The organism is Anaerocolumna sp. AGMB13020, from assembly GCF_033100115.1.
Taxonomy (GTDB): domain Bacteria; phylum Bacillota; class Clostridia; order Lachnospirales; family Lachnospiraceae; genus Anaerocolumna.
Window position 1 is genome coordinate 173,014 of sequence record NZ_CP136910.1, and the last position, 230,686, is coordinate 403,699.

181 protein-coding genes, 1 tRNA gene, 1 riboswitch and 2 other annotated features (1 of these 185 cut by a window edge) are annotated in these 230,686 nt (G+C 37.8%); of the genes, 60 read left to right on the plus strand and 122 right to left on the minus strand.

Annotated elements, in window-relative coordinates:
* The 5 genes from R2R35_RS00810 to R2R35_RS00830 form a co-directional block, all read left to right on the plus strand.
* Positions 1–1,698 carry the 3' portion of a sulfate adenylyltransferase subunit 1 gene (locus R2R35_RS00810; RefSeq protein ID WP_317732603.1) on the plus strand. 6 nt of this gene lie to the left of the window's left edge, so only the last 1,698 of its 1,704 coding nucleotides appear in the window; its start codon lies off the left edge, out of view; the stop codon is at positions 1,696–1,698.
* Positions 1,699–2,230: 532 nt separating this feature from the next.
* Positions 2,231–3,943 carry a M3 family oligoendopeptidase gene (locus tag R2R35_RS00815; RefSeq protein ID WP_317732604.1) on the plus strand — a complete coding sequence of 571 codons (1,713 nt, stop codon included), beginning with the start codon at positions 2,231–2,233 and terminating at the stop codon, positions 3,941–3,943.
* A 311-nt stretch (positions 3,944–4,254) separates the two neighbouring features.
* A complete protein-coding gene (locus R2R35_RS00820; protein ID WP_317732605.1) occupies positions 4,255–5,364 on the plus strand; it encodes a hypothetical protein in 1,110 nt (369 codons plus the stop codon).
* Between the two features lie 167 nt (positions 5,365–5,531).
* Positions 5,532–6,326: a hypothetical protein gene (locus R2R35_RS00825; protein ID WP_317732606.1), complete on the plus strand. Its 795-nt coding sequence runs from the start codon at positions 5,532–5,534 to the stop codon at positions 6,324–6,326.
* A 116-nt stretch (positions 6,327–6,442) separates the two neighbouring features.
* Positions 6,443–7,432 carry an NADH:flavin oxidoreductase gene (locus R2R35_RS00830; RefSeq protein ID WP_317732607.1) on the plus strand — a complete coding sequence of 330 codons (990 nt, stop codon included), beginning with the start codon at positions 6,443–6,445 and terminating at the stop codon, positions 7,430–7,432.
* Between the two features lie 102 nt (positions 7,433–7,534).
* Here the strand turns inward: R2R35_RS00830 and R2R35_RS00835 are convergent, their stop codons facing one another.
* A complete protein-coding gene (locus R2R35_RS00835) occupies positions 7,535–9,160 on the minus strand; it encodes a glycoside hydrolase family 43 protein (RefSeq protein ID WP_317732608.1) in 1,626 nt (541 codons plus the stop codon).
* A gap of 740 nt (positions 9,161–9,900) precedes the next feature.
* On the opposite strand from R2R35_RS00835, the gene R2R35_RS00840 reads away from it, so the two are divergent.
* The 3 genes from R2R35_RS00840 (at position 9,901) to R2R35_RS00850 (ending at position 12,581) form a co-directional block, all read left to right on the plus strand.
* Positions 9,901–10,737 carry a transglutaminase domain-containing protein gene (locus tag R2R35_RS00840; RefSeq protein ID WP_317732609.1) on the plus strand — a complete coding sequence of 279 codons (837 nt, stop codon included), beginning with the start codon at positions 9,901–9,903 and terminating at the stop codon, positions 10,735–10,737.
* Between the two features lie 247 nt (positions 10,738–10,984).
* Positions 10,985–12,253, plus strand: a complete 1,269-nt coding sequence (locus R2R35_RS00845) for a DNA polymerase Y family protein (protein ID WP_317732610.1) — start codon at positions 10,985–10,987, stop codon at positions 12,251–12,253.
* Between the two features lie 13 nt (positions 12,254–12,266).
* Positions 12,267–12,581, plus strand: a complete 315-nt coding sequence (locus tag R2R35_RS00850) for a thioredoxin family protein (RefSeq protein ID WP_317732611.1) — start codon at positions 12,267–12,269, stop codon at positions 12,579–12,581.
* A gap of 80 nt (positions 12,582–12,661) precedes the next feature.
* Here the strand turns inward: R2R35_RS00850 and R2R35_RS00855 are convergent, their stop codons facing one another.
* Complete coding sequence (locus R2R35_RS00855) at positions 12,662–13,951, minus strand: LysM peptidoglycan-binding domain-containing protein (RefSeq protein ID WP_317732612.1); 1,290 nt, start codon at positions 13,949–13,951, stop codon at positions 12,662–12,664.
* A 327-nt stretch (positions 13,952–14,278) separates the two neighbouring features.
* On the opposite strand from R2R35_RS00855, the gene R2R35_RS00860 reads away from it, so the two are divergent.
* The 9 genes from R2R35_RS00860 to R2R35_RS00900 all read left to right on the plus strand — a co-directional run bounded on the left by R2R35_RS00860 (position 14,279) and on the right by R2R35_RS00900 (position 23,631).
* A complete protein-coding gene (locus R2R35_RS00860; RefSeq protein WP_317732613.1) occupies positions 14,279–15,148 on the plus strand; it encodes a hypothetical protein in 870 nt (289 codons plus the stop codon).
* Positions 15,149–15,610: 462 nt separating this feature from the next.
* Positions 15,611–16,162 carry a hypothetical protein gene (locus R2R35_RS00865; RefSeq protein ID WP_317732614.1) on the plus strand — a complete coding sequence of 184 codons (552 nt, stop codon included), beginning with the start codon at positions 15,611–15,613 and terminating at the stop codon, positions 16,160–16,162.
* Between the two features lie 138 nt (positions 16,163–16,300).
* Positions 16,301–16,684 carry a VOC family protein gene (locus R2R35_RS00870; protein ID WP_317732615.1) on the plus strand — a complete coding sequence of 128 codons (384 nt, stop codon included), beginning with the start codon at positions 16,301–16,303 and terminating at the stop codon, positions 16,682–16,684.
* 246 nt (positions 16,685–16,930) lie between these two features.
* Positions 16,931–17,896, plus strand: coding sequence for a helix-turn-helix transcriptional regulator (locus R2R35_RS00875; protein WP_317732616.1), 966 nt, complete (start codon positions 16,931–16,933; stop codon positions 17,894–17,896).
* Positions 17,897–18,747: 851 nt separating this feature from the next.
* Positions 18,748–19,353, plus strand: a complete 606-nt coding sequence (locus R2R35_RS00880; RefSeq protein WP_317732617.1) for a lactate utilization protein — start codon at positions 18,748–18,750, stop codon at positions 19,351–19,353.
* A 588-nt stretch (positions 19,354–19,941) separates the two neighbouring features.
* Complete coding sequence (locus R2R35_RS00885; RefSeq protein WP_317732618.1) at positions 19,942–20,967, plus strand: hypothetical protein; 1,026 nt, start codon at positions 19,942–19,944, stop codon at positions 20,965–20,967.
* 332 nt (positions 20,968–21,299) lie between these two features.
* A complete protein-coding gene (locus R2R35_RS00890; RefSeq protein ID WP_317732619.1) occupies positions 21,300–22,124 on the plus strand; it encodes a helix-turn-helix transcriptional regulator in 825 nt (274 codons plus the stop codon).
* Between the two features lie 61 nt (positions 22,125–22,185).
* A complete protein-coding gene (locus tag R2R35_RS00895) occupies positions 22,186–23,127 on the plus strand; it encodes a hypothetical protein (protein WP_317732620.1) in 942 nt (313 codons plus the stop codon).
* 90 nt (positions 23,128–23,217) lie between these two features.
* Positions 23,218–23,631: a hypothetical protein gene (locus tag R2R35_RS00900; RefSeq protein ID WP_317732621.1), complete on the plus strand. Its 414-nt coding sequence runs from the start codon at positions 23,218–23,220 to the stop codon at positions 23,629–23,631.
* 251 nt (positions 23,632–23,882) lie between these two features.
* Here R2R35_RS00900 and R2R35_RS00905 read toward each other — a convergent pair whose 3' ends face one another.
* Positions 23,883–24,446 carry a TetR/AcrR family transcriptional regulator gene (locus R2R35_RS00905; protein ID WP_317732622.1) on the minus strand — a complete coding sequence of 188 codons (564 nt, stop codon included), beginning with the start codon at positions 24,444–24,446 and terminating at the stop codon, positions 23,883–23,885.
* 135 nt (positions 24,447–24,581) lie between these two features.
* Between R2R35_RS00905 and R2R35_RS00910 the strand changes: the two genes are divergently transcribed.
* The 17 genes from R2R35_RS00910 (at position 24,582) to R2R35_RS24620 (ending at position 49,077) form a co-directional block, all read left to right on the plus strand.
* Positions 24,582–25,574, plus strand: a complete 993-nt coding sequence (locus tag R2R35_RS00910; protein WP_317732623.1) for an alpha/beta fold hydrolase — start codon at positions 24,582–24,584, stop codon at positions 25,572–25,574.
* Positions 25,575–25,613: 39 nt separating this feature from the next.
* Positions 25,614–26,090, plus strand: a complete 477-nt coding sequence (locus tag R2R35_RS00915; protein ID WP_317732624.1) for a hypothetical protein — start codon at positions 25,614–25,616, stop codon at positions 26,088–26,090.
* 1,145 nt (positions 26,091–27,235) lie between these two features.
* Positions 27,236–28,315, plus strand: a complete 1,080-nt coding sequence (locus R2R35_RS00920; RefSeq protein ID WP_317732625.1) for a cohesin domain-containing protein — start codon at positions 27,236–27,238, stop codon at positions 28,313–28,315.
* Between the two features lie 582 nt (positions 28,316–28,897).
* A complete protein-coding gene (locus R2R35_RS00925; RefSeq protein WP_317732626.1) occupies positions 28,898–31,570 on the plus strand; it encodes an endo-1,4-beta-xylanase in 2,673 nt (890 codons plus the stop codon).
* A 168-nt stretch (positions 31,571–31,738) separates the two neighbouring features.
* Positions 31,739–34,099, plus strand: a complete 2,361-nt coding sequence (locus R2R35_RS00930; RefSeq protein ID WP_317732627.1) for a non-reducing end alpha-L-arabinofuranosidase family hydrolase — start codon at positions 31,739–31,741, stop codon at positions 34,097–34,099.
* Positions 34,100–34,220: 121 nt separating this feature from the next.
* On the plus strand, positions 34,221–35,714 hold the full coding sequence (locus R2R35_RS00935) for a carbohydrate-binding protein (RefSeq protein WP_331670194.1): 1,494 nt from the start codon (positions 34,221–34,223) through the stop codon (positions 35,712–35,714).
* Positions 35,711–37,699 (plus strand): carbohydrate-binding protein, encoded by a 1,989-nt coding sequence (locus R2R35_RS00940; protein WP_317732628.1) that lies wholly within the window; start codon positions 35,711–35,713, stop codon positions 37,697–37,699. Before R2R35_RS00935 ends, R2R35_RS00940 begins: the two co-directional genes overlap by 4 nt.
* A 1,563-nt stretch (positions 37,700–39,262) precedes the next feature.
* Positions 39,263–40,966, plus strand: coding sequence for a response regulator transcription factor (locus tag R2R35_RS00945; RefSeq protein ID WP_317732629.1), 1,704 nt, complete (start codon positions 39,263–39,265; stop codon positions 40,964–40,966).
* A gap of 749 nt (positions 40,967–41,715) precedes the next feature.
* Complete coding sequence (locus R2R35_RS00950; protein ID WP_317732630.1) at positions 41,716–42,156, plus strand: MarR family winged helix-turn-helix transcriptional regulator; 441 nt, start codon at positions 41,716–41,718, stop codon at positions 42,154–42,156.
* Between the two features lie 116 nt (positions 42,157–42,272).
* A complete protein-coding gene (locus tag R2R35_RS00955) occupies positions 42,273–42,770 on the plus strand; it encodes a GNAT family N-acetyltransferase (RefSeq protein ID WP_317732631.1) in 498 nt (165 codons plus the stop codon).
* A gap of 273 nt (positions 42,771–43,043) precedes the next feature.
* Positions 43,044–43,367, plus strand: coding sequence for an ArsR/SmtB family transcription factor (locus R2R35_RS00960; RefSeq protein WP_317732632.1), 324 nt, complete (start codon positions 43,044–43,046; stop codon positions 43,365–43,367).
* On the plus strand, positions 43,345–45,027 hold the full coding sequence (locus R2R35_RS00965; RefSeq protein ID WP_331670299.1) for an FAD-dependent oxidoreductase: 1,683 nt from the start codon (positions 43,345–43,347) through the stop codon (positions 45,025–45,027). The genes R2R35_RS00960 and R2R35_RS00965 overlap by 23 nt, the downstream gene beginning before the upstream one ends.
* Positions 45,028–45,116: 89 nt before the next feature.
* Positions 45,117–45,464: an ArsR/SmtB family transcription factor gene (locus R2R35_RS00970; protein WP_317732633.1), complete on the plus strand. Its 348-nt coding sequence runs from the start codon at positions 45,117–45,119 to the stop codon at positions 45,462–45,464.
* A gap of 13 nt (positions 45,465–45,477) precedes the next feature.
* Positions 45,478–46,542: an ACR3 family arsenite efflux transporter gene (gene arsB, locus R2R35_RS00975; protein WP_317732634.1), complete on the plus strand. Its 1,065-nt coding sequence runs from the start codon at positions 45,478–45,480 to the stop codon at positions 46,540–46,542.
* 18 nt (positions 46,543–46,560) lie between these two features.
* Complete coding sequence (gene arsD, locus R2R35_RS00980; protein WP_317732635.1) at positions 46,561–46,956, plus strand: arsenite efflux transporter metallochaperone ArsD; 396 nt, start codon at positions 46,561–46,563, stop codon at positions 46,954–46,956.
* A gap of 68 nt (positions 46,957–47,024) precedes the next feature.
* Entirely contained in the window at positions 47,025–48,752 is a 1,728-nt protein-coding gene (arsA, locus tag R2R35_RS00985) for an arsenical pump-driving ATPase (protein WP_317732636.1), read from the plus strand.
* A gap of 139 nt (positions 48,753–48,891) precedes the next feature.
* Positions 48,892–49,077, plus strand: coding sequence for a leucine-rich repeat protein (locus tag R2R35_RS24620; protein ID WP_442872308.1), 186 nt, complete (start codon positions 48,892–48,894; stop codon positions 49,075–49,077).
* On the opposite strand, the gene R2R35_RS00990 is transcribed toward R2R35_RS24620, so the two are convergent.
* Both R2R35_RS00990 and R2R35_RS00995 read right to left on the minus strand, forming a co-directional pair.
* Positions 49,048–50,031 carry an alpha/beta fold hydrolase gene (locus R2R35_RS00990; protein ID WP_317732637.1) on the minus strand — a complete coding sequence of 328 codons (984 nt, stop codon included), beginning with the start codon at positions 50,029–50,031 and terminating at the stop codon, positions 49,048–49,050. The two genes, R2R35_RS24620 and R2R35_RS00990, sit on opposite strands and share 30 nt — an antisense overlap.
* A 17-nt stretch (positions 50,032–50,048) precedes the next feature.
* A complete protein-coding gene (locus R2R35_RS00995; RefSeq protein WP_317732638.1) occupies positions 50,049–50,816 on the minus strand; it encodes a hypothetical protein in 768 nt (255 codons plus the stop codon).
* 203 nt (positions 50,817–51,019) lie between these two features.
* Here R2R35_RS00995 and R2R35_RS01000 point away from each other — a divergent pair, with 203 nt between their 5' ends.
* From R2R35_RS01000 to R2R35_RS01035, 8 genes are all read left to right on the plus strand, one after another.
* Complete coding sequence (locus tag R2R35_RS01000) at positions 51,020–51,541, plus strand: TetR/AcrR family transcriptional regulator (protein WP_317732639.1); 522 nt, start codon at positions 51,020–51,022, stop codon at positions 51,539–51,541.
* Between the two features lie 83 nt (positions 51,542–51,624).
* Positions 51,625–52,134 (plus strand): oxidoreductase, encoded by a 510-nt coding sequence (locus R2R35_RS01005; RefSeq protein ID WP_317734865.1) that lies wholly within the window; start codon positions 51,625–51,627, stop codon positions 52,132–52,134.
* A 215-nt stretch (positions 52,135–52,349) separates the two neighbouring features.
* Positions 52,350–52,928 (plus strand): TetR/AcrR family transcriptional regulator, encoded by a 579-nt coding sequence (locus tag R2R35_RS01010; RefSeq protein ID WP_317732640.1) that lies wholly within the window; start codon positions 52,350–52,352, stop codon positions 52,926–52,928.
* 105 nt (positions 52,929–53,033) lie between these two features.
* Positions 53,034–54,035, plus strand: coding sequence for an NADP-dependent oxidoreductase (locus tag R2R35_RS01015; RefSeq protein WP_317732641.1), 1,002 nt, complete (start codon positions 53,034–53,036; stop codon positions 54,033–54,035).
* Positions 54,036–54,650: 615 nt separating this feature from the next.
* Entirely contained in the window at positions 54,651–55,493 is an 843-nt protein-coding gene (locus R2R35_RS01020; RefSeq protein ID WP_317732642.1) for a nitroreductase family protein, read from the plus strand.
* A 414-nt stretch (positions 55,494–55,907) separates the two neighbouring features.
* Positions 55,908–56,594, plus strand: a complete 687-nt coding sequence (locus tag R2R35_RS01025; RefSeq protein ID WP_317732643.1) for an AlkZ-related protein — start codon at positions 55,908–55,910, stop codon at positions 56,592–56,594.
* A 1,314-nt stretch (positions 56,595–57,908) separates the two neighbouring features.
* Positions 57,909–58,532, plus strand: a complete 624-nt coding sequence (locus tag R2R35_RS01030) for a hypothetical protein (protein WP_317732644.1) — start codon at positions 57,909–57,911, stop codon at positions 58,530–58,532.
* A 36-nt stretch (positions 58,533–58,568) separates the two neighbouring features.
* Complete coding sequence (locus tag R2R35_RS01035; protein ID WP_317732645.1) at positions 58,569–60,860, plus strand: KAP family P-loop NTPase fold protein; 2,292 nt, start codon at positions 58,569–58,571, stop codon at positions 60,858–60,860.
* 1,311 nt (positions 60,861–62,171) lie between these two features.
* Here the strand turns inward: R2R35_RS01035 and R2R35_RS01040 are convergent.
* From R2R35_RS01040 to R2R35_RS01135, 20 genes are all read right to left on the minus strand, one after another.
* Positions 62,172–64,109: an AraC family transcriptional regulator gene (locus R2R35_RS01040; RefSeq protein ID WP_317732646.1), complete on the minus strand. Its 1,938-nt coding sequence runs from the start codon at positions 64,107–64,109 to the stop codon at positions 62,172–62,174.
* Positions 64,110–64,176: 67 nt separating this feature from the next.
* The gene (locus R2R35_RS01045; protein ID WP_317732647.1) at positions 64,177–65,070 is read right to left on the minus strand and encodes an SAM hydrolase/SAM-dependent halogenase family protein; all 894 of its coding nucleotides are present in this window, start codon (positions 65,068–65,070) and stop codon (positions 64,177–64,179) included.
* A gap of 429 nt (positions 65,071–65,499) precedes the next feature.
* The gene (locus R2R35_RS01050; protein ID WP_317732648.1) at positions 65,500–66,393 is read right to left on the minus strand and encodes a DMT family transporter; all 894 of its coding nucleotides are present in this window, start codon (positions 66,391–66,393) and stop codon (positions 65,500–65,502) included.
* Positions 66,394–66,954: 561 nt separating this feature from the next.
* On the minus strand, positions 66,955–67,245 hold the full coding sequence (locus R2R35_RS01055) for a putative quinol monooxygenase (protein WP_317732649.1): 291 nt from the start codon (positions 67,243–67,245) through the stop codon (positions 66,955–66,957).
* A 243-nt stretch (positions 67,246–67,488) separates the two neighbouring features.
* The gene (locus tag R2R35_RS01060; protein ID WP_317732650.1) at positions 67,489–69,063 is read right to left on the minus strand and encodes a glycoside hydrolase family 28 protein; all 1,575 of its coding nucleotides are present in this window, start codon (positions 69,061–69,063) and stop codon (positions 67,489–67,491) included.
* Between the two features lie 32 nt (positions 69,064–69,095).
* Positions 69,096–70,190: a glycoside hydrolase family 88/105 protein gene (locus R2R35_RS01065; RefSeq protein ID WP_317732651.1), complete on the minus strand. Its 1,095-nt coding sequence runs from the start codon at positions 70,188–70,190 to the stop codon at positions 69,096–69,098.
* Between the two features lie 14 nt (positions 70,191–70,204).
* Positions 70,205–71,080: a carbohydrate ABC transporter permease gene (locus R2R35_RS01070; RefSeq protein ID WP_317732652.1), complete on the minus strand. Its 876-nt coding sequence runs from the start codon at positions 71,078–71,080 to the stop codon at positions 70,205–70,207.
* Positions 71,081–71,164: 84 nt separating this feature from the next.
* Positions 71,165–72,097, minus strand: a complete 933-nt coding sequence (locus R2R35_RS01075) for an ABC transporter permease (RefSeq protein WP_317732653.1) — start codon at positions 72,095–72,097, stop codon at positions 71,165–71,167.
* A gap of 90 nt (positions 72,098–72,187) precedes the next feature.
* The gene (locus R2R35_RS01080) at positions 72,188–73,768 is read right to left on the minus strand and encodes an extracellular solute-binding protein (protein ID WP_317732654.1); all 1,581 of its coding nucleotides are present in this window, start codon (positions 73,766–73,768) and stop codon (positions 72,188–72,190) included.
* Between the two features lie 169 nt (positions 73,769–73,937).
* Entirely contained in the window at positions 73,938–74,933 is a 996-nt protein-coding gene (locus R2R35_RS01085; protein WP_317732655.1) for a pectinesterase family protein, read from the minus strand.
* 78 nt (positions 74,934–75,011) lie between these two features.
* Complete coding sequence (locus R2R35_RS01090) at positions 75,012–77,423, minus strand: AraC family transcriptional regulator (protein WP_317732656.1); 2,412 nt, start codon at positions 77,421–77,423, stop codon at positions 75,012–75,014.
* 510 nt (positions 77,424–77,933) lie between these two features.
* Entirely contained in the window at positions 77,934–78,650 is a 717-nt protein-coding gene (locus tag R2R35_RS01095; RefSeq protein WP_317732657.1) for an N-acetylmuramoyl-L-alanine amidase, read from the minus strand.
* A 273-nt stretch (positions 78,651–78,923) separates the two neighbouring features.
* Complete coding sequence (locus R2R35_RS01100) at positions 78,924–79,247, minus strand: hypothetical protein (protein ID WP_317732658.1); 324 nt, start codon at positions 79,245–79,247, stop codon at positions 78,924–78,926.
* A 187-nt stretch (positions 79,248–79,434) separates the two neighbouring features.
* Complete coding sequence (gene leuS, locus R2R35_RS01105; RefSeq protein ID WP_317732659.1) at positions 79,435–81,873, minus strand: leucine--tRNA ligase; 2,439 nt, start codon at positions 81,871–81,873, stop codon at positions 79,435–79,437.
* A 65-nt stretch (positions 81,874–81,938) separates the two neighbouring features.
* Positions 81,939–82,263 (minus strand) — a binding site (T-box leader).
* Between the two features lie 46 nt (positions 82,264–82,309).
* Complete coding sequence (locus R2R35_RS01110; RefSeq protein WP_317732660.1) at positions 82,310–83,662, minus strand: metallophosphoesterase; 1,353 nt, start codon at positions 83,660–83,662, stop codon at positions 82,310–82,312.
* Between the two features lie 503 nt (positions 83,663–84,165).
* Positions 84,166–84,648 carry a Cys-tRNA(Pro) deacylase gene (gene ybaK, locus R2R35_RS01115; protein WP_317732661.1) on the minus strand — a complete coding sequence of 161 codons (483 nt, stop codon included), beginning with the start codon at positions 84,646–84,648 and terminating at the stop codon, positions 84,166–84,168.
* The gene (locus R2R35_RS01120; RefSeq protein WP_317732662.1) at positions 84,626–85,816 is read right to left on the minus strand and encodes a ribonuclease E/G; all 1,191 of its coding nucleotides are present in this window, start codon (positions 85,814–85,816) and stop codon (positions 84,626–84,628) included. The genes ybaK and R2R35_RS01120 overlap by 23 nt, the downstream gene beginning before the upstream one ends.
* Position 85,817: 1 nt before the next feature.
* Positions 85,818–86,570, minus strand: a complete 753-nt coding sequence (locus R2R35_RS01125; RefSeq protein WP_317732663.1) for a TIGR03936 family radical SAM-associated protein — start codon at positions 86,568–86,570, stop codon at positions 85,818–85,820.
* Entirely contained in the window at positions 86,567–88,450 is a 1,884-nt protein-coding gene (locus R2R35_RS01130) for a TIGR03960 family B12-binding radical SAM protein (RefSeq protein ID WP_317732664.1), read from the minus strand. Before R2R35_RS01130 ends, R2R35_RS01125 begins: the two co-directional genes overlap by 4 nt.
* A gap of 377 nt (positions 88,451–88,827) precedes the next feature.
* A complete protein-coding gene (locus tag R2R35_RS01135; protein WP_317732665.1) occupies positions 88,828–89,217 on the minus strand; it encodes a hypothetical protein in 390 nt (129 codons plus the stop codon).
* A 317-nt stretch (positions 89,218–89,534) separates the two neighbouring features.
* A riboswitch (THF riboswitch) is annotated at positions 89,535–89,633 on the plus strand.
* A gap of 68 nt (positions 89,634–89,701) precedes the next feature.
* Between R2R35_RS01135 and R2R35_RS01140 the strand changes: the two genes are divergently transcribed.
* Positions 89,702–90,256, plus strand: a complete 555-nt coding sequence (locus R2R35_RS01140) for a folate family ECF transporter S component (protein WP_317732666.1) — start codon at positions 89,702–89,704, stop codon at positions 90,254–90,256.
* A 69-nt stretch (positions 90,257–90,325) separates the two neighbouring features.
* On the opposite strand, the gene R2R35_RS01145 is transcribed toward R2R35_RS01140, so the two are convergent.
* Complete coding sequence (locus R2R35_RS01145; RefSeq protein ID WP_317732667.1) at positions 90,326–92,137, minus strand: family 43 glycosylhydrolase; 1,812 nt, start codon at positions 92,135–92,137, stop codon at positions 90,326–90,328.
* A 449-nt stretch (positions 92,138–92,586) separates the two neighbouring features.
* Between R2R35_RS01145 and tyrS the strand changes: the two genes are divergently transcribed.
* Positions 92,587–93,822, plus strand: coding sequence for a tyrosine--tRNA ligase (tyrS, locus tag R2R35_RS01150; protein WP_317732668.1), 1,236 nt, complete (start codon positions 92,587–92,589; stop codon positions 93,820–93,822).
* Between the two features lie 27 nt (positions 93,823–93,849).
* On the plus strand, positions 93,850–94,839 hold the full coding sequence (locus R2R35_RS01155; RefSeq protein ID WP_317732669.1) for a hypothetical protein: 990 nt from the start codon (positions 93,850–93,852) through the stop codon (positions 94,837–94,839).
* Positions 94,840–95,046: 207 nt separating this feature from the next.
* Here the strand turns inward: R2R35_RS01155 and R2R35_RS01160 are convergent, their stop codons facing one another.
* The 5 genes from R2R35_RS01160 to R2R35_RS01180 all read right to left on the minus strand — a co-directional run bounded on the left by R2R35_RS01160 (position 95,047) and on the right by R2R35_RS01180 (position 101,812).
* Positions 95,047–98,250: a DEAD/DEAH box helicase gene (locus R2R35_RS01160; protein WP_317732670.1), complete on the minus strand. Its 3,204-nt coding sequence runs from the start codon at positions 98,248–98,250 to the stop codon at positions 95,047–95,049.
* Positions 98,251–98,370: 120 nt separating this feature from the next.
* Complete coding sequence (locus R2R35_RS01165; RefSeq protein WP_317732671.1) at positions 98,371–98,715, minus strand: hypothetical protein; 345 nt, start codon at positions 98,713–98,715, stop codon at positions 98,371–98,373.
* Between the two features lie 119 nt (positions 98,716–98,834).
* Positions 98,835–100,166: a D-alanyl-D-alanine carboxypeptidase family protein gene (locus R2R35_RS01170; protein WP_317732672.1), complete on the minus strand. Its 1,332-nt coding sequence runs from the start codon at positions 100,164–100,166 to the stop codon at positions 98,835–98,837.
* 258 nt (positions 100,167–100,424) lie between these two features.
* Positions 100,425–100,763, minus strand: a complete 339-nt coding sequence (locus R2R35_RS01175; RefSeq protein ID WP_317732673.1) for a hypothetical protein — start codon at positions 100,761–100,763, stop codon at positions 100,425–100,427.
* 11 nt (positions 100,764–100,774) lie between these two features.
* Positions 100,775–101,812 (minus strand): asparaginase, encoded by a 1,038-nt coding sequence (locus tag R2R35_RS01180; protein WP_317732674.1) that lies wholly within the window; start codon positions 101,810–101,812, stop codon positions 100,775–100,777.
* 646 nt (positions 101,813–102,458) lie between these two features.
* On the opposite strand from R2R35_RS01180, the gene R2R35_RS01185 reads away from it, so the two are divergent.
* The gene (locus tag R2R35_RS01185; RefSeq protein WP_317732675.1) at positions 102,459–103,214 is read left to right on the plus strand and encodes a D-alanyl-D-alanine carboxypeptidase family protein; all 756 of its coding nucleotides are present in this window, start codon (positions 102,459–102,461) and stop codon (positions 103,212–103,214) included.
* On the opposite strand, the gene R2R35_RS01190 is transcribed toward R2R35_RS01185, so the two are convergent.
* A complete protein-coding gene (locus tag R2R35_RS01190; RefSeq protein ID WP_317732677.1) occupies positions 103,168–107,397 on the minus strand; it encodes an acyl-CoA dehydratase activase-related protein in 4,230 nt (1,409 codons plus the stop codon). The genes R2R35_RS01185 and R2R35_RS01190 overlap by 47 nt on opposite strands.
* 173 nt (positions 107,398–107,570) lie before the next feature.
* On the minus strand, positions 107,571–108,140 hold the full coding sequence (locus tag R2R35_RS01195) for a hypothetical protein (protein ID WP_317732678.1): 570 nt from the start codon (positions 108,138–108,140) through the stop codon (positions 107,571–107,573).
* 253 nt (positions 108,141–108,393) lie between these two features.
* Here R2R35_RS01195 and R2R35_RS01200 point away from each other — a divergent pair, with 253 nt between their 5' ends.
* Together R2R35_RS01200 and R2R35_RS01205 are read left to right on the plus strand one after the other, a co-directional pair.
* Positions 108,394–108,957, plus strand: coding sequence for an acetate uptake transporter (locus tag R2R35_RS01200; RefSeq protein ID WP_317732679.1), 564 nt, complete (start codon positions 108,394–108,396; stop codon positions 108,955–108,957).
* 51 nt (positions 108,958–109,008) lie between these two features.
* Positions 109,009–110,025, plus strand: a complete 1,017-nt coding sequence (locus R2R35_RS01205; protein ID WP_317732680.1) for a phosphotransferase enzyme family protein — start codon at positions 109,009–109,011, stop codon at positions 110,023–110,025.
* Here the strand turns inward: R2R35_RS01205 and R2R35_RS01210 are convergent.
* The 3 genes from R2R35_RS01210 to R2R35_RS01220 form a co-directional block, all read right to left on the minus strand.
* Positions 110,007–110,819, minus strand: a complete 813-nt coding sequence (locus R2R35_RS01210; RefSeq protein WP_317732681.1) for a DNA-3-methyladenine glycosylase family protein — start codon at positions 110,817–110,819, stop codon at positions 110,007–110,009. The genes R2R35_RS01205 and R2R35_RS01210 overlap by 19 nt on opposite strands.
* An 81-nt stretch (positions 110,820–110,900) precedes the next feature.
* Complete coding sequence (locus tag R2R35_RS01215; protein WP_317732682.1) at positions 110,901–112,958, minus strand: methyl-accepting chemotaxis protein; 2,058 nt, start codon at positions 112,956–112,958, stop codon at positions 110,901–110,903.
* A 232-nt stretch (positions 112,959–113,190) separates the two neighbouring features.
* Positions 113,191–113,775, minus strand: coding sequence for an AAA family ATPase (locus R2R35_RS01220; RefSeq protein WP_317732683.1), 585 nt, complete (start codon positions 113,773–113,775; stop codon positions 113,191–113,193).
* Between the two features lie 326 nt (positions 113,776–114,101).
* On the opposite strand from R2R35_RS01220, the gene srtB reads away from it, so the two are divergent.
* The gene (gene srtB / locus R2R35_RS01225) at positions 114,102–115,127 is read left to right on the plus strand and encodes a class B sortase (protein ID WP_317732684.1); all 1,026 of its coding nucleotides are present in this window, start codon (positions 114,102–114,104) and stop codon (positions 115,125–115,127) included.
* A 154-nt stretch (positions 115,128–115,281) separates the two neighbouring features.
* A complete protein-coding gene (locus R2R35_RS01230) occupies positions 115,282–116,943 on the plus strand; it encodes a putative bifunctional diguanylate cyclase/phosphodiesterase (protein ID WP_317732685.1) in 1,662 nt (553 codons plus the stop codon).
* A 424-nt stretch (positions 116,944–117,367) separates the two neighbouring features.
* Here R2R35_RS01230 and R2R35_RS01235 read toward each other — a convergent pair whose 3' ends face one another.
* The 17 genes from R2R35_RS01235 to R2R35_RS01315 all read right to left on the minus strand — a co-directional run bounded on the left by R2R35_RS01235 (position 117,368) and on the right by R2R35_RS01315 (position 135,808).
* Positions 117,368–119,593: an endospore germination permease gene (locus tag R2R35_RS01235; protein WP_317732686.1), complete on the minus strand. Its 2,226-nt coding sequence runs from the start codon at positions 119,591–119,593 to the stop codon at positions 117,368–117,370.
* On the minus strand, positions 119,593–121,140 hold the full coding sequence (locus R2R35_RS01240; RefSeq protein WP_317732687.1) for a spore germination protein: 1,548 nt from the start codon (positions 121,138–121,140) through the stop codon (positions 119,593–119,595). The genes R2R35_RS01235 and R2R35_RS01240 overlap by 1 nt, the downstream gene beginning before the upstream one ends.
* A gap of 293 nt (positions 121,141–121,433) precedes the next feature.
* Entirely contained in the window at positions 121,434–122,003 is a 570-nt protein-coding gene (scpB, locus tag R2R35_RS01245; RefSeq protein ID WP_317732688.1) for an SMC-Scp complex subunit ScpB, read from the minus strand.
* Positions 122,004–122,045: 42 nt separating this feature from the next.
* A complete protein-coding gene (locus tag R2R35_RS01250) occupies positions 122,046–122,801 on the minus strand; it encodes a segregation and condensation protein A (RefSeq protein WP_317732689.1) in 756 nt (251 codons plus the stop codon).
* 45 nt (positions 122,802–122,846) lie between these two features.
* Positions 122,847–123,491: a hypothetical protein gene (locus tag R2R35_RS01255; protein WP_317732690.1), complete on the minus strand. Its 645-nt coding sequence runs from the start codon at positions 123,489–123,491 to the stop codon at positions 122,847–122,849.
* 129 nt (positions 123,492–123,620) lie between these two features.
* On the minus strand, positions 123,621–124,487 hold the full coding sequence (locus R2R35_RS01260; protein ID WP_317732691.1) for a metallophosphoesterase: 867 nt from the start codon (positions 124,485–124,487) through the stop codon (positions 123,621–123,623).
* A gap of 206 nt (positions 124,488–124,693) precedes the next feature.
* Entirely contained in the window at positions 124,694–126,031 is a 1,338-nt protein-coding gene (locus R2R35_RS01265; protein ID WP_317732692.1) for a D-alanyl-D-alanine carboxypeptidase family protein, read from the minus strand.
* A 260-nt stretch (positions 126,032–126,291) separates the two neighbouring features.
* Positions 126,292–127,461 (minus strand): ABC transporter permease, encoded by a 1,170-nt coding sequence (locus R2R35_RS01270; RefSeq protein ID WP_331670195.1) that lies wholly within the window; start codon positions 127,459–127,461, stop codon positions 126,292–126,294.
* Positions 127,458–128,168, minus strand: coding sequence for an ABC transporter ATP-binding protein (locus R2R35_RS01275; RefSeq protein ID WP_317734719.1), 711 nt, complete (start codon positions 128,166–128,168; stop codon positions 127,458–127,460). Before R2R35_RS01275 ends, R2R35_RS01270 begins: the two co-directional genes overlap by 4 nt.
* Positions 128,169–128,181: 13 nt before the next feature.
* Positions 128,182–130,113 carry an efflux RND transporter periplasmic adaptor subunit gene (locus tag R2R35_RS01280; RefSeq protein ID WP_317732693.1) on the minus strand — a complete coding sequence of 644 codons (1,932 nt, stop codon included), beginning with the start codon at positions 130,111–130,113 and terminating at the stop codon, positions 128,182–128,184.
* Between the two features lie 26 nt (positions 130,114–130,139).
* A complete protein-coding gene (locus R2R35_RS01285) occupies positions 130,140–132,005 on the minus strand; it encodes an S-layer homology domain-containing protein (protein ID WP_317732694.1) in 1,866 nt (621 codons plus the stop codon).
* Between the two features lie 300 nt (positions 132,006–132,305).
* Positions 132,306–132,875 carry an Ig-like domain-containing protein gene (locus tag R2R35_RS01290; protein ID WP_317732695.1) on the minus strand — a complete coding sequence of 190 codons (570 nt, stop codon included), beginning with the start codon at positions 132,873–132,875 and terminating at the stop codon, positions 132,306–132,308.
* A 30-nt stretch (positions 132,876–132,905) separates the two neighbouring features.
* Positions 132,906–133,532: a signal peptidase I gene (gene lepB, locus R2R35_RS01295; RefSeq protein WP_317732696.1), complete on the minus strand. Its 627-nt coding sequence runs from the start codon at positions 133,530–133,532 to the stop codon at positions 132,906–132,908.
* Between the two features lie 27 nt (positions 133,533–133,559).
* Positions 133,560–134,069, minus strand: coding sequence for a signal peptidase I (gene lepB, locus R2R35_RS01300; RefSeq protein WP_317734720.1), 510 nt, complete (start codon positions 134,067–134,069; stop codon positions 133,560–133,562).
* A gap of 288 nt (positions 134,070–134,357) precedes the next feature.
* Positions 134,358–134,615 (minus strand): DNA-directed RNA polymerase subunit omega, encoded by a 258-nt coding sequence (gene rpoZ, locus R2R35_RS01305; protein WP_317732697.1) that lies wholly within the window; start codon positions 134,613–134,615, stop codon positions 134,358–134,360.
* A gap of 39 nt (positions 134,616–134,654) precedes the next feature.
* Positions 134,655–134,909: a DUF370 domain-containing protein gene (locus R2R35_RS01310; RefSeq protein WP_317732698.1), complete on the minus strand. Its 255-nt coding sequence runs from the start codon at positions 134,907–134,909 to the stop codon at positions 134,655–134,657.
* Between the two features lie 20 nt (positions 134,910–134,929).
* Complete coding sequence (locus R2R35_RS01315) at positions 134,930–135,808, minus strand: YicC/YloC family endoribonuclease (protein WP_317734721.1); 879 nt, start codon at positions 135,806–135,808, stop codon at positions 134,930–134,932.
* Positions 135,809–136,189: 381 nt separating this feature from the next.
* On the opposite strand from R2R35_RS01315, the gene R2R35_RS01320 reads away from it, so the two are divergent.
* The gene (locus R2R35_RS01320; protein ID WP_317732699.1) at positions 136,190–137,104 is read left to right on the plus strand and encodes a helix-turn-helix domain-containing protein; all 915 of its coding nucleotides are present in this window, start codon (positions 136,190–136,192) and stop codon (positions 137,102–137,104) included.
* Positions 137,105–137,305: 201 nt separating this feature from the next.
* Here the strand turns inward: R2R35_RS01320 and R2R35_RS01325 are convergent, their stop codons facing one another.
* The 16 genes from R2R35_RS01325 to R2R35_RS01400 all read right to left on the minus strand — a co-directional run bounded on the left by R2R35_RS01325 (position 137,306) and on the right by R2R35_RS01400 (position 155,493).
* Entirely contained in the window at positions 137,306–137,560 is a 255-nt protein-coding gene (locus R2R35_RS01325; protein ID WP_317732700.1) for a TIGR04076 family protein, read from the minus strand.
* Positions 137,561–137,569: 9 nt separating this feature from the next.
* On the minus strand, positions 137,570–138,352 hold the full coding sequence (locus tag R2R35_RS01330; protein WP_317734722.1) for a DUF5301 domain-containing protein: 783 nt from the start codon (positions 138,350–138,352) through the stop codon (positions 137,570–137,572).
* 68 nt (positions 138,353–138,420) lie between these two features.
* Positions 138,421–138,888 (minus strand): cupin domain-containing protein, encoded by a 468-nt coding sequence (locus R2R35_RS01335; RefSeq protein WP_317732701.1) that lies wholly within the window; start codon positions 138,886–138,888, stop codon positions 138,421–138,423.
* Between the two features lie 93 nt (positions 138,889–138,981).
* Positions 138,982–139,500: a hypothetical protein gene (locus R2R35_RS01340; RefSeq protein ID WP_317732702.1), complete on the minus strand. Its 519-nt coding sequence runs from the start codon at positions 139,498–139,500 to the stop codon at positions 138,982–138,984.
* A 117-nt stretch (positions 139,501–139,617) separates the two neighbouring features.
* Positions 139,618–140,883, minus strand: coding sequence for a UV DNA damage repair endonuclease UvsE (gene uvsE, locus R2R35_RS01345; RefSeq protein WP_317732703.1), 1,266 nt, complete (start codon positions 140,881–140,883; stop codon positions 139,618–139,620).
* 196 nt (positions 140,884–141,079) lie between these two features.
* Entirely contained in the window at positions 141,080–142,972 is a 1,893-nt protein-coding gene (locus tag R2R35_RS01350) for a translation factor GTPase family protein (protein WP_317732704.1), read from the minus strand.
* A gap of 376 nt (positions 142,973–143,348) precedes the next feature.
* A complete protein-coding gene (locus R2R35_RS01355) occupies positions 143,349–143,666 on the minus strand; it encodes an RNHCP domain-containing protein (protein WP_317732705.1) in 318 nt (105 codons plus the stop codon).
* Between the two features lie 543 nt (positions 143,667–144,209).
* The gene (locus R2R35_RS01360) at positions 144,210–146,384 is read right to left on the minus strand and encodes a DNA topoisomerase III (RefSeq protein ID WP_317732706.1); all 2,175 of its coding nucleotides are present in this window, start codon (positions 146,382–146,384) and stop codon (positions 144,210–144,212) included.
* Between the two features lie 310 nt (positions 146,385–146,694).
* Positions 146,695–147,702 (minus strand): Gfo/Idh/MocA family protein, encoded by a 1,008-nt coding sequence (locus tag R2R35_RS01365; protein WP_317732707.1) that lies wholly within the window; start codon positions 147,700–147,702, stop codon positions 146,695–146,697.
* A gap of 97 nt (positions 147,703–147,799) precedes the next feature.
* A complete protein-coding gene (locus tag R2R35_RS01370; RefSeq protein ID WP_317732708.1) occupies positions 147,800–148,528 on the minus strand; it encodes a histidine phosphatase family protein in 729 nt (242 codons plus the stop codon).
* Between the two features lie 34 nt (positions 148,529–148,562).
* Complete coding sequence (locus R2R35_RS01375) at positions 148,563–149,576, minus strand: AEC family transporter (protein ID WP_317732709.1); 1,014 nt, start codon at positions 149,574–149,576, stop codon at positions 148,563–148,565.
* A 60-nt stretch (positions 149,577–149,636) separates the two neighbouring features.
* Complete coding sequence (locus R2R35_RS01380; protein ID WP_317732710.1) at positions 149,637–150,485, minus strand: DegV family protein; 849 nt, start codon at positions 150,483–150,485, stop codon at positions 149,637–149,639.
* Between the two features lie 276 nt (positions 150,486–150,761).
* Complete coding sequence (locus tag R2R35_RS01385) at positions 150,762–151,118, minus strand: TetR-like C-terminal domain-containing protein (RefSeq protein ID WP_317732711.1); 357 nt, start codon at positions 151,116–151,118, stop codon at positions 150,762–150,764.
* A gap of 245 nt (positions 151,119–151,363) precedes the next feature.
* Positions 151,364–151,522, minus strand: a complete 159-nt coding sequence (locus R2R35_RS01390; RefSeq protein ID WP_317732712.1) for a hypothetical protein — start codon at positions 151,520–151,522, stop codon at positions 151,364–151,366.
* Between the two features lie 261 nt (positions 151,523–151,783).
* Positions 151,784–153,598 (minus strand): RICIN domain-containing protein, encoded by a 1,815-nt coding sequence (locus tag R2R35_RS01395; RefSeq protein WP_317732713.1) that lies wholly within the window; start codon positions 153,596–153,598, stop codon positions 151,784–151,786.
* Positions 153,599–153,711: 113 nt separating this feature from the next.
* Positions 153,712–155,493: a beta-1,3-glucanase family protein gene (locus R2R35_RS01400; protein ID WP_317732714.1), complete on the minus strand. Its 1,782-nt coding sequence runs from the start codon at positions 155,491–155,493 to the stop codon at positions 153,712–153,714.
* A gap of 743 nt (positions 155,494–156,236) precedes the next feature.
* Here R2R35_RS01400 and R2R35_RS01405 point away from each other — a divergent pair.
* A complete protein-coding gene (locus R2R35_RS01405; RefSeq protein WP_317732715.1) occupies positions 156,237–157,601 on the plus strand; it encodes a right-handed parallel beta-helix repeat-containing protein in 1,365 nt (454 codons plus the stop codon).
* Positions 157,602–157,859: 258 nt separating this feature from the next.
* Here the strand turns inward: R2R35_RS01405 and R2R35_RS01410 are convergent, their stop codons facing one another.
* Positions 157,860–158,633 carry a helix-turn-helix domain-containing protein gene (locus R2R35_RS01410; RefSeq protein ID WP_317732716.1) on the minus strand — a complete coding sequence of 258 codons (774 nt, stop codon included), beginning with the start codon at positions 158,631–158,633 and terminating at the stop codon, positions 157,860–157,862.
* A 162-nt stretch (positions 158,634–158,795) separates the two neighbouring features.
* Here R2R35_RS01410 and arfA point away from each other — a divergent pair, with 162 nt between their 5' ends.
* The gene (gene arfA / locus R2R35_RS01415; protein ID WP_317732717.1) at positions 158,796–160,292 is read left to right on the plus strand and encodes an arabinosylfuranosidase ArfA; all 1,497 of its coding nucleotides are present in this window, start codon (positions 158,796–158,798) and stop codon (positions 160,290–160,292) included.
* A gap of 301 nt (positions 160,293–160,593) precedes the next feature.
* On the opposite strand, the gene R2R35_RS01420 is transcribed toward arfA, so the two are convergent.
* The 13 genes from R2R35_RS01420 to R2R35_RS01480 all read right to left on the minus strand — a co-directional run bounded on the left by R2R35_RS01420 (position 160,594) and on the right by R2R35_RS01480 (position 176,005).
* Positions 160,594–161,013: an NUDIX hydrolase gene (locus tag R2R35_RS01420; RefSeq protein WP_317732718.1), complete on the minus strand. Its 420-nt coding sequence runs from the start codon at positions 161,011–161,013 to the stop codon at positions 160,594–160,596.
* A gap of 168 nt (positions 161,014–161,181) precedes the next feature.
* Positions 161,182–161,559: a VOC family protein gene (locus R2R35_RS01425; RefSeq protein ID WP_317732719.1), complete on the minus strand. Its 378-nt coding sequence runs from the start codon at positions 161,557–161,559 to the stop codon at positions 161,182–161,184.
* 147 nt (positions 161,560–161,706) lie between these two features.
* Positions 161,707–162,390, minus strand: a complete 684-nt coding sequence (locus R2R35_RS01430) for a 4'-phosphopantetheinyl transferase family protein (protein WP_317732720.1) — start codon at positions 162,388–162,390, stop codon at positions 161,707–161,709.
* A 416-nt stretch (positions 162,391–162,806) separates the two neighbouring features.
* A complete protein-coding gene (locus R2R35_RS01435) occupies positions 162,807–164,219 on the minus strand; it encodes a four-carbon acid sugar kinase family protein (RefSeq protein ID WP_317734723.1) in 1,413 nt (470 codons plus the stop codon).
* 59 nt (positions 164,220–164,278) lie between these two features.
* Positions 164,279–166,246, minus strand: coding sequence for a glycoside hydrolase family 127 protein (locus R2R35_RS01440; protein ID WP_317732721.1), 1,968 nt, complete (start codon positions 166,244–166,246; stop codon positions 164,279–164,281).
* A 74-nt stretch (positions 166,247–166,320) separates the two neighbouring features.
* Positions 166,321–167,001, minus strand: coding sequence for an aspartate/glutamate racemase family protein (locus tag R2R35_RS01445; protein WP_317732722.1), 681 nt, complete (start codon positions 166,999–167,001; stop codon positions 166,321–166,323).
* A 134-nt stretch (positions 167,002–167,135) separates the two neighbouring features.
* Positions 167,136–169,142, minus strand: a complete 2,007-nt coding sequence (locus R2R35_RS01450) for a beta-galactosidase (RefSeq protein ID WP_317732723.1) — start codon at positions 169,140–169,142, stop codon at positions 167,136–167,138.
* Positions 169,143–169,176: 34 nt separating this feature from the next.
* Positions 169,177–170,202, minus strand: coding sequence for a LacI family DNA-binding transcriptional regulator (locus tag R2R35_RS01455; protein ID WP_317732724.1), 1,026 nt, complete (start codon positions 170,200–170,202; stop codon positions 169,177–169,179).
* A gap of 91 nt (positions 170,203–170,293) precedes the next feature.
* Positions 170,294–171,100, minus strand: a complete 807-nt coding sequence (locus R2R35_RS01460; RefSeq protein WP_317732725.1) for a carbohydrate ABC transporter permease — start codon at positions 171,098–171,100, stop codon at positions 170,294–170,296.
* Positions 171,097–171,966: a carbohydrate ABC transporter permease gene (locus tag R2R35_RS01465; RefSeq protein WP_317732726.1), complete on the minus strand. Its 870-nt coding sequence runs from the start codon at positions 171,964–171,966 to the stop codon at positions 171,097–171,099. Before R2R35_RS01465 ends, R2R35_RS01460 begins: the two co-directional genes overlap by 4 nt.
* 26 nt (positions 171,967–171,992) lie before the next feature.
* Positions 171,993–173,342, minus strand: coding sequence for a sugar ABC transporter substrate-binding protein (locus R2R35_RS01470; protein WP_317732727.1), 1,350 nt, complete (start codon positions 173,340–173,342; stop codon positions 171,993–171,995).
* 387 nt (positions 173,343–173,729) lie between these two features.
* A complete protein-coding gene (locus tag R2R35_RS01475; RefSeq protein WP_317732728.1) occupies positions 173,730–175,376 on the minus strand; it encodes an MFS transporter in 1,647 nt (548 codons plus the stop codon).
* 68 nt (positions 175,377–175,444) lie between these two features.
* Complete coding sequence (locus tag R2R35_RS01480; protein WP_317732729.1) at positions 175,445–176,005, minus strand: TetR/AcrR family transcriptional regulator; 561 nt, start codon at positions 176,003–176,005, stop codon at positions 175,445–175,447.
* 747 nt (positions 176,006–176,752) lie between these two features.
* On the opposite strand from R2R35_RS01480, the gene R2R35_RS01485 reads away from it, so the two are divergent.
* The 4 genes from R2R35_RS01485 to R2R35_RS01500 all read left to right on the plus strand — a co-directional run bounded on the left by R2R35_RS01485 (position 176,753) and on the right by R2R35_RS01500 (position 179,850).
* Positions 176,753–176,896: a hypothetical protein gene (locus tag R2R35_RS01485; RefSeq protein ID WP_317732730.1), complete on the plus strand. Its 144-nt coding sequence runs from the start codon at positions 176,753–176,755 to the stop codon at positions 176,894–176,896.
* Positions 176,897–176,982: 86 nt separating this feature from the next.
* Positions 176,983–177,921 carry an alpha/beta hydrolase gene (locus tag R2R35_RS01490; protein ID WP_317732731.1) on the plus strand — a complete coding sequence of 313 codons (939 nt, stop codon included), beginning with the start codon at positions 176,983–176,985 and terminating at the stop codon, positions 177,919–177,921.
* On the plus strand, positions 177,918–179,198 hold the full coding sequence (locus R2R35_RS01495) for a hypothetical protein (protein WP_317732732.1): 1,281 nt from the start codon (positions 177,918–177,920) through the stop codon (positions 179,196–179,198). Before R2R35_RS01490 ends, R2R35_RS01495 begins: the two co-directional genes overlap by 4 nt.
* Positions 179,185–179,850, plus strand: a complete 666-nt coding sequence (locus tag R2R35_RS01500; RefSeq protein WP_317732733.1) for a DUF6320 domain-containing protein — start codon at positions 179,185–179,187, stop codon at positions 179,848–179,850. Before R2R35_RS01495 ends, R2R35_RS01500 begins: the two co-directional genes overlap by 14 nt.
* 223 nt (positions 179,851–180,073) lie before the next feature.
* Here the strand turns inward: R2R35_RS01500 and R2R35_RS01505 are convergent.
* From R2R35_RS01505 to R2R35_RS01525, 5 genes are all read right to left on the minus strand, one after another.
* A tRNA-Ser gene (locus R2R35_RS01505) sits at positions 180,074–180,158 on the minus strand.
* A gap of 80 nt (positions 180,159–180,238) precedes the next feature.
* Positions 180,239–181,330: a DNA polymerase III subunit delta gene (gene holA, locus R2R35_RS01510; protein ID WP_317732734.1), complete on the minus strand. Its 1,092-nt coding sequence runs from the start codon at positions 181,328–181,330 to the stop codon at positions 180,239–180,241.
* 103 nt (positions 181,331–181,433) lie between these two features.
* Positions 181,434–183,557 carry an ABC transporter ATP-binding protein gene (locus R2R35_RS01515; protein ID WP_317732735.1) on the minus strand — a complete coding sequence of 708 codons (2,124 nt, stop codon included), beginning with the start codon at positions 183,555–183,557 and terminating at the stop codon, positions 181,434–181,436.
* A 93-nt stretch (positions 183,558–183,650) separates the two neighbouring features.
* Positions 183,651–185,417, minus strand: a complete 1,767-nt coding sequence (locus R2R35_RS01520; protein ID WP_317732736.1) for an ABC transporter ATP-binding protein — start codon at positions 185,415–185,417, stop codon at positions 183,651–183,653.
* Positions 185,418–185,646: 229 nt separating this feature from the next.
* Complete coding sequence (locus tag R2R35_RS01525) at positions 185,647–186,222, minus strand: xanthine phosphoribosyltransferase (RefSeq protein WP_317732737.1); 576 nt, start codon at positions 186,220–186,222, stop codon at positions 185,647–185,649.
* Between the two features lie 414 nt (positions 186,223–186,636).
* On the opposite strand from R2R35_RS01525, the gene R2R35_RS01530 reads away from it, so the two are divergent.
* A complete protein-coding gene (locus R2R35_RS01530) occupies positions 186,637–188,307 on the plus strand; it encodes a flavin monoamine oxidase family protein (protein WP_317732738.1) in 1,671 nt (556 codons plus the stop codon).
* Between the two features lie 95 nt (positions 188,308–188,402).
* Positions 188,403–188,567, plus strand: coding sequence for a hypothetical protein (locus tag R2R35_RS01535; RefSeq protein WP_317732739.1), 165 nt, complete (start codon positions 188,403–188,405; stop codon positions 188,565–188,567).
* Positions 188,568–188,573: 6 nt separating this feature from the next.
* Here the strand turns inward: R2R35_RS01535 and R2R35_RS01540 are convergent, their stop codons facing one another.
* The 15 genes from R2R35_RS01540 to R2R35_RS01610 form a co-directional block, all read right to left on the minus strand.
* Positions 188,574–189,653 (minus strand): ABC transporter substrate-binding protein, encoded by a 1,080-nt coding sequence (locus tag R2R35_RS01540; RefSeq protein ID WP_317732740.1) that lies wholly within the window; start codon positions 189,651–189,653, stop codon positions 188,574–188,576.
* 209 nt (positions 189,654–189,862) lie between these two features.
* The gene (locus R2R35_RS01545; RefSeq protein ID WP_317732741.1) at positions 189,863–190,876 is read right to left on the minus strand and encodes an ABC transporter permease; all 1,014 of its coding nucleotides are present in this window, start codon (positions 190,874–190,876) and stop codon (positions 189,863–189,865) included.
* A gap of 3 nt (positions 190,877–190,879) precedes the next feature.
* Positions 190,880–192,385, minus strand: coding sequence for a sugar ABC transporter ATP-binding protein (locus tag R2R35_RS01550; protein WP_317732742.1), 1,506 nt, complete (start codon positions 192,383–192,385; stop codon positions 190,880–190,882).
* A gap of 270 nt (positions 192,386–192,655) precedes the next feature.
* On the minus strand, positions 192,656–193,657 hold the full coding sequence (locus R2R35_RS01555; protein ID WP_317732743.1) for a substrate-binding domain-containing protein: 1,002 nt from the start codon (positions 193,655–193,657) through the stop codon (positions 192,656–192,658).
* Positions 193,632–195,470, minus strand: coding sequence for a sensor histidine kinase (locus R2R35_RS01560; protein WP_317732744.1), 1,839 nt, complete (start codon positions 195,468–195,470; stop codon positions 193,632–193,634). Before R2R35_RS01560 ends, R2R35_RS01555 begins: the two co-directional genes overlap by 26 nt.
* Positions 195,463–197,094, minus strand: coding sequence for a response regulator (locus R2R35_RS01565; protein WP_317732745.1), 1,632 nt, complete (start codon positions 197,092–197,094; stop codon positions 195,463–195,465). Before R2R35_RS01565 ends, R2R35_RS01560 begins: the two co-directional genes overlap by 8 nt.
* 457 nt (positions 197,095–197,551) lie before the next feature.
* Entirely contained in the window at positions 197,552–198,328 is a 777-nt protein-coding gene (trpA, locus tag R2R35_RS01570; protein ID WP_317732746.1) for a tryptophan synthase subunit alpha, read from the minus strand.
* The gene (gene trpB / locus R2R35_RS01575; RefSeq protein ID WP_317732747.1) at positions 198,321–199,505 is read right to left on the minus strand and encodes a tryptophan synthase subunit beta; all 1,185 of its coding nucleotides are present in this window, start codon (positions 199,503–199,505) and stop codon (positions 198,321–198,323) included. The genes trpA and trpB overlap by 8 nt, the downstream gene beginning before the upstream one ends.
* Before the next feature lie 147 nt (positions 199,506–199,652).
* A complete protein-coding gene (locus R2R35_RS01580; protein WP_317732748.1) occupies positions 199,653–200,294 on the minus strand; it encodes a phosphoribosylanthranilate isomerase in 642 nt (213 codons plus the stop codon).
* The gene (gene trpC / locus R2R35_RS01585) at positions 200,291–201,076 is read right to left on the minus strand and encodes an indole-3-glycerol phosphate synthase TrpC (RefSeq protein WP_317732749.1); all 786 of its coding nucleotides are present in this window, start codon (positions 201,074–201,076) and stop codon (positions 200,291–200,293) included. Before trpC ends, R2R35_RS01580 begins: the two co-directional genes overlap by 4 nt.
* A gap of 18 nt (positions 201,077–201,094) precedes the next feature.
* Positions 201,095–202,102, minus strand: a complete 1,008-nt coding sequence (gene trpD, locus R2R35_RS01590) for an anthranilate phosphoribosyltransferase (protein WP_317732750.1) — start codon at positions 202,100–202,102, stop codon at positions 201,095–201,097.
* A gap of 207 nt (positions 202,103–202,309) precedes the next feature.
* Positions 202,310–202,942, minus strand: a complete 633-nt coding sequence (locus tag R2R35_RS01595) for an anthranilate synthase component II (protein ID WP_317732751.1) — start codon at positions 202,940–202,942, stop codon at positions 202,310–202,312.
* Positions 202,939–204,396: an anthranilate synthase component I gene (gene trpE / locus R2R35_RS01600; protein WP_317732752.1), complete on the minus strand. Its 1,458-nt coding sequence runs from the start codon at positions 204,394–204,396 to the stop codon at positions 202,939–202,941. The genes R2R35_RS01595 and trpE overlap by 4 nt, the downstream gene beginning before the upstream one ends.
* Before the next feature lie 145 nt (positions 204,397–204,541).
* Positions 204,542–204,792 (minus strand) — a binding site (T-box leader).
* A 90-nt stretch (positions 204,793–204,882) separates the two neighbouring features.
* Complete coding sequence (locus R2R35_RS01605; RefSeq protein WP_317732753.1) at positions 204,883–205,251, minus strand: MmcQ/YjbR family DNA-binding protein; 369 nt, start codon at positions 205,249–205,251, stop codon at positions 204,883–204,885.
* Entirely contained in the window at positions 205,248–205,592 is a 345-nt protein-coding gene (locus R2R35_RS01610) for a hypothetical protein (protein ID WP_317732754.1), read from the minus strand. Before R2R35_RS01610 ends, R2R35_RS01605 begins: the two co-directional genes overlap by 4 nt.
* Positions 205,593–205,773: 181 nt before the next feature.
* Here R2R35_RS01610 and R2R35_RS01615 point away from each other — a divergent pair, with 181 nt between their 5' ends.
* Positions 205,774–207,027: a glycoside hydrolase family 5 protein gene (locus tag R2R35_RS01615; RefSeq protein WP_317732756.1), complete on the plus strand. Its 1,254-nt coding sequence runs from the start codon at positions 205,774–205,776 to the stop codon at positions 207,025–207,027.
* 216 nt (positions 207,028–207,243) lie between these two features.
* Here R2R35_RS01615 and R2R35_RS01620 read toward each other — a convergent pair whose 3' ends face one another.
* The 19 genes from R2R35_RS01620 to R2R35_RS01710 form a co-directional block, all read right to left on the minus strand.
* A complete protein-coding gene (locus R2R35_RS01620; RefSeq protein WP_317732757.1) occupies positions 207,244–208,332 on the minus strand; it encodes a phosphotransferase enzyme family protein in 1,089 nt (362 codons plus the stop codon).
* On the minus strand, positions 208,322–209,290 hold the full coding sequence (locus R2R35_RS01625) for a GNAT family N-acetyltransferase (protein ID WP_317732758.1): 969 nt from the start codon (positions 209,288–209,290) through the stop codon (positions 208,322–208,324). Before R2R35_RS01625 ends, R2R35_RS01620 begins: the two co-directional genes overlap by 11 nt.
* Positions 209,287–210,348, minus strand: a complete 1,062-nt coding sequence (rsgA, locus tag R2R35_RS01630) for a ribosome small subunit-dependent GTPase A (RefSeq protein WP_317732759.1) — start codon at positions 210,346–210,348, stop codon at positions 209,287–209,289. Before rsgA ends, R2R35_RS01625 begins: the two co-directional genes overlap by 4 nt.
* 800 nt (positions 210,349–211,148) lie before the next feature.
* Positions 211,149–212,345, minus strand: coding sequence for a sugar ABC transporter permease (locus R2R35_RS01635; protein WP_317732760.1), 1,197 nt, complete (start codon positions 212,343–212,345; stop codon positions 211,149–211,151).
* A gap of 23 nt (positions 212,346–212,368) precedes the next feature.
* A complete protein-coding gene (locus R2R35_RS01640) occupies positions 212,369–213,895 on the minus strand; it encodes an ATP-binding cassette domain-containing protein (protein ID WP_317732761.1) in 1,527 nt (508 codons plus the stop codon).
* A 281-nt stretch (positions 213,896–214,176) separates the two neighbouring features.
* Positions 214,177–215,286: a sugar ABC transporter substrate-binding protein gene (locus tag R2R35_RS01645; protein ID WP_317732762.1), complete on the minus strand. Its 1,110-nt coding sequence runs from the start codon at positions 215,284–215,286 to the stop codon at positions 214,177–214,179.
* A gap of 406 nt (positions 215,287–215,692) precedes the next feature.
* Positions 215,693–216,181: a PTS sugar transporter subunit IIA gene (locus R2R35_RS01650; RefSeq protein ID WP_317732763.1), complete on the minus strand. Its 489-nt coding sequence runs from the start codon at positions 216,179–216,181 to the stop codon at positions 215,693–215,695.
* Between the two features lie 26 nt (positions 216,182–216,207).
* The gene (locus tag R2R35_RS01655; protein WP_317732764.1) at positions 216,208–217,653 is read right to left on the minus strand and encodes a glycoside hydrolase family 1 protein; all 1,446 of its coding nucleotides are present in this window, start codon (positions 217,651–217,653) and stop codon (positions 216,208–216,210) included.
* Positions 217,654–217,703: 50 nt separating this feature from the next.
* Positions 217,704–219,080, minus strand: a complete 1,377-nt coding sequence (locus tag R2R35_RS01660; RefSeq protein WP_317732765.1) for a PTS transporter subunit EIIC — start codon at positions 219,078–219,080, stop codon at positions 217,704–217,706.
* 141 nt (positions 219,081–219,221) lie between these two features.
* Positions 219,222–220,055, minus strand: coding sequence for a PRD domain-containing protein (locus R2R35_RS01665; RefSeq protein ID WP_317732766.1), 834 nt, complete (start codon positions 220,053–220,055; stop codon positions 219,222–219,224).
* A 199-nt stretch (positions 220,056–220,254) separates the two neighbouring features.
* A complete protein-coding gene (locus R2R35_RS01670) occupies positions 220,255–221,154 on the minus strand; it encodes a sensor histidine kinase (protein ID WP_317732767.1) in 900 nt (299 codons plus the stop codon).
* Between the two features lie 19 nt (positions 221,155–221,173).
* Positions 221,174–221,953 carry an ABC transporter permease gene (locus R2R35_RS01675; RefSeq protein WP_317732768.1) on the minus strand — a complete coding sequence of 260 codons (780 nt, stop codon included), beginning with the start codon at positions 221,951–221,953 and terminating at the stop codon, positions 221,174–221,176.
* Positions 221,946–222,869 (minus strand): ABC transporter ATP-binding protein, encoded by a 924-nt coding sequence (locus R2R35_RS01680; RefSeq protein ID WP_317732769.1) that lies wholly within the window; start codon positions 222,867–222,869, stop codon positions 221,946–221,948. Before R2R35_RS01680 ends, R2R35_RS01675 begins: the two co-directional genes overlap by 8 nt.
* Before the next feature lie 144 nt (positions 222,870–223,013).
* Entirely contained in the window at positions 223,014–223,703 is a 690-nt protein-coding gene (locus R2R35_RS01685) for a response regulator transcription factor (protein WP_317732770.1), read from the minus strand.
* Between the two features lie 646 nt (positions 223,704–224,349).
* A complete protein-coding gene (locus R2R35_RS01690; RefSeq protein ID WP_317732771.1) occupies positions 224,350–225,399 on the minus strand; it encodes a sugar ABC transporter substrate-binding protein in 1,050 nt (349 codons plus the stop codon).
* A 17-nt stretch (positions 225,400–225,416) separates the two neighbouring features.
* Positions 225,417–227,015, minus strand: coding sequence for a response regulator (locus tag R2R35_RS01695; RefSeq protein ID WP_317732772.1), 1,599 nt, complete (start codon positions 227,013–227,015; stop codon positions 225,417–225,419).
* 23 nt (positions 227,016–227,038) lie between these two features.
* Positions 227,039–228,700, minus strand: a complete 1,662-nt coding sequence (locus R2R35_RS01700) for a sensor histidine kinase (protein ID WP_317732773.1) — start codon at positions 228,698–228,700, stop codon at positions 227,039–227,041.
* Positions 228,697–229,698 (minus strand): sugar ABC transporter substrate-binding protein, encoded by a 1,002-nt coding sequence (locus R2R35_RS01705; protein WP_317734724.1) that lies wholly within the window; start codon positions 229,696–229,698, stop codon positions 228,697–228,699. Before R2R35_RS01705 ends, R2R35_RS01700 begins: the two co-directional genes overlap by 4 nt.
* Before the next feature lie 69 nt (positions 229,699–229,767).
* Positions 229,768–230,277 carry a hypothetical protein gene (locus tag R2R35_RS01710; RefSeq protein WP_317732774.1) on the minus strand — a complete coding sequence of 170 codons (510 nt, stop codon included), beginning with the start codon at positions 230,275–230,277 and terminating at the stop codon, positions 229,768–229,770.
* Positions 230,278–230,686 lie beyond the last annotated feature (409 nt).

Genomic DNA, 230,686 nt, shown 5'->3' on the forward strand with positions numbered 1-230,686 from the left:
GGCTTATTAAAGTTTATTACCTGTGGAAGTGTGGATGATGGAAAATCTACCCTTATCGGACATATATTATATGATTCAAAGCTCTTATATACGGATCAGGAAAAAGCACTGGAATTAGATTCCAAGGTTGGCAGCAGGGAAGGTGCAATTGATTATTCGCTCCTTTTAGACGGGTTGATGGCGGAAAGGGAACAGGGCATTACCATTGATGTAGCCTATCGTTACTTTACCACCGACAATCGTAGCTTCATCGTTGCAGATACCCCCGGTCATGAGGAATATACCCGAAATATGGCTGTTGGTGCTTCTTTTGCTGATTTATCGATTATTTTAGTGGATGCGAAGCAGGGTGTCCTTGTACAGACCAGAAGACATGCCAGAATCTGTTCCTTAATGGGGATCAGGCATTTCGTATTTGCTGTAAACAAGATGGATTTAATTGGTTACAGCAAAGAACGTTTTGAGGCAATTGCAGCTGAAATAAAGCAATTATCCTCTGAACTATCACTTGAGAATGTTAAGATAATTCCTATTTCTGCCACGGAGGGAGATAATCTTACCAGAAACTCAGAGAATATAACCTGGTATACAGAAGAACCCCTGCTTACCTATCTTGAAAATGCAGACACCATAAATTCAGCCGAAGAAGATGGCTTTTACATGCCTGTTCAGAGAGTGTGCAGACCTAATCACACCTTTCGTGGCTTTCAGGGGCAGATTGAAGCCGGCACCATTCAGGTAGGTGACGAGCTGATTACGCTCCCAAGCAATGAAAAAGCTATTGTTAAGAGCATTCATATTACGGACAGGGAAGCTGATCAGGCATTCAAAGGTCAGCCAGTCACCATTCAGCTAAATAAAGAAGTAGATGTATCAAGAGGCTGTGTATTAACAAAAAATGCAGGTCTGACCACCAGCAAAACCCTGACTGCTACCCTTTTGTGGATGGACGATGCAGAACTTACACCAGATAAGGATTACTTTGTTAAAATCGGCACCAAATTAATACCTGGTGTAGTTACCAGTATCCGTTATAAGATAGATGTCAATTCCGGTGAGCATCAGCCTGCCGCCCAGTTAAAGAAAAATGAGATTGCAGTATGCGACATCGTACTCGCAGAGAAAATTGTTGCCGATAGATTCCATGCCCATAAAACCTTGGGGGAACTCATATTAATAGACCGCATTACAAATATGACCTCTGCCTGTGGTGTAATTGAAGAGCTTCACAAGGAAAGCAGCTTACTTGAGGACAGTGCGACTTTTATATCTGAGAATATAAAAGCAAGAGGTGATATCTTTGAGGAATTCTATTATAACCTGGAAAGCCTTAACATATCAAAGCTAAAACCTGAAAACAAGCTATACACCTTGGGAGATGTAATACCGGTGAAAGGTGAAAGCTATCATTATCCTGAAAATTTTGATATCCTTGTTCTTCGAGACTGGACTGCTATAAAGATCAGAGACTCTAAGATAGAGGAGATTAATTCCATCGACAACTTTCAATTTTCAGGTGTCCCTCTAATAAACGGCAGAGGTTTCTCCATTCAGGCAGCAACAGCAGAAGAAACCGAACGCTTCTTAAAGGAATATAAGGATACAGAAGGGAAAAACGAACTGGAATTTACCAAAAAGTGGATTGTCTTTGAAACCTATCGAAGTATTGTCTTTAATAGTAATTTCTGGTTTATTTAATACCTGTCGTATGACGGATTCATTAATAAACAGGTATTAGTATGAACTATAGGGAGTAGCATATTATATCAGCAAATATAATAGATTCATAGATAACCGGTGCTGTATTATAGTAAGAGAACCAATAAAATTCACTTACTATAACACAGCATCGGTTATTTCTTATCTTTAAACATTTCTTATCTTATTCAGAAACAATCATTCCCTGGCATATGCCAATCCTAAGTGAATGCACCTCTTCTCGTCTGATATGCTCCAATAGAAGGATAAACGGTATTATACCTCAAAGCCGTTGATAATTTCTTTTTCGTTAAGTGCAATAAGGAAAATCAAATTGAGAGGTGGAATGCAATAAATGGAATTATATGGTTTTCCAGGTGTAGACGGAGCAGGTAAATCAACTACTATCAAAAATATTCTTAAAACCTGGTGTTTATTGCCAAGTTATGCTTGTATGTCTGAATTGCAATTGGTATTATTATAAAGAGATACATTCATATACTAAATCAATAAATACAGACAGGAGATAACGATGGATAAGTTTACATTTTCAACATTACAATACGAAAGACCGGACTTTGATAAATTTGAACAGGAATTGAACAAGTTGACAGAACAGGTTAAAAATGCTGTTTCGTATACGGAGGTTCAAGAAGCTATTCAGAAACTAGAAGAAATAAATGCACCTGTAGATACAATGAAAACGATTGCTTTTATTCGTAATACCCTTGATACTACAGATGTGTTTTACGAGAAGGAAGTTGAATTTATTGATGAGAGAACGGCTGAGCTTGGCACAGCTCAAACCGGACTTTTTAAAGCTCTTATTGCAAGCAGCTTTGCAGAGGATATTAACAGGGAATATGGGAAAGAGCTCTTAACCGCACTTCAAAGAAGTGTAGATCAGTTCAAAGATGAGATTATACCTTTCTTACAAAAAGAAGGGAAACTTACCCAGCAATATCAAAAGCTCATGGCAACCGCCAAGATTCCTTTTGAAGGCCAGACCTTGAATCTGTATGGGGTACAGAAATATTTTGAAAATCCAGACAGAAATTTAAGAAAGGCTGCTTTTAAGGCTTACTCTGACTTCTATCATAGCAACGAAGAAGAGATGGAAGATATCTTTAGTCAGCTGATACAAATCAGAAATGAAATGGGAAAAGCCCTGGGTTATGAGAATTTCATTCCCTTAGGCTATAAAAAGCAGGAACGCAGTGATTACGGTGTAAAGGAAGTTGCGGCTTTCCGCGAGCAGGTAAGAAAGGAAATCGTACCTCTTTGTACGAAACTCTATGAAGCACAGAGAAAACGTATTGGCGTAGAAGAGCTTAAAGTCTTCGATGAGAAATTCATCTTCCCTGACGGGAACGCAGAACCCATTGGTGATGACGATTATCTGGTAAAGGAAGCACAGAAGATGTATCATGAACTCAGTCCCGAGACTGCTGAATTTATTGACTTTATGATAGATCATGAGTTAATGGATCTTAAGAATAAACCAGGCAAAGCATCTACCGGTTATATGACTACTCTTCCTTCCTATAAAGCTCCTTATGTATTTTCCTGCTTTAACCATACTATTTTCGACATGCAGGTATTAACCCATGAGTTAGGGCATGCATTTGCTGGTTATGAAGCTATGAGGGAGCAAAAAACCTTCCTCTATCATATGGGTGGTACAGATATTGCAGAGATTCATTCTATGTCCATGGAGCAGTTCTCCTATCCTTACGCAGAGCAATTCTTTGGAGCCGGAGCGGATAAATTCCGATTTGCACATCTGCAGGAAGCAATGACTTTTGTACCCTTTGGTGTAGCTGTGGATGAGTTCCAGCATATTGTCTACGAGCATCCGGAGCTTACACCCAAGGAAAGAACAATGGAATGGCACAAGTTAGAGGAGAAATACATGCCATGGCGTAAATATGAGAATGATGAGTTTATGGAAAGAGGCGGTTTCTGGTATCATAAACTGCATATTTTCCTGTATCCTTTCTATTACATCAATTATACGCTTACAACAATGGGTGCTATGGAATTCAAGAAACGTTATCTTGAGAATAAAGAGCAGGCCTGGAAGGATTATCTGAATCTCTGCAAAGCAGGTTCCAGCAAGAGTTATCTGGAATTGTTAAAGGTGGCTAATCTTTCAGTTCCTTTTGAAGAGGGCAGTGTAGCCAGGGCTATTTCCAGTGCAAAGGAAATCTTGTTAAACGAGATTGAGAAAATGGAAACAAGGTAGAAACTATAAAATAAAAAACACAAAGCGGCACTATTAGATAAAAGGTAGAAACTATAAAATACAAAGCAGCACTATTATAACAAAGCAATAATTATTTTAAAAAGTAGCTAAGGATAGAAATAGCAAGAAGCAATATATTTATCTATTCTTCCATCAGAACAATGCCTGTTAAATATAGGCATTGTTCGTTCTATGATGATGTTTTTAGAACCAGGTAAAAGAAGATCAATGTTTTCCTGTTAAAGGGTTACTTTGGATTTTCAATTTCATACAAAAGGAATTTTGGGAATATCTATGGAGTGGTGTTTCATATGAAAAAGAGAGTGTACATAGGAATAATAATTATTCTGTCAATTGCTATTGCAGGCTTTGGTCCAGTATATAAGAACATAAATAAAAGTATAAAATACAAACTGGCTTTTACTAAAATTGAAGAAAAGAAATATCCGCAAGCAATTGGTATTTTAAGAAAACTAAATAACTATAAAGAATCTAAGGATATCATCCATCAATTGCAGTATGTCATAAATGGATCTTACATAGCTAATGGTATATGGGCTGCTGCTGCAATAACGCCGGATGGAAAAGTAAGAATAGCTTATAATGGCAATGATAAAGAATACGCTTCATCCGATTCGTGGCAGAATATAAAAGCTCTCTCTTTTCACGGAGGCGATTCTCTGGAGGGGCTTACAGAAGAAGGAAAAATAATTACAACCAGTACGACAACTGCTGAAAATTTGCGAAAGTCTGCTGCAGTCTCAACAAGTGCGATGGCAGACATTGTGACTGCTGTTGCCTCCTGGAAAGATATCACTGCTTTTCAGACTTTTTATCCTCAGTCTGCCGTTGCTCTTGATAAGGAGGGATTCGTATATGCTGCGTATCCTTTTTTTAACAATGGACTGGACAAGTTAAATGGCTGGTCTAATATAACTGCAATAGCAGATGGCAGAAGCTATGTGGCAGGCTTAAGAGCAGACGGAAGTGTACTGGTTGATAATTATAATTATTACGGCTCCTTGGATACGTCAGACTGGCAGGATATTGTTGCACTCTCAGCCTCCACCTCCCTAATAGGGTTAAAAGATGACGGCACTGTAATTGCTACAGGTCTAAACAATTATGGGGAAGGCAATGTAGAAGACTGGAAAGACATTATAGCCATATCAACCAGCAGGTTCTGTACGCTTGGATTAAAAAGAGATGGAACCGTTGTTGCAGTTGGTAACAATCCCTATGGTGCAATGGATATTAATGAATGGTCGGATATTGTAGCAATACAGGCAGGAGATTATTTTTCTATTGGTTTAAGAGCAGATGGCTCCATGGTATTAGCTGGAGACAGCAGAGAATCGGGAAAAGAATCCCCGGAGGTGTCAAGTATGAAGAATTTATATGTGCCTTTCATTGATAAATAAGAATAGCTTTCCTCCTTAAAAAGGCAATTTTTAATACCGTAATATAGTGTGTTTGAGCAAGCCACAAAGTTGTTCCGAACAGATCCGAAGCACGCCGCACCGCAAGCATCGCTGGGCAGGGAAGCCCAGAGTTATATCATTTAGAATTTTAAATAAGGAAAAATAGTATGAAAAATATATTTATTGAAGGAATTCCTGGCAGCGGGAAGAGTACCTTACTAGGGAAGCTTCAGGAAAAATTGCCTGAGTATAAGTTCTATCGGGAAGGAGAGATATCACCTGTTGACTTGGCATGGTGTTCTTACCTGTCAATAACCCAATATAAGAAATTGCAGGAAGATTGGCCTCAATTTAGAAATATAATAGATATAAATTCCGTCCAAGAAGAGGGTTATTATATCATTCCTTATACTAGATTGCATGGAGATAATCATGCGTTTTATCGTTACATGGAGAAGTATGAAATATATGGCGGCCGAAGAAGTATCGATGAGTTTAAAGGTATTGTTAAAAAAAGATACCGCAATTTTAAAGGGACAGGGAATATTTTTGAATGTGCCTTTTTCCAAAATATAATTGAAGAGTTGATGTTATATGCTGAGTACTGTGATGATAAAATTTTAGATTTTTACCAGGAACTGGTATCGGATATTAACACGGATGATTTACTAATAATACGATTTATCTGTGATGACATCATAGAAAGCCTTGAACATATTCGAAAAGAGCGTACTAATAATCAGGGTGATGAAGTATGGTATACTCTCATGCTGGGCTATTTAAAGCAATCACCCTATGGAAAGTCTCATGGTATGAATAATTTTGAAGATGTCATAAGCCATTTTAATAGAAGAATAAAATTGGAAAATAGAATTTTAAATGAGTTACTGCCGTACAAATTTATTGATTTGAAGAGCAAGGATTATCAACTGGATGAAATTCTCACTTTTCTGAGCAAGTAAATACACCATACATAAAAGTGCATACTGTTTAAAATGACGCTCTTGTGGTACATTTATCTAGGAGGGTTAATTTATCCTTACTACTTATTGACATTATTTGAACTGGAGGATATAAAATGTTACATATCAGTCAACCACTAACAATGAAAGGGATATCCCTGGGTAATCGATTGGTAATGCCGCCAATGGCTTCAGCCAAATCTGATAATGGAGCAGTAAGCCAGGAATTGTGCGCCTATTACGATGAAAAATCACAGGATGGCCAATTTGGTCTGATTATTACGGAGCATGCATATATAAGTTCAGAAGGAAAAGCAAGTCTTGGACAACTTTCTATAGCAGATGAGTCTTGTATTAAGGGACTTAGTCAACTTGTTTCGATTATTCATAATAATGGTACAAAAGTGATTGCTCAGATCAATCATGCCGGATGCCAGACCTCTTCAGAAATAACCGGTAAAGCAACGGTAAGAGCCAGTACCATTCGTTTATCTGAAAAATTTGATATACCACATGAATTAAGTAAGGATGATATTAAAAACATTGTTAAGGACTTTACAAACTCCGCAATGTATGCAAAAGAAGCTGGTTTTGATGGTGTTGAAATTCATTCAGCACATGGATATCTACTGAACCAATTCTATTCACCTCTGACGAATAAGAGAAAGGATGAGTATAACGGTTCTACTTTAGAAGGAAGAGTCCGTTTTCATCTGGAAATCATAGAATCCATTCGTAAAAATGTAGGAGATGAGTTTATCATTGCCTTACGTTTAGGTGCCTGCGATTACATGGAGGGCGGAAGCACAAAGGCAGATAGTGTGAAAGCTGCTGTTATGTTTGAAACAGCCGGGATAGATCTTCTGGATATCAGTGGCGGTTTCTGTGGTTTCATAAACCCTCAAATAAAAGAACAGGGGTATTTTGCAGAACTAACAAAACCCATTAAAGATGCAGTATCTATACCGGTTATATTAACAGGTGGTATTGTAGAGGGAGCAGTTGCAGAAGAACTGCTTGCTACCGGACAGGCAGACTTAATTGGAGTTGGAAGAGCTATACTCAAAGATTCACTTTGGGCAAAAAAAGCTATTAATACGAAATAAAATATTATAAAAGCAGCCGTGATCAAAAAATAACACAAGAGCAGAATGAATAATGTCACTTTAAGCAAATTAACATTCTGTTCTTGCGTTAATATTAAATAATTATTTCTTACTTCCCCAGACACACACATTTTCGCCTAAGGCTGTAAAAGTCATAACGATTCTATGTTTATTTTCCGTTGCCTGTTTAATAAATTTTCCTCTATATTCAACCCCATCAATGATAATTGACATATCGGCGGTTCCTTCTTTATAACGCCAGGTTCCTGTTAAATCTCCGGAAACTGAACCGTCCTCTTTTAGTGAAATATTCTTATTCTCTGCAATTCCTGCTACAATAGAACCGTAATCATGATAAAAGGTATTGGGCGTGTGCACTATGAACTCATAGCTTCCAGTCATTTCTTCTTTCGAATAGCCGCTTTCGGCCAGTGTTTCGCCAGAATATTCATAAGGTGCTGCAATCAGCCAGTTATCTTCATTTATAAAAAGCTGCTGAACACGAACTTGATGTGCTTCTTTTATTCCATTTTTACCACCTGCAAAACGAGTATGGTACACTAATAAGATTTTGCCATCATCATCCGTAAAGACTGAATTATGTCCTTGTGCAACGTGGGTATCATAATTACCTGAAAGCTGATAGCTGCCCATTAATCTGATGCCAATTTTGGAAGTAAGATTGTTCATATTCCTTTTATATACAGCTGATTCACCGTTCTGATCCACATATGGACCGGTAATATCTTTAGAACGGAACACTCTTATCTGATAACCATCTTCAGCGCTCAGCCCGCCATAGGATACAAAAAGATAATAATAATCCCCGGCTTTTAATATGTAAGGACCTTCACCGGATACCGCATTTCCACCTGCTATTTTATAACCATAATACTCATCTGATACATTCTTTTCCGTGGCATAGGTATAGGTATAATCTCTTAATCCGGTTTCGGCATCTAATTTAAGCATATAGATTCCCCCAAACCAGGAACCGAAACTCATCCAAAGATTTCCTTCGTCATCATATCTCAGATTAGGATCGATAGCATTAATTTTCGTGTCATTTATTGATTGATATCTGGATAGGTCTGCCTTGTTTCCTAAAACCTTGTAGACATCCGTTTTTTCAACGGGATGTGAGGTGGTGTTAAAACCGGAATAAACAACTGCTCCTGCATACTCATAAGGACCTTCTATTTTATCCGCTGTCAAAAGAGCGATAACGGAGTTCCAGTCATCACCATTAACACTCATATAGAGGCAGTATTTTTTCATGGTTTCATTGTATATCACATCGGGTGCCCATAAATTACCATTTAAATTCGGATTGGAATCCGTTCTGCAGTAGTCTTTCCAAAGATCACCCAATAACTTATTGTAATCTGAATTAATATTGTTCTTATAAGTTGACCAGTGCATTAAATCATCACTTTTAGCCCATGCCATATGAGAACCAAATATATAATAGCTGCCATCTGTTTTAATAACAGAAGGATCATGAACAGATACTCTGGTATAAGTGACATCAGCTATCTCTGCCGGTTCCAATGCTTCGGCAATTTCAGTGGGTGCAGGCGTTGCTGTAGTTTGAGTCTCCGTTGTGACCGGTTGCTGTGGTTCTTGCGTAACTGCCTCATTCCCATTGTCTTTGTTCTTGCAGCCACTTAACAGCAGAACAGAAGTAAATATAGAAATAATGCTAAATCTTATAAGTTCCTTTCTCATAGCCTTCTCCTTTGGCGTAAATTTACAAATAAAAACAGTAACAAGATACTGGGTGCAAATACGAATCAACAGATTATTAGCAATATTTTGTAAATCCAAATTATTATGTAATATTTTGATTATGTAATATGTATCCTTGAAATTTGATTGATATACTATAATATAAAATAATTTAAACTAGAATATATCTGTATAGTATCTCTTGTTGTCTGTTATATATTTTATTATAGAATAACATGGGAAAAGGTATATTTCAATGTATTTATTCGTTTTATTTATATTGAACTAAAATAGTTTATTTATAAATAAATATTAGTTTTATCAGATTAACAGAACAAATATTCAGTACAAAAGTCCGGACTCAAAGCCTTTTATGAATCCATACTCAAGGGAGTTTTCAAATGGACTGCCTGATAAACTGAAACCGTTTTAGAGCCAAAAATGTACTCCTGGTATAGTACCCAAGGTGGCAGAGTCTGTGGCAAAAGTCTGGTCTGGCAGAGATTAAAATATGCAGGGAAAATACATCGTTATATTACTATCAAAATTATGGTTATGAAAAATCAATAAAATTACGAAATATAAGTAGAAGCTTAAATCCTTTTGAACTGATCATTGTTTTGAACTGATCATTGCCGTTTAAAAAATACATTACAACACGTTAGATGCTATGATCACAGAATATTTATGAATACAACAAGCTGCAGCTTTGAGAAAAGCAACTAGCAAGGGAGGCAATTATGTCAAAGAAAATTTTACTGGTAATCATTTGCATTTTTATAATGCTCCCCCCCGTAACGGCTGATGCCCAAACCTATACATCACAAGATCAAGTTTACCGTATTATCAGAAAGAATCTGCTGGCTCATAAGGAGCAGTTTTCGATTGAGATGAATATTGAGGTAATGAATAAAATTGGTAAAAATACAGATCTGCTGAATAAAGCGGCTGCAATAGACGATAAAAGTACTTCCAAGGATGGCGATTACCTTCGATTTTCAGTAAGCCAATGGACTTCTCATTGGCAGTGGTACACCAATGGTAAGACTGCCCTGCTGAATTTCAGTACAACATACAGGACAACCTTAAAGCAGGAGAAAGAACTGGATGCAGAGATTAAACGAGTGATTAAAGCCCTGAAACTCACTGATAAAAGTGACGATACAAAGGTTAAAAAAATACATGATTACATTATTAATAAGACGGCTTATGATGAATCCCTGGATAACCATACTGCTTACAATGTCTTAATCGACCAAACAGCCGTATGTGATGGTTATTCTCTTGCAGCCTATCGTTTATTAACTGATGCCGGTATAGAAAACAGGATCATAACCGGTATGGCAAATGGCGGCTCTCATTCCTGGAATATAGTTAAAATTAATAAAAAGTGGTATAATCTGGACTTGACCTGGGATGATCCTATCACGAATACTGGTGAACAGATATTAACTTATGACTATTTTCTGAAGAATGACAGAGACTTTAAGAATCACAAAAGAGATGCAAAGTATCGAACAAGTGCTTTTATAAAGAAATATCCTATAGCCAAGGAAAGTTATAAGCTGGCTAATTAACTACGAACCTATATTTATGATTATTTACCCCCTTTTCAATAAGGAATCAAAGTAGCTGTTAAGTGTTCAGGTAACTAACTGTGTTTTAATTATATAAAAAAGGAGTGTAAAGATAACTTCCGCACCCCCTTAGTCCTGCAAGCGGGAATTTACTCTTTCCCTTTACTTGTTACAGATATTACCGCTTTACACAAGAACATTTGTTTGTTATAGTATATCCAAACATATGTTCTTAGCGGAGGCACAAATGGAAAAAATAATATTTCATATAGATGTGAATTCAGCATTTTTAAGCTGGGAAGCAGTGTATCGTATAAATCGTTTAGGCAGCAGGGAAGATTTAAGAGAGCAGATATCTGCGGTAGGGGGAGATATAAGTAAAAGACATGGTATTATACTGGCAAAATCCATTTCTGCCAAAGCCTATGGGATTAAAACAGGCGAGAGCATCTTAGAAGCTTTACAGAAATGTCCTGAGCTTATCCTTGTTCCGCCCAACTATAATTTGTATGAAAGTTCATCGGCTGCTTTTATCAAGATACTGCGCAGGTATTCACCTGATATTGAACAATATTCAATAGATGAAGCTTTTGTTGATATGACCGGCACAATGGGATTATGGGGAGCTCCTCTTGAAATTGCTCACTATATAAAGGACCAAATCAGAAGAGAACTTGGCTTTACTGTTAACATCGGTATTTCAAATAATAAAATACTGGCTAAAATGGCTTCAGACTTTAAGAAGCCGGATAAAGTGCATACCCTTTTTCCTGAGGAAATCAAAGATAAAATGTGGCCTTTGCCGGTATCAGAGCTTTTCTTTGTAGGAAGAGCAACCAGCAGGAAGTTATTTAACCTTGGCATTAAGACGATAGGCGAATTGGCAAATACAGATCCCGGTATATTAAAAAGTCATATGAAGAAACACGGCGAAGTGATTTGGGCTTTTGCAAATGGAATCGATCTGTCAGGAGTTCAATCCACCCCTCCGGTCAATAAAGGTTATGGAAACAGTACAACGATACCGCATGATGTTACCAAAGCGGAGGATGCGAAGCTGGTTCTCCTTGCTCTGGCGGAAACTGTATCAGCCAGGTTAAGAAAAGATAATGTGAAAGCAGAAGTTATCTCAGTTGGAATAAAAGATTACAACTTTAATTACGGTTCCCATCAAACGGTTTTAATGACTGCAACAAATATAACCAAAGAAATTCACAAAATTACCTGTATGCTTTTTGATGAGCTATGGGATGGTACACCCATAAGGCATCTTGGTATTCATACCTCCAGAATCAAAGATTATAACACCGGAAGGCAATTGTGTATCTTTGATGCGGAAGATTATGAGAAGCTTGAGTACGCAGATTTAATGGTTGATACTCTGAGGAAAAGATATGGAATTGATACTGTACAAAGAGCCGTGTTCCTTCAAAGTCCCATTGATCATATGTCAGGAGGAATAACCAGGGAGAAAAGAACCGTGGACTACAGTAAATTAAAAATCAGTAATAATTAAGGAGTTCAGCTATATGTCATGTTTTGGTATAGGTATAAATAATAACGCTCCGGATGAGGGGAATATTAAAGGAACCAGGATAGAAATTGCCTGTGCCTGCTGGTTCACAAGCAAAGGAATGACTACCCCTTTTATGATAAAATACATGGATGTGAATGGTGAAATACAAAGTATCAGAAATATCAGGGTCAATTATATGGAAAACAAAAATTATTCAGGGTTGTCTTCATTAGAATACGACTGTACCATAATGAATCAGGACACCATTATGTATGTGAAATTAATCTATTTTAAAGAGGATAACAAGTGGGTTATGGTTATTAAATAATGTGATTATTGTACTAACGCTACTATTTATTATACATTTAAACCATTTGCAAAAGAGCATGTATATTTGGACTACATAGGTTAATCGATTATAGTTTCAATATCATATTGTGAATTAATGACCAGCCACAACTGTGTAAAATACGTCATGATATTCCAGATTGAGATACCAGGGAAATTATTTATAATTACAAGGTCTAATAATGCATCGATAGTTCTTGCATCAACAAACCATACAACATATTTTCTGGGAATTTCTACACCAAGATAGTATTCGAAATGAGGATTTTGTGATATTTCATCAAATTGTATTTTGGAGCCTGTAGTCAATGCCAGCTCAATTGCAGCATCATAGGTTATAGCATTGGCTCTTGTGATACCGATTAAATATGGAAGCAGCCATGAATAGCCAATTACCGGCAGCCCAATATTCATCTTATCCCGGGGGATTAAAGTTATTAAATAATCTATAAATAGCTGTAACGTACTTATAGAGGCAACAGGGGTTGGCGGTCCAAAATAATACCCCCAATTATAGTTCATAATAACCATCTGAGTTGCCTCTTTCGCAATCTCTGAATAATCAATTCTTTCAAATGCTATTACGTTATTTTCTATATCCGTTACCGGTGAAATGGAAATAAAAACTGCATATCCTTCACTATTCAAACTTTCTGCCATTATCTTGGCAAATCTATTATAGATTCCTACAATATCACCTGTTATGTATGATAGTATAAAGCTTACACCATAAAAGCCTTTTCTTTTCAGTACGGCCAAAATATTTGCGGCATATCTTTTTACATTTTCCTCGCTAAAAAGAATATGGTAAACGTCTTCTTCACTTCCAACACCTTCAAAGGATAAAGAAGATATCAGCATCAAAGGAGCTACTTTATAGGCTCTTGTTAGCTGTAATATCTCTTCATCATCAGGTTCAATTACATCAGCATTTCTTGTAAGCCTATACCCGAAGATAGTCAGAAAAGTAAGAAAGGGTAAGGTTTTTCTTAATACAGCCATATCAATAAATGGATTGGCATAACCGTTAGTGGTTATCTTTCCTTTTTTATCGCCGTAACGAATAACCAAAGTTTCACCTGGATATAAAAATTCTCTGTCAGACAGGAAAGGGTTATTTCTTAATAATTCTATAATAGATGTATTATTTACAGAGGCAATCCCAGCCAGTGTATCTCCCTCTTGAACGATATAGGTAACTTGGGGATACACAATAACGATACATTGTCCTTCAATCAGGTTATTTGGATTTTGTATTCCATTATTAATTATTAAACTGTCTATAGGGATACCGTAACTTTCGGCTATAGACGTAAGAGTATCACCCAATTGTACGACATGTATAATCATACTTGTTTCTCCATAAAAATTACTATTTAATTATATGATGGAATATCGGCGATATTATTAAACTCCACAGCCTTTCAGAAATATTTTGTTTAGAACCAGAGGAAAATTACTTTCTTCATAAATTTTGACAGTTATAGAAAAGATTCTTTCGTGCAAACAGACATAGTTATTTCCTTCCGAATCTTATTGGCTGTTATACCTGACAGTATATTTATAAATTCCATGGGATAAATAGAGTCGTATTTGTAATATTATCCAGTAAATGGTATAGTTAAGCTAAGCCTTATTCTACTATATTGCCTATGTAAATAAATGGGGGATTTCTTAATGGAAATAAATCAAAGTATTATTACACAAGAGCTGCAAAAACTAATCAAGCGAGGGTTTGCTAATACAGAAACATATTCTGTAAAAATCAGAGATATTGTTATCAATAAATCAGATAATAGCAAGATAATACAAAATAGTATTGCAGAGGCAGCAGAGCTGTGCTATCACGATGTATTGAGTGATATTGATCTTACCATATTAGTAAAAATATCCCCTTATGATACAATTTCACCTGCTACATATCAAAAGATACTGTTAAAGTACGGAATCACCAAAAGCAACTATTTGGGTCTTGATTATGTAAAGGAGCACCAATTATACCGAATAATTTTAAGAAATGGCATGCGTTACGATTTGGGCTTTGAATTAATACAAGATGATGCAGTAGCTGTGATTACTCAGAAAGGAGCGTCCGCTGATACTTTTGAAGAAGATAATAGTAAGGATTTTCTTTTAGAAACTGCTGATAGATTTTGGTTTGTACAGATTCAGGCTTTGGCAAAGCTCTATCGTGACGATTATCTTATTGCTGACCATTTAGCAAACATGAATATCAATGAAACTCTGGTTCTGCAAATGATGTTAAGGGATAAAGAGTACAAAACGAATATTCATCGGTATGGGTACCGAGATACCTTGCAATACCTCCAAGATCAGGAGAACAAATGCCCTTATTGTAAATATGATGAAGTATTTAGCAAAATTGCAGAGAAGCTTTATCAGGCCTCTATTGCTTTTGACCAGTTGGCAATACAAATGAATCCGAATTACCTGCTGAGAAAAGAGTGTTATTTTGAAATCTGGAAGTGTTATGATAGAGCCATGCTTCGAAAAACGAATGAAATAAATAACGAATATTGCAAGTAACTAAGCGGCAATCACTATTATAGAGATTTGGTTTATGCAGTCGGGTTAAATAGGTCGTACAGAAATGTACAATTAGCTAATAAATTATATGGAGATAAGATCGATGAAAGATTCTTTTTCTGAGGTAAAAATATTTCAGGTCAAACCAGACAAATTAGGTGAATTCGAAGACCTTATAACTAAAATAGCGGATGAACAGAAACAACAGGTTGGTTCATCCTATATTTAAGGATATTCCACAACGGAAACGAACATTTGTTTGACTTTGTTTTGCAAATTTAGTATTATTGTAAATGTAATACATTATATGGATACGTTGACAGTATCAGGGATGTTTAATTCTTCCTGTTTTATGTTATTTAATTACAAAAAGTTCAAATTGTATTTGTCTGTACAAGGGAGTACGATAGACCACTGCGACGTCCATAGATGCAGATTTGGAAAGAAGAAGGAGTTTGTTAAATGAAAACTATGTTAAAAGCAATGCAAATGCAGAAAAACGGAATTTCCAAGGATATATTGCCTTTGTTTGAGCATATTGTTCAAACATATAAGGGCGAGGAATGCGAGGGGAAATTCATAAAAGCAATGGAAGAACATCTCACAAAGGAGCAGCGTTTCCGGTTGTTTGAGCATAACGGAAGCTGCAACGGTACTGGATATGACAAAGAACGTAAGGCTTTTGCACTTGAACACGCAGAAAAACCTCTTGCCGAAAGGCTGGAACTATTTAAGAAAACCTTTGGCAGAGCAGCAGTCTTGAATGATGATGGTACAATCACAGTTAATTTTGCCTGTAGCCATGGATATTACAAGCATGCGCCAAAAGGAAAGTTTAAATATCCGGCATCTGTCGAAACATATTTTGAAAGATGCGCTGGCGGACGATTATATGAATATCAAAAAGCATTGGGAATACAGATGAAGATAAAGTCAGTTGATGTGTCCCCTCTTAATGAAAATGTTGTAAACCCTGTTGTATTTACCTTCGAGGTAGTTGATCACACAAAATAGAAAAAGAGTTTAATTTTGTCTTATTTAATGGTACATTTAACACAGTCTGTGTTTGACAATGATTCTACCTATTGAGTTTATATAATCTTAAAACTTATATAAAGTAAAATATGTTTGGTTTATAAGGAGATATTATTTATGGAAAAAATTCTGCATTCAATACTCGCGGTGTTTCCTACACCGAATATCGAAAGAACTGCAAAGTATTATAACGAAGTAATGGGTTTTCGAATTGTAAGCTATTTAGATGTAAAAGAGCCCCACATCTGTCTTTACCGTGATAACGTGGAAATAGTATTGACCAAAGCAAACAAGGAAAAAGTTCACACGAACAGGGAACTATACGGTTATGGGGAAGATTCTTATTTTATTACAGACAATCAAGAAGCATTACAAGAGGAATTTATAAATAAAGGAGCAAAAATTGTTCGCCCGCTGCATTTGACAGATTATAATAATATGGAATTTGTATTAGAGGATATAGACGGGCGGTGGATTGCTTTTGGAATGAAGCAAAAATAATACAACCTATACATAATTAGTAGCTTGGGGTTTAATAAGCGAATGAATTCTTTATAAATGGGAGTTTGCGAGGGAATGAGATGTAGTACGCAATTGATCTACACCATTGAATTAGATCGTTAAATTCAAATTTATCCGGATTACCTTACCAAAATAAATAGGATAAGATGAGCAAGTAAAATCAAGCGGTCATCGTTCTGTTTCTTTATAATAAAAGCAGAGTAGTTGAAACGAGGTGAAAGCCAAATGTACGAATGGCACAAGCAGATTCAAATAATTGTTGATGAGATTGACGAGTGTATCAGGCATCATTACAATGAAGCGCTGACACTGCGGTTTCTTTCCCGCAAACTGAGTTATTCTGAATTTCATACTACCAGAAAATTTAAGGAAATATCGGGTATGCAGTTTCGGGATTATCTGCGGCATAGAAAATTGGCCTTTGCGCTCAAAGAAGTGAGAGACAGTGAAAAGAGTCTTTTGGATCTTGCTTTTGATTATGGATTTTCATCCCACGAGGCTTTTACAAGAGCTTTCAAGGGGATTTATGGTGTGACACCAAGTGAATACCGTAAAAACCCTGAGCCTGTTATTCTTCGTACAAAAATTAGCCCTTTCGACCGCTACTTTTATGGATTTGGAGAGATTGGTATGATGAAATCGAAGGATGATGTAAAAATTTACTTTGTAACCATTCCAGCACATAAGTTCCTTCATATAAGGAACTATGAAAGCAATGGATATTGGGACTTTTGGCAAAAGCAAAGTCTAATTCCAGGACAGGACTGCGAAACTATCTGCGGCTTACTGGATAGCATCAAGGGGAAACTGGATGACAATGGAGGAACAGAAGTTAACAGCAGCAGCGGCCAGATTATGGCATACATCAATAACCCGGAGGGCAGACTCTGCAATTGGGGTATTCCAAGGATAGAGTGTTATGGTGTACGACTTCCCGCTGATTATCAAGGTGAGGTACCACAACAAATGCTTTTGATTGATATTCCCGAAGCCGATTATATTGTCTTTGAACATGGACCGTTCAATTACGAGCAGGAAAATCGCAGTGTGGAGGAAAAGATAGAGACGGCTATGTCAACTTTTGACTTTGCAGGCACGGATTATTGTTTTGATACTTCCCCCGGGAGAATTATTTACATGTATCACGATCCAGAACGTTTTTTTAAGTATATCAGACCGGTAAAGAAATAACTAGATTGTGAATATAAGTTTGATGCGAAGCAGATTTATTTATTATTAATGAATCTTAGACAAATCCCTATCAATAAGAACAAAAATAGCCTTTTATGATAAATTAATAAATCATAGAAGGCTATTTTAGGTTCATAAGCCTATAAAAAAGAAGGAAACGACATTATGAGAAACAGTTTTGCAGCAGGCCCTTCATCAAGGATCTTGTCGTTCAACAAGTTATATTTATTGTACTTTGCCTGGAGACTAAAGCCAATCTATTCCTTCCAGTATTACTGGTTGATCAAGGAATTCATATTTATTAATTTATAAATAAATTTTCTTTGAAAATTGGTGAAATTTACTACTAAGGAAACTGTTTGTATGGTATCATAATACTGTAGCAACTCCTTTCAGGCAGATGGTTGATTGCTTCCCGACAATACAATTTTTCCATAAACCAGTGAGGAGTTTTGTTTTATAATAAAGAAACATCGCATAATGTGGGTTTTATAATGAAATTATCAATATGAATGATTTAGAGTCTCTTACTAATTTAGAATCTCTGTCACTTAGCCGGGTTAAAGTTCCTGATTTGAGTGTCTTGAGAAATAAAAGAATTAATCTTATGGGAAGTAGAAATTAAAAACGGGGATTTTTCCGCTATATCAGATTTAACTAATCTGGAAAGCTTGGATTTGGGTCTAAATGACATAACAGATATCAGCTATCTGAAAGCTTTAATAAACCTTAGAACATTGTCGCTGTATCAAATTAAAATAAGTGATATCAGTCCGCTTGCTGATTTGATTAACTTAGAAGAGTTGAATCTAAGATTGTAATAAAAAACTAATACCAAAAGGAGTACCGCAATGGAATTTACAAAACTCATAAATAATCTAGAATCCCTAGGATATACCGTAAGTGAATTTAATGATGCAGAAGAAGCAACTAAGTATTTAGCTAATCAACTGAGTGATAGAACTATTGGAATTGGAGGTTCGGTTACTGTAGAAGAAATGAACCTGTATGATGCACTGGTGTCTCGCAATGATGTGTATTGGCATATGCGATTACCTGAAAATATGAGTGTCATGGAAGCAAGAAAGAGAGCAAATCTGTCCGATTTATATATTTCCTCGGTAAATGGAATTGCTGAAACAGGAGAAATCATCAATATAGATAATACTGGAAATCGTGTATCAGCAATCAGTTTTGGACATGATAAAGTTTATTTCATTGTTGGTGAAAATAAAATAGCTTCAAGTTATGAAGAGGCCTTAGATAGAGCAAGAAATATCGCCGCACCCCTTAATGCCAAACGTTTAGGCGTAAAAACGCCATGTGCGATAAAGGGTGATAAATGTTATGATTGTAAAAGTCCACAGAGAATATGCAGAAATTTTTCTGTACTATGGGAGAAACCTACAGGGAGTGAGTATGAAGTTATATTAATTCATGAAAAGCTTGGATATTAGATTTCATGGTAAATTATACCATATTTAAACTATTTCTTGTCTATTTTTTAATTGAAAGGTCCGATTCTTGCTAAAATAATAGAAGAGCACCTTGTAACCTTAATCCATTAATACGGAATATGAAAACTAATCACATTGTGTTTGGCGTAATCGTTAAAATTCAGAGGATTTTTAACTCAAATTGATGAGTTAAAAATCTTCTTTTTATGGAAAGTTTTAATGGCAAGTTTTAAATGAAAAATCAAACTTAGAGTTCATCAAAATATAAAGCAATTTATCCATTATGGTAGCTGCTTCGCTGTCCCGTTCCAGACTACAAAAAGGCAGTGTACAAAGTTTATACTCTGTATTTATCTACTCTTTATAAAAGAAAAAGGAAATATATGTGCCAGTGAAAGCTGTTTTTATGTTATAATATGGATATAATTCCTTTCAGATTTTGCTAGATTGCTTCTTGAAAACTAAATTTTATCGAAAATAGGTGAGGAATTTATTGATTATTACATGAAATTCCCCGTATTAATAGGGCTGAGGTGTTAGAAAAATGCCTGAAATTTGAATGATTAAAAGGAAATGGTGAAAGAAAACATGAAAAAGAAGATAGCTATATTTTTATTAAGTACATGTATCGTGATGACTGGCTGCAGCTATGAGAAATCAATAAAGGAAAACCAGGCAGCAGTGGAACAAGCTGACGCAAAAACAGAGGATAATATAAATAATACAGTGAGTGAGCCGAAATCCGAAGAGGATGCTACGCAAGGCAATTTGAGTGCGGACATCTTGGAAGAACAGATTAAGGAGCAATCCTTTGATATTGAATTAGACAGCTGGGGGAATGTGACCTTTGCGTCTTTTCTGCCTGTGGCAAATGAGAACGGGGATGGGGATGTACAGTTCAGGCTATTGAGCGGGAAGGATATTATCTATCACTTTCCAGGTATAACAGAGGATAATCTATGTACCGGACAGACCTTTAAAAAAGTTATTGCAGTTGCTTTTAAAGATTATAATAAGGATGGTAAAAGGGATATTATTATTATCAACGAATATGCGCCTCAGACTGGGCCGAATAAAGAGGATAGCTATAAGCAAATCAGGGCTTACACGCAAGAAGATGGGAAAAAAGAGTTTCTTATTGACAGCAATATAAGCGAATACCTGAACAAATATTTTTATAATGATACCATTGATTCCGCAATGGAGGGAATAACGAAATATCAAAAGGAAATGGGAGAAGAAGCGATTTATTATGGTGATTACTCCATCGTTAAATGTGTTGGAACAGCCCAGGTATATGCCATGTCACAGGAAGAAATAGAGGAAGTAATAGGAAATGAATTAAGTTATGCTCCCGTCTCTTTCGCATGGAATGGAAATACAATGAGTACAAGCTATAGTGAGGAAACTTATTCTGCAGATCAATTTTCAGAGGACTTTGGAATTCAGGCATCAGAACTGGGCATGAAAGAAAAGGAATTTTTGGCAGTGTCTGTTTTAACAGAAGGAGATTTTATCGGGCAGAATTTTTATGTTATAGATGAAAATAATCTGTTGGTATATTATGAGGGTGTATTTTTCAAAGCAGAAAGGTTAGCGCTTAAAACCGACTGAAACGCCAACCATAAGTTACCCGTCTGGGTTGCTATTTCGAAGAGGCTCTATGTCCTGAAAGAAATAAAAAAAACTGATGATTACATCCCACAATTGCTGGTGGTTTGTCTAAAATACAATTCCTCACAATCGTTAGCGATTGCGAAGCAAAGATTTATGTTGTACTGTGAAATATTGAAATTTTTGCTTTGGTAAGTGAATGTGAATATGAAAGAAAAAGCAAAGATATATGTGATTGAACCGATTGCATTCTTTCTCTTCATTTTTTTAGTATGCTAATTTATATGTTAAAGAGATAGCATATATTTGACGAATTGAAAGGAGACATATATATGATTTCTCAGGAAAACATAGAGTTTTTTCAAGGAATTACGTTGTGTAGAGGAAATGATTTTATTAACCTTTCGCCGCATCACATGTTAAAACCTTATATATCCTGTTATACAATATCCAGTCCCATAAAAATGTCGAAGGATTATACAATTTTGCCAACAGCTAGTTCAACAATAGTTATTTCCGTAAGTACTAATAAAGTAAGTAGCAGTTTACGAGGCGTAAACACAAAAGCGTGTAATGTTGGGGAACATGCAAACAGGATGAAATTACTGCTATTAATTGAATTTCATTCTGGTTGCTTATATCCGTTTATTCATGCAAACCAAAATGACTTAATTGATAACTCATTTGAGCTGTATGATATAGATAAAACGCTGGCGCAGGCAATTGAAAGTGAACTCATTAAGTCCGAATGTATCGAAGATTTAGTAGAAAAGCTAGACAAGATATTTATTACCCGATTAAGTGATTTTCGTATAGGAAACGGGATTGCAGCAATGACGAATAAAATTTTCATGCATAACGGTAACATTAGTATAAGAGATTTATCGATGGAATGCTGCTACAGTGAAAAACATATAAGACGGTTGTTCTTACAATATGTTGGAGTTTCTCCGAAGAGCTTTTCACGTATTGTACGTGTTAATTATGCTTTGAGGCTATTACAGAACAATCCAACGCAGCTCATAGATACAGCTACACAAGCGGGCTTTTTCGATCAACCTCATTTTAATCATGATTTTAAAATGATTTGCGGGTTATCACCGAAAGAGTATATACAAAACATATCCCTTTTTTACAATGATGTATTTAAAATGTAGAGTATACTTTAGGAGTGATTATATTTTATTAGGCGTGATTATATTTTAGGAGGTATTAGGAATGAAAAAACTTAGTAAGCAAGCATTTGAAGAAATCCGGATATGGATTTATAGGAATGCAAGGCAGTTTGAAATAGCATTATGGCAATATTACTTTGAAAAGGGAAGTAAAGAGACTGTTTTGTCTGCATTATTGCTGTATCAAAATGATGACGGTGGCTTTGGAAATACCTTTGAGCCTGACAGTTGGAATCCTAACTCTTCGCCGTATACGACACTGCATGCGGTAAGTAAATTAAATGATATCAGTTTTATGGATAAAAATCATCCAATCATCCAGGGAATATTTAGATTTATAGAAAGTGGTATGCACAGTGATGACGATGGTTGGCTGTTTAGCATTCCAACAAATGACGATTATCCACATGCTCCATGGTGGACATATGATAGTGAAGCCAATAAATATGAGAACATAGGAGTATCTGCGGGACTTGCCTGCTTTATTTTAAAGTTTGCAGATAAGGATTCTATCATTTATCAAAGAGCCTTAACGATTGCCAATAGATTGATTGATAGGCTTCATACGCCTGGAAAATATGGAGAGATGGGCGTAGGCGGATATCTGGCTTTAAAAGATATCTTATTTCAACTTGGTATGGCGGACAAGTTTGACTTGGAATTTCTATCAAGTACTGTTAAGAAACTTGTTAATGATTCAATGGAACGTGATACTTCGAAATGGGGACTTTACGGCAAAAAACCATCTGATTTTATAAAATCACCAGATAGCGAATTTTATAGAGGTAACGAGGAAATTTTACAAAGGGAACTAAATTATATAATAGATAGTAGAACTAAAAATGGTGTTTGGGGAATTACATGGAGTTGGTTTGAAAACAATGAAAAATATCCTAAGGAATATGCAATATCCGAGAATTGGTGGAAAGCTGATGTTGCGATAGAGAAAGTTAGACTGCTGAGAAATTTTGATATGATTGAATGATTTTTTGAATTTATGATTTTGCAATATTCCAATTACAATTTTAGTTTGTTGAAAATATGAACTTGTGAAAATAAGGATGGAGGATATATAATGGACAAGCTTGAAAATTATAGTAACAGGGGTTATTCAATAGTAGAAACCGAAATGGTTTATTATTCACCGGATATGGATAAAACAGTTAAGTGGTTCGTGGACATTCTTGGGTGGTACGGTAACGTATTCGACAGGAATGAAGATAACATTGGAACATACGGTTTTGTTTCAGATTTACCTCAGGAGATTATTTATTCAGGCGCAGTTCCAGCGAGGACAATACATATCTGGCAAGGAGAAGCGTTGGAGAGAGTAATAGCCTTTATAAAAGTACGAAATGTCGAAAAATTACACGATTATGTTATAAGGCATGGTTGGAATAAAATAAGTGATATATACGAATCAGCTGCAAGCCCTAAAACTTGTGAAGTTACAACAATTGACGGCAGCGTTTTATGGTTTTTTGAATGATAACAAAGAATGGTAATAACATTTCTTGAAGATGTACCTTATTGGCAACCATTATTCTACATACTGTCCGCACAAAATTAGAAATAAATACGGAAAAGATAAATCAAATTATAACACCCTATAAGCACAATTTTCACAGAGGTAAAAGGCATATGAGAGGCTATGTTTTTTTTAGAGCATAGCCTTTTTTTATTACCGGATGCAAAGCTTTCACTTTAGATAATCCGCTTTTACAATTAGACCGTGGACAATCAAAGTATATTTTCCATTATCAGCGTTTTTAAATATTGAAGCAAACTGGCTGACAAAACGTCCGGGGCCGGCTTCATATCATGCTTAAACCATTCCATTAAAACGGTGATGCTGGCAGTATACTTAATTGACGAAAAATAATCTCCATACCCGGTTTCTGGATGATTAAAATGCAGATTCTCTACAGGGGCCAGAATTTTCTGCATAGATTCATTAATAATAAAGTGTTTGTTTGCCTGAAATATTGCTCTTATAATAGATGGATTAACATACCAAAATCTTAAAAAGGGTACAAGGAATGTTCTTGTCTCTCTTTTTCCGGTATCTGAGTATTCTTTTAAGTACACTAGCAAATCTCTAAATTTGTCGTCACACTTTTTTCTCAGTATGTCATCAATTGTATCGTAGTGCCTATAAAAAGTGACTCGCCCTATTTTTGCTCTTTTGCAAATATCAGTTATGGTTATTTTTTCGTAAGGAAATTCCATCATTAACTGCTCAAGAGCTTCATAAATCCATTGGCTGCTTTCTCTTGAGCGCTTATCGTGGGAAATATGATACATGTTTGCCTCTCCTGTTCCACAACGCTTCAAATCGTTGATAATTAATTATAGATATGGTATCATACCAACAAATATAATACAAGTGTATCGAAATGTTATATAGAACGAACTGATAGTTGATGGAGAGAATTAAACATGAAGAGATTATTAAGGATTATAAGCATTATTTTTGGCTCTATATTGGCAATCGTTGTATTGTTCATTTTTATTTTTACACCAATAAGGGCAAGTGTACTCACAAGCAATCAAGAAAAATTCAGACAGCAGACACAGCAGAATCATGATCAGATTGACAGCAGATTTAGCCATTTTTATAAGACGGCGGGGGGAGTCAACTGGCACTATATTCAAGCGGGGAACCCTGACGGAGAAGTGATTCTACTTGTTCATGGATTACCAGAAGGATATTATTCCTGGGAAAAGGTGATACCTTTACTGGATCAAAACTATCGCATCATTGCAATTGATATGAAAGGTTATGGCCGGTCAACTTCAGAGGATCAAAACTATGAATGGCACCATGTAGCGGATCAAACATTGGCGCTTATGGATGCAATTGGTGTAAAAAAATTCAATGTTGTAGGGCATGATTGGGGAACAATTATAACTAGTATCATGGTTGGGGATCATCCAGAGCGTATATTAAGCTACACACGCATGGAAGTAAATCTTTTTAAACCCGAGAATGCAGGCAAACAGCCGCAATGGAAATTCTTTAAAAGCAGCTGGGTTGGAAATTACGTGCTTCGTGATGCGGAATGGTTTATTAATACGGTATACAATGACAAGCGCATGACCTCTAAACTCTCTGAAGCTGATAGGAACTACTTTATTTATGAGTTTTCAAGGCCAGGAGTGAGTGAAGCAACTGCCAAATACTTTCTAGAGGAAAATCGAGATTTTGATGCCTTATTTGATAAAATAGCTTATAATGACTTTCCCTTTCCGGTGATGCAACTACAGGCAGATTGCGACCCTGCACAGCCGATAGAGCTGTTTGAGGACATCCCCGAGCGCTGTAAGAATGTGTCACTAAAGGTTGTTAAAAACGCAGGACATTTTAGCAATTTGGATCAACCGCAGCAAGTTGCTGATGCAATTAATAATCTGGTTCATGGCATTCACTAAAAGTGAATAAGTGCGAATGCTGAAAAGGAGAAAAAATTTATGAAGAATATTCTTGCAAAAATATTTCCTAAAAATATTACGAATGATTACGAAGGCTATACCATTGCTGTTTATACATTTCTTTTGTATTCCGCGGTGAGCATAGTGAGAAGTCTTATCCACTTCTTTGCACCGGATGGCGGCGCAGGAAGCATTGCTCATATTGACTTATCGCAAGGCGGGGATAATATTATCTTTGTTTTTGGCCTTTGGGGCTCCAGCCAGTTGATGATAGCATTTGTACAATTACTGGTAAGTATCCGGTATAAATCCTTGCTTCCATTTATGTACATTTTGCTGTTTCTTGAATATTGCTTCCGGGCATTGCTTGGTATCATGAAACCTCTTGTTTTTGCAGCAGGTGCTGGGACACCCCCGGGAGGATATTTGGATAAAATTATGATTCCCCTTGCTCTGATTATGATTGTTATGAGCTTAGCACCTAAAAAGAAAAAACTAAATCATACTAATAAGTGAGTCTTTAACCCAATAGGGATTAGTCTTTGAAATGAGAGGGTCAGCACCCTGTCCGAAAAAAGTGAACAGTTTTTGACCATCGGAAGCTTCATCGCACAGGGAGAATCCGAAAGTAGCAATATTATCTCTAGGCGAAGTCCATGGCATCATCATCCCCTAATAATATGCTATGATTTCAAAGATAAGATAAAGTGAGTAGGGGGAGAGTCTTATCCCAATCCTTCATAAAGCCTGAATTTCTAAATACTTTATCTTTTCATAAATCTCATAGTTTTTTAGGATTTCGTGATATCCTCCACAAATAAGCGACAATATACATTAATTTGGAATTTTCTATGACGTAAACAGAAATATTAAAGTACCTTTCCATGGAGAGGACAAGTTTTTATGCACGAAAAAAAAGCAATCAAGTTATTTGTAATCGCACTTTGGAGATATGCGTTACCACTGTACTAGGTTATTTTTCTGTTCATTTTCCATAATATACGGCTATGAGAGAGCCGGGAATGACAATTTATGTTGCTGTTCCCGGCTCTTTTTCTGTATTAGCTGTCTTATTCCTGATATTTATCAGTTAGCATTTTTACACTGGAAATATAACAAGTAAATAAATGAAAACAAAGTAAAAATATGTATATAGCAATAAGATTATGCTCAGTTTATTATATAAATAAAGGAAGCTGATATGCATGGTCTTTTTTTGCAATTGTCTTAAATTGTGCTCATGCACCAAAGAGAGAATTTATGTTGGGCAGTTAATGGTTTCGAAAGAAAAAAAGTTTGAAGAGGGGTAAGAGGTTTTTCGAAGAAGGTTAAATGTTGCTTTTACATATGTATCATAAACATGTAAGTTACTTAAGCCCAGTGATATAAAAGGCTGTAGCAATTTGCATGCGAAATTGGATAAGTAAATATATTCACGTGTCGAACTCAACAGACTTACTATAAAACAAGCAAAATTAATGTTCAGCTTTGTTGAACGCCAACTTGATTTATGAGAGAGGTAATGTAGGCTCCGATATTAACTGCTAAAAAAATATAAACTTATCCGGATTGGTGCACAAATTTGGACAATTTATATTTTAAGAATGCAAGGTAAAGGGGTTTTCCATACATTAAAACAATAAAAATAGGAGGTTACCATCATGCGTAAAAAGTCAATTGCTTTTTTAATAACGATGATCATGTTAATTTTGTTATGTATTCCACAGTCAAACCCTTTTGCAGCGGATGCAGGTATCAAAGTTCAGCTTGTTAATGGTACTACATCTGCAGCATCTAACACAATCGCTCCAAAGTTTAAAGTAGTTAATACAGGTAGTTCCACGATAAATCTCGCAAATTTGACATTAAGGTATTACTATACCGTAGATAGCGAGAAGCAGCAAAATTTCTGGTGCGACAGCTCTGGTATGATGAGCGGTGCGAACTATATAGATGTTACAAAGAATGTAACGGGTAAGTTTGTAACAATGAGTACAACTGCGCAAGATGCAGACTATTATCTTGAAGTAGGTTTCAGCAGCAGTACAGGAAACCTTGTTGCGGGATCCTCCTTAGAGGTTCAAACCAGAATAACAAGGTCTGATTGGAGTAATTACAACCAGTCAAATGACTATTCTTTTAACTCTTCTGCTTCAAATTATGTAGATTGGGAAAAAGTTACTGCTTACATGAATGGAACTCTGGTATGGGGGAATGAACCCGGAGGACAGACGCCTACGCCAACAACAACACCAACAGTAACACCAACAGTAACACCTACACCAACTGTAACACCTACGGTAACACCAACACCGTCAGATAAATTGGAAGTAACTATAGGAACAGTCACCGGTAATGTAGGAGATACAGTTACGATACCTATCAGCTTTGCAAATGTGGCGAAGGTGAAAAATGTAGGAACCTGCAACTTCTATGTGAATTATGATACGAACTTGCTGGAGGCAACATCGGTAACTGCAGGGGATATTATTACAAACGCAGGGGTTAATTTCGACAGCTATATCAATAACGGAACCATCAGCTTCCTCTTCCTTGACAACACCATTGGCAGCGAGCTGATTACCAAGGATGGAATCTTTGCTGCCATCACATTTAAATTTAAAGGTGCTTCAGGTTCGACAGCATCTTTGACAGTGAAGACAGGTGGTGCTTTCGGTGATGGCAGCATGAAGAAGATCACAGATATTAAGTTTACCGATGGAAGCGTAAAAATCAACTAATCAATATTGGGTGATATCCCTGTTGCCATGCAGAAGAACCATGCCAGTAGGTATTATTCGAAATAGAATATGGAAATGCGAGCGTAGAACAACATGACTATGCCTTGATAAAAATGTATCTTCTTGAGTCAAGTAAGAATTTTTCCGAACAAAATTACCTTATTCTCTTTAAAGATCATATGCGCTATAAGTGATTCTTCCCGTTGGGAAATCGCACTTACCTAACGGAGGAGGAAGCTTAGGAAGCGTGTGTGGATTATTCTGAAATAAGTTAAACTGATTTATTATGCAAAAAAGTAGCAAAAGATGCGGTTAATTGTCGGTATTAATCGCATCTTTTGGACTATTTTAATCTTACAGGAGATCTCATCGGAGATGAGAGTGTGTCATGCTGCCGTTTATCTCCCCCTTTGGGATATCGGCGGTTTAAAGATAAGTTTATTTTATTATACACAATAAGGGTGTGAAAGGGGGGATGTGAAAACTTAAAGATAAGCAATACAAGTGCAGGTACTTACTAAAGATGAATTATCTAAAGGTAGGTTTTCTGTTAAATAACAAAAAAAGAAAGGGGAAATTAAAATGGAATCAAAAATCTTAAGGAAAGAAATAAGCAGGAAATTGAGACGAACATTTTCCATTCTCGTTGTACTTCTTGCTGTACTTCTCGCAATACCTGTATGTCAAGCGGCGGCGGAAACGCTCCCAACCCTTCCACCGTCAGGCTATGACCAAGTCAAGAGCAACATTCCACACGGTCAGGTCAGCTATATTACTTATCAGTCCACGGCGACAAACAGTCAGCGGAGGGCAAGAATTTACCTGCCTCCAGGGTATTCCACGAACAGCAAATACAGCGTCATGTATTTATTGCATGGCATTGGCGGGAATGAAGACGAGTGGTACAACAACGGTGCACCGAATGTCATCCTTGACAATCTCATTGCTGCTGGTAATATTCAACCCTTTATCCTTGTATTACCAAATGGGAATGCGACGGGAACAGGAGTATCGGATGGGTGGGAGAATTTCACGAAAGATTTGATCAATTCTCTTGTACCCTATATTGAATCACACTATTCCGTTTATACTGATGCTAAGCATAGGGCGATTGCCGGCCTTTCACAGGGCGGCGCCCAATCGCTGAATATTGGGTTGCCGAATGTGGATAAATTCCCCTATATCGGTGGCTTTTCCTCCTCACCCATCACCAAACAGGTTAACCAGCTGTTTCCTGACGGAGGGACTAAGGTTAAGGCGAATTTAAAGCTGCTGTTTCTCTCCTGCGGAACCGCAGATGGCCTTATATCCAATAACAATAGAGTAAGAGATTATTGCAAGTCCAATAATATTCCCTACACGGAATGGCTCCTTCAGGGTAACGGCCATGATTGGAGCGTGTGGAAGCCAAGCCTGTGGAATTTTGCCCAGATGGCGTGCGCAGCAGGATTTACGGAGCAGACCACACCAACATCAACGCCTACACCAACGCCTACCCCTGGCCCAAGATCGGCCTTTACACAGATTGAAGCGGAAAGTTTCGAAAACCAGTCGGGAGTCCAAACCGAAACCTGTACCGAAGGCGGAGAGAATGTAGGGTATATCGAGAATGGGGATTATGTAGTTTACAACAATATCGATTTCGGCAGCGGTGCGGCAAAGTTTCAGGCCAGAGTAGCCAGCGCCACCAACGGAGGGAATATTGAGATCAGGCTGGATAGTATTACCGGCACTTTGATCGGAACTTGTCCGGTTACAGGAACCGGCGGTTGGCAGACTTGGACCGATGTAATGAGCAGTGTCAGCGGGGCAAGCGGAAAACATAACGTTTATCTGAAATTTACAGGTGGGAGCGGATACCTATTCAACCTGAACTGGTTCAAATTTGCTACAGGAAGTAATACAGGAAGCTTGGGTGATTTAAACTCCGATGGGACAATAGACTCATTAGATTTAATGTTGATGAAACAATACCTTTTAGGATTGGAAACCCTTAGTAATCCAACTTTGGCTGATTTAGATGCGAGTGGCAGCGTCGATGCGCTTGATTATTCGCTGCTCAAACAATATTTACTGGGTATTATAAATACGTTCCCTGGACAAATTGCAACCCCTACACCTACATCCACCCCTACCCCTACATCCACACCTACTCCGACACCCACAAACCCTCCAGTTTCGCCAACACCAAGCAGCGATTCCCTATTGAATTCAAATGGAAGACTATTCGGGAATTCGGGTGCTGCTGTAAACTCCAGCCAATTGAATAATGCGTCAACACTTGCGGCTATAAAAACCCAGTATAACAGCATTACCATGGAAAATGAGATGAAGCCGGAGGCGGTTCTCTCCTCCAATCTCATCTCGGTAGCTCAGGCGAAAACTAACGGATACTATATTCCTTCAAACTATACGGAAAGTACGGTACCTACATTTAATTTCAATACGATAGATTCTGTCATGAAAATTTGCGCTAACAATGGATTGAAACTTCGTGCCCATACGCTGGTATGGCATGCACAGACGCCGGATTGGTTCTTCAGGACAGGCTACAGTGGAAGCGGAGCCTATGTAAGCCAGACAGTCATGGATGCCAGAATGGAAATGTATATAAAAACTTATATGAACCATGTACACAAAAGCAATTACGGAGGTGTAGTATATGCCTGGGATGTAGTAAATGAATACTTGCATGCAGGTTCCAACGGTGGTTGGGCAAAAATATATGGTTCAAATTTAGGAACATCACCTTCCTACGTAAAGAAGGCATTCCAATTTGCACGTGAATGCTTGGATTCCAATGGGTTAACCGGCAAAGTCAGCCTATTTTATAACGATTATAATGAATATGAAGTAGCGGATCAGATTGTTTCCATGATTAAATTCATCAATTCAGAGAAAAAGCTCTGTGATGGTGTTGGTATGCAATCCCACCTGGATACAGGCTATCCGTCGATGTCCCTATACAAATCCGCCATGCAGAAATTCATGAATGCAGGATTGGAGATGCAGATCACGGAGCTTGATGTGACCAATACTTCGGATAGTGTACAGGCAACCTATGTTTACGATTTGATGTCTGCTATCATTTCAGCGAAAAAAGCGGGCGCAAATATTACAGGTGTTACCTGGTGGGGTTTGTATGACAGCATATCCTGGCGTTCTTCACAGAAGCCGCTGCTCTTTAGTGCCTTGAATACTCCGAAAGCTTCTTATAATAAATCGCTGCAGGCGTTTAAAGATGCCGGATACTAAAAGGTATCATAGACCTTAGGCTCAATAATGGCTATTCATCCTGACACTAGAGGCAAAGTGCTCTTCTAATAATGAATACGCTTTACCTCTAGTGGTGTATTCCCATGGTACATAACCTGGGTTCAGAGCTTTAGGGAGTGTCCTATTTTAAAAAGGGAGGTTATAATTATGAAACAATGGATAAAAAAGAGTTTTACAGTGATTATCGGGTTGGTTTTAATAATATTATCCTTTGGTTCTGTAGTGAATGCAGCACCGAACGCCAATCCGACATGGTATGTGGATGCACGAGTGATTAATCACAGACAAGCAGTTCCATATGATTATTACGCGGCGAAAGACCCGACGATCGTTTACTACGGAGGCAAATACCATGTGTTTTACACCGGTGCAAATCAAAGCGGAGGATGGCAGATGCTTTATACATCCGCGAGTACGATTCCCGAACTAAAAAACGCGCCTCGTACCTATATGAGTAAAATCGGCGAAAGCTATTTTTGTGCACCGGAAGTATTTTATTTTGAGCCTCAGAAATTGTGGTATCTCGTCTATCAGGATGGAACTTATGGGGCAGCCTATTCCACAACGACAAATATAGCGGATCCCAATTCGTGGTCCGGACCGAAATCCTTTGGCATATCCGGGAACATGGGATGGGATTATTACATTATCTGCGACGATTCTTATGCCTATATGTACAACACACCCGATAACGGCTCGGGCAATCTGTATGTACGCAAGACATCCCTAGCGAACTTTCCGAAGGGCTTTAGTGCCCCTACAGTTGCTATATCCAACACGTTTGAAGGTTCAGAGGTCTATAAATCACTTGCCGACGGAAAATACTATCTACTGGTAGAAGACCAGAAAGACGGTCGGTACTACGAATTATGGACGTCAACAAGCGCCGGGGGACCATGGACGCAGGTTGCCGAGAAATGGGCATGGCGCGGTAATCTCTCTTACAATGCAGACAAGTGGACCACCAACGTTTCCCATGGTGAGTTGATCCGCGCAGGATATAACCAGAAACTTGAGATTAATGACATCAACAAAGTTGATTTCCTCATTCAAGGAACTACCAGCACATCAGGAGAATATCAAAAGATTATCTGGGATCTAGGTGTCATCAGAAATTACACCGGCAGTACACCTACTCCAACTACGACACCCACTCCAACCCCTGATCCGAGATCAGCTTTTACACAGATCGAAGCGGAGAGCTTTAATGATCAGTCGGGAATCCAGACTGAAACCTGTACCGAAGGCGGAGAGAATATCGGGTATATCGAGAATGGGGATTATGTAGTTTACAACAATATCGATTTCGGCAGCGGTGCGGCTAAGTTTCAGGCCAGAGTAGCCAGCGCCACCAACGGAGGGAATATTGAGATCAGGCTGGATAGTAATACCGGCACTTTGATTGGAATCTGTCCGGTTGCAGGAACCGGCGGTTGGCAGACTTGGACCGATGTAATGAGCAGTGTCACCGGGGCAAGTGGAAAACATAACGTTTATCTGAAATTTACAGGCGGGAGCGGATACCTATTCAACCTGAACTGGTTCAAATTTGCTACAGGAAGTAATACAGGAAGCTTGGGTGATTTAAACTCCGATGGGACAATAGACTCAACAGATTTAATGTCGTTGAAACAATTCCTTTTGGGATTGGTAACCCTTAATAATCCAACATTGGCTGATTTAGATGCAAGTGGCAGCGTCGACGCGCTTGATTTTTCGCTGCTCAAACAATATTTACTGGGTATTATAACTACTTTCCCCGGACAAAGTCCCACCCCTACGCCGACAACAACTCCAAGTGCTGCTAAATTCCACTGTTTTCTGTTATTAGGTCAATCCAATATGGCAGGTTATGCTTTGGCGCAAGCTTCTGATAAAGTGGAAGATCCCCGCGTGTTGGTATTGGGGTATGATAATAATGCTGCACTCGGGCGGGTAACCGATCAGTGGGATGTGGCATCTCCACCTCTTCATGCTTCCTGGCTTGATGCAATCGGCCCTGGCGACTGGTTTGGCAAGACCATGATACAGAAAGTCCCGGCGGGTGATACGATTGGACTGATACCCTGCGCCATCAGCGGTGAAAAGATTGAGACATTTATGAAGTCGGGAGGTACCAAATATAATTGGATTATCAACCGTGCAAAACTTGCACAGCAAAAGGGAGGCGTCATTGAAGGCATCATTTTCCACCAGGGCGAATCCAACAGCGGCGACCCGAGCTGGCCCGGCAAGGTAAAAACACTGGTGGAAGACCTTAGAAAAGATCTGAACCTGGGGAATGTTCCTTTCCTCGCCGGTGAACTGCTTTACAGCGGTCCTTGTGCAGGTCACAATACGTTGGTAAACCAACTGCCTTCCCTGATTACGAATTGCTCAGTAGTCTCTGCAAGTGGTCTGGTTGTAGATTCTGGCGATACACAATACCGTCTTCATTTTAGTCATGATTCATCCGTTACCCTGGGCAAGCGATATGCTGATAAAATGATTCAAGCCCTCGGCTGGTGAGTTGGTATGTAAAATAAAAACTAGGAGGAAACTACAGCATCACCAGTATAGTGTATTCTAATCATGCTACTGGGTATTTTTTGGGGGATAGCAGCGATAAAAAAGAAAGGGGATATAAAAAATGAGACTAAAAACCTTAATGAACAAAATTGGCAGGAAAATAGTACCAGCTTTTTTCGTTCTTGCAGTACTTATGGCAATGCCTGTAAAACCGATGGCGGCGGCAGCGCTCCCAACCTTGCCGCCAACAGGATATGACCAAGCCAGGAATAATATTCCACATGGGCAGGTCAACAGTATTACTTATCAATCATCAGCGACAAACAGCCAGAGGAAGGCGAGAATTTACCTGCCGCCAGGATATTCAACAAGCAATAAATACAGCGTCCTTTATTTATTGCACGGTTACGGCGGGAGTGAAGGTGATTGGTTTACAGGCGGAGGCGCAGCCAATGTCATTATCGACAACCTTATTGCCGATGGCAATATTCAGCCATTTATCATTGTAACACCAAATGCTAATACATCATCAATATCGGATGATAAGCTTCCGGATGATATACTCAACAGCCTTATACCATACATCGATTCACACTATTCCGTTTATACTGACCGCCTTCACAGAGCAATTGCCGGTCTTTCGTATGGTGGTCCGCAATCCTATAATATTGGGTGTACAAATATGAACAAATTCGCCTATGTAGGAGGTTTTTCAGGCGGCGGACCTGTTGCCTATCCGACCAGCAAGTTGTTTCCAGATCCAGCAGCTACCCGTCAGCAGATGAAGCTATTGTTTCTTTGCATTGGAACCAATGATAATTTATCTTACAGTGACGGTATCGCTAATTTTTGTAAGAGCAATAATATCACTTGCACCTATTATCAAATTCCAGGAAGAGGTCATGATTGGACTGTTTGGAAACCAAGCCTTTGGAACTTTTCGCAAATGGCGTGTGCGAATGGATTTACGGATTATGGAACGCCAACTCCTAGCCCAAGATCGGCATTCACACAGATCGAAGCAGAGAGTTACGACAGCCAGTCGGGAATCCAAACCGAAACTTGTAACGAGGGCGGACAGAATATCGGGTATATTGAGAATGGGGATTATGCAATCTACAACAATATCGATTTTGGCAGCGGTGCGGCAGGCTTCCAGGCTAGAGTAGCTAGCGCCACCAGCGGAGGGTATATTGAGATCAGGCTGGATAGTCTTACCGGTCCTTTAATAGGGACTTGTGCAGTCACCGGAACTGGTAATTGGCAGACTTGGACTGCTGCAACGTGCAATGTTAGCGGAGTAAGCGGAAAACATGACTTATACCTGAAATTCACGGGAGGAAGCGGCTACTTATTCAATCTTAACTGGTTCAAGTTTACCGGTGGAAATGTAACCGCCGGAGATCTAAGTGGAGATGGGAGTGTCGATGAAACAGACTATGCTCAGATGAAAATGTATCTTCTTGGGTCAATTACAAATTTCCCAGAACAAAACCTTGTGGCCGGGGACTTAAATGCTGATGGTACAATTGATGCACTTGATTTTGCCGTTTTAAGAAAATACCTGCTGGGTACTATAACGAAGTATCCTATTGAATTGGAGGTAAATCCATGAAAAAGGTATGTGGAGTTGTAGCTTTCCTGTTTGTTATTTCCCTATTTCTTTCAACAGTGTGTTATGCAGACAATCCCATCGTACAAACGATTTATACAGCGGATCCTGCCCCGATGGTCTATAACGGGACTTGCTATTTGTATACCACTCATGACGAGGACACCATCGTCAATAATTTCTATACCATGAATGACTGGAGATGCTATTCATCCACCGACATGCAAAACTGGACAGATTATGGATCACCGTTGTCTTACAAAACATTTAGTTGGGCCCAAGGTGATGCATGGGCTGGGCAGGTTATTTCCAGGAACGGGAAGTTTTATTTCTACGTTCCAATGACCCGGAAAAACGCCGGGGGCGCAAGGGTAATCGGTGTAGCGGTATCAGACAGCCCGACCGGGCCGTTCACCGATCCTCTCGGGAAACCTTTAATCACCAATAACGGGGCGCAGGATATCGACCCTACCGTATTCATTGACGACAACGGACAGGCGTATCTCTACTGGGGGAATGGTAACCTCTATTATGTGAAGTTAAATCAGGATATGATTTCATACTCAGGCAGTATTGTCCAGGTATCTCCGAAACCAGCGAGTTTTACCGAAGGTCCGTGGTTCTACAAGCGTAATAATTTATATTACATGGTATACGCAGGTATGACCGGAGGATCCGAAAATATCTCTTATGCTACCAGCAATAGTCCTACCGGGCCATGGACTTCCAAGGGAACTATTATGGGTTCGCAAAACAGCTTTACAAACCATCCGGGAGTAGTCGACTATAGGGGAAATTCCTACCTCTTTTACCATACCGGTAATTTACCGGGAGGCGGAAGCTACCATCGTTCTGTTGGTCTGGAGGAATTCAAATACAATGCAGATGGCACAATTCCCAGTATTCCAATTACCAAAAATGGACCGAGCCAGCTTGGTAATCTAGACCCATATGTCAAAACTGAAGCTGAAACAATTTGCTGGGAATCCGGTGTTGAGACAGAAAAATGCAGTGAAGGCGGAATGGATGTATGTAATATCGAAAACGGAGACTGGATAAAAGTAAAAGGTGTAGATTTTGGTTCCGGTGCGGCATCTTTTGAAGCAAGAGTAGCTTCGGCAACTAACGGAGGGAATATTGAACTCCGCCTTGACAGCGCGACCGGGAAACTGGTGGGAACTTGTGCTGTTTCAAGTACCGGAGGTTGGCAGACCTTTACAACTAAGTCCTGTAATGTAAGCGGAGCAACAGGAGTACATGATCTATACTTAAAATTTACTGGCGGAAGCGGTTCTCTCTTTAACTTCAACTGGTGGAAGTTCACCGGTACAGGTGTAACACCCACGCCTACGCCTTCTCCAACTCCAACTCCTGGTCCGACATCAGCTTTTTCACAGATAGAAGGGGAAAGCTACAGCACCCAGTCTGGAATCCAAACGGAAAGCAGCAGTGAAGGCGGGGAGAATGTGGGGTATATCGAAAACGGTGATTATGCTGTTTACAACAATATCGATTTCGGCAATGGTGCAGAAAGTTTTAAGGCTAGGGTAGCCAGCGCCACCAGCGGAGGTAATATTGAGATCAGGCTTGATAGTCTTACCGGTCCTTTACTAGGGACTTGTCCGGTTGCCGGAACCGGAGGCTGGCAGACTTGGGCTGATGCAACGTGCAGTGTTAACGGAGTAAGCGGAAAACATGACTTATACCTGAAATTCACAGGAGGAAGCGGCTACTTATTCAATCTTAACTGGTTCAAGTTTACCGCAGGAAGTGTAACCGCCGGAGATCTAAGTGGAGATGGGCGTATCGATACAACAGACTATGCTTTGATGAAAATGTACCTTCTCGGGTCTATTACGGATTTCCCGGTGCAAAATGACCTTGCGGCAGGGGACCTGAATCTTGACGGTACAATTGATGCACTTGATTTTTCCATTTTCAAGAAATACTTGTTGGGTATTATTACGAAATTACCTTATTTGCCTTAAAAATGTGGGCTCTAAAGCTGTTTTTCACAATACCTGTTAAATTAAAATAACTCCATCGTACATTGATTATTTTAAAGCGACACTGATAATCAATTCCCTAACCATCTTATCCATGATCTCGTGAATTGATTGCTCCACTTCGGCGAGTTGTTCTGTGTACATTTCAATCTGCTTTATCGATTGCCAAATCTGTAAAAGATAGGGTATTATTTTTAATACCGGCCGATTGCGATGCAAGCTATTTTTAATGTACAGCTGTAGACTGTTTAAAGTGTCTGTTAGTACTTAGATAAAAGATTGGTAAGCCTTGTGAGATGCATTCTAGCAATTCTGTCGGGATTTGGTTGTTCTTTTAATAGAGCAAAACAAGCTTTTCCGTGAATACCGGATGTAAAGAAATACTGGAGTTCAGGGAATAACATATCCACAAGTTGAATTTTAACCTTTGTCCTTGCCTTCATAAGTTTTTGATGGAAGAGACAGAGGTTTTTTTATTGCAAAGAATCATAATCGCATTCTGAAAACAGACGATAGTGATTTAGAGTTAATGCTTTCATAATGAGATCAGTATCCACCGAATCCGTCTTTGTTTAACGGATGTTCGATTTTCAAAAGAGAGGAAATTTGAATAGGATTAATAATACAAATATGAAACCCTCTTGTAAAAAGGAAATATAAAATCCCAATTTCCTAAATTACTTAATATGTTCATACGTATTCTTCATGTGCTAATACGATTCTAATCCTTCATGTAACATAAATATTCACTTCGGAATCAATTCCACCCATAATTATATCAATCATGGTTTATTCTCTGAACGGTTAGCAGGTCAGTTATCAATCCTGCAAAAGAATTGTTAATTGGTTACTAAACTGCAATACATGCTCAACTGTCAAGAGGATTTTTGATTGCCATAAATAATACAGTAAGAAGCAGTAAAATTTTGATTGATATGGCGATAACACCCATTCATGGATACTTATCTGAAATATATTGTAAATATATGTATATGGCAGTATAATATTATTGACATCCAAAGTGGCTAGAAACTAAGAGACACATAAATCAGGTATACCACATCAGAAGATTCTTATGCAGCGGGCTGAATAAAGCAGCTACAATCATTAATTAATCCCCTTTTTCTTAATATTAGTTTATCAGCAAAAAAATCATGACCAGAATAGGGGATGAAAATCTCATTCTGTTAACAAGGCATCTTAGTGAATACAAAAAATAAAAATACAAGGGCTCATGCTAAATTCATTCATAACATATGGAGCCGAACGTATTTCTAAAAAGGGATATCCTTTTTATCAGCTTTTAGAAAACTGAACATGAACAAACATAATTATATGGTTAATGTAACTGTCATGACTATGCTGGTGTGTTAACTTTGAAAAGTACACTTATGTGCAATAAGTAAGAAATGGGGGTGACTAAAATTATCAACTGTCATCGGCTTGTTAAACTGGTAGATGGCTTGTTATGTTTTACAGATTTCTATATTTATTTGGGGGAGCAATAGGCAATATTAAATATCAAAATACCGAGGGGGTATAAATATGTACAGATTACTGATTGTGGATGAGGAAGAATTTATTGTAAATGGGTTATATGAAGTATTTATAAACAGAGAAAATATGGATTTAGATATCTATAAGGCATATTCAGGCGAAGAAGCAATAAAATGGCTGAACAGAACCAGAATTGATATCGTGCTTACAGGTATTAGTATGCCTGAGATTAATGGTTTGCAATTGCGGGATGTAATATATAGGAATTGGCCTCAATGCAGGGTTATATTTCTTACCCGTTATAATGAATTTAAATATATATATAAAGCAAATCTGCCCAATGGCATAAGTTATATCAGGAAAACAGAGAAACACGAGAAACTAATAAAGGCTGTTGAAAATGCCATTAAAGACATACAGAATGGAATAAACATAGAGAAATTGATCCATACGGCTAACGAACAGATGAATATGGCACTTGAGTTATTTCAGAAGGACTACTTATTACATTTGCTCCATGAAGATCCGTCAGAAATAACGAGGTCCCAATTTAAACAACTTGAAATTTCAATGAATCCGGACAAGCCGGTATTATTGCTATTGGGTCATGTTGACAATTTCCCAACTGATTTATCCTATAGCAGCAAAATGCAATACCTGTATTCCGTAAGACTAATGATTGACCAGTATCTGAGCACCAGGATTACTAGTGTCTGTGTAATGGACGAAAGTTATAGATTTGTTTTGTTCCTGCAACCGAAGGATTTAGTTAAAATAAGCCAGCTTCAAACAGAACTGATAGCTGATTATAAAAAAACGATTTCATTCCTGAAAGGAACCCTTGAGGTGATTCAGTCTGTGTGCCGTGAGTCTCTAGATACCTCCATCAGTTTTGTATTAAGTGGTGAACCCAGCAGGTGGGAGCACCTATCAAAAAAATATTATTCTCTGAGTCAATTACTGAATTACCGAATCGGCACAAATATAGAAATGCTATTAGTAGATAATGAACTTAAAAGCGATATTATCAATACCAGCTCGGAGGTGCCTGAACTGGAAGCCGATATCAAAGTACTGGAGCTGATGATTAGGCAGCAAGGAATGGAAACCATAGAATTATATCTTGAGTCAGGACAAAAGGACAAGTTTTTTGAAACCTTAACAGAATGGGTGATACCTTTAAAATTAATGAAGAGTAAAAACAGCAATGCAGCTATAGAAGCCTATTATAGGATTTCCTTAACTCTTTTGTCTTATATCAACCGCTGCAAGCTTACTGAAAAAATCGCCTTCCACCTCGATCAGAATAGACTGATGCGGATCGATAAATTTGAATCCTGGGAAGAAGCGGTAGCATATCTATATCAACTATCTGATCTAATTTTCTCTCTCCAGAGCGAAGAGCAAAAAAAGAGAGCGTATAAAGCAATCAGCTATATACAAAAATTCATCGAGAAGCATATGGATGAAGATCTTTCTCTGGTAAGACTTGCAGAGCAGGTCTTTTTAAACCCGTCTTACCTATCCAGACTTTACAAACAGGTCATGGGGGTTAACATTTCTGAATTCATAGATAGTGTCCGGATAAAAAGAGCGAAGGAACTATTGGAAAATGAAAATGTTAAAATCTACGAAGTTGCTAAAATGGTCGGTTACGAAACAGCAGCCTCCTTTACAAGATTTTTTAGGAAAGCTACCGGTCGTTCACCACAAGAATATCATAATGAAGTATTATCAAGCAAACATGAGTAAAGCTGGTAAGATAAGAAGACACCTTCTGGCAAATGGGTAAATAAATGATAACGAAGTAAAAATATTTCTATAGTAATAAAGTACAGATAGACCGTATGAACGACTACCGGTTTTACGGCGCAAAGCAGATTGTCCATGCAAATTATATTCAGGTGTTAAAAGCCTTGTTTTAGTCTAAATGAAATATCCGAAATTTTTTGGGTTATCCATTTGGGGTTATTACAGTCTAAAACTCATTGTTTTACGTGGGAAAACTAAAAAGTAAACGACATAACTATAATTATTAATTAACCCTTTAAACATAAGTGTTTGAGTGGTAATGTCGTTACTATTATTAAAACGACATTACCACTACAACGACAATTGAAAGCATCGTAGTATTGTCATTAGGTTAAGAACTACAATATAGTTGTGAAATATCACATCTAAATCCGCCCGTTTTCGTGATGATGGAAGATAGCTTCTTTCATCAAAAACACAGTATTATAGGAATAAAAGAGCAATATTTTAGTTATAACGATAGATATAACAGAAATTACATAATAAGTTAAAAAAATATTTTTGGTTATGTAGTGTCGAATGAATTAAATTTGGTTCACTTTTATTGTTGTGATTTATATTTGATTCATAATTATTATATTGAATTATAATTGATTCATAATTGTGGTAGAATATAGGGTGAGATTTTTTTAACACAACAGTTGCATAAAGCAACAGTTGTATGTTATTATGATTGTGAGGTGATAGAAATGGAAAGCCAAGGAAATAATGTATTAAGAGAACTTTTAAGAATTTTAGTAAGAGATTTAGGTATTTTAGAAAAAAGTGATGCCTCTTGCTGTGGTATAAGTATAGCCCAGTGTCATGCCATTGTTGAGATTGGTAGAAGAGGAAAAATAACCTTAGTAGAGTTAGCTGATTTATTGGGACTGGATAAAAGTACTATGAGTCGAACAATAAACAATCTTGTTGAAGCTGATCTTGTACTTAGGGAATTGGATATGGAAAATAGACGGTATGTAATCATTCAGTTAACGGATAATGGAAGAACTATATTTAAAAATACAGAAGAGAATATGAACAGCTATTTTCAAAGCGTTTTTAGCTCCATTCCGGAGGATAAAAGGAATCAGGTCTTAGAAAGCCTGCAGCTACTAACGAGTGCTGTTGAAGCAAGCAGGCGTTGTTAAACATTTAATAACATGAAAGACAGTAGGAGGAATAAAAATGTGGAGCTCATAAAAGGTTTCATATAAGATATCTGTTGGTGCACACGTTAAGGCATATTAATAAGGAGACTGAGAAGATGGACTATATTTTAGATGAGATGAAGGAAGCAGATTGGAACCAGGTTGTTGCTATCTACACAGAAGGAATCAATACAAAAATAGCAACATTTCAAAATTCTGCACCAAGTTGGGAAGAGTGGAATAATGGACATAGCAAAGAATGCCGATTAGTTGCAAGAAAAGGAGATAAAATACTTGGATGGGCTGCAATATCTCCAGTTTCTAGCCGATGTGTATATGCAGGTGTGGCTGAACTTAGTATCTACATATCCCCTGAATGTCGTGGACAGAAAGTCGGAACAGAAATTCTAAAGGAGCTTATCAAATTATCTGAAGAAAATGGTTATTGGACATTGCAATCAGGTATAATCCGAGAGAATATTGCAAGCTTAAACTTACATAAAAAATGTGGTTTCAGAGAGATTGGTTATAGAGAAAAACTTGGTATGATGGATAATGGTAAATGGCATGATGTTGTATTAGTAGAAAGAAGAAGTAGTAAAATAGGCAACTAATAGGAGGCGATATTATGGTAGCATTAATAGGAGTTATGTTACTTTAGCTCGTTCTTACGTTGTTTCCATACAAAAATGACTCTGCATACGATGAATATTGTTGTAATGAATGTTGGAGTAGAAGAAAACCTTGCTGTATTCGTTAAAACTTAAAAACTAATTGTCTTTCGATAGACTGCAATGGCAGTCTATTTTTTTATTTATTCATATTGACATATATCGATGTGAATAATATAATAAACATATCGATAAGAATAGATATGAGGTGATACTATGGATAAAATATATGAATATGAACAAAATGCTACTGTATTTAAAGCCTTGTGTGACCCCAATAGATTAATGATAATTGATCTGTTAAAAAGCGGAGAAAAATGTGCTTGCGATTTATTAGAGGTAATGCATATCTCCCAATCAACTTTATCTCATCATATGAAACTTTTATGTGAGTCGGGATTAATTAATTGTAGAAGAGAAGGTAAGTGGATGTATTATTCGCTTAGTCAAAAAGGATTTGCGAAAGCAAATAGTTTATTACAAGAAATCATGCAAGCAGCTGTATTACTTGATATGGATGTATCCTGTGATTGCGACTAATGAAAGAGGAATAGTAATGCGTATTATTATCATTGGCGCCGTAGCTGCTGGGGCATCCTCTGCAGCGAAAGCCAGAAGAAATAGTGAAGAATCAGAAATTATAATATATGAAAAGGATAACTTTATATCTTACTCCGGTTGTGGAATGCCTTATTATATAGGGGGAGAGATTGAAAGTGCTGATGCACTGACTCCGCGTGACCCTGCTTTCTTCAAAAGTAAATATAACGTTGATATTTATACACTACATGAAGTTTTGTCGATCCATCCAGATGAGAAAAAAATAACAATTAGAAATCTTTTAACAGATGAGGTGTTCATTGATCATTACGATCAATTAGTACTTGCAACAGGGGCAAGAGCCGTAATTCCTCCAATAAAAGATACTGACTTAAAACATGTATTTGCATTAAGAAATATCAATGATATGAATCATATAAAGGATTATATCAATAGTTATCATCCAGAATCTGCAGTAATTGTTGGTACAGGATTTATTGGTCTTGAAGTGTGTGAAAACCTAAGGAATCTTGGAATTAGTACAACATTAATAGAAAGGTTACCACAGGTTACGCCAGGATTAGATCCAGATATGGCTGTTTATGTTGAAGAACATTTAAGAAATAAAGATATTTCCCTTATGACAGAAATCTCTGTGAAAGAGATTTCTGAAAACTACGTTATATTATCAGATGATACAAAGCTAACAGCTGATATGGTTCTACTTTCTACGGGGGTCCGGCCAAATATTGAACTGGCAAAAGCGGCAGGTATAGAACTTGGAGAAACGGGTGCCATTAAAGTAAACAGCAAAATGGAGACCAACCGAAAAAATATTTATGCCTGTGGTGATTGTATAGAACAATTTCATGTTGTGACAGGTAAACCGGTTTACAGACCTTTAGGTTCTACCGCCAATAAAACCGGTAGGATCGCTGGCGATAACATAACAGGAGGTAATCTCGAATTTCGAGGAGTACTCGGAACTGGAATCTTTAAAATATTTGATTTGACAGTAGCACAAACGGGTCTTTCAGAACGTGAAGCTCATGAACTAGGTTATAATATAGCCGTATGCCATAATATAAAACCAAATAAACCGGAATACATGGGCGGCAAAGAAATGGTAATTAAGGGGATTGCGGATAAGGCAACCGGCAGACTTCTTGGTGTTCAAATTATTGGATATGAGGGTGTTGATAAAAGGATTGATGTATTTGTCACAGCTATTACTTTTAAAGCGAAAGTAGAAGACCTGTTCCATCTGGATTTAGCTTATGCCCCTCCTTTTTCAACAACAAAAGATCCTGTAATGTATACTGGTATGATACTCGATAATGCCATTCATAAAGGCAGACCCTTATTGACTGCACAGGAGTTGGATGAGTTGATTGAATCCGGTGAGAAGTATACTTTGATTGATGCTAGAGTAGTCACACAGTATGAAAAGAACCATATTGAATCGGCAAAGAGTATTCCACATTCAAAATTAAGAAGCGAATTACCAGAAATAGATCAAGAAGAAGTAGTAGTGACTTACTGTAATAAAGGTGTGACAGGTAATGCAGCCCAAAACATTCTCATGGGCAGAGGACTAAAAAAAGTATATAACCTATCCGGAGGCCAGAAGCAGTACAGTAAAACACAAAATAAAAAATAATATTATACGTAGCAAAAAGTATTTTGTAAGTATTTATATGATTATATGCGCATATATTCATATATCTAAGAAGCAGGAAGGAAAATACCATGGTAGAAATCTTTAAAGCCTTATCTGAAGAAAGTAGATTACGTATTCTGTCGTTGATATCGGAAGATGAATTGTGTGTCTGTGAAATTGAATCATCTCTTAGAATGACTCAATCGAATGCCTCACGTCATTTGTCAGTATTGAAAAGGAGTGGAATACTTGACAGCTATAAAAATGCTCAATGGACCTATTACCGATTAAATAAAGACTTTATCCAGGAAAACAAAGAGTTATGGGAATATCTGAGACAAAAGCTTATTAAACTTCCAACCTTTTCATCGGATCATGAAGCATATCAGAAATGTAAGGCACAAGGATTATGTAATTGTAATAAACAACCACATTAAAGGAGTTAGAGAAATGAAAAAAGAAAAAGCACAAGGTATCGGTTTTTTTGAAAAATACCTTTCCGTTTGGGTATTGCTCTGTATGCTATCAGGTATATTGATTGGACGATTTTTACCTGGAGTTCCTGAAGTATTAAACAAAATGCAGTTTGCAGGGCAAAACATCCCTATTGCAGTACTCATTTGGATTATGATTTATCCAATGATGATGAAGATTGATTTTCAGGCATTAAAAAATGTTGGTAAACATCCATTGGGTATCGTAATATCCAGCGGTAGTAGTTGGTTGATTAAACCTTTTTTGATGTTTGGGCTTGCATCACTTTTCTTTCTTGTATTATTTAAAGCATTGATACCTGCAAATTTAGCACAAGATTTTGTTACAGGCGCAGTTCTATTAGGTACAGCTCCTTGTACTGCAATGGTATTTGTATGGAGCAATCTGACGAAAGGGGATCCGGCACATACACTTGTACAGGTATCGGTAAACGATCTTCTTATATTGGTACTTTTTGTACCGTTGGTTCAATTCCTGTTAGGTGTGAACAATGTACAAATTCCCTGGGATACGCTTATATTTTCTATCGTATTATTTGTAGTAGTTCCGTTAATTGGTGGATTTCTTACACGAACTTTCATGATAAAGAAGAAAGGATTAGAATACTTCAACGAAAAATTTGTTACCAAATTTGATGGTATCACGACTTTGGGATTGTTATTTACTCTAATAATTATCTTTACATTCCAGGGAAGTATCATTTTAGAGCAGCCATTATATGTTCTATTAATAGCCGTACCGCTTATATTGCAAAATGTTATTTCAGCTACCTTTACGTATCAGATATGCAAATGGACCAAACAACCCCATAACATAGCAGCACCTGCAGCTCTGATAGCAGCTTCTGATTTTTTTGAACTTTCTGTGGCAGTAGCAATAGCAATTTTCGGACCAACTTCCCCGGTAGTGCTTGCCTGTACAGTAGGAGTACTGACTGAGGTTCCTGTTATGCTTTTACTCGTGAAGTTTGTTAATAAAACAAAACATTGGTTCCCACAACCAATAGCAAATAATCAATAAGAAAAAGGAGAATTATTAATGAAAAAATTGTCTATTTACGAACCGGCTATGTGCTGTTCAACAGGTCTTTGTGGAGTAGGCGTTGATCCAGAATTACTACGAATTTCAACCGTACTAAATAAAATAAAAAATGAGGATGGTTTTGTAATTGAGAGATTTAATCTAACTAATTCCCCACAAGAATTTATTAATAATAAAGTTATTAATGATTTCATAAATGCAAACGGTGTAGATTTATTACCAGCAATTGTAGTGGATGGTGAAATCGTGATTACTGGTAGATACCCAAGTAATGATGAGTTTGTGAATTTATTAGGCCTTTCAACAAATGTATTAGGAAGTAAGCCTAAAACTGTAAGAGCAAAGATAAAAAGGTCTGGAAGTTGCGGATGCTCTGGTGGCAATTGTTGCTAAGAAAGCATTCATAATAAGTATTATTTTGACTAATAGATATATATCTTAGTTAAAGAGAGAGGTCCCTAATGGAAATTTTTAATCCACAAGTTATTTCACTGACCCAATACCTGTTTTTTACGGGAAAGGGCGGCGTTGGTAAAACCTCCGCTGCTTGTGCAACCGCTGTTACTCTTGCTGATAGTGGAAAAAGAGTATTTCTAATCAGTACTGATCCAGCTTCCAATTTACAAGATGTTTTTAAAACTGTGCTAACCAACAAAGGTGTTGAAATTGCAGGGATACCGAATCTTATTGTGGCAAATCTTGATCCGTTACAAGCTGCAGCGGAATATAAGGAGAGTATAATTTCTCCCTATAGAGGTAAGTTACCGGATTCCGTAATAAAAAATATGGAAGAACAGCTGTCAGGATCATGTACGGTAGAAATCGCTGCTTTTAATGAGTTTTCAAATTTTATGGCAAATGAAATGTTGCAGGAAGAGTATGACTATATCATTTTTGACACGGCCCCAACCGGCCATACCCTTCGAATGTTGCAACTCCCTTCAGCCTGGAGCAATTTCATCAGTGAAAGCACACATGGTGCCTCCTGCCTTGGACAGCTTTCAGGTTTGGAGAGTAAAAAGGATGTATATAAAAGAGCCGTTGAGACCTTATCAGACAAGACTTTAACTACTTTACTTCTTGTTTCTCGACCAGAGCGGGTACCTTTAAAAGAAGCGGAGAGAGCTTCTAGTGAACTATCAGACATTGGTGTTAATAACCAGGTATTAATCATAAATGGTATGTTGCCCTCTTATGATGATAATGTTTCTGAAAAGTTTTTTTCTAAGCAACAAAATGCAATAGAAAAAATACCAGAAAATCTAAAAAAACTTAAAAGTTTTCAAATACCACTTAGGGCTTATAACATTACCGGAATAGAGAATTTAAGATCACTACTCACCTCAGATCACTACATTCTTAAGAATGAAGCTATAAATCTACCAAGTATTTTTCAGCTTAACGATATTATTGATAATTTATATCTGACGGATAAGAAAGTAATATTTACAATGGGAAAAGGAGGCGTTGGGAAAACAACCATTGCTGCAGAAATTGCATTGGGCTTGTCTGCAAAAGGCAAGAAAGTACACCTTGCTTCAACTGATCCAGCAGCACATTTAAAATTTGTTATAAGTGAAAGTAATAGCATCAGTTTAAGTCATATAGACGAACAAGAAGAGCTGATGAAATATCAAGAAGAAGTTCTTGCAAAAGCAAGAGAGACAATGTCAGAAGATGATATTGCCTATATAGAAGAAGATTTACGTTCTCCATGTACGCAGGAAATTGCTGTTTTCAGAGCTTTTGCTGAGATTGTTGAGATGGCTGATAAGGATGATGTTGTCGTCATTGACACTGCACCAACTGGGCATACCTTATTACTTCTGGATTCTACTCAAAACTATCACCGAGAAGTGATGCGTACACAAGGAGATATACCTGATTCAGTTAAAAATTTACTACCAAGACTGAGAAATGCAAATGAAACAGAGGTTATAATCATCACATTACCAGAGGTAACACCGGTTTATGAAGCAATGCGACTAGAAGAGGATCTAAAACGTGCAGAAATTGCTACAAAATGGTGGGTTATCAATGCTTCACTGTATCAATCTGGAACCTCTAATCATCTGTTAGCTACAAAGGCAAACAACGAAGTCGAATGGATTCAAGAAGTGAATGAACATACCGTGGGACATTTCGCCATTAAAGGTTGGGTACCAGATGAAATCGTATATAAGAGCTAATTTATAAGAGTAAAAATGAAATATACACAATTTCATATTTAGAAAATGAATTAAGTTTGGTTCATAGCACATAAAATGATTTAAATCTGGTTCAAAAAACAAACTATGAACCAGATTTAAATCACTAGTATAAATGAAAATGCATTTTCAAAGATTCAAGGTCTTTGAGGAAGTCATTATACCTGAAAGCATAGCATCTATTGGAAGTAAAGCATTTGCAGACTGTGGTCATTTACATAGGGTCAATCTTCCAGAAAGACAAATTTTTATTGCAAAAGATGCTTTTGAGGGAACTTTATTTTTTATTCCTACCAATAAAGCTTAAAATTGCATTAGTAACTACATCCGGACATTCTTGCTGGGGGAAATGTCCTGCACCCTTTACGATTTGCAATTTTGCATCAGGAAACGCTTCTTTTAAACCTTCTAAAGAGTCTATAGGTTGAAGCGGATCACTCTCAGCCTGCAATAATAAAACTGGCATTGTCATCTTCGCAAAATTATCCTTTTTATTTTGGATAATTTCATCCATATTTTCTTCACTGATATCAAGCCCAATATAATACTGTTGAACTGCTTTAGCAGTTCCTTTCCTACTGAACTCACCAATGGCATAATCAATAGCTTCCTTTGGTACTTCCTGTACTGTTAGATTGCTATATGCTTTTTGAACTAAAAGCCGTGCTTTACTTAATAATTTCACACCTTCCTCTGAATCTCTAAGTTTAACCAATTGCTTGGTTCTACTTAAATCCACTTCTAATCCGGCACCCTCAATGCGAACGTATATTAGCACTTTCTCTGTGTTTGTAGCTGCAATTACATCGGTTATTGCAGTTCCCCAATCATGACCGACAAGGTAATATGACTTAATACCAATAACGTCAAACAGCTTTACTGTTTGTTGTGCTATCTCTACATCAGTATTCATTCCATCTATTTTTTTATCTGATTGCCCAAAACCTTTCATATCTATTGCTATGATATGATAATCATCCGCTATAGCCAAAATTTGATTTATCCAACCATACCATGAATCGGGTACGCCATGAACAAAGACAATAGTTTCTTTCGTAGAATCACCCGCTTCTATATAATGCCATTTTAACCCTGCCGCCTCAGCAAAATGATGAGTTATAACAATATCGTTAATTTTTTCTGTTTCTCCTTCAACATTTTCCTTATTCGGCTTACCTTTTGCCCACATGCTAAACCCAATATAACTTAAACCGCCTACAATGGCGATAGAAATAACCATAATTACCAATATCCTTTTCAACCTTTACACCCCCTATATTACTCCTCAATTTTCTGATAGGAACTCCCTAAATCATCATTAATTACAAAAGCCTTACCATTCGCTTTCATAATTGAATCCTCTTTTAAAATTCTGGTACTATACTTCCATCCATCAGGTAATTTAAGCTTTGATCCAAGAGTTTCAAGATCATCAATTGTTAGTGTTGGATCTATCTGCTGTGAATAAGACTGCATTCTATATACGGATCCATCCGGAGCTATTAACTCATAGACCATGTTGCCTTTCCAGTATTCATATGTTGTCGATCGGTTTACAACATTTTCTTTATATGTCTTACCACCGACTGTACCGCTGAATATATTCGAATGCAGAACAGCACGTTGAGTCATCTCGATTCCTCCAAAATCAGCCACTTTCCCTTCAGCAGTTTGACCCGCACCGACAATATCATTTAACACCCAATACCTCGGACCATTTAATATTACTTTCTTTGCACCATATGTTTTTGCCATTTCATCAGCATCCAGCTTTTCCCACAGTTCCTGAGGCAACTCATTCGATCCCATGGTATTATAAACTTCTACATACAGCTTTGCACCTTTACAAAAAACCGGGATTATTTCTCCATAGCGTAAATCTCTTTTGTCTTTAACATCATCCATATATTGGGATTTTTCTACTTCTGGAATGCGATTTGCGAACTCCTTCATATTGCCGCCGAACAGATATATTAGCACACCTACAGCAATTAATACTATAAGAACTAAACCAATTAAAACTTTCTTCGTTAAGATATTTTTCATAATAACCTCTTTCCTGAATATTCAATTTTCGATAGGATATTCGTTAATCTGTAGTTGAAAAAACATCTCTTTGTTTTTCAACCTATCACCTTTCTTTTTTGGTTAAATGATACATTGTATCATATGTATGTGTATTATATAATGGACTTAATGATTAATCAACCCGATATCATTAACTGATACGAACGCGAGGAATATGCATCATGAAAAGAATGAAACAAATAAACGAATCAAAGGAACTGATTTTTGAGGCGTTCATGCAATTATTAAAAGAAAAAAAAGAAGAAGATATTACTTTAACTGAAATAGCTGAAACTGCCGGAGTTGGTCGAATGACAATCTACCGGCACTTTAAAGAAAAAGAAGATATCCTTCTCTTCAAAGTTCAGCAGTACTATGAAGTTGCAAGACTCCAGCTTCAGGATAAAAAACTCTCTCTGCTTGAACTCATGGAATTCAGATATAAGCTTATTTATGAGTCACCAAATATCGAACACTTTTATAAATCAAATAAGTTACAATCATTGTTTGATGCTTTTCGAACTATTTATTCTTCTGATATAATGACCGTGCTCCCTTCATTCATTGATGCCTATACAGCTGCCTTTATTATCTCAGGCATGGATGCCATCACCAATTTATGGATTCAAAACGGCAGAGTGGAACCTCCAAAGCAAATGGCACAGCTAACAGCTCAAATAATTGAAAAACATCTGCCAAAATAGATATGTTATTAAATACTATTAAATACAAACTATGTTATCCCCATATTCGTCAGTTCTTCTGTTGAAATACGGAGTTAGAAATTATTAGTGAAAATTCTAATACACGTACAGATGAATATGGTGGGTCAATAGAAAATCGTGCTCGCTTTGCACTTGAAGTAACAAAAGCAGTCGTTGATGAAATTGGGGCTGAGAGAACGGGCTTTCGTATTTCCCCTGGAACTACTCTTGGCGGACTTCAAGATGGTGATCTGGGTCCCAATCTTTATCGTTACCTTACACAAGAGTTGGCTAAATTAAATCTTGCTTATCTTCATATTGTGCATCTTGGCAATGAAGAACTGCTAAAGGATATTCGAACAATTTGGTCAAATCCCCTGTTAGTTAATAGAGCAGGACGTAAGCTGGAAGACATAGAAGTTGATATTGAAAATGGTACCGTTGATTTGGTTCCTGTTGGAGTATGGTCTTTAGCTAATCTTGATTTCCCTGAACGCCTTAAAGCAGGAGCTATATTAAATGAACCAGATACTGAAACATTTTTTGGTGCAGGAAGTAAGGGCTATACAGATTATCCTACACTCAAAGATTAAGTCATTAAAGGGATTAAAGCAATATATATGAAAAATCACAAAATTATTTAATAAGTAATATTATTGATTATTTTTAAACACATACACAAAACTTTGTACACCAGGTTACCAGATGTTAGGCAAATGGCTATTCCCTTTGCCTAACATCTGATTAATTTAAATACTTGACCATTCGTTCTATTAATGTTATGATCTTATAGACAGGAGGATGTTAAATGGGACGAAGTAAGGAATTTGAAGAAAATGCAGTTTTACAAAAAGCTATGGAAGTCTTTTGGAAACAAGGATACGAAAAAACTTCTATGAGTGATCTCGTAGAACAAATGGGAATACATCGAAAAAGCTTATATGATACCTTTGGTGATAAGCATTCGTTATATCTAAAAGTAATGGATCGCTATGGAGAATTCAGTACAGATAGATTAAAATCTGAAATTTTTAGGGCAGATACTGCATATCAGGCTATTCAATATATTTTTGACTACATTATTGAGGCAAATGATGAGAAACATTGCGGGTGTCTTTTTGTGAATGCGGCAACTGAGATGGGACCATGGGATCAAGAAGTGGTAAAAAAGTCTGAAGAAGCGTTTAGCGAAGCAGAAAATTATATTACTGAGATATTAAAAAAGGGTCGGGAAAATGGTGAATTGTTTTATAAATATGATGATGAAGTCTTAGGAGAAGTATTGCACAATGCGCTTTTGGGATTGCGTGTACTTGTTAAAACATCGGCAAGTAAAGAAAAAATGCATAACATAGCTAATTTTTTTCTAGAATTAATATGTGTCTAATTATTTGCATGAAATAGAACGGTCATTCTTAAAAATGTAAGGTAATTATTAGATTTGTTCTTAAGACATATAGTTGACTATATAAGAACTAGGAGGTTTATATTTATGAAAGCAGCACAAATTGCAAAATATACAAAGCATATTGAATTAAAAGTAAACGATATACCAATACCGGAAATCGGTGAAAATGAAGTTTTAGTTAGAGTTAAAGTGGCAGCGGTTAATCCTTTGGAAATGCTTATTATAACCGGTAGCGTTAAACTTATTCAGGATTATAATTTCCCATTGACGCTTGGTAATGAGTTGACTGGTGTGATTGAAAAAATCGGTACAAAGGTGCAAGGATTTAAAGTAGGAGATGCCATCTATTCACGTATGCCCTTAGCAAAAATCGGGGCCTTTGCCGAATATGCGGCTATCGATGCAGGTGCAATCGGTCATTTACCGGCTAATCTTGATTTTGTAACCGGAGCTGCAGCACCATTAACAGGCCTGACAGCTTATCAGGGTTTACATGAAGAATTGGAGGCAAAAGCCGGTGCTACCGTCTTTATTCCAGGTGGTTCTGGGTCATTTGGACAAATGGCCATTCCGATTGCCAAAGCTATGGGACTTAAAGTGATTGTCAGCGGGAATCCCCAGTTACGCGAGCAGATAATTGGAATTGGTGCAGATCAATATCTTGATTACACGACTGAAAATTATTGGGAGTTGCTCAGCAACATAGATTATGTGATTGATGCATTGGGATCAGATGAATTTGATCGTGAACTCTCAATAATAAAACCAGGAGGAATACTTCTTTCCTTAAAGTCTGGACCTAACAAGCGCTTTGCAGTTGATCACGGATTACCGGGGTGGAAGCAAAAGCTTTTTTCGGTTGCTGGTAGTAAATATGATAAGAAAGCTAAGAAAAAGAATATTCAGTATCGGTTCATTTTCGTTCGCAGTGATGGCTCACAATTAAAAGAGCTTACGAAAATTATTGAAGAAAACAAGATTGTACCTGCAGTGGATCCGACAGACTTCCGTATTGAAGACATTAATAAAGCTCTAAATCTTGTGATGACTGGTCATACAAAAGGAAAAGTCGTTATCAAATTTTAATGAAAGGTATTAAGAACGTTACGAAAGTCACAAATTATGATATGATACCTTCCATATTTACACTGAAAGGCATAAAAACTTATTTTTTTTTTACAAGAACAGAAAATGGGAAACAAAAGCAAAAGAATTTCCATCTCGTATCAAGGAACGTAAAGTAAGATCGAGATAAGATAATGAGTATAAAGGGTTATCGTACGCAGCTTAAATCTATTCATAAATAGGGAGTGGAAAATCCCTCTGTCTTGACTAAGATTAAACAATCAACGCTTGTGGTAAATGGAGTCAATGTTAGAATGATACCTACACAGAAATCCCATAATTTAGATTAAGGTATTCTGAATATCAAGTTAATTATGTATAAGGACTCTGGTCATGGAGGAATTTTTCAAAATTATAACTAGTTTATTAAATCAGTAATAGATTTTTTGAAATAAGTTTATTTTTGTCCATGCTTGTGTTTCGGTAAAGATGATACAGGCATTTGAATGTTTCAATTAAACTATAGTTCGATTATTTAACGTTTTGCTGTGTTAGTGAGATATATGTAATATAATTTCAATTAATGTAAAAGGTTAATTAACTTTATAATAAATATAACAAAGAGAGGTAGAAATAATGAAACTTAATATTCCAGTAGAAGAAACGATTAGAAAAAGGATAAGTGTAAGAACATATGAACCGAAAAGTTTATCAGAAAAAGACAAGGAGGAGTTAAGGAAGGAAATAAGTATTCTAACAAATCCATTTGATGCAAAGGTTAATATACATCTAATTGAAAAAGATATTGCATCAAATGGTGAAAAGCTAGGAACTTATGGAGTCATTAAAGGTGCAAAGACATTCTTAGGTCTCTCAGTTGATAAAAGTGAATTTGGACTAATTGCGGCTGGTTATCAATTTGAAAATCTGATATTATATGCTACCAATATGGGGCTTGGAACAGTCTGGCTGGCAGCGACCTTTAGTAGAGAACAATTCGAAAATGCAATGAATATTAAAAAGAATGAACTATTTCCAGCAATTTCTCCAATTGGATATGTAGCCGGTAAAAGGAGCGTTACGGAAAGTCTGATGAGAAAAACAATGAAGTCTGATAAACGGAAACCATGGGAAGAGATATTCTTTATGAATTCTTTTGAAAATCCACTTTCAAAGGAAGAAGCAAATGAGTACGTTAATCCTTTGGAATTACTTCGATTGGCACCATCTGCTACTAATGCTCAACCATGGAGAGTAGTAAAAAAACAAGGTTTCTATCATTTCTTTGAAACACACAAGAGCAATACAAAAGAAGATGAAATTATGATTAAAAAGGTTGATCTTGGAATCGGCATAAGTCATTTTCATCAGGTAGCACTAGAGAGAGGGTTAGCTGGTAATTTTGAAAAACTGACAGATTTAAAATTGCAAGTTCCTGATAATACAAATTATGTTATCTCATGGAAAATTGATAAATAATAACGCTACTAGATGAAGGCAAGAATCTTTATTTATAGTTTGTTGTAAAAGAGTAGAAGTATTGGTTTCCCTGCTGTCAATTTGACCTATCACTTTTTTTCCATAATAAAAGACTTTCTATGCTATTTTTATTTTATCATAGAAAGCCTTGAGTAAGAGATAATATATAATGAAGATGAAAATTATACTTTAGAGGTACTTTTAATATTGGCTTTTAGGTGCTTTTAACGATGAAAATGTGACAGTAAATTTTAGTGATGAATTTTGGAGAAACTTGGAATGACAAGAATTGACGTAAAATAATTTAATTATAAAATTCTTATTTAATGTTATTTTCCCATAATATGAATTTATTCATCGAGTCAATCATCGGAGAAACTTGCCTCAAACAATAAATAAAAGGAAACATGAAAAATGAAAACAGAAAACAAGAACAATATGCTTTATTCTTCAATCGAATTGGAGCAACTGGTACAGCAATATGGCTTTCTACCTTTTTTTCGGAACGGAATACCAGGTTTTTCTGTAGAGGAACATACTCCAGCTGAACTGTGGTTTATAGAAGGTGTGAATGGTCCATGGGAATGGAAAGGACCGGTCGCCAGCTGGGGGAAATGTGTTTATGGTAAGTTTTTTGATAAGAAAGCTGGTTTTATCAGCCTTGAATGGTTTACTGATTTTGTAAACTATCGGCGAGACGGGTATGATTTTGATGCCCGCTATGACGATGGGCTTGCACCACGCAAAGATAAGCACATCTTTGATACGGTTCTGGAAAAGAAGTCGCTGTTATCCAAGGAGCTAAAAGATTTATGTAACTATCGAAAAGGTGGTAACAAGGGTTTTGATACAATTATTACACGCCTGCAAATGCAGACTTACATTACGATTTCCAATTTTGAATACATGACCGATAGATACGGCAAACCATACGGGTGGGGAGTTGCCCGTTACAGTATTCCGGAATTACAACTGGGAGCCGAGGTAATTACCTCAGCTTATACCCGTACTCCCGCAGAATCCAAGGTGCGGATGTTAGCACATCTAGAAAAAACATTACCAATGGCAAATGAAATGCAGCTAATAAAAATGATAGGATAAAAAAGGTTTTCCTTGGAAATATAATGAAACCATTTCCTTTCACCTTTTGCAGATTACATTTCAGTTATAGTGGAAAGATTCTCCAAGGAAAAATATCTTATAAAGCTAAGATCCATCATTTGGCTAAATGGAAAGCTATTAATAATTTATTTATCCAAAATCAAAGCTTATACATTAAAAAAGAAGAAACGGAGTATTCCAATGATATGACGCATCTAATGTTGCTGTCCATAGGCTGTTGATTGGGCTCTTCGTAACTTCCCATTATATCTATGATTTATTATTGCAAAGAAAAATGAGTCCAAAAGCAAAACTAGTATATTATAAACGAAGACAAGAATCTTGTAGTTACTGTAAAGGTTATAGAAAAAACAAAATACATTACTTTTAACATATAATATAATAACAAACAAATGAAGAATATAAAATAATAATTTTTTATATTCTTCATTTGTTTTTGTTTTGGTAATTTAATATAACAAAACGACAAAATAATAGAGGATTATATATTTTGGTTTTAACGATAGAAGTATCAAAAACGACAAAACTAAGCCCAAAAATTTTTTTTTGGTTAAAACCAAAAAATAAACGACAAAACTATGATTATTAATTAACCCTTTAAACATAATTGTTTGAGGGGTTTTGTCGTTACTAAAATAAAAACGACATTACCACTACAACGACAATTGAAATCATCGTAGTATTGTCGTTCTATCTTTAACATATTGTAAATAAAATTATAACTAGTTTTGTCGTTTTCATCAGATAATAATGTAGCAAAAGATAATATTATAGTATATATAATTTGTAATATTATCCAAAAAGTGATATATTGGAAATACATATCATAGCAATAATGGGAAGTTCTATTTCGTAAAGCAATAGGTTTACTATGATAGTAACGAAATAACAATATGATAATAAATAAAACTTGGGTTGAGATGAAATATTGAAATAGTATTAGGTATTTTAGTAAGTGACGGTAGTATTGGTGGTGTTATTCTTATAATTATTAAGTCTTCATCCAATATTATTGTAAGGAGGTTGGAACCAAAAGATACATTAAAACTCAATAAAGAAATAGAGAAAAATAAGTCAAACCTTGATAATAAAATTTATACATTAGTAAAACAAAGTTTGATGCGGAATTCTCCATTTATAGGACATTACAGAACTATTATGGTTTATTTGAAGAGTCACATAAACTGAAAGATAAAATTTGTAAGAAACTTGCTGCTATTGGCTACAGTAAATAAAATAAATTGTGATTTATGAAAGTAATGGCGTAACTATACTAGAGAAAAAGGAGAAATTATGAAATATCCTGAAAGAATAAGATGTATGATACCAGATATAGAGGAAGCTATATCAAAATGGCCAGTAGATATTGAGAAAGATAATGTGGTGAACTGGATTCTACAATTTGATAATGAAGATTATGATTTAGGATTGAGAATAATTAAGAATTTAAATGTTATTGGTCCTAAAGACTTAGAATATTCATTAGAGGTTGCATATAGTAAGCTAATGAGAAAGGCCATTGAAAAAGGAACAAGTAGGGTGGAAAGAATTCTTGAGCAACTGCTCCAAGGCTTGAATGTAAAGGTGACCCAATACGATAACATGCAGTTTTGCTGGCGCATGGATCAGGATCCGGAACAATACGGGGAGTATCGAGTTGCACCCGCCGATGAGGAAAAAAGAAGTATGGATGATATCAGCCCTAAAGAAATCTCGAATGCAATAAAAGCCGTTGTTGAATTGCAAATTAGCCTGTCTAGAACAGATTTGATTCGAGAGACTGCGAAAGTATTTGGGTTTACTCGCATGGGTAATATTATAAAAATGTCCGTGAATCAGGGGATAAAGGAAGCTTTAAGAAGAGGCTGGATTAGCTTGTCGGATGATGGGGAAAGGGTGAGTCTGCCCGTTATGTGATGTGTTTATGTATTTGCGAAGATGCTTGATGTCAAAATGAAAGTAGTAGAAACGCACATGTCAAAAGTAATTGGTATAACAAACAAAAGCTTTGCTGCAGACTTATTAATAGGAGAAAATAGTATGTTTAATACAGATAAACCAATAAATAAAATAACTGAAGACAAGCTTGGACGGAGTTCATTTGCTAAACAACTCGCAAATGCAATAATGCAATTTAAAACTAAAGATAATTATGCCATCTCTCTTCAAGGGAAATGGGGCTGTGGAAAGAGCTCTGTTCTAAATATGACGATTGAAGAGATCGGAAAATTATCAGAAGTAGTAGATAATAACGAAAAAATAATTGTTGTTCAGTTTAATCCTTGGAACTTTACGGATACTAATCAACTGATTAATCAATTTTTTCTAAAACTCTCGAATTCCTTAAAGTTTAATGATAAAGGGAAAAAAATGCAAAATGTAGGTTCTGCAATTGAAAAGTATTCTTCTGCTTTAGAGTATTCAGAGTATATACCGGTAGTAGGGCCTTATTTAAAACTAGTGCCTAAGCTGTCCGCTATGCTTGGTAAGTCGATTAAGGATAAAGCGGAGTCGAAACTAAATGATGTTTCTTATAGAAAAAACGCAGTAGAACAAGCGTTGAGAGATTTAGAAACCAGAATTTTAGTAGTGATTGATGATATTGACAGACTTTCAAATGAACAAATTCAACTTATTTTTCAATTGGTAAATGCTGTAGCAGGTTTTCCAAACATAATATATTTACTTTCATTTGATAAAGATATTGTGGTACGCGCATTGAGTGATGTCCAACATTGTGACGGAGAAGAATATCTGGAAAAAATAATTCAAGTACCGTTTGATATGCCTCCATTAAGCATTAAAAGGCTTCATAATATCCTGTTTGAAAAGCTAAATGATTTAGTCGAAGTTCATAGTGGTATGGAATTTGATACAACACGCTGGTCAAACGTTTTTAATTCTTGTATCAATCCATTTATAAACACATTGCGTGATATTAATAGATTTTGTAATACTTTAGCTTTTATGTATTCGACAGTTAAGGAAGAAGTAGATTTTATTGATATGGCAGGGATATGTGCCTTGCGGGTATTTGCATCCTCAATTTTCGAATGGATAAGGGATAATAAATTTTCTCTTGTTGGGGGGTATAATGGTGGAGGCATTTCTCTAAGTGGTGTAAGGAAGCAAGAAGAGGAAACATTACAACTCTTTCAAGATATTTATCCAGATACCCCCCAAGTTATGCTAAAGGCAGTTGCTAGTTTATTTCCTATGTTTTCTAATAGAATATCATTATCAAGTGTTTTTCAAACACCCTCTGAAATTCATCAAGCAATGAGAATAGCTTCTGAGAGTAAATTTGACTTGTATTTTTCGCTTTCTCTAGACAATATAAAAATCAGTAGAGTAGAAATTGATGATTCTTTATTGCGCATGGAGGAAGATGAGTTGCGGTCATATATTGATGTGCTTAATGCGCGCGATCTACTTGATGCTTTTTTAAAGGAAATGGAGTATAATTTGTCAAGGATTCCCGAAGAAAGAATAGAGCTCATTTTGAGTGTATTAGTATTTCAAAGTGGAAGAATTGTAGAGAAAGAAATGCAATTGATAGGTGCGGATTCAACAAAAATTAGTGTTTATACGATTTCGGATTTACTCTTTAGAATTAGTGATGAAATTATTCAGTTCAACATAATAGCTAATATGTTTTCTAAAACAGATTTTTTATCATTTCAATTTTTATTACATCTTTTACATATAATTGAGTTAACTCATGGAAGAATTGCTGAAACATCGAATTCACAAAAACCCAAACTTATTAATCTAGATTATTTGCATCAGCTTGAAGCAATATTTTTAGAAAGGACAAAAAGTTTTGTAGCTATTACGAATTTATTTGAGTGGAAAGAACTAAGAACAGTTTCTTTTCTTTGGAAGTTTATAGAGGAAAAAACATATTCAGACTATATAAAATCTGCGGTAGTCAATGAACTTAATGCTATTAGATTTTTGGCATTACATATAGCTACTTGGTCATCTGGGGGGAAAGCATGTGAATATGAACTAACAGATGATTCCTATACAAAATTTATCAGCACCGCCGACTTTATTAAAATAATTGAATGTGCCAGATTATCAGATGACTTTTGGACTTTAGAGGAAAATATTATTGAAGCATCAGTTGCCTTTGTCTTAGCGATAGAGCTTGGGGAGGTAAAAAAACTAATTGAAATCAAAGATGTAGAGGAAAGGATTAGCAAATGGAAAAATGAGTTGCTAAAGGAATCTAATTGCTGAATAAGGAACTTTTTGTTAATGAAAATAAAGAGATTTGAAACGGTCTCCATTATTGATAGTTCATCATAGACCTTATCCCAGTTACAGATGGGCAAGCTTTTTTAATGCCTAGAATAACATATGCTGTCATATGTTATTGTCTCTAACAGAAAATTGTACAGCATCGATAAATATAACCGGATAGATTCGGGATAAAGGGTGGTACTGCCAGTCCTCAATTTCTATGAGACTGTGAAATAAAGTCTGTAAAATAAGTTTTTCGATTAGGTTTTCTATGATAAAATAAATATATTATAGGAGCCCTGAGTCCAAAAGCAAAACTAGTATATTATAAACGAAGACAAGAATCTTGTAGTTACTGTAAAGGTTATAGAAAAAGCAAAATACATTTCTTTTAATATATAAAAAAAAAAATGAAGAATATAAAATAATAATTTTCTATATTCTTCATTTGTTTTGATAATTTAATATATTAACAAAACGACAAAATAAAAGAGGATTATGTATTTTGGTTTTAACGATAGAAGTATCAAAAACGACAAAACTAAGCCAAAAATTTTTTTTTGGTTATTTGATTATTGTGTAAATAAGTCAAAATTTATTTGGTTATATATGCGAGCAGAACGCCCTTAACTATTCGCGAAACGCAAGTTTAACGAATAGTTATGAGCGTTTTCTTTAAAGAAGCGATATCCAATAAATATTTTATCTTTTAACACATGAATAACTACATAATAATAAATTGTTTCGTTTTACTATTATACAGCTAAACTAATATACTATCTCATTTTTATATGCAATAATCTTATGTTTTTCTTTTGCTTTAATTTATATCATTCATTTTACAAATATCAATATATCAGATTATAATTTTTGAAATACTCATAAGCATTCCATATACAACACGTATCCAGAAACCTTTATTAATAGCTCAATTCGCATTCTATTATATAAATATATATTTTAAAATCAATATTAACTTATTACCTTAATAATCACTCCTGAACCCCTTCGTTCACATTCGTTTTATACTTAACTGCAATTACCAAAAATAAAATTTACAATTTTGTACTTTTTATATCAAATATTCATACCTGTCTAATGATTCCCTGATTTGTTATAAGTTAAACCACATGTAGTTATAACTTTCATAAGTTTTGATTTATTGTATTTATACATTGTTAAATTATTAACATTAATATCGTATTACTGTATAAATCAACACTAACTTATACAGTAATAAATCTCATAACAAAGCGTTTAATCTTCTATTTCATTTCCTGAATACCTTAATATACCAATGTATTTCTATTACTCCGATACTTCTAACAACTTCTCCAGCAGATAATCTAATTGAACCCCTGAAGAATATATATCAATATCATAGAAAAGTGTATAATCAATCGGTATTATATGACCTGCCTGTACTGCGGGAATTGACTGCCAAACGGGGTTATCTGCTAATCCATTCAATTCACCACTGAAGATAATATAATCACCAGCATAGTCATTAATAACTTCAAGTGAAACATCACGGTATTGGTCTTTTCCTATAATCTCATCCTGTATTATCTCTGGTGCCTTAAATCCCATATGACTGTAAATCAGATCTCCACCACGTCCCCATTTATCACCGTATGCCCAGACACCACCACTGTCATTGCCTTCAAAGATACTAAAGGTTTTGTCCATAATATCTTTTTCTGAAAGGCGTTTTTTGGCGTCTTCTATTTTCGCATTAAAATCAGTTAATAATTTTTTTGCTTCTGCTTCCTTATTAAGAACCTCTCCAAGGAAGTTAATCCTTTCCTCCATACTGAGTTCTGTAAATGGAATAATTATGGTAGGCGCTATTTTAGATACTTTATCATACTGTTCTTCATTTACTACGAGAATTAAATCCGGCTCATATGTCATAATTTCTTCTGATTCAAAGCTTGCCCATACAGGAAGCTCGGAAACTTCTTTTTCATAAGTTGTTCCAGCTGCATCATAGGTTGCAACCGGCTTAATCCCCAAGGCAAGCACATCTCCCATTCCATAGGTTGCTATAACTCTCTCAGGGTTTGCCGGTACCTCAATCTCTCCTTTAACAGTACTTATAGTTCTACCTTCTTCATTCTCTGTATCCTGTTGCGCCTCGGTTACTGCCGCCTGAGTGGTAGGTGTTTCACTCCCTTTTGTATTAACAGGTGTTCCATTACTGCAGGCAGAGAACAGCATCACCATGGAAAGTGCGACAGCAACTATCGCTTTATTCTTCGTTTGTTTTAACATGTAAATCTCTCCTTCTATTTCGAGTTTGCCACGACTAACTTGGCCTTTCTCATTATAAGAAAAGGAGGAGGTATTTTCCATGGAGAAATCGTTCCGATAACTTGGTATTTTCGCTCTATAATCTCTGGGAGTCATTCCTGATGTCTTTAAGAATAACTTACTGAAATAAAATTCATCGGGAAAACCACAGACAGTTGCAATATTCCGTATAGGCAGGCTGCTACTATGCAGCAGCTTACGAGCTGATAGCATTCTTAGGTTGGTTAAATACTCCTGAGGACTTTCTCCATATTCGTTTTTAAAACATCTGCGCAAGTGACTGTCACTTATTCCAAACACAGACGCTATAGATTGTATGGAAACTGCTTCGCGAAAATGTTCATCTATGTACCTTTTCGTCATTGAAATGATATCAGGCTGAAGTATATTTACTTTACCGGATTCAAGTTCTCTGTATATTTCATAAACTAATTGATAGAAAGCCGTTTTCTCATAAAAACGTTCCAAGGGACTGGGTTGCTTCCATACTTCATACATTCTGCAAAGTAATTCAGAAATAAATACAGGATTATGCGGTGTAAAACCATACTGTTGCCTGAATGGATTCGTATGTTCCAGATGTCTGTTAAGTTCTCTTTTATGGTTAGCCGGCTCGCTGTACCGATACAACACCAGATAATACTCCAACCATTCCTCCATAGGTCTTAATGACAACTCCATTCCGGTTCCCACAAGGCACAGTCCAAAATGTTCCACACGGTAGGAAGTATCATCTATTAATATCTCAGCTTTTCCACCGACTGTAAATAAAAAAGCACTGACCGGAAGGCGATACCGAAGAATTGGATTTTCAGATGTAATTAATCTGTGTCGTATATCTAAAAGAGAGATATTAACCTTCTCCCATATACGCAAAGCACAGGTAAGATTCTCCTGCGTAAAATTATATGGCTTCTGTTCTTTTCTGTACACAACAGCTCCTCCATAACGATTAGATAAGATAATGATCATAGTTAGATAATTCTAACACATTATAGCATTACTTATTGCTTTTGTATATGGAGCAATCATAAGCCAGTTGATATCCTTTTTTTGTTTTTATCAAATCCACAGACCAGTCAAATCCGAAACTGACATGAAAGGTGTCCCGGAAATTTCCCAAACTAATGGCAATGCCAACCTTCATCAGTTCATTTGTATAAACCAGGGAGTTACCTCTTTCAACGAAACCGAAGGATTTAACAAAAGGAAGCTTCTCCTGGTATACTATATTATTGTTATGTTTAATAATTACTTGCAACATATCTCCATAATCAAAACCTTGTTGAAGCAACTCTGTTACAGGTATATTACTCCACAAATTCCCGAAATTGGGATCACTGCTTTCTAATATGCCTGCTGCCCTTTTTGCAGTAATAAGCGGTTTAGGAATATTGTGTATAACGATATCCTCAACAGGATAAGCAGGACCGACCTCCTCATATGAAATGATACCACTGGCAAGTTTTGCAGCACAGTAACCGAATAAATCTCTTCCATGAAAAACACTGGTACCTAGTGTTGTCTGCAAACGGTTAACGGTCTCATCTATTTCTCTAACCTCTTCAATACCTGCATATTCCTTCATATGAGTCAATGTGCCGTTATCCGGTGTAACGATATAATAACCGTCTTTTGTCTTGGCAATACAGGCTTTTCTTGAGGTGCCTACCCCTGGATCTACCACTGAAACAAATATAGTTCCTTTCGGCCAGAAACCAACCGACTGATACAGCCGGTAAGAGGCACTCCAGGTATCAAAATGAGGAATTTCATGGGTTCCATCGAAGATTTCCAAACTGCGATCTACTGTTTTTACGACACCGTACATGGAACATACGGCCCCCTCTTTATAAGTAAAGTCTGTCTGGAAGACTAAAATTGGTTTTTCCATTTACTTGCATCCTTTCTATCTATCAAACGTCACCGTATTTTAACTTAACGCTTTTGATGACGAAACTTTTATACGAGGTATTTAATACTCTAGTAATATCTATAAGAAAGGATACCATAATTTTTTGTTATTCGGCTAGAGTAATTTTATATTTATTAATAATATTTAATATAAATACGAGTTAGTAGTAAATATTATTAATACAAGTTAATATTTATCAGTTATATGGCAGAATTTATTGACAAACAGGATTTACTGATAAAATTCAGTCCTGCATAGTCTGAAATAGGGTCTCTCGTTCCATATAATACTGCTCTATTTTAAATCAAAGGTCACAGTATAGGATTTCATCGATAGCTCCTGCTTTTATCAGTGTATTACCAATGGGATCAGCCACAAGGGATTGTCCTGCGAAATACATATTGTCTTCTACTCCTCATTCTTCTTATTACCTCCTGAAGTTTGGTTGGTTTTTTGAAAAAGCAGTAATCCCAGAATTATAATGGCTCCTCCTAAAAAGGTTGCCTTGGTAGGTGTTTCCCCAATCATTAAGAAACCAATTATTGCAGCAATAAAAGGTGTAACGAACATAAAATTAGTAACATCAGAGGTTTTTACAGCCAAGGATAATCCCTTTGCCCACCAGATATACGCCAGACAGCTTGGGAAAATACCCAGAAACAAAATTACCGGCAGCTGATATGTAGGAGCGTGCAATACCTGATTACCTGCTTTGGGCAGAAAGAATAACAGCAGGATAGTTCCCCCGAATATATTATAGGCGGTTGCCTGAAGAGCCGTATATCTCCGGAGGTAATATCTTTGGAACAGATTATAACAGCTAATACAAAAAGCCGCTCCCAGCATCCAGAATACGCCTTTGTTCATAGTAAATACACCATCCCAAAGAGTCAGTATCAGTATACCGATGAATTCCACCGATATTGCTAACCAGCCTTTCAGTTTTATTTTCTCTTTGTAGAAGATACTTGCTAATAATGCGGTAATAACCGGTGCTGTGGCTATCAGAATGCTGCCTGTAGCAGATGTAAGTGTTTTCTGAGCTTGATTAAAAACCTGCATATAAATTGTAAAGCCTAACGCTCCTGATACAAAGAATTTCGGTATATCTTTTATTTCCGGGAATCCAATTTTAAGAATTATACCGGCAACAAGAAGACAGCCAGAGGCTACCAGATAGCGAAGTAATCCCAAGGTATCTCCTGTGAAATGGTTTAGAGCAATTTTCGTAAGTGAAAATGCGGATGCCCATAATATAATTGTTCCAAGAGCATACAGTTTTGCTTTTTTTTGGTCATTCATAGGTATTCATTACGTAGTCTCCGGTCGCATATACCAACCAGAAACTGCCTACTGCCTTTCTTATGTATTGGTTAAAGCTTCTTTATAATAGCACATATTTTGTAAATCGTATTATGTATAATATATTGAAAAATAATTGGGTTAAATGATAGCCTGAAATTAACGTTGTAAGAAAGAGGTTTGTTTAAATCAATATCACAAATAGATATAGATATAATAATTAGAAATTTATAAATAATTTCCATATTGTAGAATCCGTCGTATAGTATTGCTTTTATAGTATAGAACCAAATGTTTTTATGCGAACTGTCTTTTTCTTAGTAAGTGAAATCGCAATTACGATAAGTAATATATCATAACAAATTACTGAACTCAATATATAATTTGTATTAATAAATATTTTTTTTATACGGACCCTCTTTAAGCTATTCAAAGAGGGCCTATTATTCTCCATATAACGAATACCCTGCCGGCAGGAAGTATAACAGAACACTCCTTGCTGACAGGGTACGTATAATAATTCTTAGTACAATTTGAGCACGAAAGCTTTTCACTTTTATGCTAGTCCACTTTTTTATACAGATTGATATCTCCTGGTTTTTCCATAATATCCTTAAATTGAACCATGGCTTCTTTAAAATGGTCTGCGGCCATATGCTGATCCAAGGCTTCTTTATTTTCCCATTCCTCAATAAAGGTAAAGATGTGAGGATCGGTTAAATCCTGAAATACATCATACGCGATACAGCCTTTATCTTTGCTGTTTGTTTCCTTTACCAGGTTACCAGCTAATGCAACGAACTCCTCTACCTGATCGAACTTAATATAATTCTTCGCTACTACTTTAATCATAGTATGTCTCCTCTGCTCTAGTAATATAAACACATTTCATATAGAAATCTTAAGCTGAGTAAATCTCATATAAGAAATATTTGTATATACAACTATATATAGCACGAATTATTATTCCTGTCAATTGGCTCATCCATTGAAGCTCTTCTTATAGGCTACACGATAGAACACAATGCTGTTTATACTCAGAAACTTTACTAAGAAAGATTATTAAAGCAATTTTGTTATTACATATATATGCTATTATGTTAAAGCTTGTATATTCTGCAAATGATTAATTTGATCAATATTTTGCAGGTTGAAAGCCTCTCCATCCTGTCCTTTAATTGTAACCTCCGATAGGGTCAGTTTCTCTACATTTTGAATGAAGACACCTAAACGGCTCGTTTCCTCAAGGTCATCCATCATTTCCGGATAACCCTTCACAGCATTTTCATCAAACTGAAAAGTTACCTTCTCAAATTGCAGCTCTTCAATTTTTCTCTCCGGTAAACCATATATATAGACAGCTGCCACATGGCAGTTGATACAATCAATATTATGGAAGGCAAGCTTTTTGATTACCGGTGTTCTTTCATCTACTGGATATGCTGCCTTGTTTTGTACATAGGCTGAGTGCCCGTCTGGATCACAGAAATAAAAGCAATTAATAACAATGGGAGTCATTACACCATCCATTCGGATATTATCAAATACGATATTATCAATTATTGCATCTTCTCCTCTGCCTCTCCTGGTTTTTACACGTAATCCTCTGTCCGTATGTAGAAAAAGGCAGTCTCTGACGGTCACATTCCTGACACCACCGGCATTCTCACTTCCAATTGTTACCGAGCCATGTCCATCCTGCATACAGCATTGTCTTATGGTTATATTTTGAGAAGGCGTCTTAAATTTTCTGCCAACATAAATCTTACCGGATTTAATTGCAATACAATCATCTCCTACACTAAAGAATACCCCTGTGATTTCAACATTATTACAGGATTCCGGATTCAGAGCATCTGTATTAGGTGAATTCTTTGGATTTAATATACTTAATCGAATAAACTTAAGTTCAGAACAGAAATAGGGATGCAGGGTCCAGCTGGGGCTATTTATTAATACTACTCCTTCAATTATGACATTCCTGCAATTACTTAGGAATACCAGCCTTGGCCGGTAGGCTATGTTTTTTTCCTTGGGCTTATTCCACCAGTTGGTTATATCTGCATTACCATCAATCTCTCCCTGTCCATAGATTACTACATTTTCCAGGTTCATACCTTGGATTACCGCAGAAAACATGGTTAAGGGGTTTCCCTCCCAGGTTCCCAGGTAACAGGTCTTCTCTTCATCATAGCTCTGTATGCGTCCGGGAATTATGGGACGTTTTTCTCTTTCGGTAAAGGCCTTTAAGATGGCTCCTTTTCCTAATTCCAGATTAATATTACTTTTTAGGAATAAAGTAGTAATACGATAGGTTCCTGCCGGAATAAAGATTCTTCCGTCTATTGGACAAGACATAATGGCAGCTTGAATAAAGCAGGTGTCATCAGAAATTCCATCTCCTTTTGCACCAAAATCCCTGACGTCTAAACTAAAGGATTCCTTCTCTGTCTGAAAATATATACTGCTTTCACTCAGGTCACTTTTAACCGTAAGTTTATACATACTGTCAGGCTTTAGTTCATAGATGCTGTTGATAACCCGTTCCGTATTTCCGTATTCCTCCTCATTTATAAAAATCTTATATCTTCTATTGGTATAAAATACTCCACCCTCTTGTATTTCAAACGCTACACTTCTTGAAGTCTTAAAAAGTATTTGAAGTTCCAAATCTCTCCTCCTAAGCTGAGTCTTATGCCAGGTTATTTATGCAGCATCTTTATTTGTGCATAGGCCATCAGCAAGGCACCGATACCCTTTCTGTCATCTTCCACAATAGGTTCAGAAAGATAATAGAGGATACTGCCATCCCGTCTTGTATCACTTTCGGGGCCAAGTCCTGCTACGGAGCAGATGCCGGTAAGCTTGATTGCTCCCTCCTCTTCTATCAAGCGATTCTTAACGATAGACTCAAAAATCTCAACGCCGATTGACATATATTTTTCTTTCAGGAGCGCTCCTAAAGAACAACCTTTTAATATGGCATAAGAAATCATGGTGGATCCGGAGGTTTCAAGATAATTTCCCAGAACCTCAGGATGATCAATTACCTGATAGAACATCTTAGTTACAGGATCCTGGTATTTTAAGATACCCTTTATTCCTTCCCTTAAAAGTTCCTCTAGTATTACATACTGTTCAAAAACCATTTCATTCATCTCACTAAGAACATCAGTGAGTGCCATCAGATACCAGCCAAGTGCACGAATCCAGAAATTCGCTGATTTTCCGGTAGCCTTATCCGCCCAGAATATAGTCTTAGACTCATCGCAGCCATGATAATACAGTTCTTTTTCTTTATCAAACAAGAATTTCCTGGCAGCAACAAACTGGTCTATGATGTCATTATAATTCTTCATATTATTAAACTTCGTTTCATACATCATATAAAAGGGAAGAGACATATATAACCCGTCCAGCCACACCTGATCCGGATAGATTGCCTTATGCCAGAAGCTGCCGCTTTTTGTACGGGGCTGATTTCTGATCTGTTCCATCAGCACTTCGATCGCATTCTTATACTTTTCTTCTCCGGTCCAGGAATAAGCATTGAATAGTACTTTTCCGGAATTGATATTATCAAGATTGTATTTGCTTATATCATAGCCCTTAATGGTGCCAGCTTCTGAGATAAACTGATCCAGATAATCCAACACGAAATGTTTATAACGCTCTTCTTTTGTGGCGTGGTATAAATTAACGCAACCAATTAAGATACAGCCATCTTCATATTTCCAGGTATTATCCGACTTTGGAAAATTATCAAGAACTTGTGAAATATATTTATCTATTAGCATACTATCCTCTTTTCTTATTCCTTTACTGCACCCATATTGATTCCTTTTACAAAATATTTCTGTAAGAAAGGATACAATATCATAAAGGGTATGATGGCTACCATAATAGCAGCGCTTTTAACGGTGTTCTGATATACACCTGCCGAGGAGGCAGCTGCCAGAGAGGTATCTTCAATGATAAGATTACGAAGCATTACCTGAAAATTCCTTAAATTAGCATCTGATATGTAAATGGTGAAATTGGTATACTCATTCCAATAACTAACGGCAAACATTAATCCAATGGAAGCAAGGGCAGCCTTGGATAAGGGAAGTATTACAGAAAGGAATATTCTCACTGGGGAGCAGCCGTCAATGGAGGCAGCATCAAAAAGACTGTTAGGAATTCCCTCGAAAAAGTTCCTCATTAATACGGTATTATAGACATTCAGGCTGGCAGGCAGGATAATTGCCCATAAGCTGTTTATCAAATGATAATCCCTCATAGCCAGATAAGTAGGTACCATACCACCATGGAATATCATGGTAAAAAGCAACAGATAACTTAAAAATGTTCTTCCCGGCATCTCATACTGCATCAATACATATCCTGCTATGGTTGACACTGCAAGCCCAAGTAATGTTCCGACTAAGGTAACATAGACAGACACAAGAAAGGGTTTATAAAGTGCAACTGTTGATACAATAATCTTATAACCGCTTATAACCGGCTTATTCGGCCATAAGTTTATACCGTAATTTGCCGTGGCATCTATAGAATCTACAAATATCTTTAACAAAGGCACTACGGTAACCAAAGTTATCAGGATAAAAATAATATATATTAGAAGATTAATATTTAAGATATTTTTGATATTCCGCTTCTTGTAATAACTGTTGTTTTGATTCATCCTATTTTCCTCTTATTCCGCCGCTTTTAACGGCATTAAGTCTCCAGGTAGCTGTATAAGCTGAAAGCAATAGACAGCCTGACCTTATAAAATTCCTCTTCCGCGTACTCTCTTGCTGGTATGGTTACACAGTAATACCATGAAACATCCTATTACCGATGAAAAGAGACCAACTGCTGTAGTATAACCGAAATTGGGAAGCGGTGTTGTCAGAGTCTGCCGGTAGATATAAGTCTGGAGAACATCTGCCACATCATAAACCTTCGGACTATATAATACGAATACCGATTCAAAGAGATTCATAATCTTAGCCAGATTAAGAATTAATACGATAATGATGGTCTGGGATAGGCTGGGTAGAGTAATAAAACGCATTTTAGCCCACCTGTTTGCTCCGTCAATGGCTGCTGCCTCATAAAGCTGAGGATCTATTCCTGTTAAGGTAGCAAGGAATATGATCGTCCCCCATCCCGTTTCTTTCCAGATATTCACTACATAATAAACCTTACGCCACCAGCCGCTTTCAGCCATAAAATAGATAGGTTTATCAATGATTCCAATTTGAATCAATACTTCATTCATAAAACCATGCTGGGGTGAAAGTATAATAGAAAAGATTGATGCAACTACCACCCAGGAGAGGAAATGGGGCAGATATATAAGTGTCTGAAAGAATTTCTTTGCTGCCAGATTCGCTACTTCATTTAATAAAAGGGAAACGACTACAGATACGAAGGTGGTTAAAACCAATTTCGTAGTACTGATGATAATAGTGTTTTTAAAAGCTATCCAAAACTGGTGATTGGAGAAGAGTTCTTCAAAATTAGCGAAGCCTTTGAAATTCGGTCCTTTAAAGGGTGTATATTCAAAAAAAGCGAACCGTATCCCCAGCATGGGATAGTAAAAAAACATTAGTGACAATATGATTACGGGAATAATCATGACATAAAACCAACGGTATTTCCATATTTTTTTAAACCGGCTGTTTCCTTTTAGCTGTTTCGTTGTTAATTTCATAGATATCCTTCCGCCTTTAAAGTAACAGGGACTGAGAATAAACACTGGTCAGTATTCTTATTCAACAGTCCCTGAAAAGTCTGCAATCTGTTATTTACTGTTTAACTCTGCTACGATAGAATCAGATAACGCCCCCTGCTCTTTCTCGTATTGGGCAATTCCATCTTCAACAGACATATCACCGGTTACCACCTTAGACACAATGATACTTCTGGCATCTAAGAGAGTTGCCATATAAGCGGACATGGTTTCTGTGGGGACAATCAGCGGAGCAATCTTACTGTTAGCCTGGAATAACTCAGCAGAAGTCTTAACACGCTCATCCCTTATAGAATATAAAGGATCTTCCCACTGTCTTGTAGTTAATACAGGATCAATATGAGCTGACAGGAAGGTATTATCCGGTACTTCCGGATCAGGAAGCTGTTTATAGGTTCCGCTAGCGTCTTTTTCATAATGTACGCCTTCTACACCATAAGTCCATAACATTTGTCCGTCTCCGCCGTCAACCATTGATTCAATAAGATATTTAAATACGCCTTCAGGATTTTTGCTGGCACTGGTAATAGCCCATACTGGCGGTTGTCTTTCAATATAATTGCCTAACTCAGCAATAGGAGGAAGTGCAGTAAGTTTTGCATCGGGATAGGTTGACTGAACATTCTGTTCCAGTGTCATATTCCATTTACCAGCCCAGTAGGTGAATACACCTGTATTCCCTGCATAAAACTTATCACGGCAGGCTGAAGTGGTGTTTGTTGCAACTTCCATATCGATATAGCCTTTGCTGTATGCATCTTTTAATCTGCCAAGTGCATCAGTATTTGCAGTTTCTCTGAATCCATCTACCCAGGTGCCGTCGGCCTTCTGATAGAAATCAGGATAGGCACTCTGCCAGAACTCTGGTAAATAATTGGTATAAGGGATTTCAGGACCTATGATACCTGCTGCAGTAACACCATAAGTATCTTTTTTACCGTTGCCATCGGGATCATCTTCTGTAAATGCACGAAGCATTTCTATGTATTGATCGTATGTGGTAGGAACAGAAAGACCTAAATTATCCAGCCAGTCCTGTCTTACATAAGTAATACAGCCATTACCGCTGGCAGGTGCGAAGCCATACAGTGAACCGTCAATTTTAAGAGCTTCAATATTAGCTTCTTTCATCTGACCGGAAGCTTTGGCAGCTGAATTGTTCCAAGCTTCAGACATATCCCAAAGCGCTCCTTGGGTGGCATAAGCTGTGTATAACTGATTACTTAAAATTAATGCATCGGGAACAGAATCACTGGTAAAAGCAAGTGCGACCTGATCGCTGTAGGTGTTATGATCAGGCTGGATGATAACCAGCTCTACACCTGTTATTTCTTTGAATCTTGCGACAAAAGCATCCTGGCCGGAGGCTTTATCAAGCAGTGTTCCATCTACCATGATCGTAATTTTGTCTGGTTTTGTTACTTCCTCTGTACTGGCAGCTTCTGTAGCTCCTGCCTCCTTATTCCCACTGTCAGTATTGTTTTCTGTCTTACCGGCATTACTATTGTCTGAGGTGGAAACGGAATTCGTATTGTTTCCGCCCTTTCCGCATCCGGCTAATGCAACCGGAAATAATACTGTCAAAAGAATTAAACCTGTTGTCAGTATTTTTTTTGCTAAACTCCTTCTCATATAACAAATACCCTCCTTGATTTTTTGCAACATCAAAATAGTAAGCTCATTGATATTGCCGTTTAAGAATTATATGTTTTTTGTCTTAAACTGGTTTTATCATAGCCTTTTTTATATACTTTTAACAAGGAACAATATTTATTTTGGGGGATACATTATTTATGTATCGTCATTTTTGCTTGTAGAAGCCGCATAAAACCTGATCTTTTGTATATAAATCCAATTCCTCTTTTAATAGTATGTTAGACCAGGAGGCTCTTTCACCTCTGATAAATCCGCCTGCACCTTTTCCCCTGGAACCATATTCGGCAAAATAAACAGTATTCCGTGCATCAACTTTTCCCCAATCCGACCAGCCTTCTGTTTTGATATGCGCACCTAAATCGCAGTCAATCAATACGACCCGCCCGAAATTTCTCCAGGGTCTGCCAAGATAAACGGATTCAGGCGGGCAATCTCCTGTAAACCGACAACAGTAAAATACATAACCATACAGACTTTCCCTAGTAGTAGATGGAGCAGTGACATATCCATATACCATATTTTCTGTTATTTCTCTGTCTCTGTTATTTCTTGAAAAGAGCTCACAGCGTTCAAAATAAGCAGTAGAGCTGCCAAAAATAAAATCAACATCTCCTTCAATATAACAATTCTTAAAATAATGTCTTCCATGGATTCGGGGACTTGTCTCTTTGGGTCCCTTAAATCCGCCTGGCTGCAGTGGAAATGGTGGCAGCGGACCGGTAAAAACCGTATCCTGGGAAGCCAGGATACGGCAATTATTTACTTCTATTCCATCTCCCTCCAAATACAAAGCAATTGCCTGACCCACAAGTCCTCCGGCTCCGGCGGTATTCTGAATTGTAAGATTTTTTATAATGACATTATCTGCATCTACCATTAAGACAGACGTACCAAAGGTACCAAGAGGTTCTCCTGTGCTGTCCTGCTTCTTTGCATAATCATCGTAGCAGATAATTGTCTTCTCCGGTGAAGTTCCTTCAAGGGTAAGTAATGGAGTTGTAACCACTAACTTTTCTCTATATGTGCCTTCCTGAACAAAAATTGATACTGTTGCTGTATCCGTTCTTCTGCCAACAGCTTCCAGGGCTTCACCAATAGTAGTAAAATCACCTTTCCCATCTTTTGAGACTACGATTTTCATAGAAATATCCTCATTTCTGCCATAATAAATAGTTTTAAAAACTTATATACTTTTATTTTCATATTAGTTTTACAGTTTCTATACCAGGCTTTGCGGCTGTTCAAATGGCTCAAACCCGAAGGGAATCTCTGTAAAGTCTGGCTGGGTTCTAAGTGCTGCCGGATTCGTTCCGATAACTCTTTTAAATGCCCTCCTAAAGGATACACAATTGGTATACCCTGTCTTTTCAGCTATGTCATTTACATTCATATCCGTTCCCTGAAGCAGCTTAACAGCTTGCTGTATACGGATATTCTCCAGATATTCTGAGAAGTTCTGGTTCGTAACTTTCTTAAACTGCAAGGAAAAATAACTTTCTGAGATATTGAATTCCTGAGAGATCTTACTTAAAGATAAGGTGCTGTCACTATAGTTCTCCTGTATATAATCCTGTATCTTTTCAATGAGTCCCTGCTGCCTTTGCCTCAGTACGAAGATTTGGCATAATTCCCTGGCAATATCCTCGATGAGTTCAAAGCTTTTCTTCTGATTGAATTTTTCATCCAGTGCACTTAGCTTTTCCAATTCAAACTTGTTGGGCAGCATAAAACGTATCTTAAGCAATGTATTTCTAATATCTGAAAGCAGCCATTTGCTCATGGTAATGGATAAAGAACGTTCCACAAAATTCTCCAGATAAATATTTTTAAGCAGGCTAAGCATCTGATTTTCTTTACCGTTTGTAATAAATTGCAGAAGCTGACTTTCCATTTCAATGGTATAACTGTATTGATCCATATCCTTATTGATTTCATGATATAACTGCAGAATATGCTCTGGACCGGCGTATCTTAATGCCTCCATGGCATGTTGTGATGCCTGCCAGGTCTGATAGAGATTGGTAAAAGTCTCACTGATACCGCCATATATTACAAGAGAAAAGGCATCTTTAAGTTCACGATACGCTTTGTGAAATTGTAGCCTTGCCCTGTCATAAAAAGCTGTGTCAGCACATTTATTTCCTGCTCCCTCTGCCTCGGAATTCATCTGGATAAGTACCGCATAGGACTGAAAATCAGCTTCATATAACAATACCCTGTCCTCAAAGTTCCTCTCCAGTACCTCTTTTATAAGCTCCTGGAAGCTGTTTTTGTTTTGCGTAAAATCATCAATATAGAATTCCAGTTCATTCAGATAAACCCCCAGATATAACACCAGATAATTACTGTTTTCATTATTGAGATTTAATACCTTGGCAATCTGCTCCGTTTCTATAGGCGTATCGGAAAGACCTTTCATTAATCTCGAAAGATATGCCGAGAATATAATAGGTCTTTGATGTTCCAGGGTCTCCTGCAAAGTAATCTTTTTATCAATCAGCAAATTAACATAATGATCAATGGAATAGATAACATCCCTTTCTTTTACCTTCACTGTGCCTTCTTCACCTGAGAAAGAATTCATAAGTCTTGACTCTAACTGCTTTATTGGCTTAAGATTCTTCCAACTTAAGAGTACTAACAGAATTAAACCGATTACAAGCACCAAAATAATTGCAACCCAGTAGATCCGCTGAATAAAAGCCAGGTTGTGGAAAACCATGGTAGAGGGCTGCACAAGATAATAGCTCCACAGATTGTTATTGGATGAAACTCTGGTTATGAGCATTTTTTCATGGTTTAATGTAACATAGCCGGTATTTTTATTTTCTTTTAATAGCTTGGAGGTTTCAAGAATAGCCGTTTCAGCGGAAGCTGAGGTTGCTAAGCGGAATATCTCACTGCCACTGCTATCGGTAATACTTAAGAAACCAGTATCATATGTATTAATTCCTGCAAATAGATCTTTAAAGTAATTTTTATTGATACGGTAACATATGGTAACCGGCGCCTTTGTATAATTCCTATAAATGGACATAGGGTACGTATATAACAGAAAGTCATCTCTTACATCCGTATATCGCTTTAGACTCTGCGGCTTTCCATAAGCTGACATATCTGTCAGCACGGCCAGGTATTCCTGATAAAACTCCTTCTTATATCTTTTATTATATTGATAGTACAGGATACTTTTTTCGAATTCATTGGCGGATAATACATAATCTGTCTCATAGAAATAAAGAAAAACATCCTCAAAGAAAGTCATATTCTGTATGGATAATAGATTTTGCAGGCTTTTTTTTGCATCCCAGGCTTGAAGATAATAATTGTGGTCTGTTGTATTGTTGTGCATTAATTTGACGATTTCTACATTATTGGATATTTGAGAATTGATGGAAGACATGATCTTAAAGCTGTTGTCCACATCGTTAACAGCCTTCTCAAGGTTCACCTGATTTTCCTTCAGTAAATCCTTCTTAACGTTGTTAATACTATAATAGTACATAATTAGACCCAGTATCAGGATAATGACAAGAAGAAAGCTATAAGAACAGACCAGACGAAGCAGAAAACGGTCATTATACTTCTCTTTAAATATACGCTTACGTGAATTCCCTCTTTGTTCATCCATTGTAATCCCCCCTCACAGATAGATGTTTGTCTAGAATTTTATCACAAATAAATAAAAGTTGTAATATATATGTAAATACTTACATTATTATCTTACTAATTATCAACAAATTAGTCAATGCTTTTTCATCTGTTTTCGTTTTTTTTACCAAATTCATGTGAGATTACCAATAACACATTACTGTTAACCAGTGTTTGCTTACATTATTTGAGGATGATAAAATATTAGAAATACTTGTGAAATACATAGGGGGGTAATACCAAAAGCCCTGTTTTTGAATACAGAGTGAAAACTATTTATTTATTCTCTGGTAGTAAGCCATATTTGCCTGTTTATGAAAGTGACAAATAAAACTGAAAGTACTTACATATCTCTAGAGGAATTATTTTATTATTATGTATCACCTATAAACCAAAGTACATAATAGAGCATAACCAGTACACAATCTTCTCAAAAGCAGAATACCTGAAAATTTAATTTTATTATGCCATTTCTTGCAGTTGTTGTTTGTTAGTCTCCAGCCACTTTATCATCACTGGTATTCTGCTGAATATAAGCAAGCAGTCCTAACAGGATTCCATAAGCAACCTTTTCCTGATAGTCCTCCTCCAGCAATAAAGCTGCTTCTTTTCGGTTAGAGAGAAAACCACATTCTACTATGACCAAAGGACATTTTGTATTTCTAAGCATGTAATAGGAACTGTTTGCTTTGGCAACTCTGTGATTGCCGTCTTTTAAGGTGTTCTTAGCATAATCCTGAATTGTTTCTGCCAGCAGCTGCCCCTTTTGGGAACCCTGGTAATAAAATACCTGCAAACCTTTTATTGCCTCCTGCGAGAAACTGTTTTGATGGATACTGACAGCCAGAAGAGCATTGTTAGAATTTATTATGTTCACACGTTTTCTCATATCGGACCGTTTTTTATCCGAATCATTTTTGTTGTAAAGCCCCTTGTCCTCTTCTCTGGTCATTATAACCTTTATTCCTTTAGCCTCTAAAAGCGATTTGAGCTTTAATGAGATACTTAAGTTTATATCCTTCTCTAAGGCCTTATTAACACCAACTTTTCCAGGGTCAAAACCACCATGTCCAGGATCAAGCACAATCGTTACTGTTTCTGATTTATCCAATAATCTTTGAACCAGGTAAACTCCATTATTATAGAAAAGGGTTAATATCACTAAGGATAAACATATTGCTAAAATGGTGATGAATTTCTTTTTCATATCAACACACCTATCATTATTATATATAATCTTATGACAGTGTTTTTGATATAAGTCAGTTAATTACTCAGCTTACTCTTATGATTGGATTTTTGGTCTTAGACAGCTCTTATTTTATGTACAGAAAATGATGTAACCTGGAGAGAAGGCTCCTTGTATAAATCTGACGATGCTATATTTACAGAAATATTTCTGTTCAAATAAAAAAGGACTCAGAACATAGAAAACTGTCTGAATCCCTTATTGGTTAATTCTTTTTCTTTTATCGTGCGGCTAGTCTGCTACGTGTTCTTTACCGCTTATTTGACCAGACGCTTCCTTATTTGAATCATTTGATTCCTCACAGCAACTGTGTTTGTTACCTCGAAACATCATAAATATCATTAATCCCATCATTACCGGACAAATAAAGGGAGCTACATATCCTAATATTCGTGAGGCAGCAGGACTGATTCTGGCGATATAAGGTAACATTGAAAGGATGAGTATGGGTAACCCACAGCACAATACCATATGAAGCATGTGTTTACCCGGTGAGTGATGTGCAGACTTCCCCTCATAATTCTTTTCATGGCTCTTATTTTTTATTATTCCCATAGTAAATACTCCTGTTTTCATTTATTCTTTTGGGAATAGTATAATAATCCTATGTGGAGTTTTTATGTAGAGGAAGAAAATCTAGATTTCTGTAATTGTAAAAAGAATAGCGCATCCTTACATTACGCTATTCTTTTTTTGCTTTCCGTTCTGTCTCTCATAAATGTTTGTCATCACCAGTTATCCATTATCTCACAACAAAGTTGATTAATTTTCCTTTGATATAGATTGTCTTAAGGATAGTCTTATTGTAGATTTCCTTTACTATCTCTTCTCTTTTTAGCGCTATATTTTTCATTTTCTCTTCTGTGACATCTGTTTCAATCTGTATTCTGCATCTGTTCTTACTATTAATCTGAATCACAATTTCAACTGTATTGCTAGTCAATTTATCCTCTTTATATTTTGGCCAGCTGCTATCAAAGATGGAGGTTTCATTACCAAGCATCTCCCAGATTTCCTCTGAATAATGAGGTGCAAAAGGGGCTAACAATCTTACATAATCCCTCAGTATATCAAGTTCAAAGACCGTATTGCGGCCATCTTTCATTTGATATTCTGCTATGGCGTTTCGAAACTCCATTAAACGGGCTATGGCTGTGTTAAATTGAAATTTCTCCACATCCTCTGTTACAGCTTTGATTGTTCTGTGGCGAATTGTATCAAGGGCTGGCTCAGACTCCCCTTTGTCCGAATTGGCTGTTTCCAGATAACGTTCAAATATCCGATTCATTTTATCAAAGAAACTTTTAACTGCTTTTATTCCTGAATCACTCCAGGGACCGCCTTCCAGGTAAGAGAATCCAAAAGCCAGATACGTGCGAAATACATCTGCACCGTACTGTTCTATATATTCATCCGGAGATATCGTATTTCCTTTTGATTTACTCATTTTCTGACCATCACTGCCCAGAATGATTCCCTGATGCACCAGGTTCAGAAAAGGTTCATCTCCTTGTGTATAGCCCAGATCTCTCAGTGCCTTATATATAAATCTGGCATACAGTAAATGCATGGCTGCATGTTCTATTCCACCTATATATTTATCCACTGACATGAGCTGCTTCATTTTTCTCATATCCCAGGGGTGCTGAACATTATGGGGGTCAATATATCTTAAGTAATACCAGGAAGAACAAACAAAGGTGTCAAGTGTATCGGTTTCACGGACACCAGGACCCTTACAACAAGGACAGGTGGTATGCATAAATTCTTCATGACGTGCCAGGGGGGATTTGCCGCCGGGTACAAAATCAACATCAAAAGGCAATTCAACGGGAAGTTCATTTTCAGGAACCGGTACTATACCGCATTTTTCACAGTATATAATGGGTATAGGTGCTCCCCAGTACCGTTGCCTTGATACCAGCCAGTCACGTAATCGGTAATTTATCTTATTACTTCCTTTGTTTATTGCAATAAGTTTCTCTGCAATTACAGCTTTCGCTGCTTCAGAGCCCAGACCGTTATAGACTCCACTGTTAATAAGAACCCCTTTATCCGTAAAGGGCAGCAATGTAGTATAAGTCTCATCCATACTCTTTATCACTTCTAAAACAGGCAGCTGATATTTAATGGCAAAGCCATAATCCCTTTCATCATGGGCCGGAACAGCCATAACAGCCCCTGTTCCGTAGGACCCCAGAACATAGTCACTGATCCACACCGGTAGTTTCTCTCCTGAAATCGGATGAATACAAAATGCTCCGGTAAATTCACCTGTTTTTTCTTTTGTTAAGGAGGTTCTGTCTATTTCCGTTAGAAATGCTGTTCTTTGTTGATATTCCTCTACAGCCGTTTTTTGCTGCGGGGTAGTTATTATATTCACAAGGGGATGTTCCGGGGCAAGCACCAGATAGGTTACTCCCATCAATGTTTCTACACGGGTTGTGTACACCTCGATCATAGTGTCAAAACCTTCAATTGAAAATTTTACATCCGTTCCGCAGCTTCTACCAATCCAGTTTCTTTGAATAGCCTTGGTTTTTGCAGGCCAATTAAGAGTATTCAATCCCTCTAAAAGTTCCTCTGCGTAATCTGTTATTTTAAAGAACCATTGTGTCAGTTCCTTTTGCTCTACCTTGGAGCTGCATCGTTCACAGGAGCCGTTAATAACCTGTTCATTCGCCAGTACCGTATTACAGTCAGGGCACCAATTTACCGGTGCTTCTTTACGATATGCAAGACCTCTCTTATAAAGCTGTAAAAAGATCCATTGAGTCCATTTATAATACTCTGGTTCACAGGTTTTAATTTCATAATCCCAATCATAGGTAGCACCAATTGTTCTTAATTGCTTTTCCATGGTCACAATGTTGGTTTCCGTAGAAATCTTTGGGTGAACTCCCGTCTGAAGGGCATAATTTTCTGCCGGCAGGCCAAAAGCATCAAAACCCATGGGATGAAAGACGTTATAACCCTGCATTCGTTTCATTCTTCCCCAAATATCAGAAAGACCGAAGTTCCACCAATGACCTAGATGAAGCTTTGCTCCTGATGGATATGAGAACATTTCCAGTAAATACAACTTTTGCTTTTTAGATTCAGGGTAAAATTTATATAACCCCGTACTTTCCCAGTTATTCTGCCATTTTGCATCTGTTTTCTTTGAGTAAGTGATACCCATTATTAGCTCCTTTCTATCCGCATTTATAGATAAAACTATAAATGAACAAAGTCCCCCTTTCTCATTTCAGAGACGAAGGGAGACTTTCGCGGTACCACTCTAATTCATGCAGCTGCATGCACTCAATTTGATACAAGTTTATTGGTTTAAGAAATAAAAAAACTTCTATCTCATAAAGAGACAGAAGTTATCTGCTATACCACTCTTACATATCGATACCAATAAAGCTCTATATCTATCCCCTCTAACGGTGGGCTTCCGGCTCAACCTACTAAATAGTTCAGTCAGCTACTCCAAGGTGAGTTCACCATGCTCTAATTCTTGTTTCACACCCACCAACAAGTCTCTGGTAATTATACTATGGTTAATAATCCTTCTCAACGTATTTGCTTTTTTATTGACCTATCATAACACTGCTTCTCAGAAAGGTCAAGCACTATTTAATCTGCAGTTTATTATTATCGATATCATTGTGAGGAATCATACTAAGAATATATGCTCTCATGGCTTCCAGTGCTTCTACCTGATCGGCAGCAATCCATAATTTATAACCACTGGAATTCTCAATCTGCTCCTTTATGAGTCCGGTGGTTCCCCTGAAATAATTCAGATTTAACAATTTCATAGTTTCCGCCATATATCCTGCTTCAATTACTGAATACAAGCCAGTCTCAGCTACGACATTATAGGCTTTCGCAAACGAAGCATTGGTAAAGAAATCTTCTGAATAGGTTGCAAAATTAAGGAGATTTTCATCTGTTTTTCCATTTTCCCTTGCCCAATTCTCAATATCAACTCTGTCTGTTTTGTAATCAAAACCGCTTTCCGGTGAATAATCTAAAACACCATATTGAAAAGGATACATTACCATAGAACTGGAAGCAATATCATATATTCTATTCTCTTCCTCCCCTTTGTATTTAATATCCTGAATATGCAAATGTCCGCTGAATACCAGATTGAGTCCATTATCTCGAAAGGTATTCTCAACATTTATGTGATTATCAAGTGTAAACCCGTAGTGAATTCTGGAGCTATGATTATATAGATTATGATGCATCACCGTAACAATACGAGCATTCTTCTCTTTTGCCAGTTTGCTGCACTTTTCTATCCACTTTAAGGTATTTTCACCCAGCTCACCGTTGGTAACGGGAGTGTTGGTTTTATCATTGAGATAATACTCACAGGTATCCAGCATCAGCAGCCATACATCTTCCGAAGGGGCGGCGAGATAACTAAGGGAATAATTATCTCTTGAAATTGCCTCACTAAAACCGAAATCTTTGTAGATGTCTTTGAACTCCGAGGAATCCACAGAAGGTACCTTGAATTTCTTATCCTCTTTAAAACCTCTGGCCCAGGGGTTTGAGATATCATGGTTTCCAGGTATAACGTAGATACTTGTACCGGAAGCTTCTTCTATTTCCTTAAATTTCTTTGCTAGTGCCAAATGGCTTTCCTTCTCACCGTTGGTAGTCAAATCCCCGCTTACGATAAGTATATCTGGTTTTTCTTTTTCTACCTTACTTCCAAAGGCACTTACTATTTCGTCTATGTAATTTAATTGTCTTCCATCTCCAGTCTTCCAGTATTTCTGAAAGGCACTGCCGTTATCATGTACCGAATCGGCTATGTAATGAATATCAGTTGTTATAAACATAGAAAGCTCTGTACCTGATACGATTGGGTCTGGCCTGTTACTGCTACAGGCAGTACCCATAAGAGATAATACTATAAATACTAGTAGGAATGATGACAGCAGCAGTTTCTTCGGATGAAAAGACATATTACTTGCTCCTTTGATATATTTATTATGAAATGGAGCCACTGGTAATTAGAATATTTTACCCTTAAAGTCTTTTTGAGGCTCCATATATTTAACCTTTTTGCAATTGGGACATTTTATGATCTTACCATTTACGGCATTCTGCGACAAAAGCATTTTCGATAAAGATGGCTTGAATTCATGATAGCAAACCGGACATTTAAAGTGTTCATGACGATAGAAATAACGTAAACGGAATATCATATAAATAATGCAAAGAATCACTAAAGTAAAAGCTATATATATTATTATTATACCTGGATACTTCATATGCACCTTTCCTGATAAACAAATAAATTAATTTAGGTTCTTAACCATTTACAGGCGTAAAAATGCACTCACTTATAGAAGCATTATTACACCTGTAAAAAAGAGAAAAATAAATTTATCTTAGCGATTATAACATTTAGCATAAGTTAAAATAAAATGATATCTGATTCTCCAGATAACGGTTCCTATTGGCATTAGTCTGTCAGATCTGCAAAAATCCCCTGTATAAACTCCATTAAGACAAAGGGTTCTACAACCATCTGGCATCCTCTTACTCCCGCACTGACAATTACAGCATCGAATAACTGTGCGGTTTCATCCATAAAGGTCGGGTATTTCTTCTTCATTCCAACTGGTGAACAACCGCCTCTTATATAACCGGTCAATCCCAGAAGATCCTTTTGAGGTACCAGCTCTATCTTCTTCTCCCCTGTTACAAGAGCAGCTTTTTTCAAATTTAGTTCCTCTTTTACCGGGATGCAGAACACATATACCTCTGCTTTTCCTTTTGCCACCAGAGTCTTAAAGACCTGCTCCGGAGGAACACCCAGCTGCGCAGCAACATGTTCACCGGATAGATTATTTTCATCAGGTTCATATTCATAGGTCTCATATGGAATACCCGCTTGTTCTAACAATCTTACTGCATTTGTTTTATTCTTCCCTGATTTGTTCATAAAGAGGTTTGCGCACCTTCTTTCTTGTCACTTCCACCAGATTAAGCGCTGTCATATCCACTAACACAGTCTTTACCGGATCTTTCTTCAGATATTCAGCAAAAGTATGCATTAAATTACTTTTAGCACTTTTATCCTCCATATCAATAAAGTCCACAATGATAATTCCTGAAAGATTACGAAGTCTGATTTGTTTTGCAATTTCCTCCGCTGCTTCCAGGTTTAATTTCAAAAAGGTATCCTGTACTTGCCTTTTACCATAAATCGCTTTCCCTGTATTCACATCTATGACAGTTAAAGCTTCTGTAGGCTCAATGATAATCGTACCTCCGGATTTTAACCATACCTTTTTCCTGAGGGCATTTTCAAGCCCGGAATCTATACTGTATAGTTTCTTTAATGATAATAAGGGATCCTCATAAAATTTAAGTTTTGAGCTGTCTTCTTTCTGATAATGCTGCAAATAACCGGAGATCTCTTCATATAGATACTTGTCATCGGTAATAATCTCTGTCAGCGTTTCCGATAATCCGTCCCGTATATCACAAAGATAACCTGGTAAGGTCTTATGGATCAGGGTAAGAGGTGTTTTGTACCTGGCATGTTCTAAGGTCCCGGCATATAGCTTTATAAGTGTCTGAGCTTCCAGTCTTAAGACTTCATCGTCAATGTTTACGGCATTTGTTCTTATAATAAAGCCGTAATCCTCGTGCCTGAACTCTTCCATAAGAGCCTTTAGGCGTTTTCTTTCATTTTCATCAACAATCTTACCGGAAATTCCAATAAGATTGTTGCCGTGGGTCAGTACCAGATATTTTCCAGAAAAGTTCAGGTTTGTTATTGCCACCGGTGCTTTTGTTTTCACATCTGCCTTGGATATTTGAACCAGAACTTCATCATCAACCACCAGCTTATTGTTTTTCTTAGGATTGATAAAAACAGGATTTTTAAGCTCCGCCAATGAAAGATAACACATTTTACCCTTTTCGTACTCTACAAAAGCAGCTGCGATATTCGCAACAATGTTCTTCACCTTACCAATATAGATGTTCCCGAGAATATTATCTTCCTTTATGCTAAAGGCATTAACCTGAATCATCTCTTTTTCATCATATAAACTAGAAAGAATTCTTTCCTCGTCTTTGGTAATCAACAGTTTATGCTTCATTTTACACCTCTGATAAAGGAAGGAAGGATTTATCTTCTAAAGTACTTTCCTGGTACAATTCATATCGATGAATCTGGAAAGCATATTCATTGAATTCTATTCCGGCAAAAGCAGAAAAGGCCTCAAAAATCAGTTCCGGTTTAAGGTTGTTGACGCTGCCGGAGGATAGTTTTAAATAAACCTTGACACCATTCTCATACCTTTCCGCCAGATCATTTGTATCAGATTGGCTGGCAAAGAATTCCTGGGGCGTATAACTGTAGGAATAAATAAAAGGTCTTATGTCTGTTTCAATTTCACTTTTCTTTGTTTTTTTGAGTATTACGATTTCTTCATTTGCCATGAACTCGGTAAACTTCTGCCTGAATTCTTCCACTGACAGGTAATCATAACCATCCTTTAAGGAGACCAGATAATCAGCCGCTGCAACACTTGCCATTGCATTTTTAAAACCTTCCGGCAGCATAACCATATCTGTTACTTTAATAAATTCGTTCATGGCTGCATTTAATTTATCCAATACCACGGATTTCTCCTCAAGGGTATTAAAGGATATGTCCACGTACTCAGACTGGCTGGTCAGTCCTACTCCAAGGGGAGAAGCAAAGGACATGATCTGATGGGGATTAAACCCCTGCGAGTATTCAACATCTAGTTCCGCTCTTCTTACTGCTTTTTGAAAAAATCGCATAATATCCAGGTGACCAATAAACTTTACGGGACCTGTCTTTATAAATTTCATACGTACCATCATTTTGCACTTACCTCCTGCTCTCTTGTTTCAAAGCAGATACCGCCGCCAAAAACGGTAGCTCCGCAAGCAGAACAAGCCATTTTACAGTTGGGAGTAAGCTTTGCCTCTTTTGCCTGTTTGTACTCTCTGGCAAGGAACGCCTTGGTAATACCGGCATCAATAAAATCCCAGGGCAGTATTTCATCTATTTCTCTTTCTCTGCAGGTATAGAAGTCAATATCGATTCCGGTATCAGCGAAGGCTTTTTCCCATTTGTCATTGTCATAGAATTCTGACCAGGAATCAAAGAGACAGCCTTCTTTATATGCTGCCAGTAATGCCTGTCCGACTCTTCTGTCACCTCTGGCGAATACACCTTCCAATACGCTTAATTCTGCTTCGTGCCAATTGTATTTGATACTTTTCTTGTTTAATTGTTCATTGAACTTGGAACGCAGGAAATGCTGTTTGCTTAAGTATTCCTTTGCAGTGTCCATTCTTGACCACTGAAAGGGAGTAAAGGGTTTTGGTACAAAGAAAGAAGTACTGGCAGTAATTCCAATCTTACCATTTCTCTGCTCCTTTGGAAGGGTGTAATATTCTCTTGCGATCTTATCGGAAAGAATAGCAATTCCTTCAATATCCTCTTCATTCTCCGTGGGCAGACCAAGCATAAAATACAATTTCACTCTGTTCCAGCCACCTTTAAAGGCTTCCATGGCACCGTTTAATATGGTTTCTTCTGTAAGTCCCTTATTGATAACATCTCTCAGTCTCTGTGAGCCAGCTTCCGGGGCAAAGGTCAAAGAGCTTTTCTTAACGTCCTGTACTTTGCTCATGACATCCAGCGCAAAAGCATCAATACGGAGGGAGGGTAAAGAAATGTTCACTTTTTGCTTGCCACATTCTTCGATGAGGAAATACACCAGTTCCTGTAAGCCTGAAAAGTCACTGGAGCTTAAGGAGCTTAAGGAAATTTCTTCATGGCCGGTAGCTTTGAGCATTTCCGTGGCATACTCTTTTAAGAAATCCATACTGCGTTCTCTTACCGGACGATACACCATACCAGCCTGGCAGAAACGGCAGCCTCTGATACAGCCTCTTTGAATTTCCAGTACCACTCTGTCCTGGGTAGCTCTGATATAGGGAACCAGGGGTTTCTTGGGATAATAGGTGTTCTCAAGTTTCATTTCGACCTGCTTTTTGATCTTATCTTTTGCATGGTCATTATTTTTATTAAACCTTTCAATGGTTCCGTCTTCTTTGTAAGTTACATCATACAAAGAGGGTACATAGATTCCTTCAATCTGAGCAACCTTCTCCAGATACTCCTTACGGCTTCCGCCCTGCTGTTTATGCTCCTTGTAAAGGTCTAAGAGCTGGTCATAAACAGTCTCACCCTCACCGATATAAAAGAAATCAAAGAAATCTGCAAGAGGTTCGGGATTATAGGTACAGGGACCACCGCCTAATACAAAAGGATCCTCTTCCGTTCGGTCTTTTGCCAGTAATGGTATACCGGACAGATCCAGAATCTGCAAAACATTGGTATAACACATTTCATATTGGAGCGTTATACCCAGGAAATCAAATTTCTTAATCGGCTCCTGTGATTCCAATGCAAACAGAGGAATCTTCTTCTCTCTCATGATCTTGTCCAGATCAGGCCAGGGTGAGTATACCCTCTCGCAATAAGTATCTTCCCTGCGGTTAAACATATCATATAGAATCTGTATACCGAGGTGAGACATTCCGATTTCATAAACATCGGGAAAACACATACAGAATCTGATATCAACTGCATTTGTATCTTTTACGACCATATTCGTTTCATTGCCGATGTATCTGGCAGGCTTGTCTATGGTCATTAGAATTTCATCTGATAAAGCCAGTTTTTTCATTTTTTTCTCCATTCCTTTACATGCATTTTGTGCCTCCGAATTTGTGCCGGGATTTCGCAGTCCACAAATCAGCGGTTGAATTTGTAAGTAATCAACCTTACACCTACTGCATATCGCTGGTATACCAGCAACACTGCCATAAATAATAAGAGCGAAAGAACTTAAACGCGGCAGCCTCTCAATCATAAATTTTCATTCACTCTTTTCTTAGAAAAACACATTGGTTTACATAATATAATTATGTGAATCAATGTGCCGTATATAGCTTACAAACCATTATAGACTATGGCTTATAAAAATACAATCTATTTTAACGCTGATAAAAAGGAAAGACAGCTTCAACTACCTCCAGCTGTCTTTCCTTTTACACAAGTAATTTATTGCTTTAATTTATCCAGGAAAGTGACAAAGAAATTCTGTGCCTCTTCCACACCGACATTATCAGAAACCAGTTCTTCGATTTGTTTAACATTTACTTCTTTGATACTAAGATTAAACTGATCCATAAGAATTACGGTCAGAAACAATAAACATGCGCATATCAGACGAACCAGGAAGAGTTTCATATTAACAGTCTGTCCGGGCCTGTCGGTTGGTATGTCAGCTCCAGCCGGATAGAATTCTTCCCGCATCAGTTTTTCTTTGTTCTTATATGCCGTATGTACTTTTCCATTTAAGTTCCCGGACTGATTTCTTGAGCAACTTTCTCTTGCTAATTTTATGTACTCCGCTCTGTTAGGAATCATAAATTCTTCCTGTTTATCCATATCCTCATCCTCTCTCATAAGAATGCCATACCACTTTTTAGGGCTAGTACAGCGTTTTCTGTCCAGTTATCAGGCAGCCGCTGTTAGAGTTGATTCAGCCTAGAACATTGTATTCCTACTATTGGTTATATTAGAACCAGAAATATCTATTTTATTAAATTTAATTAATTCTATTTTGTTTCAGGTTTTGTATAATAAAAGTTTCTAATCATTATTTTACCTAGAACTTCTATCGGTAAACCTGGAATTTTTAGAATTTTATCTATTGCCTGTAACAGGGTTTTCTGATATAGTATTTTCAAGTCAAAAACGAATATAGCAGAGTAGGATTTCGTGCGTTAAGTGTCATCGGAACGGGGAGTTGTCCGGTGGACGAAAAGGTAAAACTTGCGGTACGAAATTCGCATCCCGCTGCTACATGACAGGTTCTGCCTTCTCAATGTAGCATAAGTTTTTGCAACAATTAGGAAAAGGAGGTAGTACTATGTTCATTTTTAAGACATTGAAAGAATCTTCACAGGAACTCAAGAAGCTGAATACTCTGATAACCTGCTCTTTACTGCTGGCTATTTGTGTTGTTCTAGGACTTTTAGGAACCGTTATGTTAGGCCAGTTTATACGTATCAGCTTCAATTATTTGCCCATAGCCTTAGGCAGTATGTTATTTGGTCCTGTTGCGGGAAGCATCTTAGGTGCATTAAGTGATATACTTAATTACATTCTGGCACCAAAGGGCCCTTTTTATCCCGGTTTTACCATTAATGCTGTTATTACCGGATTGATTTATGGTTTTGGTTTCTACCGTAAAAGGATCACAATTAAAAGGATTGCATTAATCAAAGCAATACTGGTAATTTTCGTTGATATTCTGTTAAGTACTTATTGGCTGTCGGACCTTTACGGTCAGGCATTTCTTGTGCTCTTACCCATGAGAGCGTTAAAGAGTATCATCATGCTCCCCATAGATGTTGCCATGCTTTATTTTGTTCTTACAAGATTACCTGCATTATTAAAGATTAACCGAAAAGAAAGCTTATAACATTTAATACGAAAAGACCGCGAAATCCATATACTGGCTGACGCGGTCTTTCTTGTATGATAGAATATTTTATTTTGTAACTTTTACCGGTTTCATAAAGCCCTCTTCATTGAACTCCAGTCTGTCAAGGCAGGTCTCTCTATTATATCCCTCTTCACCCACATGCTGTCCAAGTGGTGTGCAGAATCTGTGATATGCTATAAGGTATTCATCTTTGTCCGGTTCTTTAAAGATGATATGATGACCGGTTCCCAAGATACCTTTATCGGGTTCCTTTGTGAGAATTGGATATTTATATTCAATTGGCCCATAAATGCTCGTGGACACACCATAATTTACATGATAGTTTTCACTTCCTGTATCATCACAGGACCAGGTGAAATGATAAATTCCGTTTCTCTTAACTGCCATAATGGCTTCCCTGAAATCGTATGCACCTTCCAGTTTCTTTATGGTTCCAGGTACCAGGCTTATCATATCTTCGTTGAGTTGTACGATGACAGCATCGCCATTTCCTAAAAGAAGGTAAGCACTGCCGTCCTCCTCTGTAAAAATAGAAGGATCGATGGTCTGACCAATTGCTATATTTTCCGTCGCCAATACTTCTGGTGTAATCAAAGGCTCTGGCTGTGCAGTAAAGGGTCCTGCTGGATGACTTGCAACAGCAACGCCGATACAGGATACATTATCCGTTCTTTTGGCGCAGAAATAATAATAGTATTTCCCGTTTTTTTCTGCTATGGCTGGTGCCCAGGCACTTCCAATAGCCCAGGGAACCTGCTCTGAGGCAACGTCTACAATTACACCCTCATCCCTCCAGTTAATCTTATCAATGGATGAAAAAACATTGAATTTCGTTCCTGACCACCCGGTAAAGCCATCACTGGTAGGATAAAGATAATAGGTATCACAAACTTTAAGCATGTCCGGATCAGCGTATAATCCCTCCAATACCGGGTTGGCATAGTCATAAGTCCTTAAAAGCTGTTCATATTCTTCTGCTGTCAGATTCAAAATGGAACCATGCCTTTTCTTATTAGCACCCATATGATATTCTTCTGCTTTTAGAGTTCTGAACTCTCCCTTTGAAAAGTCCTTGGTAAATAAAGGCATATAACCACCATCGGTAGCAAACTGATCAACCATCAGACACCATTCGTCCGAGCCGTTAATCGGAAAAGCCGCAGGACCTTCCACACCAAAGATATTATCAAGAGCTTCTGAAGCAACGGGTGTAAAAGGGCCATTGATTAAATCCGGACACTTATCCATGGTTATGTTCTTGGTAGTCTCATCTTTTGATATACGGTAATAATATTCCTTGTCTTTGATAATTGTGGTATCGATTACATGATTGTCTTTTTCAATGTATTTCACTGCTTTTGTAAAGACTTTGAAATCTTTTGTAAAGGAACAGTATATTCTTTGTTTTGCCTTCTCTTCTCCCGCTTCTTTTACCATGGAAGCCCAGAATACAAGATATTCTCCGGTCTTATCATTGTAAATTGCTTCCGGTGCCCATACACAGCCGGCTTCCGGTAATCCTACTTCCACCATACGCGGCTCGGCCCAGTTAACAAGGTCTTCTGATTCCCATATCACGATGTTTCTGCTGCCGGAATACTGGGCAACATCCCAGCCCTTACCGTTTGCTATTCTAAGATCTGTTGCGATAATATAGTATTTGTCTCCCGTTGCAGAACGAATTATAAAAGGATCTCTTACACCTTTTTCACCTGCTTTTGAAGATAGTACCGGTCTGTTCCTATTCAAATCTTTCCAGTGCAAACCGTCTTCACTGATAGAAAAATATATCTGTTCCCCATTTTCATGCTCTCCTGTAAAATGAACGAACAGGTAGCCTTTGTATGCCTTTTCCATTTTAACCTCTATTCTTGCGCACGCTCTTTGCGAAACCAAGTTTGTGGTGCGCAAGCACAAACTTGCGGTTGAAAAATTTATTTTTCAACCTATCCTCCATTCGCGCCTTCGCGCACAGATTTGCTTTTTCAACTCATCACCCTATCACAATAGTTGGATGCATAATTGGTATGTTTTCATTGGAATGCTATTATGTCTAAATTACTTTACATATAAATAAACTATAACAAATTAAACGGTAATGTCAATACATAATCTGTTATAGATAGATTTTAGTTTATCCTATTTCCATTGTCTTATAATTCTGAAATCTCCTGCTTCGAAAGGCCTGCAAGAGCACTATTTTATGGCAATTTATGAATTTATCTCAATAGAAGCCTTGAAACAATTGAAAAACTCCTTCTTTTCATATATAATGTTTCTAACTACTTAAAGGAGGAATATATAAAATGTCAGAGAATGTTTATGATATTTTATTGGAGCGTGGGTTTATCGAACAAACTACCCACGAACAGGAAATAAGAGAATTATTAGGGAAGGAAAAAGTAACCTTTTATATAGGCTTTGATGCAACGGCAGACAGTTTAACAGCAGGACACTTTTTAACCGTAATGGCTATGATGCATATGCAGCGTGCCGGTCACAAACCAATTGCCTTATTAGGCGGCGGCACTACAATGATCGGTGATCCTTCCGGTAAATCCGATATGCGCTCCATCATGACCAAAGAAACCATTCAGCATAATGCGGATTGTTTCTACAAACAGCTATCACAATTTATCGATTTCGATAACGACAATGCAATCCTTGCAAATAATGCGGACTGGCTGTTAAATCTTAACTATGTAGAATTCTTAAGAGAGGTCGGTGTACATTTCTCCGTCAATAAGATGCTTACAGCAGAATGCTACAAGCAGAGAATGGAGAAAGGTCTTACTTTCTTTGAATTCAACTACATGATTATGCAGTCTTATGACTTCTTAAAGCTTAATCAGATGTATAACTGTACACTACAGCTTGGCGGTAATGACCAATGGTCCAATATCTTAGGCGGTGTGGATTTGATTCGAAGAAAAGAGCAAAAGCCTGCTTTCGGTCTTACCTTTAAACTCTTAACCACCAGTGAAGGTATCAAAATGGGTAAAACCATGAAAGGTGCTGTTTGGTTAGACCCCGCTAAGACTTCTCCTTATGAATTCTATCAGTACTGGAGAAACATTGAGGATGTAAAGGTAGAGGAATGCTTAGGACTGCTTACTTTCCTTCCTATGGATGAAGTAAGACGACTTGGTGCTCTTAAGGATGCAGAAATCAATCATGCGAAAGATGTTCTGGCTTATGAAATCACGAAATTGGTTCATGGTGAAGAAGAAGCTGTCAAAGCCAGAGAAGCCTCTAAGGCATTATTTGGCGGCGGATTAAAATCTGATGATATTCCTACGACCTTTTATAAAGAAGACCAGTTTGCCCAGGGTATTGATTTAATCACACTTATGGTAGATGGTAAATTAGCCTCCTCCCGTTCTGATGCTAGAAGAAATATTCAGCAGGGTGGCGTAACGGTTAATGATGAAAAAGTAACTGAGTTTGACAGAGTATTTACTGCGAATGACCTTGATTCCGATGGAATGCTGCTTATCAGAAAAGGTAAAAAAGCTTACCATGCATTTAAAATAGAAGCATAAAAATCTTTCCCTTAGGAGGTAACGTCTATGCCCTGGTGTCCTGAATGCAAATCAGAATATATTGACGGCTTCACTACCTGCAATACCTGTGGTGTGCCACTTGTTGACAGCCTTGAGGAGACAGAAGAAACCATAGAATTCCTGGATACGAAAAAGGAATCCTTTGCAAAGAAATTTATTCAGTTTCTGGAATACTCCAACATTACAAATGTTTCTTATCAACACAAAGAGGAAGAGGATTCCTATGCTATAATGATTCGAAAAAAGGATCAGAAACAGGTTAAGAAATTATATGATGCTTTTTATGCCGTTGAAGCGGAAAAAACACTAAAAGCCGCTGCAATGAAAGATGTCAGGGAAACCTCTGATAATGAGAATTCTTCCGAAAGCAAGGATGCGGAAACTGATTACGATGTTATTACCGGTGATGAGTCAGAGGAAGCATACGACGACTTAGAAGCCTCAGAGGAAGAGATTCCGGAGGAACTCTTTGCACAGGAGGAAGTTCAGGGAATTTTTGAAAGTGCAAGACCTGCCGTTGCAGAATCTGCTACTTATATTAAAAAAGAAGAACAGTACAGAGATTTAAGCTCTTCTGCTGTTACTTTTCTGGTAGTATCTGTACTTGGTCTGGTTGGCGTTGTATTAAATGCTCTGGGTGTAATTACAATAATCTCCGGTCTGCTGTCTTACCTGGTTATGAGTGCCGTGTTCATTGCGTTCTTTATTATCGGTATAACCACCTATAGTAAGAGCAAAAAGGTAGAGAAAGAAATCAGCGATGAAAATAAGCTGACAGATGCAATTATAGACTGGTTAGATTCCACTCTCACAGAAGAAATGGTTAATGGTTTTGCTAACGATTCTGCTGCTGCAGAAGTTCAATTTCTTCAGAAGCTTGAGAAAATGAAAGCTCTGGTTGTGACACAATTCGGTGAAATGGACGATAAGTATCTGGACAGATTAACGGAAGAATACTATAACGATCATTTTGATGAAGAAGTAAATGAAGAATAGGAAATTGGTCATTAATAGGTTAAAATTTATTATTCATATTAACTCTTATGAATTAGAGGGTATAACAAGCATCTGAAACTTGTTATACCCTCTTAACATTATTTCTCGACTTAAATTAGAATCATCTGTTATATTATAGAAATGGTTATTATTAAAATTAATATAATTGATTGATCATTCGATGGATGATTGTTATTAATTGTATTATTAACTGAAAATATCCTCCAGTTCTTCTTTCGTAAGAGAGTTGATAAATACCTCCTGAGACTGTATTACAGAATCAGATAGATTTTTCTTCTTAAGCTGAAGCTTGTAGATCTTCTCTTCTATCGTCCCTTTGGTTATCAGTTTAATTACATGTACCGAATTCATCTGGCCGATTCGATAGGCTCTGTCCGTCGCTTGATCTTCCACCGCGGGATTCCACCAGGGATCATAATGAATTACAGTATCCGCACCAGTTAAATTAAGCCCGGTACCACCAGCCTTTAAGGATATCAGGAACACTTCTCCTTCCCCTTGATTAAAGCGTTTGACAAATTCATTTCGTTCCTTAACTTTTGTTGAACCTTCCAAATAAAAGCTTTTGATATTGCTTTTCTCAAGTTCATTCTCTATGAGCGATAACATGGAGGTAAACTGTGAAAATACCAGGATTCGGTGGCCGTTGGCCAGACAATCCGTGATAATTTCCATCAGCAGCTCCAGTTTACCGCTACCTCCGGAATAATTCTCAATAAAGGTACCAGGGTGACAGCAGATCTGGCGCAGCCTGGTAAGAGCCGCCAGGATTTTGAGCTTGCTCTTTTGCAGACCTTTCTCCTGTATTTCCAGATTAATCTCATTCTTGGCATTCTCAACATATGCCATATAGATCTTTTTCTGCTCCTCCAGCATATCCGTAAGCATTTTCGTCTCTACCTTATCCGGTAGTTCAAGAAGTACATCCTTTTTCATACGTCTTAAAATAAAGGGAAGGATTCTTTTATTCAGATCCTCTAATACACCCTCTTCTTCCCGCATAATCGGCTTCTCATATTGATTCACAAATCTTGCGTGATGAAACAGATAATCGGGCATGATGAAATCAAAGATTGACCATAACTCTGACAAGGAATTCTCTATGGGAGTACCTGTTAAAGCAAAACGATGTTCCGCTTCCAGTAGTTTTACTGATTTTGCATTGAGAGAATCAGCATTTTTAATATACTGAGCCTCATCAATAAATACAGTATGAAAACAGTGTTTTTGATAAAAATTAATGTCCCTGCGGATTAAAGGATAAGAGGTTATAAGAACATCTGTCTCTTCATTATTCTCTATCATTTCCTGTCTTTCCTTCGGATTACCGGTTACGACAGTAGTACGAAGCATCGGTGCAAAATTCTCAATTTCATCCTGCCAGTTATAGGTTAATGAGGAAGGGCATACTATAAGGAATTTCTTTTCAGGTTCGATTTCCTTAATGGCAGCAATAAACACAATGGTCTGTAATGTTTTACCAAGGCCCATATCATCAGCTAAGATACCGCCAAGCTGATTGTTTGAAAGAGTTCTAAGCCATTTATAACCAATGACCTGATAACTCCTAAGCTCCGCTTGTATCCCCTTTGGTATTTCGTACTCAATGCTGTTGGGATTGATAATAGCTTCTACCAGACGATTAAAGCTATCCGATTTCACTACCTGATATTTACTGGTACTAAGAACATTATTCAGGTAGATTGCAGAACTTTTTGGAATATTGACAGTTTCTCCGTTCATATCACCAGCAACACCAAGGTTATTCAGGATTTCCCAGATGCCAGAGATATTTTCATCCTCAAGATTGATAAAGCTTCCGTCTTTTAAACGGTAATATTTCTTCTTTAAACGGAAGGAGCGGAACATGTCCTTTAATTCTTCACCGGGAATTTCCTCGTAATTGAGATCCATCTCCAGCAGATTCAGACCATTACTTACTCTTAAGCCGGCTTTCATGTTACCCGGAGTCTTTATACCAATCTTTTTGAAAGTTTCGGAATAATATAATTCACAAAACTCCGCCAGTTCCTTTATGGAACTGGTTAAAAACTGATAGATTTCATCATCATTTCTCATAACAAAACCATGCTGCTTCGGTTGAAAGCCAAGCTTTTCCAGAAATTCTATGCAGTTCTCCTCTTTGGCAGGCTGTCTTACGATTATAAAATTATCAATAGGTGCATTGTCAAAAGCATTAAATTCGTAAGTACCATAACGAAATTTAAGCTCTGCATGGACATTGTTCTTATTCCTGTCCAAATAGACGACAGGTTCTAAATCCGCTACGATAAAACGGTCTTTAATTTCTTTTGGAACGTTTAATTTCAAGGTCTCAGTAATTCGCGGCAAAACAGACTCTAAGAATTTATTCTTATTCTGTCCCTTAAACAGTAGGGGTTCCTTGTTTATACCCAGGTTGTTGTAAAAGGGCAGATAGTTGTTTAAAAAACGTTTACTGGGTTTGTACAAACAATCCTTAAAAAAAAGTAATTCTCCTGACTGCATTACAGGTATAACACCACTGCCTTCCGCATAATCCATAACAATTCCGTCCTCTATCAGGGACAAATCATAATTCAGCACTGGATTGTCCTGGGTAAATGCTACATCCTCGTAAGTCTTTCCATACAGGTCCAGCGTAAAATCCATCCCCTCCATAAGATTTAAAAGCCGGAGCAGCATGTTTTTCGTCAGCATAACATTAGTTTTTGAAAACAGCCTGGAGTAGAACAGCTTGTCTATTCCTTCCTGTATCTCATAGATTTCCATTATATAATCCAGTATTTTCTGTGACTGTTTGTCAAATTTGCTTTCACCGGGTAAGAACTTAAATTCCTTACCAATAACGATTGCTTCTTTGTTGTACATATCAGACAGAAATTTCTTTACTGTCTGTACTTTGTAATAATGATGATTTCCCACTCGAAGGGATAACATGGCGGCATTCATATCATTTCGTATAATATTTGGAATTGATATAGTCGGCTTGATATGAAAGGTCTCACCTTTCGTTATCGCATCTTCCTGATTATTAAAATAACCAAGTATCTGGTATACTAATTTTTCTTCCGGATTTTCCGGTTCCTCCATTAAGGAACGTTCCACATAATTGAGCACGAAAAACAGGGCAGCGACCACATGGCGGCAAGCCCCGTTATCTTTTATGTGTTCCGGACAATTACATTTATTATCAAAGGACCCGTCCTCGAAAACCTGGATTACAACCTGATATTCAAAGGTGTCCTTAACAGCAATACGATATTGTTTTTTATGGGCTGACCAGGTCGCATTCACAATGCAGTTTTGTTTATAGTCCTGCAAGCCTCTTGCATATACTGTTTCGCTGGCAGCCAAATTTCTGATTCCCATTCTGGATAACCGTATCATTTCAGACTCCTTCTTCTGTCCATTCTTAGCATCCCTATATTATAACACATAACAAAATACTTTGTTAAGTATTATCCGCTGAAATTCAAAGAAAAAACAAAAAAAAGAGCTTTATTTCCACTAAAAGGATTCTGTACAGTATTCTGGTATGGTATTCTTCGTTGTACTGTTCTCCAGGACATGTTGTCTATCCTTAAACATCATAATAATTCCCTTCGCCAGGCAGACAAATAAACCAACAAAAGGAATAAGCATAAGTACTACTTTTTCACTTCCGATAAATACATAATACAATTCCCATACAAAAAATAACAGCGACAAAACAGCATATAGAAAGCCGATTTTTAAGGTATGATATTTACAGGCTTTATGAGCCATAATTTGCCTTTTCATATTTTCTTCTGTCTGTCTGCCCTGGTATACATACAAATCAGGATGTTTAAAAAAGTTTTTTTGCTTTTTCACACGTATTCCCCCTTTTGCTTTCCTATGTATTAGACGAAGCAAGAGGCGAAAAAGTTTCATAAAATCGTCAGAAAAATGAAATATTTTTGACATAATTCTTAAAATAGTAATAAATAGTATCATTTTAAGCATTGCCATAGGCTGTAAAGTTTATCAATACAATATGTAAGATCAATCTCTTCAACAGAATTTTTTGTTAGTACAGGAATTTCGGCAATCAGCTCCTCACCAATATAATACTTCGCAGTACCAACTTCCGTATCACACATAATCGGTGCTTTTAATAATGCTGGCAGCGTATAATCAATTTTGACTTTTTCTCCTTCTCTCATCAGAAGTGAAATGTCTCCCTCATAATAGAGATCGGCATATTTTTCTTTTCCTTTTACTACTACTACCGGATCGAACTGCTTATCGGCATAAAAAACCTGCTGCATTTCATAATTATTTACCCCATAATCCATTAAAGATTTGGTATCTGCCCATTTATAGTTCTTATGAGGAGGCCACCCAGCTCCTAAAACGGCAGAAACAAAGGTCTTCCCGTTTCTTTGGACCGCACCTACAAAACAATAACCTGCTTTTCCTGTAAATCCAGTTTTTATGCCAATTGCTCCGTTATACAGGGTTAGGAACCTGTCTTTATTACTTACTGAGAATCCTCTTCCTTTGCTTATCTCTGAGAATTGCCAGGAAGGGGTATTAATAATCTTAACGAAGGTTTCATTTTCAATGGCATAACTGGCTATTCTAGACAATTCTACAGCTGTGGTATAGTGTCCGTCAGCATCTAATCCATTAGGAGTAACAAAATTTGTGTGCTCACACCCAAGTTCTTTCGCTTTGGCATTCATCATCATAGCAAAACATTCCACCGACCCGCCTACATGTTCTGCTATTGCAACCGCAACATCATTGTGGGATTCAAGCATGAGTGAATATAAGAGATCCCGCAGATAAAATTTTTCACCAGCCACGGCATTTAATTGCACATCGGGCATACTGGCTGCATATTTAGAAATAGTAACCACATCGTCCAGATTAGCATTTTCCAATGCTATGATGCAGGTCATTATTTTTGTCGTACTGGCCATGGGAAGTTCTTCATAACCGTTCTTTTCATAGAGCACCCTGCCATTGCTGGCATCTACCAGAGCAGCAGCTTTGGCAGTAAGGCTGGATTTCTTTATTCCCTCTTCCTCGGTTACAGAGTCTGTTTCTGATTTTTCCGTTTCTTCTTGATTTTCCTGCCTGATTTTCTCAATCTCCTGAGCAGTTAACCCGTCATCTGCTGATTTAATCTTTTTGCTTTTCTGGCTGTTTTGATTATTGATTTCCTTTAAAACAACTCTATCTTCCGTTAATTGCTGCAATACGCTTCCATATTGTGCTGCAGAAAATACAATGATTACGAAAAATGCTGCAGCAATTCCTATAATACGATTTTTCATATCGGAAAGCATCCTATGATGTACTTATCATTATTCTATTGCATGCACTTCGAGGATATCCCATATTTTATAAGAAAAAAAGTTGGACGAGATTATTTTTACGAACTTGCTTTAAGATGCTTCTATGTCCTTTTTTATCAATTGAATATAAATTGACAAGACATTATTACCCATAAGCCAGCATACAACATATGAGAACCGTTTCTATATTAGTGTCTGTACTAATCTGTATTAAATCCAAAAAAATAAGACTGTTTATTATGATAAAATGATGTAGCAAAATAAGAAAATTATTAACGCAGATATTACCAGCTTAACGGTATGATGGGATAAATTAAGCTTTCCATGAAGTTTGTAGCCATTTAGGATAGAGGATATATGTATTAATATAAGACCTATGCTCAAAAGAATTACATAAGGTAAAAACAGCTTTAGCATTGCCAGGGAAGACAGAAGTGTCAAGATACCTCCTGTAATCATAGGTAGCTTTTCCTTTTTCAGGTCTATGCTCTTATTTCCAGGACCCTTTATGGCTGCAAGTATCAACAATAGACTGTATACTGTAACAAATATTATATATAAAATCTTAATTAACATACCATACCCCCTTACTCTGAAGGATATCTGACAGCCAGCTCCCCGCAAAGATTAGCCTGTAACAATTTGACCAGTTCCTCATAATTTTCTGTACAGCCAATAGCCCACATAAGCTTTGTATAAACTGCCTCTGTTGTCATATCAAAGGCTGATAGAATGCCATTTTTCTTAGCTGTCATACCCACCTCATAGGTATCCAGATTAACTCCGTCATAAACACACTGGGTAGCCATGATTACAGGTATTTTCTTGCTGACAAGATGATCGATCTTTGCCATCAATTCTTTATTATCTACAGGCATACCACCAAGACCATACCCTTCAATAATAACCCCCTGGTATCCGCCCTGCATGATATAGTCAATTAGTGAAGACTCGATTCCCGGAACCATTTTAAGAACAAATATTTTAGGTATTAGCTTATTTCGACGTTCCGGGATTATTATTTCTTCAAATTTTTCCGCTTCCTTCATCACCGTATATTCATGGGTAATAAATAATTTATTATCCTTTATAATTCCCACATAGGGATAATTACAACTGATGTAGGCGTCTCTATTGAGGGAACTTCTCTTGTAAGCTCTTGTCCCATTTATCACTTTATCATGGAATACTACAAATACTCCTTTTAATCTGGCATCACCGGCTGCAATAACTGCATCCCTGAGATTCTTACCGCCATCACTATCCTTATAAGATAAAGGAATCTGAGAACCGGTTAGTACTATAGGTTTACCCACTCCCGCAAATAAATAAGACAGCATCGCAGCACTGTAAGACATGGTATCTGTTCCATGCAGTATAACGATGCCATCATATTTATCGATACTTTTCTGAATGGAATCCTTCACAATGTACCAGTCCTCCGGTACGATATTACTGCTGTCTTTATGAAAGACTGCTTCAATATCTATGATATATTCGCCTGATAACTTTAATAATTTCTCATAGAGAAGTCCTGATACATCTTCCCTGCTAGGGCTTAATCCCTCTGATGTCATAAAACTTAATATGGTTCCGCCTGTTGTTAGAACAAGTACCCTTTTCAAGGTCTTTCCCCCGCTTCTATTTTATTTAATATTCTGAATACTTAAAATGTATTATATGCCAAGGAATATTGATTTGCAATTAATTTCTGTTTTGCGAATATACCCATTTAAGCCATATTTTTGCATTATATACAGAATGCAAGGTATACCTAATAATTTAATAAGAGAATCTTAAGGTTTCATAAGAGCTCTTTAAAACACGCAGGGATATTCATCTGATATAATATAAGCATAAGTTGCATTAAGCTTTTTCATTTCTTTTGTACAGAAGGATTCCTTATCGTTTCAGAAGGAAGTAAAAAAGCTGACCTTCAATTTATAGTTGCAAGAATTATGATAGAGCAATCTTACATATCGTTCTCACTGTCTGTATTCCATTTCATTACTATAGGAACTTAATAATACAGTTGGCGTTAAGGTACATTATTAAAAGCATCATACCCTGATTTGTGGCAGTATCACATCTGCAGGCAGCCGATATATGAAATGAGAACCCGTGTGATAGTAAGAGAATAAGAAAGCGACTGCTGCATTTGATTGTAGGGTTAATAGCAAATTGATGGTTCGTTTGAAAACAAAAGACTGCTTTCAAACTACTGATCCGGAATATGAAATCGTAGGTTTCATATTCGCGAAAGAGGTTATTATGAAGAAAATTAAACTGGAAAATAAGAATATACATAAAGGTAATCTCATTCTTGTAAATGAAGAACATCCTATAGAAGAAAAATATGCAGCCAATGACACTGCACTTGTTGGAATTGATTTTTGGAATCAAAATATACTCTTAGATTATGTGGCGGCAAAAGAACTCTCCCACCTGTTAACAGAATTAGAATGCGGAAATGATATCATTCCGGTTAAAGGTTATGAAAACACCTCAGCCGTTCACCCAATGAAGGATAGCGAACACAGTACGGGGCTTGCTGTTGATCTGTCTGCCAATATTATTCATAAGACCTCAATGATGTCCGGATTTCCCAAAAAGGGAGTCTGCAAGGAGTTTCGGAATATTGCTTCAAAACATGGATTTATTGAACGCTATCCGAAAGCCAAAGAGGACATTACAGGTGTAGAATACCACCCCGGCCACTTTCGTTATGTAGGCTACCCCCATTCAATTATCATGGAGGAGCTGGATATTACCATGGAGGAATATCTGAAAGTAATTGAAGATTATTCCTCTGAAAATAAGACTTTCAGCTATAGGGATAAAGAGAATCTTTATGAAATCTATAAGGTAAAAGCCGATAAAAACGAATCTACAGTTGTAGAAATGCCGGATAATATCCCTTTTACCGTTAGTGGAAACAACATTGATGGTTTTATTATGACTCTTAAAAAAAGAGCCAGCCTTAGTCTGTTTGCAAAGCAACGGAAAGTAATAATTTTACCCGGTTGATTTGATTGACCTGTGATATTCCGGGATCATAATCGATAGGCATAATATTTGCCGACGGGTATTTCTCTTTTAATACCTTAAACATACCTCTTCCGGTTATATGATTTGGCAGGCAGGCAAGGGGCTGGACACAGAGAATATTAGGGACACCATTTTCCAGGTTGTGTATCATCTCTGCGGTTATCAGCCACCCTTCCCCTGTCTGATTACCAAGGGAAAGAAACTCTTCAGCCTTTCCTGCCAACTCCTGAATAGAGGACGGCGGCAGGAAACGGCTGCTTTTTTTTAGTTCTTTAACAATAGTTTTTCGGTAATAGGATATATATTGAATTCCCAGAGCACAGGCATTCATTGTAGTCTTCTTACCACTGAGGTAACGGTGCTTAAATTTGGAGTTATAGAGGGAATAGAAAAAGAAGTCCAGAAAATCCGGAAGCACCACTTCCGCTCCTCCCTCCTCCAGAGTTTTAATGATATCCCCGTTTGCCATTGGGTGATATTTTGCGAGTATCTCTCCTACAATAGCCACCTTGGGTTTGCGGGCATCTGTTACCGGAATTGCTTCAAAGGCCTTCACAATATCCGTTACATTCTGATCAAACTGAAGTTTACTTCTGTTCCTGACATTTGTCTTAACTCTTTCTTTCCACAATTCAAAGACTGTCTGCGAAGCACCTTTATCAATTTCATATGGTCTGGTACCATAAAGCAATCGCATAAAGAGATCCCCGTAGATTACCGCCATCATCATTCTTTTCACAAATACCGGTGAGAGGTGGAATCCAGGCTGTTCATCCAGGCCAGCTACGTTCAAGGAAATAATGGGTACCTTTTCAAGCCCTGCCTGTCTTAACCCAAGTTTAAGGAAGGACATATAGTTGGTCGCTCTGCAGCCTCCACCGGTCTGGCTGATAATGACTGAGGTGTTATCAAGATCATATTTACCTGATTTTAATGCACCGACTATCTGACCGATTAAAAGCACTGCTGGATAACAGGCGTCATTATTCACATACCGAAGACCTTCTTCTATGGCTCCGTTGTCATTATCCGGAAGTACCTCCATCCGGTAACCGGAAGCATGGGCAGCTTCTCTGATCAATTCAAAATGAATTGGTGCCATTTGAGGCGCAAGAATGGTATGCGCTTTGCGGTTTTCTTTGGTAAAGGGCTTTTTCTGGTAACCATAATTATAACTTTCATTAATAATGCTGGTTTTCTTCCGTTCTTCCGATGCTGCTATCAGGGAACGGATACGAATTCTGGCTGCACCTAAATTGGCACCTTCATCTATTTTAATCAGAGTATATTGTTTTCCCATAGAACTTAAGATTTCAATCAACTGGTCTGCGGTTACAGAATCCAGACCACAGCCAAAGGAGTTCAGTTGAACAAATTCAAGTCCATCTATCTGTCCCAAGGCTTCCGCTGCCCTGTATAGCCTTGAATTAAATGCCCATTGGTCTACAACACGAAGCTTGGAACGCAAGGGAACCAGATGCGAAATACTGTCTTCTGTCAGCACACCAAGACCATAGCTTTCTATCATCTCTGGAATACCATGATGGATTTCCGGGTCCACATGATAAGGTTTACCGCAAAGGACAATACCCTGCTTTCCGTTTTTCAGCAGATAAGCAACGGCTTCTTCTCCTTTCCGCCGGATATCCTCCTTAAAGGCTTCGAATTCTTTCCTGGCTCTTCTTACTGCTTCTTTTATTTCCTTAAGCGGAATCTGGTATACTCTTAGTACTTCATACATATTTTTAGCCAGCTGGTTATCATCATTCATATTCAGAAAGGGTGAGATAAAGGTAACACCTTTGGCAGCTTCAATATTATTCTTAAGCACTTCTCCATAGGAGATAACAATAGGACAATTAAAACAGTTATCTGCGTCTTCATATTCTTTCTTTTCATATACAACAGAGGGATAGAATATGGTATCAATCCCTTTTTCAATCAGGTCAATAATATGACCGTGGGTTAATTTTGCTGGGTAACACACAGAATCTGCTGGAATACTGTCCATTCCTTTCTGATAGATTTCCTTTGAGGAAGGGGAGGATAACTCAACCCGAAAGCCTAAGAAGGACAATAACGTAAACCAGAAGGGATAACTTTCGTACATATTAAGAGCTCTGGGTATTCCAAGGGTTCCTCTAACTGCCAATTCTTTTGACAGAGGTTTATAAGCAAAAAGTTTCTTGTATTTATAGGCATAGAGATTGGGGATCCTGTCTTTTGTACCATTAATCTTTCCTAAGCCTTTCTCACAGCGGTTACCAGTAATATATACCTGATCCTGTCCAAGGTGATTAATGGTTAACAGGCAATTATTGTTACAATGCTGGCATCTGGTATTATCTGTGGTTATATGGAATTCGTTGAGTTGTTCTCTGTTAATTAAAGTACTTCGATGATCTGCCTTATAAGTATCTCTGGCAAGCAGAGCTGCACCATATGCGCCCATGAGTCCTGCTATTTTTGGACGTAGTACTTCCCTTTCTGTAACTGCTTCAAAACATCGGAGCACAGAATCATTCAGAAAGGTTCCCCCCTGTACCACAATGTATTTACCCAGTTCCTTTTCATCCCTGATCTTAATAACCTTATAAAGAGCATTTTTGATAACAGAATATGAGAGCCCGGCGGAAAGGTCTGAAACTTCCGCTCCTTCTTTTTGCGCCTGCTTCACTTTGGAATTCATGAATACGGTACACTTGGTTCCAAGATCCACCGGTTCCTTCGAATACAATCCCATGCTTGCAAATTCGCTGATGGAAAGATTCAATGACTGAGCAAAGCTTTCCAGGAAAGACCCGCAGCCTGAGGAGCAGGCTTCATTCAAAAGAATATTATCCACCCGCCCGTCCTTTAGCCTTAAGCATTTCATATCCTGGCCGCCAATATCCAATATAAAATCTGCTCTTGGCTCAAAGTTCCGTGCCCCTCTTAGATGCGCAATGGTTTCGATTTCGCTCATATCCAGATGAAAAGCACGCTTTATAAGCTCTTCACCGTATCCGGTAACACAGCCACCGCTGATAGTAACATCTAAAGGCAGCTGGTCATATATCTCTTTTAATAAAGCAGCTGTCTTTATAACCGGGTCCCCGGCTGACTTGGTATAATATTCATATAGCAGTTCTCCGCTGTTTCCGATAAGAACAGCTTTTAGTGTGGTAGATCCCGCATCTATTCCCAGATAGACATTACCCGTATATTCTGCAAGAGGCATTCTTTTACAATCACACTTTTCATGACGTTTTAGAAATTTCTCATAATCCTCAGAGGAGTTGAACAAAGGGGCAAGGGTGTTGGTTTCTTTGCTCTGTTTTAAGGATTGTAATCTTTCTTCCAGAATCTTTAAGGTAATTATTTCTTCTGTCTCATATTTCTTATCCTTTAAGAGCAAAGCTCCTCCAATAGCCGGAAAAAATAATCCATCCGCAGGCAGGTACACTTCCTCAGGATTCAGCGTTTCTATAAATCTCTTTCTAAGCTCCGACAGAAAATAAAGGGGGCCTCCAAGGAAAGCAATTTTTCCTTTAATAGGTTTACCCCAGGAGAGACCTGTGGTAGTCTGATTAACCACTGCCTGAAAAATAGATGCGGCGATATCTTCTTTTCTGGCTCCATCATTTAACAAAGGCTGTATATCTGTTTTGGCAAATACACCGCATCTGGAGGCAATGGGATAGATCGTATGCGCTTTGGTGGCATAATCATTTAGACCTGCAGCGTCTGTATGAAAGAGTGCCGCCATCTGATCAATAAAAGAACCTGTCCCGCCTGCACAGCTGTTATTCATGCGCTGTTCCGTAACCGGTTTTAAGTAAGTAACTTTGGCATCTTCTCCACCAAGTTCTATTACTGTATCTGTCTGGGGAAGATATGTCTTAACCGCCTTTGTGCAGGCGATAACCTCCTGCTCAAAAGGCAGAGAAAGCCATCTGGACAAGGATAATCCACCGGACCCTGTTATGATTACCTTGCAGGGAATGTCACCCATATGGGTTCTGCAAAGGGAAACCACCGATTGAATGGTGTTCCTTAGGTCAGACAGGTGTCTTTTGTACTCTTTATACAGAATACGGTTTCCATCGTCTAATACTGCTATCTTAATCGTAGTTGATCCTATATCCAATCCGATTCTGTAATAATCTGATATTCTATTCATGAAAATAACCTCCGAATTTCCTGTTCACTAATTATCGCCTGAAAACAGCTGATACTTTATTTGCATAAAGTCTTCTATAATTATGAACAGAAATCCGGAGGTCATTCATTTTCAATTAAATCTCTTACAATCAATAAACAATGGATTGTTTAATTGTATATTGATATTGGCTTCTAGTAAAGAGCAGTTAACATATTACTTTTATCAATATGGATATAACTAATTTTCTGAGAGGTTTCATCAAAAAATGCTTTTCCTTCTATACATAATTTTGAGTTTCGCTGGTTTTTACCGGTAAAACCTATATAAACACGAAAGGTATAATGTCCTGTGCTATCCTTATCTTTGCTTATTTCAATATCTTTAAGAGACAGCTGACATCCGGATTTTAATGCTTCAAAGCAGGTCATGGATAAACGCTGCCTTACAAAGGAATCATATCCGTCCACCGTGAAGTAGTCATTGAAGGCTTCCATTTCCTTTACCGGAAAAGCCTGTGTTCCATTCCACTTGCTGGCTGTTATTGCCTCTTGCATTGCCTGCCAGTTATCGTACATTTGAATCATATTCTGATCCGGTTCAAAGATACGTATTATGACCTCTTCCAGAACAGCCTTATCATTCTTCTCGGCAGACTTTACGGTATATGGAAAAATGCCGTTGAATAGGAATATAATTAGAATAAATAGCTGTGAAAATACCAAAAACCTGATTTTATTTTTATTGTTGTTATATATTTTCATATCAACACCCGTGCCTTTCTCACAATGAAACAATCACAGTTTCGATACAAATTTATTTGTTGGTTGTTTTATGCTAAGTATTATATCCACTTTTGGCTATTATACTCATTTTTAGGTTCAAAAAACAAAACAAAGATTTTTGTTGAAATCACGCGAAATAAATGTTAACATATGTCGGAGTGCTCATTTTAGCCCTTTTGTTATGGCTGTATCTGTCACCGAATCAGAACTTATGAAAGGATGTTAACAATTAATGTCAACACAATCCACACAATCTTCCATTGCAAATCCGGGACCCCTTGGTCTTCTTGGATTTGGTATGACTACCTGTCTGTTAAATCTACATAACGCAGGTTTTATTCCCTTATCCATTGTTATTGTTGCAATGGGCTTTGCATTGGGCGGCGCTGCACAGATTATTGCAGGCATCATGGAATTTAAGAAGGGAAACACCTTTGGTGCCACTGCCTTTACAGCATATGGCTTTTTCTGGTGGTCATTGATCCTTATCTGGACCAATCCTATGTCCCTTACGAATGCCGCAGATAAAACCAGTATGGGATTTTATCTGGGCTTATGGGGTGTATTTACACTCTTTATGTTTATAGGAACTTTAAAACATAACCGTATAACACAGATCGTATTCGGTTCACTTACTGTACTGTTCTTCCTGTTAAGCGCAGCTAATTTTACAGGCTCTGAAGCGATACATACAATCGCAGGTTATGTAGGAATCTTCTGTGGACTCTCTGCAATTTATAATGCAATGGCACAGATAATAAATGCAGAATTTGGCAAAAAAATCATGCCAGTTTAATTACTTTCTGCTGTTCAGGTAAAAGTTAAATGCAATGGAATGGAGGTAATCATGGAAAAACAGATACACAGTATATTTAACGATGAAATTCTTACAAAAGCAGCCAGTTTCTACGATATGGACAATGAAAGTCTTAAAAAAGTCGGTGGTTTTGAGAATTATGTGTACGGTTATCGTTTAAAAGACAAAGAGTATATTCTTCGAATTACGCATAGCTCTCACAGATCAATAGGTATGATGAATGCTGAATTGCATTGGGTTAATTACTTATCCCTCATGGGTGCTGATGTCAGTCAGCCTATCGCATCAAAAAACGGCTTGTTTGTTGAAAAAATACCATCAGGATCAGATGATTACTTCCTGACCTCAGCATTTGAAAAAGCACCTGGCAATCACGTAAGACCGCAAGACAAAACAGATGCTCTTTATGAAGAATGGGGTCGTTGTATCGGCAAACTTCATCAGCTTACCAAAACCTATGAAGCAGATAAGTCTTGTCCCTTAAGGCCTTCCTGGTATGAGGACCCTGTCTTTTACAAAGCGAAGGATTATCTTCTTCCGGAAGATTATTTTATTGCTGATAAACTCTTTCAATTGACAGAAAGCATAAAAAAACTGCCCAGAGATAAGGACAGTTATGGTCTGATTCATACAGATGTTCATTCCGGAAACTTTTTTGTGGATAATGGTAAGATTACTATTTTTGATTTTGATGATAGTTCCTACCAATATTTTATCAGTGATATCGCTATTGCACTGTTTTATACGTTGCTTAACATAGAAGATGTGAAGGAACGAACCACCCATTCCTATCACTTCTTAAAACATTTTTTAAGAGGTTATCGCAAAGAAAACTCACTGCCGGATTTCTGGCTGGATACACTTCCGGACTTCTTGAAATTAAGGGAATTAGAGCTTTATGTCGTAGTGTATAGAAGCTGCGATATGAACAATCCCGGTCCTTGGGAAGCAAATTATATGAAGAACCGCAAAGAGCTCATAAGCAGGGATATCCCTTTTATAGGGGAGGAACTTGATTTTTCTTTGCTTTACAGTGAGCGTATGTAATAAAACATGTACTGCTGAACAATGCCGGCATAACCTTTATATCGATCGGTTTCAAATTGATTGTTGTATATGTCCTTTAATATTCGCTCAATCCAGACATCAATGGGAAAGGCGTCAATTTGATGAAGTCCGTATAAAGCTACACAATTTGCAACCTTGATACCAACCCCCGGCAATTTCATCAGTTCTTTCACAGCCTCCTCAAAAGATAGATTTGGGAGGCTGTGAATATTTAGCTCTCCCTTCATAACTGCAATAGCTGTTCCTCTCACGTATTCATCTCTATATCCTAGACCGGTTTCTCTTAATGTTTCTTTACTTGCTTTCGATAATACCTCTGCTGTAGGGAAAGTATAATAGACAGTTCCTGTAAAGGCATCCTTTCGTTCCTCTCCAAACTTCAGGGATAATTCTTCCACACAGCGCTTGATAGCTGGAATACTTTTTCTCTGAGAAATGATAAAGGTAATAAGTATTTCAAAAAGCTCCTGTTTTAGAATTCGCAGGCCATAGCCATAATCAGCTGCTTTTCTTAAAAATTCATCTTCGCCGGAAAGTAGCTTGCCAACAATCTCTTCATAATCATAATTCAGATCAAAGTATTCTTTCCAAAATTCATCGTATGCTTCTGAATCACAAGAAAGTTCAACTCTTTTAGCATCCAATTGTTTCAGGTGTAAATATCTGTTTCCTGCAATCAGTGAAAATTCAGAATCATTTAATCTATTCATTCTAAAACACTGACCGGAGGAGGCTATATGCTCTAATATAAAATTACTGCTTTCAATTATCAATTATATGTCCTCAAATCTAATGATTATTAACTTACTACACGTATAGAAAACCGTATTAACACAATATAATCTGTATATATTTTAGTCGTTAATTGTAAAATTTGCAACTACACGGCTTAAATTACCGGATATTTCATTTTCTTTTTCGATTAATTCCGCAACTTCTCCGACTACATCAGATACGACCTCTGCATTGGATAAAATAGAACCACTGTTTTCAGCCGCCAGTTGAGAACCATATGCGATTTCTGTTATCGCCTTTGCTACTTCTGAACTGATTCTGTCGATTCCTTCTGTCATTTGCACTATAGCGGTAATATTATCATCAATGGCTAAGGCTTCTTTTCCATACTCCCTTGCCGTATCTACAAAATCCTTGTAATCTGCCGTCACTGTGTCTTTCATAAATTCCAGCATTTGATTGGAGTTTTCTATCAAATTTGTATATGCCGCTGTGACCTGGTGGATGGTTTTCTTGATATCCTCGACGGTATGCGCTGCCAAAGCTGCAAGGTTTCCGATTTCTGTTGCAACCACTGCAAATCCTTTTCCCTGGGCTCCGGCTCTGGCTGCTTCAATAGAAGCATTTAACGACAGCAGATTTACCTGTTCTGCAATTTCTGCTATCTGCTCTGCCATCATACCAATTGAATGAACAATCTTAGCATCCTCCAGACTGCTCCTTAATTTATCTTCATTATCCTGTATTAAAGCTACTGCTTTATCATAGGAAGTTTCACTCTTTTTTTCTGCCAGGGTTGCTCTTGCCTGAATATTCCCTGCCAGTTCCTTACCTGACATTGTCTGAAAGGTAAGCATATTAATAGAGGAATGTACTTCTTCGACAGAGGCGCTTACTTCTTCTGTTGAGGCGCTGGAGCTCATCATTACTTCACTAATATCCCTGATGGATGTATTGATATTGTGAAATTGTTCTGTGAGCTTGTGAACTACCGTATCAAGGGTATTACCTGAGTGTTTAATCCCTTCCGCTCCTACAGCTATTTCCTGTATCACTGTCCGGTTGTCCATCAGCATCTTATTTAAGGAATTTATCAGCTGGCTTAATTCATTCCGGCCTTTTTCTTTAAGGGGTTTAATGGTGAAATCGCCTTTTGCCAGTTTAAGGGTAAAATTATTGGCTGCTTTGATCTTAATAGTAATGCTGCTTATCTGGAGGACGATTACAATGGCAGATACTGCCATGGATATTATAAGGCTGATGATAAGTGCTAACCCAAGTTGATTTAGCGGGCTCTTTATCTCCTCCTCCGACACTTTAGCGACGATATGCCAATTTACCAATGGCACCGTTTTGTAATATGCGAGGTATTTCACTCCGTCCTCTGTATAACTGCCATCTCCTTGACCGTTATTAAGTATTTCCCCGCCTATTTTTTTTAAGGTTTTGTTTTCTGACTCCTGAATATTTTCCTTTAGTATTTTAGCCTCGGGAGCACCTGCTATATAGAGACCGTCGTTTGATAATAACATTACGGAACCTTTTTTTCCTATTGTTATGTTATTAATCATATTTTGTATATCGCTAACCTGCATATCCACAGTAACCGCACCAAGAAAAGTATTATCTGCTGAGTAAATAGGTGCTGTACATGACATAATGGTAAGGCCCAGACTTTCATCATAGTAGAGTTCAGAGAACAGGGCTTCTTTTCCTTTCGTAGCATTCTTATACCAGTCATAGGAGAAATAATCATACGCTGCATTGCTATACTCATAAGTTACGACAGCTTTATCGCCTTCTTTATGGACATATGGTCCCGTATATTTTTCATTTTTGTCATATATGTAGGGCTCAAACCAAATTCCACTGCCTAAAACCATCGCATCTTCCTGCACCAGAGAAGATAGCATTTCTTCATACTGGGAGAGAGAGGTACTGGTATAAGTCGACTGAACACTATGACTTAGACCTTTTGCCATTGTTGTAATTTTTTGCAGGCTTCGCTCTATCATATTCGTTTGCTTTTCTACTTCCGAATTCATCTTAGCATGAATCTGGTCCTTAATAATGTTCTCACTTTGGGTATAGCTGATAAAAGATAATGCAAGCATGGAAATCAAAATAACGGATAGAAGCACTGTTAATAACTGCGATGTAATTTTTCGAAAACCCATAAGAATACCTTCCTTTATCGTTACTATTTGAAAGGATTATACTATGGATGTTCTCATTTGTCACACATTTTTTTCAATTTTTTACATAAAGTATAATAATTATGATTTATTTTACATCATTTTCATATATGCATATAATAATATGTTAATTTATGGTATTTCAAAACATTTGCTTTAAAAAAGAGCTAATGGCCATAAAATAACCGCAATAGCTCTATAAATCTAAAATATTTCATTCTTCCAGCTGCTTTACACATTCATTCAAAGAGTTCTTGAACTCTTCGTCGGAGGAATTTTTAAATATCAATAAATCATCAACTGTTTCTCTGTCATCTAACTCAGTAGGTATATTAAAATTACAGCCTGCTATATACTCCTCCCAGTGTTCCAGTTTCCAGGTATCTCGATCTGAATTCCGTCTGATCATGCGTTGTTTACAGACTTCTATACTGGTTTCAACCCAGATTACCACTAATCTTGTATTTTTCTCACGGAGTTTATCTTTTAAGTCTTTCATATATGCTTTATCACGTATTTCTCTGGTGAAAGGAGCATTAATCAAGGCGATATCATCATAATCCAGCGCTTCCAATGCCAATGCCACTATAGTCTCATATTCGTAATCCCGTATATTCTCTTCAAAGAAATCGGAGCTTCTATTGTATTCCTCTCCTGCTACTTGAAAGATTTGTTTGGAAAGTAATATTAGTGTATCTTTATCCAGATAAACCACATGCTTTAAGGCCTTGCTGAGTTCCTTTGAAACAAAGGTTTTACCGCAAGCCGGTGGCGATGTAACCAATATCAGCTTTTTCATTTATACTCCCATCTGTGCACTCAGACACTATAGATTATTATTATTTTTGATAGTAATTCTACCTCAAATTCTATTATATGGCAATACCTGTACCAGACTGTTTGAATATTATAGCATGAGAAAAATTCTTAAATTTACTTTGTGTGCATTTCAATTGAGAAAAATGTATAGTATAATAGCAATAAACAACGAAAGATTAACTTTAGAACGATATATCAACTTTGATATGGAAGGCTATGAGCGTAAATAACGGCTTTCATATCCTATCTGATTTGGGAAATCACCAAGCATACACATGAAGCCATAAAAGAGAACAGGAGCTTACGATGAAGAAAAGACAGCATAATTTCTACAACTACATAAGATACTTCTCAGCGATTCTATTTGTTCTGTGTTTATTATATATTGGAAACGCTTTACTGCTCCAGCCCTATCTGTCTGCTCGAGTCGTCAATGATGCCAGAGCTCTTTACGCAAATGGTAAAGAAAAGGCCATTGCAGCGCAAGGGCTCGCAGCTGAAAGCGTGATGACACCAGAATTATCTCCTGATTCTGATACATCTGCTGATAGTTCTGATATTGCTCTATCGGAAGAACTGCATGATAAGGAGGGTAGACTTCTTGAATTCACGCAATTGTTAGCTCTAAATGAGGACGTAAAAGGATGGCTTACCGTTGGAGGTACCAATATAGACTACCCGGTTCTGCAATCGGGTAAAGAGGATCCAGAATATTATCTTTATCGGAATATATACAAAGAGAACGACAAAGCTGGCAGCCTGTTTCTTCATGCAGGTTCCCTGCTGGGAGATAATGAAAAAAACCTTGTAATCTATGGACACAATATGAAATCAACCAATACTATGTTCCACCAGCTTTTAAAGTATGATAAACTGTCCTTTTATAAAGAACACCCTTATATAAACTTTGACAGTATCTATCAGAAAGGGCAGTGGAAAATAATTGCTGTAATAAAAGCAGACGCGGATACGGATAATACTTTCTTTAACTTTATAAGAACCTCTTTTACCGGAGATACTGATTTTCTGCAATATATTTATGAATTACGCAATCGATCCATTTACAATATTCCCGTTGATGCTGATGAAAAGGACGAACTGCTGACATTGGTTACCTGTTCTTATGAAATGGATAATTACCGAACGGTTGTTGTAGCCAGAAAATTAAGGGCTGAAGAAACACTTTCAGTCGATACTGAGAAGGCAGTTGAGAATCCCCACCCTCTCTATCCAAACAGCTGGTATGCCTATTACGGCGGAACAAAACCTGTTATTCCGGCTTTCAACGAAGCTTATGAGGCAGGAACAATTGAATGGTATTCGCATAGGTAATAATAGGATTTATATTGTTTTAAAACTATCACAAGTGGTAAAAAATACAGCTTATAGGAAAGAATTATTATGAATATATTCAATGACTTTTTCATGATCCGATGATATAATATAACATAACTTTTTATTGAACATTCAAAAGAGCTGGTGACCTATGGAAAACACAACAAACAAGCAAGGCAGAAGTAAGCCTTCTGCTATTAGTCGCATAAAGACCTACTACCTGGCACATATGAAGTATAATCCTTCTGCAACCACTATCAAAATATCTTTGCTGTATTTTGTTTTTGGAATTTTATGGATTGTTTTTTCCGGAAAAATAATCTACATGATATCAGATGATATCAGGATAATCCGGAATTTCGAATTTTATAAAGGCAGTTTCTTTGTAATCTTATCCACTGGTGTTATTTCTATTCTGATATATCAAGGAGTTTCCAATTACGAGAAAGCTAAAGTAAAGATTCATGAAAATCTGCTGGATTTAAATGAATCTCACAAGGAAACTATTCGATTAAAAGAAGAATTGAAGATATTAGCCTGTACTGATACCTTAACTTCCATGCCGAATAAATTTGCATTTGAAAACAGAATGGAACAGTTGATTGATGAAAATATGAAAACTGGAACCTCCTTTGCGTTCCTGTATCTGGACATTGATAATTTCAAACATATCAATGATACAGTGGGACATGATGCAGGGGATTTTTTCTTGGTAGAATTTGGCCAACGGCTTACGGAAAGTCTATCGGATTATGATATTTCTGCAAGAATCGGAGGCGATGAATTCGCCGTACTGCTGCAGCTAGATGGTAACAAAAGCAAAGCAGAAAATATACTGAATGAGCTTGCTGCAAAGTTAAGGCGTATCTGGGTTATTAATGAACATGAGTTTTTTATAACTTTCAGCGTCGGTCTGACGGTATTTCCAAGAGATGGCATTACTACTTTAAAATTATTACAAAATGCTGACCTGGCTATGTATTCTGTAAAAGAGACCTCCAAAGATAATTATTCTTATTATAGCTATGAAATTGAAACTACCAACCGTAAGCGGATTGCAATGATCAATTCCCTGCGAATGGCAGTTATTAATAAGGAATTCAGCCTTTTATACCAGCCTATTACCACTTTGACCACTGATACCATTTGTGGAGTGGAAGCACTTATTCGTTGGAATCATCCTGTTAGCGGTTTTATTCCCCCTTCAGATTTTATTCCTCTTGCAGAAGAAAGCGGTCTAATTACAGAAATTGACAAATGGGTACTAAGTGAAGCATTGAAGCAGAAGAAAATATGGGAAGACAGTGGTTATCCTCCCATTAAAATCTCAATTAATATCTCCGGACACAGCCTGCGATGGAAAGGACTCGCCAGTGAGATACGGCAGCAGCTGGACATTACTGGGGTAAAACCAAGTGAAGTTCTCTTTGAAGTTACTGAAACTTCCCTTATTGAAGACATGGATACCTCTGTCGAATTGCTGAAATCTCTTCGAGATATGGGTGTTCGAATTGCATTGGATGATTTTGGGATAGGGTACTCTTCGTTAACCTATCTAAAAAAACTTCCTATTGATATCGTGAAGCTGGACCGTTCCTTTGTAAATGAAATTACGAACCAGGAGCATACGGATATTATAGTAGAAACAATTATTCGTCTGGCTCATGATCTGGATTTAAAGATTACAGCGGAAGGTATTGAAACCTCTAATCAAAGGCAGTACCTCGCTAATCTTCTATGCGATTTCGGTCAAGGCTATTACTACAGCAAACCCGTTACCAGTAAGGCAATTGAAAATACCTGGTTTCACTGAAAAGACTCTTTTTCTACAAATAACACACGGAGTGTTTTTGGACCGCAGTGACTGGAAATAACAGCACCCGCAAAAGTAATATAAATATGCCTGAATACCTTCAGCTTTTCTATCTACCTTTTACAAATAATATTCCAGATTAACTACATTTATTTAATAGACGTAAATAATCCTATCATATCCTCCGGAAATAATGAAACCTGTTGATCTGGCTTTTTATTTCCGGAAGAAATTAAGCATCATCTTTTATGATTTAAGCTTTATTCCGGTAAATCACCAGAGAATATAATAACACAAATTATTTCTTGAATACAAGATTCATATTTTTTAGAATAATACTTCTTGTCGTTGAATATTACTCTTGTTATTGTATACTACTTCTTGTTGGTGTATAATATTTGACACTGTATATTATTTTTATGATTTATTGAATATGGAAATCTACTGTCAGATTAACCGTCAGATCTTTCAAGAATTCCTTTTGCTTATCCCTGTAATCTAACCAGATACTCCTGTCCCGGTAACCTGTCATTCGATATAGATTAATGAAATCAATACCATTACCCAGACTTATTGCTTTTATGGCAGTTCCAATATTCTCACTGACATAGGCATTGCATTCCTTTTCAACTCTTTCGATGGTATCATTCTTACTTTCATCCTCTTGCTGGTCAGCACCTTTTTGAATAGACGCATACCCTTCAACTAACATGTTCAGATAAGGTTTTCCTGCTTCTTCGTAAAATTCCATCGTACGTATAAGCCTGTTTATTTTTATGACATATTTAGGTGGTCCGTCTTTTTCATCTGGTGGCAGATATAGAATCTTGTTTTTACCAAAGCCACTGGCATAATAAATGAAATCACTCTCTTTTTCATTTGCAAGATAGCTGATTGTATCCTCGGAGAAGATTCCAAGACCGGATACGACAACCTTCTTATCCGTAGTTTTGAGCATTGGTATATTTACGCTCAGATCACCTTCATTTCTTGCCAGAATCAAATCTCCTATATCTATTTCTTCAATTCCATTGTTTCTCAAATTAATTCTGCTCATCTGAGACAGATAGTCACCGATTCCTCCTTCAACATCACCATTTAACTCAATAATGCTTTTCGCGGTACTAGCAGAAAGAAAAACCAGTGTATTACGCCCGATTTCATATTTATTCTCTACATAAGATAGAAAGGAGGACATCATCTCTTTGTTTTTTGTAATTCCTTCTCCAAGTATTATGGTCTTAAGCTGGCTGAAATCAAGGCGTTTATTATTTTCTCTCCCATAATCTTCTTCTATTTCCGAGAAATCCTTGTTCTTAAACGTCAAGGTTAGTTTCTTTGGATCTTCAGCTCCCTGCTCCGTAAGTGCTTTTAAATCTGGAAGGATATAATAAACCTCTATCATATCCTCACCCAGTGTATCAATTCCAACTGCCTGGATAAAGTTCCTGTCTTCTATTTCAGTCATATCACTGCAGCCAGTTAGTGTAAAGCTGGCAAGAGATACTAAAAAAATTAAGATTGTATTTGCAACAACTTTTCTATTGATAATTTTCTTCAACTTACCAGTAGCTGCCACCAGTACAGGTATTATGATGGATTGAGGCATACCAATGTACATCATATATTTCTTAAAATATAGATAGAACTGTTCTGTCTCTATAGGTATGACGGACGCTCCAAAGACAAGCAGTATAAGTGGCACCAATAAATAGTTGCGATTAGATAATTTCGTAATATGCCCGGTAATATAACTTAAATAATAAAACAAGGCACCGGTTAAGGTAAAGATTCCGAGAAGCCAGATAGATAATATAAAGGCATCCTGTCTCTGCAGAAAACCACCAGGCAGTCGAACCATCTGAAAAGTATAAATTGCAGACCAAAGTTTACCGCCCGTTTCAATTCTGCCCAACATCCCCATTGTAACTATATACATGAGGATATTAAGTATTCCGGTTATTGTAAGAGCTTTTGCAACATGACTATAGAGCTTTTTCCCTCTCTTGATATCTCCTTGTCTAAAGTGTATCAAAGGTATGGAGAATATCATCAACTCCAAAGCACTGTAAGCAATCAGAATCTGATAACTTCCTAGTCCAATATCTGCGAAACTCTCTGTAAAAAGCGGTGTAAGATTACCCGGGTCCACTTTACGCAGTCCTAAAAGCAAAAAGATGAAGACAGGTACAATTACCAGGAAGAAAATTACTTCAGTAATTCTGGCTCTTACTTCTAACCCTTTTGAGGCAGCATAAGCAGAAACAATCAAAAGAAACAGGATGATAATTCTATTATCGGTATCTGCCAATAAGGTCTGGTTTATAATCTGTCCGAACAGCCTTGCAGAAAATACAAGGCAGAAAAAGAGCTTAATAATGTATGGTATGCCAACAAAGAAGGTTACAAATCTCCCAAAATTATCATCACAGAAATTAAGATAACGTCCGCCTGTCTGCCTGCATAAATAAAGAATTACATAACCATAAAGAAAAGCATACAGCGTCCCCAGACAGATAGAGAGCAAACCGTCCCTTCCTGCCGCACCTGCCGCAATATTAGGTATTACTATTCCGGATACACTGAAAAGATCAAATATAAGAAGCCTGTTGAACTGTCTTAAAGATATCTTATCGTTTTCTGCAAACATTATTGCTTCTCTCCCTTCTCCTTATTATTATCACTTTCATTTGTAACCAGTCTGGTTCTTTCATCTTTCATGGCAAACAAAGGACGTCTCTTAAGGGTTCGAAAAGGAAACCGTACCATTCCATCCTTTGTATCCGAGCCTTGATTGATTCCCGAAGCAGCAAAAGGAACCAGATACGGAATGCCAAAGCTCTTTAATCCTCCCAGATGTATCAGTAATAAAATGATTCCCATAATAAACCCGAAAAGCCCCAGGAAAGATGATAAGATCAAAATAAAATAACGTACGATCCGAAAGGCGGAAACAAAAGGCTCATTGGGAACCGTAAAAGCTGAGATTGCCGTTAAAGCAATCACAATAACAACAATTGGACTGACTATATTAGCATTTACCGCTGCATCACCAATAATCAATCCACCCACGATACCAAGAGTTCCTCCCATTGGCCCTGGGAGTCTGATTCCTGCCTCCAACAACATTTGAAAACTGATTTCCATAATAATTACTTCCACCAGTACCGAAAAAGGGACACCTCCTCTGGCAGCCGCAAAGGATAAGGCCATGGCTGGGGATAATAATTCTGCATTAAAATTAATTACTGCTACATAAAGGCCCGGTAATGCAATGGTTATAAAAGCACCTATATATCGGAGAAGCCTTAAAAAGGTGGCTACTTCCCATCTGGTATAGGCATCATCTGAAGCCTGGAAGAAGGAATTCAAGGTAGTGGGAAGCAACAGTACAATTGGTGAATTGTCCACAATTATTACGACCCTGCCTTCCAAAATAGCGGATGCAGCTTTATCCGGTCTTTCTGTAGATTGGAATTCCGGGAAGGGGGAATAGGTATTGCGTTCTGTAAGCTGTTCCAGCATTCCGCTGTCAAATATACCGTCTATTGTATATTTCTTTAATCTTCGTTCAATTTCTGCCACAACTTCTGGTCTAGCTACTCCTTCCAGATAGCAGATTGCTACATCCGTAGCGGTTCTTGTACCTATTTTGGTCTGTTTGATCTTAAGATTTGTATCTTTTATTCTTCTTCGCAGCAATACGCGGTTTATAAAGAAAGCCTCACTGAAACTTTCTTTGGAACCTCTCACAGCAACCTCGTTTTCACTGGTGGGAACACCACGGTTCGGCATTTTTCTTACGGATACTTTAAGGGCTTTATCGTAACCGTCTACCAGAATAATGGTGTCACCCGAAAGTATCTGCCCAACGATTTCAGGAATAGTAGAAACTTCGGTTAAATCTACCGTCTGAATTCCTTTTTCTTTGATGTATTCAAATTGTCCTGTGGCAGGCATCTCCTCCAAATCCCTGAATAACTGCTGAAGGGTATTCATTTCCAGTAATTCTTTGTCAATCATGTTATCAATATAGATAACATATATGTCCACTGTATTAGCGGAACCAACAGTCAGTTTTCTCTTTACCACATCAGCACAGTTATCAAACAATGCACAGAGGGTGTCTATATTTTCATCCAGTTTCTTGAAAAAAAGTGCCGTTATGCGGTTATAATCGTCATGCAAAAGGGTCATGTATGCCTCCTTCAATTTTCATCATTTTCATATATCTGGTATTATATCCAAAGATACGCTGATTACTCAGGAAGTCATTAATTTGCAAAAGCAATAATAAAAAAAGCTGTCGGATTTTCAAGGTATAAATACTTTGAAAAATCCTGCAGCTTCTGTATATCAACTTCTGTATGTCAACTTCTGTATATCAACTTCTGCATGTAACTTCTTTATGTCAACATAAGAGTGTCTTTACATATTCTGTGTCATGTTATGACACCAGCCTCTTTCATCTTAAGTGATGCTTTTCTATCTTAAATGTCAAGTTTTAATTGAACCTCTTCCTCTGCTTCCAGCTTAAAGTCTTCTACCTTATCTGTAGCAATAACTGGCAGGTCCTCTAAGGAGTGAATTCCAAAACTTCTTAAGAACTCCTCTGTTGTACCAAACAGAATTGGCCGTCCCGGTGCATCCATTCTGCCCACTTCGCCTACGAGACTGTACTCAATAAGCTTATTCACAGCATGATCAGATTTTACTCCTCTTATCGCTTCAATCTCCAGTTTGGTTATAGGTTGTTTGTAGGCGATGATAGACAGAGTTTCTAACAAAACATCTGTAAGAATGTGCTTCTTGGGCACATGCGTAATCTTTATCAAATAATCATAAAGCTGCGTTTTGGTACATAGCTGAAAAGAATCGTCTAATTCAATAATTTGTATACCTCTCTCTTCAGCGCTGTATTCATCCATCATGGAATGCACAATTTTACGAATGGTATCTTTATCATGTCCTAACGCTATCGATAACCTGTCCAGCTCCACAGCTTCTCCCATGGTAAACAGAATGGCTTCGATAGCTGCCTTTACCTGATTAATTTCCACTAAAACCTCTTTTCTGTGTATCCAGCCTGGTACCGGCTTACCTCACACTACCACTTCTTCTTTATATGTAATCATAATATCATCAAATAAATTGTCTTGCTGAATATGAATCTCACCTGTTTTCATAAGTTCAAGTATACCAAGGAATGTGACAATGATTTCGATCTTATCCCTCTGCCCCATAAGCAGCTGATAAAAGGAAAAAGTCTTGTGCAATCTGCCATACTTTTGAATTTCCTCCATTTTATCAGAGAGATTGCCTTCTTCTTTTTCAATACGTCCGAATTTACTACGAATAGGGTCAATTTTATCCACCTGCCGTTTTATAACCGTTTCAAAAATGCGATGTAGTTTGGCAAGGGTTAAATCAGAGAGAAGAAGTGAAACATCCACTTTCTCTTCATAATTCTTAATTTCTTCCGGAATACTTGGATTCTTATAAAATGCTCGTCCAGCGTCTAATTCACGATCTTTGAGTTCCAGCGAAATGTATTTATACATCTTATATTCCAACAGTCTTTCAACCAGTTCCTGCCTCGGATCCTCTTCTTCTTTTCCGAGTTTTTCGTCTTTTGGCAGAAGCATTTTAGATTTTATGTTTAAAAGGGTGGCTGCCATAACCAAAAATTCGCTCATGACATTCAAATCTTTTGTTTCCATATGATTCACATAATCCAGATACTGCTCCGTTATAAGAGCAATGGGAATGTCATGTATGTTCACCTTGTTTTTATCTATCAGATGTAATAACAAATCCAGAGGACCTTCAAATACCTCCAGCTTAAATGAAATATCCATATATACCTCTCGTGGCAGATTTAATACCATTATTAATAAAATATACTAAAATATCAGCAGCAAACCCTTGCTCAGGTTGTCCGCAACTTGCAGAATAAATAAAATAACGCTTATGGATACATCGTACAGAAATCCAAAAATAATCATAAATATCAATAATACCTTTATAAAATAATCATTTTTTATAATCGTAAAATATCTTGAGGGGGATTTCGCAGCTATACATAATCCCATATCAAAGGTTGATACCGGAAACAAATTAATCAGCAGCATGCTGATACTGATAAGCGCAGTATATATAACACTCATCTGATATAACAGAACAGGTATACTGTCATTTGAATTTATGCTGAGCTGTGCCGTAAAATCTCCTGAAAAATAGAGGTAAATCATACTTGCTGCAAATACAATAAAAAGACTGGAAAATCCGCAGATTCCAAGCATCAGATTACTCTTTCTGTTCTTAAGCCTGTACATATAGGGTTTAGAAAAACCAATCTGGTTGGTGAAACAGAATAACATACCGATGGGATCAATGTATTGATATAATTTATATATATTTCTTTTCTTTTTAGAATCTTGATTCGGATTTAGTCTGTTATATAATAAGGCTTTCGGAAACTCATGAAGTATCATTACGACACAACCAGCTATAAAGGAAGCCAATAGCCTTATTAATTCAATTCTCATAAATGTATTTCCTCCTGCTTTTTGCATTTTACCATAGATGTTTCTATATAAGTTGATATCTTTTCCCTTTACTGCAAGACAAGAATGAACCTACAGTGCATGAAAGCTTGGGAGATATAAAGAAAGATATTATTTGTTTGGTTTATTTTTTAGTATTACAGTCATTAATTCCGGTCTGTTGCCAATACGGAATTTCAAGGTATGAAGTCCCAAACCTCTGGATATCAGCATAGTACAGCCACCGGCCTCAAATCGTCCGGCATCGTATTTCGGAAAGAATCTGTACTGAGGAGACAGCATTCCTCCTAAAAAGGGAAGTCTTATAATACCACCATGAACATGCCCCGAAATAACCAGATCAGCTCCATATGCCACATAATCCGTAAAATACATGGGATTATGGGCAATCAATATATTATAACATTGCCTGTCACATTTTCCTACTGATTTTTCAATATAATCTTCCGGCATTATAACTTTTTTGTATTTACCATAATAGGGTTTTCCAATGGATAAGCCGGCAATTCTGATATCTTCGCCCTTTCTTCTCAGGGTTATTTTATCATTATCAAGGAAAGTAATGCCTTCTTTTTTTAAGTTCTTCTCATATTCCCTGAATTGCTTAGCATATTCCTCCTGCTGTGAAGCAAGACTTTGTTCATGATTTCCCATTCCATAATAAATCGGATATTTTTTTGATAAATTTTTAAGCAGTGAATATGCCGTTTCGTATTTATTTTTTGCTTTTCGTACCAGCATATCCCCGGCCACCAGTATGAAATCCGGCTTTACCTGAGCTATCTGCTTCTTTAATATATCATTGTTCTTGCCATAACTGTAGTTATGTAAATCTGCTATAATTACGATCCGGCAGCCGTCAAAGGAACCGGGTATTTTATCTGAACTTATTATTTCTTCCGTGATTTCAGGTGTTAGATTCCTCAGGTATTCAATCAGTAAAAGGAGTAGAATTATGACTCCAATTATTTTAAGCATTCTTACCCTCATTTCATTCATTATATATTTGTGAACTCAAGTATTTCTTACCGATAAACCTTTTGTATGCTTTCTTATATTTTCCCATAAAAAGGATAGACCGCCAGAAAGCCTGTTATCAATTATAACACAGACTTTCCCTGCGGTCTATATTTAAAAAACCTGTAGCCGTACTCATTTTTGTCGGATTATAAGAGGTGTGTTTCTTATAATAACAGCTTTTTAAAAGCAGCTTTAAAATAATCTTTAAATTTTGCTTCAGCAATGTTTTCTGCTGCTACGATGTCAACTTTTCCAAGGGTCTTGCCGCCTAACTGATAAGTGACCTCTCCCACTTTGTCATTCTCTTTGACAGGAGCGGACACACTTTCATTTATTGTTACTGTTTTCGTGATGTCGGCAGGATTAGTTCCTTTCAGGCATAGATATGAAAATTTGTCATTTACACGGTAATTCAAGCTATCTGCCACACCTTTTTTAACAGGTATTGGTGTGATAGCCAGGTCTGCATTCTCATCAGAATAAATACTGCAGTTAGCAAATCCATAATCCATCATCTTAGCTGCTTCTCTAAAGCGCACCTTGGTTTCCGGTGCAGCCATAACCACTGCTATCATATCCATTCCATCTCTTTTGGCGGTTGCAGAAAAACAGTATTTTGCCAGGCTGGTGGAGCCGGTTTTAAGACCTGTAATTCCATTATAACTCTTAATCAGTTTATTTGTATTGGTAAGTCCGAATTCACTCTGCCCTTTTTTGGTGGTATGGGTTATAGTATCCATCCATACGGTAGAATACTCACTGATCTGCGGATATTTGGTTATCAGTTCCCTGGACATTAAGGCAACATCATATGCAGTCGAATAATGATTTTCAACATCCAGACCGCAACTGTTTACAAAGTTGGTATTGTTCATACCTAGTTCCTTTGCTTTGGCATTCATCATATTTACGAAAGATTCTTCCGAACCTGCTATGTACTCTGCCATTGCTACCGATGCATCATTGGCACTGGCTATACTGATGCACTTTATCATAGTATTTACATCCTGTGTCTCAAAGGGTTCCAGATAAACCTGTGAGCCACCCATTGAGGCTGCATATTCGCTGACTGAAACCTGGTCATCTAATTTAATCTTACCGGAAGCCAATGCTTCGAAGATAAGAAGTAAAGTCATGATCTTAGTAATACTGGCCGGATTTCTTTTTTGGTCTTTGTTCTTCTCATAAATTATTGTTCCAGTTGAGCCTTCGATAAGAACAGCAGATTCAGAGGAAATATCAAGAGCTGCTGCATCTGCTGTTGCAGTGGTATTCTTCTCATTCTGTGTATTCTGATCGCTTTGCTGCTCCTGATTGTTCTGCGTATCCTGATTGCTTTGTACCTCCTGACTCTTTTTCGTATCCTGTGAAGTCTCTGCGTAAGTATTTAATCCCGGTCCATAAGGAAAGAGAATTACAGTAATTAATACAAAGCAAATGAGCCTTGTATACAATTTGGATTTTTTACCGGCTCCAGGGTGTAAATTAAAGAAAAGTTTCATACTAACTCCTTTCGTTAATATCAAATTTTCATTTGATATTACTGAATACGTAGTTGAAAAAGCAATCTTATTTTTCAACTAACGCCCGACTGCGTGACTGCGCACATATCATATAAGCTGAATCATGTTTTTCCTGCTCTGAGCCTGAAAACAGATTTCAAGCTGCTAAAGGTCAAAACTTTTCTTCAACTTATATAATTTCTCTAGTCCATATCCTATTTGTATATTATTAGTATGAAACTCTTATTTTTAGACCAACTTTATTCACTTCTAAGGGCATCTATGGGATTTAGTTTTGCAGCTTTATTGGCAGGCATAAATCCGAACCCCACACCTATTGCTGCGGATACGGAAAAAGCCAGTATAATGGCACTTTCTGATGGATATGCCTCCAGTCCGAATGCAGTTCCTATATTAGTGGTTGCTACCCATCCAAGCACAATTCCCATTGTACCTCCCAGTAAACTAATGGTTGCCGCTTCCATGACAAATTGTAAGAGAATATCTTTTTTCTTAGCACCCAGAGATTTTCTGATACCGATTTCTTTTGTTCTTTCCACGACGGATACAAGCATGATATTCATAATACCGATACCTGCAACCAATAAGGAAATACCTGCAATTCCTCCAAGTATGGAACCTAACATGTTCGTCATATCCGTAACCGTCTCAAGAAGTTCAGCCATGGTCGAGATGGTATACAGATCCTCATCTTTCATGATGCCATAAAGATAATTATCTAGCAGTTCTTTGCATTCGTCCACTTTATCATCAGAGGCAGCTGCAAAAGAATAACTGGAAATACTGGTACTGCCCATTCTCACAGCATTAGAATAAGGAATATATACGCAATCATCTGCAGACCCCTCTTCCGAATCTGCTTCCTCCTCCTTTATACCTACAATTGTATAGATGGAACCATTTATACGGATATTATCTCCGGTTTTCACTGATCCATCAAAGAGCTCGTCGGCTATATAGGTTCCGATAACAGCTCCTTTGTATCTGTTCTTTATATCTGCATAACTGATAAATCTTCCGGAGGACATCTTAAAGTCGTTTAAATCTGCAAAGTCTTCACCAATTCCAGTAACCGTTGAGGTTATAGAGGAGGTTCCGTTTTTTAAGGTATACCGTCCTGTTACTGTTGGTGTTACACCTTTAAAGTAACTGCTGTTTTCCTTTACAAAATCATAAACCTCATCAACCTTTACATATCTGGTATCGGTATTGGTTACCGTTACTGTCAGCATATTTGTTCCCATACCGGAAAAGGTGGAAAGAACATAATTTGTTACACCATTCATTAAACCCATAAGAGTAATAACGGAGGTAACACCTATAATCATACCAAGCATTGTCAGAAATGAACGCAGTTTGTTCCCCACAATACTTCTGATTGCAAGCTTAAAAGTCTGAAATATACTCATGTATGATTCCTCCTGTAGTCCTCTGTGCTGCCATCAAAATCAATTTTACCATCCTTTAAGGTTACAACTCTGTTCGCTTCCAGCGCAATAGACTGATCATGGGTTATCAGTACTATGGTATTGCCTTCTTCATTAAGCTGTTTTAAGAAATCAAGGACCTCTCTGCTGGTTTTGGAATCCAACGCCCCAGTAGGTTCATCCGCAAGTATCAAAGAAGGATTTCCAACCAGTGCTCTTGCTATAGAGCCTCTTTGCTGCTGACCTCCAGAAAGCTGATTGGGATAGTTTTTCCATTTATCCTTTATCCCAACTCTCTCCAATGCTGCAAGTGCCAGTTCTTTCCTCTGCTTTCTGGAGACTCCCGCATATAACAACGGGAGTTCTACATTTTCCAGTAAGGTCTGCCTGGCAAGAAGATTATATTGCTGAAATATAAAACCTATGGTTTTATTTCTGATTTCTGCCAGTTCATCACCTCTTAAGGTACTGACATCCTCTCCATTTAAAATATACTGTCCTTTTGTCGGTACATCCAAAGCTCCGATAATATTCATGATGGTTGATTTTCCGCTCCCGGATTTACCGACGATGGCTACAAACTCACCGCTGAATATTGATAAGTTGATGCCATCATTGGCTCTCACTTCCGTATTGCCCATTTCATATATTTTGTAAATATCTATCAGGTTTATTAATGGATTATTCATAGGCAATACCTCCTTATCTGCCGCCTCCGCCAAATGAGCTGCCGCCTGAGCCGCTTTGACCACCCTGACTGCCTCTGCCACTTCTGCCGCTGGTTCCTCCCTGCCAGTTGCCGCCCTGACCGCTGCCAGGCATACCTTGACCGCCTTCAATATTAAACATACCAGGCATCATAGTCTGTGTCTCACCAGAGCTGTTCCTCTGAACATAGACCTCATCATTTGCAGTAAGACCGCTCTTAATCTCTATATAATCTCCATCCGTAAGTCCGGTTTCAACCTGAACAACCTTAAAGCCATCCGGTATATTGCTTGCAAATAAGCTATTTTTTGATGATTTGTCCGCCTCTTCAGAGTCTGTTGTTTCTGTATTATTGCCGGTCTCCGCTGAAGTGTCTTTTACATATACAACGTCGCCGCGCATTAAAGCATCTGCAGGTATTGTAAGTACTCCTTCTGCTTTTTCAATAACAATCTCACCGGTTACATTCATACCCGGAAGCAGTTCACCTACCTCGTCTATTCTCACGGTAACAGGATATTGGGTTACTCCGCCGCTTGTCGTACTCTCAAGGCTGATATTCGTTACAACTCCATGAATTTCCGTATTTTCCAGGGCATCGGCTGTAATGTTGACTTCCTGATTAACCGCAACAGATTTTACATCCAGCTCATCCACATTCATTTCAAAGGTAACGGAAGATAGATCATATATTACACAAAGACTGCTTTGTGAATTAATCGTATCTCCTTCCAGAGCATCCTTACGGATAACCTTACCTGATATTGGAGCTGTTATGCTATAATCTGTTTTGGTATCTATGACTTCCTCCAAAGAGCTTTCTGCATCTTCTATGCTCTCTTTTGCACTTTCAACGGAGTCAGCCATATTTTCCATAGAATCTTTGGCATTATCAACTGCTTTTTCATAGGATTCTAATTGTTCACTATAGGTTTCTTTCTCTAATACACCTATGGTTTCTCCCGCTTTGACCTTATCTCCTTCTTCTACCAAAAGCGCTGATATTTCTCCGGCTTTATCCGCTGTGATCACACTGTCTTCTAAAACCTTAAACGTACCTTCTTCACTGGAGGAAAGACTGCCAATAGTTGCTGCTGCCATCGTTGTTGTTGTGATACCCCCCGGATTCTTTACTTTAATGGTGACCTTCTTAACAAGACGGTTTCCGCTTAAGACTTCTTCCACGCTGCTGATTTTTGTTACAGTACCCTCTAAATTTTCCGTACTGTCTTCTATGCTTACGGTAGCACTCTTTCCTACCAGAGAAGAGGCAACATCGGAGGAGTTAAAATATATATCAAGGAGCATATAACTGTTGTCATAGATTTTAGCAAGCTGACTGCCTTTTTGTACCGTATCGCCTGCTTTGACCATAAGTTCCGTTATGATACCACCGGCAGCAGCAGAAAGACTTAGGTCCTTATATTTTACGGCAGCCTCTTTATAATCACTTTGTGCCTCTTCATAGCTTTCTTTTGCTTTATTATAATTTTCTATTGCTTTATCGTAATTTTTTTCAGCTCTGGTAACAGATGTCCTGGCAGTTTCTATTTTTTTATCCAGTGTGTCAGTTGTAATCTGGTAAAGTACCTGCCCTTCTTTTACTTCATCCCCTTCTTCAAAATCAGCAGATATCACTTCACCTTCAACCAGTGTCTTAACGTCATATGTATTTAGCGGTTGTATAGTGCCGGAAGAGGTTAATACATTCTGAATATCCCGGGTTTCAACCTTTGAGGTTTGAACCGTATTTTCAGAATTAGACTTTTTTACCTTACCGGCAATGAATTTCTGGTATCCTATTATTACAACAAAAGTAACTGCAATTAATAATATAATAATTTTAATCAGCTTTTTTCTTTTATTTTTCTTTCTGTTTGTCAAATTGCTTCCTTGTTCTGTCTTTGCTTTCTTAAACAGGCTCATTTTCTATCCTCCTAAACCGGTGTCAGTTATTCTGCATTCTGGGCAATAATTACACGCACACGTCCTCCCAGGGCTGTGCTCTTATCATAATAAGCAGTCAATTTATATTTGGCTAAGTTAGACACCTTGCTTAATGTCGTCTGAGAGTAATCCACACCGTCATAAAAATATACCTGCAGTTTCTCAGACAGAAGATATTTAGCAGAGGAATCCTGAATATAAGTAGTTCCAACAGACTTAACAACCGTAGACACCAGTTTCATAGTGGCAGATATTTCAGTTCCGTTTAATAAGAAGCCGAGAGGCCCCACATCCACAGGGATAAATTCTGAAGAGGCAGCTGTACCAGATTTACCGTTTAACAGATATTGATAAGTAAAGGTAGAACCGGAACCACTCTTAAGTCCAAGATTTATACCATATTCATAAAGATCACCGCTGGCATTGTTAAGTATGAGTTCCGTAATTTCACTTCTGGAATTTAGTTTGTAATAAATTACATTACCGGAGGATATCATCGCACCTGCAAGACGATTGGTATAAAGGGAGGTATAGAAACCATTCTTATAATCCAGAATCTTAACACTGGAGGAAAGTTTATAGTCACCCAGTGAAGTTCCGTCTGCTGAGAATGATATACTGGCAGGCAACGCGATAACAGGTGTATAGAAAGCAGCTGTGGAAACTCCATCGTTATAAGTTATTCGGACCAGCTGACCGGAGGTGTAGCTTATACTGGTACTGTCATAATCCTGTTCAAAGGTACTGCCACTTGCATTTACCAAAGTCATGTATGCAGTGTTAACATATTCTCCTTTGGCATTCGTTACAGAATGACGTCCGGTGGATAATACCAGACCGGTTACATCCACATTAAGCTCCTCCAGCCCCAGAACATATACCACAGAATTGTCATTTCCGAGCAAAAGAGTTACTGTATCACCTGTTTTGAAAGAACCGCCTGAAGCTAACTGTTCTTTGACTGCAGCTGTACTTAGAGTATACTGTGTACCAGCTACGGTTACCGAATCCGGAACAAGTGAGTTTGTACCTACAGACTGTATTGAACCGGTTACTTTCGTGTCATAGACCCAAAGGGTTTTCTGGTTTTGAGAGTAATATATGACATCGTACTGGTCAATGGTAGTCAAGCTTGAAGTCTTATCGTTCTTATAAATTTTCGCCTGTGCTAAAGAGAAGGGAATCTGAGCTTTCCAGTCATCTTTCGCAATAACAGGTCCTTTTAAAGAAGAGCTTACCAGGGAAAGATAATTAATTTCACCACTTGTATCAACGGTATAACCCAAAGTACCTCCATATACTTTTCCTTCTTTGTTTGTAGCGGTTAGTACATTGTAAAAAAGGTTGCTGCAATCATTTCTTGTTAACGGCTGCTCTGCAGTTTTTGTAATATTTTCATTCAGCCCTTTGCTGGCATATAATTTCAGCATTCCTGTATAGACATTTCCGGTAAAATCCGTATTACTGTAACCCAGTAATTTTACTACCGCATATACAGCTTCTTTTAAGGTTATTGATTGAGATGGTTTAAAGGAACCGTTTATGTAACCGGACATATATCCCTGTTCTATTGCAGCTTGTATATAACCGGCAGCCCAATGACTTTTTTTTACATCACTGAAGAGAGATACATTTGCCTCAGCTGTTATGTAGTCTTTTTTAGAGGATAAATTAATCAGCATTTGAGCAAATTCTGCTCTTGATACTTTTGCCGTTAACGCATTATTACTACCCTTATCTGTTTTCATTACTTCAAGTTCGTTAATGACCTTCTGTGCATTGCTGTTGTCCGCCTTTACAGATACAGCAGGGTACGCCGTTGCTGCCAGCATGGTTGCAATAAGTATAACCATAAGTAATTTTCGATGCATTGGATGTCTCCTTTTTCCTTCAACTTAATTAGTATCAATCAGTAAAATACACTCTAATTCTAAAAACAACCGGTGTTTTTTCTGTGAAGAAACGGTGAATTTTTAAGAATATATTAATATTTTAGAAAGTTTACTGTAATGAAATCGTAAAAAAACCTTCACATTAACAAACAGACCAATTAATGTAGGAAATGGTCTGACGGACAAAACAGGAGTCGTTATACTGCAATGATTACACATGAACGATTTCATCTTTCATGTGTAATACCTTACAGTATAACGCTCCTGTTATATTCTGGATTATTTTATTCTAACCTGGCAGGTTAAAACTTTTCCATCAACCTTTGCATAGATTATAACTCTGCCTTTTGATTTTGCTGTAATTTTACCAAATCTGCTGACTGTTGCAATCTTATTATTACCGCTGTACCATTTTACCTTGCCATTTGGACCTTTTATATAAAGTCTTGCCGACCTGCCCTTTGAAAGCGTTAGTTTGGTTTTGCTCATAGCGATTACTTTAACACGACATTTAAGTTCTTTGTTCTTATATCTTACCCTGACTATGGTGGTACCCGGTCTGTAGGCAGTAACTGTACCAAAAAGACTTACATCAGCAACTTTAATGTCTGTAGAGGAATACGAGACTCTGGTATTCAGCCTGTAAGTGTAGAGACTGAATTCATCTCCTTTTCTTAAGGTGATATCTTCAACATTTAATCTTGCATTTAAAGGATCGAAAAGATTCGTTCTATAATAGATGGAAGTATGCGGTATTATCAAATACCATAACAATGCTGCAAATGCTATATAGTAAATAATTGAGACAGGACCCTGAAACCGAAACAAGCGAAGGAAAAGCTTTTTCATCTTTCATTCCTTTACGCTTTTTACTATATACTATTCCAGAAGTCCGAATTTATTCAGGGGCCATACTCGAAGAATAGCCTTGCCGCCAATATCTTTCTTCTCAACAGGCCCTACTTCTTCATATCGGCTGTCAAAGCTGACTTTCCTGTTATCACCCATAACAAAATACTCATCGTCTGCTAAGGTAATTGGGTTGGCTGCCATTCCGGCTTTCGTAATTGGATCTTTTCCATAATTTTCATTAAGGATTTCTCCATTGATATAGATATCTTTCCCCTTAATCTGAACTGTCTCACCGGGAAGCCCAATAATACGTTTTATATAATACTCTTTTTCTTCTCTTCCGTAGGGATAGAATACAACGATATCAAAACGTTTCAGGTTATTGAAGTGATAGCTTATCTTCTCAACCATTAACTGATCTCTGTCCTGAAGGGTATCTTCCATGGAGGGACCATCGACAATGGTCTTCTGTATAATAAAGGTTGGTATGACATACAGACAGAAGACGAATAAGAGGGCATAAAAAATAAAATCTTTTATAATTGTTGTCTTAGCAGACTTCTTTTCGTTCTTACTTTCATCTTGGAGGTTATTATCAGATTCTTCCTTATCTTTTAAGGAAACATCTTTTTCCTCGTATTTCTCTTCCTTCATATCAGTATTCCTTCCCTCCCACTGATTCTACTGGTGTCTTAATACACCGAAATCATCAAGGGGCCATATTCTGACCCAGGCTCTGCCTAATATACTATTTCTATGAACTACACCTACAACAGGATTTCTGCTGTCCTTGCTGTTATTTCTGTTATCACCTAATACAAAATACTCATCTGTATTTAATTTAATAGGTTCCGCTGCAATACCAGCCTCTTCAATGAGAGCATTCCCATAATCTTCAGTTAATATTTCATTGTTAATATAAATATCACTGCCTATTATCTGAACAGTCTCACCAGGCAGACCGATTATTCGCTTTATGTAAAAAGTATTTTTTTCTTCTGTATAAGGTCTGAATACGACAATATCATATCTCTGTGGATCGCCGGTTTCATAGGATATCTTCTCAAGGATGAGATGATCCTCATCATGGAGGGTTCCTTCCATTGAACTTCCGCTTACTTCAATCTGTTGACCGACAAAATTATGTACCAATAATACTGCTGCTATGATTATCGCAAAATATATCAGCATATCCCGGATATCCTTGCCATAGGATGATTTCTCACTGTTTGCTGGTTTTTTGCTCTCCTTCTTATTCTCTGTAGCATGCTCTTCCGTTACTTTATCATTTAAACTTACATCTGTTTCATACTCTGTCTTATCTGCAGTTAAGGAAGCTGCGGTTTCATTCCTGCTGTTTCTTAATTCTTCATCCATTTTATCATCATCTCCCGTAAAATAAAAACACCCCCGCTTTTCTTCCTGTATGCCTAGCATTATAACCGGACATGAGAAAAAAAACGAGAATGTTCATGTGATTTATTCGGATTTGCTTTCCTTTCCCGCGTCTTCATCATTCAGTATTTTTACTTTTGACTGATACATTTCTTCCACAGCAATGGATAAAGGCTTAGAGGTTGTTGTACGCACCATGGCTTCGGAGCCGCTGATTAACTGTCTTGCTCTTTTTGCTGTTGCGAGTACGATGGAATAACGGCTGTTTACAACCGGCTGTTCGCCTGGTTCTACGTCACTGTTTACTACTTTCATTAAATCGGTATAAGATGGATGTAACATTTTTATTTCCGCCTTTCAATTTGTAGTTAAGCTTTAGAATTAATCATTGTTCTCTTCCCTTGAATTTATGCGATTTGCAATCGTATCGGGAAGCAGAGAGGACAATATCAGATGCCCGCTGTCCATTACCAGCACAGCTTTTGTCTTTCTTCCGCAGGTTGCATCAATCGCATTACCTGCATCTTTGGCATTTTGCACCATTCTCTTTATAGGGGCAGCTTCAGGACTGATAATACCGACTATTTTATTAGAGTTTACCACATTTCCAAAACCTATATTAATTAATCGATTCATATTCCTTCCCCGCTAAATAGTTACTCTATATTTTGAATCTGTTCTCTGATTTTTTCTATTTCTGTCTTTAAATCAATTGCCATATTGGTAATATCAATATTATTGGCTTTTGATAGAATGGTATTCGCTTCTCTGTTCATTTCCTGTGCTATGAAATCCAGCCTTCTACCGACTTCTTCTCCCTGTTTTAAACAGGAAAGCATATTTTCAATATGGCTTTTCAGTCTCACTGTTTCTTCATCCACACAAATTTTATCTGCAAAAATGGTAACTTCCGTAGCAAGAATGCTCTCATCTATCTTGGTATCACCTAAAAGCTCCTCAACCTTATTTCTCAATTTATCACGATACTCATTCAGTATCTGCGGTGACATGCCTTCTATGGTGCGAACGACCTGTAGCATGGCATTCAGCTTATCGCAAAGGTCACGGCTTAGGTTCTCACCTTCCTGACTGCGAGATTCTACTAATTGAACGCTTGCACCAGTTACTGCTTCTTCAATTAAATGCCACAGTTCCTGTTCATCGGATTCCTCTTCCTCTAACGTTAAGACTTCCGGATAATTTGATAATAAAGAAACCGAAATATCATCTTTCACATCAAAGGTTTCTGCCATTTTCTTAAGACTGTCATAATACTCTTTGGCAATGGCTTCATTGTATTTCACGCAGACATTGTTGCTTTTCAGCTCTTCAAAACTGATAAACACGTCAGCCTTTCCGCGGCTAATGTATTTCTTTAAAATACTTCGAATCCCAGCCTCATAAAAGCTCAGTTTTTTCGGTATCTTTACATTAATATCCAAATACCTGTGGTTAACTGCTTTCATCTCTACCACTACTTTGCGTTCTGCATCTGCCTTTTCACAACGCCCGAAGCCAGTCATACTCTTTAACATGTTTTCACGTTCTTTCATTATTCATTTTTCATTTTTCATTATTGCCTTTTTAAGGCATTACAACTAATTATAATGTAAATGGGGGTACAAGTCAAGGTTTGAATTTCCTGAATTATTGTAATTTATCCGTAACCTCTTTCGCTACCAGAATTACTATATACGTCTACCGTACAACTCAAGCTGCAGTTGAATAGAAAAAGCTATACTCAAGCAATATTTGCTTTTCATCCTGCGATACCTTTGGTAGAATTTATTCAAAGAGAGATACGTATCCTTTTTTTGAACAAACCAAAGCTAAATAATACTGACAAAAGTGTGATAACAGATACAGTAGACTGTGACAGAAAACCCTGTCCAGTAAGAAATAGGAGGAGATGTCGTATGTTCAATACAATATTAACCGGAAAGAAAATTGCTCAGTTTCGTAAGGAGAAAAATATGACCCAGATGGATTTGGCTGATCAGATAGGGGTAAGCTATCAGGCTGTAAGTAACTGGGAACGTGGAAATTCCATGCCAGATATTTCAAAACTGCCAGAGCTGGTACAGCTTTTGAACTGCAGTATAGATGAATTATTATTGGATAGTGAGGGAGAAAACCTGGTAAAGCATATTATACAGGGAGATGTGAATGAATTTGTGAAGGAGAAGAAGCTCTCAACAGAAGCAGTTACCGATGCAGCACCAGCCATGAAACCAAAACAAACCGAAGAACTGCTTGACCTGGTATTGCAGGAAGAAACATATTTGCTCTCCACAAAAGAACTCATTTCTCTTGCACCTTATGTAGGAAGCGAATATCTACGCCGATTATTGGCCCAATCGGAGGAGATAATAAATCTTGCAGATTTAAGTGCTCTTGCTCCTTTCCTTAGTAGAACGGATTTGGATATGCTGGTAGAAAAAATACAATACTCAGGTAGTCTGTCGCAAATAATCGGTCTGGCACCTTTTCTAAGTCCTGCAACTCTGGATAAGTTGGCTGCTGGTGCTACAGCAAGCGGAAATATCGGCGAACTTGTGGGTATTGCACCTTTTCTCTCCAAAGAAAGACTTAATCAGTTGACCGGCAATCTGGTGGTGAATGGAAATCTGACTCCATTGATTGGTCTTGCACCATTTTTACCCCAGGAAACCCTGGACCAGCTGGTCTTAACTGCAATAGAGCAAGGGGATATAAACGACTGTACAGGCTTATACCCATTCATGTCCCAATCGGTACTTAATATCTTGGCCGAACGCATTGTGAAAGAGAAAGGTATCCAAGGTATTAAAAACCTGCTTCCTTTTCTATAATTATTTTTTTCATAGTACAATCATAATAGAAAGCAGTATGTCCTCTGTTCATAACATGCAAAAATAATCTTTCACAACGAGTTCAGCATCTTAACATGACTTTCATTCTCACAATGTTACAAATCTTTATCTTTCTGGCACTGCTTTCATTGAAATCAGTGCCAGCTCTTTATGCAGTTCTGAATAACAGATTTCGTTATTTCAATTCTCTTTTACCAATTCACCATGAATATGTACTCTTCCTCCATCAGGGCAGACACTGTCAAAGCACTTACTTCTTTCATTACCATAATCCAGTTCTCCCCCATTTAAGAGTGTGTATACATTAGGGTATATTGAATGCCATAACTCATGACATAATGGAGGACAAATATCTGCCACAAAGAACACATCTCCTTGCTTATGATATCCGCTTCTACAGGCAGCTTTTGTTATCGTTAATTTCACTTTATCCATCTTAACCTCTTATTTTCCCATGACTTCTGTAAGTTTATCATAAAGCTTACGATCCAACACATTATAATAATCGTTTCTGCCGTTCTGAAAGACACTTACATCATCTTCTATTAAGTAAGCATAATAACTATCTTTTATATCTATATCTGTAAACACTTTATGTATGGCATAGCACTCATCAACTTTAGCTATATCTTTCCCTTGCCAAGCTGCAGATTTTGACAATCCATTTTGTATAACTGCTTCAACTAACTCAATTTCTTCCTTTGATAAATCGTCATTGGTTTTAATCTTTTTTCCGTATTTCATTCGATTGAGTTCATACCTTGTTTCTACATCTTTGGTAAGAGGGTCTGCTACTGAAATATAAATAGAAGAAAGCTTCTTATAATCAGTTTTTGATATTTTATATACGGCCAAATAAGGTTCTTCCAGATAATAAGAATTCTTATATTTGTATAGATATAGAATATGGTTTTCAGAAGGTAATTTTATATTTACTATAAAATAGCTCTTTGTTAATGGGGTATCCTGTACGGATGATTGTAAGGATTTTCTTGCCCCTGCCAGCAGTTTAAGAATATTACCAATTACCTGTTTATCCTTGACCTCAATACTGCCTTTATCAGTACCCTCCTTAACAAATGACAGATACAGTACATTTACGTCTCTACTATCTGGAAGTATTATTCTCTGATAAACACCTGCGGAAGTAGCAATAACTAATAATATTACAAATAAACACAACAATATTGCTGCTGTTTTTATAGCTTTCGTATTAGGAAATCTCATCTGTTTCACTTATAAACATCCTCCTGAACCCCTAGGGATTAAAGTGCTGCTTTAAAAAAATCCTGTAATTACTCACCGTCATAATAATCAGCTTCCTCTGCAATACGATATACTTTATTGATTCCTTTCCCCCATATTCCTATCTTTGCTGAATCAGGATATACTGCCACATCCACATCATGATAGGAATCAAAATCCATATAAACCAATACTTCTTCATCTGATGCATTCGTTAATTTGTGAGCTCCCTTTTCATCTGCAGGAAAAAACAAAAAATCTCCCGCTGATACCAGCCTCTCACCTAAAGGGGTCTTAAGTAAACCGCTTCCGCTAATAATATAGAAAGATTCTTCGTTTTTTGTGTGGTAATGATAAGGATATGCAGCCTGCCCAGGTGGTATTTCATAAAGAGATACGGCACTTTGCTCTCCATATCCCTTTGGTACCAGTTCCCGTTTCAAGTACTCATAACCGATATGTTCGTTTTTGTGTTTTGGCTTTACATCCGCTACCTTAATATGAATAATATCGCTCATAGTATGTTCTCCTTTGAGTATTCTGAAAATACAAAGAATTATTTCACTTTTGATTATTGTTATAAGGCAGGAGTTAATCGCCTTGGGTTATTGTTAAAAATACAAAGAATAATCTCCTTCTGGAAATTCTGATTGCAGTCCCAGGATACGAGGCCAAAGATTCTCACCGGCTATGATATATCCCATAATCATGCCGATATGCATATCCAGATGTCTGTGTTGAGCCAAAATAAGATGAAATCTTGTATAAGGACATTTATCCGGGCATTCTAAAAGCTTTTCATCCTTTAAGTTCTGAAGATATACGGTTATTTTTTCCTTTACCTTGTTATAATAGTCCTTAAGTAACGCTCTTGACAGATAACCATTGGTTGCAATATCCAAATCATTTAATCCTTCCGTATGAAACTCTGGTTCTACATAACTTAAAGGATTTATATACCACATATCCAGTGAATGCAGCGTATGGTAGATATGCTTCCATAAGGGCATATCACAATACAGTTTATCCCAATAGGCATCCGGAATACTGTCGATAACATTATTAAGGCTCCACAGGGTGCGATTCGTTTGATCTTTGACAGCATCTATATAACTTGCAGCGAAATTCATGTTTGGCTCCTATCTGTGTTTTTGCACATATTATATTAAGAGGATGAGTAAATACTATTTTCCACTTCCAATAATATACCATATATTACCTTTAATGTCGAATTTTACGCCACTGCTTTACATAACTTCTTTAAAATAATAGGAATTCAAGAGATAACTTTGTTGGTATTTACAAGATAACTGCCAAAGATATTTCTTTAGTCCATTTAACGATAATTTTCCTGTTTCATAATAACTACACTTTTTCTCGAAAGTTACTTTTTCTTTCTCATCAGCACATTTTTTAAAATATCCCCAGACATGCAAGGCAGCATTGATTCCGTTGCCGGTTACAAGCACCTGTTCCATGGCATGATCTAAGTACTTGTAGAACTCAACTGCCTTATACTCCTCTTTCACCTTTAACAGCTGCCTTATATGATTATAGTCTTTTGGTGATTTTTCGAGAACCAGGTATTTATACCGGCTCCATTCTCTTTCCAATAATTTAACGGAAGGTTTTGGAGCAATGATATTACAGCATTTAACTGCCGATAAATTCTTATCCTTAACTTCAAGCATAATATCAATATCCTCTCTGTTAAGACGCAGACAGAAGTCCTGAAAGGTTTCGCCATTAATTGTATCTGAATGAGACCCAGGCTTCTTATTGGGATTCTGATCAGAGTAATGCATTTTCTGAGGTCCGTCTGCCGGCTTCCAGGTTGCCTGACATAAATTAATCCACTTAATCTCATCGTAATTCTCATTGCTTGGATTGATATTATTGTGAAGGTTATCAAAAATAACCGGTGCATCGACCTTTTCTCCGATGCTCAGTACTTCTTCCATTCGAAATATCCTATCATCATTTTCCAATACGATACGATCTTTCAGATGTTCACCAAGCTTTCTGAAATTATTTATAAACCTTTGTATGGCTTCTTGTCTGTCATTATAAGCACCGCCAATATGAAGCACCAGCTTATTCTTCTTATCCATACCCAAAGCCTCCAGGATTTTAGTATGGTATTCCAAATCTTCTATTGCCCTCTTTACCACATCCTCTGATGGTGAATTGAGCACCGTATATTGCCCGGGATGTAATGAAACTCGCATATTGCTTTGCCTGATCTTATCACCCAGCAAAGCAAATTTTTCTTCGTATAGTTTCCACCACTCAAGTTTATTAACCGGACTGGAGCCGAAAGGAATCAGGTCTGACGTAATTCGAAACAACTTAATTCCGGCAGATATATTATAATCCAGAATCCTCTCAAGTGACTCCAGGTTATGGGTGATTATGTTTCTTAGATTCGTTTCATCTGCATTTCTAAGGATACAGCTCTTAAAGTCTGTTCCCGGTATTCCTATAGTCTGACATGCATAACCTATTCTTATCATTTCGCCTAGTACCTAACTATAAGGGTACTGCTCTCATATCCTTCGATATCAGAGCAACCTTTCCATATGCTTATTTCCGCTTTCACTTTTTCAGTATTATGATACCACTAATTATCACAATTTAAAGCCTTAACAGAAAAAAGTACATTGATGAAAGAAATCATGCAAATTCTCTGCGCTGCATTCCACAAATATGCTAATCTTCGTTTAAACTGCTCCTTCCTTTTTTTGATGCATTCACCTGTCGGTATTGCCAAAAGACAGTTTCAAATATTCCTCTTCCTTCTGTTAAAGTAATTAATACAATAGAAAAATCTTTACAGGCTTCTAAGGTTACTTTACCTTTCATAATCATTTCCGTCTGAGTATACTCTGTCTCTTCCATTAGAGCATCCATACGTACCAGTTCTGTTATGATCCTTTTCTCAAAGCCTTGAGGTGCTGTCAGTGTATATTTCATGACCGGTTCCATGGTATAGGTACCGATTTCTTTTAAAGCCTGATAAATTATTTTTTCGGCAAGTTTTCTGTAATCCGCAGGTGTGCTGTTAACACTGTCATAATCAGAATACATAAAAGTAACTTTGGTATCAACCACTTCACCAAAAATGCCTTTTCGTATACCCTTTTCAACACCTTCCGCTACAGCGTTTTGAAAAGATTTACTTAGATCTCCAAAGGATACTTTATTCTCATATTGATATCCGCTGCCTTCTGCAAGAGGTTCTAATGTCAGCCCTATTCCGGCTGCTAATAGATTTCCAGGACTGTAAATTGGAACAATACAAGTTACTTTATCCATTGGTTTATCTTTTTTGACGGTAGACACACTGTCAAATTCTGCATTTAACTGAAACCGCTCTTTTAATAGTGATTGTAATATCTCTTTTTGCAGATTTCCAAAAAGTTTTAATTTGATTTCTTCTGTTTCTTCATCAATACAAAGATCCAGATAAGAATCCTCTATAGCCAGTTTTTGCAAAGCCTCCAGAAGCTCTCTTCTATTGGCTGCCGGAACTGGTCTTACTCCAACTTTCAGCAATGGTTCGGTCTGGGACAACACAGGCAATTTAATCTGTTCACCAATCCAGTCACCGCAAGTTAATTCCTTTGCATCCAGAATTACTGCCACATCCCCAGCAGTTATTGAATTTTTGGGTACTAACCTCCCATTCTCCAGTCCGAAAAGATTACGGATTAATATATCCTGGCTATCCCTCTTAACACAGGTCCGTTGTCTTAAAATAAGTGCTCCTGAAAACACGCGGGTAAAGATGAGCTTATGATTATGGTCATCGAACAATATTTTGTACACATAAGCAGATAATTTCTGATTCCCCTCAACCCTTGGCATAAACCATTTACCCACCGCCTCCATAAGTTCTGAGATACCTATGTTCTGAAGAGCGGTACCATGATAAACAGGATAAAGTTTACCATAGCGATTACGGGATCTTATAACCTTCTCATAATCTTCTTGTGTAACTTCTTCTCCATCCATGTATTTTTCGAGCAGTTTTTCGGACTGTACAATGATTTGTTCTGAAAATTCTGTATCACTGTGTTTTCTTGGAAGAATCTCATAAGTCTGCTCAACTGCTCCATAACTGTATTTGACCTCCTGCATCAGAAGAAAATGCTCCGACAGCTGCTGTTTCATCTGTTCGTAGACTTCTGATAGATTAACGCCTATTCGGTCTATTTTATTTATAAATAGAATAGCTGGGATTTTCATTTGCTGTATTTTATGAAAAATGGCACGTGTCTGCGGTTGTACGCCTTCCTTTGCCGAAATAACCAGAATCACTCCGTCAAGCACTGACAGAGATCTCTCCACTTCTGCAATAAAGTCCATATGTCCAGGTGCGTCAATCAGGTTGATTTTATTCTCTCCAATCATAAATGACACTGTTGCTGAACGGATAGTCATTCCCCGCTGCTTTTCCAGTTCCATGGAATCTGTCGTTGTCGTTCCGTTATCTACATTACCCATGAAATTTTTTATTCCGCTATGATACAGAAATCCTTCCGTTACTGTTGTCTTACCGGCATCTACATGTGCCATTATCCCTATATTTAATATTTTCATTATGATCACCTATTCTTCTTAGTGATTGTTTTAGTCTTCCAAAACAATCCTATTTTTCCTTCAGGTAATCAGCGGCTTCCCTTCTGAGAACGGGCGGGTTGCCTGACATAGGTAATCTTGATAATTTTAAGCGCAAAAAACCACAGTCATCGACTGTGGTCATAATTTACTGTAATTAACGGATTATTAATCTTTTTAACCATTAATAATCAGCTATAAACAAGTACCAAGGTCGGCTGATTGCATCTTTATTATTCTGTTCTCGGAATTATTAAGCTTACGCATATTTAAATCAGCCTCCTTTTTTATTCTATGGTTATTTATACAATAATTAACCACAAAAGTCAACGATAAATTTCCATTTTATTCTTCTTTCTTACGGTTTACTGCTGAGTGTTAAAATCCCCTGGTAATCATCAGGCATAACCGTGTCTTCGGCAATAATATTGGCTCTTTCAGAGCCGCATTTGCTACATTTATGCAGTATTTGATAACCTTTTTTGCTGTTATGGATGAGCTTTACAGGCTTCATGATACCACCGCAGTTACTGCTTCTGTCACCTGGTATATTATCTAAATGCAAGGAATACAGACAATGGGGACAATGATTCCTGTAACTGCCATTTGATAAGGGCAGAACCTGTCTGCCGCAATTCATACATATAAAAGATATATTTTCTGTTCTTCTGCTCACACCGAACCCTCCTAATATTTGATTTCAAATATTAAAAAGGTGGGGTTCTGTTTGTTCTCTATTTCTTCTTCGGGCTTGATAAAAGTATTGACCGATTCTCCGTTATTCTCTGGAAACAACGAATACTTCTGCCTCCTGCTTCAAAAGGACCTCTTTCATCCCTTTATCCGAACTATTACCGACTTTGTATGTTTGTATCGGTCAATGTATGGCGGTCTTAACCACCATCCGGCAGTAGGTGTATCAGGAATCTCACCGAACTTGGCGTCATCCCCCGTTAGTATGTGAACGTAAAACAGTTATAGTCCTTGTTCATAATACCTCCTTACAAACTTTACAAAGCTGAGTAACAGCTTACATTAGTTATGTCTATTCTTCTGAATAAAGAACCTCAGCTCAGCTTTTGCTTATAGAAATTGATTATAACATCTCTTTGTCTATCTGTATTGGTAAGAAACTATTATAACTAATTTGTACTTATTTGGTTGTATAGTGCCAAATCGATATTGCCTGTTAAAAATGAACATAGGAAGTAAAATTGTATTATTTATCTAACTTGATTTTTGCAAAAGCATCAGCAAATGCTGTATTAATAGGTCCCTGTTCCTCTTTCTTGGCCTGATTCATATATTGGGCCACATCTTTTTTACTGACACCGGCACCTTCTTTTTTACGTCTGTCCTGAAAAGCAGCCAATTTCTCTTTATGACCGCAGGCACATACAAAAGTTTGTGTATCTCCCTGTCCGACCAGTTCCATTCGTTTATGGCATACCGGACATCTTGCATTGCTGGTTCTTGCAACTGTCTCTCTATGTCCGCATTCACGATCCTGGCATACCAGCATTCTGCTGTTCTTTCCGTTAACTGCAAGAAGATTCTTTCCGCAGACCGGACACTTCTTATTTGTCAGATTGTCATGTCTGAATTTACCTTCTCCTTCTTTGATTTCAGCTACGATTTCTTTTGTATATGCTGTCATCTCGTTCATCAAATCCTGTTTCTTTAAGTTTCCTTTTGCAATTCTTGCAAGTTTCATTTCAAGAGAGGCTGTAAGCTCCGGCTTCTTTAGATCCTCTGGTACCAGCTCCAACAACTGCTTTCCTTTCGAGGTTATAAAGATATCTTTTCCCTTTTTCTCCATTAGAAAGGAGTTAAACAACTTCTCTATTATATCTGCTCTTGTAGCTACTGTCCCAAGTCCACCGGTATCACCCAGTGTCTTAACAAGTTCCTTGTCCTTTTGCTCAAGAAAATGAACCGGGTTCTCCATAGCAGAAAGAAGTGTTGCTTCGTTAAAGGGTGCTGGAGGTTTTGTTTTTCCTTCTGTCTTAACAAATACAATAGCTTTTAAAGTATCATTTTTATTTACTTTGGGTAAACTTTCATTGTCTTTGTCATCTTCATAAGTATTTTCATAAACCTCTTTGTACCCCAGGTTCTTTGTAATCTTACCCTTTGCAGTAAATTCTTCATTCTCTATTTTTACTTTAATCGTGGCTTCTTCATATTCGTAAGGAGGATATAATACAGCCAGAAATCTCCTTACTACCAGATCATAAATCTTTCGTTCATCGGAACTCATATTTTCCAGATTGACATACTGCTCTGTGGGAATTATTGCATGGTGATCGCTAACTTTTTGATTGTCAACAAAGGAAGCATTTCCGGATATTGGCTTTCTAGTTAATACAGCCGCTAATTTCTTATAGGGACCTGTACTGATAGATTCCAGTCTTTCCTTTAAAGTTCCTACAATATCTGTTGTCAGATATCTGGAATCGGTTCGGGGATATGTTAAGACCTTATGATTTTCATATAAGCGCTGCATGATATTTAAGGTTTCTTTTGCTGAGAAATCAAAGCGCATATTAGCATCTCTTTGCAGCTCTGTCAAATCATATAAGCCTGGAGAATAAGACTTTTTAAGAGTTGTATTTACCTCTGTCACTACTCCTTCTTTTCCCTCTAACTTCTTTAAAAGCTCCTCAATTCTATTCTTATCACCAGTGGTACTATTTTGAGTCCTTGAATCTCTCCAGGTAAATGTTATACCGTTTACCTTACCTGTCAATCCATAATAGGGAACAGGCTTAAATTGTCTGATATCCTCTTCTCTTTTCGCAATCATGGCAAGGGTAGGCGTCTGAACACGGCCGCAGGAAAGACTGGCATTGTATTTGCAGGTAAGTGCTCTAGTGGCATTCATTCCAACGATCCAGTCTGATTCTGCTCTTGCTACCGCAGCTTGATAGAGCTTCTCATATTCTTTACCATCTTTTAAATGAGCAAATCCCTCTCTGATTGCTTTATCCGTAACAGAGGAGATCCATAATCTCTTAACCGGCTTTTTACTGCCAGCTTTTTCTAGAATCCATCTTGCTACCAGTTCTCCTTCACGTCCGGCATCGGTAGCAATAATAATATCAGCAACGTCTTTTCTATGAAGCTGGGTCTTTACCGTGTGATATTGCTTGCTGGTCTGTTTCATTACTACCAGTTCAAATTTCTGTGGCAGCATAGGCAGATGATCCATTCTCCATTCCTTGTACTTAACATCGTATTCCTCAGGATCCGCTAAGGTTACCAGATGTCCCAACCCCCAGGTAACAATATGTTTATCTCCTTCTAAGGCACCATTCAGATTTTTAGAACACTTTAAAACTCTTGCAATATCTCTTCCTACAGAAGGCTTTTCTGCAATAACTAATGATTTCATGTCTTACTCCAATCTCTCTTATCTAATAGGAACCATAATTGCTGCCAGTGGTCCCTGTTGTACCCGTTGAATTTATTTCCCATATATTTTAACATAAAACAGCCAATAAGTCTTCTCTGACTGTCATACTTTATAAAAATATAAAAGGATATATACAATGATTCTATATATATCCTTTTCTTATGTGAATTTCTTGTGATTAATTACTGCTTTACCAGTCTTAGACATTTTCATGATACCAGTATGATACCAGTCCCTGAAAATTATTTGTGCCTCTGGATAAACAATGGTTTTATCTTGCTTTTATTTTTTAATATATCGTTAATAATTCTTCATTAAAATTAGCGGGAAAAATAATTCCTGTTTTTTCTCTTGCTTCTGTTAATAACTCGCTTACCATTAAGCTGTGCTCAAGTATTTGATAACACGCTTCTAATTTATGTTCTGCAATCATCGATTCGAAGGTAAGGAACTCACTTACCATGCGATGCGTATACTTATTCTCATCAATGGATGTATTTTCCCCATTGTTTAACATAACTTCGAAGCCTTCACATACATTGGCGGGTGAGCTTTGGTGGATACACCCCTTGTCACCCTGAATATTATAAGCAATGGGAGCTTTACAATCTTTGGCACCAATACAGGTGCATTTAAAGGTATCATAATCTAAAATCAAAATTCCGGAGGTGTCAATCCCCCTTTCGATATTAGGATAATAAGCAATACTCTTTGGTCTTCCAAACAAAGCAGTTACATAATGCAGATTATAGAGATTGATATCCATCAGTGCTCCGCCAGACTGGGCCGGATCAAAGGCCGGCAGTATAATCCCTTCTTTAAAGCTGTCATACCTTCTGGAATATTGAGAATAGTTACATTGAACAATTTTTACATTACCGATGGACGGTAACATCTCTCGTATTTTTATAAAGTTTGGCAGATACAGGGTCGTGATGGCCTCCAAAAGAAAGAGTTTCTTATCTTTTGCTATCCTGCCAAGTTCAAGAGCTTCTTTGTAATTCGTGGTTATTGGTTTTTCCAAAATAACATTTTTACCAGCTTCTAAAGCTCTTAAGGTATAGCTATAGTGCAAACTGTTGGTGACTGCAACATATATTGTATCAATTGAGCTCTTAAGGAATTCCTCGTAATCAAAATACACTTGGTTTATGTTGTTTGCATTGGCCAGCTCCAGAACCTTCTCCTGGCTGCTCTTTCTGCCGCAGATGGCAGATACTTCTGTATTTTGCAGAAATGGTGTTATGGTCAGGAATTCCTTTACAATCATTCCCGAACCTGCAATTCCTAATTTCATTCTTCATACCCTTTGCATAGTGAAAATATTAATGCGGCACCCTTTCGATTATTATTTATCTTACTTTGTGCTTTATGCTTCCTCATTTCTATGGGACTTAGTCATGTCGCTCGTTCATATTGTCATAGGTTTCACAAAATCTTGCAGCAAAGGCAGGTTCTTCTCCTCCCGCATACAGATGTGAAATGTCCCCAAAGGAACCCATTCTAAAATAAGCGATTCCTTTTCTGCGTTCTTCCGTAATGAGAGTAGTTACTGAGGTAGGTGCGGCACAGAAGCCATGCCATAAAACCATGGGTGAGATTCCCAGCAAATGGCCTAACATGACACATTCAACTCCAAAATGACAGAACATGACGATAGTATCCGTATTCGCTCTTACCGCCCGGTAGAATTTGCCTTCTCGCTCATAACCATGCTTCTTTAGAATCTCATCAAGTCCTGAATATACCCGCATTGCTTCTTCATAGACATGTCCTTTTTTCATAGTCTCTGCCGTATGCCATAACTGTTTGTCATAGAATTCATCAACCGCTGTCCAGTCAGCAGGAAGCCAGTCCCAGGGTACTCTTTCTTCTCCCGTATTGATATCCATTATTGGAGCGTGAAATTCTCTTAGCCAGGGCAGTACTTCTGCCTCTTGCTTTCGCTTATGTAAGGTTATGGAAGCAGTATCTTTTGCCCGTCCCAGTGGTGAAACATAGAAAGCATCAATATTCATTGGCAGTATCCTGTTTGATAGTAGTTCTGCTTCTCTCCAGCCCTTTTCAGTAAGTGAATCTATAGAATAATCGGGATCTCCATGTCTTATTATAACTAATTTCATATATGTCTCCTATTCTTCTCGAATTTTTTTTATGTTACAATAATATAAAACTCCAAACCGGTGTAGTGATTAAGGACAATAAGGTTGAGAAAATAACCAGATTCGTTGCAAAAGCTGCATCACCATTGTATTTCGAAGCAAGAATGCTGGTTGTCGCTCCGGCAGGCATTGCAGCTAAAAGCACACAAACGCCTGTTACGAGAGAATCTATATGCAATAAATAACAGGGTGTGTACACAAGAACCGGTATTACAACAAGCCGGATGAGTGTAAAGAAGAAGACTCTTCTGTCAAACATCTGTTTTATATTGATATCTGACAGGATCATTCCGATAATCATCATTGAGAGTGCTGTATTACAGCCGCTTAATGTAAAGAGAGCGTTTTCCAGATATATAGGAAGACTGATTTGAGAAATCATTAGTATAATCCCAAGAATACAGGCGATGATACACGGATGGGTAATTACTTTTTTGGCAAGTGTTTTCTTATTGGGTGATTCCGTAAATACGGAAATACCAGCCGACCACATAACAATTCGCTGGGGTATCAGATAAATAGAAGCAAGTGTCAGCCCCATGGTTCCAAATACCCCTTCTGCCACCGGATTTCCCAGGAAACCAGCATTTGAACAGATCGTACCATATTGAAGACATTTCTTCTTTGGAAGTTCTATTTTGTTGTATAATAAATGACCAAGTATCGTGCAGACAAGCTGTATAAGCACAGATATAATTAGAACACCTGCAAAGGTAACAAGGATGCTTGACGAAAATTCTATCATAAAGGATTTGATAATATTACAGGGAAGTATTAAATATAAAACCAAATCTGTAATATTTTCCTGTCCCTGTGCTCCGATAATCCCTTTTTTCTTCAAGATAACACCTGCAGCAACCATTGCAAACATGGTAAACTGCAAATTAATCAATTGCTGCATCTGCTTCACTTCTTTCTGCCTGAATATTATTCCAATGTTATTAATTGTACCCTCATTTAAAGAATTAGTCAAATCAGCCCCGCATATCCCTGGTATTGTTTTTCTCAAATAAAAACAGGCTGCTGTATCCGGTAGGAACCAGTGCCTGTTTTCATATCTATTTTAGTTTCAGAGTTCAGAATAACAAATGCCAACTGTACCAGGGCCGCAATATACCCCAACGATTGCACTGATCTGACCAATAAGGTATACATTTCTGATTCGAGGATTCCTACGTAATTTCTCGCATACCTTACGGGCTTCGTCCTCAACATTACCGTGAATGACATAGGCATCGCAGCTGTTCTTATCCGTAAATCTCTCTCCTAATTCAATTAACCGGTTAATAGATTTTACTCTTCCCCTTATTTTTTCACAGGTATAACATTGCCCAAGTTCATCGTCAAAGCTTACAATAGGTTTAATATTCAGGATATCTCCTATTGTACCGGGAATTTTACCGATTCTTCCACCCTTTATGGCATATTCCAAGGTTCCGAATACAAAATACAAGCGCAGTTTCTTTTTCATGTCAGGAATCTGCTTAACAATTTCATTAAAGCACTTCCCCTCTCTGATTAATTCACCACACTTCTTTAAAATAATACCCTGTATTACAGAAGTAGATTTGGTATCGTACATAAAGGTCTTGATGGTTTTAAACTCTGAACTTATTAAATCCACAGCATTTACTGTTCCTGATATACCACTGGAAATATTAATTGAAATGACATGGGTGTAGTGTTCCTTTTCCAGCTTTTTATATAAGTTTTCAATGTCCTCCATGGATGGCTGAGAGGACTTCGGAATTTCTGTCTTCATATTGACATAGACTTCTACTGGTGTAATATCGATACCGTCGGTAAATTCGCGTTCCTTGTATAGTATTTTAAAAGGAAGGACATGTATCTGGTATTTCTTAATGGTCTCCTCGTCTATATCACAGGCAGAATCTGTAATTAATGCAATCTTCTCCATATAAAGCTCCTTCCCGATAATAGAGAATACATAGTTACAACATTCATTATTGCCAGATATAACCGGTATTAGTACTAAAGTTGTGTTATGTAGTTATCATAACCAGATTATCACGTTTTTTTAATCTAATCAATAAGAAAATAAATCGTCAGAAGTAAATAAAACATACTTGGAATGGCCAACCATCTGTTGTATGATACTCATTAAAATAGAATTGTTGTAAGCGGTTGATTATATAGTGATAAAAAAGATAGCTGGATAGCCCAGGAAGTACCCTTATGAATATTCCTGCGAAAAATTTTCAGCGATAAACTTACTCATCTCAAGTGACATATCATTTAGAGATAAATCAGTTTCTCTGCGAAACCAGATTTGATATAGATTAATAATTCCTCCAGCAAAAAAATTAGTCCTCACATAAAATTCAGCTGATTTTTTTTGTTCGGAGGGGATGTCACTGTCATTTTCCATATAAGTAACAAATATTTTCTTGAGTTTAATTAGAAACCGTTCTGCACCACTTGAGTTAATCAAGATTCGATAAAAATCAAGGTCTTCTTCCAGACACCTTGCTATTTTTAAAAGCAAAGGAAGCGGATTATGAAAAAAGCTTTTATATTGAAACTCCTTCAAAAACCCTAACATTTTAGAAATGATATCATTTTCTATCTGCTCAATGACAGCTCTTGTATCCTGATAATGAGCATAGAAGGTACCACGATTAATATCTGCATAGAAATTATGTCTAAAAGAAGGGTATTGAGTCAATGAATAATAAGTGTTATAGGAGATACTGCTATAAAGTATTATCTCCTATAACACAAACAACCGGAGTTAAGTTTTTACCTGGAACATACAAACCTGTCCTGGTTTTAACTTCACATACTATCTTCCTCATCATCAAAATCCGAATCATCTTCATCATCGAAGTCATCAAAGTCTTCGTCGTCTCTCCATTCATTCAGATAAGAATAATCTTCCTCGCTATCTATAAAATCTTCATCGGATAAATCATCTATTTCATCTTCATCATACATTCTCTCTACCCTCCTTCTTATATATGTAACTTGTTTACAGATGAAAACCTACGGTATTAATTTAGCTGTATCACAACTATTTTATGCATGATAAATTCAAACTTTTAACATTTTTACAAATACTTTGTAAATACTTAAGAAAAGCCTCTGTTTTCGTATGAAATCAGTAAATTAATTGCCCTTTTAAGGATAGGCTAACTTTTACAAGATTCTTACAAAACAGAGGCATTTCAGATTAATTGTTTATACGGGCAAAATTCTTTATTTACTAAAATTTGCTCTTACCGTATCACCTATTGCATTTAAGAGACTTTTATTTGTATCGGTTGTATCCTGGCTTAATTCCCATATCATAATTCCCCCTACATTATCGCAAGCCCACTGGGTCTTCTTCTTTATGGTAGGTATGCCGTTATAGTATGCTTCCATACCATTGATCGTTGAAACATCCGTATTATAAGCCTGCGGATTTACTGCAAGTATTTCAGCATAAGAAGCCCAGGAGGGTCTGCCGTAGAAAGGAACGCCAAGAACTACCTTCTCAGCCGGCATATGTCTTGTATTCTTCCAGTATTCAGCCGATTTAACAGCAAAATCATAAGTGGAATGCCTGTTTCCGTCACCGCCGTCATATGCCATAACATTAAACCAGTCCACTATACTTATTACCTTATCAGTCTGTCCGGCAGAGTCCCAATAAATGACACCTTCCGGTGTTACACCGCTTAATACGGCAGCTGTTAGCAGCATGTTATTCTTATTAAGCTCACCTCTTAAATATACCATCAAGGCTTCATACTGATTTTTACTAGTGCCATCGGCTCTTGGATGCTCCCAGTCCATATCCACACCATCAAAACCATATTGCCTTGCCATAGAAACAATGGCATCACCGAATTTCTTAATTTTTTCAGGAGTACTGGTAGCCGACATAAAGGTAGCTTCCAGCGGAGTTCCGTTATAGGACCAGCCACCAATAGCCAGCAGAACTTTAACCCCCTTTTGGTGTGCCTGGTTGATGATCTGCACAGCAGCTGATGAATTCTCCAGTGGCAGCAAAGCTCCATTGCTGGTTGGTATAGCAAAAGCATAATTTATATGTGTAAGATTATTATATTGTATTGTGTTAATCTTATCGGGCTGCCAACTAGGATAATAACCAACTACCTTAAATCCAGTTACAGGCTCTCCAGGGCCGCCTGGATCTGTTGTTCCGGTAAGAAAAGACCACTTCTGAGCATCTGTTCCATTGTCCGTATACTGCTGAACAGCTGTTCCATCTGCTGTTGCTGAACCTTTAACATCCATAACCAGTCCGCTCACTTTGGAAACCACCTTGTAATAACCGTCTCCGGTACTTTTAATCTGCCATCTCTGAGCATCCGTTCCGTTGTCATTCCATTGCTGAAGCTGTACACCACTAGTTGTGGAACTATTGGGAACATCCAGAACTTTACCGCTATGTACCGCTGTAATCTTATAATATCCATCCACTTGCTTTTCGACTTTAAACTGTTGATTTGCAACGGAAGAATCTGTCCAAATTTGAAGTTTTGCACCATCTGCAGTTGATTTTTCAGCAATATCCAGTAATTTACCGCTAACCTTACTGGATATACGATAAGTACCGTCAGCAATACCAGGTGTTTCAGGATTTCCGGATACCAGTTCCCAAACAGATGCCACTCCAGGCGTTTCTCCCTGTGTCCACCATTTTGCTTTATACACAGCTCCATTATAGCTTACAAAACTTCCGCCTGTATATGCTTTTCCTGCATTCCAGGTCTCATAACTACCGCCGCCGTTGTTAGATAAAAGTTCCCAAACAGATGCCAATCCGGGTGTTTCCCCTTGTGTCCACCACTTAGCCTTATAATCAGCTCCGTTATATGAAACAATGTCACCGGCAACATATACTTTGCTACTATCCCAAGCTTGAGAGGTACTTGCAGATACAGAAAAAGAGCCGATCCCTCCCGGCAGGATACCATTTGTTCCTGGCAGTACAGTTGTTATGAATAGCGCCACAAGTGTTAATATAACTACACCCAGGAGTTTTCTGTTTTTATTTATCATATTAACCTCTATTCTTGCGCACGCTCTTTGACATACCAAGTTTGTGGTGCGCAAACACAAACTTGCGGTTGAAAAATTTATTTTTCAACCTATTCCCCCTTCAAATGATCTTTTTACCAACCCACTCTGATAATGAGGCCTTTGGGATCTCCTACCTCCAGATAAGAGGCCTGCCCGTTTACATCATCGTAGCAGAAGCCATATGCCAGTCCGTCAATACTGTGATCATGCCAGAATTTTGCATAGTAATTGGCAGGCGCAGCTTTATAATACTTGGAAGGATTATTCCAGTCTGCGGTATTTCCATACACATGTCTGTTAAGCGCAGCGCAAACTTCAGCATTGCTGGCACCACCGATTCCAAGTAAAATATCTCTTGTCGAAATGCTTGAATACCCTGCGAAATAATTTGCATAGGTTCCTCCTGTATTAAATGGTCCGCTGATAGGGCAAACGATTCGATAAGGAGCCTGCAGGGTTCCCAAGGATTTGAACTCTGCGGGAACTTCATTTTGATACTTGGTGAACAGACCTGCTCTGGTTTCAGCTTCCAGTTCTCCCACTGTCCGGTCATAATTACCAGCCTTATTCACAAGCCTGTACTGAACTGGGAAACCGAACTGATCCACTCTTGTGGTATTGCCGTGGTATCCGGTATCATCTACCGTAAACTCTACAAAATCAAAATAGATGTTACGGTTAGGATCCGTTGGATTATTGATATCCGGGCCGGCAAACCCATCATTGTAAGTCTTAATGTAGCATGGTGAGCCTACACTGAGAAACATCCTTCCTGAGGTTATCTTCGGGAGATTTACCCAGGAGGTTTCACTTACTTTGTGATAAATATTTGCGTAATTTACTCCATTTTTGGTCAGATGACCGGCCGCATCATTAAGTGCTGAAGAAATTGGAATAAGATTACCGGAAAGATCCAGATAACACCATGCACCGGTGACTGGATTTTTTCCAATTACCCCCCAGTATATTTGACTGTCTGAATAAGCACCTCCAGTACCGTTCATTACTTTTACACTGACGCCCCCTCCAGAAGGATTTGGTATGGAGGAAGCCGCTACTGAATAAATGGAATTTCCCGTTCCAACGCCGGAATCCCCTACCAAAGTAAAGGACCATCTCTGTGCATCGGTGCCATTGTCTGTATACTGTTGTACCACCGCACCATCAGTGGTCTGAGAGCTCCGTACATCCATAGCCAGTCCACTGACTTTAGAAATTACTTTGTAGTATCCGCCGCCGGTATCTATTATACTAAAGCGCTGAGCGCTGGTGCCATTATCCGACCATTGCTGCAATTGCACACTGTTACTCAGAGAACTGTTCGGTACATCCAGCACCAGCCCGCTGTGTACTGCTGTTATTTTATAGTATCCGTCTGATTGTTTCTCTAACTTAAACTGCTGATTCGTTGTATTGCTATTACTCCATTGTTGTACTTTTGCTCCGGCAGCGGTTGATTTATCCGTAATATCAAGTACTTTCCCGCTGACCTTGCTGGTTATCCTATAAATCCCCCCGTTTTTTAGTACAGCTGCTTGTCCTGAGTAGGTATAAGTCGAAGTGTCATAAGCTGTGGTGCCATTGTTATAGGTAAAGAAATATTCAATAACAGAACCTGTAGTCCATTGAACGCTCTGCTCATACCTTCCTGCTCCGGAATTATAAGACATTCTAAGATTCTGCTGGTCGCCTGAGTTCACCTTGTAATGCGCATCCACCCAGGTTGTATTAACGGTTGACTTAAACCAAATTACCGCATTGCTTCCAGAAACTTCTACTCCTTGTGTAAAGTCTGCTGCTGAGACTTTCATTGAGAGCAGCATCGAAAAAATCAATACCAAAACGAAGCCGCACTTAAGCAATTTCTTTGTCATAGCTTTCCCTTTCCTTTCTTAATTGATATGACTTCTTATACTGACTTCAAGCAACATCAAATGTATTGGTTTTTTAATTTTTTCTGACCACTCCTCCCCTTGATAGTTTTTGTAAAATATATACATAAATCATCCCTACAACTATAATTTCGGTGATTTAGAAGAATATGTAAATATATAATCTTGTGATTATTTGCTTATTTTTGTTATTTGTAAATTATTGGTTCTAAGGTTTCTCAAAAGAGGGAAGATATTTGGTGATGTTTACCTTTTTGAAACCAGTAACCTCCTTTTTATTAAGCAGTAAATACGAAATTTTTAACCACCTAATGAAATATATGGTAATTATCACATACTTTTTCAACTTTTTATTGCTTATATTGGAAATAAATGTTATATTGTATATGAAATGTAAGCTCTTACATTTATATTGCAATCAAATTCATTATTAATTTAATTTATATATTAGATACTATTTAATTTCTGATATTTATGAGGTTATTTATATGATTTTTTATATATTCAAATGTAAGCTCTTTCAATTTTTTTAAATTTATGGGAACAATCTTAAAAAGAACTGACAATTAAAAAATGAACTATTTCGAAGGATTGTAGGTACGGAAGAATTTATTGAGGAGGTATTTAGCGTCTATAGAACATATGTCTAAACAGGTAAAGAAAGGGGGCACTTTGAAATAATACCAACGCATATGTTTTAAGAAAATAAATGGAGGTAAATAATTATGAAGTGTATCAAACGTATTAAAAGTATTATACTTTGTTTGGCTCTGGGGTTTTCTTTACTTTATGTAACAGCACCTATGGTACCCGTAGATGCCGCAACCACAGTAGTTCACAATTTCACTACCAGCGGAACAAGCAGCTCTTTCTTTTCAATTACCGGGAACCTGTCCACCTCAAAAGGCACAGTTACTTACAATGGTCTGACGCTTACTCAATGCCTGAAAATTGAATCTTCAACAAGCATCACCTTTAACACCACTGGTTCTTCGACTTTAAAATTAGTTTTTAATAATGAAAGTACTACAAGAATTAAGGTTGACGGAACAAATTATGCTATGACAAACGGTATTGTAAGCGTATCGCTGGGAGCAGGCTCACATACCATTGCAAAAACCGATGTAGCAAATCTGTATTATATCGAACTGACAACAGATGGAGGAACTACACCTACAGCAACACCTACACCAACTGTAACCCCTACAGCAACACCCACTCCTACCACACCTCCCACATCCGGGGATATCATTCTTACTCCGAACGGCTCCATGACCTTACAGCAGGCAATTAATTCTGTACAGCCCGGAAAAGCAATTTATCTGAAAGCTGGAGCCTATAAATATTCCAGTACAATTCTTATTGCTGAAGGAAATAATGGTACTTCAAGCGCAATGAAAAAAATATATGCTTATGGAGATGGTGTTCCTACAGTAGACTTCTCTGCTATGTCTGAAAATTCTTCTAACAGAGGAATTGTTTTAGCAGCAAATTACTGGCATATCAAAGGAATTACAATCAAAGGCGCCGGCGATAATGGAATGCTGCTGGCAGGACATAATAATACAATTGAGAATTGTACCTTCAGAGAAAATCATGATACCGGACTGCAACTATCAAGATACAATACATCCTATAATTCCATCAACCAATGGCCCAGCAATAATCTGATTATTGGTTGCCTGTCTACAGAAAATGTTGATTCAGGCCGTGAAGATGCAGACGGGTTTGCAGCCAAATTAACCTGCGGTCAAGGAAACAGATTTGAGAATTGTACAGCTATTTATAATTGTGATGACGGATGGGATTTATATACCAAATCCGACACCGGTCCGATCGGTGTTGTAACAATGGTTAATTGTGAGGCATCTTATAATGGAAAATTTACCGATGGCAGCCTTACTGGCGGAGACGGAAACGGCTTTAAGCTCGGAGATGATACTGCTTCCGTTCCACATGTGCTAAGAAACTGTAAAGCCAATTACAATGCGAAACACGGATATACCGGAAATGGAAATCCCGCAAAATTAGTTATGGATAACTGTACCGGTACAGGTAATGGCGGTAAGCTTTTTGACAGAATAAACTAGAACTCTGATAAGTTAACTAAAATTTGCAGAAACAGGGATAACTTAGCCTTACATCCCCTGATATAATACCAACTATCATTACACAGCCTGTTCTTGCAGCAAAAACAGCCTGTAACCTTTCCTTTCCATGTTACAGGCTGTTATAATATATACTCCTAGAATTGTTTAATGATTCTTGCTCCTCTTACTACCCTAGATAAGCGTATCCATATCTTATATACTGGGAAAGTTCACGATGCTTATACTTTATATGCTTTTTTATTTCCCTCTGTACTCACTGGGCGTACATCCGCAATGAGCCTTAAAAATTCTGTTAAAGTGACAGATATTCTGAAACCCAGAATCAAAGGCTGCCTGATTGATGGTAACAGCATCGTTTTTCATAAGGTATTGCGCTTTTTGTAATCTCGCCTGAATCAACTCCTTCTTTGGCGTACTATGAAAAAACAGTTCATAATATTTGTATAACTGACTCTTTCCAATATTGAGCATACCACACATTTTCTCTATATCCCAAGGCTCCTCACAATTTGCTAGAACCTGTTGTCTGAGGCTCAGTAGTTCAGGGTATATGTTTTCTTTGTGTTCAACCGGAATAGCCTCCCGCAGCTTTTGCCGATGCAAAAGTATCATAAGCTGATGTATATATAAATCAATCATTTCCTCCGACTGTGACAGCTTATTTATAAATTCCTGGTAAATCTTTTTAAGCAGCCAGTTAAGCTCATCCGTATTGTCCGGATAAAAAATTCTATTTTGCAGTATTTCATATTTATTAAACTCCTCTGGTTTACAGAAAAAATGCATATAACTGTTAAAGAATTCATTATCTGCCTGATAATGCTGGTAGGTACCAGGCGTGTATAAAATACAGGCACCGGATTTCACCTTTACCTGTCCATGATTCTGAAAATAGAAAGTCATCGGTGATAAAGTCAATAGGAAAAGATAGCTGGCAGTACCAGTAGGACGCAAAATTATGTCTTTATACGGGTTATGTGTGTGATATCCACAATAATCAATTGTTATCATCGTTTTTCTCTCCTCTTTGGCTATGGAAAATCTATGCAACCATAAGTAAAGCATATTTATAATCGGAAGAAAAGTCAATACATAAAGAAATTAGGTTAATTTCTTTTTATCATAGCCTGCTATAATTTAGATAAAATATGTGATTAAAAAGGAGTTACTAAATTGAGAAAATCAAAAGTAAGTATCGACAAACATTTTATTGTAGGGGATATTGATAAGCGTATCTATGGTTCTTTTATTGAACACCTGGGACGTGCAGTGTATGAAGGCATATATCAGCCCGGAAGTCCCTTTGCTGACGAACAGGGGCTTAGAAAGGATGTTATTGACCTTATACAACAGCTTAATGTTCCCATTGTTCGTTATCCCGGCGGAAATTTTGTGTCTGGTTATCATTGGGAGGACGGTGTGGGTCCCAAAAGCGAGCGACCTGAGAGAATAGATCTTGCCTGGAATGTAATTGAAACAAATCAGTTTGGCCTTAATGAGTTTATGGATTGGGCAGACAAAGCAGGCACAACTCCGATGATGGCTGTCAATCTTGGAACACGTGGGGTGGAGGATGCAAAAAACATAGTTGAATATTGTAATTTAAAAGGCGGCAGCTATTACAGTGATTTAAGAAGAAAACACGGATACGAACAGCCCCATGATATAAAGCTCTGGTGTCTGGGAAATGAAATGGATGGTCCCTGGCAGATGGGTCATAAGACTGCAATGGAATACGGAAGAATTGCTTCAGAGGCAGGTCGTATCATGAAGATGGTGGATCCTTCCATAGAACTGGTTGCCTGCGGAAGTTCCTCTCTTAATATGGAAACTTTTGGTAGTTGGGAAGATACCGTACTTACTGAATGCTATGATCAGGTGGATTATCTTTCTTTGCACCAATATTACGGAAATGAAGCTGATGATACACCTGCATTTCTTGCGAATACTGTTGCAATGGAGAATTTTATCAGTTCTGTAATCTCCATCTGCGATGCTGTAAAAGCTAAAAAACGCAGAAGCAAGTCCATCAATCTCTCTTTTGATGAATGGAATGTATGGTATCATTCCAGGAAGCAGGATGAAAAATTGGAGCGTTGGTGCAAGGCTCCTCATCAGCTGGAAGATATCTATAATTTTGAAGATGCATTATTGGTAGCGGGTATGATGATTACCATGCTGCGTCATGCAGACCGTGTCAAAGTAGCCTGCCTGGCACAGCTTGTTAATGTTATTGCTCCTATTATGACCTCCGATACCGGAGCCTGGAAGCAAACCATCTTTTATCCCTTTGCTCTAATCAGCAATCATGGTGCCGGAACCGTGCTAAATACAGTCATAGATACACCTGTATACGAGAGCGTTCACGGGGATGCTCCTTATCTGGATTGTGTAAGCATTATGAATGAAGAAAATGAAACCCTGACAATCTTTGCATTGAACAAAGACCTCGACTCACCAATGGAAATGACCTGTGATTTGCGACAGTTTAATGAATACAAGATTAAAGAGCATTGGGCCTTAAGTCATCCTGATTTAAAGGCTATTAATACGGAGGAATTTCCGGATAATGTGGCACCTGTCAGATCAGACAGTGCTAAAATTGATAATGGGATTCTGGAAGCTTTATTAGGAGCTAAGAGTTTTCATGTAATGATACTTGGCAAATAAATTTATACGAAGCTTTGATTGGTTTATATTTTTCACAAGGGATGGAGAATTGCAGCAAACAGTAAGTACTCATGCTTCAATTCCAAGGTATAAAAAGTCCTGATTCTCTGAAGATTTCGTGTTGGACATGATGTAAAACAAAACAGATAAATCGTTGCGATCAGTTAATTTTGTGTTACAACACGAAGTCTTCAGAGAAAGTATTGCTTTTTTATACTTATCATAATATGCAAATATGTATATAAGTCAGATCTTAACGTATTAATTAATCACTTTGTTCCAATTTACTTTAGAGCACAAATTAACTGCAACCGTTATTATATGCTAAGGTATTAATAACCTTGTTCACAAGTTCTAAGTGAAGCAAAGGATAGGTGAGATTACTTGGTATTTCAGAGAAAAACTCTATTCTTTCAATTTCTGAATCAGGCATTTCATCAAACTCTTTTATTTCGGCATAAAAAAGCATCGCATACCTTGATAATGAGTATGTGCATATCGGTATAATATCAAAACTTTTTGCTCCTGTCTCTTCAAATAATTCTCTCTTTGCAGTATCCAATATTGACTCATTTTCCTCTCTATGTCCTCCTGGCACCTCCCAGGTATCTCTATCCTTATGCTTGCAGAATACCCACTTCCCTTTGAATTTGGATACAATTACAGCTGCGAATAACAAAGAATCTTCAATTTCTTCGATATCATAAAAATTTACTTCCATTAAATCACCTCATTTTGGTATAAACGACTTTCCTGCTTATATATATATTGTCGGTGCAACTAATGTTATTTTTATACCATTCTTTTGTAAGATATCTCATATGATTTCTCCTGTGATCTTATTCATTCTTTAGTTAGTGAAAGAAATAAAAGTACGGTATCACAAGTATCAGGCCTTATTATCTTGGGCGCAGAGACAGAAAGGATGTCCGGCTGGATCTAACATAGTGACCCATTCCTTTCCTCCAAATTCTGATTCTGTTGTCCTGGCCCCTAAAGCTAGTGCATATTCAACTGCCTCCTCAACGTTTGGAACCTGAAAGTCAAAATGCATCTGTTTTTGTTGCTTACCCTCTTCCTCAGGCCAGGTAGGCGGGACATAATCCTCCTCTTGAATGAATAAAAATACGATACCATCGTTACTCAATGCAGGACGCCCAAACATAATGCTTTTTTCCCAGCCAAGTAAATTATGATAAAATTCACACAAAGTCTGTTCATCGTCACAATCCACCATTATATTTCCCAGATGTATTCCGTTTAACATAGAAACTCCTTTCACATGCTACTTAGTCCTTTAAGCTTTACCATTTACACTATAGACTAATTTTTGTAATCAATTACAAATCCCCCTATGTTACACCATTTTATTCCATGGTTCAATCTGACTTTCACCAGAACATTACGTGTTCTATCATAGAAGCATTAATTCTTCAGCCCTTCTTATTTTCACCTCATGAGCAAATCTGCTGTCCATTCCGCATACTGCCATTTTATAATCTGTATCAAGCTTATACTGTTTAAAGCTGTAATTCCTAATATCCTCTTTGGATTTAAACAGTATATCCTCTGATTGGATACGAAAGGAAAAGGAGTTAAGGGGAATTGAAAGACCTTTTCCCACAGCCTTGATATAAGACTCCTTCAATGTCCATAATTCATAAAAATAAGATAAACGTTCTGAAGCCTCCTTTTGCATCAGCTCTTGATATTCCTCAAGATGAAAGAAACGCTTTGCAATATCAAACTCAATTGGTTGAATATGTTCAACATCAATACCTACAGGTAATGAATGGACAGCACACACAACCCAATCTCCTGCATGAGAGGTATTAAAGCAGAAGTCTTGCTGCTGCTGTTTTAAAGCGGGCTTACCATACTCATTGTATTCAAATACGATATCCTCATTTTTTTGGCCTAATTTGTTCGTTATAATCTGTCTGACCAAAACATCACTGACTAAGGAACGCTGGGCATCCTGTATTCTATGAAACCTTCTGATTCTATCCTGCTTTTCCCCGGATACTTTGCTAAGAAGCAAATGATACAGTTCCTGTGGTAATTGATTGCTTAAATTTACAGCATAAATTTCAATCATATTCTCCCGCCTTTATCTGGTTTTATATATTGGTTCCGCTTATTAAATTATTTTGTATCCACTCTTTAAGGGTGAAATTCATATGCTGCCTGAATATGCTGAATAATCCAGTTTAAGAACAATGTACTCTCAAAAAAACCACTTCTGGGCTTCCCTGATAGTGTAATAAAGCTGGTAATAAGCCCCCTGACAGGCGTGTACTTAAGCTTTTCCTGACAACCCTGTGATAGATTCCTGGGGTAATCTGTCAGAACAGCTTTGCACCTCTTGTCCAGGAGCTTATTGTCAACAGTCTTATATTTATATTGAATATTTTACCATCTTGAACATAATTTTACTACTTCAAATTCATTATTTTGACTTATTGGAATATCTGTTCCATAAAATTTAAAAGCGGTTCACCTCTATACTGTCTTCTAAATTAATTCTTGTAAGATTTTCTTTAGGGTCTGTTTCTCACCAACATTTCCCGGAAAAATGATATAGGGTATTCCCGGAAATCGGCTGTTTTCATCTGTTTTCCAAACAGGAATTCCCGGCTGAATCTGACCTAATACATATGCCTTTCGAACCTTTAAGGCTCTCACTCCGATATCACTTGATGTAATTCCACCTTTTGCAATAACGAATCCCGGAACTGTACCTAGTTCAGATACCAACTTAAGCACCGACTCAGATATCTTAACAGATCGCAAAAGCGCCTTTTCTTTCGTATCCTTATCAAGAGTCAGCAACCTGCGTTTGGTATAGGTAACAACTGTTTTACCTTCCTCTATCAGTGCCTTACTGCGTGCTGTAACCCGTTCTACCTCTTCCTCCAGCCTGTCCTCCAATACCAGGTCAGAATTAAATTCCAGAAATTCCAGCTCCTCCATATCTTTTAAAGCTTCCAGCTGTGCGGTTGTCTTCTCTGTATGGGAGCCTATAACCACAATACCGCCTCGTTTTACAGGCACCGTAATCATATCCTCTTTTCGGAGCAAAGGCTGATCTGCTATTCCGCCTATAACCTTTATAAAATCAGCGGCAGTTCGAAACAGATAATGTCTGCCACCCTTTATTGCACGGTAAAAGGCAACGCAGAAAGTTTCCAGGCAGCCTGTATCTATGGCATTAACTATGACCTTTCCAAAACCTTCTACACCAAGGAGTGTCTCCTTAATAACCTCCAGCTCGGCACCTCGAAGTTGGTCTAAGCTGACAGATTTCACTGATTCTGCAAGGTAAGCACCGCCTGTCTTCTCTTCGATATATTCACAGAGATTTGAACTTGTATAACCAAAGGTTTTATCTCTGGCAAATTCTGTATCAGCTGCGGGTATAAGCTCTTCTTCATATCTGACATAATGAATGTTATCGATGGTATACCTTCCGCCTGCTTTAAAAAAGGGAATCAAAATCTCTCCATCCACCTTAATTGCCAGTCCCTTTTCCAGCTCTTCTTTCAGAAGAAAGGTTTCAAGAGGATAATGGCCTCTTAAGGTAGAGTCACCCCGGCTGATAATCTGAAAATTCATTCCTGTTTCTTTGGCGGCTCTTATAATGTTCTTTGCAATTTCAATATGTACCTTCGTGGTCTGCTGCTCTGTCATAGCCCGGGAATTGGTCAGAATATAGAACAGCATATCCTCACTTAAAAATCCTTCAAGGATACTTTCATAATTCCAATCCGTATATACAAATACATCATGAACCGCCTGTACACCAGTTGGATCGTCATCCAATACTATTATCTTCAGCTTATTACTCTCAATTTCCTGTCTCAGTAAATCTGCTATTTTACTGCTCTTATATTCATTATGCTGATATTTATTTTCAACATCTGTCATTCTCAAACGTTCCAAGGAAGCCTCCTAACTTAATAACCAAAGGATAAATTATGGATTCTTTATTTCACAGGGTAAGCTACGGGAAGCCATATTCTCATTTCACCGTAACCTCTGTTATCCCAGGCAAAATAGGGAATCAGGCGAACCGGCAATTTACGAATTCCTTCATAATGAAGTGTTTGATATAAAGCTTCGCGGTCATAGTCTACCCTGTTATGAGCATACAACTCGCCTTCCAAAACCTGAATTTCTCTTCCTGCAATTACATGGTATTTCTCTTCAAATTTCGTTTCAGGAGTAATCAACAGATCATCCAGCGTCTCAATCTTTGCGTCATTGGATTCCACGCAATATACCAGGGGACCTTTCTCAACCGCTACCTGATTACTGTTTTCTTCTACTAACGGATGGGAAACGGTCAGCCGCGCTGCCATCTCAAAGTATACCTCGATTTCTGTACCCTCAAGCCGATTAAGCGCAACAGGGATAAAAGTATTGGCATCCTTCTTTGATAAGCTTCTCTTCTCTCCTCCTGAAAGAGTAATGTATCCATTTTCTGCCCAGCTGGGAATGCGGATGTTAATAATCACTCTGCCATCCTTGTTAACTTTAGTAATCCTGAATTTGATTACACCTTCATAAGGGTAATTGGTTTCCTGTAAAAGTTCAAAATCCGTTCCGTTATCCAGGCTGATATGTGCTTTATTAGCTCCATACATGCCTATATATACCGAATCCTCAGACACAGAATAAGCATATTCATAACTCTGCGCAAGGTTACGTGCCAGATTCGGAGGACAGCAATAACTGGTTATGTATTCTGTTCTTTCCAGCGACCATACCATTTCAAATTCCAGCTTCTTCGCTCTTCTTAACATATTCTCGTAAAAATAACGTTTCCCATCCAGACTGACAGCAGCCAGATTGACATTTAGCATCGTTCTTTCAATGATATCCAAATACTCAGCCTTCTGTTCTATATTAAACATACGATAAGCCCACATAACCAAACCAATGTTAGCACAGGTCTCATTATAAGCGGTGATATTGGGCAACTGATACTCATAACCAAAGGATTGATGGGTTTTCTGGTCTTTAAAGAAATTACCGTAAGGGGATACTCCATTATAAAGTGCACCACATCCGTTTGTAAGATACAGTTTGTGTTTCAGTAAATCCTCCCATACTCTGTGTAGCATATCCTTATATTCTTCCTCTCCAAGCTCAGCGTACAAATCTGCTACACCACTGTAGAGGTAATTGGACCGTACGGCATGACCAACAATTTTTTCATGCTGCTTTAGAGGTATTCTGTCCTGGTTATCATCCGTACCGTCTTTTACGGAATCTCTGAGTTCAATGGCCAGCTTTGCCAGTTCAAGATACTTCTTCTCTTCTGTTGTACGGTACATTTCAATCAACCCCATATAATGGGAAGGGCATACTGCCGTCTGTACTTCTCCGGTTCTGGCAGCCTCCTGGTACAGCTCATAGAGATAATCTGCTGTCTTCTTCGCTATCATCATAAAATTATCCTTGCCGGTAATTCTATGATGAAGACATGCACAGGTAAATAAATGGCCGAAATTATAAACTTCAAAATCGTTGATGTCGCCCATACGGGATATTCCGTTACTGTTCCTTTCACCGATAATCTGTTTAGTGGAAAGATAGCCATCCGCCTGCTGTGCACGGCTGATTAAATCGATATATTCCTCAATCTCATCTAACATTTTCTGGTTATTACTTTTAGCAGCGGTGTATAAAGCCGCCTCCATCCATTTATAAAAATCACCGTCTCCAAAGACAGTACCATTATGTTCTCCCTCTGAATCTCCGGCGCATATTTTAAAGTTTTCAACTACATGACTGATATCCTTGGAATCAAACATATGCTTAAGCTGTGGTACAGTAGCCTCTGCACAAATTTTAAAGCTTTCTGCCCATAAACCTCCGGTCCATTCAACCGCATCAAAAGGTAGGGATGATACTTTCGCATAAGGTGATTTTTTTGTATTGGTTAACATAAATACCTCCATTCTGCCTTAGGCAGTCTATATGATTTAGGTCAAAAAAAGGTACGATGACTTTGTATTGTTTCTTACAAAAGCCCCTTCCGTATTAATGCTTCCTTTAAAGCTATTGCACCATAGCGGGGACTGGAAACAACCGGCATATTACAGGTCTTTGCAAGCAGTTCCTCACAATATGCCATGGAACCCTGACATAACAGAATAACATCTGCTTCGTTCATAATCTCAGAAGCTTTGCTTAACATAAGGCTTTTGAATTCTTCCTGATTCGCACCAAAAGCATCGATTAATCCATCCACCAGTGTAACTTGTTGTCCTAATTCTCTTGCTACACGCTTCACAGTGTTCTTTGTGGGCTCAAGTGTTGTCGGAAGTGTTGCCAGTATACCGATACGTCCAGCTTTCTTTGCTGCAATTCTAACTGCATCCTTACACATCTCTTCATCAATTCTGACGATGGGTATCCCCATATATTTTGCCAGGTCCTGGCTTGCATCAGCCACTTCGCCTACCGAGGAGCAAAGATTAAGAATTGCCACCGCTCCGTCAGCAACTGCATTCATATACAAGCTAACCAGCTTACCTGCTGCCGTTGCTGTCACATATCCTGCTTCTCTGGCTTCCGCCAATATGGAAGGATCCTTGTAGCTTAGCAGCTCAAATCCTTCACCGATATTTTTTTTCACTTCCTGTTCAACCATGTCAATCAGTTCCGGCGTTGTACTTGTATAAACCAACCCAACCTTCATAACTACCTCCATATAACTCATACGAAAATTCTTGCAATTCGCAAGTCTCTGTTATTATGTTACTATTGTTAAAGATCTAGAAAGTTCTAATTGTAATATGTTCTTCCATATAATTTCATATTCAAAACTACCTTTTAAGCTAAAATCAATACATCGGAAGGAGCAATTTGTATTTTTCCGCTATAACACTTATCGTCCAGCAGATTTTTATATTTTGCAGTTTTTAGATCAATTACTCCTGTTTGTGTTCCATGATTGATAACAAATATAAATTTGCCATTTTCATTTGTTCTGGAGGTAATTTCCATATCCCCAGCAAACTCAAATTCTGAGGACAGCTTTTCATTTTCACAAATTTCCTCAATCAAACGGTTTAAATAAGTTTCTTCTATCTGAGTTCCAAGATAATATGCTTTGCCAGCACCGTATCGATTCACGGTAACAGCAGGCATTCCTTCATAGAAATCACTGCTATAAGCTGCCAACACCTCTGCACCATTTGAATGTAGCACATCACATAGGAAGCTGCACATATACTCCTGGCTGTTTATTTTGTTTCCAGTCATTTTTATTGTGTTCTTCTCCATCGGGTACAAAGCATCCACTTCCTCGACCCATACCCCCAGGACCTCACGAAGCAGTCCGGGATATGCTCCAAAGATGCAGCGGTCATTCTCATCCACGTACCCTGACATATAGGTAGCAATTAAAGTACCCCCGGCTTTTACAAACTGCTCCAGCCTTTCAGCTACACCTTCTTTGGTCATATAGAGTAAAGGAGCTACAATTACCTTATAATTCGAGAAGTCAGTACTCTGTTTGATAATATCTACCGGTACATTCTGATAATAGAAAGGTTTATAATAGTAATGAACCTGCTCCAGATAATTCATATCCTTTGTCGGTCCACTGGTAAGTTCTAAGGACCACCAGTTATCCCAGTCAAAAATAATACCTGCCTTGGATTGTGTTCTTGCATTTACAAAGGTATTGTCAAGTTTTTTAAGCTCCTGTCCAAGCTTAGCACATTCCTTAAATATTCTGGTATCTTCACTTCCATTATGAGAAACAAAAGCCCCATGAAATTTCTCCTGTCCGCCAACGGATTGCCGCAGCTGAAAATATAGACAACTATCGGAACCATGAGCCAGACCCTGATATGCAATTTTACGAATTTCACCGGGTCGCTTCAACTTGTTATATGGCTGCCAATTCTGTTGATTGGGTGATTGCTCCACCACCAAAAAGGATTTACCATCCTTGCTGGCTCGCATAATATTATGCTTTAAGGCAGGAAAACTTCGTTCATCCCCCGGTGCAGGATAGTTATCCCAGCCTGCATAGTCCATTTGAGGAACCATCTCGAATTGATTTAATTTTTTGATATAACCTGATATGTTTGAGAATACAGGTAAATTTGGGGTTGCTTTTTTTAGTATCCGGGCTTCATTGTTATAACAATCTATGGTTGAGGCTGTAACAAACCTCATATAATCCAGCTGAATTGCAGGATTAAAACGATAGTCATCATTTAATTCTGTGGGCAGCATAATTTCCTCAAAGGAGGTCAGGGTCCTTCCCCAAAAGGAGGTCGTCCACTTATCATTGAGATTCTCTATTGTCTGATACCGTTTTTTTAACCAGCTACGGAATTTCTTCTGGCAGTTATCACAATAGCAATAGGTTCCGTACTCATTTGCAACATGCCAGCCAAGAAGTCCCTGGTAACTTTTATAACGTTCAGCCATAGCCGTTGCCATAGCAGCAGCTCTCTCTCTGTATTTCTCACTGTTCACGCAGAAAAAGACTCTCATGCCGTGGGTTCTCTTACGTCCGGCAATATCAACCGGAAGAACCTCCGGATATTTCCTGGACATCCAAGCTGGTTGCGCACAGGTTGGTGTGGCCAGAATCACTCGAATTCCATTGTTCCATAGTTTATCTAATATCTTATCCAGCCATTCAAACTGATAGACACCTTCTTCCGGTTCAAGCTTTGCCCAGGAAAATACCGGTAATGTTACAGTATTAACTCCTGCTTTTGCAAACAGCTCCATATCCCTGTCTATTGTTGCTTCATCCCATTGATCCGGATTATAGTCCCCCCCGAACAGGACAAAAGAATTCTTTAAATTATCCATTATTTACTCCTCTTATATCTTAAATAAAAGGTTATTACACGGAATGGTGTTTCACACTCTGCCGTTCTACCAAAGCAGTTTTCATCTCTATTTTCTGGATACCTTCTGATTTGCCCTCTATTTTACTTACCAGCGAATTAACAGCAACACAGCCGATTGCATATTTGGGTGTCTGAATTGTCGTCAGGGGAGGTTCCATCATACTTGATATGGATATATCATCAAATCCGACGATTGAAATATCCTCTGGAATCCGATATCCATTTTCACGAAGCACACGAATTGCCCAAATAGCTATGATATCATTATCTGCAAAAAAAGCAGTAGGCATATTCTTCCTGGCACCAAGATGCTCTTTCAGCTCCAGATAAGCTGCATCTCCGCCGGCAGAGGTAAATTCCACTATGTTGTCTTCGTTTAACTTAAGATGATTCTCTCTAATCGAACGCAGGAAGCCATAATAACGCTCAACGAAATTATTCGCATTACCTTCCACATGTAAATAACCAATCTCTCTATGTCCCATGGAAACAAGATGTGAGACAGCCAAATCAACTCCTTGTTCATTGTTGATCGCCACACTGTCCAGATCTTCACTACCCATGTAATTATCAATAATAACAGTAGGTACATGCATATCGGTAAAAAGTTTCATCTGTTCTTCTACCATTTCTGTTGCCAGCAAGAGAAGTCCTTCGATCTGCTCTTCTTTGATCTTTTCAACATCTAAAGCAATGGACTTGCTGTCTGAATAGGTAATCATCAGCTTGTAACCACAGTTCTTAACCTGATACTCTACACCTTCTATAATACCAGTAAAAATCTGAGAAAAGTAAGGTGATGCTTCTGCTTTTGAACCATTTTTACGGTATACAAGGAATAGTATCTTTTTCTCTTCAACAGTATCCGGTAATAAATCTTCATAACCAAATTCCTTCAACGCACTAAATACTTTATTTCTGGTAGCTTCACTGACACCGGGTTTATTATTTAAAACCAGTGAAACACTAGCAGGTGAAATCCCCAGCAACTTCGCTAATTCCTTTGCTTTTACAGCCATATTTCATCTCCTAAATTCAACTAAATATTTTAAATAATTTTAGCATTTAATTTAATTTCTGTCTACTAAAACCCGTTTAAAATGAAACAAATCATTTTACAGAACCAAGTATCCCTTCAACAAATTGCTTCTGTAGCAGGAAGAATACGAGTATTGTCGGTAATGTTGAGATAACAATTCCCACCATAATAACACCATAATCCGGGGTAAATCCAGCGGCAAGATTAGCAACTGTTAGCGGCAATGTAAATTTAGAATTACTTTGTAATGCAATCAAAGGCCACATATAGTTATTCCAGCTAGCCATAAAAGCAAAGATAGCTGCCGCTGCATAGGTTGATTTCATCATTGGAACAAAGATTCTGAAAAAAATCTGAAATTCCTTACAGCCATCCACTCTTGCAGCCTGTATGGTTTCAAAAGGAAACGCATGTGTGTTTTGCTTAAAGAAGAAAACTAAAAACGGAGCACCCAAAGCCGGCAGTATAATACACAAGTAACTATTTAGCAGCCCAAGCTGAGCAAACATACGAAACATGGGAATAATTCTGGCTGCGAATGGAACCATCATAGATGCAATGAGTACCATAAACAATATCTCTTTTGCCTTGGAAGGAAACATAACAAATGCATAACCGGCCAGGGAACATATAATAATGGAGGTTATGGTAACAACAACGGCAAGGTGCAGGGAGTTCAGAAAGGCTCTTCCGATATCTGCCGCTGCGAAGGCCTTTTCGATATTAAGAAACAAAGCAGTGCCGAAGGAAAGCTTCCCCATGGTAATATCCTTTGATTCATTTGTTATACTTATAATCATCCAGAGAAATGGTGAAATGGAAACAAATGATACAAGGATTAAAATAATATGCTTTAAAAAATAGGTTAATTTTTTCATTTTTCCTTCAACACTCCTTTCTGAACAACAGTAATAATACCAACTATTATAAATACAGCGTAGGACACGGCTGCTGCATAGCCATAGCTGGGAACAAAGTTAAAGGACAAATCATATATGTACTCCGAGATGGTACGGGTAGCATTACCCGGACCACCATTGGTAAGATTTACAACTTCATCAAATAATTGCAGTGTTGAATTTAGAGCCATGATACTGGTCAGAAAAACAATCGGCTTTAAAAGTGGCACAGTAATTTTCGTAAAAGAATGGAAAGCATTGCAACCATCAATTTGTGCTGCTTCATAGATGGACCCTTCAATATTTTGCAGCGCTGATAGATAAAAAATCATATAATAGCCTGTATACCGCCAGATAAGTGCTATGATAATTACTGCTTTGGCCCATGAAGCATCCAATACAAAAGCAATAGGCGCATCAATAAGATTAAACTTTATCAGCATATTATTAACAAAACCATCAACGGAGAAGATATTCTTGAATAATATGGAATAGGATACCATGGAGGTTACACAAGGGAGGAAAATACAAGTCCTGTAAATACCTCTTCCTTTCAGTCGTGGATCATTGAGCAGCACTGCAAGTATCAATGACAGCAACAGCATTATTGGTATTTGTATAACCGCATATAACAAGGTATTTCCTACTACAGTCCAAAAGGTTGAATCGCGAAACATTCTTTCGTAGTTTGCCAATCCATTAAAGGTAAGATTGGCGCCTTTTCCTGTCTTAAGAGATAGGAAGAATGCTTGAATCATAGGAATATAGCTAAATATCAGTATGAAAAACGCTGCCAGAAATATCATTGACCAGGCAACGATAGTAATTCTTTTTTTCTTATTCATTATGCAGCCACCCCCATTGTTCTGCTCTATTCCTGTACTGTCTGGTTAAACTGCTCTTCTGCTTGTTTTAAACTGGAATCAATATCCTTACCGCCTAAGATATCAGGCATTACCGCAAGTAAGGCTCCCTGTGCTTCTGCGGAGTAAGCTCCGTTGTTAACTGCGGGAATTTCTGCAATCCAACTGGCAAGAATCTGATTGATCTTTGTATTTGAAAAGAAAGGATCTTCTTTCTCATAAGCTGCTACGGTAGAAGCAGGCAAATATGTCGCCATAATATTCTTCTGCTCAACTAAAGTATTGTAAAGCTCTGTACTGCCGCCAAAGGTCTTTGCAAAGAAATCAGCAGCAACATCAGCATTTTTGCCCTCTGCTAATACATACCAGCTGGAACCACCCTGATTGGATTTGTTGGTTGCACCATTAACACTTAACTTAGGAACAGGCGCCACTTTCCATAAACCGCTCTGATCAGCAGCAGCCTTAATTGTTGAGGCAATCCAGGAACCACGGATAACACATGCCACTTCACCACCATTAATAGCACCTGCGAATCCGGTCCAGTCGCTGGCAACTTTTACAAAATCACTGCTATTAAACTGTTTGAAAATATCGATGCATTCCTTTAAAGCAGTGTTATTAACGAAGTTTGCCTTACCTGCATCGTCGGTATACCAGGTACCTGCTGACTGCAGCATAATCTGAAACTCTGAAATATCATTGGGATTATAGGTCTGAAGCAAATGCCCTTTCTCTTTTAATTTCTTACCGAGCTCAATATATTCAGCCCAGGTTAAATCCTGCATATCTTCGTCCGTATATCCGGCTTCCTGAATATAATCGGTACGGTAAAATAATCCGGCAACACCGGTATCAAAAGGCACACCGTAACCAACACCATCGTAAGATACCGCTGATTTCTTATAGCTGGCAAAATCATCGTAATTAATCACATCATCCATTGCCTTGAAAGCTCCTGGATAAGACATCAGATAACCTTGGGCTGCAAGATCACTAATGATAACCACATCAGGAAGATCTTCCTTTACTCCTGAGGCTAATACTGTATGTATCTTCTGAAGCGCGTCCGCTTTTGCCATCTCAACAAAATTTAAAGTTGCACCTTCGTACAATTCGTCTGCTGCCTGCAAAGCCGCACCATTAAAGTTAACATCCCAGCCCCATACGGTTATTTCAACCGGTTCAGCTGCGGGAGAATCTTTTGGTTCTTCTGTTTTAGGCGCATCTGTAGCAGTTGCCGCTTCTGTTTTAGAGTCAACTGGCTTATTTACCCCATTGTTTTTTGTACTGCATCCTGAAAATACAGAAGCTACTAATGCGGTAGCCAGAAGTAAAGATAATACTTTTCGTTTCATAAACTCCTCCATTATTTAGTTATTCTAAATTAATTTAAATATCGTTTAGTTGATATTTAATAGAATTATAATGCAAGGTAAAATGCATGTCAATATTTATTATGCATAATGCTTAAATATATCTACATTATCTAATTTTATTATACATTAAATACATCTTTGCTTATTTATTTTATAAATAAATGCTTAATAATTTAATTTATATTTAGTTCAAGAACTAAATTTGTAATAAAATATTTAGTTTTTAAACTAAAAAAGTCTATACACAAATACTTTCTTAGAAAATATTTGTGTATAGACAAAAGGAATAATCTATTAATATGTCTGTTTCTGTGTTCAGAACTTTTACAGCAGGATAAAGGTTTACAAAGTAAATTCCTTTCTCTTTTAAATAGTCTTTTTCTTATTTTTAAGGGTAAGTGATACGACAATTCCAATAGCAGCAATAACGGCAGAGGCAATAAACATATTTGTATAGCCCTGATTTAAAACACTTTGAAAAGTCTTTTCAATCTCAGAAGACATTTCACCAATCACAGGTAATACATACGTCTGCGCTTTCTCCGGAAGGAATTGCTTGAAAATATTCGTTAACTGGCTGACGATTGTTGTTACATCCGCATTTTGAAGAGATGCAAAGAGTTTTTCATTGCTACTTCCTCCGCCCGTACTCATAGCAGGGATCATATCTGCACCACCGGCTTTTGCAAAACCCGCCTGTAAGGTTTGCATCAGTTCAGACTGAATATTTTTACTGGCATCTATGATAAATCCAATCATGAAACTTGGTGAAATAGTAACTCCAATGGAACGAATCAGGGACATGGTTGCAAGAGCAGTTGCTCCCTCTTCTTCCTTTACAGCACCTAAAATCAGATAATTCAAGGGAGGTCCCATGATAAATCCAACTCCGAATCCCATAAATGCGATACCAATCAATACCGCAGCAAGCGTTAAAGTCCTTGCTGCAATTAGACCTAATATCAAAGTCCCTGCCACAGTACAGGCAAAGCCCAGAATGAGCACAAGCTTAGCGCCCTTTTTATCAAGCAGCTTACCACTTAGAGGAGATGCCACACCGGAAAATACCGCCAGCAAGGTTACCAGATAACCACCCGAACCCGTTTTAAATTTCAAAGTGTTTTCAGCAAACTGCGGCATATAAACCATTCCCATCATACCGATTCCAACAACAAAAGCAATAATAAAAATAGTTACTATCTCACGGTTCTTAAAGTATTTAATGGACAAAACAGGGTCGGCTGCTCTTTTTTCTACCAGTATAAATACAGGGATTAATAGAATAAAAGCTATTAGGAATGGAAATACATTCTTTTGCTGTAAACTCTTACCTACCGCAAAGAAATCAATATTTGTCAAGGCATATAATAAACTGGCAACAAGGGCAGCTAAAAGGAGAGCCCCTAAAATATCCAGTTTGTTTTTAACCGCCATCTTGGACTCCTCCATGGTACTTGCTAAAAACAGTGTTAAGATACAGATGGGAACGTTAATAAAGAAAATGAAACCCCAGTGATCCTGTCCGGCAATATCAATAATAGTACTTCCAAGGGTCGGTCCCACAATAGTGGCAACACCATAAACCGCACCAACCAACCCTAAGGCAGTGCCTCTTTTTTCAGGTGGAAAAGACTGACCGATTACCGTTGTTGCAATCGGCAGAATACCGCCTGCACCAATCGCCTGAATAACTCTTGCTATGAGTAAAAAAGTAAAGTTCCCATAGAAATTACTAAACCCGCAAAGAGCAGAACCAATACCAAAGACAGCAATACCAAAAATATACATCTTCTTTCTGCCGATTATATCGGACAGCTTAGAACTAATAGGCATGGAAACCGCATAAACCAACGTGTAAATCGTTATCATCCAGGCACCTACACCTTTTGATACGGAAAAACTATTCTGAATGATTTCTCTTGCCGGGGATACAATCCCATTATCGATAGCCCCCATAAATATTCCTAATAAAAATAAAATTAAAATCAATGTGGTATTTTTTTTCTGCACCATACTACGTCCCTTTCTGAACATTGTTCATTTAAAATCAAAAAAATTAAGTTTCTCCTATAGTAAGCACTCTATAGGAGATAACTCTTTAAGATCATTTCAAAAGTTTCATATTTAAATTGTTTCATCTGTGCAATCAGCATAAAATTCTGAACAATAAAACTAGCGAGCTCTCTGTCATTGATTTCCTGATTATCTGCACTTCCTTTCTTTTCCTTATGACTTATTATGGCTTTCTCCAGAGTATCAACAAATAAATCAACAACTTCCTGTTTTTGCTTATGATGCTCTTTTGTCATCCCCTTTTCATTGTTGTTTAATTTGAGCCAGGTATCTTTAAAGATATCAAGAAAAGACTCTAATATGGTATAGATTCTCTTAAACTTAGCAAATAACTCACAGTCTTCCTGCTCAGCCTCTTGGATTGCAGCAACAAATTCTAACCAGTATTGGTACATCAGCTCAGACATTAAAGTATCTTTCGTGGGAAAATAATTATAGATCGTACCGACTGCTATTCCAGACGCCTTTGCCACTTCCCGCATGCTTAACTTTCTATAACCTTTTGAAAGAATAATTACTTTTGCTTCTTTTAGGATTGTTTCTTTTAAATCATCGTATATCTTTGGCATGTTATCTCCCTTTATGAACTATGTTCATAATAACTCTTACCAATTCATTTTGCAAGATTTATTATAAGAATTTTATTTCTTTATAGATTCCATTATCTCTGTTAATATTTACAATTGTATCTTCTTCTGGCTGTGATAACAACTTTCTTCTCAAGTTCCGCAATATAACCGCTCCACCGCTGTCTCTAGCTGCAATCGCTAAAGGCATCACGAAAATGAAAACCCTATGCTCTTCATAATCAGGATAAACGTTGATTAATTTTAGAATTCTTTCTGGACTATCACATTTGAGGCATTTCATAGTATACTGTATATTAAATTCGTATCAAGTAAATAGGAAAACAATAAGTTGATTCTTTATGATTACTAAAACCGACTCATTTTCTTCAAAATTATAATCAACCATATCCTGTGGTTTCAATTTCAAAAATTCCTTTTATATCAGCATGTATTGCACCGAATTGCCTATGATAGTTAATTGGGGAATCTTTATCTGAAGCATAATCATAAAAATGTTTAATTTACAGAATGCAAAAGTTGAACTGACCATAATTTCCCAAAAACGTATTTCATTTAAAAATCTCCTTATCCGTATAAAATTATATTATTCTATATTCATGTGTATAATCGCTAAATATATTCTCAAAATTAGTTGTACTTAGGATAACAAAGTAAATGAAATCTTGATATTTAGCGTTAAAACGAATATAATCGTTTTAATGAAACTTCCCTTATGAGGTATCCAACATGAAAGGATATGTAAGAGCGGGAAACTGCAAAACAATGACATATTATGGACAGATGCAGTATCTTAGCAAATCGGGCCGTATAAAAGGCACAATTAAGTTCGGTACTTCTTTGGCTATTTCTGAAAAACAGCCAAACCAGTAAGCAGCCAAACCAGCACGCACGGAAAAATTGAAATCCGGACGTAAAACATAAACAAGCGAGTAAAATAAAGTGGAGAAAAAACGTCTATGAATAAATATATGCTTAACGCTTTGAAAACATTTTCACATGTGGATATAAAGAAAAATTATAAACTGATACGTCAGGCGTATATCATCGCTAAAAAACCGCGCATAAAATTAACCTATCAAACGTGGGATTTTTACATAAAAAATAGTGGGCATAACATCCCTATAAGGATATTTTCGCCGGTAAGCAAAAAGATAGAGGGTCTTGCCCTTAAAAAATATCCTGCTATCGTTTTTTTACATGGCGGTGGGTGGGTCATGGAAGATGTGGACACTTACGAAAAAACCTGTCTGACGATTGCCCGGCAGACAGGTCATATAGTGGTTGCGGTTGATTACCGTCTCGCGCCGGAAAATCCGTTTCCCGCTGCGCTTATGGATTGTTATAAGGTTGTGCGTACGGTCATACGGTGGCATAAGATGTCAGGCATTCCTCACAAGATTACTCTAATGGGCGACAGCGCCGGAGGTAATCTTGCCGCAGCGGTTTCTTTGCTTATGCGTAACAAGGGTGAAAAAACCGTTGACAGGCAAATTTTGATTTATCCTGTCACATATAATAACCATACAGAAACCTCTCCCTTTCCGTCTGTTATTGAAAACGGAACAGATTACATACTGACGTCAAAACATATGTGTGATTATATGGACTTGTATTGCGAAAAGGCGGAAAACCGAGAAAGTCCATATTGCGCGCCGCTTTTGGCTGGTGATTTTTCTAGCCAGCCGGAAACGCTGATTATTACGGCGCAATATGACCCTTTGCGGGATGAGGGCGAAGAATACGGACGTAAACTTAAGGAAGCGGGAAACTCCGTGATTGTCCATAGGGTAAAAGATGCCATGCATGGTTATTTTACATTGTCTGTAAATTATTCGGCGGTAAAAGAGAGCTATCATATAATAAATCAATTTTTAAGGGGAGAGCAAGTCAAATGAGTGGACCGGCTAAAAAGGCGTGGCATAAGCTTGACAACGCCGCTAAAATTTTCCCTCCCACCAGCAGTAAGTCGGATACATGGGTTTTCCGTTTTAGCTGTGAGTTATGGGAGAAGGTGGACGAAAATATACTGCAATCAGCATTAGACCGTACAATGAAGGATTTCCCGAGTTTTAGCTATGTGCTGAAACGCGGTATGTTTTGGTACTATTTAGAGCAAAGTGAAATCCGTCCGATTGTCCGCAAAGAGGATACCCCTCCGTGCAGTACGGTTTATCTTGACCGCAAGAGACTTCTGTTCGACGTTACATGGTATGGCAGAAGAATCAATCTTGAAGTATATCACGTCCTGGCCGACGGAACAGGTGCTCTGCAATTTTTGAAGACACTTACGCTGCATTATCTAAAGCTCGCGCACCCTGATACTATGGGTAATGTTTCCGGCATTGATTACGACGCTTCCGATTCACAGAAAATGAGTGACAGTTTTAATAAATACTATGACCGGCGCAAAGATTCCGGCGTTTTAAAAAACCCAACAGCTTATCAGATTAAAGGCGCGAAGGAAGCGGAATGGCGCCTGAATATTATAGAAGGAAGCGTTTCCGCAAAGGCACTTCTAGACAAAGCCCGCGAATATGAAACAACAGCTACGGTATTTATAACTGCGCTGCTTATTCGGGCAATCTATGGTGAAATGAGCGTACACAGCAGGAGAAAGCCTGTAGTTATAAATGTTCCTGTTAACCTGCGAAATTACTTCGACTCAAAATCGGTGAGGAATTTTTTTAGCCTAATCGAGATAAAATACAGCTTTGATGATGGTAAAGATAAGCTTGAAGATATTATAAAATGCTCAAAGGAATGTTTAGCAGAGCATCTTAACGAAGAATACCTGCAAGCCCGCCTGAATAAGCTAATCAGCTTTGAACGCAACTATTTTATACGCCCGATACCATTGACACTCAAAAATATTTTTATGAAAATTGCATACTCTTTCACGGTGCGCGAGTCTACAGCCTCGGTTTCAAATATGGGGAAAATCAGTATGCCAGACGAAGCAAAGCAATATATCAAGTTGTTTGACATCTTTAGCAGTACAGAAAAGCTCCAAATCTGTATTTGTTCCTATGAGGATAACATGAATATCAGTTTCACCTCTCCATTTGTCAGTACGGATATACAGCGCGATTTTTTCCGGCAGTTGACCAAAATGGGGATAGCTGTTGAAATATCCGCAAATAATTTAAGGGGGAAACAGGATGAAAATGTGTGAAAAATGCGCCGTGTCGGTATCAGGCGGTTTTGAGAAATGTCCATTGTGTCAAAATGCGCTCGTAAGCGAAACACAAAACGAATATGAACCTTTTCCTTTTATACCACTTGTAATAAATAAACACAGTCTGCTGCTCCGTTTATTAATGCTATGCTCAGTGGCAGTAGTCATTATTTCCTTTACAGTTAATTGGATGCTGCCCCAGAGCGGTTTTTGGTCTCTGTTTGTAGTTGCGGGAGTGGCTTGTGTATGGCTCAGTCTGTTGACCGCCATTCGCAAGCGACATAATATTTTAAAAAATTTATCTTATCAGGTAACTATTATAAGTATTTTGTCTGTATTGTGGGACGTCTTTACGGGCTGGCACGGCTGGTCTGTCGATTATGTCATTCCGATTGCCTTTGCCTCTGTCATGACGGCAACGGCGATTCTTGCCCGTATTCTTAAAATGCCGACAGAAACTTATATGGTTTACAGTGTCCTGCTCATACTCTATGGGATTATTCCGGCAATTTTTGTATTGAGCGGACTTAGCACAATCATATATCCGTCGTTGATATGTGTAGCAGGCAGTCTTTTATCGCTTGCAGCATTGCTGATATTTGAAAGCAGAAATATGATAGAGGAATTGAAACGCCGTCTACATTTATAGTTTTGTTTGTACGCTTTACCATCTGGCTTCCTCGCAATCACCCACGACACCCTTGCCATTGGCTATATCCTTCCCACTACCGATCGGATTCAGGACTTACACCCGTTGAAACATGCGCCCGCCAGGAAGCCCAACGTAAAAGGAGTTGTCAGCCGCAACTGACAACTCCCTCCATAACAATAGGTTTCAACCTTTTCAAAGCTGACCCATTGGAATACACTGACGGAGAGTTAGGGATTCGAACCCTAGGTACCGGTAGGTACACTGGTTTTCGAGACCAGCTCCTTAGGCCACTCGGACAACTCTCCATATATATTTAATCTTTCACATTCCGATGAGATAACAGGAATGTGAAATAATTAATCAATAATTTTACTAATTTTTGCAACTATGCAGCACTGAATTTGACAATAATCAACTCGACTGCTATGGTATCCTGCATTCTTCCGGTTTTCACCTGTTCTTCTGTATCGATACAGGAGGTTAAAGCTTCTTTCAGGGTCTTCTCCGTATAATTACGGCATTGGTTAACATATTTCGTGATTGTAAACGGCATTAATCCTGTTTTTTCAGCAATTCTGTTATTCTGAAAACCCAGAGCCAATAAGCTCTTAACCTGCAATAATATATTGAACTGCCTGGATATCAGATACATGATGGACATTGGTTTTTCTTTTAGTGCCAACAGATCATAATAAAGCTCCAGCGCCTGTTTCTGCTTCTTATTACCAATTGCCTCAACCATCTGAAAAATCTTTCCGGATATTTGTGTGGTACATACCTCTTCGATATCCTGAACTGTTATAACCTCTCTCTCACCAGAATAACAGACAAGCTTTTCTATCTCATTGCTGATGTTATCCATATCTGTACCCGTCTTACTTAGAAGATATAAAATGCTCTCTTCCGTAATCTTCTTTTGATCCTGTTTAAGCAAAGAAGCAATCCACAGCTTTAAATTGGCTTCATCCATAGCATTCATTTCAGAAATGGTTCCGTTATCTTTTATCGCCTTATACAACCGATTTCTTTTGTCAATCTCTGCTTCTATAAATATGATGTGTGTGGTTTCAGGTATCTGTTTTATATAATCTGCCAAATCATTCTGGCTTTTGAATAGACCACTGTTCTCAATAATTATCAGACGTTTGTCACTGAAAAAAGGAAGTGTCTCTGCTGCCTCCTTCACTTTCACCGTATCTACTCCTTTTCCTTCAAAATAAGAGTAGTTCATATCATCCTCACCAGGTAATATTGCTGTTTTCAACTTCTCCTTATAGAGACGTTTGAGATAATTCTCTGTGCCGTATAAGAGATAAACCGGTTTAAATTGTGAAAGTCTGATATGTTCTTTAATATTCTTCATATTACACCTATGCTTTTCGCGATCCCATTCAAGCACTACCCATGTAGAAAGAAATGACTGCCTGATAAATAATAATTTTAGTAGTTTGCTGACACCTGACAATCCATCTGTCATAAAACCACTTCTTTTTTTGGTTACTGACAACCTAGTATATTTTACTAAGAATTGCCGTTAAAGGCAAGAACTATTTTATTGTTTGGAATAAATATTATCTTTTTTATACAAACTGGGACGAATACATCTGATAATAATAGCCTCTGGTCTCCATTAATTCACTGTGGTTTCCCTGCTCTACCACATTTCCATCATTTACAACTAATATCAGATCAGCATTTTTTATCGTGGACAGTCTATGTGCAATGACAAAACAGGTTTTATCTTCCATAAGTCTCCGCATGGCTGCCTGTATCTGAATCTCCGTCCTGGTATCCACATTTGAAGTAGCTTCATCCAGAATTAATATCTTGGAATCCATCAGCATAGCTCTGGCAATGGTTAGGAGCTGTTTCTGCCCTTTTGACATATTTATCCCATCTTCGTCCAGTATTGTATTATACCCTGCCGGAAGTTTCTTGATATAGGAGTGTATTTTAGCTGCTTTGGCTGCCTCTATTACTTCGTCCCTCGTCGCATTTTCTTTCCCATAAGCTATGTTCTCAAATATAGTACCATGGAATACCCAGGTATCCTGCAATACCATGGAATAAGCTTTACGCAGACTCTGTCTGGATACTTCTTTGATATTTTGACCGTCTATGGTTATATCACCGCTGTTAATATCATAAAACCGCATTAAAAGATTTATAATTGTTGTTTTTCCTGCACCGGTAGGTCCAACAATAGCAATGAGATTACCTTCCTTGGCTTCCATATTCAGGCTCTTTAATATAATCTTGTCTTTTATATAACCAAAGGTAACATCTTTTAGGATAACTTTACCTTTCTCAACATTCAGTTCACTTGCACCTAATCTGTCTGCTTTCTCTGATTCTTCGTCAAGAATCTTAAAGACTCTTTCTGCTGCCGCTGCTGCAGATTGAAGTTCACTGACTATATTGGCAGCTTCGTTTATAGGTCCGGAGAATTTCCTTGAATATAGAATGAAGGAGGATATGCTTCCAAGACTTAAATGTCCCAGTAAAAATAGCACTGCTCCAAAAACCGTTACAAGCGATAAGGATAAGTTATTTATAAAATTTACAGTAGGACCAACTATGCTACTGTAGTAGTCCGCATTAAAATATGCCTCTACCGCTTCCTCATTGATGTGGTCAAATTTATTCTGTACAACTTTTTCTCTGGCATAGGCTCTTATTGTTTTCTGCCCGGATACCATTTCTTCTACAAAACCGTTCAGGTTTCCAAGTTTCTCTGAACGGGTGCTGTATAGAGGACGAACTTTTCCAGACATGAAACGGGTATACCATATGGATAACGGAATAGTCACTAACATAACAAGTACCATAACCGGTGATATCAGAATCATCATGATAAGAGAGCCAATTACAGTTATTACACTGGCCATTATTTGTACTACATCTGTAGAGAGTGATGTACTAATGACGTCTATGTCATAGGATATACGGCTGATAATATCTCCTGCCTGTTTGGTATCATAATAATTAACCGGAAGTTCTGTCAGCTTGGCAAACACATCATCTCTCATTCTTTTCGTAACCCTTTGGCTGATACGCAACATAAGAATACTTAAAAGATAAGAAAAAAACGCTGAGATAACATAGAGCAGCATCATTAAACTACCGTAGTAGAAAACCTTTTCAAAGATAACATTTCCTTTTCCGGGTTCAATTGCATCAATGGCATAACCGGAAAGCATAGGTCCGATAAGTGCCAGTATATTTCCGGTAACAGTAAGAAGCAATGCCAGTATAATTCGACGCTTTTCCTGTATCAGGTATTTGCTGAGTCGCTTTACTACTTTCTTGGTATCTCTTGGTTTTGTCTTACTTTCCTGCTCTTTTCCATTTTGTTTATAAGATTTTTCTGTATCGTTTTCTGACCTGATTTTATTCTTAGCATCAGATTCACCAAATTCTGGTATTTTATTCACTTTATCTTCCGCTTCCGAATTACTTTCTGCTTCAGGCTTTCCTTCTACTTCCAGCTTTCCTTCTGCTTCAGGCTTTCCTTCTGCTTCCAGCTTTCCTTCTACTTCAGGCTTACTTTCTACTTCCAGCTTTCCTTCTACTTCAGGCTTTCTTTCTACTTCCAGCTTTCCTTCTGCTTCCAGCTTCCCGCTTATTTCTGGGTTCTCGTTCTTCCAATTCAGGTTCTTTCTTGAACTGGGAAAATCGTCCTCTTTCTTTTTGTTCTCAGACATATTTCCTCGCATTCCGCTGCAGCTTATTGCAGCTTAAACTATGAAAGAAGCTTAAAATACTCCCAGACTTGTAAAGCTCTGGAAGATTTGGCATCATTCTCCCATTTGTGACTGATATATCTCATTGTATACAGAGCAATTAAGCAGAAGTTCTTCATGTTTTCCATAGCCGATCATTCTGCCTTCTTCCATAACAATTATATGATCCATATTCATAATGGAACTGATTCTCTGGGCTATCATAATAGTTGTGGTGTTCTGATAGTTATCTCGCAGCGCAGTTCTAAGTGCCGCATCGGTTTTATAGTCTAAGGCACTGGAGGAATCATCAAACACCAGAATTTCCGGCCTGGCAGCAAGTGCTCTTGCAAGGAGCAGTCTTTGCTTCTGCCCGCCGCTCAGGTTAGCACCTTTTACTGCTGCTTCGTAATCAAAACCACACTTTTCTCCGTTCACCAGATGATCAATAAATTCCAATGCCTGCGCATCTTCTGCAGCTTCCTTTAATCTGTCAGCGGATAAACCACGATTAAAGTCAATGTTTCCACCAATGGTGTCAGCAAATATCATATCATTTTGAAATACCACACCAAATTTACTTCTCAATTCCTGCAGGGAATAGCTTTTAACATTTTTACCCTTTATATAAATACCACCTTTATCGGTATCATAAAAGCGTAGCAATAAGTTGATCAAGGTTGTTTTACCGGAACCAGTCGCTCCAATAATACCCAGTGATTCACCTGTTTTAATACCGAAATCAATGTTTTCTACATTGATAGAATCGTCATCTTCTGCCTCTTCCTCTCTTCTCTGAGGATAGGTAAAGGTAACTCCCCTGAAAGAAACGTGTATATTTTCAATTTCTGAAGTCCCATATACTTCTTTTTCTGTCAGCGCTTCCTGAGGTTTTAGTTCTTCTTTTGCATTTAAAACTTCAAAGATTCTGTCAGCAGAAGCATTTGCCTTTGATATACCAACAAAAATTCTGGTAATCATTAGCATGGCATTTAAAATCATTGTAAAGTAGGACAGAAAAGCTACAATCTTACCAACCTCTGAGGCCCCGCTGTTTACCCGATAAGCACCTGCAATTATAACGAGGGTCAATCCACCATTCAGCAGCAGATTCATTATGGGATTAATCACTGCCATCGTTGCTCCAGCCTTAAATTCATTGGCAGCTACTTCATCATTTGCCCTGTGAAATCTTTCTTTTTCATATACTGATTTTGAGAGTGCTTTGATAACACGTATTCCATTAACATTCTCTCTTACCACCCGCACCATTTTATCCGCTGAACTCTGGCTTTTGGAATAGAGAGGAATTCCCTTTTTGGAAACCACATAAACACAATAGGCCAGTAAAGGTAGAATTCCTACAAGTATCAGCGTAAGTACCGGTTCCAGCGTAAAGGTCAGAATCATACCTCCCACAAGGATAATTGGCGCTCTGACACCTAGTCTTTGCATCATGCCTACCATTTGATGAATATTATAAGTATCTGAGGTCATTCTGGATACCAGAGACGGAATTGATAAATAATCCACCTGTGAGCCGGATAGCTGCTGTATTTTAAGAAATAAATCATGTCTTAGCTTCTTTACGGTATCTCCGGCAACTCTGGACGCCATACGATTTGCTGTTATATTAAACTGTCTGGCACCTACCGACAGGAGAAGCATTAAGACACCCCATAGCAGAATATATTTTACTTCTTTTAAAGGAATAACCTCATCAATAATATAGGCCAGTACCCAGGGAAGTCCCAAATCCATAAAAGTACCTGCAACCTTTATGATAAATCCCATTAGCATTCGCAAGCCATATGGTCTTAAATATGTAATGATATGTTTCATACTAACCCCCTTTCGTAACCAGGTTAACCACCCTTTAAACCTTTGCAGGTTCAAGTTAATAGTGGATTGTTTTCTTTTTATCGTACAAATACCTATGTATACCGAAAGTGAGCTTTCGGTATAGCTGTAATAAAAAGGTGAAACATCTGCCACTATTTGCTCTGATACCAGAAAGGCGCACAAAAAATCCGCCCCTTTTCAAAGCGGATTATATGTATCCTTTAAGTAATTAACGAAATTCTATTGTACCTCTCTCTGCATCCATACTTTCTATGATAGCTAAAGATTCAAGTCGTACACCCATGTTTCGAATCATATCTCCACCATTTTGAAAGCCCTTCTCAATCACTATTCCAATGCCTTCTACCGTTGCTCCAGCACTGCGTACAATATCTATTAATCCAGCAAGTGCACATCCGTTAGCCAGGAAATCATCAATGATGAGAACTCTGTCTTCGGGACATAAGAATTTTTTGGAAACAATAACATCGTAGGTTTTCTTGTGAGTGAAAGATTCGATTTTTGTTGAATATACATCACCATCGATGTTTATGCTCTGGGCCTTCTTTGCAAATACTACAGGTGCGTTGAAATATTGTGCGGTTATACAGGCAATACCGATACCGGAGGCCTCTATGGTAAGTATTTTATTTATAGAACATTCTGAAAAGATTTGCTTGAACTCTTTTCCGATTTCATTGAATAGCTCAATATCCATCTGATGATTCAAAAAATTATCCACTTTAAGTACATTTCCGCTCTTTACGTTGCCGTCTGCTATAATTCTGTCCTGTAATAATTTCATTTTCTTTTGCCTCTCTATTTCATCCCGTGTTTTTTTGCTCTTGAAAGCGCTTATAATAATTATACAGGATTGTAAAAGGGATTACAATTATTTTTCAGGTATTTTATATTTTTTTTACACCTTTTCTATAGCAGTAATAATTTACACTTATAAATCCATTCATGATAATATCCTGTTTTTACAGTATTTCAACGAAGGTCTCTTTAATAAATAATCGCTGGAATTTCCTGTTCGTCCATGTATTTCGGTACTTCTTGCTTCGGGCCATTCTATCACAATATCTTTGCCGAAATCAGGAAGTTAAATAAATAACCTCTATTTTATGAGCTTACCAGTCATAACAGAACGTATTTCCAGAATAATTCCATAACTTAGACAATACATTTAAGTAACATAATTCATACAGGTGTAAAAATGACAAACATTCATACATTTATGAATCCTACCGACACCCAGAGGTATCAGATGTTATCAAATTCACTGGAAGGTGCCGGAAGATCCGAAGATTTGTTCAATATAATTGAACTTCTGAATCCACCGCCTGACATTCATACGTACATAAAACCAGGTGGGTTAAAGAAAGTCAGGATAGGTATAATTGGTGCAGGACTTGCCGGTTTGGCAGCGGCCTTTGAACTTCGTAAGACCGGAGCAGACATAACGGTTTTTGAAGCAAATGAGGAACGTATAGGCGGCAGAGTATATACCTATTATTTTGACAGAAGCAGAAACTATTATGGAGAGTTCGGCGCCATGAGAATACCAATTTCTCATGGTACTACCTGGCATTATATTAACCTCTTTCATTTAATGACGGTACCCTCGTCCCAGGGAATACCAAATAATTTCATTTATGTTCACAATACCAGAACCCGCAAGGACCCCCAGGGGGCAAATATCATGGAGTATCTCTATCCTTTGTATAATCTTACACCTGCTGAAAGAATCACTCCCTGGAATCAGTTGAATGAATACGCGTTTTCCAGTCTTTTAAAACAACTCTCTCCCGATACCAGAAAAGAGCTACTTCAGATATTACCGAACTATTCACCTCAGATTCTTCCCTTTATCAATCAAAGTGTCCGGCAGATACTTGAGGCGCTTGGCTTAAGTCAGGACGCAATAACCCTTCTTGCCAGTGTAAATTCACTAACAGGTGACACTCTTGCGGCAAACTATTTCGAAAACCTTAACGAAGAATATTCCATGGATTATATCAATGTCTACCGTATCTCAGGAGGAATGGAAAAGCTTCCTTATGCTTTTTACAACTCTTTAACGAATCTTGCTCCAGATGAATATACAATTGAAAAAAAATATCTTGGAAACTGCCAGATTAATATGGGATATTATGTTAACGGAATATACCAGCTGGAAAAAAATAAGGTTCTACTGAAATACAATACTCTAAGTTTAAGGAATCAGACCGAAGAGTTTGATTATGTAATCTGTGCCATCCCTTTTTCTCTGCTACGAACCTTTGATATAAATCCCTTCTTTTCCAATCAGAAAATGCAGGCTATCAGAGAATTGAACTATTATAACTCCTTAAAAGCCTCTTTCCTAAGCAAAAGACGTTTTTGGGAAGAAGATACTGACTATGGACGAATGAACGGAGGGTTTTCTGCTACCGATCTTCCAATCAGCACTATCTTTTACCCTACAGACCATCTTGCCTGTTTGGAGGAATCTGTCTGTATGCCAAACGAGCCCGGAGTATTTACCGCTTCCTATAACATTGGACTGGATGCGGTTCGAATTGGTGCTTTCCCGGAAGGGCAGCGTTTTTCCTATATAAAAAGGAATGTAGAAGAAGTTCATGGACTCCCGGAAGGATATTTGAACAGAATAATTACGGGACACAAAACGGTTAACTGGAATGAAGAACCTTTTGCCAAAGGCGCTTTTGCTACCGATCTCCCAGGGCAACTGCTGAATTTCGGCTATGACATGCTGTTACCGGAATACAACAGCCATGTGTTCTTTGCGGGTGAACACACCTCTTCCAAACACGGCTGGATGCAGGGGGCACTCTATAGCGGAATGTTTGCCGCAAACTGTCTGGCTTATAATTTTTATCTATAAAGCTATAAACTCCCACCCGTTATCATGTGATCTATTGCTGTAACAAACAAATGCTTTTCTTAATATATTGTAAGAAACCAATATCAAGGTCTGGGATGTTACAGGCAAAACAATCGGAGGCACTCTGCCCTATCGGTGCTTATCCCCCCAGCAAATTAAATGAATCCACCAATGAGATTGGTCAGACATACAATCTGCTTGAAATACAGCAGATTGTATATACGAACAAAAAACATAGAGGACCAAAGCCCTCTATGTAATCCTTGTTATTCATACAGACAAGGTGCAATTTCTGCACTGTCCATGTTAACAGCATTATACCACTGGCATCCGGTATCCACATCCTCCACCTTCTCACCTTTGGCTGCTGCTACTGCAAGTTTCACAGCATTGTAACCGATGGATACCGGATCCTGTGTAACGGAACCATAAAACACACCAGATTTTACCGCATCCAGCTGTAAGGCACCGGAGTCAAAGCCAACGGCTATCACTTTATCAGCTCCCAGCTTGTTCATGCCTTCATTTGCATTTATGATACATTTCGCTGCAAATTCATTAGAACCATAGATTCCGATTAAATCTTCTTTATTAAGAAGTGTAAGGGCTTCCGTCTTACCGGCGTTGTCTGTAACTTCAGTCGGTATTCTAATTTCAATTACAACCTTTGCTCCTTCCACTTTACGACTGTATTTGTCATGCCCTTCCACAGAGGATTTGTCTTCACCAATAAGGGCAGACATTTTTTCGGCAAAACCTGCGGTTCTCTGGGTTATTGACTCAGAATTGGCTTCCTGTGCTACTACACCGATGCGTACTGTTTCAGACGGGTCTGTCACTTTATCCATAATAGCTTCGTACATTTTTTCGGCAGCAAGCTCACCTGCTTTATAGTTATCCGTTGCAGCATTGGCAGCTACTGCTCCTTCCGGAGCGCCTGGAACACCGGAATCAAATCCGATGATAGGTATCTTCTTGGATTGTGCATTTGCAATAGAATCAATTGCTGCGCTTGTATCAAGTGCTGCAAGACATATTGCGCTGGGATTTTTGTTGATGGCATTGTTAAGCTGTTCAACCTGTGCTGCTATAGCACCTTCTCCTTCTGGACCTACAAAGTTTGTTGTAACACCAAATTCTGTGGCTGCTTTTTCCGTTCCTTTTAATACTGCCTGCCAGAAATCATGCTGGAAACCCTTTGCTACAATTTCTACCGTCATTTTTCCGCCAGAAGCTTCTGTTCCGCCGTTGGTCTGGGAAGCGTTCTCTTTGCTGCATCCTGTTAATAAGGTACCCATTAGAAACACTGCTGCAATCCCCATTGCTGCTACTCTTTTTAAGTACATAAAATATCCTCCTTCTATGTGGCTATTTATTATTAGCTCCTGGTCAGTATGCTCCTAAAAACTGTTGCCCAGGAGGTAAGTAATCATGATACTTCTTTATCCTTGCTACTGCTCTTCAATACTTTAATGTTCAAGTTAAGTCATCGTTTCTGTACGATAGTTTTAGCCTGCTATTCAAACGTCAGAAACGGATTATAGTTTGAATAACACTATCTGGTCTTTTTCTTAATTCGGTTGCGAACATCTGCATACACAGCTATGATTAATACGATACCGGTAATAAACAGCTGATAGTGAGGCTGTAATCCGATAAAAGGAAGTCCGACTTTGAGCACGCTCATAATAAATACGCCGATTAAGGTTCCTGCAACAGAACCAACACCACCTGCCAGTGAGGTTCCCCCAATAACAACACCTGCAATGGCATCCAACTCAAATCCATTACCTGTTCCCGGCTGTACAGTTGAATAAATCGCCACATAAGATACCGCAGCAATTCCTGCAAACGTACCGCTGATTACATAAGCTATGGTCTCCCACTTCATGATGTTTACACCGGATAATCTGGTAGCTTCTTTGTTACTGCCCAGAGCCAGTATGTATCTGCCGGTTTTGGTTTTCGTAAGTATTACAGCCATAATTACAGCTGCTCCTATGAGAAGCAGAAAACCAGAGGGAAATCCAGTTTCAAGGCCTCCTACGGGCCCTGTACGGAATAAGGATTTATACCAGCCGTCCTCATTGGTTCTTAGGGGAAAGGTAATACTCTTCGTTCCAGTTATTATTGAACCGAGACCTCTGGTTACCATCATGGTACCAAGGGTCGCAATAAAGGCTGGCAGCTTTAACACAGATACCATCAGTCCGTTAATCAGTCCGAAAGCTGCTCCGATTAATACGATAGCAATCAGGGCCAAAGGAAGCGGAAGCCCAAGCTCATAAAGAACCCCTCCCATTAAGGCTGAACATACCATTACTGTACCAATGGACAGATCAATACCTCCTGTTATAATGACAAAGGTAACACCAATTGCCAGAAAACCTATATAATAAGAAGAATCAAAGATACTGATCAATGTATTGGAACTACGAAAGGGCTGGCTGAAAATAGCGAAAAAGATATAGATTACGATTAAAGCCAGTACTGCAATTAATTTTTGTGTTCCTATATGTTTAATAAGAGACTTAAAGGAATTGATTTCGTTTTTCTCTGTTGGTTTCATGGTTTAATTAATCCTTTCTTTTCTTAAAGTTGCAGCATGCATAATTTTCTCCTGGCTGGCATCTTCTATCATGAATTCTCCGGCTATTCTTCCCTCACACATAACCAGTATTCGATCGCTCATGCGAAGAATTTCAGGTAGTTCCGAGGAGATCATTATAATGGATTTCCCCTGATTTACAAGATTGTTCATCAGTGCATAGATTTCGCTTTTGGCTCCTACATCAATTCCTCTGGTCGGTTCATCAAAGATAAGTATCTCACTGTCTTTTAAAAGCCATTTGGCGATTACTACCTTTTGCTGGTTTCCGCCTGAAAGGTTAACTACCAGCTGTTCTACAGAAGGTGTTTTCGTCTTTAGCATTTCTACATACTTCTGCGCATCCTTTCGGATTCTTCTGTCATGAATAAACTGACCGGAACAGTATTTCTCCAGTGCTGCCATAACAGAATTGTCTGCAACCGTCTTTTCTACAATAATTCCATATCGTTTACGGTCTTCTGATAAATATCCGATTCCAGCTTTTACAGCATCACAGGGATTTTTAATCGTAACTTTCTGATCTTTTATATAGATTTCGCCGCTGTCTATGGGGTCTGCACCAAATAAAGCCCTTGCAGTTTCTGTCCTTCCGGAACCCATAAGACCAGCAATCCCAAGTATTTCACCTTTTCTCAATGAAAAGCTTACATTCTGAACCATTTTACCTGCGTTTAAGTTCTTTACTTTAAGCACCACCGGTGCATCCTTTGCTACATTGCTGGTTTCTTTGGGGTCTTCATAGATAACCCTGCCTACCATCCGGCTTATGATATCATCTTTCGTACACTTTTCTGAAATCAGGGTGTCCACATACTCACCATCCCGCATAATGGTTACCCGGTCGGTTATTTGCTTTATTTCATCCATCCGATGTGAAATATATACTATTCCAAGTCCTTTTGCCCTTAATTCCCTGATAATCTTAAAGAGTTCTGTAATCTCCGTATCCGTCAGGGCTGCTGTAGGTTCATCAAAGACAATGACTTTGGACTCTGCAGAAATAGCTTTCGCTATCTCTACCATCTGCTGTTTTCCTACGGTCAGATTTCCCATAGTCTCCTTGGGATTAATGGAGATATTTAACTTATCAAAAAGCATCTGCGCCTGTCTGTTATTTTCTTTATCATCAATAAATCTGCCTTTTGTATTTTCTTTGCCTATGAACAGGTTCTGAGAAACAGTAAGATGATTCATCATATTAAGCTCCTGATGAACAATTACAATACCCGCATCCTGTGCTTCTTTCGGATTCTTAAACTCTATCTCCCTGCCCTCGAACCTGACAATCCCGGCATCCTTTGCGTGGATTCCTGTCAGAATCTTCATCAAGGTTGATTTTCCGGCTCCATTCTCACCCATAAGTGCATGAACCTCTCCTGCCCGTACTTCAAGGTTCGCTCCTCTTAAAGCGCTGACTCCGGAAAAGGCTTTATCGATTCTTTCCATGGAAATTAATACGTTCTCCATACATTCACCTTCCAATATGCTTTCTGTGCTTGTGTTTTTGCTTCTGTAAACACATTATAGTGTCTTTGCGGGAACAATTTAATAGAGAATTCTATAGAAAAAGGTTAAAATCTTACTTTCCTAAGATTTTAACCTTTTTCTAATATTTGATATGAACTTATTTTGATCAGGAACCAAACGAACGAATTACGAGTACAGGCTGTCCCTTGTCTTAAAGCTTGATATCCTGTGTCCTTTAATACATGAAAGGAAGCAAACTAACTTTATGAATTAATCAAACGGAAATAAAAGCTTTTGATTTAAGCTGGTATACATATTATCTTTTGTGATTAAGGTGGAGCCGGAATCTATAACCCTTTCTGTCCTTTCTCCTTTTATTAGTTTAATCGCACTTTCCACACCAAGGTATCCCATATTAAAGGATTTCTGAATTACAATCGCTTCGTATATCCCTTCCTCCAGATATTTTATCTGTTCCGTGGCATTATCAAAGCCAATAACTTTAATACAATTCTCCAGTCCCATTTCTTTAATAGCTGCCCCGGCTCCTACTGATGCATACTGATTCAAACCGGCTATTACAGATATATCTGGATGTTTCTTGACCATTTCCTTTGTTAGTTCCTTGGCCTTTTCTGTATCCGAATCGCAATAAGTTATCTCTGCGATCTTATCTTTGTCATCTGTAAGTCCCATTCTTATGCCATTTTCCCGGTCAATCGCTGTGGAGGTTCCTTTAACATGGCTGATAATGCCTATTTCCTTACCATCTTTTAACAGCCTTTTCATAAGGGCTCCCATACGGATTCCAGCCTTATAGTTATCCGTCGCTATCACTGCATCGGCAAAATCACCTTGAACCGTCGAGTCTATGAGCACAAGCTTGATATTGTTAGAGACTACGGCTTTTGCTGCCTCAACCGTCTTGATATAATCGGCCGCAGCCAGAACAATGGCTCCGGGTTTCCGATTAATCGCTTCTTCAATTAATTGGTTCTGCTTGCTGTAATCATCTTCCTTCTCAGCTCCCCAGATAACTATCTGCGCGTTGTATTCCATTGCAGCTAAGTTAGCACCCTCCATAACAGACTGCCAAAACCCATTGTCCTCGTCAAGACTCTTAACAATACAGATAATTTCTATGGGCTTTTCTTGGTGCAGCATAATTTTAGAGAGAAACATTCCGGTACACAGAAACAGTATCGTCAAAGCAATTATCTGTGGGTATTGAAAGAACTTTTTCTTTTTAGTCGTTATTTGATAACTCTTCATCCGGTACACCTCCCTCCACTTTCGGCAGATAGATGCTTACGGTAGTTCCGATACCGGGAGTACTTTCATACTGTAAGCCGTATTGCTCCCCATAGTAAAGCTTCAATCTGCGGTTAACATTCTCAACGGCTACTCCATTGCTTTTACCGGACTTATCCTTTTTATCGAAAATATGTTTCAGGGTATCCTCCTCCATGCCGATTCCATTATCAATGACCTGTAAAAGGATACCCTCCTTGGTTTCTTCTCCGCGTATTATTACTGTTCCTTTTGTTTCCCTGTATTTAATACCATGATAAATGGCATTCTCCACCAGGGGCTGAAGAATTAATTTTACCATACGGCAGGAGTATATTAGCGGATTAACCGAAATTTCAAAGGATAGTTGATCTCTGTAACGCATTTTCTGGATGATAAGATAACTTCTGGCATAATCTACTTCATTTTCTATGGTAACAAATTCCACTTCATTGCTGATACTCTGCCGCAGCAGCTTCGCAAGGGTTGCCGTCATTATTACCACTTCTTTGTTATTTCCGCCTTCACCCATCCATACAATAGAATCCAGGGTATTATAAAGGAAATGAGGATTAATCTGTGCCTGTAAGGCTCTGAGCTCCAGCTTATACTTTTCCTTCTGGCTTCTGCTCTTATCCTCCATAAGGTTCTGAAGCTCATCGGTCATGGCATAGAAGGACTTATGAAGCATTCCAATCTCTCCTTCCCCCCAATCCTTCCGAGGTATCTTGTCGAAATTACCTTTTTCTACTTGCTTCATGGAATTTCTTAAATCCGTGATCGGTCGTGTCAGCTTATTCGAGAAAAGTACAGCTATTATAAGAGCTCCCAATAGCAGCATCAGAGCACTTTCCAGATAAATACTCTGGGTGGATTGCCTGCCAGGAAACAGTTCATTAATATTTGCCACTCCCACTACAGTCCAGCCAGTCTTTTCAGAAGTAGACATGGTATAGAGCTTTTCTTCACCGTCTACCGTTGTTATGAAATGATCCTTTTTGCAGGTAAGGATTTCTCCGATCTTTTCTTTTCTAAGCCCCGTATATATAAGCTGCTGCTTCGGATGATAGATAATTTCTCCCTGACTGTCGATAAGAAAGATATACCCTTTGTTGCCCATTTTGATATTCTGGCAGAGCTTTGTAATAGAACTATAATTTAAATCTACCAGCAGTGCACCGAGTATCTTTCCAGTTTCTTTGGTCCGAATCGCTTTACTTAAAGTTACAACCCATTTGTAATCATCAGAAATAAGGTTCTGAACATGGGAGGAGGATAACACACGTCTGCCATTACCTTCTATGGCCTTCTTATACCAGGTCATTTCCTTGATGTCCACATTACGGTTTAGCATTTGGGTACCATGATTTACTGCAAATTTATCATTTTCACCATAGACAACAATGTTATAGATATCTTCCCTCATACTAAGAATCGTTTCAAATTGTGACAGCATCCTTAAATATAATTCTGTATCCTTTTCACTATAGGGTTCTGTGGAAAGATACTCTCTCACATCCATATTCGTTACCAGCAGGGTCGAGATATTCTCCATATAACTGATATAAGCATCGATATCTGCATTCACCTGTCCAATTACTTGTTTCGTATATTCTGTGGAGTTCTCAATAACTGCTTTTCTGGTAACCCTCAAAGAAATTCCCAGAAATAAAAACACCGCGCACAGTATCAGCAAGGAAAATAAGAATATCATATTCATCCGGATACTCTTAAAGGGCTGCAGCAATCTGCCAAACCTTTTTCCTGGAAAAGCTTCTGTGTCGGGCTTAAACATGTACTCTCCCTTCCTTTCGTGCGAACTCCTTCGGTGTCATTCCGGTAATCTTTTTAAAGGTAATGGCAAAGTAATGGGGGTCCGCATAACCTGCCTTCTCTGCAATTTCATATACCTTGAGGGTTGTATTGGAAAGAAGCTCCATGGCAGCTTTCATTCTCCGCTTGGTTAAGGCTTCGATAAATGTTTCACCGGTGTACCTTTTAAAAATAGTGCTGAAATAACTCATGCTGATGGCAAGATCACTGCACATGGACTGCAGGGTTAAGTCCTCCTTCATATAATGTTCTTCAATATATTCTACTGCAATAATTGCCTGCTTCTTACTGAAACTATCCCTTTGCTCGGCTAAGACCTCTCCGATATAATAACAATACTCACAAAGAAGCTTCTCCACTTCCTCAAGGGTTTTCATGGTATATAAAAGCCTTAACAGATTATTCTGCCGTTCAGTAATTTCTTCGTCAGTAAGATTTAAACTATCCACCAGATTATTCAAAGCCACCATAATGTTCTGCACACAGATATAAATCCTAGCAGAAGACAAAACCAACTTTCGCAATCTGGATACAATTCCTTTCAGACTATCAGCAATTTCAGCTTTACTGTTCAGCTTAACTGCCAGCGTAAGTTTTCTGATATCATCACTGATTTCAATATTTCTGACCTTGTCCATTTCAACAAAATCTTTGATAAAAAGTACTCTGTCCTGCCCGTATAGAAATCGATATTCCAATGCATTCAACGCTCCTTCGTAGGATTTATGTACCCTATAAAGAAGATTGACGGGACTACCGATTCCCAATGTAACCCCTAACCCAAAATACTCCTTCATCATCTTTTTACTTGCTTCGTAGATGTTTTGCAGCTTCTCTAATAAAAAAGCTTCTGAAGCACCTGACAAAAGGAGGGTCGTATTATTCTGCAAATCCTGAAATACCAGTAGCTTATCGTCAGCAGAAGTCATCTCTTCCAGAATATTAAAAAGAACAAACTCCGGCAGATCTCCGGCAGCTTCCGGCATTGACGCAAGAAAATCCTCCGTATGTTCTGCCACCATAAGGGCAGTAATATAACATTCACCGCTGATATCCCGCTGCAACTCCTTCAGCTTCTCATGAAGCTTTTCTTCCGGCTGTTGTTTATGCAATCCCTTGACTAATTGATTTAAATACCTGGAACGTAATATTGGAAGATTCTTCTGATAAGAATCCGTAAGCTTGTGAAGACTCTCTTTCTTCTTTCTCTCTTCACTGATTGTTTCTTTTACACTTATAAGAATCTCATTTAGCTCGGCTACCGTAACAGGTTTAAGTACATATTCTACTACCTGGTATTTTACTGCCGTCTTGGCATATTCAAATTCATTATATCCGCTTAATATAATCGTCCTGGTATCCGTATGATTTTCATAGATATATCTGGCAAGCTCCAATCCATCTACAAAAGGCATACAGATATCCGTTATTACTAATTCAACATTATGTATGGAAAGGAATTCCATTGCTTCCTTGCCATTCTTACAGGTTCCCGCCAAATGATAACCAAGCTCTTCCCATTTCATGTTGGTACTTATGGCGTCTCGCACCAAAGCCTCATCATCTACCAGTAATACTTCAAACATTATAAACCTCCAAAATCCATCCCCGTTGTGATATCTCTACTACCAGTCTCCTTTATTACCTTATAACACTTTTAGGCATTCTTCAATAAAAAAGTAGAGAATTCCATACAAATTACAAATTTTTATGTTCAAAACGTTGCCTTTTTTTGTTTTTCATCCTTATTTTTTATAATATTTGCCATGTACTTCTACTCAAGAACAGAATTTTAAAGGCTTTATTGCCTATAACCTTTTTTACAGCATAATATTCAGATTTAAGCTCCTTATTCAGAATTGAGCTCCTTAACTTTCATGCTGTCCAACCATCTTTATTTTCTGAGTGGCAGTAAAAAAACGGAGGGATTCATTCTCCCTCCGTTTTTTACTCTACTGACATTATACTTTAATAATCAGATTAACCAATCAATCTTTTATGTTCAAAAAAATTACTTCTTTCTGTAACCGTAATATCATGTATTTAAACTTCCATCACTGCTTTTTTCATCGCGGTAACATAATCAGCTACTGGTTTTATACTATCCTTACCATAATGAGAAATGATTTTTACTATTGCGCTGCCAACAATTGCTCCATCTGAAACAGCTGCAAATTCCTTTGCCTGCTCAGGTGTTGAGATTCCAAAACCTACTGCACATGGAGTCTTTGTTACCTCCCGTACCATGGAAATCATGGAGCTGATATCCGTCTTGATTTCTGACCTGACACCAGTTACCCCCATTGAAGAAACACAGTAAATAAAACCTTTTGCCTGTTCTGCTATCATTCGGATTCGTTCATTAGAGGTAGGCGCAATCAGGGATATCAGATCTACCCCGTATTTTAAACAATCCACTTCCAGTTCTTCCTTTTCTTCAAAGGGAAGGTCTGGAACAATGATTCCATCTATGCCGCATTCCACACACCTTTTAAAGAATCTCTCCTTACCGTAGGTATAAATTGGATTGATATAAGTGAGATATACCAGTGGTACGCTTACCTTTCCTCTTACTCCTTTTACCATATCAAAGAGCTTATCCGTAGTACAGCCTGCTGTTAATGCTCTTTCATTTGCTTCCTGGATAACCGCGCCTTCCGCTATTGGATCAGAGAAAGGAATACCAATCTCTATAAGGTCTGCTCCTGCTGCTTCCATTGTAACAATTAATTTTTCTGTTGTTTCCAGATCAGGATCTCCCCCTGTTACAAAACTGATAAATGCTTTTCCCTGCTTAAATGCATTCTGAATTCTACTCATGAATATTTACCCCCCTGTATCTTGCAATTGCAGCCACATCCTTATCACCACGTCCTGATATATTGATTACTATTATTTTCTCCTTATCCATTTCAGGTGCCAACTTCCTTGCATAAGCTACCGCATGTGCACTTTCAATTGCAGGAATAATTCCTTCTGTCCGTGACAGATATTCAAAAGCTTTTACCGCTTCTTCATCCGTAATGGGTACATAGGAGGCTCTTCCTGTCTTGTAAAGCATGGCATGTTCCGGACCGATTCCCGGATAATCAAGACCTGCGGAAATGGAGTAAACAGGTGCTATCTGTCCGTCTTCGTCCTGACAGAAAATGGACTTCATACCGTGGAAAATTCCTTCCGTACCGTTTGCGATGGTCGCAGCATTTTTAGGATTATCGACACCAAGACCGGCTGCCTCACATCCAATCAACTGTACCTCCGTATCTTCTATAAACTCATAAAAGGCACCCATAGCGTTGCTGCCGCCGCCAACACAGGCGATTACCGCATCCGGAAGCCTGCCCTCCTTTTCCTTCAGCTGGCTCTTAATCTCTTTGCCTATAATTTTTTGAAAATCTCTTACTATTGTAGGAAAGGGATGGGGACCCATTACTGAACCAAGAACATACAGCGTGTCGTCTACTCTTCTGGTCCATTCCCTCATGGTTTCATTCACTGCATCCTTTAAGGTCTGGGTACCGCTGGTAACAGGATGAACCCTTGCTCCTAAGAGTTCCATTCGGTATACATTTAATACCTGTCTGTCCGTATCTTCCTTTCCCATAAAGATATCACATTCAAGTCCCATAAGAGCTGCAGCTGTTGCTGTTGCCACACCATGCTGCCCGGCTCCTGTTTCTGCAATAACTCTGGTTTTACCCATTTTCTTTGCAAGAAGCACCTGTCCTAATACATTGTTGATCTTATGAGAACCGGTATGGTTCAGATCTTCTCTTTTCAGATATATCTTTGCACCACCCAGATCTTCGGTCATCTTTTCTGCATAATATAACCTTGACGGCCTTCCTGCATATTCGCGGTATAACGTCTCCAGCTCAGATACATAAACCGGATCATTTTTATAATATTCATAGGCTTTATCCACCTCTGCTACTGCATTCATAAGAGTTTCCGGAACATATTGACCTCCAAACTCACCAAACCTGCCTTTTTTCATTGTTCTACCCTGATACGCCTTTGATTTTTTTTAAAATCGAAGGTGTACCTGCCGCTTTTAAAGCTGTACGCTAAAATACGGTATCCTTTCTATTATATTTAATTTCACAATACAAAGCTGGTATAAAAGTGTATGCCAGCTGTCCTGTTATCTTATTTCTTGATTCGTTTTGTCTGCTGTTCTTACCGCATGAATAAATTCCATAACCTTTTTTTCATCCTTAAAACCTTCTGTTTCCACTCCGCTGCTGATATCCACACAGTAGGGATGCAGCATTTCGATAGCCTTGGTTACATTACAGCTATTCAATCCACCAGCCAGATAAAATCTACCGAAATCCTTCGGCACCAGCTTCCAGTCAAAGGTTTTTCCAATGCCTCCATAATGTTCAGCAGCATAAGTATCAAGAAGGAAATAATCTGCCGGTAATTTTCGTCCTTTATCAAGATCCGCTTCCTTGGTTGCTCTAAGTGCCTTTATAATTGGGACTGCTTCCTTGGTGATACTCCGCAAAGCATCCATGTAATTTCTGTCCTCATCTCCATGAAGCTGAATACTATTGATGATCCTGACTTTAACCAAAGCAGCAATTTCTTCAATAGGAGCATTGACAAATACCCCAACAGAATGAATTCTCTCATCCAGCTGACTTTTCAGCTTTTGTGCTTCTTCTCTTGAGACTTTCCTTTTACTGTCAGCAAATACAAACCCGATATAGTCCGGTAGATATTTATTTACTATCCGAATGTCTTCCTCTCTTCTCAAGCCACATATCTTAACCTTAGTCATAAGATATCTCCTCTAAGCTCAGCCAGGGCAGCTTTTTTATCATTGCTTTTCATAAAAGTCTCGCCAATAAGAACCCCATTCACACCAGCTTCCTTTAAAACCCTGATATCATCAGGGGTCTTGATTCCGCTTTCTGCAACAAAAAGAATATTTTCAGGCACTAGTTTTCTAAGTCTTTCACTGGTTCTGATATCAACCTCAAAGGTTTTTAAGTCTCTGTTGTTCACACCAATAATACCAGCTCTCGCCTTCACCGCCCGAAAGACCTCTTCTTCATCGTGAGCTTCTACCAGCGCCGACAGTCCCAGTTCATGGCTTAAGTTCAGATATTCTTCCAGTTCTTTCTGGCTTAAAATGGCACATATCAACAGGACTGCATCTGCACCCAGTGTTTTTGCCTGATACAGCTGGTAGGCATCCACAATAAAGTCTTTTCTTAAAAGGGGTATGGATACTTCTTCTCTTATTTCAGTTAAGTAAGCATCGCTGCCCAGAAAAAAATCCGGTTCCGTTAATACCGATATACAGCCTGCACCGGCTTTTTCATATTCCTTCGCAATACTTACATAGGGAAACTCCTCTGCTATGACACCTTTGGAAGGGGAGGCTTTTTTCACCTCACAAATAAAGGTTATCCCCTCTGTTCTTAGTGCGGCCTCAAATGGAAAACCAGTATCTGTTGACAGCATGCGTGCCTTCTTTTGCATCGCTTCAAAAGAGACTCTTTCCATATCTTTTTCCACCCTTATTCTCGTTGCTGCTACAATGTTGTCCAGAATCATTTTCCTGTCACCTCTATCCTAATTGTTTGAGAGTCTTATAAATTCCTCCAGCTGGCTCATAGCCCTTCCGCTGTCGATGGTATCTTCCGCTATCTTTACTGCTTCCTTAAAGCTGATATTATCCTTAACAATATATATACAAGCAGCAGTATTTAAGATTACTGCATCTCGTTTGGGCCCCTTTTCACCTGCCAGAATTGCCTTTGCTATTTCAGCGTTTTCTGTCGGACCGCCGCCTACCAGGTCCTCTTTTTTACATTTGCTTAATCCGAATTGTTCTGGTTCCAATACAAAGGTGGTAAGCTTTCCATCCCTGATTTCACAGCAATAGGTAGGTGCACTTAAGGATATCTCATCAATTCCATCTCTGCCATGTACCACCATAGCCCTTTTCACACCGAGCTTATTTAATACCTGCGCAAGAGGCTCTACCAGTTTCTCATCAAATACACCAAGAAGCTGCATATTCGCTCCTGCCGGATTGGAAAGCGGTCCAAGGATATTAAAGATTGTGCGTATTCCCAGTTCCCTTCTGACAGGTGCCACATATTTCATGGCAGTATGATAGGTCTGAGCAAACATAAAACAGATTCCGATCTCTGAGAGTATTTCTGCACTTTTTGCCGGACTTATCATAATGTTGACCCCCAGGGCTTCCAAAACATCCGCCGCACCGCATTTACTTGAGACACTGCGGTTTCCGTGTTTTGCAACCGGTATTCCTGCCGCTGATACTACAAGTGCAGAAGTGGTGGAGATATTAAAGGTAAAGGCTTCATCGCCCCCGGTTCCTACAATCTCCAATACGTCCATATTGTGAAGGAGCCGTACACAGTGTTTTCTCATCCCGGCTGCACTTGCGGTAATTTCTTCAATGGTTTCCCCTTTCATACGAAGAGCCGTCAGATAAGCTCCAATGTGAATATCCGATGCTTCGCCGCTCATGATTTCATCCATTACGCTCTCCGCAGTTTCATAGGGCAGGTCTTCCTTACAGGTTAACTTATAGATTGCTTCTTTAATCATCCTTTCTCCTCCTTAATCGTCTGTTCCTATTTCTAATAGATTTATGGTTAACATATGTTTCAGCAGCTTTATGAAAGTAACTTTTTTACAACAGATTTTCAATCTCATGCAGTAGCCTTTTGTTCCTGTGCGTCCTTGCATAAACTTAACTTTTCTTCATCCCAGTGTTTTCACTAATATTTGCGTAACCCTCAACAACTCAGGGTTTCATAATACATTCAGAAAATTTTCCATCATTATTCTTCCCATCGGTGTCAAAACTGATTCCGGGTGAAACTGAACTCCATAGATTTGATAATACCGGTGTTTTACTGCCATAATCTCTCCATCAGCCGCATATGCAATTACTTGCAGTTCCTCTGGCAAAGTAGCCTGCTCAGCAGCCAGAGAATGATACCGTCCCACAAACACCTCCTCATCCAGTCCTTGGAATAAGTCACTTTTTGTATCAAGCTTAACCTTACTCTGTTTGCCATGCATCAGGGTTTCCGCATAAGTTATGGTACCGCCAAAGGCTTCACAGATGCCCTGATGCCCTAAACATACCCCGAGAATTGGATAAATTCCTTTCAAAACTCTGACTGCTTCTTCACAGATTCCTGCATCTATGGGTCTTCCGGGACCGGGAGATAATATGATGTGGCTTGGATGGAGTTCCTTTATATCCTCTATGGTCAGCTCATCATTACGCACTACTTTAATTTCTTCTGGTTCTTGACCCGCTCCTTTGACCGGGGTTTTCATTTGGTTTAATTGAACCGCTCTTTTCTTTAGAATATCTCCAATTAATTGAACCAGATTATAAGAAAAACTGTCGTAATTATCAATCAGCAGTATCATAAGTCCTGCACCTCCTCTGCTTGCTTAATGGCTTCTATTACTGCTCCTGCCTTATTAGCGCATTCTTCATATTCCAGTTCCGGTACACTGTCAGCAACCACTCCTGCTCCCGCCTGGACAAATACCCTATCACCCTTTTTCACAGCGGTACGGATAGCGATACACACATCCAGGTTGCCTGAAAAGTCAAGATAACCAATGGCCCCGCCATATACACCCCTTGCCTCAGCTTCCAGTTCATCTATAATCTCACAAGCTCTGAACTTAGGCGCACCGGACAGGGTTCCAGCCGGTAACAGCGCACTGATGGTATCGCAGCAGTCTTTCTCCTGTTTCAGGGTACCAGTCACTACGGAAGCAATATGCATAACCTTAGAAAATCTGTGTATCTGCATATAATTCTCAACCTTAACACTTCCATATTCAGCTATTCGCCCAACATCATTCCTTGCAAGATCTACTAACATATTGTGCTCGGATAATTCTTTTTCATCTGCCAGCAGTTCCTTCTCCAGTTTGTCATCCTCATCTTTTGTTTTACCCCTTGGTCTGGTCCCCGCTACCGGAAAGGTCGTAAGCTTTCCGTTCTCCAGTTTGATCATTGTTTCCGGTGAGACACCTGCTATCTGTAAATCCTCACTCTGGATAAAATACATATAAGGTGACGGATTTGTCGTACGGAGTACTCTGTAAGCATTCAGGAGACTCCCTTTATATTCCGCCTCAAACCTTCTTGATATAACTCCTTGAAAGATATCTCCTTCTCTGATATACTGCTTTGTTTTTTCAACCATTTCAAGATAACTCTCTTTTGGAGTATTACACCTGAATGGACCAATACTTTCCGGTTTTAGCTTAGAAAGTATTACTGGTGCAAATATCTTTTCTCTCATATCCTCAATATCCGCTAGGGCTTTTTCATAACCTTTTTTTCCTTCCGCACTGCGATAATTTGCAATCAGTAAAATTTTTTGCTTTAAATGATCAAAAACAATTACTTTATCAAAGAGTGATAAATCATAATCATTAAAATCACTTTTCTTTAAGTTCAGTTTCGGTTCCGCATAACCAATCATCTCATAAGAGAAATATCCGACCAATCCCCCTGTAAAAGTAGGTAGCCCTTCAATTCTTGGTGCTTTATATTCCAGAAGCAGCTTTCTAAGTGCATCAAAGGGTGTTTCATTTATATCTTCCGTAACATTTCCGCTTTTCTTCTGAACTTTATTATTCTTACAGGAAAGACGCAAAGAAGGCTTCTGCCCAAGAAAGGAATACCTTCCAAAATGTTCTCCGCCTTCCACGCTCTCTAACAGAAAATAATTATCGCCTGTCTCTGCCAGTTTTCGCAGAAGAATAATTGGTGTGATCATATCCGACAGTGTTTCCCTGCAAACAGGAATAATGCTGTATTCCTTCTCATATTGCATCAGCTCTTCATAAACAGTTTTCATAAATTCCTCCTTCATAGGTTCCTAGCATTCATAGGTTCCTGCACCGATAAGCTCGGTATCTCACAATCAGATTGCTTATTTTAACCAAATACAAACTATTTGTTTTCAGGAAAAAGGCATTAAAAAAAGTCCTCATCCCTACTCTAAAAGGGACAAAGACTATGCTCTGCGGTACCACCCAAATTGATGCTGTTGCATCCACTCTGTTTGTATACTATCATATACACCTCGTTGATAACGGCTGAGGTTCCCGTTGACGTCTACTTGCAATATCTTAATTGCTTTTGAGCCACCCTCACAAGTCCATTCAGTAATCTCTGCACTGCCGCTCTTCCACCATTAAGCGACTCTCTGTAAGGCATTTCTTTACTTACTTCTCTTGTTCATCGGTTTATTCGTTTAATTTTCTTAAGTATATGCAATCTGTATCTATTTGTCAATATAATTTTTACAAAAATAATCTGACTAAAATCAAACTGATTTACTCTATTTTTTATTTATGTTAATGGTCTTTTGTTTCTTCCCTTTTGGTTTTACCAAATCATAACTTTCCAAAATCATACGTTTAATATCTTCCTCTGGAATTATGCCATCCAGGATCAGGGAATTCCAGTGATTCTTATTCATGTGATAGGCAGGAACCACTGACGGCCAGGCATTGCGCCAAAAATCTATCCATTCCGGAGTTACTTTCACATTAACCCAGATGTGTTCCCCACGTTCATAGATGCAGGCAAACATCTTTTTATTCCCCTGACACCTCATTACTGTCCAGTTAGAATCATGAAAAGGGTAATCCTCATACACCTCTTTCAATGATTGGCAATATTTGATCACTTCTTCTCTTGTTCTCAATTATGCCTCCCGGCTTTTCTTTTAATATATTTATTTCCGATGGCAATTTCATAAATAATCATCATAACGATACCACCGAAAAAGAAAGAGAACGTCATGATCAAACCAGCACTTTTTTCACCTGTTTTTATTAATAGCACTCCAACGATAACCTGGAGAATTCCGTACCCCATTATCAATCTGCCCACTGCTTTATTATATGCTTTTAAGTCAACTATCTCTTCTTTACCGGGAGCTTTAACATTCGAATAAATACCTGCAGGTTTCTTACTCTTTTCAGCAGTAATACCCAATACAACAAACATTAATCCAAGAATCCAGCAACTAATTGAGATTATCATTTGGTACCTCCTATATATTCGAGTAAATCAGTTTCCTTTATTATACCACATTTTTAAAAGAAACGATACCCTTGCTCCCATATTAATCCATATATTTCTTCGCGTGGTTAATATTGTAAATAAGTTATTTACGTGGTATCCTAGTTTTAACACTAAAATCAAATGGGAGGGTATAAGAGTAATGAATAAAGGGAAGGTAAAATTACTTAGCATTATACTACTAGTCTTGTTGGTATTATCTGCTTGCGGTAAAAATAATGCTAGTACAAATGAAGAGGTTATTTCCTCAAGCAATAACAGTTCTAAGAATGCTGCAACCACCAATACAGTTACTGAAACATCGCCAAATATTACAACCGAGGCAGAACCAACCAGTGAAGCAAATAATCAAATAACCGGAAGCCCTTCTCCCATACGAGATATCACTTCCATAGAGCTGGTGAAAGAAATACAGATAGGCTGGAATCTGGGAAATACGATGGATGCAACGGGAGGAACCGGGCTCTCCTCTGAGACTTCCTGGGGGAATCCTAAGACAGACAAAGCCATGATTGACGCAATAAAGCAAGGAGGCTTTCATACACTTAGAATTCCTACTACCTGGGAGAAACATCTTGGAGCAGCGCCGGATTATACCATAGATAAAGCCTGGCTTGACAGAGTTCAGGAAATAGTCGATTACGGCATTGAGAATGGCATGTTTGTTATTTTGAACCTTCATCATGAGGAATGGCATTTTCCCTCTTATGACAATGAAACTACAGCAATAGATATTTTAACAAAAGTCTGGAAACAGATTGCTGACCGTTTTAAAAATTATGATGAACATTTAATTTTTGAAGGCTTAAATGAACCTCGGCAAAAAGGCACAGCCAATGAGTGGAATGGAGGAGATAAAGAAGGCCAGGAAGTTGTGAATCATTTCAATGAAGCTTTTATTAACACCATCCGCAGTTCCGGAGGTAACAATCCCTTAAGGCATCTAATGATTCCTCCTTATGCCGCAACCTCTTCCACTACTGCCTGGGATAACTTCAATTTACCAAAAGATGATAAAATCATCGTATCCATTCACGCCTATACACCTTATGATTTTGCTTTAAATACTGCCGGAACTTCTGAGTGGAGTCTTGATAACAAATCGGATACCGGTGCAATTACAAGCTTAATGGATAACATAGACCGGTATTTTCTCTCCAAAGGATATCCGGTCATACTCGGAGAATTCGGAGCCGTTAACAAAGACAACCTGGAACAGCGTACTGCCTGGGCTAATTTTTATGTAAAGTCAGCGAAAGATAAGGGTATCCCCTGTATCTGGTGGGATAATGGTGCCGTAAGCGGCAATGGTGAGCTGTTTGGATTGCTCGATAGAAGAACACACAGCTTCTATTATCCTGAAATTGTCGAAGCTTTAATGAGTGGACTGAAATAAACTGGGCCTAAATCACTGTAGAGCAAATATTGCAAGTATACTTTGCAGCAAGTAGAAGGTGGAATATAATTCCACCTTCTACAATTTCAAGGAAGCCTGTTCTATTTTATCTCAATTAATATACAACACTTTTTCTTTATAATATTAATTTTTATGTTCTTAATATTTGTATTAGGAGCTTTCCTTTTTATTTTATCCTTTTCATTGTTTACCCTCTTATTTGTTCTTTATGCTTTTTACTCCCTCCTCATATTCAAACGGTTCTTCGCAAGAATATATTTCATCAAAAAATCCCAGATAGAGAATGTCTTCTTCCATGCATTTGATGTCATAAGCCAACCTTTCATCGATTTCCAACTCTTCCTCCTGGTACAGCATCACCTCAAAAGTATCAATTATTCCTTCGATAAGAGTTACCTGTATAAACAAAGGTAATTTATCCAACATAGAATCTTCTATTTGCATCTCTGAACGATAACCTCTAAGAACTGTTTCAAAATATTCTGCCATAAACTTCTGACGCTTCCTAACATCCGATTCAAATTGTACCCAACCTACTCCATGTACCCAAAGATTTGCAAGTTCGTACATATACCAGCAGTAACAGGAATTATCAAAATCAAAAACTGTTATATCTCCCGTATTGTAATCTATCATATAATTGCCGTCACTGTAATCAAAATGCACCATCCCAAAAGACTCAGGGCTCTGGTCCAATTCTACCAACGTCTTTAAATATCCGTTTAACTTCTCCTTTAGCAAAGTATAAGAATCCGGTATCAATTTATTAATATATTCCGCATTATATTTATCAAAAAAGCTATAACGCCTGTGAACAGGAGTATATTTCTTTGATAATTGATGGAGCTTTCCAAGCACCTTACCGCTGTTGTAAAAATATTCACTTATAGGAACCCCTTCTCTATACTGATAATTATTGTCTGCAAGCTGTATTCCCTTTGCTTTGTCAAACAAACTTACATAAAAGATTTGCCCCTTAACCGTAATCTCTTCCACAAGGTTTCCTTTTTCTGAACGAATTACATTTGATACACTGCCTCCATTTTCAAATAGATATCTGATATATTCTGTTTCTCCTAATATGTCATTAAGGCTTCTGTCCTTTAGATATATAATTCTGATTATTTTTCCTTCTGCTGCTTCTTTTTCGCAGTTGTAAACAATGTTTCTGCCTCCAACATGTGCATTAACAAGTGTAATTTCATATCCTTCCAAACCATAAGTTTCAATTATGTGAGGCAGCAATTCAGCTGCGTAGGTTCTAATAACTTCATTATAGGTCATAATATCCCTCTTTTCTCTTCGTTAATATTTTTTCATCAATCCTTCGAGTAACACTGTTGGTATAGGGTTCAAAGTACTTGTTCCAAAACCTGTAAGCTGTTGGATTATAACTTTCAAAATCCACTCCAAGCAGCTGATATCCTTCCTTGGCAAGCTCTTCTATCATGGTATTTAACAAGCTCTGAACAATTCCCTGACCTCGTTTTTCCGGCAAACAATATGCCCCGCAGATACTCATCATTTCCTTATTCTCAGTAATAAAATTCTCTCCGCCCTGGATCACTTCAATATATGCAATTATCTCGTCTTCCTCAAACCCTGCATATATTATGGAATTTCTCATTTCTGCTCTTGAAAGCCAACTTTGATATTCCTCTATCGTTGAATAAAGAAAGCAGGGACTCTCACTTAAATGAACAGACAGCTGTTCCCGTAAAGTTCTGATTTTGGGAAGGTCAGCCTGTTCTAAGCGCTTCATTGTTATTTTTGTAGTTTGACGGACAGCTATTTTTTCCATAGTCCTGATTGCATCCATGCATCTTAAACCAAAACCATAGGTGAAAAAGGCTTTTTGGGCCTGCTCATCATGTGCGTATAGGGAAATACAATGATAGGTAATATCTTGCTTGATCCAATTTTGTGCTGCCTTTTGATATAACATTCGGTAAATAGATTCCTTGTCACCACCTAATGCACCATGGCCATGAAGAGGCGAAAAGATGCCTCTTGCATTTGTACCAAAAGCATTCTCCCAAGGTTCATAGCAGCATAGAAAGCCAAGCAAGAGCTCTCCTTCTAAGGCTGCTACACCTAATTTATTGTCTGCCAGAGCTGATAAATCCGGAATAATCGTATTCTCCAAAAGACAGGGTACGAATTGTCTTTCCTCTTTGTAGTTCTGTTGTATCAGGTTCATTGCCTGTTTTATATGCATATGATCAAAAGTTGTAATAATCATTTTTCACCCTTTTTCTTCTTTATTTCTCTTATTTTAATCGCTAGATGTTTTTGATCTTTCTTCCGCAGGTAGGCTGCTTTATTTTCAACAAAGGCAGTTTCGTTTGTTAAGGACTGATAACTTGCCCAGCGCTCCTTGGTCAGAGCTCCATTTTTAACTGCTGCTTTTATGGCGCAACCAGGTTCACTTTGATGCTTACAATCAGAAAATCTGCATTGTCCTAAGTATTGTTCCACATCTGAAAAGCTTTCGCTTAGACCTTCGGTAACATTCCACATACCAAGTTCGCGCATACCTGGCGTATCAATAATTATCACACCATTGTCCAATCTGTTGAGCTGACGATGAGTAGTTGTATGTCTTCCTTTACTGTCATCTTCACGAATTTCATTAACAGACATCACCTCTTTGCCAGCTAATGCATTGACAAGACTTGATTTTCCAACACCCGATGAACCAAGAAATACAATGGTCTTACCTTTCTCCAGATATTCTGTAAGTCCCTCTAACCCGTATCCAGTTTTGGCACTGACTGCGTGAACCTCTACCCTGTGAGCAGTTTTTCTTGCCAAAGCCAGGTATTCTGAAAAGTCCTCTGCAAGATCTGCCTTTGTCAGGACTACAACAGGCTTTGCCCCTGACTGCCACGCCTGGGTCAGATACCGCTCTAATCGTTTCGGATTCAGATCGTGGTTAAGAGATTGCATGATAAATACATAATCAAAATTAGCTGCTACCGTTTGTTCCTTAATGGTTTTTACATAACCTGCCGCATGCCCTGAAAAATCATTTCTGGAAAACTTTGAAAAACGTCTTAAGGTCTTTAAAATAAGACTATCTCCCTGTTCATTGTACAAGATCTCTACAAAATCACCTGTGGTCGGGAATTCCTCCGTACAATTATTGTAATAGACACTGGATTTCAGTTTCGCAGAGCATTCGCCCTGCTCCGTAATAAGGGTATAACTTTCTTTATGCACAGCAGTAACTCTTGCATATATCCCCTGTGCGTTTGCAGAATAATATTCCGGCATAAAGCCGTAGTCTGTTAACTTCATATTTCCTCCGATAATGGTTTGTGTTTTTTGCTTCGTTGATAAGTCAGTCGTAACTATCACTCCTTTCTGTCTAAAAAAAGGCGCAAAAATACCGCAGTAAGCAGCCGTTCATGGCTGATACTGCAGTTGATCAGGCAAAATTGCATAAAAATAACACACCCTAAAGTGTGCTGACTTCATAGCATATATTGCGAAATAAAAGCTTCAGTGTTCACGAAAGGTTACTTTTTGGCACACTGAAAAAAAGGGGTATAATCCCTATGCAATCAGCGTTGCGCCCATGTTCAGTTTTATATTACAGATACCTCAAATAAAGTAGTCTTTTTCATTATATAAACTCCTTTCGTTTCTGAAAAACAGAATTAATAAACATATATTACCATGCTTTTCGTAATAATTCAACCCTAATTTTATACCGAATCTTATATAGAACAATTTTCATATCATAAAGAATTTCTATATCCAAATATTCTTATGTCAGAAATAATTCTATATCAGAAACAATCTGTATCAGAATAAATTTTATATCAGAAAAAATTTTGTATCAGAATAAATTTAATTAAAAAAATTTTTGTATCATAAACAATTTTGCATCAGAAACAATTTTGTATCAGAATAAATTTTATATCAGAAAAAATTTTGTATTAGAAATAATCTGTATCAGTATAATTTTTATATCAGAAACAATTTTTGTGAGAAACAATATTAAATCAATACTTAAAAAAATAAAGTTCCTGCTGATGGCAATTCTGCAAATTAGCAGGCCACAAGCAGGAACTTATGTTTCATCCATTAACGGCTTATTTTCTTTTACCTCTTGTTCTTACATCAAAAGCTACTGCAATAATAAAAATGACGCCTTTAACGATATACTGGAACGATACATCTACACCCATAAGGTTCATACCGTTGGTCAGGGACATGATTACCAGTGCGCCGATTATTGTATTGGTAACTCTTCCGATACCTCCGTTTACAGAAACACCACCGATGTAAGAGGAAGCAATGGCATCCAGCTCGAAGCCAAGTCCTGCCTGAGGAGAAGCGGAGGAAAGTCTTGAAGTATACAGGATTCCTGCAAGTGCTGCAAGCATACTCATGGAAGCGAAAGCAAAGAAGGTAATCTTCTTGACATTAACACCTGAAAGCTCTGCTGCTTCGGCATTACCACCGATTCCATATATATATCTTCCCAGTTTTGTCTTATTTAACATAAAGTTATAGATAACCAGAACAATTCCAACGATTACAGCTGTCCAGGGAATACCTTTATAGCCTGCTAACATGGTGACTATTACAATAATGATGATGGAGATAAATACGATTTTTGATAAAAATATAGGAGTGGAACTTACTTCAAAATTGTATTTCTGCATATTCTTTCTGGCCTTGATCTGGCTGTAAGTCATAAGCACGACAGCAACGATACCGATTATAATGGTCAGGATATGAATACTTCCGCCGGATATAATGTCTGGAATAAAACCGTTGGATAATGCTTTAAAAGTCGGATCATCAACAATTATGGTACCTGTACCTTGTGTTACCAGGGACAGAAGTCCTCTGAAAATGAACATACCTGCCAAGGTAGTTACGAAAGCCGGCACACCGATTTTTGCAACCAGAAAGCCCTGGTATATACCAACTGCAATACCCAGACATAAAATAATTGGTATGACAACCCATACATTTAAACCACTCTTCATTAAAATTGCAGCAACTGCTCCCAGAAAGCCGGCAACATAACCTACTGACAGGTCTATATGCTTGATAATCAGAATAATCGTCATACCGATAGCAAGTACTGCCACATAACCAGTCTGATTAATAAGATCTGTTAAATTTCTGGAGGACAGGAACAAACCATTTGTCCTGAATCCAAAAAAGATGAAGATTACCACCAACGCAATGTACATTGCATAATCTCTTACATTGCTTTTAAGCATCGTTCCTATCTCACTGCCCAGGGATATCTTTGTCTTTGTGTTTTCTTTCATACGTATACCTCCTTTACCCCTCTCTATACTCTTGTGGCCATTGCCATGACTTTTTGTTCTGTTGCTTCTTCTGCGGTGACTTCCCCTGTTATGGTTCCTTCAGACATAACATAGATTCTGTCACTCATACCGAGTACTTCAAGAAGCTCAGAAGAAATCATGATAATACTCATCCCCTGTTCCACCAGTCGATTCATCAAGGAATAGATTTCAAATTTCGCACCTACGTCAATACCTCTGGTAGGTTCATCCAATATCAATACTTTCGGGCCGACGAAAAGCCATTTTGCCAGGGATACTTTCTGCTGATTTCCACCGCTTAGATTTCCTACAATCTGTTTGATCGAAGGCGCCTTTATTCCAATGGATTTCTTAAAATCATTTGCAACGTTGATTTCTTCGTTTTCATTAATGACCAGACCTTCTGTCAGTTTTCCAAGATTGGCAATGGTGGTATTGTATTTAATGTCCTGAATCAATACAAGACCGTTGCCTTTTCTGTCCTCCGTAACATATGCAATTCCTGCATCCATCGCAGCTTTGGGGTGATTCAGACGTTTCTCGGCTCCGTTTATTTTAATTTGACCATTTGTTATCTTATAGCCTGGTGTATTACCGAATACACTTAAAGCGAACTCCGTTCTTCCTGCCCCCATAAGGCCTGCAATACCTACAATTTCACCTTTACGGACATTTATATTAATATCATGGAGAATTTCCCTGTCTGATTCCGGATCATATACCGTCCAGTTCTTTACCTCCAGACATACCTCACCGTCCTGGTACTTTTCCCTTTTCGGATAGATATTTTCGATTTCTCTTCCCACCATGTATTTGATGATTTCCTGTTCTGTAATCTTCTGTTCTTTCGCATCCATGGAACAGATAGTGGAACCATCTCTTACAACAGTAACCGTGTCGGCTATGGAAACAATTTCTTTTAATTTGTGGGATATCATAATACTTGTTACCCCCTGCTCCTTTAACTCTCTTAAAAGGTCCAGCAGATTGGCACTGTCATCCTCATTTAAAGCAGCTGTAGGTTCATCCAGAATTAGAAGTTTTACATTTTTGCTCAAAGCTTTGGCTATCTCTACCAATTGCCTGTTACCTACACCCAGATCCTTGATTTTTGTGGAAGGATTGATATTAAGTCTTACTTTCTTCAGCAATTTTGCTGCTTCAACGATGGTCTGATTCCAATTAATGACCTTACCTTCCATTATTTCGTGACCAAAATAAATGTTCTCATACACACTAAGTTCAGGAATCAATGCCAATTCCTGATAAATGATGGCTATTCCTGCACTTTCACTGTCTGCTATTGATTTAAACTGCACTGTTTCATTGTTATAAACTATATCACCGCCATAGGTGCCGTAAGGGTATACCCCTGATAATACCTTCATGAGGGTGGACTTGCCGGCTCCGTTCTCACCGACAAGGCAATGAATCTCACCGCGCTGTACTTTGAAATTCACATTGCTCAAAGCTTTCACACCGGGAAATTCCTTGACAATATTCCGCATTTCTAAAATATAGTCACTCATTTTTTCACCCATCCTTCTGTTCTGATTTTCGTTCTGGCTGTTGCTGCTTTCATATCCTCTTCTATTACCATTTATGCTGCTTATTTATGTTGGACTGGTTAGCGTCAGCCTTTTTGTTAAGGCTTTATCTCTTAACCAGTAATAATCTCATTCAATAAATTACCGGTAAAAGGAGGGTATAATTTACATTCTGGTCTTTTATACTGCTGCTCCTTTTACCGGTTAAATGTGATTCCTTTAATCTGATTAAAACAGATTCCTTTATTCCTGTAAAATTCAGATTACTTTAATCCTGTAAAATCAGACTCTTTATAGTATCCGGAATCGATTAATGCTTCTTTTACATTTTCCTTTGTAACAACGATGATCGGTGTCTGTTTTGCTTTAACATCCACTTTCTCATTGTTATAAGTTGAATCTGTCTGAGGTTCTTTCCCTTCCATAACTGTGATAGCCATACCCATAGCATCACTGGCAAGAGTACGTGTATCTTTAAATACTGTCATAGACTGCTTTCCATCGATTACATACTGTACAGATGCTTTTTCACTATCCTGACCAGTAATGAAATATTCGGAAACATCGGAATCCGCTGCAAAAACATCTGCGATGGAACGTGCTGTTCCGTCATTAGGAGCTAAAACATAACATTTTCCTTTATCTGCAGCACTTACTGCTGTTAAATGTGCTTCGGCCTTGGATTTTGCTTCGTTGAAATCCCAGTTTGTGGTGACCTGACCGATTATAGCAGCCAGCTGATCACGGGTAAGTTCTTTGCTGCCCTGAACTGCGGTTGCTTCAGCAGAATTCTTTATTACAAAGGTCCCGTCAGCAATCTTAGGCTGTAAAATATTCCATGCGCCCTGGAAGAAAAGGAATGCATTATTATCTGTAGCTGCTCCTGCATACAGATAAAGGGGATTGCCCTGACCGGTAGCATTATCAGCTAAATATTTTCCCATTGCTTCTCCAACTGCAACACTGTCAAAGGTTACATAATAATCTACTGCATCAGTTCCTGTTATTAATCTGTCATATGCAATTACAGTTACGCCTGCTGCTTTTGCTGCTTCTACACTGGCAGCTGCTGCTGCACCGTCATGTGCACAGATAATCAATACTTTTATTCCTTTAGCAATTAAGGTTTCAACATTTGTTTTCTCATTTGCGGAAGACCCCTGACTGAATAATACTTCTACTGAATAGTTTGTATCTTTGATAACGGACTCGAATTTCTCCTTATCCTGAAGCCATCTTGGTTCATCCTTGGTAGGAAGAACGATTCCTACATCCACTTTTCCTTTTCCGCTTGTACTTGTGCTGCCCCCGCTGCATCCTGCCAGTGAAAATACCATCACCATACAAAGAAGTACTGCCAACATTTTTTTCATAAATACAATCCGCCCTTCTGATATTATATAGTTTTTAGCTTTTGCATCCCGCTTTTTTCATCTGGAGAAATCGATTTAGATTATCCTTTCAAGTATAATACTGAGCTTCCAGGAACGAAGCACTTAAAAGCCATCCTTCGATTCAACAAATATATTTGCGGTATGCTTTGCTGTTTTCGTTACATCTACATGTTACAATATACAATAAATTTCAACAATGGACTGTATTGTTGTACATTATTACTATATTGCTATTCTTCTACTTTCAAATATGAATAAGGATATTATTTTGCGGTCACATTTTCTTCATAGCAATATAGTATAGTTACTGGTATTAACCCAATAAAAAAATCGTGGTATAATCACATGACTATACCACGATTTTTGCTTGTAAGAATGTTTTGCTCTATAGAACCTGAATTAACTCTTCCTGTTTCTCCATATCCCCTTCACCTAATACTTTGACTTCGCTGTAGTCGTCTGAATTCGTAACGATAACCGCTATTGTTGAGGGATAACCTGCTTTTTGAATCTCTTTTAAAGAGAAAGTCATAATCTGCTGACCAATCTTAATGCTGTCACCAACCTGAACCTGCTGTTCAAAACCTTCTCCTTTCATTTCAACTGTCTCTATTCCTACATGAATGAGTAATTCTACACCATTTTTACTCTTTAATCCAATGGCATGTTTTGTATCAGCAATTACTGTTACCTGTCCGTCAAAGGGGGCATAAATGATTTCTTCCTTTGGTATGATACCAACACCTTTTCCGAGAATGCCTTCTGAAAACACACCGTCTTCAATGTCTTTTAGAGAAATTACCTTACCGTTTACCGGCACATGGATGCTTTCATTCTCCATTAATTTTTTTTTCAGTTTATCAAATAATCCCATGCTGTCTCCTTTTTAGCCACTATAACTCAATCCAACTTTTCGCCATTAGATTCAATTACCTTTTTGTACCAATAAAATGAATCTTTTCGGAATCTGTCCAAGGTTCCATCTCCGTCATTGTTTTTATCTACATATATGAATCCATACCTTTTTTTCATTTCACCTGTGGACAGACTTACCAGATCAATACATCCCCATGGAGTATATCCAATCAAATCCACTCCATCTTTGATAGCTTCATCCATCTGCTTTATATGATCACGCAGGTATTCAATCCGGTAATCATCATGGATGGTTCCGTCTGCTTCTAATTTATCTATGGCTCCTAAACCATTTTCAACGATCATAATTGGAATTTGATATCTACCATATAATTCATTTAGCAGATAACGCAATCCTTGAGGGTCAATCTGCCATCCCCAGTCACTGGATTTCAGATACGGATTCTTTACCCCCATTACAACATTTCCCGAGGTCTTTAGAACATCCTTATTAACGGTACTGCAAGTGCTCATATAATAGCTGAGGCTATAAAAATCTACTTTTCCGCTTTTCAGTATTTCTTTGTCTCCCTCTTCCATTCTAATTGAAATTCCATATTCCTCAAGCATTCGAGCCGTATAATATGGATATTCACCTCTAACCTGTACATCACCACAGAAATAATTCATTCTCATTTCTTTCTGTGCCAGCAGCACATCCTCCGGATTACAGCTATAGGGATAAATACATCCTCCGGCAACCATGCATCCAATCTTAAATTCAGGGTTTATCTCATGGCCCAGCTTAACGGCTTTTGCACTGGCAACAAATTGATGATGTAATGCCTGGTATCTTTTAGATAACTGTTCCTGTGTATCTGGAAGCCCCATTACCTGTGCCGGGCCATCCTCACATCGAAAACCACCGGACAGGATATCTCCAATGCTCATTGTAAGACAATTAATTTCATTAAAAGTAAGCCAGTATTTTACATAATCTTTGAATTCTGTAAATAAAGTATTACAATAGCGAATATAAAAATCAATGCATTCACGACTTACCCAGCCATCATACTTATTCATCAGATGATAGGGCAGCTCATAATGTGAAATGGTTACCAGCGGCTCTATCCCATATTTTTTACATTCTCTGAATACAGCTCGATAGAATTCCAGCCCCTTTTGATTCGGAACTTTCTCATCTCCCTTTGGATAGATTCGTGTCCAATTAATCGACATACGAAACATACGAAATCCCATTTCTGCAAATAAAGCTATATCCTCTTTATATCTATGGTAAAAATCGATTCCTTCGTGTGATGGATAAAAGGTATCCCTTTGTATTGTGTTCGTAAAATAACGATGCCTGTCTACTGTACCACCTGTCATATGGTCACAAACACTATCTCCTTTTCCATCTGTATCCCACGCACCTTCAAATTGGTTAGCGGCAGTTGCACCTCCCCAAAAAAAGTCTTTTGAAAAGCTCATTTTCTTTCCTCTCTTTCTTATAACCGTTCTTCTTATTACAGTTCTTCTTATTACAGTTCTTCCCCTTTATAAATAAATAAGGTAGTAATAAAGGTCACAACAAAACCGATTAAAACACTTATTCCCATATAAATAACATTCATTTCTGTTGGCCCTATAAATCCTGCAACCCCAAAAATTCCAGCACTACCTGCAAAAGCATATGCATACACCTTCATAAGACCTGCAAAAGCTGCACCGAAGAAGTTTCCAATCATTGCTGCATACAAGGGTTTCTTTAACCTTAAATTAATACCAAACATAGCAGGTTCCGTAACACCGCCAATAACTGCAGTAATGGCACTGGAGGCTGCGGTTGATTTGGTTTTCTTTCCTTTACACTTTAATGCTACTGCCGCAGAAGCTGCTCCTTGATTGATATTGGATAGCACCCCTGCTACACATACAATGGGCTCATATGCAAAAGAAGCAAAGGATTGAAACATATAAGGAACCAAAGCTCCATGCATACCGGTTATTACCAAAAGAGGATAAATTGCTGCTAAAAGTGCAACTCCAAAGAAACCTGTTGTGTGATATAACCACATAATACCGCTTGCTAAATAAGTACCAATAAAAGCACCTGCTGGTCCAATCAGACATAAGGTCAAAGGTAGCATCACTAAAATAGTTCCTAAGGGTACAACAATTGCTTTAACAGAATCCGGTGATATTTTACGGAAGAATTTTTCAACATATGCCATAACAAATACTGCCATGATAACCGGAAAAATAGTACTTGCATAGGATGCTGCATAAACCGGAATACCGAATATCGACATTCCCACTCCATTTGTAACGTTTGCTATCATTGACGGGTGTATTAATATTGCACCCAGGAGCATTCCTAATCCCATATTCGTTTTGAATTTATTAGCAGCTGTTGCTCCTAAAAATACGGGAAGGAAATAAAATCCTGCATCAGCAGCAAATGCTAATACGGCATGTGTCGGCATCTCAGGAGTCAGAAATCCAATCAGCTCTCCTAAAATAATAATTACCTTTAACATACCTGCTCCGATTAGTGCTGGTATTAAGGGCATTAAACTTCCGGAAATCCCATCCAGAATTGCACCAAAGCTAAACTTTCTGGCTTTATCCAGATTCTCATCCACAGCCTTTTCAGCCGCTATATCAGCCTTTGAGCAGATTAGCTTATAGGCATCACCTACAGCTTGTCCAATGATAATCTGTAACTGGTCATTGGACCATTGTGCTCCAATTACTCCATTTACCTTTTGGATTTCCTTCAAATCAACAATACTGGTATCTTTTAAGCTGAATCGTAACCTTGTCATACAATGACCAAAGTGACTTATATTCTCTTTTCCTCCTATAAGCTCTAAAACTCTTATGGAAAGTTCCTCAAACCTTTCTTTTTTTGCCATTCTACTTCTCCTCTTTCCTCTTTATATTGCAACAAAAATTGGTAAATTACCAATTTTGCTATTGCCTGAAAATAAAAAAACCGAAGAGATGCAAGACAAATGCATCTGCTTCGGTAATGCCTCCAATTGGAGTTACAATCCTTATGCTTCAATATTATTTTTTAATATACGGCTTATGTGTATCATCAGATACAATATCTCATCTTTTGTAATTTGTGAATTCAACTTTTTATCGATTACAGAGCCAATAATTACCGCGCAATTATGAATCTCTGAATTTTCCTCCTTCATAACTCCGAACAATACACCAACTTCATCTATAAACTGCTTTTTTTCTTCAATACGTTTCAGATAATATCTTAAATGCATTACAAATCTATTATAATTAAAACCTTTTCGATTTATTACTGTATTAAACATCTTCTCAATAATCTCTGTTATCTCTGCAATCAACTGTTCTGTTTCTAAGAACGTTGCTTCACTGGTATTTTCTTCTTTCGCATTCACAAAATGCATTGCAATGTTTGTTATTTCGCTCTCCGGTAGTTTAATCAATAGATTCTTTTGAACTAACTTTACTGCATATCTTCCAAGAGAGGTCTCCAGGGGATATAATTGCTCAACATCATAGGAAAACAACATCTTCATTTCTTTAAATTTTTTCATACGTTTTATTGCAAAATTAATATGGTCTGCAAGACCGGGTAAAAGATTTGGATTTAAGTTGCAATTCAACGTCATTTGTGCTTTTTTAACAATGATCGCTGCTGTCTCAAATATTTCCTCCGGAATTTCTTCCAACAGTTTATAGTAGCTTTTATCCATTCTATAGAATGTCATTGAAATAGAAGCAAGGTCTGTTATCTGATACGGCATTGGCGGAAAACCAATTCCTTTTCCAAAGGCGATTAATTCTCTATTACTATTGTCCCGGCATATTGCAACATTGTTATTGATTTTCTTAATAGCCTTCATGCTTCTCCCTGCCTGCTAATGTGATTTAAACAAAAAAACTCCTTGAACGCATACCTAAAACAACCAGGTAATGCCTCAAAGAGTAACAATCCTTATTTCTACTCAAAGTATAATAGACAATAGCAAATATGTCAATATGTCATTTTTAATTAAAATTGTCTTATGTTTTTATACACTTTTTACAGAAGCAGCTTTTATACTATTGTAATGTCCAGCAAATTTCCACCACAAAGTACTCTCCTTCAAATCTGGCTTCAATGGACCCTTTCATCTTCTCAACCAGAAGCTTTGTTATGGTCAACCCCAGTCCGGTGCTTTGATTACTCCGTGATTGATCTCCGGTATAAAAACGTTCAAATATATTCTTTAACTCATTTTCTGTCAGTTCCTTCTTATCGTTGATGAACTTTATGACACACTGATTCTCTCTGATATACTGTTTCAGTATGAACTTCTCATCCCCATACTTTAATGCGTTTTGTATTAGATTATTCAACACTCTTCCAAACTGAATCCTGTCTGCTATTATAAAAGTGTCCTTCTCCCCAAGCTCAACGGATACCTCCATGTGTTTTTTCTCAAACTCATGATAATAAGCTACAATGGTATCCGTAAGCATTCCTTTGACTTTAATGACCTCCGGCTCCAGTGGATAGTCATTGGCTTCCAAACGGGAAATTTCATAAAAATTCTCAATAAATCCCTGTAAAAGCCGTGCTCTGTTTCTGATAATCCCAAGATACTCTTCCTGCTCTTTTGGAGAAGCACTGTCCTGGACCAAATCCAGATACCCCAGAATCGAAGTAAGTGGTGTCCGCAAGTCATGGGAGATGTTCTCAATCTCCTGCCGTATTTTCGTTTCATTAAGCTGATAAGCTATTCTTTCCTTCTGCCTTGCTGTATATATGGTATTAATTTGAAAGAAAAGCTTTTCAAGACTTGGAATTGTCGGTATTCCTTTCAATTGTCTGTTTCTCTCGGGATTTTTCTCAATCTCATCCATTTGATTTACTGCTTCGGCTAGAGCTTTAATCACAAAAAAAAGGTAAGCAAAGAGAACGATTAAGATAAATACTAAAATCAGGATAATATAATTCAATTTGCTCACCTCCGTTCTGTTATTTAATTTCTTTCTTTTTGTATATTACAAAACCTATTACAGAAACAATAATTATTTCAATGAAAGCTATCAGCCAGTAATACCCATAACCGTTTCTTCCTCCCCATAAAAGTATGGGCTGAAACTTTTCCATATCAAATCTAATATAATAAATCATATTCCATGGTAGAAGCTTGGCAAGTTCCATAAAAAAAGTAAATTTCATACCTAACATATTGCACACCAATGGAAATGCCAGAAGTAATCCCACTGAAGCAGCATTACTGGCCCCTGTACTCTCAATAGTAAATAGGAAACTATTGGCAACTGCTATGGCAACTAAGAATAACGGAAATGCCGCCGCACAAGCTCTAAGCAAAAGAAACAGATAGTCCACACCGGAATTTTCAAGGAGCAGATATGCAAAGCCGATATCAATTGCTCCAATAATTAGAAAAGCCAGGATGGAATACATAACTTCAACAATGAATTTGCCGAAATAAATATCACCTCTGGAAATTCCATAGGATACACTGTTTTTCATGGTATGATTCGTATATTCGTTTCCAAAAACCATGGCTGTTATTGCTATACATAAGATAAATACAATAGGGTAATTACTGTAGAACATACTTATAGCAAACTTTGTCGTCGCATAAGGAAAGTTCTTTTCTGAACCGTTTACCATTGCCAGGACAACATTGGAACTGGCTAATAAAACCGAACTTATCAATATAAAAAGATAGGTCCATTTATTGCGGAAAATACGATAATATTCACTTTTCATATAACTAATCATTACTTTCTCCTCCCACCAACTGAATAAAATAATTCTCAAGATTAATCTCCTTCACCATCATGGACTGAAGGCCTATACCGTTTGTAACGGCTAGTTCACTAATCTTTTTAGGTTGATTGAGATACTCATAAATATGAATAGCATAATCCGGTGTTAGCTTATAGGAGTGGCAATTTAATTTTGTTTCCAAAAGAGCAGTCATTCGCTCAACATTGTCTACTTTAAGTTCAATATATTTATTGCATTCCCTGGATAAGTCCTCTGCAGAGAGCTGCTTTATTAATTTGCCTTTATCAATAAAACCATAATAATTAACGAGATTTGATAGTTCACTTAGTATATGACTGGATATTAATATCGTAATGTTCTTTTCCTGATTGAGTTTAAAAAGAAGCTTACGGATTTCTACGATACCGAAAGGGTCAAGACCATTAATAGGCTCATCCAGCAAGAGTAATTCCGGTCTGTTCATAAGAGCCAGGGCAAGTCCCAGTCTCTGTTTCATACCTAAGGAATAGCTCTTATATTTTTTATTGGCAGCCTCTGTAAGACCGACTTCCTCTAAAGCTTCCGCAACACATTGTTTGCCGGGAATACCTCTTTGAATACGGTAATATTCCAGATTATCTTTCCCTGACATATAGGAATAGAAACTTGGGGTTTCAATAATCGCGCCGATTCTTTTCCTTCCCTTTCGTAAATTAGCTTCTGTATTTGCACCAAACAGTAGGATACCTCCTTCTGTTGCAAAAGACTGCCCTGTAATCATACGGAGTAAGGTTGTTTTACCGGCTCCATTCTTACCTACAAGACCATAAATCTGTCCTTGCTTAACTTCCAGATTAATACCACTCACCGCAGCTATATTATTATATTTTTTTGATAACTCTCTTGTTGCTAATATTACTTCCTGCACTTTGCTGCTCCTCTCTATTCTTTCTCTTAATTCCTCCATTGGAAAACTGTCTTGTTTACAGCAATCAGTATACTTATCTGATTTAAACAAGTACTTAAAAAAGTTTAAAGAAAGTATAAAGATGCAAATAATGATACTCTTTCTTTATAAAGCAGTGTCCAGTTTAAATCCAATACCCCAAACAGTTTTAATATAAGAATCCTCATCAAAGTCTTTGATTTTCTTACGTATATTGCTTATATGGACATTAATAGTATTGTCTTCTCCATAATATCCACTCTTCCAGATATCCTGATACAGCTGCTCTTTTGTAAAAACCCTTTCCGGATACTTTAGTAACAGATATAGAATTTCATATTCATGAGAAGTAAGTCCGATAAGATTTCCTTTTACAAAAACTTCCCTGGAAACAGGTCTCATTGTCAGTTGTTTAAACGAAATCTCATTCCTCCCTGGAACCTTATCCGCAAAATCTCTGCTCCTCCTAAGAAGAGCATCCACCCTGGCAAGAACCTCCTCTCTCTCAAAAGGTTTTACAAGATAATCATCCGCTCCGGATTTTAACAGCTTGACTTTATCTTCCAAGGCACTCTTAGCCGAAATAATCATAATAGGAATAAAAGAAGATTTTCTGATATCAGCAACAAGTTCCTCTCCGTTTATACCAGGAAGCATCAAATCCAGCAGAATTAAGTCAAAGGTCTTCACCGACAGCAGAAGCTTCGCCTCCGAGCCAGAAAAGGCAGCCGTCGTCTCATAATTCACTTTCTCAAGATATCTGCATAAAATCCTGTTAATATCCGCATCGTCCTCAACCACTAAAATATGTGCCATCTATGTATCCTCCCAAAATTACCAATTACCCAAATATATATAAATATTGTTTGTAAATCTTACTACTATAATTACAAATCATAGTATTTATGATTAATCCATTCTTCTAAACCTATATATCAAATTCATCTTTATCTTTTTCCTTATAAACACCAGGTTCATTTAAACTCAGTTTTAATTGCTTTTTTTACAATTCCTCTAGCATACAAGAAATCTGATTAGCTAACCTACTCCACCAAAATAATCCGTTTCAATGTAAGCAATTTTTCCATTTCCTGATTTCTGGGCTAAAATCTCGTAACAGACTTACATATAACCTATAACCAGATGTAGCATATAACCGGATGTAATATATAACCAGATGATTTAAAGCTCTGTTTAAGAATTTTGTATTGAGAGGTTCCATATGACACTTAAGCTGCAGAAACTGTGAAAAGGTGCAACAGTGCCACTGTCTGAGCTCAAAAACCTGCCGCGACCACAAAGCAGCAGCGAGTTTGGCACTGTTGTACCTGCTATGAACAGTTTCTGCAGCTTTAGTGGAATATGGGTTCTCGAATAACAAAATGATTAAACAGAGCTTTAAATCATCGTCCACTGCCACAACCTATATCATTTCACACACAAAAAAGTGCAATTCCATCCTCTATTCCGTCTGATAAACATCCTCATACAAATGAAATCCATCTTTAATAACTGTTTCATCAATATTATCCTTCGTCACAGCCTGAACCCCTATATAAATATAAGGAATCTTGTAATTCCCATCATCAATATAACCATCACTCTGAATCTCATCCCCATTCTTAAGAGCAATACAGACCTCAACTGTTTTCTCCACCAGATCCTTTATGGGCTTATAGACAGTAAGTGCCTGCTTCCCTGTAACAATCCTCTGGCAGGCAACCAGATCTGCATCCTGGCCGGTAACCTGCACCTGTTCCGCTATCTGCGCCTCAGATAGCGCATCGATGACGCCCCAGGCCAGAGAATCATTACCACAGATTACTGCCTTTACTCTATCTTTATAGCTTTTCAGCTCTTCTCTCATAAAATCATAAGCACTTTCTCTGATCCAGCCGTCTATCCAGGTCTGATCCAGAATTTCAATATCACCTTTGTCAATAAAGGGCTGCAATACAGACATAGCTCCTTCATAAAGCATCTTGCTGTTGCTGTCATTTTCAGAACCGCCAAGAATAATATAGCCGCCCCGGGGAACATTTTCCGTCAGATATTCTGCCATGATCTGTCCAACCTGATGATTATCAAAGGAAATATAGACATCCACATTACTGTTTGACACCAGTCTGTCATAAGAAATAACAGGTACTTTCTCCTCTTTGGCAGCTTTTACACATTTCGCTTCTGAAACACTGTCGTTTGGTGCTATTACAAGTACGTCAATGCCTTGGCTTAGCATGGTCTTAACCTGCTCATACTGCAAGTCTGAATCCTTATTGGCATTATTTACGATTACTTCGATGCCTTCCTGCTCGGCTTTCGATATGAAGATATCCCTGTCCCTGATCCATCTGTCTTCCATCAATGTTCCAAGAGAAAATCCAACCACGATTTTATCATCCTTTTCAGGCCGTATGTCCTTCTCCGTTCGCTTTTCACATCCTGTTGCTGACACCAATACCATTAAACCAAGGATAAAACTTAAAGCTCTTCCCCATAAGCGCTTCTTCATATCCCTCTACCTCCTCTTTAATTCCCGAACAGTTTTTTATATTCTGTGGGTGTAACACCGGTTACCTTTTTGAAGATCTTTGAAAAATAGTTCGGTTCCATATAACCCGTCATATAGCAGACATCCTTAATGGAATATTCGTCCTTACGCAGCAATTCCTTTGCCTTATCCATACGAATTTCCGTCAGTCTGTCGCTGAAATTTATGCCGGCCTCTTCTTTATAGAACCTGCTGAAATAATAAGGGCTCAAATTAACTTCTCTGGCTACCTCCTCTAATGAAATCTCTCTTCCGAAATACTGCTCCATATATCGGTTTGCCTTTTCAATTATGGTATTTGCCTTAAGCTGTCTTCCTTCTGCCAGTCGCTTAACTGTACGTTCCAGGAAACCTCTGCTGATTGCGTAAAGTGCTTCCTTTTGTTCCGTTCCAATAATCTCTTTTAATACATCATAATAATTACCGGCTGCATTTTTCCAACGGGCAGCAAAACCTGTTACCAGTCCAATCATACTGTTTTTGATATTTTCAAAGCTCATGGAATTATCCCTGGTCATCCGGTTAAAGACCTCTTCAAAGGTTACCAGCACACCCTCTTCTTCCTGCTCTGCTGCATGAAGATAGATTTCATCCAATTGTTCCTCATAATCACTCTCTGAATACTCAACCCTGTCCAGAATATCATCTACATGGAGAATCTGTGCTTCTTTGCTTTCTTTTTCACCGGTTAAAACCCCAAGGGCAAACAGGGATTCCTGATAGGATTTTCTGGCTTCCTCGATAGAGCTGTAATAGCGCCCGATACCGATGTAGATATCCGGATAGATTCTTATCGCTCTTTCCAGTATTCTTCCTGCTTCATCAACAGAATGCTTCTTAAGCTCATATTCTTCTGCTTCGTTCTCTTCAAAAACATATACAATAATACGGTTAAGCATAATTGGCCCAACAATCGCCTTAAGCCTGGACTGAATGATTTTCTTATATTCACCATACATTTTATCGCCGTATACACCGGCACCAATTTTGTTCTCTATCTTTCTGCTCTTCTTCTGACCCAGCTCAATTGCCATTACATAACCGCTGCCTTTTGGTATTCCAAAGAGCTGACAGTAGTTCTTAAGTTCCTCTGCTCCGCCGTTATAAAGACACAAGGAATTCATAAAACCATTCTCCAGAACAGGAATTATCATTTCCATTCTTTCCTGCTGCTCCAGATTCTTCTGAATATTCTGCTTACGGACGCGTATCTGCTCCAGCGTTATTGTCATGGTCTCCTTCAGTTTTGCTTCCTTAACGGGCTTTAACAGATATTCCACAACCCCCAGTGCTACTGCCTCCACAGCATAATCAAAATAATCAAAGGCAGATATTACAATGAAGCTTACATTGGAATTAGAGGCTTTTATTTGCTTCATCGCCTCTAATCCGTTGATACCCGGCATATTAATATCCATTATTATGATATCCGGATGTAGATTATAGGCTTTTTCTATCGCATCTTTTCCTGAACGTGCACTGCCTACGATTTCTATTTCTTCAAAATTCCTGTTTAGCATATAGATTACAGACTCTGCTGCTATCGGTTCATCATCAACAACTAATACTTTATACATTATTATTAACCTCTTTCGTGGGGTTACATGTCTTCCTCTCTGTTTTTACCAAAAGGCAGCGACAAAATAACTTTTGTTACTCCGTCTTTGCTTATGATATTCATAACATCATAAGCATCGTAAAACAGCCTGAGCCTTTTTAACACATTATCCATTCCAATGCCGGTGGTATGGCCTTTTTGTTTTTCATTTTTTTCATGTTTCCATTTCCGGTTCAGAATCTGCTGAATTGCTTCTTCTGGAAAATGATCGCCGGAATTAGAGACTATAATTACCACTCTCTCTGCTTCTTTTCGCACGCTTAACTCAATGATACCACCCTCTTCCAGTTTGCTGATTCCATGGATATAGGCATTTTCTGTCAGCGGCTGAAGCGTCATTCTTGGAATAATAAAGTTTTTTATGTCCGGGTCTTCCGGGATGTCTGTACGAAATTCGATGAAATCACCAAATCTGGTAGTCAATAAACTCATATATGCCATAACATTGTTCACTTCATCGGACAAAGTCGCATTATAGTCAAGCCCCTTTAAGTTATACCGAAAAATATCTGCAAAGTTTTCCAGGTATTCACAAGTTACACTGTCTCCCTGAAGCATGGCAACCTTCGCTCCGATATTGATAGAATTAAAAATGAAATGTGGATTAACTTGAGATTGCAGTGCCAACAGCTCCGCTTCATGCAGGGCATTTTTCATCTTGAGATTATCATATTTCTCCTGAATCAGTACTCTTTCAAGTCTTTCTTTTTCCTTCAGCTCATTGATATATTTCTTAATACTTCTGGTCATTTTACCAAAAGCCCTGTATAGTACCCTTATCTCACTGCTGGTGCCTTCCTCTGATATATCCACTTCAAAATTACCGGAGGATACTTCCTTTGCATAAGCTGACAGCTTTGTAATGGGTCTTGTGATTTCATAACTGAACAGTACGATCAACACAAGAATCAATGCAAAACTTATACCAAACATGGTATAACTCAGCATCGAACTACTATCTGCTTCTCTTCGAATATCAATATATTTTTCAGCACTGTCACTCAGATCCGTACTCATGATTTCCTTGATATAACTGCCGATGTAATTATATTCTTTTACGGTCTGCTGATATCCGGCTGTGTAATCACTTATTTTACGGTTTCTTTTGTCAACAATGGTTTCATCCAGAATCTTAAGATAATGATCGATCATACCTGTAAGATTAGTTATCCTTACTCCTCGATCCGTATAGTCGGTATCCGCTTTTAGAATACTGTTATTATAACTGATGGAATTGCTGTGATTATAAAAAGACTGAAGACTGTCCGAACTTCTGGTGGATAAATAGACCTCAAGATCATTTTGAATCTCGTCTACTTCTTTGTACAATGCCGTAAGCTCCTGGCTCTTATTCAGCAAATCCGTCATATCCTGCATCAATATTTGGGAGGAGATATAATTATACAAGCCGACCAGTATGGTAATAGCAGTAGCCAGCAGAAAGAAACTGGTAAGTTTGGTGCGATAGGACAGATCTTTTCTTTCCTTGCTGCTAACCTTACCATATACTTTATTTTTTTTAAGAAATATTTTTTTACTTCCTTTAATGCCTTCTTTTCTGCTTCCTTTCCACTCTGCTTTTCTGCCAACTTTATTTTTTACTTTCTCCTCACCTTTGTTACCTGATTTGCCTCTTTCTTTCATTCCTCACCTGCCTGTCCAGCAATCTGATCATTGTAATCAGCCACATTAGAGGCATCTATGGTATAAAGAGGTGTACTCTTGTAGTCACTGATCTGCACACCGTTTAATACCTGAGCCAGCTGTTTCACGGTAAAGTATCCAATCTCATATGCATTGGGACAAACCGTTCCGTACACAACTCCTCTTTCAACATAATCAAGGGTAAGAGGCATACTGCCGTACCCTACAAGCTTGATATCCCCTACCAGATTGTTATCTACCAATACCTGCGCAACACCGGGCGTGCTTTTTTCGTCCAGACATATAATGACATCCGCATCCTTATGTTTTGAAATAATTGAATAGGTCACTTTCTCCGCATCAAACATATTTTGTTTTAAGGTATAGATTTCTTCCAGCTGCACATCATTTACTGAAAAAGCTTCTGTAATACCCTGTATACTTAAGTTTCTGTACAGTATATCTCCTTCTTCTCCGGCTTCATTCATGATAACTACTGCTTTTGCACCATTTCCGACTGCATCTGCTGCCATCTTACCAGCCATAGAGCCGATGGTATAACTGTTCGAGGCTACGGTTGGCACCCCGGATATATTATAACTATCATTCTCATACACCACCAGAGGAATCCCTTTCAGCCTTGCCTCCTCCGCAATCTCACTGGTTCCAATGGCATCAGCAGGTTTTAAGGCAATTCCGTCAACACCGGCATAGATACCTTTCTCAACGGCATCCTGAATCGCTTCACCGTCTTTACCGGTAATCGGTACAAATTCTGTATGAACTTTCATTTCTTCCGAAGCATCCTTTGCTCCATCTTTGAAATTGGTCCAAAAGTATTCGTCCGTATTCTGAACCAGTATCTGTATATGAAAATCGGCATCATTTTTACTGCTGATTGCATCATTGCTCTTATCTTCCCTGAAAAAAAGCTGCCCAAACATCACCAGAAGAAACAGGAGCATGCCAAACAATAAGCCAAATATTCCCCGTAACATTTTCACTTTTGCACCCTTCCTTCTACCTGCTCTTTCACAAGCTGTCCCTTCTCTCAAGTTGCCTGTCTGTTATTCACTTCTGCTCATAATATATGGTTTGAAATCCTCCGTATCCGCACAGAAAGCTCCGGGAAATTGCTTAAGAATTTCATCAAAAACCCCACGGATCAATGTACTGTCTTCTCTAACGGTTACAGTAAATACAGTTACAAACCCATGTTGATTCATAAATGAAATATCCTCTTTATCTCTAAAACCACCTGTCAAACCTTCAAAATCTATACTGTTTTTCTCTCCTATTTCCAGAGCAAGTATATTCAGTTCCTCCCACAAATCCAATTCACCGAGGTTAAGGGGCTGCAAACACTGTGCTATATCTTTCGCTGTGATTTCCTGTTTGCTCATAAAAAACCAATCGGTTATAGCAGCAGTTTTGTTGTTATTTTTATTACTATTGCTTTTTGGTTTATTGCCACTATTCGGTTTAATAATGCCAGCTTTCTTTGTGCTATATTTTGCCTTTTCTTCCTTGCTTGATTTTCCTAAAGCTTCTGTTTTATTCGTTTTCTTTTTTATCATTTTCGTTTCTTCCCTCTCATAATTTCCTTCGCAATAATGCCATTTATATTTTATCCTCATTATACTACTATTCCAATAAAAGAGAAAGTCCTTTCACTTACCGCCAGAAATGGCTTTAGTATCATATTCTCCATTGAGGTTTTTTTTATTTATATGTTATACTATTATTGATACTATAAGTTGTCCTGTAAAATATTAATTCTTCTAGCCTTTCTATAACCGTAAGAGGCAAGCGGATTCAACTTATAGAAACTTTTTATATTTTTTTGTTCAGGAGATCTAAGGAGTGCCTGATCCTTACTTGTTCGGGGCTTAAGGTGTCACTTTGCGGGATGTTTTGTAAGTGCAGTATACCGTAAATTGAAGCATTAAGAACAGTGTGATGGGTTGACAGACACGTCCTAATTTG

Bases quoted from the DNA above. Each gene is read 5' to 3' on its own strand.
- R2R35_RS01120 (WP_317732662.1), bottom strand. From the start codon at position 85,816: ATGAAGCATAAACTGTTGATTACCAAAGACGAGGAAAGAATTCTTTCT.
- R2R35_RS01285 (WP_317732694.1), bottom strand. From the start codon at position 132,005: ATGCATCGAAAATTACTTATGGTTATACTTATTGCAACCATGCTGGCA.
- R2R35_RS01470 (WP_317732727.1), bottom strand. From the start codon at position 173,342: ATGAAACGAAAAGTATTATCTTTACTTCTGGCTACCGCATTAGTAGCT.
- R2R35_RS01615 (WP_317732756.1), top strand. From the start codon at position 205,774: ATGAATAAAGGGAAGGTAAAATTACTTAGCATTATACTACTAGTCTTG.
- R2R35_RS01130 (WP_317732664.1), bottom strand. From the start codon at position 88,450: ATGAAAAAACTGGCTTTATCAGATGAAATTCTAATGACCATAGACAAG.
- R2R35_RS00890 (WP_317732619.1), top strand. From the start codon at position 21,300: ATGATTTCTCAGGAAAACATAGAGTTTTTTCAAGGAATTACGTTGTGT.
- arsB (WP_317732634.1), top strand. From the start codon at position 45,478: ATGAAAAAAGAAAAAGCACAAGGTATCGGTTTTTTTGAAAAATACCTT.
- trpC (WP_317732749.1), bottom strand. From the start codon at position 201,076: ATGATTCTGGACAACATTGTAGCAGCAACGAGAATAAGGGTGGAAAAA.
- R2R35_RS01535 (WP_317732739.1), top strand. From the start codon at position 188,403: ATGTTACAGGCAAAACAATCGGAGGCACTCTGCCCTATCGGTGCTTAT.
- R2R35_RS01545 (WP_317732741.1), bottom strand. From the start codon at position 190,876: ATGAAACCAACAGAGAAAAACGAAATCAATTCCTTTAAGTCTCTTATT.
- R2R35_RS01215 (WP_317732682.1), bottom strand. From the start codon at position 112,958: ATGGGTTTTCGAAAAATTACATCGCAGTTATTAACAGTGCTTCTATCC.
- R2R35_RS01620 (WP_317732757.1), bottom strand. From the start codon at position 208,332: ATGACCTATAATGAAGTTATTAGAACCTACGCAGCTGAATTGCTGCCT.
- R2R35_RS01025 (WP_317732643.1), top strand. From the start codon at position 55,908: ATGAAAACAGAAAACAAGAACAATATGCTTTATTCTTCAATCGAATTG.
- R2R35_RS00880 (WP_317732617.1), top strand. From the start codon at position 18,748: ATGGAATTTACAAAACTCATAAATAATCTAGAATCCCTAGGATATACC.
- R2R35_RS01405 (WP_317732715.1), top strand. From the start codon at position 156,237: ATGAAGTGTATCAAACGTATTAAAAGTATTATACTTTGTTTGGCTCTG.
- R2R35_RS01175 (WP_317732673.1), bottom strand. From the start codon at position 100,763: ATGTTAATTAAGATTTTATATATAATATTTGTTACAGTATACAGTCTA.
- trpB (WP_317732747.1), bottom strand. From the start codon at position 199,505: ATGAAAAAAGGCAGGTTTGGTGAGTTTGGAGGTCAATATGTTCCGGAA.
- R2R35_RS01460 (WP_317732725.1), bottom strand. From the start codon at position 171,100: ATGAAAAAATTAACCTATTTTTTAAAGCATATTATTTTAATCCTTGTA.
- R2R35_RS01030 (WP_317732644.1), top strand. From the start codon at position 57,909: ATGAAATATCCTGAAAGAATAAGATGTATGATACCAGATATAGAGGAA.
- R2R35_RS00830 (WP_317732607.1), top strand. From the start codon at position 6,443: ATGTTACATATCAGTCAACCACTAACAATGAAAGGGATATCCCTGGGT.
- R2R35_RS01195 (WP_317732678.1), bottom strand. From the start codon at position 108,140: ATGAAAATATATAACAACAATAAAAATAAAATCAGGTTTTTGGTATTT.
- uvsE (WP_317732703.1), bottom strand. From the start codon at position 140,883: ATGATAAGAATAGGTTATGCATGTCAGACTATAGGAATACCGGGAACA.
- R2R35_RS01265 (WP_317732692.1), bottom strand. From the start codon at position 126,031: ATGAAACTTTTCTTTAATTTACACCCTGGAGCCGGTAAAAAATCCAAA.
- R2R35_RS01655 (WP_317732764.1), bottom strand. From the start codon at position 217,653: ATGAGCTTTTCAAAAGACTTTTTTTGGGGAGGTGCAACTGCCGCTAAC.
- R2R35_RS01200 (WP_317732679.1), top strand. From the start codon at position 108,394: ATGTCAACACAATCCACACAATCTTCCATTGCAAATCCGGGACCCCTT.
- R2R35_RS00915 (WP_317732624.1), top strand. From the start codon at position 25,614: ATGAAGAATATTCTTGCAAAAATATTTCCTAAAAATATTACGAATGAT.
- R2R35_RS01230 (WP_317732685.1), top strand. From the start codon at position 115,282: ATGGAAAACACAACAAACAAGCAAGGCAGAAGTAAGCCTTCTGCTATT.
- R2R35_RS00865 (WP_317732614.1), top strand. From the start codon at position 15,611: ATGAAAACTATGTTAAAAGCAATGCAAATGCAGAAAAACGGAATTTCC.
- R2R35_RS01125 (WP_317732663.1), bottom strand. From the start codon at position 86,570: ATGATGGTACGTATGAAATTTATAAAGACAGGTCCCGTAAAGTTTATT.
- R2R35_RS01190 (WP_317732677.1), bottom strand. From the start codon at position 107,397: ATGAATAGAATATCAGATTATTACAGAATCGGATTGGATATAGGATCA.
- R2R35_RS01435 (WP_317734723.1), bottom strand. From the start codon at position 164,219: ATGACAGATGTTGAAAATAAATATCAGCATAATGAATATAAGAGCAGT.
- R2R35_RS00950 (WP_317732630.1), top strand. From the start codon at position 41,716: ATGGAAAGCCAAGGAAATAATGTATTAAGAGAACTTTTAAGAATTTTA.
- R2R35_RS01255 (WP_317732690.1), bottom strand. From the start codon at position 123,491: ATGAGAATTGAATTAATAAGGCTATTGGCTTCCTTTATAGCTGGTTGT.
- R2R35_RS01550 (WP_317732742.1), bottom strand. From the start codon at position 192,385: ATGGAGAACGTATTAATTTCCATGGAAAGAATCGATAAAGCCTTTTCC.
- ybaK (WP_317732661.1), bottom strand. From the start codon at position 84,648: ATGAACAAATCAGGGAAGAATAAAACAAATGCAGTAAGATTGTTAGAA.
- R2R35_RS01455 (WP_317732724.1), bottom strand. From the start codon at position 170,202: ATGGCTGTAAAAGCAAAGGAATTAGCGAAGTTGCTGGGGATTTCACCT.
- R2R35_RS00920 (WP_317732625.1), top strand. From the start codon at position 27,236: ATGCGTAAAAAGTCAATTGCTTTTTTAATAACGATGATCATGTTAATT.
- R2R35_RS00835 (WP_317732608.1), bottom strand. From the start codon at position 9,160: ATGAGAAAGGAACTTATAAGATTTAGCATTATTTCTATATTTACTTCT.
- R2R35_RS00875 (WP_317732616.1), top strand. From the start codon at position 16,931: ATGTACGAATGGCACAAGCAGATTCAAATAATTGTTGATGAGATTGAC.
- R2R35_RS01520 (WP_317732736.1), bottom strand. From the start codon at position 185,417: ATGAAACATATCATTACATATTTAAGACCATATGGCTTGCGAATGCTA.
- R2R35_RS01135 (WP_317732665.1), bottom strand. From the start codon at position 89,217: ATGGATAAACAGGAAGAATTTATGATTCCTAACAGAGCGGAGTACATA.
- rsgA (WP_317732759.1), bottom strand. From the start codon at position 210,348: ATGAAGTTAACAGACTACGGCTTTATGCCGGAATATTATTCTGCAAAC.
- R2R35_RS01220 (WP_317732683.1), bottom strand. From the start codon at position 113,775: ATGAAAAAGCTGATATTGGTTACATCGCCACCGGCTTGCGGTAAAACC.
- R2R35_RS00930 (WP_317732627.1), top strand. From the start codon at position 31,739: ATGAAACAATGGATAAAAAAGAGTTTTACAGTGATTATCGGGTTGGTT.
- R2R35_RS01635 (WP_317732760.1), bottom strand. From the start codon at position 212,345: ATGAAAGAAAACACAAAGACAAAGATATCCCTGGGCAGTGAGATAGGA.
- R2R35_RS01700 (WP_317732773.1), bottom strand. From the start codon at position 228,700: ATGAAAGAAAGAGGCAAATCAGGTAACAAAGGTGAGGAGAAAGTAAAA.
- trpA (WP_317732746.1), bottom strand. From the start codon at position 198,328: ATGAGTAGAATTCAGAATGCATTTAAGCAGGGAAAAGCATTTATCAGT.
- R2R35_RS00955 (WP_317732631.1), top strand. From the start codon at position 42,273: ATGGACTATATTTTAGATGAGATGAAGGAAGCAGATTGGAACCAGGTT.
- R2R35_RS00820 (WP_317732605.1), top strand. From the start codon at position 4,255: ATGAAAAAGAGAGTGTACATAGGAATAATAATTATTCTGTCAATTGCT.
- R2R35_RS01395 (WP_317732713.1), bottom strand. From the start codon at position 153,598: ATGATAAATAAAAACAGAAAACTCCTGGGTGTAGTTATATTAACACTT.
- R2R35_RS01280 (WP_317732693.1), bottom strand. From the start codon at position 130,113: ATGAGCCTGTTTAAGAAAGCAAAGACAGAACAAGGAAGCAATTTGACA.
- R2R35_RS01185 (WP_317732675.1), top strand. From the start codon at position 102,459: ATGAAGAAAATTAAACTGGAAAATAAGAATATACATAAAGGTAATCTC.
- R2R35_RS01350 (WP_317732704.1), bottom strand. From the start codon at position 142,972: ATGAAAATATTAAATATAGGGATAATGGCACATGTAGATGCCGGTAAG.
- R2R35_RS01290 (WP_317732695.1), bottom strand. From the start codon at position 132,875: ATGAAAAAGCTTTTCCTTCGCTTGTTTCGGTTTCAGGGTCCTGTCTCA.
- R2R35_RS01235 (WP_317732686.1), bottom strand. From the start codon at position 119,593: ATGTTTGCAGAAAACGATAAGATATCTTTAAGACAGTTCAACAGGCTT.
- R2R35_RS00940 (WP_317732628.1), top strand. From the start codon at position 35,711: ATGAAAAAGGTATGTGGAGTTGTAGCTTTCCTGTTTGTTATTTCCCTA.
- R2R35_RS01335 (WP_317732701.1), bottom strand. From the start codon at position 138,888: ATGAGCGATATTATTCATATTAAGGTAGCGGATGTAAAGCCAAAACAC.
- R2R35_RS01595 (WP_317732751.1), bottom strand. From the start codon at position 202,942: ATGATACTGCTGATTGATAATTACGACAGTTTTTCTTATAATCTGGTT.
- R2R35_RS01690 (WP_317732771.1), bottom strand. From the start codon at position 225,399: ATGAAGAAGCGCTTATGGGGAAGAGCTTTAAGTTTTATCCTTGGTTTA.
- R2R35_RS01160 (WP_317732670.1), bottom strand. From the start codon at position 98,250: ATGATACGGTTATCCAGAATGGGAATCAGAAATTTGGCTGCCAGCGAA.
- R2R35_RS00945 (WP_317732629.1), top strand. From the start codon at position 39,263: ATGTACAGATTACTGATTGTGGATGAGGAAGAATTTATTGTAAATGGG.
- R2R35_RS00885 (WP_317732618.1), top strand. From the start codon at position 19,942: ATGAAAAAGAAGATAGCTATATTTTTATTAAGTACATGTATCGTGATG.
- R2R35_RS00845 (WP_317732610.1), top strand. From the start codon at position 10,985: ATGGAAAAAATAATATTTCATATAGATGTGAATTCAGCATTTTTAAGC.
- R2R35_RS01705 (WP_317734724.1), bottom strand. From the start codon at position 229,698: ATGTTACGGGGAATATTTGGCTTATTGTTTGGCATGCTCCTGTTTCTT.
- lepB (WP_317734720.1), bottom strand. From the start codon at position 134,069: ATGCTGATATATTTTGCGATAATCATAGCAGCAGTATTATTGGTACAT.
- R2R35_RS01320 (WP_317732699.1), top strand. From the start codon at position 136,190: ATGTTCAATACAATATTAACCGGAAAGAAAATTGCTCAGTTTCGTAAG.
- R2R35_RS01495 (WP_317732732.1), top strand. From the start codon at position 177,918: ATGAGTGGACCGGCTAAAAAGGCGTGGCATAAGCTTGACAACGCCGCT.
- R2R35_RS00960 (WP_317732632.1), top strand. From the start codon at position 43,044: ATGGATAAAATATATGAATATGAACAAAATGCTACTGTATTTAAAGCC.
- R2R35_RS01050 (WP_317732648.1), bottom strand. From the start codon at position 66,393: ATGAATGACCAAAAAAAAGCAAAACTGTATGCTCTTGGAACAATTATA.
- R2R35_RS01170 (WP_317732672.1), bottom strand. From the start codon at position 100,166: ATGAAAAATCGTATTATAGGAATTGCTGCAGCATTTTTCGTAATCATT.
- R2R35_RS00970 (WP_317732633.1), top strand. From the start codon at position 45,117: ATGGTAGAAATCTTTAAAGCCTTATCTGAAGAAAGTAGATTACGTATT.
- R2R35_RS01075 (WP_317732653.1), bottom strand. From the start codon at position 72,097: ATGAAATTAACAACGAAACAGCTAAAAGGAAACAGCCGGTTTAAAAAA.
- rpoZ (WP_317732697.1), bottom strand. From the start codon at position 134,615: ATGTTACATCCATCTTATACCGATTTAATGAAAGTAGTAAACAGTGAC.
- R2R35_RS01035 (WP_317732645.1), top strand. From the start codon at position 58,569: ATGAAAGTAGTAGAAACGCACATGTCAAAAGTAATTGGTATAACAAAC.
- R2R35_RS01380 (WP_317732710.1), bottom strand. From the start codon at position 150,485: ATGGAGAAGATTGCATTAATTACAGATTCTGCCTGTGATATAGACGAG.
- arsD (WP_317732635.1), top strand. From the start codon at position 46,561: ATGAAAAAATTGTCTATTTACGAACCGGCTATGTGCTGTTCAACAGGT.
- R2R35_RS01065 (WP_317732651.1), bottom strand. From the start codon at position 70,190: ATGCTAATAGATAAATATATTTCACAAGTTCTTGATAATTTTCCAAAG.
- R2R35_RS00895 (WP_317732620.1), top strand. From the start codon at position 22,186: ATGAAAAAACTTAGTAAGCAAGCATTTGAAGAAATCCGGATATGGATT.
- R2R35_RS01370 (WP_317732708.1), bottom strand. From the start codon at position 148,528: ATGAAATTAGTTATAATAAGACATGGAGATCCCGATTATTCTATAGAT.
- R2R35_RS01665 (WP_317732766.1), bottom strand. From the start codon at position 220,055: ATGAAGGCTATTAAGAAAATCAATAACAATGTTGCAATATGCCGGGAC.
- R2R35_RS00910 (WP_317732623.1), top strand. From the start codon at position 24,582: ATGAAGAGATTATTAAGGATTATAAGCATTATTTTTGGCTCTATATTG.
- R2R35_RS01140 (WP_317732666.1), top strand. From the start codon at position 89,702: ATGTTCATTTTTAAGACATTGAAAGAATCTTCACAGGAACTCAAGAAG.
- R2R35_RS01425 (WP_317732719.1), bottom strand. From the start codon at position 161,559: ATGTTAAACGGAATACATCTGGGAAATATAATGGTGGATTGTGACGAT.
- R2R35_RS01100 (WP_317732658.1), bottom strand. From the start codon at position 79,247: ATGGGAATAATAAAAAATAAGAGCCATGAAAAGAATTATGAGGGGAAG.
- R2R35_RS00935 (WP_331670194.1), top strand. From the start codon at position 34,221: ATGAGACTAAAAACCTTAATGAACAAAATTGGCAGGAAAATAGTACCA.
- lepB (WP_317732696.1), bottom strand. From the start codon at position 133,532: ATGAAGGAAGAGAAATACGAGGAAAAAGATGTTTCCTTAAAAGATAAG.
- R2R35_RS01080 (WP_317732654.1), bottom strand. From the start codon at position 73,768: ATGAGAAGGAGTTTAGCAAAAAAAATACTGACAACAGGTTTAATTCTT.
- R2R35_RS01540 (WP_317732740.1), bottom strand. From the start codon at position 189,653: ATGTACTTAAAAAGAGTAGCAGCAATGGGGATTGCAGCAGTGTTTCTA.
- R2R35_RS01445 (WP_317732722.1), bottom strand. From the start codon at position 167,001: ATGAAGGTTGGGTTGGTTTATACAAGTACAACGCCGGAACTGATTGAC.
- R2R35_RS01640 (WP_317732761.1), bottom strand. From the start codon at position 213,895: ATGAGTGACTATATTTTAGAAATGCGGAATATTGTCAAGGAATTTCCC.
- R2R35_RS01020 (WP_317732642.1), top strand. From the start codon at position 54,651: ATGAAACTTAATATTCCAGTAGAAGAAACGATTAGAAAAAGGATAAGT.
- R2R35_RS01485 (WP_317732730.1), top strand. From the start codon at position 176,753: ATGAAAGGATATGTAAGAGCGGGAAACTGCAAAACAATGACATATTAT.
- srtB (WP_317732684.1), top strand. From the start codon at position 114,102: ATGAAGAAAAGACAGCATAATTTCTACAACTACATAAGATACTTCTCA.
- R2R35_RS01530 (WP_317732738.1), top strand. From the start codon at position 186,637: ATGACAAACATTCATACATTTATGAATCCTACCGACACCCAGAGGTAT.
- R2R35_RS01420 (WP_317732718.1), bottom strand. From the start codon at position 161,013: ATGGAAGTAAATTTTTATGATATCGAAGAAATTGAAGATTCTTTGTTA.
- R2R35_RS00840 (WP_317732609.1), top strand. From the start codon at position 9,901: ATGTCAAAGAAAATTTTACTGGTAATCATTTGCATTTTTATAATGCTC.
- R2R35_RS01565 (WP_317732745.1), bottom strand. From the start codon at position 197,094: ATGTTTGAAGTATTACTGGTAGATGATGAGGCTTTGGTGCGAGACGCC.
- R2R35_RS01390 (WP_317732712.1), bottom strand. From the start codon at position 151,522: ATGTATGATGAAGATGAAATAGATGATTTATCCGATGAAGATTTTATA.
- R2R35_RS01710 (WP_317732774.1), bottom strand. From the start codon at position 230,277: ATGATAAAAAAGAAAACGAATAAAACAGAAGCTTTAGGAAAATCAAGC.
- R2R35_RS01205 (WP_317732680.1), top strand. From the start codon at position 109,009: ATGGAAAAACAGATACACAGTATATTTAACGATGAAATTCTTACAAAA.
- R2R35_RS01315 (WP_317734721.1), bottom strand. From the start codon at position 135,808: ATGTTAAAGAGTATGACTGGCTTCGGGCGTTGTGAAAAGGCAGATGCA.
- R2R35_RS01685 (WP_317732770.1), bottom strand. From the start codon at position 223,703: ATGGCACATATTTTAGTGGTTGAGGACGATGCGGATATTAACAGGATT.
- R2R35_RS01650 (WP_317732763.1), bottom strand. From the start codon at position 216,181: ATGGGATTATTTGATAAACTGAAAAAAAAATTAATGGAGAATGAAAGC.
- R2R35_RS01430 (WP_317732720.1), bottom strand. From the start codon at position 162,390: ATGATTGAAATTTATGCTGTAAATTTAAGCAATCAATTACCACAGGAA.
- R2R35_RS01465 (WP_317732726.1), bottom strand. From the start codon at position 171,966: ATGAATAAGAAAAAAAGAATTACTATCGTTGCCTGGTCAATGATATTT.
- R2R35_RS01555 (WP_317732743.1), bottom strand. From the start codon at position 193,657: ATGAAGAGTTATCAAATAACGACTAAAAAGAAAAAGTTCTTTCAATAC.
- R2R35_RS01055 (WP_317732649.1), bottom strand. From the start codon at position 67,245: ATGATTAAAGTAGTAGCGAAGAATTATATTAAGTTCGATCAGGTAGAG.
- R2R35_RS01610 (WP_317732754.1), bottom strand. From the start codon at position 205,592: ATGATAATCTCAATTAGTTGCTGGATTCTTGGATTAATGTTTGTTGTA.
- R2R35_RS01085 (WP_317732655.1), bottom strand. From the start codon at position 74,933: ATGAAAATCGTAGTCTCAAAAGATGGGAAAGGTGATTTTACTACTATT.
- R2R35_RS01145 (WP_317732667.1), bottom strand. From the start codon at position 92,137: ATGGAAAAGGCATACAAAGGCTACCTGTTCGTTCATTTTACAGGAGAG.
- R2R35_RS01325 (WP_317732700.1), bottom strand. From the start codon at position 137,560: ATGGATAAAGTGAAATTAACGATAACAAAAGCTGCCTGTAGAAGCGGA.
- R2R35_RS01400 (WP_317732714.1), bottom strand. From the start codon at position 155,493: ATGACAAAGAAATTGCTTAAGTGCGGCTTCGTTTTGGTATTGATTTTT.
- R2R35_RS01645 (WP_317732762.1), bottom strand. From the start codon at position 215,286: ATGAAAAAAATGTTGGCAGTACTTCTTTGTATGGTGATGGTATTTTCA.
- R2R35_RS01000 (WP_317732639.1), top strand. From the start codon at position 51,020: ATGAAAAGAATGAAACAAATAAACGAATCAAAGGAACTGATTTTTGAG.
- R2R35_RS01625 (WP_317732758.1), bottom strand. From the start codon at position 209,290: ATGATTATTACAACTTTTGATCATATGCATATAAAACAGGCAATGAAC.
- R2R35_RS01560 (WP_317732744.1), bottom strand. From the start codon at position 195,470: ATGTTTAAGCCCGACACAGAAGCTTTTCCAGGAAAAAGGTTTGGCAGA.
- R2R35_RS01475 (WP_317732728.1), bottom strand. From the start codon at position 175,376: ATGGTGCAGAAAAAAAATACCACATTGATTTTAATTTTATTTTTATTA.
- R2R35_RS01260 (WP_317732691.1), bottom strand. From the start codon at position 124,487: ATGCTTAAAATAATTGGAGTCATAATTCTACTCCTTTTACTGATTGAA.
- R2R35_RS01490 (WP_317732731.1), top strand. From the start codon at position 176,983: ATGAATAAATATATGCTTAACGCTTTGAAAACATTTTCACATGTGGAT.
- R2R35_RS01045 (WP_317732647.1), bottom strand. From the start codon at position 65,070: ATGGAAAAACCAATTTTAGTCTTCCAGACAGACTTTACTTATAAAGAG.
- R2R35_RS01275 (WP_317734719.1), bottom strand. From the start codon at position 128,168: ATGAATAATCCATTAATAAACCTGATAGATATTTACAAAATATATGAA.
- R2R35_RS01515 (WP_317732735.1), bottom strand. From the start codon at position 183,557: ATGTCTGAGAACAAAAAGAAAGAGGACGATTTTCCCAGTTCAAGAAAG.
- R2R35_RS01480 (WP_317732729.1), bottom strand. From the start codon at position 176,005: ATGCCAAAGATATACGATGATTTAAAAGAAACAATCCTAAAAGAAGCA.
- tyrS (WP_317732668.1), top strand. From the start codon at position 92,587: ATGTCAGAGAATGTTTATGATATTTTATTGGAGCGTGGGTTTATCGAA.
- R2R35_RS00925 (WP_317732626.1), top strand. From the start codon at position 28,898: ATGGAATCAAAAATCTTAAGGAAAGAAATAAGCAGGAAATTGAGACGA.
- R2R35_RS00995 (WP_317732638.1), bottom strand. From the start codon at position 50,816: ATGAAAAATATCTTAACGAAGAAAGTTTTAATTGGTTTAGTTCTTATA.
- R2R35_RS00850 (WP_317732611.1), top strand. From the start codon at position 12,267: ATGTCATGTTTTGGTATAGGTATAAATAATAACGCTCCGGATGAGGGG.
- trpD (WP_317732750.1), bottom strand. From the start codon at position 202,102: ATGATTAAAGAAGCAATCTATAAGTTAACCTGTAAGGAAGACCTGCCC.
- R2R35_RS00825 (WP_317732606.1), top strand. From the start codon at position 5,532: ATGAAAAATATATTTATTGAAGGAATTCCTGGCAGCGGGAAGAGTACC.
- R2R35_RS01155 (WP_317732669.1), top strand. From the start codon at position 93,850: ATGCCCTGGTGTCCTGAATGCAAATCAGAATATATTGACGGCTTCACT.
- R2R35_RS00815 (WP_317732604.1), top strand. From the start codon at position 2,231: ATGGATAAGTTTACATTTTCAACATTACAATACGAAAGACCGGACTTT.
- R2R35_RS01110 (WP_317732660.1), bottom strand. From the start codon at position 83,662: ATGTCTTTTCATCCGAAGAAACTGCTGCTGTCATCATTCCTACTAGTA.
- arsA (WP_317732636.1), top strand. From the start codon at position 47,025: ATGGAAATTTTTAATCCACAAGTTATTTCACTGACCCAATACCTGTTT.
- R2R35_RS01330 (WP_317734722.1), bottom strand. From the start codon at position 138,352: ATGAGATTTCCTAATACGAAAGCTATAAAAACAGCAGCAATATTGTTG.
- leuS (WP_317732659.1), bottom strand. From the start codon at position 81,873: ATGGGTATCACTTACTCAAAGAAAACAGATGCAAAATGGCAGAATAAC.
- R2R35_RS01090 (WP_317732656.1), bottom strand. From the start codon at position 77,423: ATGGATGAACAAAGAGGGAATTCACGTAAGCGTATATTTAAAGAGAAG.
- R2R35_RS00905 (WP_317732622.1), bottom strand. From the start codon at position 24,446: ATGTATCATATTTCCCACGATAAGCGCTCAAGAGAAAGCAGCCAATGG.
- R2R35_RS00900 (WP_317732621.1), top strand. From the start codon at position 23,218: ATGGACAAGCTTGAAAATTATAGTAACAGGGGTTATTCAATAGTAGAA.
- R2R35_RS01360 (WP_317732706.1), bottom strand. From the start codon at position 146,384: ATGAAATCATTAGTTATTGCAGAAAAGCCTTCTGTAGGAAGAGATATT.
- R2R35_RS01695 (WP_317732772.1), bottom strand. From the start codon at position 227,015: ATGTATAAAGTATTAGTTGTTGATGATGAACCGATAGCAGCAGAGTCT.
- R2R35_RS01675 (WP_317732768.1), bottom strand. From the start codon at position 221,953: ATGATTAGTTATATGAAAAGTGAATATTATCGTATTTTCCGCAATAAA.
- R2R35_RS01450 (WP_317732723.1), bottom strand. From the start codon at position 169,142: ATGGATAATTTAAAGAATTCTTTTGTCCTGTTCGGGGGGGACTATAAT.
- R2R35_RS01270 (WP_331670195.1), bottom strand. From the start codon at position 127,461: ATGAGTATATTTCAGACTTTTAAGCTTGCAATCAGAAGTATTGTGGGG.
- R2R35_RS01015 (WP_317732641.1), top strand. From the start codon at position 53,034: ATGAAAGCAGCACAAATTGCAAAATATACAAAGCATATTGAATTAAAA.
- trpE (WP_317732752.1), bottom strand. From the start codon at position 204,396: ATGAAAACTGTTTATGAAGAGCTGATGCAATATGAGAAGGAATACAGC.
- R2R35_RS24620 (WP_442872308.1), top strand. From the start codon at position 48,892: ATGCATTTTCAAAGATTCAAGGTCTTTGAGGAAGTCATTATACCTGAA.
- R2R35_RS00870 (WP_317732615.1), top strand. From the start codon at position 16,301: ATGGAAAAAATTCTGCATTCAATACTCGCGGTGTTTCCTACACCGAAT.
- R2R35_RS00860 (WP_317732613.1), top strand. From the start codon at position 14,279: ATGGAAATAAATCAAAGTATTATTACACAAGAGCTGCAAAAACTAATC.
- R2R35_RS01240 (WP_317732687.1), bottom strand. From the start codon at position 121,140: ATGACCCTTTTGCATGACGATTATAACCGCATAACGGCACTTTTTTTC.
- R2R35_RS01095 (WP_317732657.1), bottom strand. From the start codon at position 78,650: ATGAAAAAGAAATTCATCACCATTTTAGCAATATGTTTATCCTTAGTG.
- R2R35_RS01340 (WP_317732702.1), bottom strand. From the start codon at position 139,500: ATGAATTTCGCTGCAAGTTATATAGATGCTGTCAAAGATCAAACGAAT.
- R2R35_RS01500 (WP_317732733.1), top strand. From the start codon at position 179,185: ATGAAAATGTGTGAAAAATGCGCCGTGTCGGTATCAGGCGGTTTTGAG.
- R2R35_RS01525 (WP_317732737.1), bottom strand. From the start codon at position 186,222: ATGAAATTATTACAGGACAGAATTATAGCAGACGGCAACGTAAAGAGC.
- R2R35_RS01365 (WP_317732707.1), bottom strand. From the start codon at position 147,702: ATGAAATTAGGAATTGCAGGTTCGGGAATGATTGTAAAGGAATTCCTG.
- R2R35_RS00855 (WP_317732612.1), bottom strand. From the start codon at position 13,951: ATGATTATACATGTCGTACAATTGGGTGATACTCTTACGTCTATAGCC.
- R2R35_RS01310 (WP_317732698.1), bottom strand. From the start codon at position 134,909: ATGAATCGATTAATTAATATAGGTTTTGGAAATGTGGTAAACTCTAAT.
- holA (WP_317732734.1), bottom strand. From the start codon at position 181,330: ATGACAGATGGATTGTCAGGTGTCAGCAAACTACTAAAATTATTATTT.
- R2R35_RS01660 (WP_317732765.1), bottom strand. From the start codon at position 219,080: ATGGCAAAAAAAGAAAGGTTTGAGGAACTTTCCATAAGAGTTTTAGAG.
- R2R35_RS00965 (WP_331670299.1), top strand. From the start codon at position 43,345: ATGTATCCTGTGATTGCGACTAATGAAAGAGGAATAGTAATGCGTATT.
- R2R35_RS01410 (WP_317732716.1), bottom strand. From the start codon at position 158,633: ATGATAACAATTGATTATTGTGGATATCACACACATAACCCGTATAAA.
- R2R35_RS01070 (WP_317732652.1), bottom strand. From the start codon at position 71,080: ATGAATCAAAACAACAGTTATTACAAGAAGCGGAATATCAAAAATATC.
- R2R35_RS01010 (WP_317732640.1), top strand. From the start codon at position 52,350: ATGGGACGAAGTAAGGAATTTGAAGAAAATGCAGTTTTACAAAAAGCT.
- R2R35_RS01580 (WP_317732748.1), bottom strand. From the start codon at position 200,294: ATGACTAAGGTTAAGATATGTGGCTTGAGAAGAGAGGAAGACATTCGG.
- R2R35_RS01440 (WP_317732721.1), bottom strand. From the start codon at position 166,246: ATGTTAACCAATACAAAAAAATCACCTTATGCGAAAGTATCATCCCTA.
- R2R35_RS01250 (WP_317732689.1), bottom strand. From the start codon at position 122,801: ATGGATATTTCATTTAAGCTGGAGGTATTTGAAGGTCCTCTGGATTTG.